Origin of the sequence: Bacillus horti, from assembly GCF_030813115.1 — a bacterium.
Taxonomy (GTDB): Bacteria; Bacillota; Bacilli; order Caldalkalibacillales; family JCM-10596; genus Bacillus_CH; species Bacillus_CH horti.
In genome coordinates this window covers 1-225,523 of record NZ_JAUSTY010000008.1, presented here as the reverse complement: position 1 = coordinate 225,523, position 225,523 = coordinate 1, and the positions used below count along the sequence as shown (strand labels likewise).

At 41.2% G+C, this 225,523-nt stretch carries 184 protein-coding genes and 1 riboswitch; of the genes, 163 read left to right on the top strand and 21 right to left on the bottom strand.

Going from position 1 to position 225,523, the window contains the following annotated elements:
• Positions 1 to 579: 579 nt before the first annotated feature.
• The 16 genes from J2S11_RS11570 (at position 580) to J2S11_RS11495 (ending at position 13,801) form a co-directional block, all read left to right on the top strand.
• Positions 580 to 798, top strand: a complete 219-nt coding sequence (locus J2S11_RS11570; RefSeq protein WP_307394697.1) for an AtpZ/AtpI family protein — start codon at positions 580 to 582, stop codon at positions 796 to 798.
• A gap of 6 nt (positions 799 to 804) precedes the next feature.
• Positions 805 to 1,188 carry an ATP synthase subunit I gene (locus J2S11_RS11565; RefSeq protein WP_307394695.1) on the top strand — a complete coding sequence of 128 codons (384 nt, stop codon included), beginning with the start codon at positions 805 to 807 and terminating at the stop codon, positions 1,186 to 1,188.
• A gap of 23 nt (positions 1,189 to 1,211) precedes the next feature.
• On the top strand, positions 1,212 to 1,958 hold the full coding sequence (gene atpB, locus J2S11_RS11560; RefSeq protein ID WP_307394693.1) for a F0F1 ATP synthase subunit A: 747 nt from the start codon (positions 1,212 to 1,214) through the stop codon (positions 1,956 to 1,958).
• 159 nt (positions 1,959 to 2,117) lie between these two features.
• On the top strand, positions 2,118 to 2,330 hold the full coding sequence (gene atpE, locus J2S11_RS11555; protein ID WP_307394691.1) for a F0F1 ATP synthase subunit C: 213 nt from the start codon (positions 2,118 to 2,120) through the stop codon (positions 2,328 to 2,330).
• 236 nt (positions 2,331 to 2,566) lie between these two features.
• On the top strand, positions 2,567 to 3,031 hold the full coding sequence (atpF, locus tag J2S11_RS11550; RefSeq protein ID WP_307394710.1) for a F0F1 ATP synthase subunit B: 465 nt from the start codon (positions 2,567 to 2,569) through the stop codon (positions 3,029 to 3,031).
• Positions 3,028 to 3,567 (top strand): F0F1 ATP synthase subunit delta, encoded by a 540-nt coding sequence (locus J2S11_RS11545; protein ID WP_307394689.1) that lies wholly within the window; start codon positions 3,028 to 3,030, stop codon positions 3,565 to 3,567. The genes atpF and J2S11_RS11545 overlap by 4 nt, the downstream gene beginning before the upstream one ends.
• A 19-nt stretch (positions 3,568 to 3,586) precedes the next feature.
• Positions 3,587 to 5,095: a F0F1 ATP synthase subunit alpha gene (gene atpA, locus J2S11_RS11540; protein ID WP_307394687.1), complete on the top strand. Its 1,509-nt coding sequence runs from the start codon at positions 3,587 to 3,589 to the stop codon at positions 5,093 to 5,095.
• Between the two features lie 37 nt (positions 5,096 to 5,132).
• Entirely contained in the window at positions 5,133 to 5,993 is an 861-nt protein-coding gene (gene atpG, locus J2S11_RS11535) for an ATP synthase F1 subunit gamma (protein ID WP_307394685.1), read from the top strand.
• Positions 5,994 to 6,103: 110 nt separating this feature from the next.
• Positions 6,104 to 7,495 (top strand): F0F1 ATP synthase subunit beta, encoded by a 1,392-nt coding sequence (gene atpD / locus J2S11_RS11530; RefSeq protein WP_307394683.1) that lies wholly within the window; start codon positions 6,104 to 6,106, stop codon positions 7,493 to 7,495.
• A 32-nt stretch (positions 7,496 to 7,527) separates the two neighbouring features.
• Positions 7,528 to 7,959, top strand: coding sequence for an ATP synthase F1 subunit epsilon (gene atpC / locus J2S11_RS11525; RefSeq protein ID WP_307394681.1), 432 nt, complete (start codon positions 7,528 to 7,530; stop codon positions 7,957 to 7,959).
• A gap of 353 nt (positions 7,960 to 8,312) precedes the next feature.
• A complete protein-coding gene (locus tag J2S11_RS11520; RefSeq protein ID WP_307394680.1) occupies positions 8,313 to 8,825 on the top strand; it encodes a type 1 glutamine amidotransferase domain-containing protein in 513 nt (170 codons plus the stop codon).
• 590 nt (positions 8,826 to 9,415) lie between these two features.
• On the top strand, positions 9,416 to 9,958 hold the full coding sequence (locus J2S11_RS11515; protein ID WP_307394678.1) for a helix-turn-helix domain-containing protein: 543 nt from the start codon (positions 9,416 to 9,418) through the stop codon (positions 9,956 to 9,958).
• A gap of 63 nt (positions 9,959 to 10,021) precedes the next feature.
• Positions 10,022 to 11,128 carry an ABC transporter ATP-binding protein gene (locus J2S11_RS11510; RefSeq protein WP_307394676.1) on the top strand — a complete coding sequence of 369 codons (1,107 nt, stop codon included), beginning with the start codon at positions 10,022 to 10,024 and terminating at the stop codon, positions 11,126 to 11,128.
• On the top strand, positions 11,118 to 11,921 hold the full coding sequence (locus tag J2S11_RS11505; protein WP_307394674.1) for an ABC transporter permease: 804 nt from the start codon (positions 11,118 to 11,120) through the stop codon (positions 11,919 to 11,921). The genes J2S11_RS11510 and J2S11_RS11505 overlap by 11 nt, the downstream gene beginning before the upstream one ends.
• Positions 11,922 to 11,924: 3 nt before the next feature.
• Positions 11,925 to 12,731, top strand: coding sequence for an ABC transporter permease (locus J2S11_RS11500; RefSeq protein ID WP_307394672.1), 807 nt, complete (start codon positions 11,925 to 11,927; stop codon positions 12,729 to 12,731).
• Positions 12,728 to 13,801 (top strand): ABC transporter substrate-binding protein, encoded by a 1,074-nt coding sequence (locus J2S11_RS11495; RefSeq protein ID WP_307394670.1) that lies wholly within the window; start codon positions 12,728 to 12,730, stop codon positions 13,799 to 13,801. The genes J2S11_RS11500 and J2S11_RS11495 overlap by 4 nt, the downstream gene beginning before the upstream one ends.
• Positions 13,802 to 14,374: 573 nt before the next feature.
• Here J2S11_RS11495 and J2S11_RS11490 read toward each other — a convergent pair.
• From J2S11_RS11490 to J2S11_RS11480, 3 genes are all read right to left on the bottom strand, one after another.
• Positions 14,375 to 14,770 carry a RidA family protein gene (locus tag J2S11_RS11490; protein ID WP_307394669.1) on the bottom strand — a complete coding sequence of 132 codons (396 nt, stop codon included), beginning with the start codon at positions 14,768 to 14,770 and terminating at the stop codon, positions 14,375 to 14,377.
• Positions 14,771 to 15,011: 241 nt separating this feature from the next.
• Positions 15,012 to 16,025 (bottom strand): 5-oxoprolinase subunit C family protein, encoded by a 1,014-nt coding sequence (locus J2S11_RS11485; RefSeq protein ID WP_307394667.1) that lies wholly within the window; start codon positions 16,023 to 16,025, stop codon positions 15,012 to 15,014.
• Between the two features lie 25 nt (positions 16,026 to 16,050).
• Positions 16,051 to 16,821 carry a LamB/YcsF family protein gene (locus J2S11_RS11480; RefSeq protein WP_307394665.1) on the bottom strand — a complete coding sequence of 257 codons (771 nt, stop codon included), beginning with the start codon at positions 16,819 to 16,821 and terminating at the stop codon, positions 16,051 to 16,053.
• Positions 16,822 to 17,159: 338 nt separating this feature from the next.
• On the opposite strand from J2S11_RS11480, the gene J2S11_RS11475 reads away from it, so the two are divergent.
• Entirely contained in the window at positions 17,160 to 17,942 is a 783-nt protein-coding gene (locus tag J2S11_RS11475) for an alpha/beta fold hydrolase (protein WP_307394663.1), read from the top strand.
• On the opposite strand, the gene pxpB is transcribed toward J2S11_RS11475, so the two are convergent.
• Positions 17,899 to 18,648 carry a 5-oxoprolinase subunit PxpB gene (gene pxpB, locus J2S11_RS11470; RefSeq protein ID WP_307394661.1) on the bottom strand — a complete coding sequence of 250 codons (750 nt, stop codon included), beginning with the start codon at positions 18,646 to 18,648 and terminating at the stop codon, positions 17,899 to 17,901. The two genes, J2S11_RS11475 and pxpB, sit on opposite strands and share 44 nt — an antisense overlap.
• 178 nt (positions 18,649 to 18,826) lie before the next feature.
• On the opposite strand from pxpB, the gene J2S11_RS11465 reads away from it, so the two are divergent.
• The 15 genes from J2S11_RS11465 to murA all read left to right on the top strand — a co-directional run bounded on the left by J2S11_RS11465 (position 18,827) and on the right by murA (position 33,426).
• Positions 18,827 to 19,282: an AraC family transcriptional regulator gene (locus J2S11_RS11465; RefSeq protein ID WP_307394659.1), complete on the top strand. Its 456-nt coding sequence runs from the start codon at positions 18,827 to 18,829 to the stop codon at positions 19,280 to 19,282.
• 411 nt (positions 19,283 to 19,693) lie between these two features.
• A complete protein-coding gene (locus tag J2S11_RS11460) occupies positions 19,694 to 20,068 on the top strand; it encodes an NADH-quinone oxidoreductase subunit A (protein ID WP_307394657.1) in 375 nt (124 codons plus the stop codon).
• On the top strand, positions 20,059 to 20,577 hold the full coding sequence (locus tag J2S11_RS11455) for a NuoB/complex I 20 kDa subunit family protein (protein ID WP_307394655.1): 519 nt from the start codon (positions 20,059 to 20,061) through the stop codon (positions 20,575 to 20,577). Before J2S11_RS11460 ends, J2S11_RS11455 begins: the two co-directional genes overlap by 10 nt.
• Positions 20,574 to 22,067, top strand: coding sequence for an NADH-quinone oxidoreductase subunit C (locus J2S11_RS11450; RefSeq protein ID WP_307394653.1), 1,494 nt, complete (start codon positions 20,574 to 20,576; stop codon positions 22,065 to 22,067). Before J2S11_RS11455 ends, J2S11_RS11450 begins: the two co-directional genes overlap by 4 nt.
• 6 nt (positions 22,068 to 22,073) lie before the next feature.
• Entirely contained in the window at positions 22,074 to 23,174 is a 1,101-nt protein-coding gene (locus J2S11_RS11445; protein ID WP_307394651.1) for an NADH-quinone oxidoreductase subunit D, read from the top strand.
• Positions 23,174 to 24,196: an NADH-quinone oxidoreductase subunit NuoH gene (gene nuoH / locus J2S11_RS11440; RefSeq protein ID WP_307394708.1), complete on the top strand. Its 1,023-nt coding sequence runs from the start codon at positions 23,174 to 23,176 to the stop codon at positions 24,194 to 24,196. The genes J2S11_RS11445 and nuoH overlap by 1 nt, the downstream gene beginning before the upstream one ends.
• 35 nt (positions 24,197 to 24,231) lie before the next feature.
• Positions 24,232 to 24,651 (top strand): NADH-quinone oxidoreductase subunit NuoI, encoded by a 420-nt coding sequence (gene nuoI, locus J2S11_RS11435; protein ID WP_307394648.1) that lies wholly within the window; start codon positions 24,232 to 24,234, stop codon positions 24,649 to 24,651.
• A complete protein-coding gene (locus tag J2S11_RS11430; RefSeq protein ID WP_307394646.1) occupies positions 24,648 to 25,172 on the top strand; it encodes an NADH-quinone oxidoreductase subunit J in 525 nt (174 codons plus the stop codon). Before nuoI ends, J2S11_RS11430 begins: the two co-directional genes overlap by 4 nt.
• Positions 25,165 to 25,479 carry an NADH-quinone oxidoreductase subunit NuoK gene (gene nuoK, locus J2S11_RS11425; RefSeq protein WP_307394644.1) on the top strand — a complete coding sequence of 105 codons (315 nt, stop codon included), beginning with the start codon at positions 25,165 to 25,167 and terminating at the stop codon, positions 25,477 to 25,479. Before J2S11_RS11430 ends, nuoK begins: the two co-directional genes overlap by 8 nt.
• Before the next feature lie 13 nt (positions 25,480 to 25,492).
• Positions 25,493 to 27,361 (top strand): NADH-quinone oxidoreductase subunit L, encoded by a 1,869-nt coding sequence (gene nuoL, locus J2S11_RS11420; protein WP_307394642.1) that lies wholly within the window; start codon positions 25,493 to 25,495, stop codon positions 27,359 to 27,361.
• Between the two features lies 1 nt (position 27,362).
• Positions 27,363 to 28,868, top strand: a complete 1,506-nt coding sequence (locus J2S11_RS11415; RefSeq protein ID WP_307394640.1) for a complex I subunit 4 family protein — start codon at positions 27,363 to 27,365, stop codon at positions 28,866 to 28,868.
• Positions 28,869 to 28,872: 4 nt separating this feature from the next.
• Complete coding sequence (gene nuoN, locus J2S11_RS11410) at positions 28,873 to 30,399, top strand: NADH-quinone oxidoreductase subunit NuoN (protein WP_307394638.1); 1,527 nt, start codon at positions 28,873 to 28,875, stop codon at positions 30,397 to 30,399.
• Positions 30,400 to 30,775: 376 nt separating this feature from the next.
• Entirely contained in the window at positions 30,776 to 31,021 is a 246-nt protein-coding gene (locus tag J2S11_RS11405; protein WP_307394636.1) for a DUF1146 family protein, read from the top strand.
• Positions 31,022 to 31,203: 182 nt separating this feature from the next.
• Positions 31,204 to 32,028: a YwmB family TATA-box binding protein gene (locus J2S11_RS11400; protein ID WP_307394634.1), complete on the top strand. Its 825-nt coding sequence runs from the start codon at positions 31,204 to 31,206 to the stop codon at positions 32,026 to 32,028.
• 36 nt (positions 32,029 to 32,064) lie between these two features.
• On the top strand, positions 32,065 to 33,426 hold the full coding sequence (gene murA, locus J2S11_RS11395) for a UDP-N-acetylglucosamine 1-carboxyvinyltransferase (protein WP_307394632.1): 1,362 nt from the start codon (positions 32,065 to 32,067) through the stop codon (positions 33,424 to 33,426).
• Positions 33,427 to 33,957: 531 nt separating this feature from the next.
• On the opposite strand, the gene J2S11_RS11390 is transcribed toward murA, so the two are convergent.
• A complete protein-coding gene (locus J2S11_RS11390) occupies positions 33,958 to 34,449 on the bottom strand; it encodes a GNAT family N-acetyltransferase (RefSeq protein WP_307394629.1) in 492 nt (163 codons plus the stop codon).
• A 387-nt stretch (positions 34,450 to 34,836) separates the two neighbouring features.
• On the opposite strand from J2S11_RS11390, the gene spoIID reads away from it, so the two are divergent.
• Positions 34,837 to 35,856 (top strand): stage II sporulation protein D, encoded by a 1,020-nt coding sequence (gene spoIID, locus J2S11_RS11385; RefSeq protein WP_307394627.1) that lies wholly within the window; start codon positions 34,837 to 34,839, stop codon positions 35,854 to 35,856.
• Between the two features lie 114 nt (positions 35,857 to 35,970).
• Here spoIID and J2S11_RS11380 read toward each other — a convergent pair whose 3' ends face one another.
• Complete coding sequence (locus J2S11_RS11380) at positions 35,971 to 36,543, bottom strand: CGNR zinc finger domain-containing protein (protein ID WP_307394625.1); 573 nt, start codon at positions 36,541 to 36,543, stop codon at positions 35,971 to 35,973.
• 205 nt (positions 36,544 to 36,748) lie between these two features.
• Between J2S11_RS11380 and J2S11_RS11375 the strand changes: the two genes are divergently transcribed.
• From J2S11_RS11375 to J2S11_RS11320, 12 genes are all read left to right on the top strand, one after another.
• Positions 36,749 to 37,924, top strand: coding sequence for an epoxide hydrolase family protein (locus tag J2S11_RS11375; RefSeq protein WP_307394623.1), 1,176 nt, complete (start codon positions 36,749 to 36,751; stop codon positions 37,922 to 37,924).
• A 92-nt stretch (positions 37,925 to 38,016) separates the two neighbouring features.
• A complete protein-coding gene (locus J2S11_RS11370; protein WP_307394619.1) occupies positions 38,017 to 38,769 on the top strand; it encodes a M23 family metallopeptidase in 753 nt (250 codons plus the stop codon).
• 917 nt (positions 38,770 to 39,686) lie between these two features.
• Positions 39,687 to 39,977 carry a sporulation transcriptional regulator SpoIIID gene (spoIIID, locus tag J2S11_RS11365; protein ID WP_307394618.1) on the top strand — a complete coding sequence of 97 codons (291 nt, stop codon included), beginning with the start codon at positions 39,687 to 39,689 and terminating at the stop codon, positions 39,975 to 39,977.
• A 185-nt stretch (positions 39,978 to 40,162) separates the two neighbouring features.
• Complete coding sequence (gene mreB / locus J2S11_RS11360) at positions 40,163 to 41,155, top strand: rod shape-determining protein (protein ID WP_307394616.1); 993 nt, start codon at positions 40,163 to 40,165, stop codon at positions 41,153 to 41,155.
• 82 nt (positions 41,156 to 41,237) lie between these two features.
• Positions 41,238 to 42,101: a flagellar hook-basal body protein gene (locus tag J2S11_RS11355; protein ID WP_307394614.1), complete on the top strand. Its 864-nt coding sequence runs from the start codon at positions 41,238 to 41,240 to the stop codon at positions 42,099 to 42,101.
• A 135-nt stretch (positions 42,102 to 42,236) separates the two neighbouring features.
• Positions 42,237 to 43,109 carry a flagellar hook-basal body protein gene (locus tag J2S11_RS11350; RefSeq protein ID WP_307394612.1) on the top strand — a complete coding sequence of 291 codons (873 nt, stop codon included), beginning with the start codon at positions 42,237 to 42,239 and terminating at the stop codon, positions 43,107 to 43,109.
• A 46-nt stretch (positions 43,110 to 43,155) separates the two neighbouring features.
• Positions 43,156 to 43,458, top strand: a complete 303-nt coding sequence (locus J2S11_RS11345) for a DNA-directed RNA polymerase subunit beta (RefSeq protein ID WP_307394610.1) — start codon at positions 43,156 to 43,158, stop codon at positions 43,456 to 43,458.
• A 97-nt stretch (positions 43,459 to 43,555) separates the two neighbouring features.
• On the top strand, positions 43,556 to 44,104 hold the full coding sequence (pgsA, locus tag J2S11_RS11340; protein WP_307394608.1) for a CDP-diacylglycerol--glycerol-3-phosphate 3-phosphatidyltransferase: 549 nt from the start codon (positions 43,556 to 43,558) through the stop codon (positions 44,102 to 44,104).
• Between the two features lie 224 nt (positions 44,105 to 44,328).
• On the top strand, positions 44,329 to 44,760 hold the full coding sequence (gene fabZ / locus J2S11_RS11335) for a 3-hydroxyacyl-ACP dehydratase FabZ (RefSeq protein ID WP_307394607.1): 432 nt from the start codon (positions 44,329 to 44,331) through the stop codon (positions 44,758 to 44,760).
• A 262-nt stretch (positions 44,761 to 45,022) separates the two neighbouring features.
• Complete coding sequence (gene uvsE, locus J2S11_RS11330; RefSeq protein ID WP_307394605.1) at positions 45,023 to 45,988, top strand: UV DNA damage repair endonuclease UvsE; 966 nt, start codon at positions 45,023 to 45,025, stop codon at positions 45,986 to 45,988.
• Positions 45,989 to 46,380: 392 nt separating this feature from the next.
• Positions 46,381 to 51,690, top strand: coding sequence for a S8 family serine peptidase (locus J2S11_RS11325; RefSeq protein WP_307394604.1), 5,310 nt, complete (start codon positions 46,381 to 46,383; stop codon positions 51,688 to 51,690).
• 462 nt (positions 51,691 to 52,152) lie between these two features.
• Positions 52,153 to 53,766, top strand: coding sequence for a gamma-glutamyltransferase family protein (locus tag J2S11_RS11320; RefSeq protein ID WP_307394602.1), 1,614 nt, complete (start codon positions 52,153 to 52,155; stop codon positions 53,764 to 53,766).
• Positions 53,767 to 54,098: 332 nt separating this feature from the next.
• Here the strand turns inward: J2S11_RS11320 and J2S11_RS11315 are convergent, their stop codons facing one another.
• Positions 54,099 to 54,548, bottom strand: a complete 450-nt coding sequence (locus J2S11_RS11315; protein WP_307394600.1) for an Lrp/AsnC family transcriptional regulator — start codon at positions 54,546 to 54,548, stop codon at positions 54,099 to 54,101.
• Between the two features lie 128 nt (positions 54,549 to 54,676).
• On the opposite strand from J2S11_RS11315, the gene J2S11_RS11310 reads away from it, so the two are divergent.
• The 6 genes from J2S11_RS11310 to J2S11_RS11285 all read left to right on the top strand — a co-directional run bounded on the left by J2S11_RS11310 (position 54,677) and on the right by J2S11_RS11285 (position 60,116).
• Positions 54,677 to 55,255: a chromate transporter gene (locus J2S11_RS11310; protein WP_307394599.1), complete on the top strand. Its 579-nt coding sequence runs from the start codon at positions 54,677 to 54,679 to the stop codon at positions 55,253 to 55,255.
• A 115-nt stretch (positions 55,256 to 55,370) separates the two neighbouring features.
• Positions 55,371 to 55,901, top strand: coding sequence for a chromate transporter (locus J2S11_RS11305; RefSeq protein WP_307394706.1), 531 nt, complete (start codon positions 55,371 to 55,373; stop codon positions 55,899 to 55,901).
• 257 nt (positions 55,902 to 56,158) lie between these two features.
• Positions 56,159 to 57,592: an NAD-dependent succinate-semialdehyde dehydrogenase gene (locus J2S11_RS11300; protein WP_307394597.1), complete on the top strand. Its 1,434-nt coding sequence runs from the start codon at positions 56,159 to 56,161 to the stop codon at positions 57,590 to 57,592.
• Positions 57,593 to 57,916: 324 nt separating this feature from the next.
• Entirely contained in the window at positions 57,917 to 59,074 is a 1,158-nt protein-coding gene (locus J2S11_RS11295) for an AimR family lysis-lysogeny pheromone receptor (RefSeq protein ID WP_307394595.1), read from the top strand.
• A 4-nt stretch (positions 59,075 to 59,078) separates the two neighbouring features.
• Positions 59,079 to 59,210 (top strand): hypothetical protein, encoded by a 132-nt coding sequence (locus tag J2S11_RS11290; RefSeq protein ID WP_307394593.1) that lies wholly within the window; start codon positions 59,079 to 59,081, stop codon positions 59,208 to 59,210.
• Positions 59,211 to 59,606: 396 nt separating this feature from the next.
• Positions 59,607 to 60,116: a hypothetical protein gene (locus J2S11_RS11285; protein WP_307394591.1), complete on the top strand. Its 510-nt coding sequence runs from the start codon at positions 59,607 to 59,609 to the stop codon at positions 60,114 to 60,116.
• A 136-nt stretch (positions 60,117 to 60,252) separates the two neighbouring features.
• Here the strand turns inward: J2S11_RS11285 and J2S11_RS11280 are convergent, their stop codons facing one another.
• On the bottom strand, positions 60,253 to 60,912 hold the full coding sequence (locus tag J2S11_RS11280) for a hypothetical protein (protein WP_307394589.1): 660 nt from the start codon (positions 60,910 to 60,912) through the stop codon (positions 60,253 to 60,255).
• A gap of 622 nt (positions 60,913 to 61,534) precedes the next feature.
• Here J2S11_RS11280 and J2S11_RS11275 point away from each other — a divergent pair.
• Positions 61,535 to 62,218 (top strand): transcriptional regulator, encoded by a 684-nt coding sequence (locus J2S11_RS11275; protein WP_307394588.1) that lies wholly within the window; start codon positions 61,535 to 61,537, stop codon positions 62,216 to 62,218.
• A gap of 292 nt (positions 62,219 to 62,510) precedes the next feature.
• Here the strand turns inward: J2S11_RS11275 and J2S11_RS11270 are convergent, their stop codons facing one another.
• On the bottom strand, positions 62,511 to 62,681 hold the full coding sequence (locus J2S11_RS11270; protein WP_307394586.1) for a hypothetical protein: 171 nt from the start codon (positions 62,679 to 62,681) through the stop codon (positions 62,511 to 62,513).
• Between the two features lie 70 nt (positions 62,682 to 62,751).
• On the opposite strand from J2S11_RS11270, the gene aepX reads away from it, so the two are divergent.
• From aepX to J2S11_RS11215, 11 genes are all read left to right on the top strand, one after another.
• Positions 62,752 to 63,651 carry a phosphoenolpyruvate mutase gene (gene aepX, locus J2S11_RS11265; RefSeq protein ID WP_307394585.1) on the top strand — a complete coding sequence of 300 codons (900 nt, stop codon included), beginning with the start codon at positions 62,752 to 62,754 and terminating at the stop codon, positions 63,649 to 63,651.
• Positions 63,648 to 64,784, top strand: a complete 1,137-nt coding sequence (gene aepY / locus J2S11_RS11260) for a phosphonopyruvate decarboxylase (RefSeq protein WP_307394583.1) — start codon at positions 63,648 to 63,650, stop codon at positions 64,782 to 64,784. Before aepX ends, aepY begins: the two co-directional genes overlap by 4 nt.
• Positions 64,785 to 64,989: 205 nt before the next feature.
• Positions 64,990 to 66,120 carry a 2-aminoethylphosphonate aminotransferase gene (locus J2S11_RS11255; RefSeq protein WP_307394581.1) on the top strand — a complete coding sequence of 377 codons (1,131 nt, stop codon included), beginning with the start codon at positions 64,990 to 64,992 and terminating at the stop codon, positions 66,118 to 66,120.
• A complete protein-coding gene (locus tag J2S11_RS11250; RefSeq protein ID WP_307394579.1) occupies positions 66,117 to 66,860 on the top strand; it encodes a YheC/YheD family protein in 744 nt (247 codons plus the stop codon). Before J2S11_RS11255 ends, J2S11_RS11250 begins: the two co-directional genes overlap by 4 nt.
• A gap of 303 nt (positions 66,861 to 67,163) precedes the next feature.
• Entirely contained in the window at positions 67,164 to 70,208 is a 3,045-nt protein-coding gene (locus J2S11_RS11245) for a lamin tail domain-containing protein (RefSeq protein WP_307394578.1), read from the top strand.
• Positions 70,209 to 70,510: 302 nt separating this feature from the next.
• Complete coding sequence (locus tag J2S11_RS11240; RefSeq protein WP_307394577.1) at positions 70,511 to 71,785, top strand: ABC transporter substrate-binding protein; 1,275 nt, start codon at positions 70,511 to 70,513, stop codon at positions 71,783 to 71,785.
• A 263-nt stretch (positions 71,786 to 72,048) separates the two neighbouring features.
• Positions 72,049 to 72,894, top strand: a complete 846-nt coding sequence (locus J2S11_RS11235; protein WP_307394575.1) for a carbohydrate ABC transporter permease — start codon at positions 72,049 to 72,051, stop codon at positions 72,892 to 72,894.
• A gap of 12 nt (positions 72,895 to 72,906) precedes the next feature.
• On the top strand, positions 72,907 to 73,719 hold the full coding sequence (locus J2S11_RS11230) for a carbohydrate ABC transporter permease (RefSeq protein WP_307394574.1): 813 nt from the start codon (positions 72,907 to 72,909) through the stop codon (positions 73,717 to 73,719).
• Between the two features lie 75 nt (positions 73,720 to 73,794).
• Positions 73,795 to 74,556 carry an MBL fold metallo-hydrolase gene (locus J2S11_RS11225; RefSeq protein ID WP_307394571.1) on the top strand — a complete coding sequence of 254 codons (762 nt, stop codon included), beginning with the start codon at positions 73,795 to 73,797 and terminating at the stop codon, positions 74,554 to 74,556.
• A gap of 176 nt (positions 74,557 to 74,732) precedes the next feature.
• The gene (locus J2S11_RS11220) at positions 74,733 to 75,542 is read left to right on the top strand and encodes an HAD-IIA family hydrolase (RefSeq protein WP_307394569.1); all 810 of its coding nucleotides are present in this window, start codon (positions 74,733 to 74,735) and stop codon (positions 75,540 to 75,542) included.
• A gap of 112 nt (positions 75,543 to 75,654) precedes the next feature.
• Positions 75,655 to 76,224 carry a glycerol-3-phosphate responsive antiterminator gene (locus tag J2S11_RS11215; RefSeq protein ID WP_307394567.1) on the top strand — a complete coding sequence of 190 codons (570 nt, stop codon included), beginning with the start codon at positions 75,655 to 75,657 and terminating at the stop codon, positions 76,222 to 76,224.
• A 341-nt stretch (positions 76,225 to 76,565) separates the two neighbouring features.
• On the opposite strand, the gene J2S11_RS11210 is transcribed toward J2S11_RS11215, so the two are convergent.
• Positions 76,566 to 78,290 (bottom strand): plasmid pRiA4b ORF-3 family protein, encoded by a 1,725-nt coding sequence (locus J2S11_RS11210; protein WP_307394565.1) that lies wholly within the window; start codon positions 78,288 to 78,290, stop codon positions 76,566 to 76,568.
• 379 nt (positions 78,291 to 78,669) lie between these two features.
• On the opposite strand from J2S11_RS11210, the gene J2S11_RS11205 reads away from it, so the two are divergent.
• The 8 genes from J2S11_RS11205 to J2S11_RS11170 all read left to right on the top strand — a co-directional run bounded on the left by J2S11_RS11205 (position 78,670) and on the right by J2S11_RS11170 (position 88,985).
• Positions 78,670 to 80,553, top strand: a complete 1,884-nt coding sequence (locus J2S11_RS11205) for a sigma 54-interacting transcriptional regulator (RefSeq protein ID WP_307394564.1) — start codon at positions 78,670 to 78,672, stop codon at positions 80,551 to 80,553.
• 278 nt (positions 80,554 to 80,831) lie between these two features.
• The gene (locus tag J2S11_RS11200) at positions 80,832 to 81,794 is read left to right on the top strand and encodes an enoyl-CoA hydratase/isomerase family protein (protein WP_307394562.1); all 963 of its coding nucleotides are present in this window, start codon (positions 80,832 to 80,834) and stop codon (positions 81,792 to 81,794) included.
• 282 nt (positions 81,795 to 82,076) lie between these two features.
• Complete coding sequence (locus J2S11_RS11195; protein ID WP_307394560.1) at positions 82,077 to 83,432, top strand: TIGR00366 family protein; 1,356 nt, start codon at positions 82,077 to 82,079, stop codon at positions 83,430 to 83,432.
• Between the two features lie 122 nt (positions 83,433 to 83,554).
• Entirely contained in the window at positions 83,555 to 84,952 is a 1,398-nt protein-coding gene (locus tag J2S11_RS11190) for a phenylacetate--CoA ligase family protein (RefSeq protein ID WP_307394558.1), read from the top strand.
• Positions 84,953 to 85,028: 76 nt separating this feature from the next.
• A complete protein-coding gene (locus J2S11_RS11185; protein ID WP_307394557.1) occupies positions 85,029 to 86,069 on the top strand; it encodes a zinc-binding dehydrogenase in 1,041 nt (346 codons plus the stop codon).
• 18 nt (positions 86,070 to 86,087) lie between these two features.
• Positions 86,088 to 86,945: a 3-hydroxyacyl-CoA dehydrogenase gene (locus tag J2S11_RS11180; RefSeq protein ID WP_307394555.1), complete on the top strand. Its 858-nt coding sequence runs from the start codon at positions 86,088 to 86,090 to the stop codon at positions 86,943 to 86,945.
• An 18-nt stretch (positions 86,946 to 86,963) separates the two neighbouring features.
• A complete protein-coding gene (locus J2S11_RS11175) occupies positions 86,964 to 87,764 on the top strand; it encodes an enoyl-CoA hydratase/isomerase family protein (RefSeq protein ID WP_307394554.1) in 801 nt (266 codons plus the stop codon).
• 3 nt (positions 87,765 to 87,767) lie between these two features.
• On the top strand, positions 87,768 to 88,985 hold the full coding sequence (locus J2S11_RS11170; RefSeq protein ID WP_307394552.1) for an acetyl-CoA C-acyltransferase: 1,218 nt from the start codon (positions 87,768 to 87,770) through the stop codon (positions 88,983 to 88,985).
• 262 nt (positions 88,986 to 89,247) lie between these two features.
• On the opposite strand, the gene J2S11_RS11165 is transcribed toward J2S11_RS11170, so the two are convergent.
• Entirely contained in the window at positions 89,248 to 89,643 is a 396-nt protein-coding gene (locus J2S11_RS11165; protein ID WP_307394550.1) for a VOC family protein, read from the bottom strand.
• A 506-nt stretch (positions 89,644 to 90,149) separates the two neighbouring features.
• Between J2S11_RS11165 and J2S11_RS11160 the strand changes: the two genes are divergently transcribed.
• From J2S11_RS11160 to J2S11_RS11065, 20 genes are all read left to right on the top strand, one after another.
• A complete protein-coding gene (locus tag J2S11_RS11160; RefSeq protein WP_307394548.1) occupies positions 90,150 to 91,193 on the top strand; it encodes an LCP family protein in 1,044 nt (347 codons plus the stop codon).
• Between the two features lie 423 nt (positions 91,194 to 91,616).
• On the top strand, positions 91,617 to 92,381 hold the full coding sequence (locus J2S11_RS11155; RefSeq protein ID WP_307394546.1) for a WecB/TagA/CpsF family glycosyltransferase: 765 nt from the start codon (positions 91,617 to 91,619) through the stop codon (positions 92,379 to 92,381).
• A gap of 137 nt (positions 92,382 to 92,518) precedes the next feature.
• On the top strand, positions 92,519 to 93,601 hold the full coding sequence (locus J2S11_RS11150) for a glycosyltransferase family 4 protein (protein ID WP_307394544.1): 1,083 nt from the start codon (positions 92,519 to 92,521) through the stop codon (positions 93,599 to 93,601).
• Positions 93,602 to 93,863: 262 nt separating this feature from the next.
• Positions 93,864 to 94,619, top strand: coding sequence for a YveK family protein (locus tag J2S11_RS11145; RefSeq protein WP_307394542.1), 756 nt, complete (start codon positions 93,864 to 93,866; stop codon positions 94,617 to 94,619).
• On the top strand, positions 94,609 to 95,301 hold the full coding sequence (locus J2S11_RS11140) for a CpsD/CapB family tyrosine-protein kinase (protein ID WP_307394540.1): 693 nt from the start codon (positions 94,609 to 94,611) through the stop codon (positions 95,299 to 95,301). The genes J2S11_RS11145 and J2S11_RS11140 overlap by 11 nt, the downstream gene beginning before the upstream one ends.
• 171 nt (positions 95,302 to 95,472) lie before the next feature.
• The gene (locus J2S11_RS11135; RefSeq protein ID WP_307394538.1) at positions 95,473 to 96,252 is read left to right on the top strand and encodes a tyrosine-protein phosphatase; all 780 of its coding nucleotides are present in this window, start codon (positions 95,473 to 95,475) and stop codon (positions 96,250 to 96,252) included.
• 35 nt (positions 96,253 to 96,287) lie between these two features.
• Positions 96,288 to 98,105 (top strand): polysaccharide biosynthesis protein, encoded by a 1,818-nt coding sequence (locus tag J2S11_RS11130; protein WP_307394536.1) that lies wholly within the window; start codon positions 96,288 to 96,290, stop codon positions 98,103 to 98,105.
• The gene (locus tag J2S11_RS11125; RefSeq protein WP_307394535.1) at positions 98,098 to 99,351 is read left to right on the top strand and encodes an oligosaccharide flippase family protein; all 1,254 of its coding nucleotides are present in this window, start codon (positions 98,098 to 98,100) and stop codon (positions 99,349 to 99,351) included. The genes J2S11_RS11130 and J2S11_RS11125 overlap by 8 nt, the downstream gene beginning before the upstream one ends.
• A 217-nt stretch (positions 99,352 to 99,568) precedes the next feature.
• Positions 99,569 to 100,675, top strand: coding sequence for a glycosyltransferase (locus tag J2S11_RS11120; protein WP_307394533.1), 1,107 nt, complete (start codon positions 99,569 to 99,571; stop codon positions 100,673 to 100,675).
• A gap of 114 nt (positions 100,676 to 100,789) precedes the next feature.
• Positions 100,790 to 102,316: an O-antigen ligase family protein gene (locus J2S11_RS11115; protein WP_307394531.1), complete on the top strand. Its 1,527-nt coding sequence runs from the start codon at positions 100,790 to 100,792 to the stop codon at positions 102,314 to 102,316.
• 21 nt (positions 102,317 to 102,337) lie between these two features.
• The gene (locus J2S11_RS11110; protein ID WP_307394529.1) at positions 102,338 to 103,414 is read left to right on the top strand and encodes a glycosyltransferase family 4 protein; all 1,077 of its coding nucleotides are present in this window, start codon (positions 102,338 to 102,340) and stop codon (positions 103,412 to 103,414) included.
• Positions 103,415 to 103,559: 145 nt separating this feature from the next.
• Positions 103,560 to 104,849, top strand: coding sequence for a glycosyltransferase family 4 protein (locus J2S11_RS11105; RefSeq protein ID WP_307394527.1), 1,290 nt, complete (start codon positions 103,560 to 103,562; stop codon positions 104,847 to 104,849).
• A complete protein-coding gene (locus tag J2S11_RS11100; protein ID WP_307394525.1) occupies positions 104,833 to 105,468 on the top strand; it encodes a sugar transferase in 636 nt (211 codons plus the stop codon). Before J2S11_RS11105 ends, J2S11_RS11100 begins: the two co-directional genes overlap by 17 nt.
• Before the next feature lie 5 nt (positions 105,469 to 105,473).
• The gene (locus J2S11_RS11095) at positions 105,474 to 106,127 is read left to right on the top strand and encodes an acetyltransferase (protein ID WP_307394523.1); all 654 of its coding nucleotides are present in this window, start codon (positions 105,474 to 105,476) and stop codon (positions 106,125 to 106,127) included.
• A gap of 11 nt (positions 106,128 to 106,138) precedes the next feature.
• Positions 106,139 to 107,332 carry a DegT/DnrJ/EryC1/StrS family aminotransferase gene (locus J2S11_RS11090; protein WP_307394521.1) on the top strand — a complete coding sequence of 398 codons (1,194 nt, stop codon included), beginning with the start codon at positions 106,139 to 106,141 and terminating at the stop codon, positions 107,330 to 107,332.
• Positions 107,329 to 108,348, top strand: coding sequence for an NAD-dependent epimerase (locus J2S11_RS11085; RefSeq protein ID WP_307394519.1), 1,020 nt, complete (start codon positions 107,329 to 107,331; stop codon positions 108,346 to 108,348). The genes J2S11_RS11090 and J2S11_RS11085 overlap by 4 nt, the downstream gene beginning before the upstream one ends.
• 14 nt (positions 108,349 to 108,362) lie before the next feature.
• Positions 108,363 to 109,256: a UTP--glucose-1-phosphate uridylyltransferase GalU gene (gene galU, locus J2S11_RS11080; RefSeq protein WP_307394517.1), complete on the top strand. Its 894-nt coding sequence runs from the start codon at positions 108,363 to 108,365 to the stop codon at positions 109,254 to 109,256.
• A gap of 9 nt (positions 109,257 to 109,265) precedes the next feature.
• Positions 109,266 to 110,618 carry a UDP-glucose 6-dehydrogenase TuaD gene (gene tuaD / locus J2S11_RS11075; RefSeq protein WP_307394515.1) on the top strand — a complete coding sequence of 451 codons (1,353 nt, stop codon included), beginning with the start codon at positions 109,266 to 109,268 and terminating at the stop codon, positions 110,616 to 110,618.
• Between the two features lie 395 nt (positions 110,619 to 111,013).
• On the top strand, positions 111,014 to 111,526 hold the full coding sequence (locus tag J2S11_RS11070) for a VanZ family protein (RefSeq protein ID WP_307394704.1): 513 nt from the start codon (positions 111,014 to 111,016) through the stop codon (positions 111,524 to 111,526).
• 288 nt (positions 111,527 to 111,814) lie between these two features.
• Positions 111,815 to 115,642 (top strand): S-layer homology domain-containing protein, encoded by a 3,828-nt coding sequence (locus J2S11_RS11065; RefSeq protein WP_307394513.1) that lies wholly within the window; start codon positions 111,815 to 111,817, stop codon positions 115,640 to 115,642.
• Between the two features lie 97 nt (positions 115,643 to 115,739).
• Here the strand turns inward: J2S11_RS11065 and J2S11_RS11060 are convergent, their stop codons facing one another.
• On the bottom strand, positions 115,740 to 116,378 hold the full coding sequence (locus J2S11_RS11060) for a YigZ family protein (RefSeq protein ID WP_307394511.1): 639 nt from the start codon (positions 116,376 to 116,378) through the stop codon (positions 115,740 to 115,742).
• 694 nt (positions 116,379 to 117,072) lie between these two features.
• On the opposite strand from J2S11_RS11060, the gene J2S11_RS11055 reads away from it, so the two are divergent.
• The 10 genes from J2S11_RS11055 (at position 117,073) to J2S11_RS11010 (ending at position 138,745) form a co-directional block, all read left to right on the top strand.
• The gene (locus tag J2S11_RS11055; RefSeq protein WP_307394510.1) at positions 117,073 to 120,273 is read left to right on the top strand and encodes an S-layer homology domain-containing protein; all 3,201 of its coding nucleotides are present in this window, start codon (positions 117,073 to 117,075) and stop codon (positions 120,271 to 120,273) included.
• A gap of 537 nt (positions 120,274 to 120,810) precedes the next feature.
• A complete protein-coding gene (locus tag J2S11_RS11050) occupies positions 120,811 to 122,790 on the top strand; it encodes an S-layer homology domain-containing protein (protein WP_307394508.1) in 1,980 nt (659 codons plus the stop codon).
• A 273-nt stretch (positions 122,791 to 123,063) separates the two neighbouring features.
• The gene (locus tag J2S11_RS11045; RefSeq protein ID WP_307394506.1) at positions 123,064 to 128,187 is read left to right on the top strand and encodes a S8 family serine peptidase; all 5,124 of its coding nucleotides are present in this window, start codon (positions 123,064 to 123,066) and stop codon (positions 128,185 to 128,187) included.
• 110 nt (positions 128,188 to 128,297) lie between these two features.
• Positions 128,298 to 128,585: a nucleotidyltransferase domain-containing protein gene (locus tag J2S11_RS11040; protein ID WP_307394504.1), complete on the top strand. Its 288-nt coding sequence runs from the start codon at positions 128,298 to 128,300 to the stop codon at positions 128,583 to 128,585.
• Positions 128,578 to 128,973 (top strand): nucleotidyltransferase substrate binding protein, encoded by a 396-nt coding sequence (locus tag J2S11_RS11035; protein ID WP_307394502.1) that lies wholly within the window; start codon positions 128,578 to 128,580, stop codon positions 128,971 to 128,973. The genes J2S11_RS11040 and J2S11_RS11035 overlap by 8 nt, the downstream gene beginning before the upstream one ends.
• A 169-nt stretch (positions 128,974 to 129,142) precedes the next feature.
• The gene (locus J2S11_RS11030; protein ID WP_307394500.1) at positions 129,143 to 130,825 is read left to right on the top strand and encodes a PAS domain-containing sensor histidine kinase; all 1,683 of its coding nucleotides are present in this window, start codon (positions 129,143 to 129,145) and stop codon (positions 130,823 to 130,825) included.
• 436 nt (positions 130,826 to 131,261) lie between these two features.
• The gene (locus tag J2S11_RS11025; protein ID WP_307394499.1) at positions 131,262 to 132,608 is read left to right on the top strand and encodes a polysaccharide deacetylase family protein; all 1,347 of its coding nucleotides are present in this window, start codon (positions 131,262 to 131,264) and stop codon (positions 132,606 to 132,608) included.
• A 1,244-nt stretch (positions 132,609 to 133,852) separates the two neighbouring features.
• Positions 133,853 to 136,705 carry a S8 family serine peptidase gene (locus tag J2S11_RS11020; protein WP_307394497.1) on the top strand — a complete coding sequence of 951 codons (2,853 nt, stop codon included), beginning with the start codon at positions 133,853 to 133,855 and terminating at the stop codon, positions 136,703 to 136,705.
• A 427-nt stretch (positions 136,706 to 137,132) separates the two neighbouring features.
• Positions 137,133 to 137,594, top strand: coding sequence for a hypothetical protein (locus J2S11_RS11015; RefSeq protein WP_307394495.1), 462 nt, complete (start codon positions 137,133 to 137,135; stop codon positions 137,592 to 137,594).
• Positions 137,591 to 138,745 carry an acyltransferase gene (locus J2S11_RS11010; protein ID WP_307394493.1) on the top strand — a complete coding sequence of 385 codons (1,155 nt, stop codon included), beginning with the start codon at positions 137,591 to 137,593 and terminating at the stop codon, positions 138,743 to 138,745. Before J2S11_RS11015 ends, J2S11_RS11010 begins: the two co-directional genes overlap by 4 nt.
• A gap of 42 nt (positions 138,746 to 138,787) precedes the next feature.
• On the opposite strand, the gene J2S11_RS11005 is transcribed toward J2S11_RS11010, so the two are convergent.
• Positions 138,788 to 138,955: an aspartyl-phosphate phosphatase Spo0E family protein gene (locus J2S11_RS11005; RefSeq protein ID WP_307394490.1), complete on the bottom strand. Its 168-nt coding sequence runs from the start codon at positions 138,953 to 138,955 to the stop codon at positions 138,788 to 138,790.
• Between the two features lie 181 nt (positions 138,956 to 139,136).
• Positions 139,137 to 139,380, top strand: a riboswitch (SAM riboswitch).
• A 163-nt stretch (positions 139,381 to 139,543) separates the two neighbouring features.
• Between J2S11_RS11005 and metK the strand changes: the two genes are divergently transcribed.
• The 32 genes from metK to J2S11_RS10845 all read left to right on the top strand — a co-directional run bounded on the left by metK (position 139,544) and on the right by J2S11_RS10845 (position 171,148).
• Positions 139,544 to 140,749: a methionine adenosyltransferase gene (gene metK, locus J2S11_RS11000; protein ID WP_307394489.1), complete on the top strand. Its 1,206-nt coding sequence runs from the start codon at positions 139,544 to 139,546 to the stop codon at positions 140,747 to 140,749.
• Between the two features lie 489 nt (positions 140,750 to 141,238).
• Complete coding sequence (locus tag J2S11_RS10995) at positions 141,239 to 141,799, top strand: hypothetical protein (protein WP_307394487.1); 561 nt, start codon at positions 141,239 to 141,241, stop codon at positions 141,797 to 141,799.
• Positions 141,800 to 141,815: 16 nt separating this feature from the next.
• Positions 141,816 to 142,433, top strand: a complete 618-nt coding sequence (locus J2S11_RS10990; RefSeq protein ID WP_307394485.1) for a sensor histidine kinase — start codon at positions 141,816 to 141,818, stop codon at positions 142,431 to 142,433.
• The gene (locus J2S11_RS10985) at positions 142,393 to 143,109 is read left to right on the top strand and encodes a response regulator (RefSeq protein WP_307394483.1); all 717 of its coding nucleotides are present in this window, start codon (positions 142,393 to 142,395) and stop codon (positions 143,107 to 143,109) included. The genes J2S11_RS10990 and J2S11_RS10985 overlap by 41 nt, the downstream gene beginning before the upstream one ends.
• Before the next feature lie 266 nt (positions 143,110 to 143,375).
• Positions 143,376 to 143,789 (top strand): glycosyltransferase family 2 protein, encoded by a 414-nt coding sequence (locus J2S11_RS10980; RefSeq protein WP_307394482.1) that lies wholly within the window; start codon positions 143,376 to 143,378, stop codon positions 143,787 to 143,789.
• On the top strand, positions 143,768 to 144,205 hold the full coding sequence (locus J2S11_RS10975) for a YaaR family protein (RefSeq protein ID WP_307394481.1): 438 nt from the start codon (positions 143,768 to 143,770) through the stop codon (positions 144,203 to 144,205). The genes J2S11_RS10980 and J2S11_RS10975 overlap by 22 nt, the downstream gene beginning before the upstream one ends.
• 666 nt (positions 144,206 to 144,871) lie before the next feature.
• A complete protein-coding gene (locus J2S11_RS10970) occupies positions 144,872 to 147,187 on the top strand; it encodes a DEAD/DEAH box helicase (protein ID WP_307394479.1) in 2,316 nt (771 codons plus the stop codon).
• A 229-nt stretch (positions 147,188 to 147,416) separates the two neighbouring features.
• On the top strand, positions 147,417 to 148,202 hold the full coding sequence (locus J2S11_RS10965) for a ComF family protein (protein ID WP_307394477.1): 786 nt from the start codon (positions 147,417 to 147,419) through the stop codon (positions 148,200 to 148,202).
• A 44-nt stretch (positions 148,203 to 148,246) separates the two neighbouring features.
• Entirely contained in the window at positions 148,247 to 148,672 is a 426-nt protein-coding gene (locus J2S11_RS10960) for a TIGR03826 family flagellar region protein (RefSeq protein WP_307394475.1), read from the top strand.
• A 120-nt stretch (positions 148,673 to 148,792) separates the two neighbouring features.
• Positions 148,793 to 149,107: a flagellar biosynthesis anti-sigma factor FlgM gene (gene flgM / locus J2S11_RS10955; RefSeq protein WP_307394473.1), complete on the top strand. Its 315-nt coding sequence runs from the start codon at positions 148,793 to 148,795 to the stop codon at positions 149,105 to 149,107.
• 119 nt (positions 149,108 to 149,226) lie between these two features.
• Positions 149,227 to 149,721 (top strand): flagellar protein FlgN, encoded by a 495-nt coding sequence (locus J2S11_RS10950; protein WP_307394471.1) that lies wholly within the window; start codon positions 149,227 to 149,229, stop codon positions 149,719 to 149,721.
• A 67-nt stretch (positions 149,722 to 149,788) separates the two neighbouring features.
• Positions 149,789 to 151,354 carry a flagellar hook-associated protein FlgK gene (gene flgK / locus J2S11_RS10945; protein WP_307394469.1) on the top strand — a complete coding sequence of 522 codons (1,566 nt, stop codon included), beginning with the start codon at positions 149,789 to 149,791 and terminating at the stop codon, positions 151,352 to 151,354.
• 97 nt (positions 151,355 to 151,451) lie between these two features.
• Positions 151,452 to 152,345 carry a flagellar hook-associated protein FlgL gene (gene flgL / locus J2S11_RS10940; RefSeq protein WP_307394466.1) on the top strand — a complete coding sequence of 298 codons (894 nt, stop codon included), beginning with the start codon at positions 151,452 to 151,454 and terminating at the stop codon, positions 152,343 to 152,345.
• A 7-nt stretch (positions 152,346 to 152,352) separates the two neighbouring features.
• The gene (locus tag J2S11_RS10935; protein ID WP_307394464.1) at positions 152,353 to 152,931 is read left to right on the top strand and encodes a DUF6470 family protein; all 579 of its coding nucleotides are present in this window, start codon (positions 152,353 to 152,355) and stop codon (positions 152,929 to 152,931) included.
• Between the two features lie 127 nt (positions 152,932 to 153,058).
• On the top strand, positions 153,059 to 153,523 hold the full coding sequence (gene fliW / locus J2S11_RS10930; RefSeq protein WP_307394463.1) for a flagellar assembly protein FliW: 465 nt from the start codon (positions 153,059 to 153,061) through the stop codon (positions 153,521 to 153,523).
• Complete coding sequence (csrA, locus tag J2S11_RS10925) at positions 153,524 to 153,766, top strand: carbon storage regulator CsrA (RefSeq protein ID WP_307394461.1); 243 nt, start codon at positions 153,524 to 153,526, stop codon at positions 153,764 to 153,766.
• A gap of 135 nt (positions 153,767 to 153,901) precedes the next feature.
• Entirely contained in the window at positions 153,902 to 154,678 is a 777-nt protein-coding gene (locus tag J2S11_RS10920; protein ID WP_307394459.1) for a flagellin N-terminal helical domain-containing protein, read from the top strand.
• Between the two features lie 271 nt (positions 154,679 to 154,949).
• On the top strand, positions 154,950 to 155,732 hold the full coding sequence (locus tag J2S11_RS10915; protein WP_307394457.1) for a flagellin N-terminal helical domain-containing protein: 783 nt from the start codon (positions 154,950 to 154,952) through the stop codon (positions 155,730 to 155,732).
• A 265-nt stretch (positions 155,733 to 155,997) separates the two neighbouring features.
• Positions 155,998 to 156,777 carry a flagellin N-terminal helical domain-containing protein gene (locus tag J2S11_RS10910; RefSeq protein WP_307394455.1) on the top strand — a complete coding sequence of 260 codons (780 nt, stop codon included), beginning with the start codon at positions 155,998 to 156,000 and terminating at the stop codon, positions 156,775 to 156,777.
• 262 nt (positions 156,778 to 157,039) lie between these two features.
• Positions 157,040 to 157,819 carry a flagellin N-terminal helical domain-containing protein gene (locus J2S11_RS10905; protein ID WP_307394453.1) on the top strand — a complete coding sequence of 260 codons (780 nt, stop codon included), beginning with the start codon at positions 157,040 to 157,042 and terminating at the stop codon, positions 157,817 to 157,819.
• 199 nt (positions 157,820 to 158,018) lie between these two features.
• A complete protein-coding gene (locus tag J2S11_RS10900; protein WP_307394452.1) occupies positions 158,019 to 158,360 on the top strand; it encodes a flagellar protein FlaG in 342 nt (113 codons plus the stop codon).
• Positions 158,361 to 158,388: 28 nt separating this feature from the next.
• On the top strand, positions 158,389 to 159,885 hold the full coding sequence (fliD, locus tag J2S11_RS10895) for a flagellar filament capping protein FliD (RefSeq protein ID WP_307394450.1): 1,497 nt from the start codon (positions 158,389 to 158,391) through the stop codon (positions 159,883 to 159,885).
• Complete coding sequence (locus tag J2S11_RS10890) at positions 159,885 to 160,274, top strand: hypothetical protein (protein ID WP_307394448.1); 390 nt, start codon at positions 159,885 to 159,887, stop codon at positions 160,272 to 160,274. Before fliD ends, J2S11_RS10890 begins: the two co-directional genes overlap by 1 nt.
• 23 nt (positions 160,275 to 160,297) lie before the next feature.
• Positions 160,298 to 160,708: a flagellar export chaperone FliS gene (fliS, locus tag J2S11_RS10885; protein ID WP_307394446.1), complete on the top strand. Its 411-nt coding sequence runs from the start codon at positions 160,298 to 160,300 to the stop codon at positions 160,706 to 160,708.
• A 104-nt stretch (positions 160,709 to 160,812) separates the two neighbouring features.
• The gene (fliB, locus tag J2S11_RS10880; RefSeq protein ID WP_307394444.1) at positions 160,813 to 162,057 is read left to right on the top strand and encodes a flagellin lysine-N-methylase; all 1,245 of its coding nucleotides are present in this window, start codon (positions 160,813 to 160,815) and stop codon (positions 162,055 to 162,057) included.
• Between the two features lie 187 nt (positions 162,058 to 162,244).
• The gene (locus J2S11_RS10875; RefSeq protein WP_307394442.1) at positions 162,245 to 163,342 is read left to right on the top strand and encodes a hypothetical protein; all 1,098 of its coding nucleotides are present in this window, start codon (positions 162,245 to 162,247) and stop codon (positions 163,340 to 163,342) included.
• Between the two features lie 486 nt (positions 163,343 to 163,828).
• On the top strand, positions 163,829 to 164,377 hold the full coding sequence (gene hpf / locus J2S11_RS10870) for a ribosome hibernation-promoting factor, HPF/YfiA family (RefSeq protein ID WP_307394441.1): 549 nt from the start codon (positions 163,829 to 163,831) through the stop codon (positions 164,375 to 164,377).
• 195 nt (positions 164,378 to 164,572) lie between these two features.
• Positions 164,573 to 165,229, top strand: coding sequence for an SRPBCC family protein (locus tag J2S11_RS10865; RefSeq protein WP_307394439.1), 657 nt, complete (start codon positions 164,573 to 164,575; stop codon positions 165,227 to 165,229).
• A 2-nt stretch (positions 165,230 to 165,231) separates the two neighbouring features.
• The gene (locus tag J2S11_RS10860; RefSeq protein WP_307394437.1) at positions 165,232 to 165,558 is read left to right on the top strand and encodes an ArsR/SmtB family transcription factor; all 327 of its coding nucleotides are present in this window, start codon (positions 165,232 to 165,234) and stop codon (positions 165,556 to 165,558) included.
• Positions 165,559 to 165,814: 256 nt separating this feature from the next.
• Positions 165,815 to 168,325, top strand: coding sequence for a preprotein translocase subunit SecA (gene secA, locus J2S11_RS10855; protein ID WP_307394434.1), 2,511 nt, complete (start codon positions 165,815 to 165,817; stop codon positions 168,323 to 168,325).
• Positions 168,326 to 168,513: 188 nt separating this feature from the next.
• Positions 168,514 to 169,615, top strand: a protein-coding gene (prfB, locus tag J2S11_RS10850) for a peptide chain release factor 2 (RefSeq protein ID WP_307394432.1) whose coding sequence is annotated in 2 segments (ribosomal slippage) — positions 168,514 to 168,585 and positions 168,587 to 169,615 — 1,101 coding nt in all. Because the reading frame shifts where the segments join, the coding sequence is not laid out codon by codon here.
• A 651-nt stretch (positions 169,616 to 170,266) separates the two neighbouring features.
• Entirely contained in the window at positions 170,267 to 171,148 is an 882-nt protein-coding gene (locus tag J2S11_RS10845; protein WP_307394431.1) for a YitT family protein, read from the top strand.
• 242 nt (positions 171,149 to 171,390) lie between these two features.
• On the opposite strand, the gene J2S11_RS10840 is transcribed toward J2S11_RS10845, so the two are convergent.
• Both J2S11_RS10840 and asnB read right to left on the bottom strand, forming a co-directional pair.
• Positions 171,391 to 171,996, bottom strand: a complete 606-nt coding sequence (locus tag J2S11_RS10840; RefSeq protein ID WP_307394429.1) for a Uma2 family endonuclease — start codon at positions 171,994 to 171,996, stop codon at positions 171,391 to 171,393.
• A gap of 474 nt (positions 171,997 to 172,470) precedes the next feature.
• Positions 172,471 to 174,357, bottom strand: a complete 1,887-nt coding sequence (asnB, locus tag J2S11_RS10835) for an asparagine synthase (glutamine-hydrolyzing) (RefSeq protein ID WP_307394428.1) — start codon at positions 174,355 to 174,357, stop codon at positions 172,471 to 172,473.
• 618 nt (positions 174,358 to 174,975) lie between these two features.
• Between asnB and J2S11_RS10830 the strand changes: the two genes are divergently transcribed.
• Positions 174,976 to 176,166, top strand: coding sequence for an anhydro-N-acetylmuramic acid kinase (locus J2S11_RS10830; RefSeq protein ID WP_307394426.1), 1,191 nt, complete (start codon positions 174,976 to 174,978; stop codon positions 176,164 to 176,166).
• A gap of 129 nt (positions 176,167 to 176,295) precedes the next feature.
• On the top strand, positions 176,296 to 176,529 hold the full coding sequence (locus J2S11_RS10825) for a hypothetical protein (RefSeq protein ID WP_307394425.1): 234 nt from the start codon (positions 176,296 to 176,298) through the stop codon (positions 176,527 to 176,529).
• 384 nt (positions 176,530 to 176,913) lie between these two features.
• On the opposite strand, the gene J2S11_RS10820 is transcribed toward J2S11_RS10825, so the two are convergent.
• Positions 176,914 to 178,104, bottom strand: a complete 1,191-nt coding sequence (locus J2S11_RS10820; RefSeq protein WP_307394423.1) for a YpdA family putative bacillithiol disulfide reductase — start codon at positions 178,102 to 178,104, stop codon at positions 176,914 to 176,916.
• A gap of 263 nt (positions 178,105 to 178,367) precedes the next feature.
• On the opposite strand from J2S11_RS10820, the gene ftsE reads away from it, so the two are divergent.
• From ftsE to J2S11_RS10735, 17 genes are all read left to right on the top strand, one after another.
• Positions 178,368 to 179,054 carry a cell division ATP-binding protein FtsE gene (gene ftsE, locus J2S11_RS10815; protein ID WP_307394421.1) on the top strand — a complete coding sequence of 229 codons (687 nt, stop codon included), beginning with the start codon at positions 178,368 to 178,370 and terminating at the stop codon, positions 179,052 to 179,054.
• Complete coding sequence (gene ftsX, locus J2S11_RS10810) at positions 179,044 to 179,940, top strand: permease-like cell division protein FtsX (RefSeq protein WP_307394419.1); 897 nt, start codon at positions 179,044 to 179,046, stop codon at positions 179,938 to 179,940. Before ftsE ends, ftsX begins: the two co-directional genes overlap by 11 nt.
• 754 nt (positions 179,941 to 180,694) lie before the next feature.
• A complete protein-coding gene (locus J2S11_RS10805) occupies positions 180,695 to 181,900 on the top strand; it encodes a murein hydrolase activator EnvC family protein (protein ID WP_307394703.1) in 1,206 nt (401 codons plus the stop codon).
• Positions 181,901 to 182,114: 214 nt separating this feature from the next.
• On the top strand, positions 182,115 to 183,602 hold the full coding sequence (locus tag J2S11_RS10800; RefSeq protein WP_307394417.1) for a S41 family peptidase: 1,488 nt from the start codon (positions 182,115 to 182,117) through the stop codon (positions 183,600 to 183,602).
• Positions 183,603 to 183,759: 157 nt separating this feature from the next.
• Positions 183,760 to 185,058, top strand: coding sequence for a PDZ domain-containing protein (locus J2S11_RS10795; protein ID WP_307394415.1), 1,299 nt, complete (start codon positions 183,760 to 183,762; stop codon positions 185,056 to 185,058).
• A gap of 128 nt (positions 185,059 to 185,186) precedes the next feature.
• Complete coding sequence (locus J2S11_RS10790) at positions 185,187 to 186,116, top strand: N-acetylglucosamine kinase (RefSeq protein WP_307394413.1); 930 nt, start codon at positions 185,187 to 185,189, stop codon at positions 186,114 to 186,116.
• Positions 186,117 to 186,196: 80 nt separating this feature from the next.
• Positions 186,197 to 187,042 carry a MurR/RpiR family transcriptional regulator gene (locus tag J2S11_RS10785; protein WP_307394412.1) on the top strand — a complete coding sequence of 282 codons (846 nt, stop codon included), beginning with the start codon at positions 186,197 to 186,199 and terminating at the stop codon, positions 187,040 to 187,042.
• Between the two features lie 370 nt (positions 187,043 to 187,412).
• A complete protein-coding gene (gene murQ, locus J2S11_RS10780) occupies positions 187,413 to 188,345 on the top strand; it encodes an N-acetylmuramic acid 6-phosphate etherase (protein WP_307394410.1) in 933 nt (310 codons plus the stop codon).
• Complete coding sequence (locus J2S11_RS10775) at positions 188,342 to 189,388, top strand: serine hydrolase domain-containing protein (protein ID WP_307394409.1); 1,047 nt, start codon at positions 188,342 to 188,344, stop codon at positions 189,386 to 189,388. The genes murQ and J2S11_RS10775 overlap by 4 nt, the downstream gene beginning before the upstream one ends.
• A 293-nt stretch (positions 189,389 to 189,681) precedes the next feature.
• Positions 189,682 to 190,998 (top strand): ABC transporter substrate-binding protein, encoded by a 1,317-nt coding sequence (locus tag J2S11_RS10770; protein ID WP_307394407.1) that lies wholly within the window; start codon positions 189,682 to 189,684, stop codon positions 190,996 to 190,998.
• Between the two features lie 269 nt (positions 190,999 to 191,267).
• A complete protein-coding gene (locus J2S11_RS10765; RefSeq protein ID WP_307394405.1) occupies positions 191,268 to 192,224 on the top strand; it encodes a carbohydrate ABC transporter permease in 957 nt (318 codons plus the stop codon).
• 12 nt (positions 192,225 to 192,236) lie between these two features.
• Positions 192,237 to 193,061, top strand: coding sequence for a carbohydrate ABC transporter permease (locus J2S11_RS10760; RefSeq protein ID WP_307394403.1), 825 nt, complete (start codon positions 192,237 to 192,239; stop codon positions 193,059 to 193,061).
• Entirely contained in the window at positions 193,061 to 193,825 is a 765-nt protein-coding gene (locus J2S11_RS10755) for an HAD family hydrolase (protein ID WP_307394402.1), read from the top strand. The genes J2S11_RS10760 and J2S11_RS10755 overlap by 1 nt, the downstream gene beginning before the upstream one ends.
• 556 nt (positions 193,826 to 194,381) lie before the next feature.
• Complete coding sequence (gene glcD, locus J2S11_RS10750; RefSeq protein ID WP_307394701.1) at positions 194,382 to 195,800, top strand: glycolate oxidase subunit GlcD; 1,419 nt, start codon at positions 194,382 to 194,384, stop codon at positions 195,798 to 195,800.
• On the top strand, positions 195,797 to 197,479 hold the full coding sequence (locus tag J2S11_RS10745) for a (Fe-S)-binding protein (RefSeq protein ID WP_307394400.1): 1,683 nt from the start codon (positions 195,797 to 195,799) through the stop codon (positions 197,477 to 197,479). The genes glcD and J2S11_RS10745 overlap by 4 nt, the downstream gene beginning before the upstream one ends.
• A gap of 283 nt (positions 197,480 to 197,762) precedes the next feature.
• Positions 197,763 to 199,151: an N-acetylglucosamine-6-phosphate deacetylase gene (gene nagA / locus J2S11_RS10740; RefSeq protein ID WP_307394398.1), complete on the top strand. Its 1,389-nt coding sequence runs from the start codon at positions 197,763 to 197,765 to the stop codon at positions 199,149 to 199,151.
• Positions 199,152 to 199,401: 250 nt separating this feature from the next.
• Positions 199,402 to 200,262 (top strand): hypothetical protein, encoded by an 861-nt coding sequence (locus tag J2S11_RS10735; RefSeq protein ID WP_307394397.1) that lies wholly within the window; start codon positions 199,402 to 199,404, stop codon positions 200,260 to 200,262.
• Between the two features lie 103 nt (positions 200,263 to 200,365).
• Here the strand turns inward: J2S11_RS10735 and J2S11_RS10730 are convergent, their stop codons facing one another.
• The 5 genes from J2S11_RS10730 to J2S11_RS10710 form a co-directional block, all read right to left on the bottom strand.
• A complete protein-coding gene (locus tag J2S11_RS10730; RefSeq protein ID WP_307394395.1) occupies positions 200,366 to 201,658 on the bottom strand; it encodes a DUF4179 domain-containing protein in 1,293 nt (430 codons plus the stop codon).
• Positions 201,651 to 202,193: a sigma-70 family RNA polymerase sigma factor gene (locus J2S11_RS10725; RefSeq protein WP_307394393.1), complete on the bottom strand. Its 543-nt coding sequence runs from the start codon at positions 202,191 to 202,193 to the stop codon at positions 201,651 to 201,653. The genes J2S11_RS10730 and J2S11_RS10725 overlap by 8 nt, the downstream gene beginning before the upstream one ends.
• 236 nt (positions 202,194 to 202,429) lie before the next feature.
• Positions 202,430 to 203,881, bottom strand: a complete 1,452-nt coding sequence (locus tag J2S11_RS10720) for an RNA-guided endonuclease InsQ/TnpB family protein (RefSeq protein ID WP_307394391.1) — start codon at positions 203,879 to 203,881, stop codon at positions 202,430 to 202,432.
• Positions 203,882 to 204,166: 285 nt separating this feature from the next.
• On the bottom strand, positions 204,167 to 205,402 hold the full coding sequence (locus J2S11_RS10715; RefSeq protein WP_307394389.1) for an MFS transporter: 1,236 nt from the start codon (positions 205,400 to 205,402) through the stop codon (positions 204,167 to 204,169).
• The gene (locus tag J2S11_RS10710; RefSeq protein ID WP_307394387.1) at positions 205,399 to 206,241 is read right to left on the bottom strand and encodes a glycerophosphodiester phosphodiesterase; all 843 of its coding nucleotides are present in this window, start codon (positions 206,239 to 206,241) and stop codon (positions 205,399 to 205,401) included. Before J2S11_RS10710 ends, J2S11_RS10715 begins: the two co-directional genes overlap by 4 nt.
• 254 nt (positions 206,242 to 206,495) lie before the next feature.
• Here J2S11_RS10710 and J2S11_RS10705 point away from each other — a divergent pair, with 254 nt between their 5' ends.
• The 11 genes from J2S11_RS10705 (at position 206,496) to J2S11_RS10655 (ending at position 225,395) form a co-directional block, all read left to right on the top strand.
• Entirely contained in the window at positions 206,496 to 207,467 is a 972-nt protein-coding gene (locus J2S11_RS10705) for a GNAT family N-acetyltransferase (protein ID WP_307394385.1), read from the top strand.
• A gap of 398 nt (positions 207,468 to 207,865) precedes the next feature.
• Positions 207,866 to 209,017: an exo-beta-N-acetylmuramidase NamZ family protein gene (locus J2S11_RS10700; protein WP_307394384.1), complete on the top strand. Its 1,152-nt coding sequence runs from the start codon at positions 207,866 to 207,868 to the stop codon at positions 209,015 to 209,017.
• A gap of 95 nt (positions 209,018 to 209,112) precedes the next feature.
• Positions 209,113 to 210,771 (top strand): beta-N-acetylhexosaminidase, encoded by a 1,659-nt coding sequence (gene nagZ, locus J2S11_RS10695; RefSeq protein WP_307394383.1) that lies wholly within the window; start codon positions 209,113 to 209,115, stop codon positions 210,769 to 210,771.
• A 526-nt stretch (positions 210,772 to 211,297) separates the two neighbouring features.
• Positions 211,298 to 212,071: a TVP38/TMEM64 family protein gene (locus J2S11_RS10690; protein WP_307394381.1), complete on the top strand. Its 774-nt coding sequence runs from the start codon at positions 211,298 to 211,300 to the stop codon at positions 212,069 to 212,071.
• A 389-nt stretch (positions 212,072 to 212,460) separates the two neighbouring features.
• Positions 212,461 to 214,968, top strand: a complete 2,508-nt coding sequence (locus tag J2S11_RS10685) for an S-layer homology domain-containing protein (RefSeq protein ID WP_307394380.1) — start codon at positions 212,461 to 212,463, stop codon at positions 214,966 to 214,968.
• Positions 214,969 to 215,125: 157 nt separating this feature from the next.
• Complete coding sequence (locus J2S11_RS10680; protein WP_307394378.1) at positions 215,126 to 217,735, top strand: winged helix-turn-helix domain-containing protein; 2,610 nt, start codon at positions 215,126 to 215,128, stop codon at positions 217,733 to 217,735.
• A gap of 80 nt (positions 217,736 to 217,815) precedes the next feature.
• Complete coding sequence (locus tag J2S11_RS10675) at positions 217,816 to 218,580, top strand: DUF817 domain-containing protein (protein ID WP_307394699.1); 765 nt, start codon at positions 217,816 to 217,818, stop codon at positions 218,578 to 218,580.
• Positions 218,581 to 218,664: 84 nt separating this feature from the next.
• Positions 218,665 to 219,579, top strand: coding sequence for a hypothetical protein (locus tag J2S11_RS10670; RefSeq protein WP_307394376.1), 915 nt, complete (start codon positions 218,665 to 218,667; stop codon positions 219,577 to 219,579).
• A 145-nt stretch (positions 219,580 to 219,724) separates the two neighbouring features.
• Positions 219,725 to 221,707 (top strand): excinuclease ABC subunit UvrB, encoded by a 1,983-nt coding sequence (gene uvrB / locus J2S11_RS10665; protein WP_307394375.1) that lies wholly within the window; start codon positions 219,725 to 219,727, stop codon positions 221,705 to 221,707.
• Between the two features lie 74 nt (positions 221,708 to 221,781).
• Positions 221,782 to 224,643, top strand: a complete 2,862-nt coding sequence (gene uvrA / locus J2S11_RS10660; RefSeq protein WP_307394374.1) for an excinuclease ABC subunit UvrA — start codon at positions 221,782 to 221,784, stop codon at positions 224,641 to 224,643.
• Positions 224,640 to 225,395 (top strand): HD domain-containing protein, encoded by a 756-nt coding sequence (locus J2S11_RS10655; RefSeq protein ID WP_307394372.1) that lies wholly within the window; start codon positions 224,640 to 224,642, stop codon positions 225,393 to 225,395. Before uvrA ends, J2S11_RS10655 begins: the two co-directional genes overlap by 4 nt.
• Positions 225,396 to 225,523: the final 128 nt, after the last annotated feature.

Here is a 225,523-nt window from a genome sequence, read left to right as displayed (position 1 = left end):
TATCTTCTCTCTCCGATTGCTAAACAATGGCTGAATCGAATCGACTGGTATGTGATTGAACGTCTTACCCTCTTTTGGAACAAAAAGAAGAATAAGCGAAAGAAACATACTAGGGTTGGGGAAGTCATGAAATTAACAAACGGTAAGCTGAAGAAATTAGCAGTGTAGGAAATCACGCAAGCCAAAGAAAGAAGAACATCGGAAAGCCGTATGAGGGAAAACCTCACGTACGGTTTGATGAGGAGGAGCTGGAATGAGTAAAGGCGACCTCACGGTCGCCAAAGAAAATTTCAGTTCTTTACTCTACTTTTTTCCTTAACATGGTTAATAATTAACAAAATAAAGTGATAATAGTCACAAAATGGTCAAAATCGGAAAATGAGCGAAGCTTCCTTCAACTATGGGCAATTCTTTGTCATCAACTGTTGGAAAATGGCTCAAACTGCGTTGACAAACGTATAGCGCTATTGTACGATATTACAGGTATGTGCTAAATTATTCTGGAAAGTATGAAGATGTTCATTTTATACTGTGAGTTATTTACTAGAAACATAGCCAAATTCTATAGGAGGTCATCTTGTGGCAGCAGGTCCAGATCGTCCGTGGAAAGCCCTTTCACTTGTAACGTTGATTGGTGTGGATATCGCGGTTCTAACCGTCATTGGGTTCTGGTTAGGACGGAGAGTGGATGCATGGTTAGAGACAAGCCCATTGTGGATGATTGTTGGTGTGTTTTTAGGAATGGCTTGTGGGATAATAAGTATCATTCCAGTAGTCAAAAAGTACTTAGGAGACTAAGAGCTAGTGAATCCGATACTACACAAAATTAAACGTATGATGACAATCCTTATTTCCACTTTTATTGCCAGCATTTTGGCATGGTTTTTCTCCTCATTTTCTCCTTTCTTTGCTGGAGTAGCTCTTGGCTTGTGGATGGGTATGATTAGCTCCGTCTATACAGCCTTCAAGGTTTACAAGTTTGGAGAAGCTATTGCCTCAGGGCGTGGTCGGGCAGGCATAGGTACAGGAATAAGAATTGGCTTAGCTCTGTTAGGTGCCTTTATTGCGATTAGATTTCCCGAGTATATTAATGTAATAGGTTATGCCATAGGTTTATTCACGACGCAGGTATTCGTCTTAGGCGATGCTATTATAAATGAATTAAGTGAACAGAAGAAAGGTTCATAATTGGGGAAAGGGGTGAAATTAAATTGGACCATAATCATCCGGTTGTCGAAATATTTAATGGTTCAGGTATCTATCTGAATTTATCCAGTGCCATGATGGTTACGATTACGGCCATTATAGTTTTTGCTATTGCGTATGCCGGTGGACGGAAGGCACAATCCGGAAAGCCATCAGGAATGCAAAATGTCATGGAGTGGATCATTGATTTCGTTCGTGGAATTGTAGCAAATACAATGAGTATGAAGAAAGGAAATCAATTTGTTGCCTTAGCTTTAACCATTATTATGTTTATTTTTGTAGGTAACTTTATAGGAATTCCATTCTCCATAAGCACGGACTCTCCGACATTTGGTTACCACACATTATGGTGGAAATCACCAACCGCTGACGCGCATGTGACGCTCACACTAGCTATTACTATGATAGTATTAACTCACGTTGTGGGGATATCCTCTACAGGCTTTAAGAATTACTTTGCCCACTATTTCAAACCAAACGTGGTACAGTTTCCATTTCACGTAATTGAGGAATTTACTAAAACAATTACGCTTGGTCTTCGTTTATATGGAAACATTTACGCTAAAGAGGTATTGCTAGTCATGCTAACCACTGCAGGTGCAGCAGGTATTGCTAGTGTAGGATTTTATGCCGCAGCAATTCCACTAATGGCATGGCAGGCCTTCGGTATTTTCGTAGGGGGCATACAGGCGTATGTATTTACGATTTTAACCCTGGTTTACATTTCCCAAAAAGTAGAACATGATCACTAGATGATAAAATGTTAAAACATTAATCATCGTTTCCAACACTTTCATGAAGTTATTCATGACCTAATCACAAATTCTTTATCTCAAACATTGGTTTGGGATTTGAATTAATACATTTAATGAATATTATTTTTCTTATAATTTGAAGGGAGGATTTTCTAAATGGGATTATTAGCAGCAGGTATTGCGGCAGGATTAGCGGCAATTGGAGCAGCAATTGGAGTAGGTATGTTAGTAAGTAAAACAGTTGAGTCTATTGCCCGTCAACCAGAAGCAAGAGGGGTATTATCTACGACGATGTTTATTGGTATCGGTCTTACAGAGGCGATTCCAATCATGGCAATCGTTATTGCCTTCATCTTAACTGGTTCTTGATTCTTTAAGGAAACAAAAATTTATGGCGAGGTCCCTTTTGGGGGTCTTCGCCATTCTCTTATGATTAATTCAAGCTCGTGTGTATGATATTCTCCTAGAGAAAGGCTTACCACGTCAGCTTTTTAGTTGCATGGTATTTAGTTTGGAAGAAAGGAGTGAACGGTGTGTTAAAATATATCTCCGCGCCTGAGGGCACAGAGTCAGCAGGATTTTTAGCTAGTGTTGAATGGGGAACGATGCTTTACTCGCTTTTCATTTTCATCCTATTATTTCTACTCCTTCGCAAGTTTGCGTTTGGGCCATTAATGAAAGTGATGGAGGAACGCCAAGAAAAAATCTCTGCCGATATCGCTACAGCTGAAGAGAATCGTCTTGAAGCACAGCGCCTACTATCTGAGCAGGAAGCGGCTTTAGAAGCAGCTCGTGCTGATGCCAAGCAAATCCTAGATAACGCTCGTGCGACTAGTGAGAAGCAGGCTGAGCAAATTATACAAACAGCAAAGCAAGAGATTGAGCAATCCAAGAAGGTCGCTCGTGCTGAAATTGAGCGTGAGAAGGAGCAAGCAGTTGAAGCTCTTCGTGCTCAGGTTGGCTCCCTTTCCGTGATGTTAGCAACGAAGGTTATTGAGAAGGAACTAGATGCTCAACAACAAGAGAAGCTAATTGAAAACTATCTTAAAGAGGTAGGGAATAAACAATGAGCGCCGTAGGTAGACGTTATGCAAAAGCACTGTATGAATTAGCTCGTGACAAGAATCAACTAGACACTATTGAGGAAGAACTACAAAAAATAGAGCAGGTTTTCGCTGAAAACCCACTCTTCTTGAAGTTCCTACATTCTCCTCAAATTGCTAGAGAGACCAAAATCGAGCAGCTGACAACAATTTTTAAGGATCAGATTTCCGCCACGATGCTACAGTTCATCACATTATTGATTGAAAGAAATCGGGAGGATGAAATCGAATCCGTTTTTGAATATTATGTATACTTTGCCAATAGAGAGCGTGGGCTAGCAGATGCCTATGTAACCTCTACCAAACCACTAACAGACGATGAGAAACAAGGCTTAGTGGACCACTTCAGCAAGAAGCTCAACAAAAAAATCCGCATTACAAATCATGTGGATTCATCTATTTTAGGCGGGGTTATTGTGAAGATCGGTGACAGCCTATATGACGGAAGTGTATCAGGAAAGCTTCATCGTTTCAAACGTCGTGTAGTGACGTCAAAAAGTTAGTAGATAGGGGTGAAAACGAATGAGTATCAGACCAGAAGAAATTAGTTCGCTGATTAAAAAGCAAATTGAGCAATTTGAGGCGGATATCGAAGTTGTTGAAGTTGGTACTGTCATCCAAGTCGGGGATGGAATTGCTCGTGTTCACGGCTTAGAGAACGCTATGGCTGGGGAGCTTTTAGAGTTCCACAACGGCGTTATGGGTATGGCACAAAACCTAGAAGAGGACAACGTTGGGGTTGTTATCTTAGGTCCATATACAGAAATTCGTGAAGGAGATCAGGTAAAGCGTACAGGTCGTATTATGGAAGTACCTGTAGGGGAAGCTTTACTAGGACGAGTAGTAAATCCTTTAGGACAGCCACTTGATGGTCGCGGTCCAATTGAGACAACAGCATTCCGTCCAGTAGAGTCTCAGGCTCCTGGTGTTATGGATCGTAAATCTGTACATGAGCCGTTACAAACAGGTATCAAAGCGATTGACGCGATGATTCCGATCGGTCGTGGTCAGCGTGAGTTGATCATTGGAGACCGTCAAACAGGTAAAACAACGGTTGCTTTAGATACAATCATCAACCAAAAAGGTAAGGATGTAATGTGTATCTATGTAGCTATCGGACAAAAGCAATCTACAGTAGCAAACGTAGTAGAAAAGCTTCGTCAGCATGATGCGTTAGAGTACACAATTGTAGTAGCTGCTGGTGCATCTGATCCAGCTCCATTACTATTCCTTGCTCCATACGCAGGATGTGCGATGGGTGAATACTTCATGTATAATGGCAAGCATGCTTTGATCGTTTATGATGATCTATCTAAACAAGCGGCTGCTTACCGTGAGCTTTCCCTACTTTTAAAGCGTCCTCCAGGACGTGAGGCGTATCCAGGGGATGTATTCTATCTACACTCACGTTTATTAGAGCGTGCAGCGAAATTAAGCGATGAAAAGGGTGGCGGTTCATTAACAGCCCTACCATTCATTGAAACACAAGCTGGAGACGTATCCGCCTATATTCCAACAAACGTAATTTCCATCACAGACGGACAAATCTTCCTTGAGGCTGACCTATTCTACTCTGGACAACGTCCTGCCGTTAACGCAGGTATTTCCGTATCTCGTGTAGGGGGATCAGCACAAATTAAAGCGATGCGTAGCGTAGCCGGTACATTGCGTCTAGACTTGGCGTCTTATCGTGAGCTACAAGCGTTCTCTCAGTTCGGCTCTGATTTAGATAAAGCAACAGCTGCAAAATTAAACCGTGGACAAAGAACGGTTGAAATTTTAAAGCAGGATGAAAACAAGCCTCTAGAGGTTGAACATCAGGTTGTGAGTATCTTCTCCGTAACAAAAGGGTTCTTAGATGATATTCCAATTGAAGACGTGCGTCGTTTTGAAGCAGAGCTTCTTACTTTCTTCGATGCGAACAAAAACGATCTTTTAGATCATATTCGTCAAACAAACACACTACCAGACCCTGCTGACCTAGAAGCAGCTATTCTTGAGTTCAAAAAAGGATTTACTCCTTCTGCCTAAAAACGGCTAAGTAGGGTAGAGAAAGGGTGGTGAAAAAGTGGCATTAGGAACAAAAGAGATCAAACGTCGGATTAAGAGTGTTAAGAATACGCGTCAGATCACGAAGGCGATGAAAATGGTTGCCGCCGCAAAGCTGCGTCGTGCTCAGGAAACGGCTGAAAGATCTAGACCGTATTCGGAAAAAATCAAAGAGGTTATCTCTAGTATTGCGGCTGGAACGAAGGACTTTTCACATCCCATGTTAGAGAATAGACCGGTTAAGAAGACGGGTTACCTGGTTATCACGTCAGATCGTGGCTTAGCAGGTGGTTACAACGCTAACATATTGAGATTAGTAGCAAACACTATCAAGCAACGCCATAAATCTGCGGATGAATATATGATCTTTGTTATCGGAAGAAAAGGCAGAGATTATTTCAAAAAGCGTGACTATCCAGTGGTCAAAGAAGTTACAGGCATTTCGGACAGCCCGACTTTGACAGAAATCAAAGACATTTCATCAGCTGCCGTACAATTTTTTGCAGACCAAACATTTGATGAATTGATCTTGTTCTATAACCAATTTGATAGCCCAATTCAGCAAACACCTGTTGAGAAGAAACTGTTACCTTTAGTATCCGAAGAGGTACTCTCTGGTCCAGTAACAACGTATGAGTACGAGCCAAGCAGTGAAGAGGTTTTAGAGGTACTATTGCCTAAGTATGCTGAAACACTGATGTTTAGTGCTTTGTTAGAAGCAAAAGCCAGTGAGTTTGGAGCGAAGATGACAGCTATGGGTAGCGCCACAGATAATGCTACAGATATCATTGATAAGCTAACGCTTGAGATGAACAGAGCTCGTCAAGCTGCGATTACACAGGAGATTGCGGAAATCGTAGCGGGAGCTAACGCATTATAGTAGGCAAACCCCATCGAACAGTGAATGTTATAAAAGCAAGCTATAAACAACGCAGGTACAATAGATTACAAGATAATCATTGTCATTCAGAGTAAGAAGGAGGGAATCACATGAGCAAAGGTCGTGTCTCACAGATCATGGGGCCAGTTGTTGATATCGAATTCGACCGTGGTCACTTACCAGAGATCTATAACGCGATTAAAATCATTCGTGAAGGTCATGAGCCTTTAACGGTTGAAGCAGCTATTCACCTTGGAGACAACATGGTACGTACAGTTGCAATTGCTTCTACTGACGGGTTAGTCCGTGGTGCTGAAGCAGAAGATACAGGGGCTCCAATTTCAGTTCCAGTTGGTAACGTAACACTTGGACGTGTATTTAACGTATTAGGTGAACCAATTGATAACAAAGGTGAAATTAAGGACGCTGAAAAGAACCCTATTCACCGTGAAGCTCCAGCCTTTGAAGAGCTTTCAACGGCGGATGAAATTCTAGAAACAGGAATCAAGGTTATCGATTTACTAGCTCCTTACGCAAAAGGAGGAAAAATCGGACTATTCGGTGGTGCCGGTGTAGGTAAAACCGTATTGATTCAAGAGTTAATTAACAATATCGCTCAAGAGCACGGGGGAATCTCTGTATTCGCTGGTGTAGGTGAGCGTACTCGTGAAGGAAATGACTTATTCCATGAGATGAGTGATTCCGGAGTTATTAAGAAAACAGCGATGGTGTTCGGTCAAATGAACGAGCCACCAGGAGCGCGTCTACGTGTAGCTCTTTCTGGACTAACAATGGCGGAATACTTCCGTGATCGTGAAGGACAGGACGTACTATTGTTTGTTGATAACATTTTCCGCTTTACTCAAGCCGGTTCAGAGGTATCTGCCCTTTTAGGACGTATGCCATCTGCCGTAGGTTATCAGCCAACTCTAGCAACAGAAATGGGTCAGCTACAAGAGCGTATTACATCAACGAAAAAAGGTTCCGTAACATCGATTCAAGCGATTTACGTACCTGCCGATGACTATACAGATCCAGCTCCAGCTACAACGTTTGCTCACTTAGATGCAACAACTAACCTAGAGCGTAAATTAACGGAAATCGGGATTTTCCCTGCCGTTGACCCTCTAGCGTCAAGTTCACGTATTCTATCACCTGCTGTAGTAGGGGAAGAGCATTACAATGTTGCTCGTAGCGTTCAGCAAATTCTTCAGCGTTATAATGAGCTTCAAGATATTATTGCGATCCTAGGTATGGATGAGCTTTCTGATGAGGATAAGCTAACTGTTGCCCGTGCACGTAAGATCCAAAAGTTCCTATCTCAAAACATGCACGTTGCTGAGCAGTTCACAGGCCAAGCTGGGGTTTACGTACCTGTTAAAGATACAGTGCGTAGCTTTAAAGAAATTCTTGAAGGTAAGCATGACGATTTACCAGAGGATGCATTCCATTTAGTTGGTACAATTGAAGAAGCTATTGAAAAAGCGAAGCAATTGCAATAATAGGATGCCCTATCTAAAAGGGAGGAATCCACATGAATACCATACAAGTTGAAGTTGTAACACCGGAGCGTAAAGTGTATACAGGTGACGTTACGATGGTTATTGCTAAAGGGGTCGATGGTGAGCTTGGAGTCCAAGCTGGTCACGTTCCAATTGTTACTCCACTAAAAGTTGGTGTCCTGCGTGTCAAGACTACCAATGGAGAACAGTCTATCGCTGTAAGTGGAGGATTCTTGGAGGTACGTCCTGATAAGGTAACCGTTTTAGCTGAAGCTGCTGAGCTTCCGGAGGATATTGATGTAGCTCGTGCTCAAGCGTCAAAAGAGCTTGCTGAAAAGCTTCTAGCTGCTCTTGAAAGCAGCCGAGAAAGTGATACGGCTAAGGTCAAGGCTGAAATAGAAGTACAAAAGGCAGCTATTAAACGCGCAGAGATGCGACTAACTGTAGCAAAAGGTAAGAAATAAGATAAGCACTTGTTGGATGACTCGAATCATCCAGCAAGTGCTTTTTTCGTGTTGTCTGCTCTCATTTAGATCAATGATAGCGAAAAGTTGTGGCACACTTAATCCCATTTAATGAAGTAGATAATGGTGTGTCCTACTTTTGATTGTCACTGTGGAATTAAAATTAATGAGAAGTAGCTAGCCGTAAAATTTGACTGCTATTAAAATTGGAGAATCACGTTTAATGGGTTAAAAAATCGGCAATAGACAATAGTAACGCATCGCATAAAATGGAGCATAGCATATGCTCCGAACGTGCTACTCAACGCTGGACATTTCCATCGTAATCAAATATGAAGGAGGAAACAGAAACCATGAGTAAAAAAATTGCTGTTCTTGTTACTGATATGTTTGAGGATTCGGAGTATACTGAGCCAGTAAAGGCTTATAAGGAAGCGGGACATGAAGTGGTCAATATAGAAAGCGAAGCTGGTAAAGAAGTGAAGGGGAAAAATGGAGAAACAATTAAGATTGATAAAGCCCTAGATCAAGTAAAGCCAGAAGACTTTGATGCACTTCTTCTACCTGGTGGTTTTTCTCCCGACTTATTAAGAGGTAAGGGTGGCTTTGGAGACTTTGCCAAGCATTTTATAGAAAAGGACAAGCCTGTTTTCGCCATTTGCCACGGACCACAGGTGCTTATTGACACTCATCTGTTGAAAGGTAGAAATATGACTGGCTTTAGGTCCATCAAGAATGATTTGATTAATGCAGGCGCAAACTTTAAAGATGAAGAGGTAGTGGTTTGTCATAACCTAGTGACGAGCCGTACACCAGATGACCTTCCTGCGTTTAACCGTGAATCGCTCAATTTGTTAGCTAAATAAGGTTTTTTCGTGATATATCTAATCTTGCGATAAACTTTCATTTATTAGTGACATATTGTATACTAAAGATAAATATTTTGACTATCTAATGTTGTCAATGCATAAACTAAAAAATCACAGGTGCGCTAACACCTGTGATTTAAGTACAGTAGAGTTCCTCCTCTAAAGGAGATTGGCTCAAGTTTTTGTCTAACAGATAGACCGTGTTCCTCTGTCACAAGGGCGGTCTATTTGTTTTTTTCTGCCAATATCATAACGACCAAAACACTACAAGCAATCATAAGTGTTAAAGCCTCGAATACTGACATAAGCATCACCTCCTTTATCTTCAAATGAAGTCGTAGGAAGGTGAGCTCAACCACCCTTGAGGAGCCTATTCTATTTGTACATTCTTGAGTATACCACAAGATAATAGATTTTTAAGAAAATAAAGTTTATTTTTCCCTATCCAATTAGTCCAACAAAAAACAATTGCAGTTTGTTCAAAATCATGTATAATTATATACGATTTTTACTAAACTAAAAGTTTGTTTAAAGTAAACTTTTAGACTCTAAGTTTACTGTGAGCAAACATAATGTGAGGTCTATCGATGCAAATTGGCAAAAAACTAAAAAATTTGCGTTTGAAAAAGGGGTTAACTCAGGAAGAGCTAGGGGAAAGAACAGATTTAAGTAAGGGATATATTTCGCAGCTAGAAAGAGATTTAGGCTCCCCTTCCATGGACACTTTTTTTTCGATCCTTGAAGTACTTGGCTCTACACCAAAAGAGTTTTTTGATGAGGCTAAGCAGGGTCAGAAGGTTGTCTATACGGAAGAGGATCAAACCTACTATACAGATGAGGAAGCAGGCTATAAAATTCACTGGCTAGTTCCTGAATCAAATGAAAAGGAAATGGAGCCAATTCATCTTACCTTGAAGAAGAAGGGTGAATTTAAGAGCTTTGAGCCTTCTCTATCAGAAACATTTGCATTTGTCCTTCAGGGTAGGATTATTGTTCGACTAGGTAAGCGCACATATGTGGCGGAAAAAGGGCAGTCCATTTATTATCAAGCGTCTGAGGAACACCAGGTTATTAATGATCACGAGGGAAGTTCTGAGCTTATTATGGTAGTTACTGATTCATATTTATAATAAGTTTGTTTCGTAAACGCCATTCATAAACAAGATTTAACAGGATAGAGGGGGAGGACCAGATTGAACAATCAACCAATTATTCGTTTTGAACAGGTAACAAAAAAGTATGATCGTGAAGCTACGGTTTTAGATCAAGTGAGCTTTGAAATTGAAAGAGGGAAGTTTTACACCTTACTAGGTCCTTCTGGCTGTGGGAAAACAACCATCCTTAGATTAATTGCAGGCTTTGTTGAACCGACAGAGGGTAACATTTATTTTAATGATAAGCTTATGAATCATATCCCTGCTAATGAAAGACAGGTGAACACCGTCTTTCAGGATTATGCGTTGTTTCCACATCTGAATGTATTTGAAAATGTAGCGTTTGGGTTGCGTATCAAAAAGCTAAGTAAAGCTGCCATTCGTGAGAAGGTTTTAGAGGCCCTTCGCTTTGTCAATTTAGCTGGATATGAGAACAGAGAGATCAAGGAAATGTCTGGAGGTCAGCGTCAGCGTGTAGCGATTGCCCGGGCAATTGTGAATGAGCCAGAGGTAATTTTACTTGATGAGCCTTTATCAGCTCTTGATTTAAAGCTACGTACAGAAATGCAGTATGAGCTACGTGAGCTGCAGCGTCGTCTAGGGATTACATTTATCTTTGTTACTCATGATCAGGAGGAAGCGTTAGCGATGTCTGATGAGATTTTTGTCCTAGATAACGGGAAGATCCAGCAGAGCGGAACACCTACCGACATTTATGATGAGCCCATTAATCGCTTCGTAGCTGACTTTATTGGTGAATCTAACATTATCAAAGGAACGATGGTTCGGGACTTTGTGGTTCATTTTGCAGATAAAGAATTTGAGTGTGTCGATCAGGGGCTTAACGATAATGAAACGATTGATGTTGTGATTCGTCCAGAGGATTTAGAGATAACTAGTGTTGAAAAAGGAAAGCTACAGGTCCGTGTCGACTCTCAATTGTTTCGTGGAGTGCACTATGAAATCTGCTGCTATGACCAGGAAGGTAATGAGTGGTTAGTCCATTCAACGAAAAAAGCGACAGTGGATAGTGAAATCGGCTTGTATTTCGAACCAGAAGCGATTCATGTTATGCGCTTAGGTGAAACAGAAGAGGAGTTTGATAGACGTCTTGAGGCTTATGATGAGGTTAGCCATGCAGACTAGAACACGTAATCTGTATCTGATCCCTTATGTGTTTTGGATGGCATTGTTTGTCGTGGCTCCTATTCTTTTGGTGGTGTATTACTCCTTTTTTGATATAGAAGGACAATTTACTTTTTCTAACTATGCTAAGTTTTTTACGCCTGTTTATTTACAAATGACACTGAGCTCCTTTTGGTATGCTTTCTTAATTACGGCTTTTTCATTATTAATCGCGTACCCGACTGCGTATTTTCTTACAAAGCTAAAGCATAGGAGACTCTGGCTGCTTCTGATTATTTTACCAAGCTGGATCAACCTGCTTTTAAAGGTTTACGCATTCTTAGGGATTTTTGGATCATACGGCTTAGCCAATAGCTTATTAGAAGTGGTTGGAATCGGAGCACAGCAGATCCTTTTTACAGACTTTAGCTTTGTTTTTGTGGCTGTGTATATTTTTATACCTTTTATGATTCTACCTATCTTTAATGCTATGGAGGAATTGAACAGCTCTCTAATTGATGCAGCAAAGGATTTAGGAGCATCGACGTGGACTACGTTTAAGCGTGTCATTTTTCCATTAACATTAGATGGGGTTAAGGCAGGCTGTCAAATCGTATTTATACCAGCCCTTTCCCTCTTTATGATTACACGCCTGATAGCTGGAAACCGAGTGATCACACTAGGGACAGCCGTTGAGCAACACTTTCTGGTTACACAGGATTGGGGTATGGGAGCGACAATAGCGGTGTTCTTAATTATTGCTATGGCCCTAATTATGGTCCTGACTGGCAAGCGCAAGAAAGGGGCTGTATAGAGAATGAAGAAAAACAACATCTTTCCTAAAATCTATTTGGCTCTTGTATTTGTCATTTTATATATTCCGATTTTTTATCTAATTTTCTATTCCTTTAACAGTGCTGGAACAATGTATGGCTTTGAGGAGTTTACGTTTGAATGGTATGAAGAGGTACTACAGGATACAAGGATTTGGATTATCGTGTTGAATACGTTAATTATTGCTCTTTTGTCTGCTGCGATTTCTACAATTCTTGGAGTCATCGGAGCGTTGGCGATTATGTATGTAAAAAGACGTAGAACACAAAATACCCTACTTTCCCTAAACAATGTGTTGATTGTAAGTCCAGATGTTATTATCGGGGCGTCGTTCCTCATACTTTTTACAATGATTGGGATTCAATTAGGCTTCGTTTCCGTTCTACTGTCACATATTGCTTTTAGCGTTCCGATTGTAGTTCTTCTAGTTCTACCAAAGCTTCAAGAGATGAGCCCTACACTAGTGGATGCAGCTAGAGATTTGGGAGCAAGCTGGTGGCAGGTTCTTTCAAAGGTTATTCTACCTTTTATATCTCCGGGAATATTTGCCGGATTTTTTATGGCTTTAACGTATTCATTAGATGATTTTGCTGTTACCTTTTTCGTTACTGGGAATGGGTTTTCCACGTTATCTGTAGAGATCTATTCCATGGCAAGGAGAGGAATATCTCCAACGATTTCTGCCCTGACGACCATTCTCTTTCTATTTACGATCTTACTTGTGCTAGGCTATTACTTTATTAATCAACGAAATGCTAGCCGAAGCAGTGGAATGGGGGTACGTCGATGAAGCAATTAGTACGCTTACTCATTACGATTTTAATTGTTGTTGGTGCAATGGTTTACGTGAATATTCAGCTTGAGTCCTCTCAGGGCTATCCTGGGGGGGATACGATTACCGTCTTTAACTGGGGAGACTATATTGATGCTGATTTAGTAGCCGAGTTCGAGGAGGAGACAGGGATTCGAGTGGTCTACCAAACGTTTGATTCGAATGAGGCGATGCTAACGAAAATTGAGCAGGGAGGGGCCACGTTCGATATCGCCGTGCCTTCAGAGTATACGATTAGTAAAATGATGGAGGAAGATTTGCTCATACCTTTGGATCACGATCTATTGCCTAATCTAAGTAATATTCAAGAGGAGTTTCTCGATCTTTCCTTTGATCCAGAAAATAAGTATTCCGTCCCTTATTTCTGGGGAACAGTGGGTATTGTATATAATTTAGAGAAGCTAGGAGATCGAGAAATCACGAGCTGGAATGACTTGTGGCATGAGGATTTCCGTAATGAAATTTTACTTGTTGATGGAGCTCGTGAGGTCATGGGAATGGGCTTAAATAGCCTGTATTATTCTCTTAATGAAACGGATGACGCAAGGCTCATTGAAGCGAAGCAGAAGCTGGATGAGCTTACCCCTAATATTCGAGGTATCGTGGGGGATGAAATCAAAATGCTGATTGGGAATGAAGAAGCAGCTATAGGAGTGGTATGGTCTGGAATGGCTGCTGAGTTAATGTGGGATTATGATCACTTTGAGTATGTGGTTCCTGAGGAAGGCTCTAATCTATGGTTCGACAACATGGTCATTCCAACAACGGCTAGGAATGTAGAAGGGGCACACCAATTTATTAACTTCTTCCTTGATCCAGAAATTGCAGCTCGGAATGCAGACTATGTAGGCTACTCGACCCCTAATGAAAAGGCTTTGGACTTTTTGGATGAAGAGGTAGTGAATGATGAGCGTTTTTATCCTGATTTAGAGACAACAATGGGACTTGAGGTCTATGAAAATTTAGGTCGACCTATGCAGGCACGTTACAATGAATTGTTTTTAGAGTTTAAAATGCATAAGAAATAAGCTGTAGTTTATGTATATTTCTCCGGCATATGTAGCCTGAAATCCAATTAGATTAACATAAAAGGCTACACCTATTACCGAAAATAATAGGTGTAGCCTTTTTAGCCTTCTTGATTTAGGCAAATGCTCTCATTTGTCGGATGATAGTAGGGGGATGTCCTAAAAAGTATGATTGGGTGAGACGTCCCAATAAGCTATGGCTTCCTCTAACGGACAAATCTGCATCTTAGCGGCGTTTTTTTGAACGCTATGAATTCTAACGGACAAATTTGCACCTTAGAAGTGAATATCAACCAAAATCAATGGAATATACGTTCTAAGGGGCGATTATGACCATTAGAGATCAAAACGCATAGATTTGTGTCTCTAAGGGAAGAAAATGTCCGTTAGAAATGGTACACAAAGAAATTACGGTACAGCTAAAGTATTTTAAAGCTAAAGCATTTGAAAAAAGTTGTCCTTGTCATTACATGACTTTGGGACATTGATGAAGTGTGTGTTTGAATATCTTAATCAAGTGTGTTGTTATAATAACTTGATCAGGTGTTTTGAAAATCTTAAGTTTAAATAGCCTTACATTTGTGCAGCCCAAATTTCTATTTCGATTTTTATTTCAGGTAACCCTAGCTCAACGATATAGGCAATTGTCATGGCAGGATAAGCGGTATCAAACAACTTATCCCACTCAGCATAAAAAAAGTCCCAATCTATTTTTTCTGTTGACCAGACATTTACTTTTATGATGTCTTTACTCGTTAGCTGCTCGGATTCCAAAACTCGTTTTATATTCGTAAAGGTATGACTCACTTGTTCATTAAAGGTAGAAGGAATTTGTCCATTTAGGTCTGTGCCGATTTGACCTGATGTGACAAATAAGTCAGCACCTTTCGGGATTCTTGTAATATGCGTATAATTTCCAACAGGGGCTGATACCCCCACAGGATTCGTTCTTGTAATTTTATTGTTCATTTTATATTTTACCTCGCCATTTTAGTTTTTCTGCCGTTTTTTCATAGGCTCATTTGGACACACTTCACCAATTTTAATGAATCCTAGAAAAAAACAGCAGTCGAGTACCCATATCCACTTGATAATGAGCCTAGGCTTTTTTTCTTCATGATATGGACACTCCTTCCTCTAAAAATGTCAAAAGTAATTTTAACTAGCGTAGCATAAAAATACTTTTCAAACAACAAGCTATCAGTATAGTTCACCGTGGCATGCTTTTAGCTAAGAACTCGAAGCTAGTAAGCTCCTTTTCCTGTTCCCTGTACAACGCTTGAGCTTCCTCTACAGTAACTTCTTGAAACTGTACCGAGTCCTTCGGTCTTAGCTGCGCTAGCTTAGACCAATCGGCTGAAATGATGGTAGCTATTTTAGGATACCCTCCTGTCGTTTGGCGGTCTGCCAGCATGATAATCGGTTGACCATTTGCTGGGACTTGTATGCCTCCAAAAGGAATGGAATCTGAAAGGATATCTGCACCAAACCTTTCATCATGTTCAATGGCTTGTCCTGATAGCCTGAGCCCCATACGATCCATTTGCGGTGTTACGGTAAAACCTTCATGGAGGAAAGTGTCTCGTCCCTGCTTGGTAAAATGCTGCTCTTGTGGCCCTAAGATCACTCGTAAAACATTGTGCTTAGGATATGAAGGGCGATAGGATGGGGATATGAAACGTTGTCTGCTAGAAGTCTTAGTTTGTTTTTTATCTGTACCATTAGTATTTCTCTCATCTAACCGTAAGCTATAGGGAATCCGATCATCAGTCTGTAAAGGACGTCCCTGCCATCCTCCTAGCTGTCCGGTTACATAGGTAGAAGCACTCCCCATCTTAGGTGAAATCATAAACCCTCCTTGAACAGCTAAGTAAGCACGGCAGCCTGATGTAGCAGAGCCCATTTCCAGCCTGTCTCCTCGGCGGACAGCTAACAAGCTCCAAGGTTGAATGAGGGCACCATTCAGACGAGCGGAAAATGTAGCACCTGTTAAGGCAATGGAGGTGTCCTGAGTAAATGTTAGGGTTGGACCAAACCAGGTTAGTTCTAGGCTAGGTGTATGCCTTGAATTTCCTACAAGGATATTTCCAAGCTGGTAGGCATATTGATCGACTGCTCCAGCCTGTGGCATACCGTACTCCTGAAAACCAATCCTGCCCATATCCTGAATGGTATCAAATAGGCCAGCTTTTTCTACAATGACTTCCCCAACAACTTCCTCCATGATTAGCTCTCTCCTTGATAGTTATTCATGCCTTCCATTTCCCAACTGCCTGTACGGTAATTTCATTCTCTTCTAATATCGTCCTCAATCGTTGGGCAAAAGGCACGGCTGTCGGGTGATCCCCATGAATGCAAATGGTATCTGCTTGGATGGGAATGGATGATCCATTTACTGTAGTTACTCTGCCATCTCGGGTCATCTCTAAGACCTGCCGTACACAATCCGCTTCCTGGTGAAGCAAGGCGTGTTCGGCTGTCCGTGGAGTTAACAACCCGCTATCTTGGTATGTTCGATCAGCAAACACCTCATGAGCTACTTTAAGTCCCACTTGCCCTCCAGCTTTAATCATTTCACTATTGGCAAGACCAAACAGGATAGCTTGGGGAGCAAGAGTATAGACCGCTTCGGCAATCGCTAACGCTGTGTGAAAGTCTCTTGAGGCAGCGTTGTATAAAGCCCCATGAGGTTTAACATGCTGAAGCTCTCCTCCTAACGCTTGGCACATTGATTTTACAGCTCCGACCTGATACAGCACCATATCATAGACTTCTCGCGGAGAGCAGAGCATTTCTCGGCGCCCAAAGCCGACTAGGTCTGGATAGCTCGGATGTGCTCCAAGCTGGACATCATGCTCTAGGGCAAGCTCAATCGTTTTTGCTATAATGCTAGGATCTCCAGCATGGTAGCCACAAGCAATATTGGCAGAGGTAATATACTTCATGACCTCTTCATCCTGTCCGATTGTATACGCTCCGAAGCTTTCTCCTAAATCGCAGTTTAAATCTACTTTTTTCATTCGTTCGATGTACACATCCTTTCCTAGGTGAAGCTACAGCCACAATGATTCCTGTATTTTAAATGTAAGTATGACCTATTATTTTCGCCCCATGTATTCACATTTTTATACTATAAATTATAACATTGATCAATATGTCTAGATCAAGTTCTCTCAAGAACCCCCCGATAAAGGCTTCGAGTTGGAGAAAGCTCCCTTAAACATGCTTGCTTAAAAAGAAGTGGAGTCCTTACGAGAAGCACTCAAGTAGGAAACGTTTGAAGGTGTTGCCTAAGTGGAGTAAGCTAATAGAGAATACTATGAATTAAGGAATGAAAGCAGCAGAAGGAGTGTTAGTTATGCCAGAAGCTAAGGTGAATGGAACGACCATTTATTATGAGTCCGTAGGAAAGGGTACCCCTCTATTTCTCATACCTGGCTTAGGGGGAGTAGCGGGTATGTATAAACCTCAGAAAGAGTTTTTCAAGCTTCTTTACCACGTGATTATCCCTGAATTAAGAGGAAACGGACGTTCCGGAGAATTACAGGGGTCACCCAAGGAAGTGATGGATACGCAATGCCAGGATATAAAGGAACTGATGGATGAGCTAGAAATTGAGGAGGCTATTCTAGTTGGAGTTTCTTATGGCGGTGTATTTTGTCAAAGGTTCGCCACATTATTCCCTCAAAAAGTAAAGGGATTGGTGATTGTTGACAGCTTCTGTGATACAAGAGTAAAAACGATTGGGTTAGCACATCTGGTTGCAGCGTATTTAGCTGTCCCCATGTACTACTTACCTACTGCGTGGTTGGCAAAGATGACAGAGCTTACCTACAAAAAGTGGCCAGTAGCTGCAGAGGAAATGCGAAAAACGATGGAGCACATTCGAAAAAAAGAAGTGGTCAAGCAAAGATTATACATAAATAAGCTAAACTACACGGAATATCTACCGAATGTCCATTGCCCAACTCTATTAATAAGTGGCAAGCAAATGCCCGGTTCATGGATGGAGCAACTAAAAAAGCTCTTGCCTAGAGCAACACTTATCTACCTAGAGGATTCCTTCGATCCTAGTAATTTGTGTCAGCCTGACCTGTTTAATCAGCGTGTATATGATTTTTTGGATAGCTTACCAGGCTAATTTCTTGATTCTTCTTCCAAATTCCTTCTAGCTCCTCATATTTCCCCGCATCAATAGAAACAAATTTAATATAGCTTCCTGCTTGAAGGAGAAAAGGCTGCTCCAATTCTGGTTGATAGAGCCTAACGGGTGTCCGTCCTATGATACGCCATCCACCAGGTGTTTCTAAAGGATATATACCTGTTTGCTCTCCTGCTATTCCTACTGATCCGGCAGCTATTTTCGCCCTAGGATTAGCTAATCGTGGGGCAGCAATTCGCTCTGACATACCACCTAAATAAGGGAAGCCGGGTGTAAATCCAAGCATATAGATAAGATAAGGCTTCTCTGCATGAATGCGGATGACCTCTTCTTCAGATAACTGATTATGAGCGGCTACATCGGCTAAATCTGGCCCGAACTCTGCCCCGTATAAGGTTGGAATATCATAAACATGAGGTGTATGGGCATCTAATACTTCAAGGTCTTTGACTAACTGCTTCATTACCTGAACCATTTCGTTGTACGTGATTTGTAGGGCATCGTAATAAACACTTAATGTTGTATAAGCAGGTACATATTCACGAACTGGAAGAGATTTATGTTTCATTTGCTTAGCCAAAAGAGAAGCAAAAGCCTGAATCTGCATACAGATCTTTTCATCTATTTCTTGTCCAAAAATAATCTGTAGTCCTTGATCCCCTAGTGCCTTGAATTCTAGCTTCATTTCATATGCCACCTCTTCTTTTAAGAATCTATCTCCATTTTAACAAAAATCCCGAAGAAACGAATATGGGGATGAATAATAGAAAAAATTAATTTTTTAAAAAATGTAAGGAAATCAATTTTATACCATGATATCATTCGAATTGTCTTAAATAGATTAAGTAAAGGGGAATGATGACATGGATATTAAACTTGAAACAATGCTCAAGCACCGTCTTGCCTATGTTAGAAAAGTTGGACCTTATGGAACTACCAATTATGAAGCGATGGTACAGCTTAAAAAATGGGCAGAAGAAAGAGGCTTACTTACAGATAGAGCTGTCCTCTATGGAATTCCACAGGATAATCCTGAAATAACACCTCCTAAACAGTGTAGATATGATGCTTGTATTGCCATTGCAGAGGATTATCCACTGGATGAATCCATTTTGGAAAGTGAGCTAGCTGGTGGAAGCTATGCCGTTTGTACGGTTATGCATACTGCGGAAGATATTCAGAGAGCATGGGCTAAGCTTCTACCTACTATTGAAAGACTTGGTTATAAGATTGACAATACTCCTATTATAGAAAGATACACTGGTGAGCTGTTGATCAAGAATTTGTGCGAAATATGTGTTCCAATTAAGCCGATATAGTAGTAAGAAGGGGCAGCCTATCGAAAGATAGCTGCTTGTTCTCTTTCATTAAAATGCTAGACTATCTTTCTTAAAAAGCTAGATCATTTTCTTAGTATAAAAGGAATAAAAGTAACATCTGTCACAGCAAAGTTCGACTTTTTACCCTATGATGAGTTTGTAGGTTTTGTTTCATGCTGAGACAATGGAAGTGAAAGGAACGATAGCTAAAGAGGCCAACAGAATTCTGCGTGAGTGTTCCTAGAAATGTGCAGGGCAAAACTGCTGAAAAATGAAGACGACTGTGTTAGACACCGTTATACCTATTTGATATAATAAATGATGATTTATCGTTGTTAAATAAGCGCCTCTTTAACGAATAAAAAACGTAGAATGAATGAACCTAAAGGACAGGTACGGGAGGAGTAGAATATGGATTGGTTAAACATTTATCACAATAATTATTTAGCCGTTGCTGCTTTTTTAATTATTGGGATCATTCTACCTATCGTAGCGTTGACGTTCGGGCGGCTTTTAAGACCGAACAACCCATTGCCGGAAAAGCAAATTACGTATGAAAGTGGAGTTGATCCATTTGGTACAAGCTGGGTCCGTTATAATGTGCGCTACTATGTTTTTGCCTTGTTATTTCTTATTTTTGATGTAGAAACCGTTTTCTTGTATCCTTGGGCGGTCGCCTATGATCGTTTAGGGTTTTTTGCTTTGATTGAAATGCTTATCTTTGTTGTCCTGCTTATTGTCGGACTAATTTATGCATGGAAAAAGAAGGTGTTAAAATGGAATTAAAGCTTGATAATATTACTCCAGAAGAGCATGAAGAGCTACAACGAACCGTTTTTATGTCAACGATTGACCAAGTCAAGGCTTGGGCTAGAAGTAATTCTCTTTGGCCAATGACGTTTGGTCTTGCTTGCTGTGCCATTGAAATGATGGGTACTGGGGCAGCTCACTATGATTTGGATCGCTATGGTGTTATCTTTCGTGCGTCACCTCGTCATTCTGACGTTATGATTGTGGCAGGTACTGTAACAAAGAAAATGGCGCCATTATTAAGAAGATTGTATGATCAAATGCCAGAGCCAAAGTATGTGATTGCCATGGGAGTTTGTGCTACTGCAGGAGGACCCTATATTAAATCGTATGCCGTTGTAAAAGGTGTCGATCAGATTGTTCCTGTTGATGTATACATTCCAGGCTGCCCGCCTAACCCAGCCGCTTTAATTTACGGCATCAATAAGCTTCAAGAGAAGATCAGATATGAAGCGAAGACTGGAAAGCGGGTGACTAGTCGATGAGTGAGGAAAACAACAAGGATAGAGATCAGTCCTCTGAGGAGCTTTCACCAGAGGAGGCGAAGCGCCGTGCGGTAGAAGAAGCAAAGCGTAAGTTCCAAGAAGCGAAGCAGAAGAAGGACGCTGCTAAGCAAGCGGGTGCTGAGGATCAAGCAAAAGAAGCAGCAGCTGAAGTGACTTCTTCTGAGGAAACACCTGCTGCCGAAAGCGGAGCAGAGAAGCCTGCGGAAGAATCACAAGAAGATGCTGCACCTGCGGCAGAAGCTAAAGAAGAAAGCTTGTCACCAGAAGAGGCGAAGCGTCGTGCCGTAGAGGAAGCGAAGCGCAAGTTCCAAGAGGCGAAGCAGAAGAAGGACGCTGCGGCTGAGGCTGGTGACGGTGCTCAAGCCGAGGGGCCAGCAGCAGAAGCTGATACAGAAAAGCCAGCTGAGAGCTCAGGCTCTGCGAGCGCGGATGAAAAAGCGAAGGCTGCCGCAGCAGCAAAGGCAAAAGCAGCGGCAGCAGCTAAAGCGAAAGCTCGAGCGGCGAAGCAGAAGGCAGAAGCAGAAGGTCAGGGTGCTGGAGCAACCGAAGGTGGAGCGGCTGACGGAGCTGAAGGAGCAAGCGATGATGAGAAGGCGAAGGCTATAGCGAAAGCGAAGGCCGCCGCAGCAGCGAAGGCAAAAGCAGCGGCAGCAGCTAAAGCGAAAGCTCAAGCGGCGAAGCAGAAGGCAGAAGCAGAAGGTCAGGGTGCTGGAGCAACTGACGGTGGAGCGGCTGACGGAGCTGAAGGAGCAAGCGATGATGAGAAGGCGAAGGCTATAGCGAAAGCAAAGGCCGCAGCAGCAGCAAAGGCAAAAGCAGCGGCAGCAGCCAAAGCGAAAGCCGGGGCACAAGGGGAGTCAGCTGAGGGTGATGATGACGCCAAGGCCAAAGCGATTGCAGCAGCAAAGGCGAAAGCCGCCGCAGCCGCCGCAGCGAGAGCCAAAGCAGGCAAAGCTGATGCTCAGGAAGAGGCGAAGCCTAAAGAGCCATCTGTGAACCAGCCGTATCTTGATAAATATGTGAAAGTGATTAAGGAGCATATTGGCGAAGATGTTGTGGAAGAAGCATACATAAATGAGCTGGCAAAGGACGCTCCAACACTGGTTATTAAGAGGGAGCAGTGGCATGAGGTTGCCCAATTCCTAAAGCATAATGAACAGCTCAGCTTTGACTTTTTATCTGATTTACATGGATCAGATTTTGAGACCCATTTAGAGCTGTATGCACACTTCTATTCCTATAAGTTAAAGCAGTCGATTACTATTCGAGTAAAGGTGGAGCGTGAGGAAGCTACGGTTGCTTCTGTGACACCAATTTGGCCTGGGGCTAACTGGCCTGAGCGGGAAATGTATGACTTACTCGGATTCCAGTTTACAGGTCACCCTAATTTGACTCGTATCCTATTAACAGATGATTGGGTAGGCTATCCGCTAAGAAAAGATTACGAACAATTTGATGAGGAGGTGTAGAGGCTTATGATACGTACAGAGGAAATGCTTATCAATGTAGGCCCTCAACACCCTAGTACACACGGGGTATTTCGTGTGGTACTTAAAATTGACGGTGAGATTATAACAGAGGCAACTCCTGTTATCGGATATCTACACCGTGGAACTGAAAAACTAGCTGAGGATTTAAACTATACACAAATCATTCCATATACGGATCGTATGGACTATGTTTCTGCTATGACAGGAAATTATGTTGTTTGTCATGCCGTTGAAACAATGATGAATCTCGAAATTCCAGAGCGTGCGGAATACCTTCGCGTTTTGGCTATGGAATTAGGACGTGTAGCCAGTCACCTGGTCTGGTTCGGGACATATTTGCTAGATTTAGGAGCTATGAGTCCATTCCTATACGCATTTAGAGAAAGAGAAATGGTCATTAACCTGCTCAATGAGCTCTGTGGAGCTAGGCTAACCTTTAACTATATGAGAGTTGGCGGAGTAAAGTGGGACGCGCCTGAAGGATGGGTTCAAAAGGTTAGAGAATTTATTCCATATATGTACGAGCAGCTAGAGGGATATCATCAGCTTGTAAGTGGTAATGAAATTTTCCTAAGTCGTGTAAAAGGCGTAGGTAAATATGATGCGGACACAGCGATAAAATATTCCCTCAGTGGAACAAACCTACGTTGTACAGGTGTGAAGTGGGATTTACGTAAAGATGAGCCCTATAGCATTTACAATCGCTTTGACTTTGATGTACCAACATCAGATCGTGGTGATGCGTATGGACGCTATGTCATCCGAATGGAAGAAATTAAACAAACACTGCGTATCTTAGAGCAGGCTGTTGAGCAATTTCCAGAGGATGGAGAGATCATGGGTAAGGTGCCTAAAATTATTCGTCCACCTGCTGGAGAAACGTACGTGCGTATTGAATCTCCAAGAGGAGAGCTGGGCTGCTACATTCATAGTAAAGGAAAGCCTCAGCCCTACCGCATAAAGTTTAGAAGGCCTTCCTTCTATAATCTACAGATTCTTCCTGAATTGTTGAAGGGGCAAAATGTAGCTAACTTGGTTACGATTTTAGGTGGAACAGATATCATACTTGGGGAGGTGGATGGATGATGATGGAGCAGCTCTTAGCTTCACCGCCATCATGGCTCAACTTTCTATTAATGATTGTCTTTTCTGCTGTTTTGCTTGTAATCGTGCTAGGTTTTGTTACGTATGCCATCCTAGCAGAGCGGAAGGTTATTGGATATATGCAGGGACGTATTGGTCCTAACCGTACTGGAGGAAAACTAGGTCTCTTGCAAACGGCAGCGGACGTGCTAAAGCTATTAATAAAAGAGGATACGATTCCACATAAAGCGGATCGTCCATTATTTATCATAGCACCTGTGATTGCCTTTGTACCTTCATTTCTAATACTAGCAGTTATTCCTTTTACAGATAAGCTTTATTTCTCAGATATCGGTGTAGGCTTGCTTTACTACATCGCCATTTCAGGTCTTTCTACACTCGGTATTATGGCCGGAGCATGGGCGTCAAACAATAAGTATGCGTTGATCGGTGGAATGCGTGCGGTGGCTCAAATGATTTCCTATGAGATTCCGCTCGTTATGTCCGTTATCGGTGTCATTTTAATCAGTGGAAGCTTGAATTTAAATACGATTGTGGAGACGCAAGCGAATCATTTCTGGTTTATTTTACTTCAGCCTATTGCCTTCCTAGTCTTCGTGGTTGCGGCAGTAGCGGAATTAAATCGGACACCGTTTGACTTAGCGGAAGCAGAATCAGAGCTTGTTTCTGGATACCATGTTGAGTATAGTGGGTTTCGTTTTGCCATCTTTATGCTAGCCGAATATGTATATATGTTTGCGATGGCCGCTTTGATCACCGTTTTATTCTTAGGTGGCTGGCATCCGCCATTCCCAGAGCTTTTGCCATTCTTAACGTATATTCCAGGAGCACTATGGTTTGCCCTTAAGTTCTCCTTTATGATCTTTTTCTTTATTTGGTTACGTGCCACATTACCACGTTTGCGTGCGGATCATCTGATGGAAATGGGTTGGAAGGTTCTATTGCCAATTGCGCTATTAAATATATTCGTAACGGCAATTATCAAGGAGCTTTTCTTCAAATAGACAATGAACATTAATTTACTAAAGGAAGTGATCTCATGCTTGGTATAGTGAAGGGTTTAGGTTTTACCCTCAAAAATCTAGCAAAGAAAAAAGTCACTTATTCTTATCCTGATCAGCCGGTAGAAATGCCTGACCGCTTTAGAGGAATTCAGCATTTTTATCCTGAAAAATGTATCGTGTGTAACCAATGTGCGGCCATCTGTCCCACAGATTGTATCCAACTGACAGGTAAACCACATCCGGATCCGAACAACAAAAAGAAAATTATCGATACGTATGACATTAATTTTGAAATCTGTATTCTATGTGACCTATGCACCGAGGTTTGTCCGACAGAAGCGATTGTTATGTCTAACAACTTCGAGCTTTCCTCCTATAGCAGGGATGATCTGTTTAAGGACCTACAGTGGTTGCATGAGAATACGGACAGCACAAGAGAGGTGAATAAGCCGTGAGTGGTGAAATGATCGCCTTCTTAGTGCTTGCTGTGCTTACGTTAGCTGGAGCCATATTGATGATTAATCTAACGAAGGTTGTCCACATGGTCATCGCTCTTGCGCTAACGTTTCTAGGTATCGCCGGGCTATTCATTCTGCTAGAGGCTGAATTTATCGCTTTTGCTCAGGTCTTGATATACGGTGGAGCCGTTGCGATTATTATGCTATTCGGAATCATGCTAACTAAGCATGATGATCAGGATGAAACACGTAGGGTAGGACATAAGATTTTTGCTGGACTCATTGTTGTAGGCTTCTTTTTAATCTCGCTTAAAGCAATCTTTTCGATTAATTGGACGCCTCAAAATCAGAGCTTCGTTGAATCGAATACGGCTGAAATTGGTGTGCAGCTTTTTGCCAAATATGTTATTCCTTTTGAGCTAGTGTCTGTTGTTCTTTTAGTAGCTTTAATCGGAGCTATTATTCTAGCTAAGAAGGATGACCCAGTCGTAACAAAAGAAGGTGAAAAGAGTGACTAGTGTACCTTTAGCAACGTACCTAATCGTAGCTGCGTTCTTGTTTTGTATCGGACTGTATGGAGCGCTGACGAAAAGAAATTCAGTTATGGTTTTAATCTGTATTGAACTTATGCTTAATGCTGTAAATATTAATTTGGTTGCCTTTGCCAAATTAGGGCTACATCCTGATATTACAGGACAGGTCTTCACCATCTTTACTATTTCTGTAGCCGCTGCTGAGGTAGCTGTTGGACTAGCCATTCTAATCGCCTTGTACCGTAACAGAGCTACGGTGAATGTAGATGAGATGGACTTGATGAAGCGATAGGGGGTAGAAACGAATGATTGAATATGCTTGGTTAATACCTCTCCTTCCGCTCTTAGCCTTTATTTTACTTGTGGCTTTTGGTCGCCAGCTAAAGCAAGCCTCCGCATGGGTAGGAATAGCTTTTATGGGAGGATCGTTTGTCATAGCGGTTATGACCTTACTGGAGAGGATAAGAATTGACGAACATATCCCTGTGGTGCTAGAGTGGCTTTCACTAGGGGATAGGGTTATCACCATGGGGTTTGAAGTAACTCCATTAAATGCATTAATGCTAGTCATTGTGACTCTTGTTAGTTTACTAGTACATATTTACTCAAGAGGCTACATGGAGGGAGACGAAAGATATCCAGTCTTCTATTCCTATTTATCCTTATTTACATTTTCAATGCTAGGCTTAGTTTTATCGCCTAACCTACTGCAAGTGTACATCTTTTGGGAGCTTGTAGGGGTTTGTTCCTTTTTGCTTGTTGGTTTTTACTATTTCAAACCAGAGGCAAAGGCAGCAGCGAAAAAAGCGTTTATCGTTACACGTATTGGTGACGTAGGATTATTCATCGGTATTATTCTGATCTTCTGGAACGTAGGAAGCTTTGATTTAAATGTGATCTTCCAGGCTGTTCAGGAAAATCAGCTAGATGGCGGTATCGTTACACTGATTGCTTTACTTATCTTTGTCGGAGCTATTGGAAAATCAGGGCAATTTCCATTGCATACCTGGCTTCCTGATGCGATGGAAGGACCTACCCCTGTCAGTGCTTTAATTCACGCGGCAACGATGGTAGCGGCTGGAGTTTACTTGGTAGCGGCTTTGTTTCCATTATTTGCTGCATCTGAGGTTGCACTTAATGTGGTAGCTTACGTAGGTGCGTTTACGGCTATTTTTGCCGCATCTATTGGTCTTGTTCAGAACGACATTAAAAGAGTACTTGCTTACTCAACGGTCAGTCAGCTTGGATTTATGATGCTTGCTTTAGGAGCGGCAGGGTATGTATCCGGTGTGTTTCATTTAATGACTCACGCATTTTTCAAGGCACTGTTATTCCTTGCAGCAGGAAGTGTCATCCATGCGGTTCATACTCAGGATATTCGTGAAATGGGTGGCTTATATAAGAAACTAAAATGGACGGCACCACTCTTTCTAATTGGATGCTTGGCGATTGCCGGTATTCCTCCGTTTGCTGGGTTCTTCTCGAAGGAAGAAATTCTGCTTAGCGTATGGGCAGACGGACGCTATGGACTGTTTTGGGTAGCTGTTATTGCAGCGTTTTTCACAGCGTTTTATATGTTCAGATTATTCTTCATGGTCTTTACGGGCAAAGCTAGAAGTGAGCATGTTCGAAAAGCACATGAGTCTTCAGGTACGATGATTTTCCCTATGGTTGTACTTGGTGTCCTAGCTATTTTTGCTGGATTTACACATACACACTGGTTCGGTACATTCTTAGGGGATTGGTTAGTGAGTGGTCCAGCTCCAACGTATGGCGCAGAGGCTTATGGTCCTGGATGGATTATGTTTGTAGCGATTGGAGCTTCTGTATTAGGGATTCTGTTAGCTGGAGCGATGTATTGGAAGAATTCCATTCGTCCAGAAGGCTTGGCTAAGGCGGTTCCTGCCTTATACCAAACAGTTTATCGTAAATATTACGTGGATGAAGCGTATCACTTTGTCTTCGTTCGTGGATTAAAAGGACTTGGTTCCCTCCTAGCGCTATTCGACAAGTTCATTATTGGCGGATTAGTTAAGCTTGCTGCTTCTGTGACACAAGGTGTTGGAAGTATCGGGGCTAAGTTTCAGAACGGTCAGGTTCAAACGTACGGGATAGGAATCTTTTTAGGATTTGTTCTATTGCTCGTCGTATTCTTAATCAGGGGGGGCGTGTAGGATGAATCTTATGGATTATCTTTTAACGATATTAGTATTCTCCCCGCTATTAGGTGTTTTGGCTTTGTGCTTTGTCAATAAGCAGAAGGCTGGTGTCATTAAAAGTATTGGAATTATCGCTTCCCTCATTCCGTTGCTATTGTCTTTAGTGCTTTTTGTAGCGTTTGACTTTAATGCGGAAGGGTATCAATTTGAGCACTCCTTTACATGGATTGAGTTTAGTGTTCAATCGGGGACAGAGCAATACCTGCAAATTCCTTATGAGCTTGGAGTGGATGGCTTAGCGGTATCTTTAATATTGCTTACCGCGGTTATCGGTCTGCTTGCAGCTTTAGCCTCTATCTACATTAAAAAGCGCTGGAAGGAATACTTCATCTTATTCTTCCTACTTCAGGTGGGAATGTTCGGTGTGTTCATGTCTATGAACCTATTCCTGTTCTTTATTTTCTTCGAGCTAACGATTATTCCGACGTACTTCTTAATCGGAATATGGGGCTTTTTAAAGAAGGAAAAGGCAGCCAACACCTTCTTAATCTATAACGGAATCGGTTCAGCCATTATGTTAATTGCTTTTGTTGCCTTGTTTATGACGACAGGCACGATGAATATTCAAGCATTAACAATGCTTGTCAATGATATTCCATTACTTTCAGAAGGCTTTAAGCTAGGTGTGTTTGTAGCATTACTTATTGCGTTCGGGATCAAGCTTCCGATTTTCCCACTACACACTTGGATGCTTAAGGTACACGTTCAAGCACCACCAGCTATTGTTATGATTCACTCTGGGGTTCTCTTAAAGCTTGGGGGCTACGGATTAATGCGTATCGGGGTAGGTGTATTTCCTGAGCAGGTAACGGCAGCTGCGTTCTTTTTAGCGATATTAGGCGTCATTAACATCTTGTATGGTGCGGTGCTTGCTTTCGTACAAAAGGATCTTAAAATGGTTCTTGCCTATTCAAGTATTTCACACATGGGAATCGTCCTATTAGGGATTGCTGCCCTCAATTACAGTGGATTACAAGGGGCTGTATTCCAAATGATTTCTCATGGTCTGATTTCTGCCCTGTTGTTCTTTATCATCGGTATCATCTATGAGCGTACAAAAACAACGATGATTCCAGAGCTAGGTGGTCTTGCTAAAAGCATGCCATTCATTTCAGGAATCCTGCTTGCTGCCGCGATGGCTAACCTTGGCTTACCAGGAATGAGTGGATTTGTCAGTGAGTTTTTAGCGTTCTTAGGTCTATTTGAAACGATGCCGATTGTGGCTGCTGTTGGGGTGTTAGGAATTATTTTAACGGCTGTTTACTTACTTCGTGCTGTATTAAACACAACCTTCGGGCCAACGAAGGAAGGACTGGGAGCTTTACCAGATGCGAAGGGCTTTGAAGTCATTCCAATGGTTGTTCTGCTTGGTCTCATTATCTTAATTGGTGTGTACCCAAGCATTTTAAGCGAGACCTTAGATGTTTCCGTACAAACTATATTATCTAGGATAGGAGGGTAACCAAATGGATTTAGAAACGCTTTTAAGTTATCCTTGGAGGATTATGGCTCCTGAATTTACTATCCTAGGCTTAGCTACATTTTTATCCTTACTTGATTTATTCATGAAGGAAAAAGTGAACCGCAAAATCATTGCTTGGATTGGACTTGGCGGTATCCTGCTTGCTATCTTTTTCGTCTTTCAAAACATTGGTCAGCCCGTACAAGAGATTTTGTACGACACGTACCGCTTAGACGGATTTGCTAACGGATTTAAGCTTTTATTCCTTGGTGGTGCTGCATTAGTCTTTATCATGGCTATGGATGATTATAGGAAAAATGAAATTGAGTATCAGGGTGAGTATTATTACCTTATGCTAACAGGTATTCTAGGAGCGATGATGCTAGCGTCCTCGGCCGATATGATTACAATGTTTGTCGGTCTTGAGCTGTTATCCATCTCCTCTTACATTCTCGTGGCAATCAAAAAGAAAAATCTTTTGTCCAATGAATCTGCGTTTAAGTACGTTGTATCAGGTGGGATTGCTACGGCTGTAATGCTATACGGAATGTCCTTCATTTATGGACTAACTGGAACAACAAATTTATTCGAAATCGCAAATGGTTTAAACTTTGCTTTTAACCAAGGCTATGATTTCCTGATTTATTTCGCTACGATCCTAACTTTTGTAGGTCTGGCATTTAAAATCTCAGCTGTTCCTTTCCATATGTGGGCACCGGACGTGTATCAAGGAGCACCAACTCCTATTACAGCATTTTTGTCCGTAGTATCTAAAGCAGCTGGATTTGCGATGATTTTACGCTTTTTCCTAGTTAGCTTTTTACCGATTTATGCGAATACAGGACTTGCCCCTGAGGTAGGAGACTTCTTTATCTATGATGTAGCGTTCTATATTGGGTTAGCGGCAGCTGCTTCCATGATCATCGGGAATACAGTGGCCCTCAAGCAAACGAACATCAAACGCTTATTTGCTTACTCAAGTATTGCTCAAGCGGGGTATATCCTTGTTCCCCTTACGGTCGTGAGCGGTATTCTGCTTGATGTTATGCTTTACTACCTACTAGCGTATTTATTCATGAATCTTGGTGCGTTTGCCATCATTCAAACGATTATACGTAAAACAGGTACAGAGGATATTAAAGGCTTCGCAGGGCTATATCATCGCTCTCCTTTAACGGCCTTAGCTATGACGGTGTTCTTGCTTTCATTAGCGGGACTACCAATCACTGCCGGATTTTTTGGTAAGTATTACATCTTCATGGGATCAATCGTGGCAGGTAACATTTGGCTGCCAGCTGTAATGATTCTGACAAGTGTTATTTCTTACTATTACTACTTTAAAATTATTCGTCAAATGTACATGCGTGCAGGCGAGACAGAAGAGCCATTACGCTTAGCGCCAAGTATAGGTGTTGTGGTTGTGATCTGTTTAGTAGGTACTATCCTGTTAGGAATTATGCCTTCAGGTGCGATCCAATTTATCGATACGAATTTTAATGTGAACGAGATCTTTCAAATCGTAAATCGATAAGGTTGGTTAAGGAAGTGGTCACAAAATAACCACTTTACAATTAAACTGTCCTAAGATAAACTTAATATGCTAAGATGACAAGGATTAAAGTCCTAGCTTTGGAAGATGGAGCTAGGACTTTTATTTAGTCTGCTTATGACGATGTTTTTTGTGTTGCACGAGTACTTACTAAAATGAATTTTAGTGATGAATTTTTATCAAAGTTTTTCTGATGGATTCATGAGGTTTTTATTGCTGTAAGGTTTCGTGTAGTCATTCACATTGTAATGATTACCTATAAGGTATATTTAAAGTCATTTGAAGGAATTTAAAGGAACTTGGATGAAAATTGTCGAAATAAAATAAATGAATATGTGAAATAAAGAGAGGTGCTCGTATGTGGGATGCTGCTGGAAATGCACTAGCTAGTGCGGCCATGTTTAATATGGTTGTTTCGCTTGTGTTTATCGCCATTAGCTGGTGGGCGTTGCAGGTGTTTAAGTTTGACTTATTTATCCGCAATGTGAACAGCGTACAAGCCAAGCTTTTACAGCTTTTACTCTCCGTTTTTATCGGACATGGTGTAGCTAGCTTTTTTATAGAATATTTGAACTGGACCACTATGCTAAGATACATATTCTGATGTCGTGTAAGCTGATAATGAAAAAATTGGACAACTTTATTTACCTAAACTCATCGTGGATTTCCCCTCCATTAACAAGGATTTTTCGACAAGATGTCGAGAAAAGACAGATTTTTTCAAGTATGTCTGTTTGTAAGATGGAGAAAATGGGAATAAGAAAGTGACGATGAGGAGAGAGAAAAATGACGTTGTCAGGAAAACGTTTGAAGGCAAGCTGGGTGAAACGTGGTTTAAGTGGGTTGTGTTTGATTTTTTTGGCGCACACTGGGTTACAGGTGCATAGTATGACAATAGATCAAGCTTTTCCGTCTATAGGAGAAATAACTCAGGAGCTTTACAGCGTTGCTGAACAAGAAGGGCTAGAGCAGCTCAAGTGGTCGGTCGTTTGGAGAGGACAGATCCCTTATGAGCAGCAGGAGAACGCTTTGGCTTGGATAAACTCATCGCCTCGCCCATTTGGTGAGAAAGATACTTCTGAAGCTGATTTGATGAAGAATAATTTTGCTTCAGATCATCCGATTCTTCAAGAGTCCTGGACAAAAGAGGAGCAGGATACTGTTCTACAACTCCAGCTCTACTCATACCCCCACAAAGGACACAGTATCACGAATTTTATCTTGGTCTGGTCAGGGGATAAATCCATCAATATGTGGGATACATACGTGCCTCACATAGAAGAATTAGAAGAACGGATTAGTGAACAATTTACGCCTGAATATGAAGTATTTACAACGATAGAAGGAGTAGCAGATCCAATGCTCTTACATTTGGATCAAGCACAGGATACCTTCACAAATTGGATTATGGATGCCTATAATGGAAACCTTTCACATGTTGTTTCAGATACGAATTTTCTAAGTGTAACAGGATATATACCGGCTTGGGGAAATCAGATCCTTTCTGTAGGGCAAGATATCACGAACGTACAATTATCTGCACGTTACAATGCTATCGCTGAACAAACCCGAGTAACCCTAGGTTATCCGCTAATCTTAACAGAGCATTAACAGGTTCAACAAGTCTTATACGCGGAGGGGAATGAATTGGATAAAATTATTGTCCATGGTGGGAAGCGATTGTCAGGAAGAATAAAAGTGAGCGGAGCAAAAAACGCTGTTTTACCTGTCATTGCCGCATCGATTCTAGGAGCCAAAGGAAATAGCATGATTGATGAAGTTCCAGCACTAGATGATGTATTCACCATTATACAAGTACTAAAGGAATTAAATGTAGAAGCAAGCTTCCAGCAGGGACGCATAACGATAAATGCAACGCATGAGCTACAAACCGAAGCGTCATATGAATTTGTTCGTAAAATGAGAGCATCCGTTTTAGTCATGGGGCCATTATTAGCTCGCTTTGGCAAAGCTAAAGTTGCTTTACCAGGGGGCTGTGCGATTGGTTCTAGACCTATTGACCAGCACCTTAAAGGCTTTGAGGCATTAGGAGCTACAGTGACCCTAGGTAACGGCTTTATTGAAGCTAAGGTGGATGGAAGGCTACAAGGGGCTAAGATTTATTTGGATATCCCAAGTGTTGGTGCTACGGAAAACATTATCATGGCTGCCGCCTTGGCCGAAGGAACAACGGTCATCGAAAACGTTGCGGAGGAGCCTGAAATTGTTGATCTTGCCAACTATTTGAATGCTATGGGAGCAAAGATTCGGGGAGCAGGAACAGGGACCATTCGAATTGAAGGTGTTGAAGAGCTCGTTGGAGTTCAACACACAGTCATTCCAGATCGAATTGAAGCTGGAACCTATATGATCGCTGCTGCGTTAACCAGAAGTAATTTATTTATTGAAGGGGCAATTGGCCATCATTTATATCCTTTAATTGCGAAGTTAACAGAAATGGGTGTCGAGGTTCAGGAGCAGGAAGACGGCATTCAGGTCAATGCAGAAGGCAAAAAGCTAAAGGCTGTGGACGTCAAGACCTTACCACACCCTGGATTCCCAACGGATCTTCAAGCTCAGATGCTTGCTTTACTTTGTACAGTTGAAGGCTCTAGTGTCATCACAGAAACGGTGTTTGAGAACCGCTTTATGCACGTGGAAGAGTTCAAGCGTATGAACGCAGATATAAAAATTGAAGGACGCTCAGCCTTTATTAAAGGAGTTACACCATTTAAAGGTACAAAGGTGACAGCGACAGATTTACGTGCTGGAGCGGCTCTGATATTAGCTGGTCTTGTAGCTGAAGGCTTTACCGAGGTTAGTGGGCTACAGCATATTGATCGAGGCTATGAGGACATCGTACAGAAGCTTATGGGAATTGGCGCTCAGCTAGAGCGTGTGGATGCTGAAGGTCGTACTAAGCATTTCACAGTAACAGAAGCAGAAGTAGAAAAAGAAATTGCACCAGCCTTAACGGCTGCGGTGAAGCCTTCCGCTTCGTTTGCTTAATTAATATTTCTTTATAGGTATAGCGAGTTTTTAATAAATTCTTTCCAACCATGTGTTAATGCAAAGTTAAAAAAACTGTGTATAAGAAAAACTTTTTATCAATTTAAATTTGTGAAAGATAAGCACTTAGGGATTGAGAAACCTCTAAGTGCTTTTTGTTGCATTCGGTTGGTGGAATGATATCTTTCTTTATCAGAGGCAAACATGGATGCTTAAAAAAATAAACCAACAAAACCAGCTAAATTTAAGAAATTAAATGCAAAAATACACTTAACACCACAACATTTTTCATGAAAAATATATTAACTGCAAAAGTGCAATTAATTTGTATAAATATCACTTTTTTTATTGATTTTTAAAAAATAAGTGCATTTTCGCATTTAGAATCCAATTATAGTAAAGAAAATATAAAATTAAGTGTATTATTGCATTTGACATATAAGTGGACAAACCTATTTGACACTTTGTACCTAGAAAAATAGGGATACATTCAAATCATATACTTATCAAAGCAAGAAGCCGGAGAGATTGTCAGAGCTTAGCAATAGCCATCGCCTTCCTAAGCTCAATCTCATCTCTAATAGGTATTCCGTCATTTCCGACCATAGGAATTTCAGGCTTAATTTCTCTAGCCTTTTCTACCGCATTCAAATGCAATTTTGATAACATATATCCACGTTTTTGGTAAAACTTTAAGGCGTGCAAATTATCATTGGTTGTAATCAAGGTAATCACCTTCCGTTTATGCTGAAGAGCAGCTTCCTCCACTTTTTGTACCAATAAAGTCCCGATCCCTTTTCCTTCTTCTAAGCTGTCTAAAGAAATGATTTCACATTCTGCTTCCTTCAAGATATAAGTAACGAGTCCAACAATCTGCTTTTCTTGATTTAAAGCAGCGAATCCGTCTAACGTACTGCAGTCGTATGTACCGCTCGATATGACCATTTCGGGGCTACCCCAATGCTCAGTGAAAAAGTCGATAAGGCTATCCTGCGACAGCTCCTTTGTTGATAAAATATTCATTATTGTCGTGGTCCTCCTTTGTGGCTTTACGGTTATTAAGTGTAGATGATATGCTCTGTATTGTACAGTTTAACCTAGAAGGAGTGATTTGTGATGGGATTCGGATGGGTTATTATAATTGCTATCGTTTTCTCCCCTATGTTTTATGCTATAAATAGACGTCTAAGTAATATGGAGTCTAGGCTTGTGGAAGTAGAGGCCGAGCTCAAGAAACTAAAAAACTAGTCTGGATATAATGTTCCTGCTGTGGAGGCACTAGCTTTCTGATTAAAAAAATAATAGATTCAAAGATTCAATCATCATATTTCATTCATTCCTTTCATATCATGTTTTGAGGTAGATGTTGTTGTCCATCTTCGAAAAAACAGATATAGGAGTGAATCAGAAATGGTAAAGTCAGTAGTCGTATTTACATCCATTATACTTGTATGTATTCTTGTCATTCCAGCGATCGTTGTCCAATTTATACCACAGGGCGTTGGACAAGTTCAAGAGGTGCCTACCGTACAGCAGGTAGAACAGACCCAAGCAACAAAAGGCCCCATCATAACAGTTGCCGTCTATCGAGAAGCCAAAGGAATCATTGAACAGGTTAACCTAGAGGAGTATATTCAAGGCGTGGTTGCCGCAGAGATGCCCACTGATTTTGAGCTGGAAGCACTAAAGGCTCAGGCGCTAGCTGCAAGGACGTATATTGTCCGCCGCCTAGTAGAAAAGGATTTTTCAGATGTACCTGAGGGAGCCTTGGTGACGGATACGATTCAGCATCAGGTCTACTTAAATGAAGAAGAGCTCCAAGAGCGTTGGGGATTTAATTATGAAAGAAATAGAAATAAGATTCAGCAGGCTGTTATGGAAACGGTAGGACAGGTTCTAACGTATGAGGGTAAGCCTATCACAGCAACTTTTTTTTCTACATCTAACGGGTACACCGAAAACTCTGAGGATTATTGGAATGCAGAGCTACCTTATCTGCGGAGTGTTGAAAGCCCGTGGGATGAGGAATCGCCTAGGTTTGAAGAGGTTATACGAATGGGGATACAGGAATTTCAGCAAAAGCTTGGTGTAACACTCACTCAAACGACTAGCACGAATCAGGATCAGCCTGTTGCTGCCATATTATCTCGTACGGCTGGAAACCGAGTGAAGGAAGTGAAGGTCGGTGATCAGACGTTTAGTGGAAAGGATCTGCGAGAAAAATTAGAGATATCTTCCTCTCATTTTGATATTAACCTTGATGGACAAGAATTGGTGATTCGTACAAAAGGCTGGGGTCATGGTGTAGGCATGAGCCAGTGGGGAGCAAACGGCATGGCTAAAGAAGGCTACGGTGCTGAAGAAATAGTAAAATATTATTACCAAGGGATAGACGTGCAGGATTATCGGGACTGGATCGTGCAAAAATAGGAGAGCATCTTTTCGTCTAAGCGATTAAACAAAATTTTATAGGTAAAAAATAATCAAAATTATATAGTGAACACCCTCGCGTAAACGATGAACGTGAGGGTGTTTTTGGTACATTTAGGAGTTAGATTCAAGGGGTTTATGTTTTTGTCTAAAAGTCTTGTTTTTGGCCCTATTACCACAAGCCTTCATGGAGCACCATTTCCCTGTCCCAGGTCTTGAACGATCTACAAAAACCCACTGACAGTCCTCTGCTGAACAAACCCTTAGACGGGACCATAGCCCGTTCCTCTTTATTTCAAATATGACAGCAAGTAAGCTGGCTACCCCTTTTTTTCCACCTGTTTCCGTAGACTTATGAAAGGCGTACCCTTTTTCGAAAACTAGGTAGAAGTGAAAGGATTGAGCCAGTTCATTTAGCAATGCCTCTTTACATACCTCAATGTCATTACAAGAGTCATGATTCATAATGGCTTCTCTTGCTCCGACTCGAAGCTTTAAAGCTAATTCGAGATCTTCTTCAGAGATCATGTCTTGTTTAGAAATAAGCTGTTGCCCCACCAGCCAGCTGTAAAGCTGATCAGGCTTTTGGAGATGATCTATTCCCGTGTCTCCTTCGAAACGCCTACGTTTGTCATATGTGTTTATAAAATCGGCTATCAATTCAAGCTCGCTGTACTCATTTTTCATAACAATGCTCCTACACTTAATTGACTTCCAATGACTTAACCATTAAAATATTTTTAGTGGTTATTAACCATTTATTTTTTTTTAATAGGTTAGTTATTGTTATTAGCTAATCATTCAGCCCTACTCTCTAATCATCTATCGTTATTAGTTTAGCAAAAAATCCAGCTATATGACATCTTACTATACAAAGGAGAGAATATACGATATGAATATCCGCCCTTACACTGTTCGTGTTGATAAGACAGAAATAGAAGAGTTAAAAAAGAGGCTACAGAATACAAGATGGCCCGATGAAATAGAAGAGGCGCAATGGGAGTACGGTATCCCCTTGGCATTTATGAAGGATATGCTCCATTATTGGAAGACAGAATTTAACTGGAAGAACGTTGAAGATCGAATCAATTCCTATGCCAATTATCAAGCAGATATTGATGGGATAGCGCTTCATTTTATTTATGAGCGTGGAAGCGGACCAAATCCAACTCCCCTTATCATTCCCCATGGATGGCCAAGTACTTTTTATGAAATGCTTAATCTTATTCCATATCTGACGCATCCTGAGAGGTTTGGAGGTGATCCAGAGGACTCATTTGATGTCATTATCCCATCCTTACCTGGACATGGATTTTCATCCTCCCCTAGGCAAGCAGGCTTCGAGGATCGACAAGCAGCCTACTTACTAGTGAAGCTAATGGAAGGGTTAGGCTATAACCAGTTTGCTGCGCACGGATATGATCTTGGAGCTAGTGTTTTAGGCTTGCTGTGCTTGGATTACCCACAACAGGTCATAGGCTATCATACAACATCGCCTGGAAATCCTAGCCCATATATCTCAGCAGACGAAAAGCTTTCTCAAGAGGAGCGGAATTTTCTCTCCTACACTAAGAAGTGGTACAACGAAGAAGGTGGCTACGCTCATCTTCTCGGTACTAAGCCCCAAACGCTAGCGTATGCACTAAATGATTCACCAGCAGGATTGGCCGCATTTATTCTAGAGAAATGGTACCTCTGGACAAGCCCGCCAAGCGGAGAGCTGTTAGAGCATTTCAACAAAGAAGACCTACTAGCTAATGTGTCAATCTATTGGTTTACTCAAACTATAAACGCAGCGAATCGTTACTATTTTGAAGGTCAGCATACAAAGTGGCCAGGGCCAACTGATCGCTCTCCCGTCCCTATAGGTGTTTCCTTAACAGCTACTCAGCCACATGAACGCCCGCCAAGAGAGTATGTTGAACGACTTTTTCCTACTATTCTAAGCTGGGAAGAACTGCATACAGGTGGGCACTTTGTGGCACAAGAGCAGCCAAGGCTAGTGGCTGAAAGAATCAGGTCTTTTTTTCGAGGAATTAAAGATTCTGGCAATAGGGAAGAGGGATAAGATCTTCGTTCAAGGGTACACTAAAAATTTTCACACACAGCATGTATAAACACTAGTATTCTGGCAAGAATGATTGCTGAGGTGATGAAAAAATGAAAGAAGATCAAAATCAAAACAACCCTGCAGAAGAGCAGAAAGAAGAGCAATACCCAAATCCAAGCTCGACTGGTTCTTCTGGATGGAAAAAAATGATCAAAAAGAAATGGTTCTTCCCAGCCATCTATCTAGTAGCTGCAGCTCTTATACTTGCCCTCATTACGTGGTATCAGAACCCTAACGATTTTGCCATTGATTCCAATGAGCTAGGGTTTGATACAGAAGATGACGTAAATGTAGGAGAACGTGATGATGATACAGCATTGGACGATGAATCCATGCCTGTAAACACCCAGCAGGAGGATATGATCCGGCCTGTAGCCGATAACGTTAACGTGCAAGTGGTGTTAAGCTACTTCGAGGATGTCAGCTCAGCGGAGGATAACCTGCAGGCTATGGTTGAATACGATAATACGTTTTATCCTAGTCGTGGAGTGAGCTTTGCTATGGAAGACCAGGTGGAAAGCTTTGATGTTCATGCGGCCCTTTCAGGGACGGTTATTCTAGCAGATAAAAGTCCACTGGTTGGGAATTACGTAGAAATTGAACATGAGGATGGGCTAGTGACCGTTTATCAAAGTCTAGAGCACGTACAAGTAAGTGAAGGTGATCGAGTACAGCAAGGTGATGTGATTGGTCAGGCTGGACGCAATGAACTGCACAAGGAGTTAGGTGTCCATGTTCACTTTGAAGTACATGAGAATGGAGAACCGGTTAATCCAAATAAATATTTGCGTGCAGCAGAATAAGTACTTTGTAATTTGAAAAAGGTTAACTCAAAAAGCGCCTTTTCCACCATAGAAAATTGCATCTCCAATTGTTGGTTGTGTCTTACAATCGGGGTGCAGTTCTTGGTGGGGACAGGTGCCTTTTTATGCAATTTTGTAGTTTGAGAAGGGGCTTGATTCAAGCTCTTTTTCTAACGGACAAAATGGCATCTTAGCCATGCTTTTTTGAGGGCTGTTAATTCTAACGGACAAAGTTGCACCTTAGAAGGTTCATCGGATAAAAATCAGAATAATTTGCTCTCTAACGGTCTAAAATGTCCGTTAGAAATCAAAAGAAGTAAAAAACCAGTCTAAGGGTCTGAAATGACCGTTAGAAGTCAATTTGATAATTTGTCATAGCTCACTAATTCATCTGAACGGATTTTATCAGGCTTAAGTACATTACACTAATTCATCTGAATGGATCTAATAAGGCATAACTAAATGGCACTAATCCTTCTATGCGAACCTAGTTATGCCATAAACCACAAGCTAATCTTGCTAGAAATATGTATATCGTCAGCCTTAGAAGCTTCTCTTATCAGCCGCCCAGTCATCACACCAAAAGCTGTAAGTCTGGTCTTACCAGTTGCCTGCTCATCACATCAAAAATTGTATGTCTTGTCCGATAGTCGGTTGCTATTCACCCACAGTTTGTATGTCTTGTCCGACAGCCACTTACTCTCCACCCACAGCTTGTAAGCCTTGTCTACTAAAGCTTGCTAACCTTGTCTACTGCAATGGACGAGTCTAACAACATGTCAGGCACCGTAAGGAAAGGACAGCATTTTATAAAAAAAAATAATTCTTTTAGCTTGTCAGGCTTGGATTTATAGAATATATGCCCTCCTTGACCAATATAATGTATCAGACTAAATTGAACTCAGGAGGCGAGGGGAGTGCACGATTACATCAAAGAGCGGACCCTAAAGATCGCTCTGTACATTGTTGAAACGCGTAATACGGTTCGCACGATCGCAAAAGAATTTGGTGTGTCAAAAAGCACAGTGCACAAGGATCTAACTGAACGACTACCCGATATAAATCCAGAACTAGCAAATGAAGTCCGAAAGATCTTGGAATATCATAAATCTGTGCGTCATTTAAGGGGGGGAGAGGCGACTAAAATTAAATATAAACACACAGGCAAGCCGAAGCTGGCGGAGTCATTTATTGAAATAAAATCTTAATGACAGTTTCTGAGGACAAAGGATTCAATTTTTACACAAAATATCACAAAAAATAAATGTTTTTCTTTGTAGAAAAAAGGAGAATTCCCTAGTCGTAGCGAATAAATACTATAGAAAATAATCGAATTATACGAGTCTCTTAAGGATGATGAACGTATCGTTGAATGACACAGGGAGGATAAAGGATGTTTAGTAGGGATATTGGGATTGATTTGGGCACAGCAAACGTGCTCATCCATGTAAAAGGCAAAGGAATCGTCTTGAATGAACCAAGCGTTGTAGCGATAGATCAGAAGTCTGGAAAAGTGTTAGAGGTTGGCCATGAGGCACATCGTATGGTTGGGCGAACACCAGGAAATATTGTAGCCGTCAGACCGCTAAGGGACGGTGTGATTGCAGATTTTGAAATTACAGAAGCGATGTTAAAGCACTTTATTCATAAAATAGGAGTAAAAAGCTTCTTTAGAGCACCTAGAATTCTCATTTGCTGCCCAGCCAATATTACTTCAGTAGAGCAGAAAGCGATCAGAGAAGCAGCAGAAAAAAGTGGCGGTAAGCCGGTATACTTAGCAGAAGAACCAAAGGTCGCAGCGATTGGAGCCGGAATGGATATTTCTCAGCCAAGCGGTAACATGGTTGTTGACATCGGCGGTGGGACGACGGATATAGCTGTACTATCCATGAGCGATATCGTCACCGCCTCTTCTATTAAAGTGGCTGGAGACCGTTTTGATTACGCAATTCAAAGCTACATAAAATCTAAATATAAGCTCCTTATCGGAGATCGGACGTCAGAGGATGTAAAGGTAAACATTGCTACTGTGTATCCAAATGGTCGTCAGGAGGAAATGGACATACGTGGAAGAGATATGGTAAGTGGTCTTCCTCTTACCATTACTATAAAATCATCTGAGATCTACGAAGCGCTTGAGGAGCAAGTAGCCAGTATCGTAGTAGCCTCCAAAAGCGTCCTGGAAAAAACGCCACCTGAGCTATCAGCTGACATTATTGATCGGGGCATTATTTTAACGGGTGGAGGAGCCCTGCTTCATGGATTGGACAGGCTCTTAGCAGATGAATTAAAGGTTCCTGTGCTTGTCGCTGAAGACCCTATGACTTGTGTGGCAAGGGGTACAGGTATGATGCTAGAGAATTTAGATCAATTTGTGAAAGCCTAGGAATAGGATTAAAGTTTTTCTTTGTATTGGACGATAATAGTAGTAATAGACCAGTTTAGGGAAAACAAATTGAGGTGAACAGATGTTTAGAGGAATTTATACCGCTACCTCTGGAATGGTGGCAAGTGGACGGAAGCAGGAGCAGCTGAATCACAATCTTTCCAATGTAGATACGCCGGGCTACAAACAGGATAATACTGTCCTTCGTGCGTTTCCAGATATCTTGATGCACCGCGTTCGGGATGAACAAGGGTTTAATGTGGACGGTACAGGGGTTCCAACCACGCAAGGTATGACACCGCTTGGAGTTTTACACACGGGAGTCTATGCTCAAGAGGGAATCCCGCTTTTTAGACTTGGTGACCTTCGTGAGACAGGACGTCCTTTGGATATTGCTTTAGTAGATCCTAATATTCTGAATCCAGAAACAGGACAGCAAGGGCATGTATTTTTTTCAGTTCAGACTGGTGCGGAAGAGACACGCTATACAAGAAACGGACAGTTTTCTCTTGATGAGCAAGGGTATCTAACAACGAGTGAAGGCTACTATGTGCTTAACAACGCTCAGCAGCCCATTCAGATCTTAAGTGGAGAGTTCCGCGTTTCAGCGGCAGGTGACATTTACCAGATCACGCCTTTAGGAGAAAATCTTGTTGCAAGGCTTGCATTAGCCTATACAGAGGAGCCTGAACAGCTTGTAAAAGAAGGGAACAGCCTATATCGTTTTGAAGGTGAAGGGGCTCTACAGGATCTTGCAGCTGTTGGGTTTGTGAACGGAAATAATTTTCAGGTTAGACAAGGATTTATTGAAGGATCAAACGTAGATCTGACAACGACAATGACTGAAATGATGAGCACGTATAGATTATATGAAGCAAACCAACGTGTTTTACAGGCGTATGATCGGAGCCTAGAGAAAACCGTTACTGAAATTGGCCGAGTGTAAAGTAAGGTAGCTTAGTCAACAGAGGTAAATCTATACATGTGGTCAACCGCCGCCACATCAAATGAAACACAGTAAGCAGTGCAATCAAATAAAACAACAATAAGTAATAAGTAAAAACCGAAGCAGGTGAAAAAAATGAATTTTTCCATGGTTACAGCAGCGAATTCCTTAAATCAGGTGCAGAAAAAAATCGACACGATCTCTCATAATATTGCCAATGTAGGGACAGCAGGCTACAAAAGAAGAAACGCTACCTTCCAAGAGCTTCTTGTTCAAGAGGTAACGAACCAGCCTCATCCACAAAAAGAAATGGGACGTATTACTCCGGATGGCATCCGCTTGGGTTCAGGAGTGGGAATTGGGCAAACGACCGTATTTTTAGGTCAGGGAGCTATTCAAGAGACAGGACGTCATTTTGATTTTCTGATTCAAGGAGAAAGAGGATGGTTTCCTATTCAACGTACTACGACGGACGAAAATGGAGACGCTGTTACGGAAACTTTATATACACGGAGCGGTTCCTTCCAAGTGGTGAGGAATCCTGGCTTCGATCCTGAAACAGATACGGACGATGTGATGCTTGTGACGTCTCAGGGGGATGTGGTTCTGGGAAGTGATGGTCCAATTACATTTAGCTCGGAATATAAGAGCTTTAATGTTTCTCCAGCAGGAGAAATCCATATTGAGCTAGCAGACGGTACAACTGTACCAGCTACGTCCAACCTACAAATCATGGAAATAGCAAGACCTGACTTGTTAGTTGGAGTGGGAGAAAGCTTATTCCGTCTTGAGAATACACAAGGATTGAATGCCGATGTTATTTCCCCTATTGATTTAACAGCCAGAGAAGGATATGCTATACAACAGGGGGCATTAGAAATGTCTAATGTCGATCTTACTCAGGAGCTAACGGAGTTACTCGCTGCGCAAAGGTTACTTCAGTTTCAAACTAGAGCGATCTCCTTAGCGGATGATATGATGGGGCTAGCTAACACAATACGTTCTTAACCTACAACTAGAGTAGCTAGTGTCCAATAATAAAGGAGTTTAGAAGATGACAACTCAAGAATCTGAACATAAGCAGGACCAAGCAACCTTAACGGATCCAAAAGCTACTCCTTCGAAAAACGGAGCTTCTTCAAAGCAGAAGCCCAAGAAAAAGAGGAAGAAAAAGAGAAGCTTAGGTCAGCGGGCGCTAGGTTCAGTGGCGAAATGGTTTTTTATCATTTTCTGCTTCGTGTTCTCCGTTATTTTTGGTCTTGTAGTTGGATATAGTATCATAGGTGAAGGCAGTGTCGGTGATGTTTTTAACATTGGCACATGGAAGCATCTTTATGATCTAATTTTTACAAGATAAGCGGCTACGTTAAAATCAGTCACATATAATGGGTCATCTAAAAGCTTCGGTCACGACCGAAGCTTTTGCCACGCATAAGGAAAGGGGCTAGAACCAAGTGAATATTCCTAACCTCATCACAATAGCTAGGTTCTTTTTTATTCCTCTTTATTTTGTTTTGTTTTTTTCCGATTTAGCGTTAGCTAATTTGTATGCCTTTTTAATCATTATCCTTGCAGGGTTAAGTGATATATTAGATGGCTATCTGGCTAGAAAAAATAATCAAATAACCGATTTAGGGCAGCTATTAGACCCATTAGCTGATAAACTTATGATGCTTGCGGTCATCCTGTCTTTTGTTATCGATAACAGAATTTCATGGCTAGCGGCAGGGGTGTTTTTCTTCCGAGATATAGCGATGATTGTCGCCTCGGTCTTTTTCCACCTAAAAAAGTACAAGATTCTAGCAGCAAACGTACTAGGCAAAGCCACAACGGTGTTCTTCTATTTTGCTTTTGTTCTACTTATGTTCCAGCTCCCATATGGTCAAGAAGTCCTGTGGGCGGCTATTCTATTCTCATTCGTGTCTAGCATCGTGTATACAAAAAACTTCATGAAAGCCAAAAAAGAGTTTGAGGCTGATAAGAAGTCTGAAGAAGCGGTTTAACTTTAAAATTCTATGTAACAAGCAATTCGTTAACATGAAGAGGCTATATAAGATGAGCTTAACAAGTAAAAATAAAGTCAAAGAGTAAAAGAGCTCCCCTAATGGGAAAGCTCCTTTATATAAACCCCACATTCCTAGGAAAATGAGGGTTGTATCTATTTTGTCATGCCTGAGCCTGGATTATGCTAAGGAATAATTGTAAATAAAAATAAGGAGAGGATACTATGTTAACAACGGAGCAAATTAAGGAAATCATTCCACATCGCTATCCCTTTTTACTTGTCGATCGAATTATAGAGCTAGAGAACGGAAAGCGTGCTGTGGGAATTAAGAATGTTACTGCCAATGAGGAGTTTTTTACGGGGCACTTTCCTGAATACCCTGTCATGCCTGGAGTGCTTATTGTTGAAGCCTTAGCGCAAGTAGGTGCAGTTGCTGTACTTAATATGGAGGAGAATAAGGGGCGTATTGGCTTTCTAGCGGGTATAGATAATTTTCGCTTTAAGGGTCAGGTTACACCAGGAGATCAGCTTATCCTAGAGGTAGAAATGACACGTTTAAGAGGATCAATCGGAAAAGGACATGCTGTAGCAAAAGTGGATGATCAGATTGTTGCTGAAGGAGACTTAATGTTTGCTTTAGGAGACAAACAGTAAACGTTGAAATATAAGAAACATGTCTGCTTTTAAAAAAGCAAATAACAACGAGTAACGTGTAATGCCACATATAAAGTACGAGAACAAAAAACACATCGGAAAGAACGATGTGTTTTTTGTTCTTTATCATAACATTATCTTGTTACTTTGTCATTCATTAGGGCATAGTACCTAATGTGGAAAAACTACGCTCCTTTCTTAGTTGGTGCTAAAGTATGAACCAGAGAATCGAGGATAGAGAACGAGTGTGGAGGTAAAAGACATGACAACTGTTCGTCTTGGCTATGTAGCGATGAGCGTAAATCTGCAAAACAGTTCCCCTTCTCAAACGATGACTTTTAAGCAATTTTCACAGTTAGAGGATCGTGAGGCAGCTGTACGTAAGCTGGAAAGAATTGCTCAATCTAATGTAAAGAACTGCTTACGTTTGCTAAGACATAACGTAGCTCATGATATTCTTTTTTTTCGCTTAAGTTCAAGATTGGTGCCATTAGCTACGCATCAAGAGTTAGATGGCTGGGATTATATGAAAAGCTTGACGAAAGAGCTTAACGAGCTAGGAGAGTTTATAAATAAGCATCAGCTCAGAGTGGATTTTCATCCCGACCACTTCGTTCTGCTCAATTCACCTAGGCCTGAGGTCTTCAAAGACTCTTTAGTGAACTTAAGAATGCACTTTGCTTTATTAAAAGGAATGAAGCAAAACACTGTCCATCGTTGTGTCATGCATGTTGGTGGGAATTACAAGAATACCGACGAAGCCTTAGAACGATTTGTGTCGAATTGGGCTAATGTGCCTAAAGCGATACAGCAGATGATTATGCTTGAAAACGATGATAAATCCTTTGATCTCATCCATACCTTATATCTTTGTGAAAAGCTAGGTATTCCTCTCGTATTTGACTATCATCATCATTTAGCCCACAACCAAGATACGCATTGGGAAAATGAATGGGGGAGAGTCCTAAAAACCTGGGAGCATTCCCCACTACCAGTGAAAATGCATATCTCCAGTCCGAGAAATGAAAAGCAATTCAGAGCGCATGCTGACTTTGTAGATGGACGTATGTTTATGGACTTTTTGCGGAAGGTGAAAGGGAGTGTTCCGCACATTGATTGCATGATAGAGGCCAAGCAGAAGGATAGTGCTTTGTTTCGGCTGATGGAGGATTTGAAGGAGCATGAGGACATTGAAATCATAGATGGGGCAAGCTTTAAGCTAAAGTAATTTCAAGGACAGCAATGTATCAAACAAAATATCAAACAAAGTATCAAACAAAGTATTAAATAGTCAGACAGTATTAAACAGTCAAACAGTATGAAACAAAGTATCAAACAAAGATAAAACAGTATCAACAATGTTTTAACACTGCATAACCAGATTGTATAAAACACGCTGGGCCCAGGAAGTAGGGACACGACAGCGTGTTTTTTTATATTGTCTGTTCTTTATTCTAAATTTTATAAAGTTTAAAACACAATATAACTAGTCTGAATATTCTTAATAGGTAGATAGTAGGAGGGAGCTGAATAAAAAATGCATCAAAAGTTGGAAAGACAACTTTCGCAAAATGCTGAATAATATTAATTGCAACATAAAATGAATTAGGAGGAGATGGAATGAACGTTAGGGCGAGAAAAAAGTCGCAACTTGCACTTTGCTTAATTTTCATCATGATCTTCACCTCATTCTCTAGCTTCGCAACAGCAACAGGACAAGCAGGTGTGGTGGATGTTTCTCTTAAGGAAACGACACAGCTAACTGCTCAGGAGAAAATCAGCACAGAGGTTCAGCAAGCGCTAGAGCATGATCAATATGTGGAAGTACTTATTAAGCTCACAGAGCAAGTGGACAGTACTCAGGTTGCAGAAGATGCACAGCAGAGTCTCTCTGCTAATGCAACAGATTTTCAAAAGAAAATGCAGGCTAGGTATGCCGTTGTTGATGCTTTAAGCACGACAGCTAAACAGAGCCAGCAGGATCTATTAAAGTTTTTAGAGCAGGAGGAGGCTAAAGGGACGGTAAGAGATATTCAAAGCTTTTACATTGTAAATATAATCTCAGCTACCGTGTCTGAGCGTGTGATTGAGGAGCTATCCTATCGTACAGATGTGCAAAAAATCCTGTTTAACGAAACTATTCAGCTGGAGCTTCCGGAAAGAACGGTAAGCTTACAGGAAGAAATGAAGACACAGAACGACAATGTTGAGTGGAATATTGATCGTGTCGAAGCACCTGCTGTATGGGATACGTATGGTGTAGACGGATCAGGAATTGTAGTAGGGATGATCGATTCTGGAGCTCATTGGCAGCATGAAGCGCTGAAGGAAAAATGGCGCGGCTATGACCCTGCTAATCCAGATCAGCCGAATCCTACAGGAAACTGGTTTGATGCAGTGAGCGGTCAGCCGCTACCTTATGATCTTGCTCTTCAACCTCATGGAACTCATGTTATGGGGACGATATTAGGTCAGGATCCAGCTGGGCAAAATAAAATTGGTGTGGCACCTGGAGCCAAATGGATTGCAGCTAGAGCCTTTACCGAGTTCGGAGGAAGCTCTGCTCATATCTTAGCTTCAGCAGAATTTATGCTTGCTCCAACAAATGAGAATGGACAAGCTGATCCAAGCTTAGCTCCGGACATTGTTAACAATTCATGGGGTGGCGGATCTGGACTTAATGAGTGGTTCCGTCCAATGGTTGAAGCTTGGAGAGCTGCAGGTATTCTCCCTGTCTTCGCAGCTGGAAACACGACTGGAGGGTCAGTCCCTGGTTCAGTAAGTGTACCTTCAAACTATCCGGAGAGCTTTGCAGTTGGAGCGACGGATATCAATAACCTTAGAGGAAATTTCTCCAATCAAGGTCCAGGGCCGTATGAAGGGGATGTTAAGCCTGATATAGCAGCTCCGGGAGTTAATATTCGTTCTGCTGTTCCAGGAGGGTATGAGGCTGGATGGAACGGAACTTCAATGGCTGCGCCACACGTAGCAGGAGCAGCAGCATTGTTGTTATCCTTAGATTCTAGCTTGACTGTCGATGACTTAGAAGAGATTCTGATAGACTCAGCGATACCAACAACAGATAATCAGTATCCAGAAGCACCTAACTACGGATATGGTCATGGGTTGTTGAATGTCTTTGATGCTGTATCATCAATCGCATCAGGAAGAGGAGTCATTACGGGCTCAGTCTTGATTGAAGGAAGTGACCATAACCCAGCTGTTATTGATCATAATCCTATTGATGATGCGTTTGCAGGACTAGATGTACCTATTTCTGCAACGATAACAGACGATGTAGCTGTTTCAAGAGCGGAGCTCTGGGTGAAACAGTCAGCGTCTCCATATTGGATTGTCATTCCAATGAGTCGCACATCAGGAGACCACCAGGGTGGGGTTTATGAAGGAACCATCCCTTGGATGTTTGTCGATGAACCAGGCTTTACCTATCAAATTAAAGCAGTAGATTACGGACGAAATCTTTCTGAAACAGAAGAATATTCTGTGGATGTTATCTTTGGTGTCGTCCCTGATGCATACAGCCAGGATTTCTCTGAATATCCGATTGGCTGGGTGCTTGATGGGGATTGGGATTGGGGTGTACCTACGGTAGGTCCTGAGCCATTAACTGGTGATAAACTAGTGGCAACCAACCTCAGCGGCAACTATTCAGCCAATTCAGATAGTCAATTACTTTTACCTCCATTAGATCTTCGTAACACAGAGGAAGCCTCGTTACGATTAGATCATTGGTATGATATCGAATTAAACTTCGATGAAGGAGTTATTGCCATATCTGATGACTTTGGAGAGACTTGGGAGATTGTCGAGTCCTTTACCGGTAGAGATCAGCAATGGCGTTCTCTAGTGGTTGACCTGAATGCATATGCAGGATCAGAGTCCCCAGTATTTGCCGTATTTGCTTTCTTCTCCGATAATTCTGTGCATTATCCAGGCTGGTATATCGATCAGCTTCAGCTAGTAGGAGTAGATGAAGAAGCCCCAGATGCTCCGACTAACTTAGAAGCAAACGTTGGTAGTGCAGGTGTCCATTTATCCTGGACAGCTTCGACAGCCAATGATATTCATGGATATAACATTTATCGTTCAGAGAACGGTGGGGAGTTAGAGCAACTCGCTCAAACGTCTGGAACCTCCTACAGTGATGCAGCTCTGGAAGGTGGTACAGAGTATACGTACGTGGTGACAGCTTATGATTACTCAGATAATGAAAGTGAGTATTCAAATGAGGTAACCGTTGTAGCTCCGTACATTACCCTTGTGTATAGTACTGATTTTGAAGAAAATGATGGTGGTTTCACTACTGGTGGAACAAATAACTCATGGGCGTGGGGTGTTCCTACATCAGGTCCAAATGAAGCTGCTTCAGGTGAAAGGCTCTGGGCTACGAACTTAAGTGGTAACTATCCTAATTCATCAAACAGCTACATTGAGTCACCGACTATTGATTTAAGTGGGCTTGAATCGGCAGAATTAACCTTTGCTCACTGGTTTAGCATTGAAAATAACTATGACTTTGCCTATGTTAGAGTGAGTGCAGACGGTGGTGAAACATGGGATACCCTAGCTACGTACACAAATCGCGTTGCGTTATGGGATACTCCTACACTATCACTAGAAGAGTATGTAGGTGAAGAAATCTTAATTCGTTTTGTCTTTACATCTGACAACATCGTAGCTTACCCAGGTTGGTATGTCGATGATGTAACTGTGGTAGGAACGACAGGGGATACGGAAGAAGAACAAGAGGATCAGCGTATCGAACTACAGCCAATTGATAGGCCTTCGATAGGCAATAGTAGTGCTAACCAATCCTTAGGTGCCGTCAACAGGCTAACTCCTACAATCAATAAGGAGCTTGTTGATAAAGGTACTAAAGCACCTGAAAAAGAACTTCTTCCTGAAGAAAATGAAAAGAAAGCTAATGACTCAACTCAATTAAAAGTTGAGGAAAGATTACGCGCCATTGAGCTACAGCAAGATGAATCAGGATATGTGTATACGATGAGCACGGATAAGGAAGAGCTTGAAATGCAGCTATTACGTGCAGGTGGTCTTCCGGTTGATGCTTATGTTACTGTCCTTGAAACAGGAAGAACGGTACGAACAAATCCAGCAGATGGAACGTATCGTATCCTACACCCATCAGGCTCTTGGACATTGCAGGTAGAATCCTACGGATACTATACGCAAACTGATACAGTTGAGCTTGGTGAAGATGAAACGGTCGTTAAGAACTTCCTTCTTGATCCAGTTCCTAGAGGGGACGTTCAAGGACAAGTGATTAATGAACGTAATGGAGAACCTATAGAAGGGGCAAGTGTTCGTGTTGTTGAGGACGCCCGTATTCCAACTGTAGAAACAGAGGAAGATGGATCCTTTACAATCTCTAATGTGATTGAAGGAAGCTACACACTTGATGTTCGTGCAGCTGATTATATCAGTGATACGAAGGAAATTGTAGTGGTAGGTGGAGAAACGACTGAGGTGCTTGTGCAGCTCAAGCCGTTTATAGGCTACGATGATGAAATCGCCTATGATGATGGCACAGCCGAGAATGCGCGTGCCTTCTATGATGCCGGAAACGGTTGGGCCGTACGAATGACTCCGGATGGAACAGCACAAGTGAGAGGTGCTTCTGTCTATCTATGGGGGGCTGACTGGCCGATTCCTGGTGCAGACACCTTCTCAGTAGCCGTATATGATAGCCAGCCTGATGGTTCTCCAGGAGAAATGGTGATTGCACCAGTTGTTGTAGAGGGAGAACGTGGTGGCTGGAACTATGTAGATCTATCTGAGCATGGCTTCACAACGGATCAGGACTTCTATGTTGTTGCTGTCCAAGTTGGAGCTAATCCGAATACTCCTGGAGTGGGTATGGATGAGAACGGACCGTTTTCGCAACGCTCCTACATGGTAGTAAATGGCGCTTTCCAACCGTTTGATGCTTCCTACGGGAACGCAATGGTTCGAGCAAGCGTGGGCTACTCACTAGATTCACCAGTAATTCTGAGTCCAGCAGAGGATACGTATACGAATGAAAGTTCCATTTTAGTAGAAGGGACTGTAACGATTGACAGTCTTGTTACTCTATACCGTAATGGAGAAGTAGCCACAACTGTTCAAAGTGAAGACGGGGCATTTAGCTCGGAGCTTGACCTAGTTGAAGGAGAAAACGTGATTACCGCAACAGCTACAATTGATGCGGGTGAAACAGATCCTTCAGCTCCAGTAACGGTTGTGAAAGACACGTATGCTCCACAAATCACTATCCTTTCACCAGCAGATGGAACGGTTACGAACAGGGAAGTCATTAATGTTCACGGAGTAGCGTTAGACGACAACCTGGACACTGTAACTGTTAATGGACAAGCTGTGAATGTGAGTGAAGTTGGAGAATTCTCTCAACGTGTCATTCTTGATCCAGGTGAAAATGTCATTTCCGTAGTGGCAACTGACCTAGCAGGGAATGAGACAACTAAACAAGTTACGGTACACGTTAGCCTTGATGCTCCAGATATCAGTGATATCCAGCCAGCAGAGGATCAATATCTTGCACCAAACGAAACATTAGAGGTATCCTTCCATAGCTCTGCACATGGTGGGTCAGCTAGCTTCTACCTAACGATTCCACTTACTGGAGATGAAAATGTTGAGAATGAGCTAGCTGCTAATCGCATTCAAATGACTGAGGTTGAACCAGGCTACTACGTTGGAACATGGAACGTTACGCCAGGTATCGTCTTAAATGGTGCGGTCATTGAAATTGAGCTTGTCGATGCGGCCGGCAATCGTGCTACCGCTGTAGCCAACGGTAAAGTCTTTGTAAATAGCTTCAATAAAGTTATTGATCTTCCAGATTCAAGTGATGATCTATTAGATGACGGGGAAGAAGCTACTTTAGACTAAAGGCTAAAAAGTAGTTGAAGGGTACACCTCAGCTGAGAGCCGAGGAAAAACCTCCATGGAATAAAAATTAAAACTAAATAGCAAGAAGATTAACAGGCTGGAATAGATGTCTAATGTGGTGTATTCCTCCATTAGGTAAATCTAGAGCTAGGCTGTCCTGAAGCAACCTTTTGATGCTTAATCAAGGCTGTTCCAAGAAAATCTTGGAACAGCCTTTTTATCTTGGAGAAAAATCTAGTGATTTTGGTGGAAAGTTGTATAGCATTAATCTATGACGCTATAGGGAGTTTTGTAGACTTTCAAAAAAACATCATTTATAATAAAAAACAAACAATTTGTTATCATTTTTTATAGATTCCTTACATCATTATATTTTTTTCTCATACATTTTTAAAAAATGTAGAATTGTTCGTTTGTCTTGTCTAAGATCAAGACTATTTTAATGCTAGGGGGAACATGTCAATGCCTCATTATGATTCTCTGTACTATCCGTATGCTTCTCAGCGTACAACTGTATTCGCGAACAAAGGGATGGTTGCTACATCACAGCCTTTAGCCGCTCAGGCCGGACTGGATATCATCAAAAAGGGTGGGAATGCCATCGATGCTGCTATTGCAACGGCAGCCTGCTTAACCGTCCTTGAGCCTACCTCAAATGGCATAGGGGGAGACGCCTTTGCTTTAGTTTGGACAAAAGGAAAGCTTCACGGCTTAAACGCTAGTGGACCGGCCCCTCAAAGCCTTTCTATTGATGCTCTTAAGGCACAAGGTCACACGGAAATGCCTAAGTTTGGCTTAACTCCAGTTACCGTTCCTGGTGCCCCCTCTGCTTGGGTTGCCCTATCTGAACGTTTCGGGAAGCTTCCTTTAGAGGAAGTCCTTCAGCCAGCGATTCAGTATGCCGAAGAGGGTTATCCTTTAACGCCGATTCTAGGGAAGTATTGGTTGTCAGCCTATAAAAACTACTCAGCAAACTTAAAGGGAGACGAGTTTAAAGCTTGGTTTGAGACGTTTGCTCCTAAGGGGCGTGCTCCTCAAATTGGAGAGGTATGGAGCTCTGAAGGCCATGCCAAAACGTTGAGATCCATAGCTGAAACTAAGGGTGAGTCATTTTACCGTGGAGAAATTGCTCAGCAAATTGATACATTTTCCAAACAGTACGGTGGATATATTCGCTATGAGGATCTAGCGCAATATCAGCCTGAATGGGTTGATCCCATTAAAGTTCATTACAAAGGCTATGATGTGTGGGAGATTCCACCAAACGGGCAAGGGTTGATTGCCTTATTAGCTTTGAATGTACTGAAAGGCTATACGTTTACGGAGAAGGAAAGTACAGAAACGTACCATAAACAAATCGAAGCGATGAAGCTAGCGTTCAGTGATGGCTTAGCGTATATCACTGATTCAAAGCATATGAAGGTGAAGGTAGAGGATTTACTTTCTGACAAATACGCTGAGCAACGTCGTGCCTTAATTGGAGAGGAAGCTCTAACTCCAGAAGCAGGGCAGCCACCAAGGGGTGGTACGGTGTATCTGGCTACGGCAGATGGGGAAGGGAATATGGTGTCCTTTATCCAAAGTAACTATATGGGCTTTGGTTCAGGTATCGTGATTCCTGGAACAGGTATTGCGCTACAGAACCGTGGACATAATTTTTCGCTGGATCCAGCTCATGATAACGCCCTTGCACCAGGTAAAAGAACACTCCATACGATTATCCCGGGCTTTTTAACCAAGGGAGATCATGCCGTCGGGCCATTTGGCGTGATGGGTGGTTTTATGCAGCCACAGGGTCATGCTCAGGTGGTGATGAATACGATTGATTTCGCTTTGAATCCACAAGCGGCATTAGATGCACCGAGATGGCAGTGGATGAAGGATAAGGTTGTACATGTTGAACCTCATTTCCCAGATCATATTGCTCAAGCGTTAGTGCGTAAGGGACATCAGATTCATAAGACGATCGATACAGGAAGCTTTGGAAGAGGACAAATCATTTGGAGAGATCCTGAAACAGGTGTGCTTAACGGGGGGACGGAGTCGCGTACAGATGGAGCGATTGCCGCTTGGTAGAAAATTGAGTAGAATGATCATTTGACAAGTTATATGGCAGGATAAAAGAGGTTGTTCTGTTTAAAAATATAGAAAAAGAAAAGGGGCTAGCTCAGAATGTGACTTGAAACCTGGTTACTAGATAGCATATCTAATGAACCATGGGTATCATCACGAACTGAGTCAGCCCTTAGCCTTTTTCTTTTGTTCAACTTTTGGAACAGCATATAGCTAGATGCCGCTAGATAAATAGTTACTTCTATCAACAGGAATCTAGACTGGAATTCCTATCGGATAGGAGCTCTTTAATAGCGTCCTACAGCAATAGAGCCATTTTATTCTCAAAAAAATTCTTAGAGCTTTAAACCGTTACGACTCTTAAAACGGCGTAATAGAATATGACTTTCTACTCGGTTGATTCCTTTTAGGGCGTAAAGCTCTTCATTAATAAAATGCTCTAGCTCAACAAAGTCCTGAACTAAAACGTGCATATGCAGCGTACTAGGTCCTGTCATCTGGTAGCAGCTTGCTACCCGAGGATTTTCAGCCAGTTCTTCAGCTACAGAAACAAGGGCTGTTGGCTCACAATCCACTTCAAAGAAGGCGGATACCGTTTTGCCCACTTTTTCGGAATTGATGACGACGCTGAATTTTTCAATGACACCTTCATCCTTTAACTGATTCACACGCTCCCTAACGGAAACATGAGAAAGACCTAGCTCTTTGGCTAAATCAACATATGACATGCGTCCATTGTCGGTAAGGAGCTTGATAAGCTTTAAATCAATGTCATCTAATTTCATTTTATCACCTTATTATTTGTTCATATCTCTCATTCAGAGATACGTTGACTAGCATTCATTATATACAAAGATAGATGTACTGTCATCCAAGATTAGATCAATATTAACTGAGGAGGTACACTGTACCGATGGATTTTAAGCTACAAAGAGATATTTTTATCGCTTTTTTCCGCTCCTCTATGCTGGGCTATGGAGGGGGACCCTCAACAATCCCTTTGGTCCATAAAGAGGTTGTCGAGCAATATAAATGGATGGACGACAATGAGTTCAGCGATGTCTTAGCATTAGGCAATACGCTACCGGGTCCTATTAATACGAAGATGTCTGGCTATATCGGCTATCGTGTAGGAGGCATCGTTGGGCTACTTAACGCTACGATTGCAACCGTACTACCTACTGTCATTTTAATGATTGTTCTTATAGGGTTTCTAGCTTCGCTAAGGGATTCTCCTATCGTTCAGGGCATGACGCAAGCGATTGGACCTGTGGTAGGAGTGATGCTTCTAACACTAGCGTATTCTTTTTTCAAGCAATCACAAAAAGGTCTAGGCTGGACCGCAACTATATTGTTAGGGGTTATTAGTTTAGTGTCTTATCAATTTCTACACTTACACCCTGCCATTCTGATTGGTGTGTTACTTATCTATGGATTGCTAAGTGGGGCGAAAAAACCTGAACAAGCTAAAGTGGAGCAGAAAAAGGAGTAAATTTTAAGTGGGTAAACTTTTATGGAAATCAATTATGACTTACGGGGGTTACAAGCCTGTAAACCTATAAATGGGAGAAAATAAATTTAACGAGAAGTAACGGAGGAAGCTTATGCTGTTGTACTGGCACATCTTTTTAGCTTTTTTTATACCGGGGATTGTTGGTTATGGTGGAGGTCCTTCATCTATTCCCCTCATTCAAATTGAGGTGGTTAATCGTTATGGTTGGCTGACGAATGATCAATTTGGTGAGCTTCTGGCTCTGGGAAATGCATTGCCTGGTCCTATCGCAACGAAAATGGCGGGTTATATCGGCTATGAGGTAGGAGGCTGGTTTGGCTCCTTCATGGCTTTATTTGCTACAGTTGCACCAACCTTATTGGCTATGATTTTATTATTAGGACTTTTATATAAGTTTAAGGATTCACCAAAGGTCAAAAAAATGACGGGACTGATTCGTCCTACGATTGCTGTTTTATTAGGCGTTTTAGCGTATGAGTTCTTTTTTAGCTCTTGGGAGGATTCAGGGACTCTTCAAACGATTTTTATCGGGGGAGCTAGCTTGCTGCTGATGGAACAATGGAAGGTACACCCTGCGTTTGTGATTCTAGGTGCTCTGGTTTACGGAGCAATCTTTCTGAGCTAAGGCTTTACGGTTTTAAAAGGTGTAGATACAAAAAACACAAAGAGGTTACTTCTTTAAGGAAGAGCCTCTTTTTTAAATGTTCTCCTAAAGAGATATACTAATTTAATGTATTATTCTAGTTTTTAATCTCTGTAAAAGTGGGAAAGTATACGATAAGTGTTAGTTATAAAAGTTGTTACAAATGAAAGGTGAGCCATCCAACGTATACAAGGTCTTAATTCGTGTCCTGAGCTAAAAAACAGAAGGAGGAAGCTAAGATGAAGAAAGCAAAGCTATTTATTAATGGAGATTGGTGTGATCCTGTATCGTCCGATGAGGTTTTAACGATTCGTAATCCTGCCACTGGGGAGACAGTGGGAGAAGTAGCCTCGGCAGGTAAAGAGGATGTACAAAAAGCGATAGATGGAGCAAGTGAAGCGCTAGAGGGCTGGGCAAGACTAACGGCCAAGAAGCGTTCTGAACTTTTATATAAATGGTATCAACTCATTCTGGATCACCAAGAGGAGCTAGCCCATTGCATTACTAAGGAGATGGGTAAGCCCTACAAGGAAGCACAGGGTGAGGTTGTGTATGCGGCTGGGTTTGTCGAATGGTATGCGGAGGAAGGAAAGCGGGTATACGGTGAAACGATACCTGCTGGAGACCAAGACAAGCGTATCCTAGTTCTAAAGCAGCCTGTAGGTGTAGTGGCAGCCATTACACCATGGAATTTCCCGGCAGCAATGATCACACGGAAAATAGCACCAGCCTTAGCGGCAGGCTGTACGGTGGTAATTAAGCCTTCTAGTGATACTCCTTTGACGGCAGTAAGGTTAATGGAGCTAGCCCAGGAGGCAGGCTTCCCAAGGGGAGTGATACAGCTGACACCGGGCTCTGCCTCTGCGTTTTCAGAGACCTGTATGAAGGATGAAAGGGTTCGAAAGGTCACGTTTACCGGATCAACAGAGGTTGGTAAAATCCTGATGGAGCAAGGCTCTGAGCAGCTAAAGAAACTTTCCCTAGAGCTGGGAGGTCACGCTCCATTAATCGTTTTCGATGATGCGGATCTAGACAAGGCTGTGGCAGGAGTGGTTGGCTCCAAGTTCCGTAACGCTGGCCAGACCTGTGTGTGTGCGAATCGGGTCTACGTTCAAGAAGGGATTTATGAGCCATTTATTGAACGGTTTGCTCAGGAGGTACAGAAGCTTAAGGTTGGGAATGGAGAGGAAGAAGGAGTCGATATTGGTCCCCTCATTAATGAAGATGCCTATGAAAAAGTCGATCAGCACGTTCAGGATGCTGTAAAGCATGGAGCAACTGTGGTTTGCGGAGGTTCAGGGTCAACCTCCTCGGGAACGTACTTTTATGAGCCTACCATCCTTAAAAACGTGTCTCAGTCTATGATTATTATGAATGAGGAAACCTTTGGTCCTGTTGCGCCGATCCAATCCTTTAAGACTCAAGAGGAAGCCGTAGAACTGGCTAATCATTCTCCTTACGGCTTGGCTGCCTACTTTTTCACGGAAAATCTAGCTCGTGGAATGCGAGTAGCTGAAGGGCTGGAATATGGAATAGTGGGCTGGAACGATGGCTTACCCGCCGCTGCACAGGCTCCATTCGGAGGCTGGAAGGAAAGTGGTATAGGAAGAGAAGGTGGACGTCAAGGGATCGAAGCCTTTTTAGAAACGAAGTATGTCTCTATTCATTTGTAATTCATTGTAAGTAAGTTTTCTCAGGGTGTCCCGTTTTTATGGATCATAAGCCAAGCCTTATTTGGTTTCTATGATCTGTAGAAACGGGACTTTTTCTTTGTCATTTTGTCGAGTATGGTAAAATTAATGAAGATAAAATACGCAAATTTTAAATTTTAACTTGACCAAAGTTGAATGGTGTTATAAATTGTAATTACACCTATTATCAGAATATTCCTTGAATAATTTTAGCAAAAATTGAAAATTGACCTACAGGATTTGGCGAGATTCAGCAGAATTTAATGATTATTGTTTTATTTTATTTGGATTAGTAGGGGGAAGAAGATGTTAAAGGTACATATTCTTAACCATTTAGACAACAAACAAATGGGGCAAAAGAAGCTAGCTCAGATTGTTGGGGTTAGTGAATCAACAATATCGAGGTTCCTTAACGATCGTGATGAATTGAAATTTGAGACCGTTTTAAAGCTAATTAAGGAGCTGTTTCCAGATAAAGAAAAAGAGTATATGGCTGAGTATGCTCCAACTCAAAAAAGCATGAACGCTAGGTTTTGTATGGAATACTGTATGATTTATCGACTATGGGATATTACCGAAGGACTTGTGCAAAATCTATATGACTCCTCTAATCCTACAGATAGAGAATGGGCCAAAATTTATGATTTAGAGCTCATGCGTGTTAAGGGTGAGCTAAATAAGGATGAGCTCCTGCATGCGTTGAAAAAGTACTTTCCAAATACGGTAGAAGTACAGATCCTTCATACGTTTATTACGGCGTACATCTATTATGAAATGAACAAGCAAAACCTAACCTTTGAATTACTAGATGGGTTAGAACAACAAATCAATAGCATTAAAAGCTTGTTCATGAGAGACTGCTTAAACATTAGGCTGGGCATGCTGATGAACGTTGTCTATCTTTATCAAAACGAGGTAGATAAGGCTAGAGAGTATAGTATGAAGGTGATTGAGCAGGATGTGATTCCCCATGTTAAAGCGATAGCCTATGATAATCTGGGACAATCCTACCTTTTTGAAGACTATGAGAAAGCCAAGGAACATCTTGATCGGGCTAAGCTCATGTATTTGCAAACGGGGAAAGAGGAATACGCTAGAACGAGTGAACGGACATTATCCTTTATTGAATCCTATTGGAGAATTGATCGGGAGTTTACCTTAGAATTATCGGAGGACCCTATAACTCAAGCGAACTATGCTTACTATTTACTGCAACGCGGAGACTTAGATGGGGCAAAAAAGCTGTTAAATGAATTAAAGGAGGACATTTTTTCAGAATGGGACAAGCCCTTTTATTATTACTATAAAGGGTTAGTAGAGCAGGACAAGCTATTTTTCTATCATTCTGTGAAAGGATTTAAATCTGTTGAAAATGCATTTCATTTACAATTACCCCTTCAAGAGCTTGAGAAGCTAGGCGAGGAAAAGGTTTTACTAGAGATATTTTCATATAAAGGAGGATGAGCTTATGAAAAAAGTAAAAGTAGCCCTACTCACAGCCCTACTCATTGTTCTTGTACAGTCACTCAGTATGCCTTTAGCCAGTGCAAATCCGCATAAAGGTTATACAATTTACTGTACCAATGATTTTTCACAGTAATGATTATCCACAGTAATGAATTTCACATGGAATGATTGTGAGAAGCATGAATAAGAAGTATTTATAAATTTTTCAGCATTTCTTTCACGAAAGTTTGTGACAGAAGTGCTTTTTTTTGAGCAGATATTGAATCATGATCTCATTCGTTTCGAAGAATACCAGTCTATTTCTCAAAAATACAGTTACTTATAAACTTTAATTTGAATGGAGATCAGTCGATATAAAAATAGAGAAGAAAAATAAATTGAGAAGCAATCCTTCTAATAGATGTAAGCAGAGTACCCTAAGTGTATAAGCACCTAAGAGAGGTTCGAAGATAGATAAAGAAATGCGTAAGCTATTATATTTGTCACTAACGTAGGCATATCTATTACACTTATAGAAAGGAAGATTAGTATGAGAATCTCTGGAGCACCTTCTACCCCTATGTCGCTGCAAGCAACAGGGAAACTAAAAGGATACGGTTTACAAGGTTTAAGTCAAAATAAATTTCTAGAAAAGGCAATTCAAATTGCGTTCAGCGATGCTTCAGCTGAAGAGAAAAAGCTGATGTTCCAAAACCTAAAGGAGGAGATGGATTCTGAAGGTACAAAAGCTCAATTAGAAGAGCTTGAGAAGCTCCAGGAACGGATTAATGAGAAAGCTAGAGAAGCGGTAGCTAGCACCCCAGAATTAGTAACTGAGAGAGTAGCAGAGTCAGGCGCTGAATATGTAGGAGAGAATGAACAAGGCGATGTGGCTGTTATTTCTAAGCAGGCTGTTAAACAATATAAAACATCTTCCTCCAGTTCTAGCTCTAGTGCTTCTTCCGATTCAAACGCTTCCTCAAGCTCAAGCTCCAGTATTTCCTCCAACCAGAGCTCCTCTTCATCAGAGTCAGCATCGGCATCTGAAGCGTCCATGTAATGAAGGATGACATACTGCAAAATCCTTATCCTTCTCTTAGATACTTTAGTAGCTTAAGAGAATGGGATAAGGATTTTTTTGTGATTTATCAACCTTTTAGCTTACTCATGCTATTAGGCTGACGGTATTTAGATGATTATACTGACTCTTCCTTCTTCTTTTTCTCGGGAAAGATCGTATAAGACCAAGACCAGATGGTATCTATGATAAAGATGATCATCCATATACGACTGACTTGCATAATTGTCTCATGCTGAAAAGGTGCATGGCTAAGCTCCTCTTCACCAAACCAGGACCAATCTGTAACATAGTCAAGAGGAGACGCGCCATCTGTCCCGTAGAGAATCCAAAAAATAGCGTGGGCAACGAAAAAAACAAGAGCGTGTAGATACCAGCTAAATCTATATTTTTTAGCAATCACTCCAGGATCCTTTTCAGCTTTAATGATCGACATGTCTTTTTCAGTGAGTAAGTTCTTTCCTTTCCACTTTCCAACCTTCTTCTTTATGTACCGATCTAGCTTTTTAAAATCCCCAATTCCAAACGTACAGGCATATAGGATAAAGATAAAAACAATAATCTGAAAGGATTCAATCACTCCAGTTTGTTGATAAACAAACCAAGCCAAAGCTGCTTCTCCTAAGGTAATGGCAAAAAAGAGGAGTAGAAAGATAGAGCCCAACTTTTGACGTTCTAACGCATAGCGAAATAGCAGAAAGGTGGCAAGGCATAAAAAAGATAACACCTCAGCCCCTATAAATAACTCCCATTGGTATTGGATCAAAAAGTCTTGCATATTGTTCCTCCTTTTAGTGTGTCTTATAGTGTGGTATATTGTGTGTCTACAGAGAGTCATATGGAAACCGTAAGTTAAATGGATAAAATCAATTAACCCCCTTGTTCAACCGACTTATGTATACCGACTTGTACAGGGTGATTTTTTCATAACGAATAGAAATAAATTAATCCTAAAAAAATCAGCTTGTTTTATAAGAGCGTAAGAACTAATACGAAAAATTTTTAATGGAGTTTCCGTTATAAACAGTGTGGTATTTCTAAAGCTCTGTTTTAATGTTTTTGTGATATAATCTTATTACCTAAACTACCTACAACCACCTAAAAATTTCTTAAATCAGAGTATCCCCCAGTACTCTACCTTTCTTCTTTACAGAGTATATCTTTCCCCTGTTTAGTATAATAGTTTCTCTTTTTCTTCATAGATTTCCCCTTTCTTTTTATTAGTAAAAAGCGTCTTATCTATCTACATAGCAGAGAGTAACCTTCATTTTTTACCAAGCAAAGCATCTTGTCTTTCCTGAGAGTCCCCTTCTTTTTACCAAGCAAAGCAAAATCATGAGATAGTATCCTTTACCTAAAGTAAGTTTACCTTAATTATTTCTTAGAAAGTGGGTGTAATAGTGATTATTAACGATTCTAATCTTGAAGCATGGCTTGAAAAACATATCGCTGTTGAAACAAATCCGAGGAGACGGGAGCTTCTCAAAAAGGGCTTGGGACACGCAACTAAGGATTTCCTGAGAACCATTTGGCTGCCTACCGTTGGAAACTTGGACCATTTATATCCTGAGTGGGAGATGCGAGACCTTAACAGTCGCTATCGATATATTGATCTTGCCTATATGCCAAATGGGGCGAAAGGTTGCATAGAAATTCATGGCTACCGTTCACATGCAAGAGATATAGAAGCATGGCGATTTAAAGATTTATGTATGAAACAGGCTTTGCTAAGTCTTGATGATTGGTTGTTTCTCCCCATAGCTTATTTGTCAATTAAGGAAGAACCTGAGTTGTGTAGGCAACTGGTACTTTCTTTCATCGGCAAATTTGTTTCAATGTCCGTTACAGCTAATATTGGCTGGGCAGAGGCAGAGTCAATTAGATATGCCCGCAGATTATTAAGACCTTTTACTGCGGAGGAGCTTGCTGAACATTTGCAGCGATCCGTTAGACAGGCTAGACGTACATTGAAACAGCTTGTTGTCATGGAGGTATTTGTAGTCGTAGATCATAAACAAAGGTACCGCTCATATCAGCTTGCTGATCGTACAGCTCGCGCTCTAACGGACAAAAATGACTCTTAGAGCAGGAAAAGTGCCAGTTCTCTCTTCTAACGGTCAAAATTGCACCTTAGGCTACAAATTGTTGTGTTTATCTCTGAATTTTCCTTCTAAGGGTCTCATATGTCCATTAGAAAATACAGGTGACCTATTTTACTCTGTAAGGTGCAAAAATGTCCGTTAGATACCCCTTTGCGCATTCGCCAGTAAATCGCTTCTCTCCCTGCGCTTCCAGCATCTCATCGACTCAATCGATCCAAACCCTACAGTTCCCGCTCCTCAGTTCCCGAGTCTAAGCCTCCACTTGCCCCATGCCTCACGCGCATCCGCCCACGATTCCTGCTACCCTGTGTCTCATCTGCCGTACATCCAGCTGCCCCGTCTCACCATGCCTCAATGCGCTACCGTGCCTCACTCGCGCCTTACCCCATATTTCGCCACACCTCCATGTGCCCATACGACCTAACCAGATAACATTTTCAACCACTTTGCCCACTCTCTTCTCATTCCACTTGCATAAATTGGCTATAAAGCTTTATGTGGGAAGGGGTTTTTTCGTGAAAAAAACGTCAAAGCTTAAACAGCTTTTTCAAACAAAAAATCTAGAGTTTTTAATGGAAGCACACAATGGATTATCAGCCAAGATAGTGGAAGAGACAGGATTTAAAGGCATTTGGGCTAGTGGGTTAGCTATATCTGCCGCAATGGGTGTACGAGACAATAACGAAGCTTCCTGGACACAGGTGCTGGATGTGTTGGAATTTATGAGCGACGTAACGTCCATTCCTATTTTACTAGATGGGGATACGGGCTACGGTAATTTCAATAACGCTAGGCGGCTTGTAAGGAAGCTAGAGCAACGTCAGATAGCAGGAGTGTGTATCGAGGATAAGCAGTTTCCCAAAACAAACTCTTTTATAAATGGGCATACGCAGCCCCTTGCTGATATAGAGGAGTTTTGTGGCAAGATCAAAGCGATGAAGGACACTCAAAACGATGAAGACTTTATGGTTGTAGCCAGAGTGGAGGCGTTCATTACAGGATGGGGGCTAGAAGAAGCTTTGCGAAGAGCTGAAGCATACGGACAATCGGGTGCTGACGCCGTTCTCATACACAGTAAAAGAGCGGATCTTGAGGAGATAGAAGCCTTTATGAAAGGGTGGAATAGTGCGGTTCCAGTAGTGATTGTACCAACAAAATATTACTCCGTACCCACCAAACGAATTAAGGACCTGGGGGTCAGTGTTGCCATTTGGGCGAATCACAATGTAAGAGCGTCCCTTAATGCGATGCAAAGCATTTCAAAGCAAATTTTCGATGCCCAAAATCTCCTTGAGGCCGAGGGCAAGGTAGCGAGTGTAGATGAGATATTTAGACTGCAAGGGGCTGAAGAGCTCCAAACTGCTGAGCAGAAGTATCTTCCTTCAGGACAGGTCAAACGAGCTGGGGAATCATGATCTCAACGGAATTGTTTGGCGAACAATTAAAAAGCCTAGGATATCAATTTTTTACTGGGGTTCCTTGCTCTAGCTTAAAATATCTCATTAACTATGCGATTAACGATTGTGAATATATAGCAGCAGCTAATGAAGGTGATGCGGTGGCTATTGCAGCAGGAGCATACACGGGAGGACAGAAATCGGTCGTTTTAATGCAGAATTCAGGATTAGCGAATGCCATCTCACCATTAGTATCTCTTAATCATCCCTTTCGGATACCGGTGCTTGGCTTTGTCAGCTTACGTGGTGAACCTGGTGTACCAGACGAACCTCAGCATGAGCTCATGGGGGAAATCACAACGACACAGCTAGAGCTGATGCAAATCAAGTGGCAGTATTTGTCCAAGGATTTGAACAGAGCATTGCAGCAATTGAAGGAGGCCAATAGTTGGATTGAAAAAAACGAGTCTTTCTTCTTTGTCGTCAAAAAGGGGACGTTTGATCAAGTGATTTTGAAAAAACAGGAGATCGATATAAGCCTGAATCAGGTCAGAGCCCTGAAGCAGCAAGAGGATCAACGGCCTTCTAGGCATGAAGCCCTTACAGTCATTAATTCCTTAAAAGACAAAGATACTATCCAACTAGCTACAACAGGAATGACAGGCCGTGAGCTGTACGAAATTGAGGACAGTCCTAGCAATTTGTACATGGTTGGTTCTATGGGATGTGTCAGTTCGTTTGGACTTGGAGTATCTCTTGCGCAACGTAGCACGAATCGGAATGTCGTCGTCATTGACGGAGATGGTTCCTTAATCATGCGTATGGGAAGTCTAGCGACCAATGGGACATATCATCCTCCAAATATGCTGCATGTTTTACTTGATAATAACGCTCATGACTCAACAGGAGGGCAAAGCACCGTTTCACATAATGTTCAATTTGTAGAGGCAGCTGCTTCCTGTGGATATGCAAAGTCCTTCTACGTTCACAATTTGACGGAGCTAAAAAACAGAATAGAAGAATGGAGACAATCGAAAGGACTAACATTTCTCCATTTAAAGACGGCGAAAGGTCATAAGGAAAAATTAGGTCGTCCAAAAATTAAGCCTTATGAAGTCAGACAGAGATTACAGTTGTATCTTAAAGAATGAATCAGTTCAATGCTTCGTCTTAGAATTGAAAATAAAATGTGAAAATATTAATAATAGGGAATTTCTTATCTAGTAAATGATCCATTGTAAATGATCCACTATAAATGATGCATTATAAAATGATTCATTATAATAGATGAGCTATAAGAAGCTCTGCTATAACAAAATTACTGGTAGAGCAACGTACAGGGAAGGTGGTGTTGACATGAAAAGCATAACGAGAAATATCTTACTTAACCCTGGTCCTGCTACAACAACGGACAGTGTAAAGCTGGCACAGGTTGTTCCAGACATTTGTCCCCGTGAAGCACCATTTGGTCACTTGATGAAGTCTGTTTCTATAGAATTGACCAATCTAGTAAGTGACCCCGAACATTACACCACAGTGCTGTTCGGTGGTTCCGGGACGGCGGCAGTGGAGGCGATCCTTAGCTCGGTTGTTGGTCAGGACACTGTGCTTATTGTTCAAAACGGAGCGTATGGGAAGCGAATGTGTGAAATCGCTCAAGTGTATGATCTAGATGTAGAGGAGTTTAAAAGCCCTTGTGACGCTCCCATCGACCTACATGCCTTGGAAACATTGATTCAGCTCTCCCCTCGGAAAATTTCACACCTGGCCATTGTCCATCATGAGACGACGGTGGGTCTTTTAAACGATATACAATCGATTGGAGATATGTGCAAGTCATACAACATCGATTTAATTGTGGATGCGATGAGCTCGTATGGGGCCGTACCGATTGATATGGAAAAGATGAATATTAGCTACTTAGCTGCAAGCTCCAATAAGAACCTGCAAGGAATGGCGGGAATATCCTTTGTGATCGCGGATCAAAGCAAGCTAGACAGTCTGAAGAATAACCAACCTAGGAATTATTACTTAAACCTATATGCTCAACATGACTATTTTTCTAAAACACAGCAAATGCGTTTCACTCCTCCCGTACAAACGTTTTACGCGCTCAAGCGAGCGATAGAAGAGTTAAGGGAAGAAGGACTAGAAGCAAGGTACGCAAGGTATGCGAAATCATGGGAGACATTAATCCAGGGTATTTCTAGACTTGGGCTCAAGCATCTTGTTGAAGCAGAACACCATTCTAAGCTGGTGACAGCCATTCTTGAGCCTGATTGTGCAGCATACAGCTTTAAGGAGATGCATGATTATTTTTATAGTAAGGGATTTACGATTTACCCCGGTAAATGGGAACAATTAAATACGTTTCGAATCGCGAATATCGGAGACATAACATATAGAGATATCGAGGAATTTTTACGGTGGATGGAGCGTTATTTACAGCACATCAATTATATTCATCGAGAGGAGAATAGCTCATGAAACGAGGCGCTGATAAATGGGGAAAATATAAGTTTATGAAGGCTTCAGCCAATCTAGAGCTCCATCTACCCCCAACACTAAGATTGACTGAAGATACCTTCAGAAGCTTTATGAACACATATAGTGAGGTCATCGTGAAACCAGAATCAGGGGGAGGGGGAGCTGGTGTATACAGAGTAAGGGCACTGGCGGATGAGAGGTATGAAATTCACAAGGAAAGGAACAGAACAACCGTACAAGATTTGCAAAGTGCATATACTCATCTAAGTCGGAAAATAGGCTCAAGGAAATATATTATTCAACGTCGCATTAACCTAGCTACCGTAGACAATCGTCCATTTGATATCAGGGTCATTGTGCAACGCCAACGAAAATCCTCCAACTGGACGGTGACGGGAGAGATAGCCAAGGTGGCTGGTAAAGGATTCATCGTCACCAATATTTCTAGAAGCAAAGGGAGGCTGTTGTCTCTTCGAAGTGGGATCCGTAGGTCCTCCATTAGAAGCCTTCCTGTTCATTCTATTATTTCGGAAATCCATAGGGTAGCTTTACTGGCAGCTAGAAGATTGCAACTCTATTACCCGAGACAAAGGATTTTTGGAATGGATATAGGACTGGATCAACAAGGTCATGTATGGATCATTGAAGCAAATAGGGCACCATCAATGTCTCATTTTATTAAATCTGGTAACCGTACAATGTACAGGCGCATTATAAGGTTTAAGCGAGGGGTAAGCTGAGGAAATTCTATAGATGAACAAAGTGCACCGTGAACGGCTCCCAGCGCACAGTGTTGCACTGCATAATGGCGGTCGGCTGAGCACAAGCCTATGATGTATTCCAAAAGCTATACAATAAATTAACAATATTAACATTGAGAAGTGTATGTATTCTGTATATAATGAAAATGATAAATGAATCATTCGATGCGACGGGAAGAGATACGGAGTAACCCGAGCTTAGCACAGGATTGTGCAGAGCTTTTGGGTTGCTCCTTTTTTTATCCTCAAGTGCATCAGAAATCAGAAATGGAGGTTGAAAGGATGATTAGATCGAACAGGTCAGTAGCTTTATTGTTAACACTCTTATTAGTACTTCAAGCATTTTTTTCGTTTAGTGTAGGGACCGCAACGACGCTACATGCGGGACAAGAGTTGTATTCAATTAGGGAGCAGGTACCACCTGAACAAACCGCAATCCAGACGCCTGCTTTACTTATTACAGAAGTTGTTCCCCAGTCTTCTGGAGTGGGACAGCCCTATGAGTATGTAGAGATATTTAATAATACTTCCGAAGACATTGATCTTACTAACTATCAACTCCAATACTTTACCAGTAATATGAATAGTCCAGCTAATCGATGGACGATTACAGATAAGACCATTAAAGCTAAAAGCGCTCTCGTACTTTGGCTCAAAAAGTTTGATTACCCGCATGTGCCTTTGTGGGATTTTAACTCGAACTATGGAGTCTACTTGATACCGGAGCAAGTTTTTGAGGTTGAACTGACCACTTCAGCACAAGGCTTGCATGACTCCGCCTTACGCAAGGTCGGTATTGCAGGGCCAGACGGCGTACCGATTAGTACAGCTCTTATTAATGAAGGGACAAGAGATGGAATTGAAAATCGTAGTGTGCTTTATCAAGCAAACGGATCTGAAGTAAACATGACAAAGATAAGCAACAACGTTATCCCAACGCCAGGTACCTTAGCTCATGCTCAAGTACCCGGACCGAAAATGCCAGTACAATTAGTAGCAACACCTGGTAATCAGTTTGTTGACTTATCCTGGGACTCAGAGGATTCCGAGGCTGTCGCCTTTAACGTCTACTATAAGGGAGCTGGAGCAACGGGGTCCATTACTGTTACTGAACAAACCTATGCAACTGTTGATAGCCTCACTAATCATCAAGAATATCATTTTCGCGTCACGTCTCTTGATGCTGAGGGAAATGAGTCACCAGCTACCGCAGAGGTTATAGCCTTTCCCCAAGAGAACGTTGATGTGCATGCACCTGCTGTACCTACTGGACTAACAGCTCATCCGGGTAATGGGCATGTGACCTTAGAGTGGACCTCAAATAGTGAGCCTGATTTGGAGGGCTATCGGATTTTTATTAATGGCACATTATTCACTACTGTTTCAGCGGATGTTCAACGGTGGACTGTAGCCCCACTAGAAAATGGCAGGGAGTACACCTTTACTATCACAGCGTACGATCATGTAGGCAATGAATCTAGCAAATCAGAACCGATTACCGCTGAACCTCTGCAAGAGAGTGTGTCAATCCCTAGGCTTTTGATTACGGAAGCTGTGCCAGACACTCATAATTTTGCTGGCTATGATGCTTTTGAATATTTAGAGCTGTATAACAATAGTGCCGAATTCATAGATTTACAAGGCTATCGTATTCGATCTGGTAGCTGGGATGTCGAGATTACTGATTCCTTCAAGATAGCTCCCTGGGATACGGTTCTCTTTTGGACACGGAGAGCAGAAATTGAGCCTTTAACCCTAGAGGCGTTTAATAGCTACTATTTTTCTTCGTATTTTAGTAAATATCTCCCTGATGAACGTTTGAAAATTTTAGGGGGAATAGGTGGTTTAGTTAATAGTAATAATCAAACGATAACAGTCATTGATCCGAATGGGTTAGAAGTGGTTAAAGCCCACTATTCAGGTGATGATGTATCCGAATTAAGAGCTATTACGTTTGGTTATCCGCAGGATGGTAGTATTGTCATGGAAACGTTAGCCGGGCATCAGCCAGTTACACCAGGCTGGGTTGTAGCAGGTCAGGTTCCTTCACGTCCGCAGCAGCATACAGAAGCTCCACAAGCCCCCGCACATGTACAAGCTGTAGCGAGTGCAGGGCAAGCAGAAATAACCTGGGCAGCGAACTCTGAAGAAGACCTTTATCGTTATCATATTTATAAAAATGGTCAGCTAGAATTTTCAGTATCTGCAGCTGAACAGCAGTTTACAGTCTATTCTCTGTTAGGAAATCAGGAGACTACTTTTGAATTGACAGCGGAGGACATGTCTGGAAACGTATCAGAAAAATCAACTGCCGTTACAGTGACACCAAGTCATCAGCTGATCACTCAAGAAGAAAGAGTGATCCATTCTAAAGATCCGAAGTACAGTATGCTTTGGGAAATCAGTAAAGATGGACCTGTTATCCCTGGTCTGGCTCAGGATCTAGTCCCGCAAGGCCTAGGCTATGATGCAGAAAATGATTGGCTTTTAGCGATTTACTATTTAGATGATAAACGTCCAAGTACGATAGCTGTTATTGATGCCACAACGGAAGAACTCGTTAAAGCGGTTGTACTATATAACGAGGATGGTACCCCATATACAGGACATGCTGGTGGGATTACTGTGAGCCGTGAGCATGTGTGGGTCGCTTCAGAAACCTTTCTCTATCAAATGAAGCTAAGTGATTTGGTAGAAGCGGAGGATAATGAAGAGGTACGTTTTATAGAGCACATTCCTGTTCCAGTGAATGCTGCTTACAATGTTTATGCTGATGGAGTGCTGTGGGTTGGAGAGTTCTACGAAGCTAGAAGCTATCCGACAGATAGTAGCCATCATTTGGTTAACCGTGACGGTGACCTGTATTATGCTTGGATGGCTGGATACGTTTTAGATGAGCAAACAGATTCGCTCACTCCTGAGCAATGGTCGGAAAATAGTGGAGTATCAGCAACTCCTGATATGATCTTTTCGACTACAGAGAAGGTGCAAGGGGCAGTTATTTTAGAGGATCAAATTATTCTTAGTACCTCTTATGGCCGCGGGAACGATAGTACATTATTTAGGTACAATAATCCGTTGAGTGAAACACAGCATACGTCTGTTACGGTGAATGGCAAGGAGGTTCCTTTGTGGTTCCTAGACCGCCAGGCTAAGCCTGAGCAGCATAGTAGACTTGTGTTTGTCCCTATGTCAGAAGGGATCACGACCATTGGCAATCAATTGTATGTTATGACAGAGGCCGGAGCTACTAAATACCGATATACAACAACGTATCCTCTCGATCGCTTACTCATTGTAGACCTTGAGCAATGGCATAATTACTGAACAAAGCTTAACAATGCCTTAAATGATTCTTTACAAGAGATTAACACAAAGACTATTGAATTCTAAGAGAAACTTACTTATAATCAAAAGCAAGAAGATTAAGCCAATTATATAATGAGGATGATTAAAAGCATCTGGGTAGAGATGAGGAGAAAGCCCTGAGTGCGAAATGGATGTGTTTGTTGTGCAGCCATTTTGCAATCGGGGCTTTATGTGGTTTTGAAAGGGGGCATGTGATTCGGTTTTATAGAGACAACCAGGAATGGAAACGCTTACATGAGCAACTTTTTAAGGAGGAATGAATGATGAAAAAAGCAATCATTGTCTTAGTACTATTTACATTAGCTTTAGCTGGCTGCAGTACAGGGTCGAGTAGTCAATCGGGGCAAGTTGAGCTTGAATTTTACTTTCCAGTAGCGGTGGGTGGACCGATTACAAAAATCGTAGATGATATGGTCGCCGAGTTTCACGAGCAGCATGAGGACATTAAGGTCACCCCTATTTTTGCCGGAAGCTATGCTGAAACGATGACAAAGGTTTTGACGGCTGTACAAGGGAATAACTCTCCTGACTTAGGAGTTCTATTTTCTATAGATTTGCACACTTTGCTTTCATTAGATGCTATTGAAAAATTAAATCCACACTTCGAGCAAAGCTATTTAAATGATTTCTTTCCAGGGTTTATGTCTAACTCTCAAATTGGAGAAGATGTTTGGAGTATTCCTTTCCAAAGAAGTACGATTGTTCTTTATTACAACAAGGATGCCTTTAGAGAAGCAGGTCTTGATCCAGAGCAGCCTCCTACAAACTGGGACGAGCTCTTAGCCTACAGTGAGCAGCTGACTGAGAACGGTCGCTGGGGACTTGAGATTCCAAGTACAGGCTATCAGTATTGGATGTTCCAAGCTTTAGCCCTTCAAGCAAGCGGAGGACAGAACATTATGTCTGCTGATGGAACGGAGGTTTATTTTGACACACCAGAGAATCTAGAGGCGTTGGAGTTTTATGTTGATTTAGGAAGTAAACATAACGTTATGCCACAAGGAATTATTGAGTGGGCTACTGTGCCATCTGATTTTATTAGCGGAAATACAGCAATGATGTTTCACACAACAGGAAACCTGACCAGAGTGAAGGAAGAGGCGGATTTTGAATTTGGTGTAGCGTACCTACCAGCTAAAAAGGATCATGGTACACCTACGGGTGGAGGAAATATCTATATGTTTAAAGATATTCCTGATGAAAATAAAGAAGCAGCTGTTAAATTTATTGAGTTTTTAACGGAGCCAGCAAGAGTAGCTCAATGGTCAATGGATACAGGCTATGTGGCGACTAGACAATCAGCGTATGATACCGATGAGCTGCAAAGTTATGTAGATGAATTCCCAGAAGCTAAAGTGGCTTTAGATCAGCTTGAGTATGCGGATAGTGAGCTTTCTACCTTTGAAAACGGGCGTGTACAAAAAATCTTAAATGACGCCCTTCAAGCAGCTTTAACAGGAAGCATTTCACCTGAGGAAGCATTGAAGCGAGCTCAAAATGAAGCGGATGAGGTGCTCAAAAGCTATCAGGATTAGAAACGTAAATAAGAAGCTAAAAGTTAGATTTAGAAGCTAAAGGTTAGAAGCTAAAGGTTTGAATCTAGAAGTTAAAAGTTAAAAGTTAGAAGCTAAGATGCAGAAGAAGTGGAGAAATACGAGAATTGAAAGCGAAAGCTTAGTGCTGAATACGGTAAAAGGTGGTGTTAAGGCTGGAAGTTAAAACAAAAAATTCAGTGAAGCAGAATGCACGACAAAATATAGCATTCACCAGTCGCTTGAAGCGTAGGATCAAGGAAAACATGTTTGGTTATATGCTACTGTTACCGTCTTTAATTTTTCTAGGATTGTTTACGTTTTATCCTGCAATCAAGTCGATGTACTTAAGCCTTTTTGAGACAAGTATAGTGCAATCTAATTTTGTCGGTCTGGCTCAATATAAAGCGGTGTTTGGAGATCATGTTTTTCGTAAGGTTATGTGGAACAATGCGATTTTTGCTATCGGGACTGTGCCGACAAGTATCTTTTTAGCGATGTACTTAGCGATTTGGGTTAATGGAAAGCTTAGGGTGAACAGCCTATTACGTACTTCCTTTTTCTACCCAACGATTATTCCTATGATTGCTATTGCTAACATCTGGTTGTTTATTTACACACCTCAATATGGGCTGTTGGATAAATTCCTGCAGCTAGCAAACGTCTCGGGTGTGAATTGGTTAGGCGACCCTGCATGGGTCATGTTTTCTATGATTGTGATGATGGTTTGGAAGGAGGCTGGCTTCTTTATGATTTTTTACCTTGCCGGGCTGCAAAACCTCCCTTCGGATGTGTATGAAGCAGCGAAGCTTGAAGGAGCCAAGCCCTTTCAGATTTTCAGACATATCACCTTTCCGTTATTGATGCCGACCACTTTGTTTGTATTGATCATCGCTTTTACCAATTCCTTTAAGATGGTGGATCATTTATACATCATGACTAAGGGTGGACCAGATAATGCTAGTAATCTATTACTCTATTATATCTATGAAACAGCGTTCAGCTTTTGGGATATGGGGAAAGCGGCTGCATTAACCGTTATTTTACTCGTTATTCTATTAGTTGTAGCGATTGTGAATTACGTGTTTATAGATAAACGAATCCATTATTAGGAGGGAAAGCTGATGAATAAATGGATAAATAGAATGGTTGTTGTTCTGCTTGCCGTTGTGTTTGCTGTCCCTCTAATATGGACAATTGTTACTTCATTAACCCCATCTAGGGAGATTACCCAGAGGGTTAACCCTTTTTGGACGGCAAATCCTACCTTTGAAAACTATATTAATGCTTGGAACTCGGCTCCATTCTTAACTTACTATTACAATACGCTTGTGATCGTGCTTGGGATTTTACTTGTGCAGCTTTTTACCATTACACTTGCGTCCTATGCGTTTGCTCGTGTGAACTTTTGGGGTAAAAATGTGATCTTTATTATCTTTCTCACTCAGCTAATGATTCCACCGGATATTCTTATTTTCCCTAACTATACGATCATGCAGCAGCTAGGCTTGGTCGATACGAAGCTAGCTGTTATGCTTCCGTACTGGGCTTCTGCTTTTGGTGTCTTTCTTTTACGTCAAACATTTAAGCAGGTCCCTTATGATTTGGAGGAGGCAGCTCGAATCGACGGCTGTCGCTGGTGGCAGACGCTGTGGCATGTGTATATCCCGGCCGCAAAGCCAACGTATATTGCCTTTGCTTTAGTATCAATCAGTACACATTGGAGCAATTTTATGTGGCCATTAATTGTTACAGATACAGTGAATAGTCGTCCGTTAACGGTAGGGATGGCATTGTTCGCTCAATCCTATGAAACGGGTGCCCAATGGGGGACGGTAACAGCGGCCACCATTATGGTTATTTTTCCGGTGCTACTAGCCTTCCTTATTTTTCAACGTCAGTTTGTGACTAGCTTTATGCACTCGGGGATAAAGTAGAGAATAGACCAAGATGTCGAAGCTTGCTAATTGAAAATTACGCATGAAAGTCAGAAAGGGAATGGAGGTGATCGTATGGATATTACATTGCTAGGAACAGGTAACGCTGTGGCAGGAAAGGATCGGGAAAATACGTATCTACTAGTTGAGCATGAGGAGCATGCTATGATGATAGATGTGGGCGGTAATCCCTTGAGGCGTTTAAAGCAGTTTGATGTTCCTCAAGCGAAAATAGACGCTGTCTTCTTCACTCATTTTCATATTGATCATATCTTTGGACTACCTTCTTTGCTATGGGGAATGTGGCTAGAGGGTAGAAGGAAAAAATTGACCATTTATTGCTCTAAGACTGATCAAAAGCGTTTGGAGCAGTATCTTGACGTTATGCAGGTTAAAGAATGGCCCATACAATTTGAAATTGATATTCAGACCTATGATGCTGGACAAAGGGAACATATTTCTTGGAGCGCTTCTACTGGCTTAGAGGTAAAAACAATCCCAGCTATACATTCCGCACCAACAGCAGGATTGGAGTTCCGTTTGGATGGACACGTAACGGTTTACTCTGCTGACACGATGATTAACGAGCAGATTAAGCAGTATGAATGGATAGATCTCCTGATTCATGAAGCAACGTCAGCCGATGAGCACTTGGATAACCACTCTAGCTTAACTGAGGTTGTAGAGGCTTATAATGTAAAGGAAAAGGTGGGTCAATTAGTTCTGGTTCATCTAGATGACGAACAGCCATATGAAAAGACGGTAGAGGCAATGCCTGCTATGATTCAGCAAAAATGCACGATAGGCTATGATGGTTTACAGCTTCGTTTACGCTAACCATTAGGCACACATGATTTGAGTTATGTATCGGGAAGAGAAATGGAGATCCCTACTCATGAACCTCAAGCTTATTTGAGGTGAGGGTAGGGATCTTTTACATGTAAAGAGAGACTAGGCAATCTCTTTGATAGAAGCTTTACTTATTTTGAAAAGAACAGGGGGATGAGGGATCATTGCTACAAAAGTATAAAGCCTATATTTTTGATTTAGATGGCACGATTTATTTAGGGGAAACGGTGATTGCAGGAGCCTTAGAGGTGGTTCAAGCCCTACAAAAGCAGGGCAAGAAGATTCTTTTTTTAACGAATAAAACGATTGAGTCACGCCAGAAGTATGTAGAAAAACTAAATCACTTTGGGATGAACATTACTGAGGAGCAGGTGCTCAGTCCTACATACACCACGATGCAGTATTTACGTGAGAAGAAGCTAGATCAGCTTCCCTTATATATCATTGGAGAGGATCTCATTAAAGAAGAGTTTAGGCAAAGCGGGTTCCATTTAGCTCAAACTCCGCAAGAGACCAAAGTGGTCATTGTTTCATGGGACAGAAGCTTTCGATACGAGCATATCGATTTTGCTTATCAGGCCGTTAGGCACGGGGCTTTGACCATTGCGACGAACCCAGATCGAACCTGCCCCATACCTGGTGGAGAAATTCCGGATTGTGGCAGTATGATTGGGGCTCTTGAAGGGGCAACTGGGAAAGGTATCGACTTCATTATTGGAAAGCCTTCTGTATATACCTTACAGGTCGCTACACAGGTTCTTGGTGTGGAGGAAACAGCCTGTTTGATGATAGGAGATCGCCTTGAAACAGATATCTTAATGGGGGCACACTCTGGTATGGATACAGCTCTTGTGCTTACGGGGGTGACAAAGCAGGAGGACATCCTGAGATCCGGTATTCAGCCGACGTATGTATTTACCTCCATTTCCGACCTATTACAACCTATCAGAAAAATTAATAAACCATCTGTGTGAAAGTGAGCTATACTTTAAGAGAGAAAAAGAAATGTATGGGTACAAGGAAAAAGGATAAAGTACAGGGTTGTATGTGAAAAGTGTTGGAATAAACAAATAGGAGTGGTACCGGATGAAGCTTCCATTAGTAGATATGGTCCAATCACAAGTCATTGCCTCAATTAAAGACCCCAAGCTAATTGATGAGGCTGTCCAAAGCGAACCAAACATTGCCTTTTTATTAACTGGGGATCTGATGACCACGAAAACAAATATACAAAAGCTAAAGCAGGCAGGGATGCATGTTTTTCTTCATTTAGATTTTATCCATGGAATCTCTAATGATAAGAGTGCGATTAGCTTTATCGCTAGGGAATGGAAGCCTGACGGAATTATCACCACCAAAAACCATCTCATTAAAGTAGCGAAGGAAGAAGGACTACTCACTATCCAACGGATCTTTCTTATAGATCAGAGTGCCTTAGAAAAAGGGCTAGAAATGGTCAACTCCTGCAGGCCAGATGCTGTAGAGGTTTTACCGGGAATTCTGCCAAAAATCATTTATGAAATGACAGAGAAAACGGATATTCCGCTTATTGCAGGGGGGCTTATCCGTGAAAAGGAAGAGGTTCTCGACGCTTTAAAGGCAGGGGCTTTAGCCGCTTCAGGAGGTAGCCCCGCGCTGTGGAATTTGGGAATTTAATTTGGGAATTAAGGAGAAGAAGAAGTAATTAATTTGAAATAGAGTAATTTGAAATAGAGATTTAAAAAAACCACCAGTAGCATGAATGATACCCCAACTGTAGCTATGTATAACAATTTGGAGTCGCTTCATAACTTGCTCACTGGTGGTTAGTCTTAAGCTCTGTTTGCCATTTTCTCAACTTGCTTGAGCCATGCTTTTCTCGGTAGCCTCGTCAGATGTAGGTACAGAAACAACACCGCGTGCAGGGTTTCGCACCGTATGCAGCTCCCAGCACACGGTGTTGCACTGCATGATGGCGGTCGGTTGCACACGGTGCAAATTTTTATATAAAAAGCCCGTTAAAATGAATGAAAATACTCTTCAAGTATGGCGTCTTGGGCATCTTCTAGTGCAGGTAGTTCATGAAGTTGATCTAAGTAAATGCCTAGTGTTTTTGTTAGAGGGAGCAGTAGGCTATACACGGCTTGATCACTCACCTGGATGCGATGTGGCTTCCAGCCCAGATTTTGAAGCAATTCTACAAAAGAGTTGTAAAACAACTGATTTAATGACTTACGTGTTAGTACATCCATATGAATGATTGTTCCGGTTTGTTTATCTACCCATAGACTAATCAAAGGATAATAGGGACGTTGCTGTGGACTCTCTTGTATAGGGGTCGGAGCATCAAAAAGATTGAACTCCAAGACCGTTTTTGTTTTATCAAGCTCATTTTTTAATCTCTGTAAAAGGAGCTCGTCCATTTCAGCCTGTTCATTCACATCAAACATTGGTGTAGGGTTCACTTGTGCAAGTGGAATATTAAAGGGTATTAGGCTGTTCGTCCACTGTACATTGTTTATTCCAGCTTCCGCTTCACTATTTATGGTATCTTTGCCCCCTCCATGACCTTTCAAAACACGGGCAAAGAAGTGATTTGTCGGGATACCCATGAGGAGCTGAGGTCTATCATAAATCTCTTGACAGGTTCTCATAATTTCAGGGAGTAGTCTAATGAGAAGACGTACCTCCTCCTGATCTATGGTCCAAGGATAATAGCCAGGAGCAAAGCTTCGGAACATGGGCCACTGCTTTTTACCACGGTAACTAAATCCTGCTTCTTTGATCAGATCATAATCCTCTTTCTCTATTTCATCGCGATCGCTAAATGAAACAAGCAGGCTTCTCTGGATTTGAATCATTCGCTGAAATGAATCTAACTGACCAGAAGGGTCAGGGAACAAGGTCGAGGCTAAGGCACTTAGTCCAGCATCACCTATATACATAGCTAAGCCAAACTCTTCCCCTCCGCAACCCAATACGGAGCAGTACATGTAATCGTTTGTGACAGGATCCTGTATGACAATAATATGAGAATCCTCAAGCCATTCCCAAGGCTTTGCCTTTTTGTACGTATTGACGAGCTCAAATAGTTTTTTCCATTCCTCGGTAGTAGCTTGGGAGACAAAATCACCTTGGGAGTTATTCTTCCAGATCTCCCATTCCTCCTCAAACACTTTACCTAGTTTATCATTGATCTCTTTGACAGCCTTCTTTTCATCGGTAATCCACTCTGGCTCAATATCCTGACCACGAGAATCTTCAGCAATAAAGGCGCCTTTAGCATTCAAACAATAAGGATAAACTTGTCCTTGAACAGGCCCTAGAATTTTTTCTAGCACAATGTGGTGCTGCCAGTCGTCTCCAAAGTCATACGTGTAGAGGCAGCTGTTACCTTTCTCAAAAAACCAATCGCTTAGGAATTCATCATGTTCATTTAAATCTTCATTTAATTCATCGAATCCGTCATTTGCCTCTGGGTCACCAATAAATTCATAGGGTTTGAGGGAACTCATCAACAGTTGTTTATTAGCATCGTCTAATCCTCTTACTGCATTTAATTCCTTAAGCACCTCCTCATGATCTAGTGCAAATCTAAAAACATGCAAATGCGTATCCGTCCACCCCATAGCTACTTGAATGAGGAGATGAAGATCATAGAAGGTTGAACCAGCATCAATGAGAACCCTTCTCCAAACAGGGGGTGATTGGTCTTCTAAAGTAATTTTAAACTGATAAATCATATAAAAACCTCCTTTCAGTGCAGTCGGTCTAAATGTTCCGTTGAAACGTACAGGAAGTGGTACATATTTGGTTACATGTTTAGTGTAACAGATTACTAAGACTTGACTCTATACTAAATAAAATGACTTATCCTTCAACTAGGCTAGCATCAACAAGAATATGAGTAGGATGTAAGTCCCCGTGATTTAGTACCAAATGGGGGTATTTCTTGCTTTCTGAGAACAATAGGGGCTAAAGGAATCAAGTGGCACATTTTTAATTATACAAAAACGACAAAGTTCGACATTGCTTGCAAGGATCATTGTACAATGACGATAGATGGAGCCAATCTAAGCTCATCTATATCTCTACCAAATTAGCAAGAAAGGGGATACTGTTATGTACAAAATCGGTGTAATCTCACCCTATCCGCATTTTACCGAATCCATTAAGAAGATCGCTTCTCAGATCAAAATGCCTGTAACGGTAAGGGAAGGGGCTCTGCAGAGAGGACTGTACTACGCTAACAAATTAATTAAAGAAGACCACGTTAACATTATTGTAGCGAGGGGTCCGACAGCGGATTTAATTGAGAAAAAAGTAAGCGTTCCCGTCATTAAGATCAATGTGACCAACTTTGATATTCTAAAGGCATGTCAACTGGCGAAGCATTATTCCGATCAAATTGTCTTTATTGACCATTTGGAAAATGAAAGAAAATACGACCTATCCTTCATCAGTGAGACACAGGAACTTAGCATTGCTCTTAAGCAGTATGAAAATGAAAAAGGGATCAACAGACACATTGAACAGATTGCCTTGACCAGTGACTCTAAGCCAGTGATTGTGGGAACAGCAGAATGCCTAGCACGGAATGCGCTGAGCCAGGGCGTTCAATCCTTTGTCATTCATTCCTCGTACGAGGTCATTAGCGAAGCCCTACACAGAGCGATGGAGACCGTTGTTTTATATGAAAAGGAGAAACTGAGACAGAAGCATTTAGAAACGATTATTTCCTACGCCTTTGATGGCGTTATTGCTACGGATAGAGAAGGGAAAGTTAGTGTCTTTAATGAGGTGGCCAGTAGCATCTCGAGCATTAAAAGCAAGGACGTGATTGGCAAGGAGCTATCTAAGTTCAACTACCCGTTTCTTAAAAAAATGCTCGGAGACGGTAAAGCATCGACCAAAAAAGTAATTACGTACGGCAAAAACAAGTATATGGTGAACCGCATTCCCATAAAAAACAGTCCACAAAGCCTAGTCATAACGTTTCAGGAAACAACCAAGGTCCTGCAAATTGACTCTCAGCTTAGAAGTGAGCTGCACACTCGTCGCTTTTATGCCAAATACACGTTTGAAGATATCGTTTACGAAAGTGAACAGATGAAGGATACGATTGAGCTAGCGCAAAAATACAGCCGGGCGGATAGTACTATTTTAATTCATGGTGAGAGTGGAACAGGTAAAGAGCTACTGGCTCAGAGCATCCACAATGCGAGCAGTAGGAAGAACGGCCCATTTATCGCTATTAACTGTGCTGCCCTACCGGAGAACCTATTGGAAAGCGAGCTGTTTGGCTATGAGGAGGGAGCGTTTACTGGAGCTAAAAAAGGTGGAAAGCCAGGCTTATTCGAAATGGCTCATGAAGGCACTCTGTTTTTAGATGAGATTGGTGATTTGCCTCTTAGCTTGCAGGCCAGACTTTTACGTGTGCTTCAGGAACAGGAGGTGATGAGAATTGGTGGGGAGAAAATTATCCCTGTCAATGTGCGTATTGTTTCTGCTACGAATAAGAATTTGCGAGAAGGTGCGGAAAAAAATAGTTTTCGTCAGGACCTGTATTACAGACTAAATATCCTCCAGATTAAAACCCCGCCGCTACGAGATAGAAAAGAGGACATCGTCCCACTGGTTCAGGAGATGCTATCCAAGCGTAACATTGATTTTATTCAAATTGATCAGCAGCTGGCTTACATTCTAGAAACCCATGATTGGCCAGGTAACGTTCGTGAACTAGAGAACGTCGTAGAAAGAATGGTCGCCTATGGAGAGACGATCCCCCATGATAAATTTAAACAAATCATCTTTCAGGATCAAAGGATGAACGTAACGGGCAACAATCTTAGTGTTGAACTTGGGAGCCTAAAGGACATTGAGAATCAGGTGATCCTGCAGCTATATGAGCAGTGCAACGGAAACAAACAGCTCCTTTCTGAACGGCTGGGCATAAGCCGAACCACATTATGGAAAAAACTAAAGGAATTAGACATCATGGTTTGATGTAGATCAAAAAGGTACGATTCAACACGTGTTTCCCTAGCTTGTGTTCAATATGTGAACAGGCTGTGTTTAAAAAGTAATCATATGCCACTAATCAAGTTGGAGCTGGAACAAAATAGGGTTAGTATGGACTGCTGTTAAATGAGATACGAGAATTAGCGAGATAACAAGCACGAAGACGCTTCAAAAAGGATGGAAAACAAACAATTTATGAAATTGGCATAATACTTGCATTAATAAAAATGTAAGCGCTTAAAAAATATCTAGGAGGAGATATCATGGATCATTTTCTACACCCACAGCAACCGGAGGACGTGCCATTTGAGCTGGTCAAATACGAGAAAAAGAACATGGTGGCTACAGTCACCATCAATCGTCCGAAGGTGCATAACTGCTTAAATTTCCAAACGCTAAGAGAAATGACTAGAGCGTTTGAATTAGCTTCCTGGGATGATGAGGTCGGGGTGGTTGTTCTAACTGGAGCTGGAGACAAGGCATTCTGTACAGGTGCAGATATGAAGGAACAAAATGAAGTGATTATGGACAGACCCAGAAACTATTGGAAGTGGATGGGAGCTTTTATTGAAGCACATGAAAAGCTGAAAAATATCGGTAAGCCAACAATTGCTAGATTAAATGGGATCACAGTTGGGGGAGGAAACGAGTTTAACATCAACTGTGATCTAGCGATCATGGCGGACCATGGCTATATCAGACAGGTTGGGAACTCCCACGGTAGCGTTGCGGCTGGTGGAGCTACTCAGTGGCTACCCCTTATCGTAGGAGATCGCAGAGCTCGTGAAATCCTGTGGTTGAACGAAGAGATTAGCCCAGACAAGGCGTTGGAGTGGGGCTTGGTGAACGAGGTTGTCCCTTTGAGCCAGTTGGATGATGCAGTGGATAATATGGCCCAGAAACTGTTGAATAAGCTTCCAGAGTGTGTTCGTTACACGAAGGAGCAAACGAATTTCTGGCGCAACATTTCCTTTAATCTGACCGTTGGACATGCTCGTGATTGGCTAACTGTGCACACAGGAGCGTTTGAAACTTATGAGGGCATGAGAGCATTCAGCGAAAAAAGGAAGCCTGATTATGCAATGCTTCGTGAGCGTGCAGCAAGCGGTGGCTCCTCCGAGCATTTATGGGGTGCTCCGATGCTCGACTGTGAAGCTTGTGGAACAAAGGACATTCCAGAGTATTTTAATCATTGTGGAGTCTGTGGGGCGCCGTTGAAAAAATAAGCTGGCTTCTCAACAGGACTTAACATTTGAATGCTGTAATCAGTGATGTGACTAGAGTGATTTATTAAAAAAATTTAATAGAGAGGTCTAATAAAGAAACAAGAGCAACTTCCAGCTGCATCCAAGTTAACCATTACGGTAGCTGCTCAATGTATACAAGCGCTTTATTATACTATCTGAAACTATAAGTTTATTAGTAGATAGTATGAGAAAAACTAAGGCTTTCGTCATGAGATTTGGCGATAAGCCAAGGTTTTTCTAATGAGTATACGAGGAGGATAAATGATGAAACTATCTCGTTCTGAGGCAGTCGCCAACTGGTATAGTAGGTATTTTCCGGATGCTTATATCCTAGCGTTAATCTTAACTATTTTAGCGATGGTCATGGCTATGGCCTTCACCCCAACCACTCCAATTGAGGTACTAGGGCATTGGTTTGAGGGCATTCCATCTCTTTTCACTTTTGCGTTCCAGCTGATGTTTACGTATGCTGCAGCTCTGGTTATCGTGGACACGCCTGTCGTGCAAAGGTTTATAAGAGCCGTGTCAAGAATCGTCAAAACACCGATGTCAGCGTATATGTGGACCGGTATCCTCGGGGCAGTGACCTCTTTCATTGGATGGTACTTCGGACCGATTGTGACAGCGATTTTTGCTCGCTCAGTGGCCAAGCAGATTCAAGGGATCGATTATCGTTTGATTTCAGCGATAGCGTATTCCTCCTTTACTATTTCTTTAACAGGAATTTCAGGAACGATTCCGCTGACTGTGGCGACAGAAGGTAACATAACAGAGATTCTTGGGGGAGTGATTGGGCTAGAGCAAACTACTTTTTCCACTTTAAATCTAGTATCAGTAGCTGCCATAGTGATTACAACAACGCTCATTTACTATTTTATTGCAAAAAACAAAAAAGAAATCGTTACATTTCAGGATTTAGCTATTGAAGGCTATCAGGAAACAGCAGTGACAGCAGCCGTTGAAGAAAAGCCAAAGACGTTTGCAGAGAAGGTTAATTCCTTCAGGCCCTTATTGTGGCTGATTGGGGCTGCAGGTCTAATCTACCTAGTGTATCTATTCATTAATCAAGGCTTAAATGCTCTAAATCTAAACACAGTAGCGATTATTGCGTTAGTTGGAGGAATGCTGCTACAGAAGGATGCGATGACGTATGCGAAATCCTTTGCCAGTAATTTAGTAGGAACGGCTTCGATTGGAATGCAGTTTCCGCTATATGGAGGGATTGCTGGTATATTAGTAGGCTCAGGTGTAGCCGCGACATTTACGGAATATATGGTTAGCTTTGCTACAGCGGCAACATACCCTATTATTACCTTTCTTTTTACGGGAATTTTGAACCTGTTTATTCCATCTGCTGGAGCACAATTTCAAGCGACAGCTATTTTCTTAATTCCTGCTGCGGAAACGTTAGGCGTAGAGATTCCCAGGGCAGTCATGGCGATTACGTACGGAGATTTGTGGACGAATATGATCCAGCCATTCTGGGCTTTATTATATTTCCCAATCTTAGCCCAGGGCACTAGGTTAACTGTACGAGACTTTTTAGGATATTGTCTCCCTATTCTTGTGGCCATCGGGATCATCTGGATACTTGGGTTGCTGTTCTTGCCGCTATAGCCTACTTTTACAGTATTAAAGTGTTGAAAAATGGTTGGAGCAAAGGGTTTAGACAACGATCATAAGAGGGATCGTGTTTATCCCACCTATGATAGAAAGGCAAAGAAAGGAGGGTAACAAGTATGACCATACCCTATTACTATAATTCTATTGATTTCGAAAAGCTCGTCAGGGAGTATGAGCCCCCTTTGGAATTTATAGAAGGAACGTGGAAATGGGAGCGAGATAAGATTGCTAGAGTCCAGCTACACAGACTCAAAGAAACCTTAGCTAGGGGAGCACAGATACCTTTTTTCCAAAAGCTGTGGCAGAAGCATGATTTTCACCCTGATGACGTAAAGAGTCTAGACGATATGAATAAAATTCCAATGTACACGATTGACGATATTAGGGAGAGCATTGATAGAAAACCTCCGTTTGGAGACTATCAATCGTACCATTTTGAAGACGGGAAGCATACGCCTCTACGTTTTTACACGAGCGGTGGAACAACGGGAGCGCCACGCCCAACGATTTACTCCCAATGGGACCGGGAGGTAGGAGCTATTTTAAGTGCCCGGACATTTTATTTGCATGGTATTAGACCTGGAGATGTGGTGATGAATTCATGGGCTTACTCTACTCATAACGCCGCGTGGATCATGGATCATGGCCTTTGGCATTGGTTAGGCTGCACAGCGGTGACAACAGGCACAGGGAATGTAACTCCTACGGAAAAGCAAATTGAGTTTCTTAAAACGTTCGGCGTAACGTCCATTTTAGCTACCTCAGACTATTTGTTGCATATTGCCGACACAGCACAGAAAATGGGCTATGACATCAAGCATGACTTCAACATCAACACACTGTCCGCTTTTGGTAATACGGCTCCAGTGAAAGAGGCCTATGGTTGTCCTGTCTATGACTCCTACGCTTTTCATGAGGTTCAGTATGTGGCGGCTGAGTGTTCGGCAGGTCAAGGGCTGCATATTTTTGAAGACGCTTTCATCGTGGAGATTGTCGATTTTGAAACGGGCCAGCCTGTTCCGCCAGGTCATCGCGGAAACCTGGTAATCACCGCTTTATATAAGACGGGGACACAGCAAATCAGGTATAACATTCAGGATATTTCAGCGATGTACGACTACGAGCAATGCTCCTGTGGGAGCTGGCACCGCCGCATTCACTATTTCCAAGGGCGTAGTGACACGATGGTGAAGCTAAGGGGCATTAATGTGTGGCCTGAAGCATGTGGAAAGATCATTCTAGAGGAGCCTAGAGTGAATGGAGAATACTTTTGTTACGTGGAAAGTGTGAAGCCGGAGAATAAGCCAGAGAGGGATGAAATGACGATTATGGTGGAGAGCAAATCGGAAAGCTCGGATTTCTACCAGCTTCAGCAGGATGTAGCGAAGCTCCTTAAAGCGAGAGTAGGCGTGCAAATCAATGTGGAGATTTACTCCCCCGGCTCCTTGCGCGAATTAACAGGTCATGGAGTAAGAGCGAAGCTAAAGCGCTTTGAGGATAGGAGAGAATTGTAGGTAACAAAAAGGTTAGCGCAGGCCACAAAAAAAGAGCGTAGATATGAATTCGCAAGAAGGAGGAGGTCCTGAAAAAATGAAAGCCATTGTTGTAGAGCATCATGGCTCTATAGAAGAGCTGCGGTTCCGAGAGCATACACCGCTACCAGAGCTAGCCCCCCATCAGATTCGAGTACAAACAGCGTATTGTGGGCTAAACCATTTGGACATTTGGCTCAGAAAAGGCGGGACTGGGGATAAGCTGACACTGCCCCGAATCCCAGGGAGTGACGTGGTGGGGATCGTACAAGAGGTAGGGCAAGGTGTTCGTAAAATCCAAGTAGGTGAAGCGGTCCTGCTTTATCCTGGGCAGGGCTGTGGACTTTGCCCTGCGTGTATTGCAGGCAGGGAGACGATGTGCCCAGAGTTTCAAATAAGAGGCTATCATCTGGATGGTGGATATGCCGAGTATGTAACGGTAGAGGAGCAGTGTGCGCTGCCCATACCTGCTGATCAGCTGAAGCTGTGGGCTGGTGTTCCTGTCTCTTATGTAACAGCGTGGAATGCTCTGGTAACTAAAGGACAACTGAAGCCTATCGATGCGGTTGTTATCTGGGGAGCTAGTGGAGGATTAGGGTACGCGGCGTTGTCGATTGCTCAGGCGTTCGGAGCGAAAGTGATTGGTATTGTGGGTTCTAAGAATAAAGCGACCTTTTTACAGGAGCAGGGGTTCACAGGTGACATCATCATCCGTTCGGAAGATCTGTTAGAAGAAATCAAGCAGCTTACACATAAAAGAGGGGTAGACCTAGTCCTTGATCATGTAGGAAAGCAGACGTGGAACATTAGTCTGAAAATGCTGACCAAAGGAGGCAGGCTAGCTTTCTGTGGCATTACCTCAGGTCCAAAAGTAGAAACTGACCTGCGGTATATTTTTGGAAAGCAGCTGAGCATTTTTGGGTCTTGGATGGGGGATCATCAGGATTTTATGGAGGTTGTTCAGTTTTTGAAGCAGCATCCACAGGCGCTTCCTTACATTTATAAAGAGTTCCCGTTACATGATGCTCAGGAAGCACAGGCTACGTTGGAGCAAGGAGACCATGTTGGAAAAGTCGTATTGAATGTTTCAGCATCTTAGGAGAGGGAGTGGAGGAATATGAGGATAGAGAAAATACTGGTAGTAGGCTCAGGAATTATGGGCAGAGGAATTGCGTATGCTGCGGCTGTAGGAGGCTTTCAGGTCTATGTTCAAGATGTCTCCGAGGAGGCGTTAAATACCGCAGCTCAGCATATACAGAAAGATCTAGCTACAGGGGTAGTGAGAGGAAAGTTGTCTCAAGGGGAAGCAGATGCAGCACAACATAGCATTTCGTATATGACGGATCTTGCTGTAGCGGCCAAAGATGTCAATTTGGTGATCGAAGCGGTCCCTGAGGATATAGGTATTAAAAAATCGGTGTTTGAAAGGCTGGATCAACTTACTTCCCCCAAAACCATACTGGCTACAAACACATCAACAATGAGCCCAACGGAGATAGGCTCATATACGGCACGACCAAATCAGGTCATAGCCATGCACTTTTTTAATCCTGTTCCGAAGATGAAGTTGGTTGAAATCATTAGGGGCTTAGAAACTTCCGATGAGACAACAGAACAAGTTAAGGAAGTCGTCAAGAGGATGAACAAGGAAGCCGTATTAATCAATGAATTTCCGGGCTTTGTGACCAGCCGCATAAGCAGTTTGGTGGGGAATGAGGCATTTCATATGTTAATGGAGGGGGTCGGTACACCGGAGGAAATCGACAAGGCGATTGAGCTTGGCTTGAATTATCCTATGGGGCCGTTTAAATTGGGAGATATGGTGGGCTTAGACACAAGGCTAAAAAACCTGCAATACCTCCATCAAACCCTTGGTGAACGCTTCAGACCCTCTCCCTTATTAGTGAAGTATGTGAAGGCGGGCAGGCTGGGTAAAAAGACAGGGAAAGGCGTCTATGACTACACATCGGAATAGAAAAGGGGTGGAGATATGATGGCCAAGGGAGAATATCAGAAGGACTTTACACATTTGTTTATTGAGATCGAGCAGCATATTGCCTTGATTACGATCAATCGTCCCGAGGTGCGCAACGCTATGAACCCTGAAAGCTGGGCGGAGCTTGGGGCAGCAGTGAAAAGGCTGAATCAGCTGCCGGAAGTCCGGGTGATTATGATAACCGGGGCGGGTGATGAGGCGTTTGTAGCTGGGGCAGATATTGCTTGGATACGTGATCGAAAGCCTTTGGATATTTACGGGGATGTGGCTGTTCAAGATGTCCTCCTGGATTTGTATCGTTCAAGTAAGCCTGTCATCGCTATCGTCAACGGCTTTGCGCTGGGTGGCGGCTGTGAGCTGATGCTGGCTTGTGATCTGCGAATCGCTAGCGATCGAGCTAAAATGGGGCAGCCTGAGGTCAATCTAGGTATTTTACCAGCAGGGGGAGGAACCCAGCAATTACCAAAGCTAGTCGGCTTACCGAAAGCAAAGGAACTCATCCTTACAGGGGAGATCATTCATGCACAGGAGGCTCACCGGATCGGTCTTGTCAATCATGTTGTGCCTCATGAGGAGCTTAAGGAAAGGGCCTATGAGCTTGCTCGAAAAATTGCCAGTAAGCCTCCAATCACCATTCAAATGGCTAAAATCGCCTTGAATGAAAGCGTAACGACTGACCTGCCTGCAGGGCTGGCCTTAGAAAAATCGTTACAGGCCATTTTGTTTGGGACCAAGGACAAGCAGGAAGGGACACGGGCTTTCTTTGAAAAGAGAAAACCGGGCTTTATAGGTGAATAATAGATGAAGAAGATGAGTAAAAAAAGAGACGTTGTGATTGTAGATGCGGTCAGAACACCGATTGGTCGCTATAAGGGTGCGCTTAAAGGTGTTAGACCAGATGATTTGGGAGCCCTAGTGCTTAAAGCGTTGATGAATCGAAATCCAGATGTACCTGTGTCAGACATTGAGGATGTTATTTTGGGCTGTGCCAATCAAGCAGGGGAGGATAATCGAAACGTCGCCAGAATGTCCCTTCTTCTAGCTGGACTTCCACAGGAGATTGGAGGAACAACGGTAAACAGGCTGTGTGGTTCTGGTCTCGATGCGATTAGCTTTGCTGCTCGTGGAATTGCTGTCGGGGAAGGAGATATTTACATCGCAGGGGGAACGGAAAGCATGACAAGGGCACCGTATGTGATGGGCAAGGCGGAAACAGATTTCCCCCGCGGTAATTTGGAAATGTTCGATACCACCATCGGCTGGCGCTTTATCAATAAGCAGCTGGGCAAAGAATACGGAACCCTTTCAATGCCTGAAACGGCAGAGGAGGTAGCTAGACGCTTTAGCATTACGCGTGAGGAGCAGGATGCCTTCGCTTACGAAAGCCAGCAACGCTATAGTAAAGCTGTGGCGGCAGATGCCTTTAAAGAGGAGATCGTACCTGTAACGATAACGGATCGTAAAGGTAACGTAATTGTCGTGGACCAGGATGAGCATCCACGACCAGACACATCTTTAGATAAGCTAGCGAGTCTTAAACCTCTATTTGGAGGAGGGACGATTACAGCAGGAAATGCGTCTGGTGTAAATGATGGAGCTAGCGCCGTTCTTCTTATGAGTGAGGAGAAAGCAAGGGAGCTAGGTGTACAGCCTATGGCTAAAGTTCTCGGTACGGCGGTTGCTGGAGTAGAACCAGATATAATGGGTATAGGTCCAGTGACCGCTACCAACAAGCTTTTGAAGCGCACAGGATTAACCGTTGCAGATATTGATCTTACAGAGCTTAATGAAGCGTTTGCCTCCCAGTCTTTGGCGTGTATACGTCAACTGGGACTGCGTCCAGAAACGGTAAATGTGAATGGTGGTGCGATTGCTTTGGGACATCCACTTGGTGCTAGTGGAGCACGTATTCTAACGACACTACTATACGAAATGAACAGAAAAAAGGTCAATATCGGTCTAGCCGCTATGTGTATAGGGGTGGGGCAAGGTATTGCCACCCTTGTGCAGAGAATGTAGACCCATCTCGAAAGGAGATGGGTCCTAGCCCTCTTCATAGAATTTTCTTCCTGCTCCTTCTATTTTATGAGGCGAAGACAGGATATATATATAGAAAGAAACGTACTGCATAAATCATCGGTTTTATTCATCGGTTTTATGAACTCAGTCAATGAACTCAACTAAAGATGATGTTCTCTTAAATGAATAGCCTGTTGACTGCTCAACAGGCTAAAGAGTATGATTAAGCTTCTGCACCTTATGTTACTTTTCTTATGTTGCATTACCTCTCCACCAGCTCTAAAATCTCTCCATCGGGACCACTAAAAAAGGCAATCTTAACGTTTCCTAAGACTCGAATAGGTTCTTCTTCATCAAAGACTATACCAAGCTCCCTTAATTGCCCCATGGTCTCAGAGATGTCCTCCACCCGAAAGGCCAAATGGTTCACTAGCCCTTCACCTAATTGATGAACATCCACACCTTTTTCATATACAAGCTCAATCTCCGCCTCGGAAAGACTAGATTGCTGCTTAGGATAGTATAGAAAAGCAAGCTCTACATCCTCATTGAGCCACTCCCTGTGACGCAATGTCATTCCCAGTACCTGTTCATAAAATTCAAGTGAACGATCCATATCCGACACCATAATGGCTGTGTGTTCAATTCCTTTAATCATGTTGGATCTCCTTTTATAAATAAATTGATTCTAATTGTCCTAAGATTCATACCTAAATTCATATCAAGTACATAACAATTTTATCACTAACATTGAACATAAGAGGAATGAAAAATCGGATTTTCACCAAAAACGACAAAACTCAAACATTTTTTCAGTCAGATTGCAATTAACACCTACAAATTGTATAGTGTATAGGAAACATTTTTTTGTGCACGTGATATGCCTACATTTTTTTCGACAAAACTCAATATATTTTTATTTAAAGGCCAAAAGCTTAAAGCCTTGTGTAGAAAGAAATGTAGAACAGCTTAGAATTGAATGGTAAAATTTTACTGAAACCAATTACAGGGGAATACCGTCATTAATAGCAAGGCCCGTTAGAATAAGTTTTACGTGCCTAGTTTAGAAAACGCATGATCTAGGTATAAATACCTTACAATAAGTAGAAGGCTATTAAGTAGAACGCTAATAAAAAAGGATAATGAATTGAAGGAGAAACAAGAATGAAAAAGAAAATCATACTTTGGGGGACGTTGGCTCTTGCCCTGCTTTTGGCAGTCGGAGTATTTTCAGTCTATCAAGGATATAAAAACACATTAGATAACATGCATGTGGGTGAAGACGAAGAGGATGATAGACCTAAAGAAACAGAAAAGGAACTAGAGGAGAAATTTAAAGATCCTTTTGCTGTGTTACTTTATGGGATTGACCAGCGTGAGGATTCTAGTGATGGGGGACGTCCTGACACATTAATGCTAGCATTAATTGACTCTAACGATAAAAAGGTAAACCTTGTATCAATTCCAAGAGATAGCCTAGTGGATATTCCTGGAAGGTCGCAAAATAAGATTAACCATTCCTTCTCCTACGGTGGCGTACAGTTAACGATGCAAACGATTGAAGAGTGGTTAAATATTCCTCTCTATGGGTATGTAGCGATTGATTTTAAAGGCTTTGAAGAGCTTGTGGATATTGTAGGTGGAGTAGATGTATACGTGGATCGCACCATACAATATGATGACCCGATGGATGGCACGCATATCCGCTTAGAAGAAGGTCAACAGGTTCTAGATGGGAAAAATGCATTAGACTTCGTACGTGCGCGTTTGGATAATCGTGGTTCTCGTTACTATACAAGTGATTACCAACGTATGGAGAGACAGCAGCTGGTGCTTAAAGAGCTAGGTAGAGAAATTGTTTCTTTGAGTAGTCTTCCAAGAGTCTTTTCCATGATGAACGCTGTGGGGGACAACGTTTCTACATCTCTAACTCCTGATGAGCTAGACTTTCTGGTACGCAGTTTCTACAATTTCAATATGAGCAACCTAGAAACAACTTCAATTGAAGGAGAAGGCCGCACAATCAATGGAGTGTCATTTGAGGTCGTTCCTCAGGAAGAAGTAGATCGGATCAATGAGCATGCGACTAACTTTATTAATCGCATTCCAACTCCTATTAAGACGGAGAATGACGCTACTGACACAGAAGATCCTACGGGTGAAGCTTCTGAGGATGGCAATGTTGCGGCTGATGGTAACCGTGGATAACTAATCCACAAGCGCCATAAGGGATTTGAATTACATGAACCAGCCTACTTTTGAAAAAGGTAGGTTGGTTTTATTATTTTTGCGTATCCATTTGTCTATCTATTTTTGTCACACAACAAAATTCATGATATAGTTAATCATGGAAAAAAAGAAGGAAATCCGTCAAATTTCGTTCTGGACATTGAAACCTTGTCGGATAAATCTCGTCTATAAAGTAGACTGTTAGATAGCTCCTTTTGTTAGTTCTATCATTCATTTATGTATTTAATAGAGTATTTTAGTAGATAATAGATGTAATTATGAGATTTGATGGGTTGATATAGAATTTAAAAGTATTGTCGTATTGTCAATCAGTGACCGTAAAAAAGTCATTCTGTCATACGAAAGCTTCAACAACGAGATCCATTGTAAGGAGAGTAAGCTGTGGTTAAAGCGAAAGTGCAGACAAATATTTTAGGTTTTTCTTTCTCCAAATGGGGTATGAAAGATACAGTGGATTATGTCGTATCGTATTTGCACAAGGATCGTGCGGAATTTCCCCATACGGTACATATTGTGACAGCCAATCCAGAGATTGTGATGACTGGACTTGAGAACCAGGAGCTAGCTCAGGCGATGCATACAGCTGATCTAATTACTCCTGACGGTACAGGGATCGTTTGGGCCGCCGAGCATCTTGGAGATCCGATGCCGGAGCGAGTGGCAGGCTATGATATGCTACATGAAATAGCTAAGACCTCTAACGAAAGACCCTTCTCCGTGTTTCTATTAGGGGCAAATGAAGAGGTCAATAGTAAAGCGGCAAACCAACTAGCCAAGCAATATCCACATGTAACGGTGGTTGGTCGAAGAAATGGGTATTTTGACGACTCACAGGAGCCGGAGATTTTTGACGAAATTAATGCTCTGAAGCCTGACCTGCTACTAGTAGCACTTGGTTTCCCCAAGCAAGAACTGTGGATTCAAAGATATAAGCAGCAGCTACAAGCGAAGGTAGCGATTGGCGTAGGAGGATCCTTTGATGTTTTAGCAGGAGTGGTTAAGCGTGCGCCAATGATGTGGCAGAAGCTTAGATTAGAATGGCTACACCGTTTATTATCTCAGCCAAGTCGTCTGCCAAGACAGCTTGCTATTCCGAAATTCGTCCTAAGGATTAAAAAAGAGAAGAAAAAACAGTTGTCAAAATAACGCTCAGCATATATAGTTAATCATTGGGAATTAAAAAGAGAAGCTGAAAGAAAAGTTACCTGCTAACTTTTAATAGTTTGATAACATTTGTATGATAATCTGTATTATATCTTATAGAAAAAAGAGGTGTTTCCTCTATGGAGTTTTTATATAGTTATTCCTTTTCACCATTGTTCTATATAGGAGCGTTTGCTCTTGCGTTTATCGTCACTCTGCTGATCACGCCTTGGGTGAAGAAGCTTGCTTTTAAAATTGGAGCTGTAGATAAACCGAACGCTCGTAAGGTTCACCAAAAAATTATGCCTCGTTTAGGGGGCTTAGCCATATTTGTTGGTTATGTAGTGGGATATATTGCGTTTATTCCTAAGAATTCTTTAAGTCTAGGCTTATTTTTAGGAAGCTTAGTGATTATCTTAGTTGGTGTATTGGATGATCGTTTTGAGCTATCGGCTAAAGTGAAGCTGTTAGGTCAGATAGCAGCTGCCATTATCGTAGTATCATTCGGATTCCGAATGGAGCTTTTGAACCTTCCGTTTGAGGATACTCCTTGGATTTTAGGCTGGCTGGCGATTCCACTTACGATCTTTTGGATCGTTGGCGTAACAAATGCGGTTAACCTAATTGACGGATTGGACGGTCTTTCTGCCGGGGTTTCTGGTATTGCAACAGCTGTTATTTTCATCATGTCCCTGATCATGGGGAATGCATTCGTTGCTTTATATTCACTAGTGATTCTAGGTGGTATTATTGCCTTCCTATTCTTTAACTTTCACCCAGCGAAAATATTCATGGGAGATACCGGGGCTTTATTCTTAGGCTTTAATTTAGCAGCCCTATCTTTATTAGGATTTAAATATGTAACATTTGCATCCTTCGTTATTCCTATTCTTGTGCTAGGAGTACCGTTATCTGATACATTTTTTGCTATCGTTCGTCGAATCGTCAATCGAAAGCCTATATCCGCAGCCGATAAAAATCATCTCCACCATCGTTTAATGGAGATGGGACTTGGTCACCGAGGAACAGTGTTAACGATTTACGGAATCAGTATTGTTTTTGGAGCTTGTGCAATTCTGCTTTCACAGGCAACCATGTGGGTATCCTTCGGTGTGATTGTCCTAGGTATTTTGGCTCTACAAATCGGGGCTGAGGCCATTGGCTTAGTCAGTAGTAAGGAAAGACCAGTGCTTAATTTCTTGAAAAAAGTATTTGCTCGCTAAAATACAGGTAAAGTATACGATACCTGTTTAAATATAGTATGGATAAAAAACCACGTTCTATGTAAATTTAATGTTAAACCACATTTTTTTCAAAAAGAAAAATGTGGCTTTTTTTGTTGTCTGACAACGGATGATGGCGTTGCGCAATTTATTAAATTGCAAAAAGTAACATTTATTTTCGGTTTGACGGTATAGAAAACGGGTAGTTGTACGAATAGTTGAATAAATCAAATACAGGTAACTATATGGTTGGAGGAAAGAGATGGGACAAACAGATAATCAAGAAGTTGGTCTAAGAGAACTTGTCGGAATTCTATGGAAACGTAAAGGGTTGATTGTACTCGTAGTGCTATTAGCTGTCATAGCAAGTGCTCTGCTCAGCTATTTTGTCCTTACCCCCCAGTATGAAGCTTCGACAGAAATCTTAGTAAATCAAGCACCAACAGAAGGTCAAGTGAATCAGGGGGATATTCGAACGAATATCGATCTTATTAATACGTACAGCGTTATTATCAAAAGTCCCCGTATTCTGGATATCGTTCTAGCTGAAAATCAGTTTAATCTTTCCTATAGGCAGCTTCATGACCGTATTGAAGTAAACTCTGTGCAAAATTCACAGGTTATGTCTGTTGCGGTTACAGATACGGATTATACGCGAGCCGCTTCACTTGTGAACGCAATAGCAAGTACGTTTCAGCGAGAGGTTGTTAGCCTGATGAATATAGATAACGTACATATTATGGCGGAAGCGAAAGCAGACATGAACCCTGCTCCAGTGAGGCCAAGTCCAGTACTGAATATAGCGATTGCCTTTGTGATTGGCACCATGCTGGCGATCGGTTTGGCATTTCTTCTAGACTACCTGGATAATTCCATTAAAACGGAGCAGGACGTAGAGAAGTATTTAGATTTGCCGGTAATTGGCACCATTGCTGTCATTGAGGAAATGGAACAGGGACAAGCCAAGAAAAAGCCGAGCAAGCAAGCCCAGTTAGGAGGAGAGCAGCTTGAAGCATAAAACAAAGCACGAGCAGCGCTATATCATTACGCAGGAGGAGCCCAAATCACCAATTTCCGAAGCGTTTCGTACCCTGCGTACGAACATTCAATTCTCTAGCTTAAAGCAGCAAGAGATACGCTCGATGATGGTGACCAGCTCAGGTCCTAATGAAGGGAAATCAACAGTCTCTGCGAATCTAGCGGTGGTGTTCGCTCAATCGGGTAAGAAAACCTTGTTTATTGATGCAGACTTACGTAAACCAACTGTCCACCACACCTTCCGACTTAACAATAGGGAGGGCCTCACGAATATTCTAACAGGACAACGGGAACTGGAGCAGGTGTGTAAAGAAACGTCGATCAAGCATTTAAATGTTCTTACTGCAGGACCTATCCCTCCTAACCCCGCAGAATTAATTAGTTCTAAAGCCATGGACATGTTTATTAATGAGGCCTGCGAAAGCTATGACATGATATTATTCGACACACCACCATTAATCGCTGTCACAGACGCTCAAATTTTGTCGAGTAAGCTGGATGGAGTTGTCCTTGTGCTCAACTCAGGGAAAACGAACCGAGACATGGGCTTAAAGGCGAAAGGGCTACTAGAAAAAGTGGATGCTAGAATTCTTGGATGTGTCTTAAATAATAGAAAGCTAGAAAAGAACCATGATTATTATTACTACTACGGAAAAGCATAACTTTGTCAAAAGTTAAACAGAACACAAATACGTTTGGTGGATGGAAAGTGTGTTAGGTCAAAGGATTCATCACACTTAGGGACTTTTATATCTTTAAAATTCCACTTTTTTAACATTTTAAAATTAAGAAATATATGGGATTTTGAGTTTTAGTACTTCGGAGGGAGCCAGATGATAGATATACATTCACACATCTTATATGGAGTAGATGATGGCCCAAGGACATTAGGTGAAAGCTTAGAGCTGGCTGCTGAGGCTACGGCTAATGGTATTCGGCAGATTATAGCTACCCCCCATCATAAAAACGGGGTCTATGATAATCCAAAACAAAGCGTATTGGAGCTTGTGGAGGAGTTTCAAAGAGAGTTAGATCGACAGCAGATTCCTCTGACTGTCTATCCTGGCCAAGAGGTTCATGTGTACGACAGCATCCTAGAAGATATACACAACCATGAGCTACTAACGTTGGACAAGCATCATAAGTATCTTCTGCTAGAATTGCCTAATGATAGTGTTCCGCCGTTTATGGAGGAACTGCTTTATGACATCCAGCTCTTGGGCGTAACACCAATCATTCCACACCCTGAGAGAAACGTGGCTATACGCAAAAGACCTTCTATGCTGTATCAAATGATCAGGAAGGGAGCTTTGGCTCAAATTACTGCAGCTAGTGTTGTTGGAAAATTCGGAAAAGGCATACAGAAATTTTCCTTCCAGTGTATTGAGCATAATCTTTGTCACATGATCGCTTCCGACGCTCATAAGGCAGGAAAACGAGGCTTCCACCTACAGGATGCTTATAAGGTTATTCGTAAAAAGTTTGGCATCGACGTAGAGCACCAGCTCCTGCGTAATACAGAATGGATGATGAATGGAGTAGATATGTACGTCAATCCCCCGCAAAAAATAGAGCGGAAAAGCACATTAGCCACTCTATTAAAGCGGAAATAATAAAACAATATATAGGAGGAAAGGAAGGAGCTAGAATGTCATACCGTAAACGTATTATCTATTTGTTTTTGCTAGACTCACTGATTGTCTTGACGTCCATCTACTTCAGCTATTATCTCTTACTTCCAAGCGGACGTGTCATTACCTATCCCTTAATTCTCAGCTCCATCACCCTGCTTGTAGGACATCATTTGTTTGCGTACATCTATAAACTATACAAGCGGGCGTGGGAATACGCCAGTGTAGGAGAGCTACTAGCCATTTTCAAGGCGATCTCCTTTTCCATCATTCTAGCCGCCTTTGTTCAACAGGCCGCCTTGGGTGAGATGTACACAAGAACACTGGTGATTACCTGGATGATGCACATCCTGTTAATCGGGGGCTCCAGATTTTCCTGGAGAATCGTTCGTGACCAGTACCTCAAGCGTTCCATGAAAAAGAAAAAACGCACCCTGATTATCGGAGCTGGAGCGGCAGGAACGATGGTAGCCCGCCAGCTGCAGCAAAATCAGGAGGTTGAGCTTGTTCCAGTGGGCTTTATTGATGATGATCCAGCGAAGCAGAATCTTGAAATTCTAGGTCTACCTGTACTTGGAGGGGTTAAATCAATCAAAAGCATTGCTCTTGAGCAGAACATTTCAAACATTGTCATCGCCATTCCATCCCTAGATCGACAAGGGATTAATCGTATTTTTTCACAATGTACTAGGACAAAAGCAAAGACCAAAATTCTCCCGCTGATTGAGGATCTTATGCTTGGTAAAGTGGCTGTAAATGAGATTCGTGATGTTCAGGTGGAGGACTTACTGGGCAGGGAGCCGGTTGAGCTGGATATTCACAACATCAAGAGCTATACGATGGATCAGACGGTTCTGGTCACCGGGGCTGGCGGATCAATTGGCTCTGAAATCTGCCGTCAAGTGTCTGGTTTCGCACCGAGTAAGCTTGTTCTCCTTGGGCATGGTGAGAACAGTATTTATTCCATCGAGATGGAGCTAAGACGTACTTACCCAGATCTAAGTATTGAGACAGAAATAGCAGATATTCAGGATCGAACGAAAATGTTCAGCATCATGAAAAAACATAAGCCCTATGTGGTTTTCCATGCTGCCGCACACAAGCATGTACCCCTCATGGAACGTAACCCAGAGGAAGCAGTGAAGAACAACATTTTAGGGACGAGAAATGTTGCTGAGGCGGCTAGCATCTCAAGAGTAAATACGTTTGTGATGATTTCTACAGATAAGGCGGTTAATCCAACAAGCGTGATGGGATCGACAAAGCGCATGGCTGAAATGATTGTGCAGTACATGAACACCATTAGTCGGACACGCTTTGTAGCCGTACGTTTTGGCAACGTGTTAGGAAGTAGAGGAAGCGTCATTCCGCTATTTAAACAGCAGATCCAAAACGGAGGACCAGTTACAGTTACTCACCCGGATATGATTCGGTATTTTATGACGATTCCGGAGGCTTCGCGTTTGGTGCTACAAGCGGGGGCGCTAGCAGAAGGTGGAGAAGTATTTGTCCTGGATATGGGTGAGCCTGTCAGAATTTTAGATTTAGCGCGTAATCTAGTGAAGCTGTCTGGCTATACGGAGGAGGAAATTCCAATCGTCTTCTCAGGGATGAGACCAGGTGAAAAGATGTTCGAGGAATTGTTAGGGCAGGATGAGGTGCATGAGGAGCAGGTGTTTGAAAAAATCTATCGGGGTAAAACACCACCAGTTGACGTGAGTTGTGTGTTTAAGCTTCTACAGGTATACGGCGAGCTAGAGAAAGAGGAGCTTCGTAGAACGCTATTAGATATTGCAAACTTTAGACAGGAAGCGCAGGATCGCATGCTTGTTTAAGAAAAACAAAGTGCTTCGTCATATTAGCGTACTCCTTTCGGGGTCAGTGATTGCACAATTACTCACCTTCCTCATGGCCCCGATATTAAGTCGCTTATTTGCACCAGAAGCATTTGGAATATTTGCTTTATATACGTCCCTGACAACGATTCTATCTGTGATTGTAACGTGGAAATATGAGCTAGCTATTGTGTTGCCTAAGTCAGAGCGGCAAGCGGCAAACCTGTACAGTCTATCTGTCTTCATTACAGTAATGATGAGTGTTGGAACTTTGGTTGTTCTTTTCCTTTTTGGAGAGACGTTAGCTTCTATCTTCCGTGCTCCAGAGCTTAAGCAGCTAATATATCTATTGCCAATAAGCCTGCTAGCCCTTGGGGTTTACCAGAGCAGTAATTTCTGGAGTACAAGAAAAAAAGCGTACAACAGAATCTCAATATCTCAGATCATCCGCTCGGGTGGGGTTAACGCGACACAGGTCGGTTCGGGTTTGATTCAGCCCGGGGCGTATGGGCTGATTGGAGGACAGATCGTTGGTCAAATGCTAGCTGCTGTGGTGTTAAGCTATCAAGTGCTGAGAGAGGATTGGGCTAAGCTTAAAAGCCAGGTTACAAAAAAGGAGATGCTAGAGGGATTACGGGAATATAAAGACTTTCCGTTATATAGCTCGAGTCAAGCGTTTGTGAATGCTATTTCGCAAAATATGATGCCCTTTCTGCTTACTTATTTTTTTCAGGCAACCATTGTAGGGTACTACGCCCTGGCTCTTCGGCTTATTCAAATGCCCTTAGATTTACTAGGTAATGCGGTGAAGCAGGTTTTTTATCAGCGAGCCTCTGAAATGCTGAATCAGTCGCTCAGCATAAGCCGCTTTTATCTGAGATCAACAGCAGCGTTAGCAGGCATAGCGTTTCTTCCTGCTCTTGTTTTGATTCTCTACGCTCCTGAGCTGTTCAAATGGATACTCGGCACAGAGTGGACAGAAGCAGGTATTTACGCAAGCTGGATGATTGTAGGGTTATTCTTTTGGTTTGTGGCTCGGCCGGCGGTTAGCCTTTTTCAGATTTTACGACTACAAGGATTTTTCTTTGTTTTTGAAGCTACTTCATTAGTGATTAAACTTGGTGGGCTGCTTTATATAGCTTTTCAGGGTAGCGCCTTATATACCGTAATCGGATTTAGTATTCTGCATTTTATTCACTATACGCTTATTATCTTTATTGGATTTAGAATCCTAAGGCATCGTTAGTAGTGAATGAGATTTGGAGAATAACAAACAGAGACATCTTATATAGATTATAGGGCTGAATTTCATAGATGTGTTTAAAGAATAAAAGCAAAATAAAGAGATTATATAGAAGAGACTATATTGAAAAAACTAATAGAAGAATTAATAGAAGAAATTAATAGAAGAGATCAAAGGAAGAGAGATTAAGTAGAAAACAAAGAGATGGAGATGGGGAGACATGGAGAAAGAGAACTGGCGCAAAAAAATCGTTCTTCTTGTCCCAAACCTAGGCGGGGGTGGGGCGGAGAAAGTCATGCTTACTCTGCTGAAAACCATAAAAAAAGAGACAGCAGACGTAACATTGCTTATGGTTCACAAATCAGGAGAGCTAGTTCATCAAATACCAGCGGAAGCGAACACCGTTGATTTAGGAATTAAGAAATTAAGGCATGCTCCGCGCAAGCTGATTCAAGAGCTTAATCGGATAAGACCGGATGTGATTTTATCCACGCTAACGGCTATGAATTTTGTTCTATTGGTAATCAAACCGTTTTTAGCGGGAAAACCCAAAATTGTGGTGCGTGAAACAAATCCACCGTCTCCTAAATACAAGGATAATTTGAAGATGAAGCTGCTTTATCAACTGCTTTATAGGCGCTCAGACCAAATTATTGCTATTTCAGAAGGAGTTGCAGAGGACTTAATTCAGTATGCTAGATTGGCGAATCACAAGGAGAAGATATCTGTGATCTACAATCCCATTCATCTGAGCTTTATTCAACAGAGCATGGATCAGCCAATCATGCACAGCTGGTTAAACCAGAAACACACACCTGTCCTACTAGCCATCGGTCGATTGGTAGAGCAGAAGGACTTTCATACATTGCTACGCGCTTTTCATCAGGTTCGACAGCAGCTCGATAGTAAGCTGATTATTTTAGGAGAAGGCGAGCAGAAGGAGCAGCTTCAAGCATTAACAAAGGAGCTGGGTCTAACAGAGTACGTATTATTTGATGGCTTTGTGGACAATCCCTACCCTTACTTAAAAAGAGCAGATCTTTTTGTACTATCCTCAAAATGGGAGGGCTTCGGCTTGGTGCTAGCAGAGGCATTAGCTACAAATACACCTATTGTCTCCACCAAGTGTAGGGGAGCGCCAGCGGAAATATTAGAGGAGGGACGCTATGGGCGATTAGTTGAGCCAGGTGATGATCAGGCAATGGCTGAAGCCATTTTGGATCAGCTACAAGAACCACTTCAGGAGAACTTAGAGGGAAGAGCTAGGCAGTTTGATGTTGGTGCTATCACTGAGAAGTATGTGCATACGCTCGTTCAAGAAATTTAGGTGCTTGAAGCAAGCAGAAGAAGCTTATGTAGGATGAACAAGTGCAAGGAAGCTGAACATGCTTAAGTAATGGATTGGATGATGAGTGATTGAAGGGAAAGGTGCGAACGATGTATGAAAGCTGATCGACTTATAGGACAGCGACATCCGTATAGTGAAGGAGCTAGGTTATCTAGGGTTCAAGTGGCAGAAAAGGCATCTGGAACACAACTAGCAGACAAGCCATCAGGGACACTAGTAGATAAGGTGTCCAGAAAACCAGTAGGAGCTACGTCAAGCTTACGTAACTGGGGAATTAAAGGGAACAGACATAGTCTAGGAATCTGTGCCATTCTTTTTCTCTCGCTCCTGCTAAGTATTAACCTAGAGCCAGGGACAGAGGTTTTACCTTATGTGGTCACACTTGCGCTACAGCTAGGGGTTTGTGTCATCGTGCTCTCAGTAGCGAAGATTCCTACTTTGTCTCAAACGAAGATCATTAGCATGCTTATCCTTTTTAGTGTCATGCTTTGGTTTTCTACCACCGCTCTTTTTTCAGACTATACGCTGTTATCGTTTAGCCGTTTTCTTTTAGCGTTTATCCCTGGCTTCGGCTTATATCTTCTAACGCTATTAGATCGAAAGCCTATCCAAACTTTTACCCGTGTTCTCAAGGGACTGCTGTGGTTTGGGGTTGGATTCGCTTTAATCGGAATTCTTATTTCCCTACTCGGTACGGAAAACACAACAGAAGAGGGCTTTGTTCAGCAGGTTTCTCTAGGGGGATTAACCATCTCACAGCTCACCATTCCAGCGAACGGCTATGACCGAATATCTTCGTTGCTAGGGAACCCAAACAATTTGGGCTTCATGGTGTTTTTATCCTTAATGGCAACCTTTACGCTACGTGCTTTAGGAAAGCTTCACGGAGCTTGGCTCATCCCGCTTACATTGATACAGCTAACGGCTCTATTTATGACTTTTTCCCGAGCGAATATGCTGACCTTTATCGTAGCCAGCTTTCTTCTATTTTTACTGTTTTCTAAGAATACGGTTCATTTGCTTAAACGCATGTACGTAGCCCTGATGATCCTTATTCTTATGGGAATAGCCGTGCTACAGTTCTTCCCTTTCGAGATGCTGGACGCTTTTAATCGTTCATCTGGTCTAGCTGGGAGAGAGGATTCATGGGCGGTAGCCTTGGATCAGGTACAGCATCATGCTGTATCGGGAATAGGGTTTGCTGTTGCCGAGCAGGAGCTACTTCGAGCAGGCTTAGATATTTCGACTCACAATAGTCACTTAAGTGTAATGCTAGAGACGGGTCTCTTAGGATACACCTTATTTTTCGCTTTTTGGTGCTTCGGGTTATGGAGCGTTGGAAGACATTTGCTTGCTACTAAGTTAAAGAAGGAGAACACACTGATCGAGCAGGATCACTTGAACAGACAGAACCAACAGACTAAACAGCACGAACAGACTAAAAAGCACCAACAGAAACCACAGCAAAGAGAAACAATCATTGTGTATTCGACCGTATTGACGCTCCTGTTAGCGATGTTTTTCCACCAGCTGTTTGAGACCAAAATCCCTTACGCTGGTGTTCCTACTCTGATGTGGTTTTACTTTTTGGGGTTAGCTACAAAAAGACTAGATAGATAAGCCGTAATAGAGGTGATAGAAGTGGAGAGAAAAAGATACTTAGCCATAGGGCCTCTGCCCCCGCCTATTGGAGGAGATACCGTTTCCTTTTCGAGGCTATTGCAAAGCCAGCTACTTAATGAACAGGTTGAGCTAGACGTACTAGATACGTCGCGGAAGGATCGGGAAAGTCAGATTGGGAGAAGGCTACAGCTCAAGGATTTGATGAATGGATTTCGTTTTTTTAAGCAGGCCTTTTCTTATCGGAAAAAGGTGGACGGGGTACTGATCTGGTCCAATAGCCGTTTTTCCTACACCATAGGTCTCATCCTAATTGCTTTATTTAAGCTTTACCGCAAAAAAGTCATTCTTAAGCTATTCGGAACTTCCCTTCCAGCGTTATTTAAACGGTTGCCGTATATCTACCAACGCTTTGCCGCTATTTTCTTTAAAAAGGTGGATTATGTGCTTCCGCAAACAACGTCTGTGGTGAATTTTTTTAAGGAAGAGGTGGGCTTACGGGCGGAGCAGGTGGTGCCCTTTCCTAACTTTTTAGTTCAGGAGCCTATGGAGCTTAAGCCTCTGTCTGTTGAACGGATGAAGAAGCTCAAAGCAATTTTTGTCGGACAGGTGAAGGAACCAAAAGGAGTTTTTGATATATTAGCAGCCCTTGAAGGAAATGAGCAGCTAAGCTGTGATTTTTACGGCACAATTTTTGAAAAGGACCGTGCAGCGTTCATGGAGCAGGTGGAAAAGCTAGAGAACGCTACATACAAGGGAGAAATAAGCAGTGAACAGGTTGTTCAGACCATTAGAGAATACGACATTCTGCTACTGCCCTCCTTTTATCCAGGAGAAGGCTATCCCGGCGTAGTCATTGAAGCGTTTTTTGCGGGGGTTCCCGTGCTGGCTACCTATTGGAATGACTTAAGTGATATAGTTATCAACCATTATAACGGAGTGCTCGTTCCTATTCAGTCGCCTGAGAAAATAAGGAGCAAGCTAGCGAAGTTCGTGGAGCAACCAACTCGATTAAGGCTACTAGAAGAAGGGGCTACAGAAGCAGCACACAAATATACGGAGAAAGAGATTCTGGGAAAGCTTCTAGCATTGTTGTAGTCTAGGCCATTTGAGACAGCTAAAGCAGCGCTATTAAACCTAAAGCTAGCTCTACTAAATCTAAAGATAGTTCTATTAAAGCAAAGCAACCTCTATTATATAGAAGCTTTTCGACAAAAATACGAGACAGAAAGGATAGGAGATCGTGAGAATTCTGTACATTCATCAGTATTTTACAACACGCGGTGGAGCCAGTGGAACGCGCTCCTATGAATTTGCTAAGTATTTGGTGCAGCAGGGTCATCAGGTCACTGTCATAACAGGGGACGCCATGCTAGAATCAGAAACTCCTATTGAAAAAGGTCACCAAGTAGATAAGTACAAGCTAGATGGCATTGATATTCTAGCGATCCGTAATCACTATTCGAACTATATGGGCTTTTATCAAAGAGTACTATCCTTCTTAAAATTTATGCTTGGTGCGACTATGCTAGGAATCACACGCAAGAATTTTGATATCGTCTTTGCTACATCAACTCCTTTAACAGTTGCGGTTCCTGCGCTGTTGATCAAGACCATCAAGCGCTGGCCCTTTGTATTTGAGGTACGTGATCTATGGCCGGAGGCGCCTATTCAGATGGGGATGCTACGCTCTCGTTTTCTGCAAAAGGGCTTAAAGCTACTAGAACGCTTCACCTATCGTCAAGCTAAACACATCGTTGCCCTATCTCCAGGGATGGTAGAGGGCATACTGAACGAAAAAATAGAAGAAGAGAAGGTTTCCATGATTCCCAACTGCTCCGACTTAGAGTTATTTGCTCCAGCGTTTCTTTCTAATCCGGCTTATGTAGAACAAAGAGAAGAAGTACGGGCGAGATACAGGATTAAGGAGCATCAGCTCGTCCTTACACACGGTGGTTCGATGGGTGTGGCAAATGGACTTGAATATGTAATAGGGGCAGCGATTTACTTGAAGCAAATGGAGGAGCAAAATGTGGTCTTTATGCTGACGGGGGATGGAAAGACGAAGCCTCAGCTAGAAGCGTTGTGTGAAGAGTTTGAGCTAGATAACGTTATTTTTACAGGCTCGATTCCAAGGAAAGATATGCCCAAGATTTTAGGAGCAACAGACATTACGATTACATCCTTCAAGGATCTTCCTATCCTAGCTACGAATTCACCAAATAAGTTCTTTGACTCCTTAGCGGCAGGACGAGCCGTTATTGTCAATTCAAATGGCTGGACAAAGGATATTGTGGAGCAGCATAGCATCGGCTACTACGTGAATCCTAAGTCACCTGAAGAGCTAGGTAAGCTTTTGCTTGAGCTAAAGGATCAGAAGGAGCAGCTAAGGATCATGGGACGCAACGCTAGAACATTAGCAGAGAGGAAATATGATCGATTAAAGCTTGCGGAACAGATAGAAAGTATTCTTGCCGACCACAGTAAGCTGAGTAAGCAAGCAAGGGGGAGCTATTATGAAGCGAGCCGTTGATTTGGTTTTTGGTAGCGTAGCCCTTCTGCTTAGCTTTCCCGTTATGGTCGTTACAGCCATAGTGTTACGTAAGAGCGTTGGTTCTCCCGTTATTTTCACTCAGCAAAGACCGGGGCTGAATGGCAGGCCGTTTCACATCTATAAGTTCAGAACAATGACTGATGAGCGAGATGAGCATCAACAATTACTACCAGATAATGAGCGGTTAACGAGAGCAGGGAGGGTGGTCAGAAAGCTCAGTCTAGATGAGCTCCCGCAGCTCTTTAACGTAGTCAAAGGAGAGCTTAGCTTTGTCGGTCCAAGACCACTATTGATGGAGTATCTTCCATTATATACGTCTGAACAGGCTCGGCGACATGAAGTAAAGCCAGGTATCACTGGGTGGGCTCAGGTAAACGGGCGAAATGCCATTTCATGGGAGCAGAAATTCAAGCTAGACGTGTGGTATGTAGAGCATCACTCATTTTGGCTAGATATCAAGATTTTATTTCTAACGGTATTAAAAGTACTGAAGGTGGACGGGATTAATCAGCAGGGGCAGGCAACTATAGAGAAGTTTAAAGGATCATCAGCTTCTGAGCTACAGGCTTGTACGTCACAACCTACAAAGGAGAGTTAGTGATCATGAGTGAACAACCCCAACAGATTATTCTATTAGGTGATGGTGGTCATAGTCGAGTCATTCAAGATATTATCGCGTTGCGCAGGGATGAATACGAGCTGGTAGGGATCTTAGATGATAAGTATACAGAAACCTCTCAAGAGGAGGATTTGATTCGTGGTCCAATTCGATACGCCACGGAGCTTGCTGAGATTCTCCCTCATGTGAAGTTTGTCGTAGGCATCGGCAACAATCATGTACGTAAGCTGCTGACCATTCAGCTAGATTTACCCTTGGAGCGTTACGTCTCACTGCTGCACCCTAGTGCGATGCTTAGCTCTAGTGTCACGCTAGGAAGAGGTACAGTGGTGATGGCCAATGCCGTTCTTAACGCAAACGCCTCCGTAGGTCAGCATGCGATTATTAATAGCTCGACCGTTGTGGAGCATGATTGTGTGGTCGAGGATTTTGTTCATCTTTCTCCTAAAGTAGCGTTAGCAGGAGGGGTGAAGGTGGAGGAAGGCTCTCATCTAGGTATCGGCTGTGTAGCGATTCCCGGTCAGCAGATTGGCAAATGGTCTACCGTCGGAGCTGGAGCGTCAGTTACGAGCCATATCCCCTCCTTTTGCACAGCGATAGGCATACCAGCAAAACCGATAAAAACCCATCAATTGTAAGGGAGGATACTATGAAGCAGGCAGTGAAGGAACGAATTTATCTCTCATCTCCTCATCTAGGAGAGGAGGAACAGCTATTTGTACAAGCAGCGTTCACCTCCAATTGGATAGCTCCTCTTGGTCCAAATGTGGATGCTTTCGAGGAAGAGCTTGCGGCTTACGTGGGGAGTGGTCATGCGGCAGCAGTTAGTTCAGGAACGGCTGCGATTCACTTGGCTTTAGAGCTATTAGGTGTCACAAAAGGTGACGTAGTCTTCTGTTCCTCATTAACCTTTGTAGCTAGTGCAAACCCGATTCTATATCAAGGGGCTGAACCTGTCTTTATTGATTCCGAGCCAGACTCATGGAACATGTCACCAGTGGCGCTAGAGGAGGCACTCATAGAAGCGAAGCGAGAGAACAAGCTTCCTAAAGCGCTAGTCGTAGTCAATCTCTATGGTCAAAGCGCAGATTACAGTCGTATTCGTCCCTTATGTCAGCAGTATGGTATCCCTATAGTAGAGGATGCCGCAGAATCACTAGGTTCTACGTATCAGGGAAATCAAACGGGAACCTTTGGTCAATTTGGTGTATTCTCCTTTAATGGAAATAAAATCATTACCACGTCAGGTGGGGGGATGCTCGTTTCGGACAATAAAGAAGCGATTCAGCGAGCTAAGTTCTTGGCTACACAGGCGAGGGAACCGGAAATCTATTATCAGCATCAGACGCTTGGCTATAACTATCGATTGAGTAATATCCTAGCTGGAATTGGTCGAGGTCAGTTAAGAGTGTTAGATGACCGTGTCCAAGCTAGAAGGAACGTATTTCAACGCTATGAAGAGGAATTAAGATCGTGGGCGGGCATTGTATTTATGCCTGAGCTACAGGAGAGCTATTCTAATCGTTGGCTAACGGCCTTAACGCTAGATAAAGCTGAACTGGGTGTCACAAGGTTAGATCTCATTCATGCCCTAGGGCTAGAGAATATTGAAGCTCGTCCTGTGTGGAAGCCGCTCCATCTTCAGCCACTGTTTACAGGCTGCCGCTACTATCGGCATGAAGGGCGAAGCGTATCAGAGGAGCTGTTTAGAGATGGGCTATGCTTACCTTCAGGCTCAAATCTAACTTCCGAGCAGCAAGAGCGAGTGCTAGAGGTATTCAAAGAAACGGTATCTAATGCGCCAAGTGCTAAAGGAATCGCTCAGGAGAGGGTTAGCTTATGAAAATACTAGTGACAGGAGTAGCAGGATTTATCGGGATGCACTTAACGAAGCGATTGTTGCTTAACGGGTATCAGGTGGTCGGGATCGACAACTTGAACGACTACTATGATCCGCTACTGAAGGAAAAACGTCTAAATCAGTTGTTAGACTATGCTAACTTTACATTCATGAAAGCTGATTTAGCGGATGATGCCCGCATGAACATGCTGTTTGACGCTCATTCCTTCACTCATGTGATCAATCTTGCGGCACAGGCAGGAGTACGATACAGCTTGAAGAACCCCAAAGCGTATATTGATGCAAATTTAGTAGGCTTCTCCAATTTACTAGAGGGCTGTCGCCAGCAGAACGTTGAGCATCTGATCTATGCCTCATCTAGCTCTGTTTATGGGGCAAATACGAAGATGCCTTTTTCCGTACAAGATCCGGTCAATCATCCTGTTAGTCTTTATGCGGCAACGAAAAAGTCGAATGAGCTTCTGGCTCATTCCTATAGCCACCTCTACCAAATCCCAACGACTGGACTTCGCTTCTTCACGGTCTATGGGCCATGGGGCAGGCCGGATATGGCGTATTACCTTTTTACAAAAAGCATCGTCTCTGGAGACCCAATTAAAGTATTTAATCATGGAAAAATGCGCCGCGATTTTACGTATATTGATGACATTGTGGAGGGAATCGTACGTTTGATCGGCAAGCCCCCTCAAGCGAATAAGGAGTGGGACAGAGAGCATCCAGATCCAAGCTCAAGCTATGCTCCGTATAAGCTGTACAACATAGGAAACAATCAGCCAGTAGAATTACTTAGCTTTATTCAAACATTAGAGGAATTAATCGGCAAGAAGGCGAATATGGAATTACTACCGATTCAGCCTGGTGACGTGGAGGCGACCTACGCCGATATTTCAGAGCTGGAGGAAGCGGTCGAGTTCAGGCCGTCTACATCTATAGCACAAGGCTTGGCTACATTTGTTGAGTGGTTTAAGGAATATCATCATCAACCAACTAGAATCTAAGGAGGCTTATACCCATGCATGTGAAAAAAGCGATTATACCAGCAGCTGGATTAGGAACTCGTTTTTTACCTGTGACAAAGGCTCAGCCAAAGGAAATGCTCCCTATCGTAGACAAACCTACTATTCAATATATTATTGAGGAAGCGGTGGAGTCAGGCATTGAGGATATTATCATCGTCAGTGGTCGGAATAAGCGCTCCATTGAGGATCATTTCGATAAATCCTTTGAGCTAGAGGAAACATTAGAGGCCAAAAAGAAATTCGGTCAGTTAGAGGAAATTCGTAAAATTTCAGAGCTAGCCAACATTCATTACATCCGTCAAAAGGAGCCAAACGGATTAGGTCATGCGATCTGGTGTGCGCGTAAGTTCATCGGTCAGGAATCCTTTGCTGTGTTATTAGGGGATGATATCGTTCAATCGGAAAATAAGCCTTGCTTGAAGCAATTAATAGATATTCATAATCGATATAACTGCTCCGTCGTAGGGGTGCAGGAGGTGCCAGACGCTGATGTCTCTAAATACGGGATCGTCAGTCCGATGGGCAATCAGATCGAGGAGAACGTAATTCATGTAAACTCCTTAGTGGAGAAGCCTGCTTTAGAGGAAGCTCCTTCAAACTTTGCTATTATGGGTCGATACGTTCTGCGTCCAGAGATCTTTGATATCCTAGAAAATCAAGAGCCGGGCGCCGGTGGAGAAATTCAACTGACAGATGCGATCAAACGACTCAATGAAGCCCAAGCGGTTCTAGCGTATAACTTCGAAGGAATTCGCTATGATGTTGGAGATAAATTCGGCTTTATCAAGGCCACGATCGACTTCGCCTTGCAGAGAGCTGATTTAAAAAATGATGTTCTGGATTACTTAAAGGAAGTCTATGAAAGCCAGCTTGTAATGAAAGGATAGGATCACATCATGAAAAAAATAGCTGTACTCGGAACAGGTTATGTGGGCTTAGTGTCAGGTACATGTTTTGCCGAGATTGGCAATCAGGTAATTTGCTGTGATATTGATGAAGGAAAAATCCTGCGTTTACAGCAAGGAGAAATCCCTATTTATGAGCCAGGACTGGAGGATATGGTTAAGAAAAACCAGCAAGAGAAGCGGCTTTCGTTCACGTCAGATATCCCTAAAGCGATCCAAGAGTCTGAAATTATCTACTTGGCCGTAGGGACTCCGATGTCTGAGTCTGGCGAAGCGGATCTATCCTATGTCAAAGCAGCAGCCAAGACGATTGGACAGCAGCTGAACAGCTATAAAATCATCGTCAACAAAAGCACCGTTCCTGTAGGCACTGGCAAATTGGTCAAGAGCATAATTAAGGAGCATGTGCAGGACAGTTGTGTAGATTTTGACGTTGTTTCTAATCCTGAGTTCTTAAGAGAGGGCTCTGCTCTAGAGGACTGCATGAACATGGAAAGAGCGGTAATAGGAGCAGATAACGACCAAGCGGGTCAAATCATTGCTGATTTACACGAGCCTTTTCACACAACGATCTTTCGTACAGATATAGAGAGTGCTGAGATGATTAAATACGCCGCAAACGCCTTTTTAGCCACAAAAATTTCCTTCATTAATGATATTGCAAACATTTGCGAGCGAGTTGGAGCAGATGTGACTCATGTGGCAGAAGGAATGGGCATGGATAGTCGTATTGGGTCTAAGTTTCTACAGGCAGGTATTGGGTATGGAGGCTCTTGCTTCCCTAAGGATACGCAGGCCTTGGTGCATATCGCTCAAGAGGTAGGCTATGACCTTAAGCTTGTTCAATCGGTGATTCAAACGAATGAGCAACAGAAATATGCTGTCGTTCATAAGGCTAAGGAAATCATGGGAGACGTGAATGGAAAAACAATAGCTGTTCTAGGCCTAGCCTTCAAACCGAACACAGACGATATCCGTTACGCACCATCGTTAACTGTAATTCCTGAGTTAATCAAAGCAGGGGCAAACGTTAAAGCCTTCGATCCAATAGCCATTCCAGCAACTCAGCAGGAGTTCAGCATGAAGCTGAGTCAGGAGCAACAGCAAAACATAGCTTACTCTACCGATTTGTATGGAGTCTTAGAGGGTAGTGACGCGTGCTTGATCCTAACAGAGTGGCAGGAGGTTCTACAGCTAGATTTAGAGCAGGCAAAATCAAAGCTCAAAGTACCACTAATTATAGATGGACGGAATTGCTTTAGCCTAGAGATGATGCTAGAAAAAGGCTTTACGTATCATTCCATTGGTCGCCCTGCTGTAGATCGTTTGAGAATTCCTGTATAAGTTTTGTTGAATGGCCATGAAGCTTATAAGTAACTTTCTATTATATATAGCTTACTAGAGCATGGCCTTATTAAACCAGACTAGATCAGATAATTAATTAATTTGGGCTATTATAAAAGTAGACCTTCCCGATGACTTTAGGCTTGAGGCAGTTTCAAATAGTTAGACTTACTCTAGCTATCTGGATGTGCAGCTTAGCTCATGGGTAGGTCTCTTTATTTTATGTAAATTGACCATCGTTCCAAGCAAGGATATGATGGGAAGATGAACATTAGTAACTATGACCAAAACTATGACCATAACCTCACTCTCAATAGGTAGAGTTCCAATTATATAGATAGCTCATGACAATCATATAGAGAAGCAATAGATTTACATTTAAGGAGTGAACCACCATTACTGTATTAAAACGCATCCTATTTATCCTACCCTTTATCCTATGGATAGCCGTTATTATGACTGTATCCAATCAATCGTTTGAGCAGCAAAGCATACAGCCTAGGCTCATGGACTACATTACCGAAGATAAGCTTAGAGAAACCTTACCTGACGTAAGTGTGTCCTACGGAGTGGTTAAAATAGAATCCAAAGAAGACCCGTTCCGCTTCGTCGAATTCATATTTCGTAAATCAGCCCATCTCTTTGCGTACGGGTTATTAGCTACATTTGCCTGTGTTGCTTTTATTCCCTACCCGAATAAACCGAGGTTTAGATGGATCGCTTTGATCAGTCTTTTATCCGTTATAATTGTAGCTTCGATAGATGAGTTGAATCAGGCTCAGATGGATTCCCGTACAGGTGCTTTCCAAGATGTTGTTTTAGATTTTGTTGGTGGGTGCTTAGCTTTAACGATTATTGGACTTATAATATGGAAGAAACGGAGTAAGGCGAAAAGAAAAGAGAGATAGTTGGATTTTCATATTAAGGCTTTTACTTGTACATTTTTTAATGATAATTAACACAAAGATGTAGCTTTATGATAAAAGGGGACTGTGCTATTTTTTACTTGTATTGTAGCAGGGTCTTTTTTTCGTGTGGAGCAATTATATGAATTTTATCAAAAAAAATGGAAGAATTTAAGATTTAGTCTTTAAGTGGCTCGCCGATTTGTCGATATATAGAGTAGAAGACTGTCGTTGGGATAATGGATAGGTTTCATAAGGTCTAACGAACACAACTACAAAGGGGAGATTATGGTGAGGCACTTTAAGAAACTCATTTCTGGTTTGCTTGCTGTCATAATGCTTATAACACTGATTCCTCCGTATGAGGCAGAAGCAAATGCAGCATTTATGAAGGTTACGAATTTTAATACAGCACCTAGTACGGTTACAAATGGGGTTGAGCGACCAAATTGGAGTCATGCATCTGCTTCAGGAAACGCACCAACTAATGTTACATCAAGACTGGTTAGCGTAGAGGTAGAATACAATAGTATCTCAAGTGATAACATTTCTAATATGTATTATGAAGTGAAGAACATGGATACAGGGACAGTTAGGGAATTTACAAACAATCCCCCACAGGTGCTTTCAAATCAACGTGTTCGATTTGAAAATGTTGAGTTAACAGAGGGACTTAACAGAATTACTGTTGTTCTAAATACACCAAGTAGACCTAGAAGTGTACCGGCATGGGTTAACTTTACGGATGTTACTTCAATCCAAGAATTGAGAATAAATGATCAGTTGTTTTCTAATGGAATATTTGTACCTGAAACGAATCAAGGCGGACAAAACTCCGTTTGGATAAGTGGTACGGCTCCCAACTCTACAGAGGTTAGAGCATATACAACTGGAAATAGTGAAGGGTTTAGATCTAGTTTGTTTAACCCAACAACTGGCGAGTTTTTCTTTTCGGCAGGTGATCGCAATACGAATCTTATCTTAAGACCAGGGGATAACTCTGTTGAAATAGTTGCAAGAAATAACGCAAGAACGTACCGTACAGAAAGAGAGTTTGTTTATAATAATGGACGTGCCTTCTTATTTAATACAAGAGCTACTGGAGGGCCAAATATTACAACAGGTGAAGTTATGCTTTATACCCAGCCTAACTTTACAGGTGGAGCAGCAGCACCGTATAACCTCAATATAACTACTGATATAAAAGTAAATAAAACGGGAAGCGCACTTGCTCATAATCAAATCCGATTTGTTTTAAATGGTCAAGAGCTTCAAGATTTCTATATTGAACTCAACAACTTGGCAGCAGGGACTGTTGATGTATCAGTAGGTGGAGGAACTGCTGTACCTAGGACAGTAGTAGAAAGAAACGATCATTATATCATTCGTAACGTGGCACTTAACGGCTTTCCTATTGACGAGGGACAATCTAGGCAGGTTCTAGATGTTCAATTCTTAATTAATGGGAATGCAGGAACAGATGCTCACACACAAAATTTTGTCTATCATTATGTTAACAACAATTATCCATACATTGAAAGTGTTGAATTAGCAGAAAGTGGAACTCCATTATTTGATGGTACGGAAATTAACCTAACAAACGAAGAAATAGAGTTTACTGTAAACACTAGGCAGAATGCTACAGGTGTACGTGTTTATACAAATCATCAAGCTGGTCATGTGGCTGAAGTTATGGGAACAGGTACACTTACTGTTAGTCTGGGTCGAGATAGTTTACCCGAAGGTAGAAGTACATTGCGTTTCGTACCTTTGGGAGCAGGGGGAGCAGGAACCACGGAGTATAATGTAGGCTCTAAAAGTTATTTAATTAACTTTAACCCTACCCCTTACGTTTATGCGCAAAATGTATTTAATGGGCAGGTATTTAGCCGTTTAGCGGATCTACCCGCTAACTTTGAGCTTGTTCCAGTAAATATTCCACAAAACGCATGGTCAAATATTAGAGTTAAGTTTAATGATAGTGAGCTAACGAAAAACATAGGTACAGGTATGATTACAACACCAGTAAGTGCAAGCAGCTTTATTGGTGGGGTAAATGTATTGGAAATTGAGTTCTTTAATACGGGATCAGCAGTTCCTGTAGCAACGTTTAGATATGAGCTGCTTTATTTTGAAGATAACGTACCCAATGTAGCTCGATTAAATATTCACCCTGATCTTATAGAGGATGGCAAATTTATTCGTGCTGATGGACAAGACTCTAGATATCACACGAATCAGAAAGAATTTCACTTTGAAACAAGCTTTGCCAACGCTGAAGAAGTTAGAGTAGTTGTTAATGATCCCCATGAAGATAATGAGTTCTTTGAGGTTTATCGTTGGGAAGGAAATGCTTTCAATAGAGTAGACGATCAGTCAAACCGAGCTATCCTAGATAATGCGACAAGAAACTTTACTCAAACTGGAGATTACTTAAGTGGTAGTATCTCCTCTCTTCCAATTCAAATGGAGGGAAGCGGAACGTATATTGTTGAGATAACAGTAACAAATCGATCTGGTTTGTTCAGTACGAGAATGTTAGAGGTTGTTCGTGAGCCATTATCTTATCAGGTTCACTATCCACTCATTAACCCTACTACGAATAGAGGTACTGTTAATGGGAACTACAGTAGATTTTATGTAGAGGCTGAAGGAGCAGATAAAATCATTTACGGTAGAAACCTAGAGGTTACAGAAACACAAACCATAAGGCTACAAGATGGGGAGCGCGAAGTATTTGTTTTTGAAGCTACAGGCTTGAGAAGAGGAAATAATACCATCTCCTTCACTGTTGTACGAGGATCTAGAGAAGATACAGCTAACATTACTCTAGTGAATGCTGATACAGCTGTAATTGGTGCTGAATTTAAGGAGAATATCTCAAACGGAAGAATTAGAGCATTTGACAGAGGCTTTGATTTAAGGTTTCCAAGAGGAACCATTCTCCATAAAAAAGATACGAGAGAGCCTGATCAATCTCTTTCTCCTAATCACAATATCTTAGTGGGAATCGCTGATCCATTCGATGGCAGGGTAAATAAATATTTACATCCTCTAGCCGGTGAGCGCTCTGAATTCCTAACGGAGAGTGGATGGGATGTAGCTTATAATAGATTGAGAGAGCCTACAGATAAGTTCAGACCAGTTAGCCCAATGTATTGGATAGATGCTGGAATTGCGAATAGAAACCAGCCATTCCAAGGTGGACTTGATCCTTATGAAAGAGGGCATGAGTTCTTTAACCGTCATGATAACGAAGCAAGTGATCTCTATGTACCGTCTCAGCCAGGTCAACTGACGCTAACCTACAATCCAAACATTGTTCAATCTGCTTGGAGATATGTCACTGTGTATCATTATGGGTTTAACGAGGATCACAGAGGAGACACACGATTTGAATGGAACAATATTGGTGGAGTTGTTAATCAAAGAAACAATACAATAACCGTGCCGGTTCATGAGTTTGGTTATTATGTAGTCATGTATATGGATCGTTCCTACGATGATATTATTGGACATCCTTGGGCTAGAGATTTCTTAGATACACTGTTCTCAAAAGGAATTATGAAACCAAAGGAAAGCACGAGATTTGTGACCAATGAATCCATTTCCAGAGGTGAGTTTGCTTCATTGCTTGTTAAAGCATTCGAAATACCTTTAGATTATGAAGGTACAGGTACATTTGTGGATGTAATTAGAAGTAACCCTTCTAATAATGATGGACTATATGCTTATAAATACATCGAGACAGCGGCAAGGGTAGGTATCGTTCGTGGAAACCTGCAAGGCTTCTTCCAGCCTAATAGTAATATTACAAGGGAAGATGCTGCTGTTATGATTGCGAGAGCGGCCAACTTGAAGCTAGAAACAAATGTAGATCGTGCTAGACAAAATCTTGAAAAAACATTTACTGACACTCATAACTTTGGGGATTACACAATTCCAGCAGTACTAGCTGTAAATAGAGCAGGTTATATTGAAGGTAAGCCTAATATGATGCAACCTGATCAAAGAAGAGCGACCTATTACTTTGATCCAAAAATGAACCTGACTCGTGCTGAAGCAGCTGCTATAATGATGAGGGTCATGCACAAAGCTAGAAAGATACCTAGTCTGTAAGAAAAGTAAGAGAACGTAAAATACGGGTCAGCCTTGAGAATATTTATTCTTAAGGCTGACCCGTAGATTTTTATATAAATATTTATTTGTTGTAATCTCATTCAACAATACGATCGACATAATCCTCACCTGTAAATGCCAGTTCACATTGGTCACTTGTTAAATCAACCATTCTCTCTTTAAACGATTCTACAAGATCATCAGGAACGAGAATCTGTAGAGTAACCTTATCTAAGTAATCAATATGTTTAATAATCCACTGGTCAATTCCGCGCACTTCATTCTCTATTCTTCCTAGAAGAGTATAATCAATTGTAACATGAATTAAATGATGCAAAGAGCGTTCAATAATCTGAGCAGCCTTTAACCCCTGTACAGTGGACTGTGTATAAGCTCGTACAAGCCCGCCTGCGCCAAGTTTAATTCCTCCGAAGTATCTAGTAACAACGACAACAACATCCTTTAATCCTTGCTTCTTTAGCACCTCTAACATCGGCTTCCCTGCCGTTCCACTCGGTTCACCATCATCATTGGCTTTCTGAAACTGATCCTGCTCCCCTATTAAGTATGCTGAGCAATTATGAGTGGCATCCCAATGCTTCTTCTTAATTTGTTCAATAAAGGCTAGAGCGTCCTCCTCATTCTCTGCGGGTTGAACATAACCAATGAATCTTGATTTATCTATAACTATTTCTTTTTCTCCGTATCCTTTAACTGTCACATAATTTTTAAGCATGACCTGCTCTCCTTTTGCATACCTATAGTCTGATGGGTGATAACCCTATGTTTTTCATTGCCTATATTGTACAGGTTTGTTTATAAAATGAACAATTATTTATCTCGTATAGTGAGTTATTTGGAGCAATTATGGGTATCTAAAGTTTGGAGCTACATTATTTAAGAAAGAGTTTAAATGATCTGGTAAAATCTATAGGATGACACAGCAACTGTAAGGTCGTATACTAATATTCGTGATAAAGAAGTTGTATACCGCTTACATAATGACAGTGAACATAAACTAAAGATGTTGAAGTTCGACAATAATTTTAGAAAAAAAGCTAAAGCGTAACGCAACTTTTTGATCCGATGAACGTTTAATTCTACGTGAGAGTATTTATCTCAACAAACAAAGCTAATTCACAAAAATGCTTTAACAATTCTATGGGAATATGATAGAATTTATGTTAGACTATGAATTGGCATATTTACCCTTTACGATTTGCTAGAGAGGTTGTATACTTATTTAGTACAATATTTCTGCGAGGGTAATGAAATGTTGACAAGTTTCTACAAACGAAAGTTGTTTGTAGACACATTTAATAAAATATTATAGCTCAACTCAGGAGAAGGGGTGCGTACATATGAGAGAATAGAGCTCAAGTAATATTTCAAACACACACAAAGTTTTTCGAGGAGGAGAAACAAAGGTTATGAAGAAAAGTTTAGTATCTTTACTTATTTTCGCCTTAGTTTTCACGATGGTTGCTCCTGCATTCGCAGCAGTTAACGATATCGAGAATTCACACGCTAAGGAAGAGATTGAAGCATTAATCGAGGCAGGAATCATCAATGGTTACACTGATGGTACTTTCAAGCCAAGAAATGAAATTACTCGTGCAGAAGTTGCAAAAATTCTTGCTTTAGTATTAGAGCTTGAAGAAGATGCAGAAGCTGCTAGCGTATTTACAGACGTTCCTGCTTGGGCAGCGCCTTATGTTGGAGCTCTAGTAAACGCTGAAATTACTCAAGGTCAAAGCGAAACAAGATTCGGTTCTAACGTGAACGTTTCTCGTCAAGAGTTAGCTGTATTCTTTGCTCGCGCTATGGAATTATATGAAGAAGCACAAGAGTCTGATTTAGAAGTTTCATTCAGTGATGCTAGCAGTGTTGCTGCATGGGCTAGAGGAGCTGTTGCACTAGCTGCTGAAATCGAGCTAGTTAATGGTTTCCCTAACGGTACTTTCGGTCCAACTCAAGGAGCTCTTCGTCAAGATGTAGCTGCTTTATCTCACAGATTCTGGGTAGGTTCTGAAGAGTATATTGAAAGAGCTCGTGAAGTTCTTCAAGCTGCTCAACCAACTTTAGAAGTTACTGGTGTAACTGCTACTAACTTAAAAGAAGCAGTTGTTACTTTCAACCAAGATTTACATGAAGGTAGCATTGCTGATGCTAACTTTACAGTTAAAAATGAAGCTGGTGAAACTACAGAAACAACTGCTACGCTTAGCGAAGAAGGAAACGTAGTTGTTTTAACTGTTAAAGAGCAAGATGGACATTTTGATAACCAAGAAACTTATACTCTTACAGTTGAAAGAGTACAATCTGCTTCTAATGTTGCTATTGAAACAACTGAAGTAGAATTCACAGCTTTTGACCGTGAACTACCAGAAGTTGAAGAAGTAGTAGTAACTGGTCCTAGAAGCTTTGACATCATTTTCAGTGAGCCAATCAAAGGAAATGAAGAAGCTCAAAATTCAGCTGTTGAAGTTAGAAGTGAAAACTCAACTATTGGTGCTAGCCAAGGATTTGAAGGGTTTGGTACTCGTACGATTTCTGTTGAGCTATTCTCTGATATGGTTGACGGTAGAACTTATGATGTAACAATCAGAAACTTCGTTGACTATGCTGATTATAGAAACGTTGTAACAACGTATGAACTTCTTTATGAAAAAGACGAAACTGCTCCAGTTGCTACAGTAACTAAAGCTGAGCAAGAGTATGTTATCGTTAAGTTTAACAAACCAGTAAGTGGTTTAACTGCTAACCACTTCTATCATTCTTTCTCTACTTGGAGAGCTGTTGGTATCTATAAAGATGCTAAGTTCGAGCAAGCAATCTTACCAACTGATAAAGTAAGCACAGTATATGTTACTTTCTACGAGTCTGATGAAGATGGAGAAGAAGTAGCAGGAAGCAGACCTTTACCAGAAGGAAATGTAACTTTCGTTGCTGCTGCAAAGCACGATTCTAACGAAGTTAAAGATAACTGGGGTAATAATTTTGAAGAAACAGTATTTGAATTAACAATTGCTGCTGACAGAGTAACTCCAGAAGTAACTGATATTACAGTTCGTTCTGAAAGAGTATTACGTGTAGCATTTAATAAGCCAGTTCATTTCAACGCTTCTAACATTGAAGTATTGAACACAGATGGTTCAAGAATTAGTGGTGTTAACGAAGTAGTTACTGCTGTATCTAACACTAACTCATTTGATGTTAACCTTGGAACTGATCTACCTGGTAGAACTGTTCTAGTTAGAATTACTGATGTTGAAGATCGTACATTAGCAGGTAACAAACTTGCTACTTACACTGAGACTTTAACAATTGGTGATAAGCAAGCTCCTGAAGTAGTAGATGTTCTTTGGGAAACAACTACTGATAGTAGTGGAACTCCTATTGTTAATGAAACTGCACGTACAATCTTTGTTGTTTACAATGAGTCTGTAAACTCTACTGCTACTGCTAGAGCTAACTACAAACTTGTTGATGGAAATAACTTAGTTACATTTAATGGAACAGCTTCTTTCTACAATGATAATAGAATTGTAAGATTGGTATTCACTGAATCTCAATGGAACGATCTTAGAGGTACAAGATTCTCTGGATTACAAGTAACTAATGTTGAAGACACTGCAGGTAATAATCTAGTAGGTCAAACATATAGTAAATCTAGATTCATCCTAAAAAATCAATATGTTCCAGCTGTTGATTCTGTAGAAGCAATTGCTACAGATAAATTACAAGTTACTTTTGAACAGTTCTTACCAGTTGTAGAAAGAGGAGCATTTACAATTAACGGTCAACCGGCTGCTGCTCTTACCTTATCTACAAATTCTGATGGTCAAACAGTAGCTACATTAACAACTGCTTCAAATGCACGTTTCGAAGCAGATATTACTGGTGCAAATTATACAATTGCTTCTGGTGGAAATGGGTCAAGAGTTCAGAATATCTTTAATGTTGCTCTACCTACTACAAATGAAGGCAATGAGCCAGTGGTAGATAAAATTGCTCCTACAGTTGTAGATAGACAAGTCTATGTAGATGCGTCTGCAGGTATTATTGAAATCCAATTCACAGAAGCATTAGAATCAGAAACATTTGCTGATTCTGGAAGAAATGGATTCTCAGTATCTGGTGGATCACTAACTTCTGCAAGTTTAAAAGATGGTGATAACAGTGTAGTAGTACTAAGAGGTAGCAACTTCACAACTAACACTCGTATCTCTTATAACGGCACAAACATTACTGATACTGCTAATCCTGGAAACAGATTAGCAAGCTTTAACTACACTAGAGCTTTAGTGGCAGATGATCTTGGAGCTCCTGCTCCAGGTCCAACTCCTGAAGAAGAAGCTAGAGAAGCTTTAGAGGATCTTATTGCAGATAACTCTACTTTAAAAGCTAGTGCAGAATTACTTTTACCTGCTGACGAAAATGATTATGTAGCTGAGCATACAGCTTTGGTTAGTGCTATTGAAGCTTACGATACTGCTCTTGCTGCTGCAGAAGATACTTTAGATATCGCTGAAGCAACAGAAGGTCAGCTAGAAACTGCTGCAAATAATCTTCAATCTGCTATTAATGCTTTAGAAGCTGCTATTACAGCAGTTGAAGGGCTAGAATAGTAATAGATCTTCTATTATTATTTTGAAAGATCCGTAGGTATATACCTACGGATCTTTTTTTGGTTTTGCGTGGATAGCAAGCCGTTAATTGCTAATCGGTGAAAGTCCTATCTCAGTAAGAAGCAAGTCTCAGTAGCTGACAGGCAGCTAGTGGAGAAAACCTAAGATTGAAGCTCTGTGACACAGTAATCCCGTAAGAAATGCGAGAAGCCTAGCAGATTGTAACCATGAAGTGTTGAATGTTAAATCCTTCTAAGAAGCCATTTAAAAATCGTAGACGCTATTCAGGATATGGGTATGCCAGTTTTGAAAAATACTAATGAACAGTATCTGTGTGGAAGATATACCTCATTTGTTAAGAAAACGCTCAAGCACCAATCGAGTTTGGGCAATACGGTCAAACGAACGAACGACCGTTGTGGATGATGTCCATAAATGTCTGCTGTTTTTTAAACAGTGTCTAAAAATCTCTATATGTCCCTACATACCAAAATATGCTATAGTTAAGGGATAGAAAAGCATGAAAAGGGGATGAATATGCGCCAAAAGTTTATCGTTACCACATTACTATGTACATTACTACTATCACTAATCTTTCCAAGCGTATTATCAGCTAACACATTGCAAAACTTTGATGATGTACCTACAGCACATTGGGCAGAAAAGTTTATTAAAAAGATGGATATTCGAAATGTAGTTGAAGGATATGAGAATAACACATTCCGTCCTAATCAAGGAATTAGACAGCAGGAAGCTGTAGCAATGATCGTGAGGTTCTTAGGCTATCAAGATGAAGCAGAAGCTGCAAAGAGCTTAGAAGTGCGTGAAGATCATGAGCTTTATCCATACATACAAGGTGTACCTGAATGGTCAAAAGGAAATATACTTGTGGGAGCTCAATTAGGTCTAATTAGTCTGGCATCTGATGCTGGATTTAACCCAACAGAAGAAGCTTCTAGAGCTTGGATGACTAAGCTATTGATTACTTCTATTCAGAAGCATGGAAGTGTTCCGGCAACAACAAGTAACCTTCAGTTTACAGATAGTGATTCTATACCACCTTGGGTACGTTCAGAAGTTAATCTCGCTACTGGGGCGGAGATTGTCACTGGCTATCCAGATGGAACATTTAAACCAGAAAGAACGGTTACTAGAGCTGAAATGACGGCATTACTTGCTAAGGCAGAGGAGTTTGTTAGTTCGGACTACTTAAAAGATATTGTTCGAGGTAAGATAGAAGTTAAACAAGAAGATGGGGCAATTGTTAATACAGATAGCGGTCTAGAAAAAATCTTTATTCAAGATGATGCTTTACTTTTCCAAGAGAATAATAGGATATCTTTCGCTCAATTAAAATCAAGTGATGAAATATCTGCTATTATTGACTCAAACGATCAGGTACTATTCCTAGATCTCTTAAATGCTAGTGAGAGAAAGGTAAATGAAATAGAAGGTACTGTTTATGTCTATGATGCTAGTAAGGAATTATTAACAATCCAAGATCAGACGCAAAACTTAACTAGTTTCAAAGTAGCCTCAACAGTCACGGTAAATAAAGACAATAAAGCTATAAGAATTAGTGAACTTAATACCTTTGATAAAGTAAGAATTACTTTAGAAGAAGGGGAATTAAAACATATAGAAGTTACTGAGTCATATGAACATCAAAAAGAAGCTGAGATTATTAGTATTAATACAACTGAACGAGTAGTTACTGTTAAGCATGCGGACCACTCTTATGAAGTTATATCAATTAATAATAGAGTTAAGCTTTTAGATCAACAGGGTGCTCATATATCCTTTGATCAATTAAAAATGAATGAGAAGGTTAAGATCAATTATCATGAGGATCAAGTGGACTCCATTCAAATACCTGTTAGTCACATGAGTGACTATGTCATTACGCAGGTTAATACACGAAGAGCCATTGTGACTAAAGATGGAGTAAATGAAGAATATAATTTCGACTCTTCGTTAAAAGTGTTAATTAAAGGGTACATTGAACCTAGCAGTACAGATTTACTGGTAGGTGATAGAGTAAAGCTTAAACTAAGTGATGGAAAGATTGTAGAAATAGAAGTTTTAAATAGAGAAAGAAAAGCATTCAATTTTGATTTCAGTGATTCAAGTGCTAATGCGATACGTGTTAAAGATTTAAAAACAAATCAGCTTTCATATATAACGTATGATAGTGATGTTAAGCTTTATCAAAATAATTCTGCGTTAAGATCTCTTACCAGCTTTAATCAAGGTGATCGTGTTTTAATTAACATTCGAGATGGTGTTGCTTTAAGAATAGATAAAGCAATTTTTAATAATTTTGATATTACTGCTAGAGATGACGCAAACAAAACTATCACGGCCAGAAACAGACAGTATAGTAATCAGACATTTAGATTTGCTGATCACACTGTTGTAATTGTAAACAATACAACAAGCCATATAACTAATATTCTAGTCGGTGACGGTGTGAATATTTATAGTGTTGGTAATGAGATTGTGGAGATTAGAAAGTAGATTTTAGCAGTATTGAATCAACTACTAAACAAAGTTATTCATTGCAAAACATAATAGTTTGGATATGAGCTAATAAACCCAAAACATTGGGAATTAGCTCTTTTTTTATCTGAATTGCTAAATCTACTAGTTCCTTTGTCACACAATCAGCTAGGGCTAAAGAATCGATTCGACAAATCCGAGCAAAAAGTAAGGATTTACGGCAGGTTTTTCATTAAACTTATAGAATCTTAATCTATCAGTTTTTATGAAAATCCAAGGAGGAGAGCAAGCTTGAAAAAGAGATTGACGTCAGCATTACTGAGTATACTACTTATCTTTTCACTGTTGCTTCCAACTGTTGGAGCAACCGACTCGACTACACTGACTGAGAGTAGTCATTCACTAATCCCAAAGTTTGAGAACACATCCATAGATTTAGATCAGATAGGTCTAAATCCAACTAAAACGCTTATTCAAGATAGGAACAATAAAGCAATTGAAGGTGATCAAAAGGTAAATAAAGAGCTTGATGGGGCTGATGATTTATCTCAGTCAGATGAGACAAACTATTCATCTGTGCAGTCTGCAAAGAATTTTGTACCTGAATCAAGTAGCAAGGAACGTATATCTGTTATCGTTGAGCTAGAAGAAACCCCAACAGAGGTCTTCGAAGTTCAGATGAAGGGACAGATGCAGTCTTTTAATACGGGCAGGATTCCAATTCAATCTCAGCACCAGAAAATAGAGCTTCAACAAAGAAGCTTTAAATCACAAGCACAATCACAGCTTAATGTTGAGATAGGAAGGGAATTTTCAACGATTTTTAACGGGATGTCTTTAACTATAGCAGCTGATCAAGTAGAGGAATTATTACATATTCCAGGAGTTAAGGCTGTTTACCCGAACAGTACTGTTTATTCTACAGAAGTTATAACTAGCTCTGAAACAATCATTCCTTTTATGTCGGGAAGTACTCCTTTTATAGGGAGTGATCAGTTTTGGGATCTACCAGAAGGAATAACAGGAGAAGGTCTTAAAGTTGGTATCATAGACACGGGAGTAGATAGAAATCATCCTGATCTAGTTGGTGCTATACCTGAAGATGGCTATTGGGGTTATGACTTTGTAAACAATGATGAAGAACCTTATGAAACAACAAAGGACGATTTTTTAAATGATCCGAATAATCCACCAGAAGTTAATGAGAATGGACGTACCTATTATACGTCACATGGAACTCATGTAGCGGGGACCGTTGCAGGACGTGGAGTAGGAAGAGGTAATCAAGATGATGACGATGAAGAAGATGACGATGAAAATGTAGTGATAAATGAAGTTGCCTCCACAGGAATTAGAGGAGTTGCACCGGGAAGCACCATATATGCTTATAAGGTATTAGGTCCATACGGTAGTGGTTCAACAGATAATGTAATTGCAGCCATTGAAAGAGCAGTCGAAGATGGCATGGATATCATCAACCTCTCATTAGGTGCAGATTCAAATAACCAATATTCAGCTGATGCTATAGCAGCCAATAATGCTGCTTATGCTGGTGTTATTACAGTTATATCTAACGGAAATTCAGGGGACGGAGCAGGTACGGTAACAACTCCTGCTACAGCAGAGCTTGCTATATCTGTAGGAGCGTCTAAGCCTCCATTACAAACACCGTTTGTAGAGATAGTAGGAAATAATACAGCCTATTACTTAGATCCATTTACAGGTACACCTCCTTTAGATGATCTAACTGAAGAATATGAAGTTATATATGCAGGTTTAGGAAAAGCAGAGGATTTTGAGGATATAGACCAAGACTTTGAAGGGCGTATTGCTCTAATAAAACGCGGGGAGATATCCTTTACAGAAAAAGTACAACATGCCATGGGTGCTGGAGCGGCTGGAGTGCTCATTTATAATAACTTACCTGGAGCGTTAGAAAGCGGTACAATTGTTGATCCAGCAAATCCTCTAGAGGACCCTATTCCTACATATGGTCTTTCAGGTCTTGATGGTGATCAATTAGCTGAGCGGTTAGAATCCTCAGGAGGATTAGAAATTAGCTTTGGCTCTCGTGAAGAGGAAGATATTATCGCTTCATTTAGTTCAAGAGGACCAGCTAGACCCCTTCAATCTATTAAACCAGACTTATCAGCACCAGGGGTAGGGATCGTATCCTCTGTACCAGACTATGAGGGATGGTACAAGCCAAGTAATGGAACAAGTATGGCTGCTCCTCATGTAGCAGGTGCAGCAGCTCTTATCATGCAAAAGTACCCTAGTCTTGATCACTTTGAGATTAAAGCACTGTTAATGAACAACACAGTTTCTCTAAATGATCGTCAAGGTCAGCGGTATAATCATATGACTCAGGGAACAGGACGCATAGCTCTTGACCGGGTTCTAGATGCAAAAGTAGTAGCTAGTGTAGCTGAAACATCAGAAGCAGTCGAACAAGGGAATGTTGTTACACATCACACGGGTAGCATGTCCTTTGGCTACGTTGGTCAAGGTGAAACGGTAAGTAGAACGGTAACACTTAAGGATATCGTTGGGGAAAATAGCTCATATGCAACAGAGGTAGTATGGCATAGTACTCCAGCTGGACATATTAGTTTTCCTAGCCAGGTAGGTGTTTCGTCCGACAGTAGTGAGCAATATACTTTTGAACTAACAATAGATAATGAAGTAGCTTCAAACCGGCGTTATGAAGGAGAGCTTTTCTTAAGAGAATCTGGCGGATCGCATGTGATTAGAATCCCTTTTTCTATGTTTGTTGGAGTGGACAATGTCGTTAGTAATCTATCGATTAGTCCAAGCATTTTTTCACCAGAAGGTTCTGAAGAGGGGTTAGGAAGAGGAGATAAGACAAATATATCCTATCTTTTAAGCTCTGCTATTTCATCTTTTTCACTAGATGTTTACTCTGTCGAAATAATTGAAGAAGAAGAAAATGGTGAAACTGAAATATATGAAAGCTTAACATGGCTCGGCACAGCATATCAGGCTTTGGACGGTAAAGAAGCAGGAATAGATAATCTAGAGTGGGATGGAAAATACGTCAGAGCGGGTACAGAATTAACGCTTGATGATGGCTATTACAAAATGGTGCCATGGGTAAGGACTGAAGATATCGATAAGGAAGTGCCAGAAACACAATCTGCTGTTTCGTTTATTGTAGATAGGGAAGCACCTGAGTATACAATGGATTCTAATATAGAGATAGACTATGATGATCAAACAGCAACACTTAGAGGACAAATTGATTACGATTTACTTGTCGAAGAATTAGTAAAAGTTGAAAACACTCCATTTACGTATAATGATGTTATTTTCATAGCTGTCATGTATGATCATGGATCTGGTTTAAACCAGGTAAATGGCTGGATAGATGATCAGGGACTCTTTGAAGTTGAAGTTCCATTAGTAAGTGGGACAAATACGCTTGAACTCTATGTCTATGATCTAGTAGATAATGGGAAGGATGTTCCAAGTGAAGTCCTTGAGGTTGAGTTTGATGTAGTAGAGGAAGATCAAGTGAGCATACAGGCCACTCCTAGCCAAATACAAGAGAATGATAGCTTTGAGCTTGACGTTAGGTTTGGAGTGTCAAGAGAAGTATATGCAGCTAGCTTTGATCTAATCTATGACTCGAGCTTAGCTAACGTAGCTGTATCTCCTAGCCCTCAATTCGAGCAGCATCAACAGGCACATAATCCAGATGCACAGCTTGAAATCAATGATGAAATTATTCATGATGAAGGACTAACAAGACGAAGCTATAGTATTGCACTTAATGAGGTAGATACAGGATTTGAAGGATCTGGTTCATTAGCTACCTTCCAATTCGACAATGTGCCTGGTGGGCAGTATGAGCTCACTCTTGAGAATGTAGAATTAATAGGCGTTGAGGGAGTACCTATTCACCCTACTGTAAGAAATGGAACTGCTAACGTATCCGTAGAAACAGAAACTGTTGAATTTACTGGAATAAGTGTAGAACCAAGTCAGCTTTCATTGGAAGTTGGAGAGACTCGGGACATCACCGTATTAGCGAATTATTCAAATGATACTTCAAGAAACATTACATCTGACGTGCAATTTGAAGTTCTTAGTGAAGATATAGTGGTGATTGAGGAAGGAAGTGTAACAGCTTTAGCTGAAGGAGAAGCTGAGATTATCATTTCCTATCAGAATGAGGTAGAAAGTATACATGATTCACTCTCCTACTTTGTTACAGTAAGAGAGGAGGGTTCTGAGGAGCCTGAAGTTCCTGAAGAACCGGAAACACCAGAGGAACCTGAAGAGCCAGAAGTTCCTGAGGAACCAGAAACACCAGAATGGCCCGAAGAGGAAGATTATTTTGAGCCGGAGTACATTACTCCACAGCCTCAATTACCACAAGGAGTAGCGGATCAAGTTAGAACAGAGATCAAGGCAAATGAAGAAACGGTCATTGAGCTTGAGAGTGGTCTAACGCTAACAATTCCAGCTGGAGCCATAGGCTTAGAAAATGCATCCATACGTGTCAGGGAAGCAACAGAGGAAGCGACAGCTGAATTACTAGAGCGCCTACGTCTAAATGAATCCTTGCAGCCGTTTGGAGTCTACTATGATTTCGATATCTTAGATGAGAATGGTCTCAGAGTACAAATCGATAGATTCCAAGAGCCTTTGATCATTACGATACCAGTAGAAGATATTGACACGGGTGAGCTTAGCAAAGAAAAACTAAGCCTCCATAAGATTATTAATAATCGTTCCGCGCAATTCCGTGGTGGAAGATTAGTAGATGATCAGATTGTAACGGAGCTGCATAGCTTTAGTAGATATATGCTTATGGGGAATGACACATCCTATAGCGATGTAACAGCAGGGAGCTTCCCTTGGGCGATACATGAGATTGAAGTGCTAGGCTCGAAGAATATCATCTTCGGGAAAACAGATCTACTCTTTGATCCTAACGCTCCGATCACACGTGCAGAATTTACAGCACTCCTAGTTAGGACATTGGGTATAGATTTGGGTCAGGAAGAGAGAAGCAGAGCTTTCTTCTCAGATGTCGAATCCACAGAGTGGCATTATGATGTGATTCAAACGGCTGTAGCTAAACAATGGGTTACAGGCTATACAGAGTCACAATTTGCACCTGCACAGCCCATTACACGAGGTGAGATGGCTACGATCCTAGCTAGAGCGTTACAAGAGCTTGGCGTTCAGCAAGGTGGAACGGTAGCTTTACAAAGCTTTAATGATCGTGCTAGCTTTAAGGATTGGGCTGAAGCTGGAATAAGTACGGTTGTGGAAGCTGGTGTGATGCAAGGACGATCAGGAAACCGTTTTGAGGCGGATGAGCTATCTACACGAGCTGAGGCCGCTGTGGTGATGTATCGGATTTTTAACGAGTTGTATAGATAACTAAATTAGCCTGCACCTATCTAGGTGTGGGCTTTTTTTAACTTGTTCAAAGCAACGTAGGAGGAAGTGTAAGCTAAGGGTAGAATAATTAAAGAAAGGAGCGAGTTACTATGGAAGATACCGTATTAAAGGAAATCTGTGCTGTAGCCCGAAGATATGGCATAAAGGAGGATATAGTCTTATTCGGTTCTCGTGCTAGAGGCGATCATTCTGCTGTAAGTGATTATGATATTGCCGTTTTTCAAAATACACTAAATGCCAAGGAAAAAGCTTTATTTTATATGGACTTGGAAGATATAGAGACGTTGAAGAAAATAGATGTCGTATTTATTAATGAGCAAACAGATAAAGAATTGCTTAAAAGTATAGAGAAGGAGGGTGTGTCATTACATGAGTAAATTTGAAGTCAAGCTAACAAATTTTTATAAGGCTCTTCAAAGGCTCAGAGAAGCGGTCAAGGAGTTTCAACAAGCTGGAGCCACCGATGTTGTCCGTGACGGATTAATTCAGAGATTTGAATTTACCTATGAGCTTTCATGGAAGACAACAAAAGAGTATTTAGAATCTATTGGATTGGTAGATAGAAACTCTCCTAAGGCGGTTATTAAGGAAGCCTATGCTCAAAAGTTGATAGAGGATGAAGATCAATGGATTCTAATGCTCCATGATCGTAATATGACTTCTCATGTGTATAATGAGGAGCTAGCAGAGGAGATAGCCAGTCGAATTGCAAACATCTATGTAAATGAATTTCAACAGCTTTTAGATAAGATAAGTAAGTTATAGTGTAATCTTCTATATATAGGTGCTCCACCTTTGAAAAGCTTCCGTAAAACCCTTCTTTGTATAGGTCGAAAGAACCAAATTTTATCTTTTTTATTACATACTTCTCCAACGCAAGACAATTATGTTAGTATCTTTACATGACATATCTTTTTACAGGGGGAGTAGGAAGATGGGAAATTCGTTCCGAAGTCGGCGGATCTTATCCTTAAAAATTATTTTTTGGTATATTGTGATTGGCTTCATCTGGTTAATTGCAACGGACAGTATGATTTCCAGTCTTCCACTGAAGGATTATGTCCGCAATCTTATCGAATTATTCTTTAATTTCCTTTTTGTGCTGGCAACGGCTCTTCTTTTTTTATACTTTTTAAATCGATATTTACATAATCTATACTTATCTCAAAGGGCTTTACGCAAAAGTGAAAAAAGACTCCGCATCCTCATCAATACGATTCCTGACTTTGTTATTCTTAAGGAGACAGGGGGAGGAGTGCTAGAGGCGAATCAGGCCGCCCATGATTTTTTTGAAATGAATGGTAGGAATATGATTGGCAAGGATGTCGCTGAGCTAGAGGAAATGAGTGAGCTACATAATCGGCAATACTGGAGTTTTTTAAAAAACTCTGATCAAGAGACCCTACATTCTAAGAGCATCCATCGTTTAGAAGAGGTTATTACTAGAGGGGCAGAAGCCAAAACGATCGAAATTACCAAGGTTCCTATCTACCACGCCCCGGATCAGCATGAGAATATTCTGGTGATCGGTAAGGATATTACGGAGAGGAAACGAGTAGAGGATGAGCTCAGGATGATTAAGGATCAGCTTGAAAATTTCATCAGTACCAGCGCCGATGCGATCCTTTTCTATGATATTGATGGAACGATTAGACGGGTTAATAACGCCTTTGAGCAAATGTATGGCTGGACGGCGGACGAGATTGTAGGCATGCGCACGAGGGTTACCGTTCCCTTAGAATGTCGCAAAGAATCCAGAGATCTCTATTTTAAGCTGAAAAATGGGGAGCAGATCATCGGTCATGAGACGGTACGCCAGAGGAAGGATGGTACTAGGTTTCATGTCAGTGTGACTTTTTCACCCATTAAGAATCGTAAGGGAGAGGTTGTTTCTGTATCTGGGATTATCCGGGACATTACCGAAAGGAAAAAGTCAGAGGAGCTTCTGCGTAAGTCGGACATGCTCTCAGTGATTGGACAAATGGCTGCGGGTGTAGCTCATGAGATACGTAACCCGCTAACGTCCCTAAAAGGCTTTGTGCAGCTGATTCAGCTAGAGCAGAGCTATAATCCTAAATATATCAATATTATTTTATCTGAGCTTGATCGGATTAATACAATTGTGAATGAGTTTATGGTGCTTGCTAAGCCTCAGGTCGTTAGCTTTGAACAGCGTAACTTAAATAAGCTTGTCCTTGATGTTGTGACTATATTAGAAACACAAGCGATTTTACATAACTGTGAGATTATTACGAAGTTTTCTAAGCAGGACGCTCTCCTGATGTGTGAAGAGAATCAGCTGAAGCAGGTTTTTATCAATGTGATTAAAAACTCAATCGAAGCGATGCCCAAAGGTGGAAAGATTACCATTACGATTGATCAGCCCGATGAGCAGAATATCTCTGTCGAGGTAACGGATGAAGGAAACGGGATTCCGGCTGAACGGATTAAGCGGTTAGGCGAGCCTTTTTATACCACAAAGGAAAAGGGAACGGGCTTAGGCTTGATGGTCAGCTACAAGATCATTCGTGCTCACCAGGGGCATATGGATATTAAGAGTGTAATAAGTAGGGGGACGACCGTTTTGATTACTCTACCAATTAATCATAGTGAATAAAGCCTTGCACTAGATCACTTTATCGCTCTACAAATGAATCATAGTGAATGAAGGAAGGCTTATGTAGATCACTCTACTACTCTACGAATGATTTATAGTGATTAGGATTGTAGTAGATCACTCTACGAATCAATCATAGTGAATGAAGGATTTAGTAGATCACTTTATCGCTCTACGAATAATCATAGTGAATGAAGGATTTAGTAGATTTTCTTTTATCCGATTGGTTAAAATCTATGTTCCCATGGCTTTAGCTAAAGTATAATGAAGGATATAAATACAGCGAGAATAGAAGGGCCCTACACATAAATAGAAATGTACACATAAATAGAAACGTTTACAGAATACATACGTATTACTATTCATAGCAAATAGATACGCACTGTACATATGGGTATGTGGTACAACTCAGTAGGGCATGTGGGGAGAAACACAAATGGCTGCAGAAAAAGAAAAACGACAAGATCGCATTCATCCTTTAAAATGGGCGTTAATGGTTTCATTAATCGTATTCATTTTGTCTTCCTCCTATTTTCTTTATTATGAGCTGGAACAGGAAAGAGCGCGAGCGCAGGGCATAACGACGGAAGAGCAGCTTCTTGCGTCTGCTCAAACCATAGATGAGAACACTTTAGATCAGGAGCTAGAGCAAGGTGCGGAGGAGAGCAATTCAGAGGCTTTGCTTACTGATGGAGCAGAGTCAACTGATGCTGTAGAAGGAATAGTTAATACAGATCATCATCCAGAACAGCAGCAGGAAGTGCTTGTTGTTCAGCATGAGGAATACATAGAAGATACAAACGTGCAGGAACCTAGTGGAACAGTAGAGCGTCCAAATGATTCTCGAAGAAACCAAAATGGTGGACAAAATCTAGATCAAAATAGTAATCAAAATCGTGAACAAAATGGATATGGGGGCAACCAATCTCCTGCTAATCAATCTGGAGAGCAGCACTCAAATGAGGATCAGAATCTGAATGGAGAGCAACAAGGGAGTTCGGAGAGTTCGAATCTAAAGGAGTCCTTTCAGGGATATGTTCCTATCCTGATGTACCATTCTTTTAAACCAGGTGGATCTACTAGTGTAGAGGTTGATCCTGAGGATTTTCGCGAACAGCTTACCTATTTAAAAAATCAAGGCTATGAAACGATTACAGAATATGATCTTGTGGAAGCGATTCATGGAACAAAGGAGCTTCCCGCCAAACCTCTTCTAATAACCATTGATGACGGGTATTTAAATAACTATACGTATGCGTACCCTATCCTTAGGGAGTTAGGGATGAAAGCTAGCATTTACGTTGTCACCAAACACAGGGGAGAACAGCCAGGGCGTTACGAGCATTTCACTTGGGAGCAGGCCAAGGAAATGGTAGATTCGGGTGTGATCACGATTCAGAGCCATACACATAACCTGCACAGCAAAAAAGCTGGCCAAAATGGGCTGGAAAAAGCATTGGTTCAGCGAATGCTGTTAGAGAATGGTTCGCTTGAATCAGAGGGAGAGCATCGCCAGCGAATAAAAGAGGACTTTCAGCAGTCTAAGCAGCTTATTGAGCAGCATGTTGGAAAGCAAGCTGTGGCTTTAGCGTTCCCGTTTGGTACATCAAATGCAGAGGCTGTTGCTGTGGCAAGAGAGCTAGGCTATTTGCTTCTTTTTAGCATTGATCGTGGTGTGTTCTATTTAGATGGATCGACACATCGTATTCCTCGATTTAACGTTCCTGGGGGGACAACGGGCCAAGAAATTGAGGCTATGCTGCTACAATATGCTGATCGCTAAAATCTGATAGATTTATAAATTAAATCTATCAGTTGAATTTATCAGTTAAATTTAATGATAAAGTCTAATAGAGCCAGCCGTGATGAACTCAATAATCATTACTCTCTATTTTTCGTTAATAATGGTAATTTATATCTGTTTATGCAACAATTAATAATAAAAAAAGTGAAACTAACGCATGCTTTTATCCGTATTAATTAAGAGAGAAAAATTAAATAGGCATAGAAAATGAAAATTGAAAGATGAAGAAGTAAAGTATAGATAAGACGTTATTTTGGGAGAATAGATAGCAAGATTAAGGTAGAAAGCAAAGTAGACGATAAAGTAAATAGAGAATTAGATTGATAAGTAGATAAAGAAAGCAGATAAAGAATTAGATAGAGAATTTGGATAGAGAATTAGATTGATAAAGTAGATAAAGAATTAGACTGAGAAAATAGATAGAAAAAGTAGATAGAGAAAGTAGAAAAAATATAACTCAACTTCCGCAGGCTGAAATTAGCAAATAAGGCTTTATATGATGAAAATTGGCCAGCTATTCAGTAGAGTAATTAACTTACAATTCATTTTCAGCTTTGGCCTTTTGCATGGGACGAACTCAAACTCAAACTCAAACATCATAAAGTGACTTTAGTGAAGCTTTTCTGGTTTTCGATGCGGTCCATGATTTATAACTTGCTCTAACGGACAAAATTGCATCTTAGCGAGGTATTTTTAAACTTTGTAAATTCTAATGGACAAAATTGCATCTTAGCGGTGTAAATCGAATCAAAATCAATGAATTTTCATTCTAAAGGTCGAAAATGTCCGTTAGAGATCAAATCAGGTAAAAATGGAGCTCTAAGGGTCAAAAATGTCCGTTACAGGTGAGAGACAGTAAAATAAAACAAAGGCAGCGTGGAAAGCCGACAAAGTTGGGGGAATTTAGCCCAATTGCAAGACTATCCTGTCAACAAATACTTCAGATTAGTCCTAGATCCTTAAGGTCCTATAGATTATTTATAATTTGTCTCTGCAAAAGTTGAGGATTTAAGATAAAGAGTAAGATAGTGAAATAGGATAGAGAGTAGGATAGTTAAATAAGATAAAGAAATTAAGATAAGAAATTAAGATAAGAAATTAAGATAGAGAAATTAAGATAAAGAAATTAAGATAGAGAAATAATAGAACAGATAAATAGAGAGATAGAGAAAAAGAGAGATAGAGAAAAAGAGCATAGACAAACCAAGGGGGGAGAGGAAAAAATGAAGAGCAAGCTTTTTTTTATTTTGCGTTCCCTTCTTTTGCTTCTCCTGATCATGGTGGTGTTAGTAACCTTCTTAACTATCTTCTCCAAGCCTGACGTTCCTGTCTCTGAGGCTCCTTTGCTAGAAGTGCCTACAGAGTTTGAAGAGCATTCACATTGGATTGTGAAGTGGCTTGAGGACTTTGAGCAGCCTTCCATGGATCAGATGGAGATCCTCCATATTGATCATGAGCGGAGGCTAGCTCTAATTCGGCTGTATGAGGATGTAGACGTATTAGCTTGGTATATGGAATGGGTACATATGGAAGAAATAGAATATCTAGAGCCTGATTATACGATGACTATCGATTCGGTGAGCTTATCTAATGATCCCCATAGGTCTTTACAAACGTACTTAGCGCAAATTGAAGCTTATGCTGGATGGGAGCTAGTGCGAGCAAACCGAGACATTACCATCGCTATTTTAGATACAGGAGTGGACACCTCCCACCCTGATTTAAAAGAAAACCTAGTACCGGGCATAAATCTAGTCGATCCTTTATTGCCTCCTGAAGATGATCATGGACACGGCACTCAGCTGGCTGGAGTTATTGGAGCTGTAGGTAATAATGAGGAAGGGGTCGCTGGGCTGTTATGGTCTACGAATATTATGCCTATAAAAGTCCTACCCGCTGAAGGAGAGGGCTCCCCGTTTCTTGTGAGCCAAGGGATTTATCAAGCGGTAGATCGTGGAGCATCCGTTGTGCTTATGTCCTTAGGAAGCCCTGTTTATAGTAAGACGTTGGAGGACGCTGTGCTATATGCTGAAGAAAATGGCGTACTTCTTGTGGCCGCTACGGGCAATGAGGGGGGACGAGTGAATTATCCTGCTGCTTTTCCGACCGTTTTAGCCGTTGGAGCCGTGAACGCAGCGGATGCACCAGCTCCTTATTCTAACTCAGGTCCTGAAATTCACATCGTCGCTCCCGGAACCGTGTATACCACCGGATTAGCTGGAGAGTATCGTTTGGCTACAGGTACGTCCCTATCCGCCGCTCAAGTGGCTGGTTTAGCTGGATTGGTCCTGAAAAGACATCCTGAATTTACCCCTGCCCAATTACGTAACCACTTGTTGTATACGTCTGAGGATGTCCATGAGCCAGGCTGGGATGTACAAACAGGTCATGGACGTATCAATGTCTGGAAGGCACTGACTACACCCCCAGCAACAGATATCTACGAGCCGAATAATAGTATGGTACAGGCCGCTCCGTTTCCTATAGAATCAATGATTTCCGCTCAGCTAGCCGATGAGGAGGATATCGATTGGTTTAAAATTGACTCTCCTTATCAAGGGGTGTTGACCCTATCTGTGGAACTGTCTGAGCCACGTGAAGAAGGGCTTGAGCTGATCTACTTTAGTAATAGAGAACAGGATCAAACGTTCCGTTATCATGTTAATCATTCAAGAGAAATTCGGTTAATGGTTGATTCAGGAGTTTCACATATTAAGCTAAGATTTCATGAAGATGAGCCGCATACGAGACCTATATCGTATTCAATGACAAGCTCATTCACCATTTATGCTGATCAACAAGAGCCTAATAATACGAAGGAACAAGCCTTCCCATTAGAGGGGAACGGAGAAGTATTAACGGGGACGTTCCATAGAGATAATATGCGAGACTGGTACTATATTGATGTACCGCAAAAAGGAGAGCTAGATATCCATGTATCGGTCGATACGCTTCGTCTAGATCCTGTCCTCTATTTAGAGCGACCGGATGGGACATCGGTCAGGGTTGATGAAGGCAACGTTAGTAACGGTCAGGAGGAGAGGCTTGTTACGGACGTAGAAAGAGGGAGATATTATCTTCGCCTGCATCATTATTATGATAATAAGGTGAACGGAGAATACTATCTACGAACCACATATCGTCCTTATTTTGAAGATGAGAATGAGCCGAATAATAGCCCGGTACAAGCTACTAGACTTCTTCTATCACAAATCATAGAGGCTACAATTCATACGAGGACAGATGAGGATTGGTATAGAGTAAGGGTTAGAGATCAAAATCAATACGTGACGATCCGGGCCTACGGTATACCTTCCTTTGTTAGCTTAAGTATAAGGCTTTATGATGAAAATGAAGAGCTGATCACTGTTAAAACACAACACGGAAATGAAAAAGAAATTCATATTGGCCGAAGGCTTCAGCCTGGAATCTATTATATTCAAGTTAATGCTAGACAAGCATTTCCTTTTGAATCCTATCGCTTGCAAGCCAGTCAGAGTACGATCATAGGTGGCTATCGAGATATTCGCAGGTTTTGGGCTCAGGATTCTATTGTGCTTGTGTCCCAGCAAGGCTATTTTGAAGGAGTGGGAGATTACCTCTTCCATCCTGCGGACCCAGTGACTAGAGCAGCGGTGGCTCAGGTCCTTCAGCGTATGTACAGCTTTGACGCTAATGCAGAAGCTGAGGGAGACGCGTTTGAAGACGTTGGACAGGAGCATTGGGCCAGTGAAGCTATTGCTCAAATGAGTGAATCTAACGTGATGGACGGCTATTCTGATGGAACTTTTGCCCCGTCTAGGAGTATAACTAGGGCAGAGGTAGTTACTATTTTTGAGCAGCTTATTCTGCGGCAAATGAACGTTGAGCCGACTACACAAAGAACGATTACGTATAGAGATTTGTCTTCAAATCATTTTGCCTACGGCTCAATTATGCGCTTATCTCGATTGGGCGTCATTACGGGATATGCCGACTACACCTTTAAGCCAAATCAAGTGATGACTAGAGCTGAGTTTGCTAGATTTGTGGAAAAGGTAGTGGAGCTCCAGGAGGAAAATCATTCTGCACTCTAAAAAGACTGATCCATGAAGCGTTACTTTTTTAAAGCAGATATACTTTTAAAAATGGATATTCTTTTATAAAGCAGTTCGTAGAAAGAATCTTTCCTAAGCAGTAACTGCAGAGGTTTGCTTCCAAGCGTAGTTCTTGGATAGGTTCGTTTCAAAACAGTACGTGTTGAGGTTTGTTTCCAGCGGTGTTCGTGCATGGGATCGTTTCAAAGCCGTAGGCGTAGAGGTTTGTTTCCAGCGGGGTGTTCGTGCATGGGATCGTTTCAAAGCCGTACGCGTAGAGGTGTGTTTCCAAGCGTAGTTCGTGTATAGGTTCACTTCCGACCAGATTGTTGAGACTGGATATGCTCACTGGCGCAAGTTGCAAAACAATGGTACATTTAAGAGAATACTAGATTTGTTTTAATGTTTAAATGGGGAGGATAACAGAATGAAAAGATGGCAAAAAACAGCGGCTTTATCTACCGTTTTAGGAGCTATGCTGCTCGGAACGACAGCAGGAGCGAATACAAATGGACTTGGCTCCGTGAACGATCCGCTCGTGACTAAATCATACGTTGATCAGCAAATTGCTAAGGTTTCTGGAGGATCCACAGGCGGTGGTGGAGGCGTTGAGGTTGAATCTACTCTTAAGGTTGTTCAGCTTCAAACAGGTCAGCAACTAATCGGACAAGCAGGTACTGAAATTATTGTCAGAACAGGACAGGTTAAGGGCTTAGTTAGTCCTGGTGGAGATGGCTTGTCTGATGTAACAGAAGGGGTAGATATCCGTGGTACAAGAGTACCAGCGAATCACCTTATTCTTATCCCACGTACAGACGGTAGAGGAATTGAAGTCACCAAAGGTCCAAGCAGCATACTGGTACGAGGAAGCTACGAGATTAAGAAATGAGCTTGAAGCGCAAGTATATTGAAGAGATTGATCTGGTTCGTGGCTTAGCGATATTAGGTGTTCTTTTCGTTCATGCAACGTCCTTTCCGATGGTAGAATTGGCGGAGCATTCTAGAGCGTACCCCCTCTACCTCATCCTAAATAAGTTTGGGAAGCTGGGAACGCCTACGTTTATTTTTCTAAGCAGCCTTGTTCTCTTTTATACGTATTATCATCGGACGCTCAACAGAGAGCGCCTGCAGCATTTCTATTCACAGCGGCTGAGCTTTATTATTGTCCCTTATTTGCTGTGGTCGGTTGCGTTTTACATGCTTCGTTTAACAGGTGGTTTTGAAAACATGGACGGGGTGCAGAACTTCGATTGGTCTCGCTTTTTGGGGCATGATCTATTATGGGGGAAAGCACACGCTCATTTGTACTTTGTTATTATTAGCATTCAATTTTATATTATATTCCCATTACTATTACTGCTGCTACAAAAGCAAAAAGGCTTGGTTAAGTGGATTTTCTTAATCGGCTTTTTAGGGCAATGGGGCTTCTTCTTCTATAACAACCTAGCTGAGGTTAAAGTGACATACAAAGGCAGTATAGCGTTATCCTATCTGAGTTATTATACGCTCGGTGCTTTTGTTGGGGTTTACTATGAATCGGTGACAGCGTGGTTAAAGAAGAAGGCTAAGCTAATGGTTCCTATTGTGACCCTTGCTTGGCTAGCTAGCGGAGCGTTTCATGCTTATATCCACTATCCGGCGTATAAGTACGGAGATTGGTTTAATTCACGATGGTATGAGTTTGGCTGGAATATGTACACACTGATTTCGGTCCTGATGCTCTATTACGTCGCTTTGTGGTTTATTCATAAAGCTCCAAGACTATGGAGAAGTGTATTGGCTAAGCTAGGCCTAGTTTCCTTTGGAATCTATCTGATCCATCCGATGGTCTTATACTTCTGGAGAAAATATGTAGAAGCGTCTGAAATACCGATTGTGTTTCATCTACAAATCTTGGGTGCCTGGTCGGCTGCATTATTTGTTTCCTGGCTCATCGTCTATCTCGTTCAACTGACTCCTCTTTCTTGGATTATCTTTGGACAGGCGAAGGGTAAAAAGAAGACGGTAGCGAACCAGACCCCGGAGGCTCCAAAAAATTAATAGACAAAAAGCGTTCCTAACGATTAAGTAGTTAGGAACGCTTTATTTTTGACGTTCAAGTTCATTGATTTCATTTAACAAAATATCAAGCTCTTGGCTAATTTCTACGATATCTGGATGAGAAAAGTCCTGATAGACCTTCACCTTCTCATGGAGGACATATCTCTTAATCTCAACTTCTGCATACAAGCTGTCTAGTTTATGAACCAAAAGTATCCCCCCATTCAGTCGTACCGTTATTGTACTATACTTTTCATCAGGTTCAAACCAAATTGGCTAAACATTTTAGAAAAAATATCCTCTTTACCTAAAATTCCTCTGTTGTCAGTCCTCAAGAATAATACGTTGACAGCTAACCTAAAATAAGATAGGATATGTCGTGACACGGATACTCTTATCCTGAGTTAGTGTGAGGGACAGGCCCAATGACACTCGGCAACCTTCTCTACCAGTATACGTTAAAAAAGCGAATTTCATGCTTTTAGAGGCAAAGCAAATTTTTAAGGCGAATCAGTATCACTTAGCTGCCAGATGAAATCTAATTTGCTTTCCAAACAACGATACGAAAGAAGAAAGGTGCTAACCTGCAGGAATGCACATTTTTGAAGCAACGTGCATTTTCTGAAAGATAAGAGGTAAAAGGACGTTTGTAACCACACAGGCTACGCCTTTTCCTCAAGGAAAGGTGTTTTTTCATTTCCTTGAAAAAGCTGCAGTCTTTACAGATGAGAAATGAGTATCGGTTAAGCTTAGCTTCAGATAAATACAACTGGTTAGTGAAAGGGAGGAATGCAAGAAATGACCTTAAAGAAAGGCCATCGTTTATTTACTTCAGAATCTGTAACAGAGGGACATCCAGATAAAATGTGTGATCAGATCTCGGATGTGATTTTAGACGCTATTCTTGAAAAAGATCCAAACGCTCGTGTAGCGTGTGAGGTCTCTGTGAGTACAGGATTGGTTCTAGTTGCAGGTGAGATTACAACAGAATGTTATGTAGATATTCCAAAGCTGGTTCGTCAAACGATTAAAGAAATTGGATATACAAGAGCGAAGTATGGCTTTGATGCTGAAACCTGCTCTGTACTTACTGCGATCAATGAGCAGTCTCCAGATATTGCTCAAGGGGTGAATCAAGCTCTTGAAGCACGTGAAGGTAGTATGACAGATAAAGAAATCGAAGCTATCGGTGCTGGAGATCAGGGACTTATGTTTGGCTTTGCTTGTAAAGAAACACCTGAGCTTATGCCATTACCTATTTCTCTTTCTCATAAGCTAGCTCGCCGTCTTAGTGAAGTGAGAAAGGATGAAACGATTGATTATCTTCGTCCAGATGCAAAAACTCAAGTAACGGTTGAATATGATGATCAAAATCAGCCTGTACGTATAGATACGATCGTTATTTCTACACAGCATCATCCAGAGGCTAGCCAAGAGCAAATCAAAAAGGACTTAATGGAAAAAGTAATCATTCCTACCGTTCCAGCAGAGTGGTTGGACGGGAATACGAAATATTTTATTAACCCTACTGGCCGCTTTGTTATTGGTGGACCTCAAGGAGATGCAGGTCTAACTGGCCGTAAAATTATTGTAGACACGTACGGTGGATATGCTCGTCATGGAGGCGGAGCATTTTCCGGTAAGGATCCAACGAAAGTGGACCGCTCTGCCGCTTATGCTGCTCGTTACGTAGCGAAAAACATCGTAGCTGCTGATTTAGCCGATAAGGTTGAAGTACAGGTGGCGTATGCGATTGGAGTGGCACAGCCTGTTTCTATCGCTGTCGATACGTTTGGTACAGGGAAGCTCTCCGATGATGAGCTTGCTGAGATCGTGCGTAAGACATTCGACCTACGCCCTGCAGGTATTATTAAGGAGCTAGATTTGCGTCGTCCAATCTATCGCCAAACGGCTGCTTACGGACACTTTGGCCGTACAGACTTAAATGTCCCTTGGGAAAATACAGATAAAGTGCAAGCACTTCAAGCATTAGCTCAAAAATAACAAAAATTGCAGAACATAGGAGGTGTAATGTTCAGTATTGAAGACATGCACCTTCTCATTTAATATCTATCTAGTTCTCCTATCTCAAAAGATGGGAAAAACTAGATAGATTTTTTTATAAATCATCCTTTATTTCTAATTTGAATTGAAATGAATTGTAAAAAAATATGACGAATTTCGACAAAAATTCCTTACAATTTTAAAAAAGTACGCTATAATTAGTCTAAAACTATATAATATTCAAAAAATATTTTCGTAATTTAACGATTTTTACCTTGCGCAACGTATGGGTTATTAGGTATAGTAAAAATGTCACGATAAATCAAAAATATCATTTATGCAGGTAATTTTATGAAGTATACTGTAAGAGAGTAATGGATGGATTCACACCATAGTCCCGCTGCTAGAAAAACACAGCATGTTATAGGCATAAAGTCACTGAATGAAGATGGGGGCTCTCATCGGATGAAAGCGAAGGGAGGTAAACGTATGTCTACCAACGTTTCAATAATTGATGGTGTGATTGAAAAAACACTGGACTCTATGGAACAGTGTAAAAATCAAATCTTTGAAATCGCTGAGCAGTCAAGGCGCGAAATGCAGGATCTGCTTTATGAAATTGAAACGATCAAGCGTGATGTCCTGCAGGTTATCAAAACCAGTGACAGGCTTGATAAACAGATGCGTATTGCTCGACTTAAGCTTTCAGAGGTCAGTAAAAACTTTCGAATCTACAAAGAAGAAGACATTCGCAAGGCGTATGAAAACGCAAGTAACATTCAGCTTGAGCGTTCCATTCTGCAGGAAAAGGAAAACCAGCTACGTGAAAAAAGAGATGAGCTTCAATTTCGTTTGAGAAGTGTACAAGATACCGTTCAGCGAGCAGAAAGTATTCTCACTCAGATCAGCGTGGTGATTAACTACTTCTCCTATGATATTAAGCAGATGGCCGATCTGCTAGAGGATGCCCAGCAGCATCAGCAAATGGGCTTACAAATCATACAAGCTCAGGAGGAGGAGCGCAAGCGCTTGGCTCGTGAGCTTGTATGATTTGTAAGCCCAATCGATGGCTCATATCGTTTTGCGTATGGAATTAGTAGAGCGAGTCCTGCATCAAGAAGGAATGGATCAGGCGATTGCTGAATTAAAGAAAGTGAAGGAAAGTACAAGAGAGGGTTTAGCGGACGTAAGGCGAATTATTTTTGATCTACGACCGATGGCTTTGGATGATTTAGGACTCATACCCACCTTGAACAAATACATAGAGAAGTTGATGAGCAATCATCCTATTCTTATCGAATTGAAGATGTTTGGAAAGGAAATACGTCCCACACCAGCTATGGAGGTTGCCGTTTTCAGGCTCGTCCAAGAAGCACTTAACAACATCATAAAGCATGCACAGACACGTGAAGCTCATATTAAACTAGAATTTCAAGCAGAGCGTATCTATGTCATTGTCAAAGACAATGGGATCGGTTTTGATCCGGACAAGGAGCTCAAAAGTGGCTTCGGTCTAATCGGCATGCAGGAACGTGTCAAACTACTTAATGGGCATATGGTTGTTCAATCTTCACCAGGAAACGGAACAAAACTATTAATTGTCCTACCTATTCAAAAAGATCAACTGGAGGAGGGAATAAATCATGAATCAAACGGACGAAGTGAATATTCTACTCGTAGATGACCACAAAATTTTTCGTGAAGGTGTAAAGAGGATACTAGAGATGGAGGCTTGCTTTAACATCGTGGGAGAAGGATCAGATGGATTTGAGGCTCTTTCTCTTGTTGAAGCCCTAAGACCCGACATTCTGTTACTAGATATCAATATGCCTAATATGAATGGGGTTGAAGCGATGGAACAGATCGTTTCTTCATCTCCAGAAACAAAGGTTATTATCTTATCTATTCATGATGAAGAAGCCTACGTGTATAAAACCCTACAATCTGGAGCAAACGGCTATCTTCTAAAGGAAATGGATATTGATTCCCTGATTGAAGCTGTGAAGGTTGTTTCCTCAGGTGGTGCGTATATCCATCCTAAGGTTACGGGTAAGCTCATTGATGAGTTTCGTAGAATTAAAGTGGAGCAAGAGGTCGAGGCGGAGCGCTACTCCGAGCAAGGTTCTGGTGCTATGCTACTCGATGAGTATACGATTCCCTATCACCTATTAACAAAGCGTGAGTGTGAGGTCCTACAGCTGATGGCTGAAGGAAAAAGCAATAGACGTATCGGAGACATTTTATATATCAGCGAAAAAACGGTCAAAAACCACGTCAGCAACATCCTACAAAAAATGAAGGTCCATGACCGGACCCAAGCGGTTGTTGAAGCGATCAAAAATCATTGGGTGAAGCTGTAGCTGAAGTTGTAACTGATGCTGTGCCAAACTGAGATTAACTTATAGTTAACTGAAGCTGTGCCTAACTGAGATTAACATAAAGTTAACCGATGCTGTGACTCTAACTGAAATTAACCTATAGTAACTGATGCTGTGCAACAACCTTGACAGCAACAGTGACTACAATGATGACTCCCTTCAGGCTGTTCTGCTGGTATCAAACAGCCCACAAAGACCCGCACTCTTTAGGTTTGGTTCGCATACTCTGTAAGAAAGGGGGTATGGGAATGCAAACCTTATTGCTTTGGGGGCTCGCTGTTTATGGACTAACTGTGCTATGGACTCATATGCGCATCCTTTTTTATAGAAAAAAGGAGAACACGACCACACAGCATTACGTGCTGTATACGCATAACTCGCAAGCAAAAATCGAAGGTACTCTACGCTCTTTAACTCAGCTTGCTCAGCTTGAGGGACATAATATTTATTTTTATTTAATTGACTGTGGGTCAAATGATGATACACTAAAGATAATAGACAGGCTTGAAAAAAGTGGGCTACCGATCTCAAGGCTTAGTAGTTTTCCAGCAGAGCTCCCTCTTGAGCATTCTGCTAGAGATGAGCTTTTTACTAGAGATCAGTCCCTGCACGTAGTGGATTTAAGGGAGGGATACGACCGTTGCGTATTGAGAACCACGTAAATACCCGAATCGAACCAATGAAAAAAGAAAACCTTGGGGCTCAGCCTAAGGCAAACTTCGCGCAGCTTGTCGCCCAATCTAGCTTAAGAATGCAAGAGGGTGCCTTACAGCAGCTTGTTAATCGCATTCACGATAGTGGAGAGCGATTAGGGAAGCACATGACGATGGAGAACCTTAGAGAATATAAGAAGCTAGTGAAGCAATTTCTGAACGAAGCAGTAGAGTACGGTATCGAGCTTCAAGAGAGACAGGGCTTTAACTCTAGAGGTAGACCACGTAGCTACAAGATTGTGGAAGAGGTTGATAAGAAGCTTATTGATCTGACTAATCAAATTTTAGATGATGAGAAAAACCAGCTTGAAATACTTTCCCTTGTGGGAGATATTAAAGGGCTACTGATTAATTTATATTCTTAACAAGCATCCGTTACTTGCAGCATGAGAGTAAGGGGTGCTTTTTTGTACGATCAGATTGTATAACTCAACTTTCTCAGGGAAAGTGGCAAATAAGGCTTTAGTCGGGTGAAATTGGTACATAAGACTTTAGCAAGGTGTTAATCGTACATAAGGCTTTCTAAAATGATATTGATACATAAGGCTTTCCAAAATGATACTGGTACATAAGGCTTTATATGATGAAGATTGGCCAAGCTATTCATTACAGTGAGTGACCTGCTATTCATTTTCTGCTGCGGCCTTTTGCATTACGGACTTAAAACATCATAAAGTGACTTCAGTTGTTAGCTTCTTTTGTTTTCGATGCGGTTCATGATGTATGGCTTGCTCTAACGGACAAAATCGCATCTTAGAGAGGTTTTTTTGAACGATATAAATTCTAACGGACAAAATTGCACCTTAGCGCTGTAAATCGAATTAAATCAATAGATTTTTCATTCTAAGGGTCGAAAATGACTGTTAAAAATCTAATCAGGCAAAAAAAGACCTCTAACGGTCGCATATGACCGTTACAAGTGAACTACGAAAGTTGAGTAAGCTTAAAGGTATATAGTATAAGAAAAACTAAGGCTTGCGCTAGGACTTGGCGATAAGCCAAGTCTTTCTAATGTTAAAGAGGAGGTTAGGATGGAAACAGAATTTATAATCTATCAAATATGTACCGCTGAACAGGCACATCACACCCCACCGCATGCACTGCCAGAGTCTCAAGGGACTGACAATCAATACTCTTTACACCAAATAGCTGTCAACCAATCAAATTTAGAACTACCACAATGGTATATCACTCCCCATGTTGCGTACGAATTTGTTGATATTCCATTTTGGAAGAGGATGGAGCAAAGCTTGGGACTATCCATACAAGTAGAAGTACAATATACGCTCAAACATATTGCTGAGCTTGAGAAGCGGGAAGTTCAAAACCTTTTCAGGCATTCCCAGAGTCAGGATGCTACCCAAGATCAAGGTGAGTATTTAGACGCTCAGCTCCTAGGTCAATCTCCTGTCTACCTTCTGAAACAGCTTTGTAGTCACACACCCTCCCAAGGATCATCTTCAAAATCACCCGTTCATTCACACTTACTTACCCATAATCAGGTTCCAATTTCATCCGTTCATTCACACTCACTTACCCATAACCAGGTTCCAATTTCAACTGTTCATGCGGACTCATCTACACATTACCAACGTGTTCCAGCTTTAGCGATTCATCTAACTCCTATAGAGCAACAACTTGCTCAAGCGTTAGCTGGTAGAAGATTAGTCCTTAGTGAAATAGAATCAGCTTGCACAGCACATAATATTCCACTTGATCAACAGCCTACCAAGAAAACTCAGCTTCTTTTCCTTCTACAACGCCTGTATCTATCTGGTTATATTGAATGGATGTCACCGATCGCTTATCAGCACAACGCTTATGGATTGCTAGAGCATGCCTTCTGCCGTAGATGTGGACATTTAGAGCCACAAGATGTAGCTCAATCCTCCTTTTTAAAAGGATGGTTCCATCAGTTGAAAGTAATCAAAAATAAATATATACAAACAAAGCTTACCCTTATCCCCCTCCGAACGTGTCTTTCCTGTCACAGTGATCTCTGCCTATATTGTCCGACCTGTTTGCAGCTAGGAATTTCGAAGTCATGTGAGCCGTACGTTCTGTTCAAGACTCCTCCAGCAGTATTGCAGCTAAATCATAAGACAAAAAAAGAAGCCAAAGTAGCTCAAGAAGCCAAAGGAGCCAAAGTAGCTCAAGAAGCCAAAGTAGCCTTTGAATGGAAGGAATCCTTAAGTCCAGCCCAACAAAAAGCCTCCGATCAGTTAGTTGCTTTCGCTGCTAAAAAGGATAAATGTTCCATACAGGAACATCATTCCAAACCTTGCTCTGAGAGTGCAAACAAGGATTTAAGTATGAATAAACAGACTATAAATGAAAAATGTTCAAACGAGGAACATGAGTATCTAGTTTGGGCCGTTTGTGGTGCTGGAAAAACGGAGATCATTTTTGCCGCTTTGTATGAGGCTCTATGTCAGAGCCAGAAATTAATGATTACATCTCCCCGTAAGGACGTTATCTTAGAGCTTGCTCCGCGTCTTAAATCAGCCTTTCCATCCACAAAAATCGTTGTGCTTCATGGAGATAGTACGGAGAAATATGACCAAGGTGAGCTTTTTCTAGCCACAACTCATCAGTGTCTCAGGTTTTATCAAGCGTTTGATCTAGTCATAGTTGATGAAGTAGACGCTTTTCCCTACAGCTTTGATAAAATGCTTCAATTTGCTGTGCGCCGAGCGAAAAAGGAGCAAGGAAAGCTTATCTACCTTAGTGCTACTCCGTCTAAAAAGCTCCAGGATCGAGCAGAAAAAGGAACACTACCCTACTCTTTAATTGCCAAGCGGTATCATGGTCATCCTTTAGCCGTTCCTACCATTCAAGCGGTGGGAAAGTGGAGAAAATGGATTCTCTCAAGCACCGTCTCTACTGAACTAAGTGAATTTATAGGAGGGATGATCCAGCAAAAACGCTATGGCTACCTATTTGTTCCACATGTAAAAGATCTGCCTCACGTCTCTTCCTATATAGAAAAGGTTCTCTTACCCTACTTATCTAGCAAAGGAATTAATCCAGAGGACAGCTTTAAAATGGACAGTGTCTACGCCGAGCATCCAGATCGAGCAGACATTGTTCAGCGTTTTCGCCGTCACGATATTCATCTCCTATTGACCACTACCATTTTAGAACGAGGTGTAACGATACCCTTTTGTGATGTAGGGGTGTTAGGAGCGGATGACCCTGTTTTCCACACTGCAGCTCTTATTCAAATGGCTGGACGAGCAGGAAGGAAGATTCAAGATCCAGTAGGGAGTGTGTCCTTTTTTCCTGAAAGTATAACGGATTCTCAGGCGGAGTGTGTAAAGCAAATTAAGAGGTGGAACGCTGAGTAGATCAGTGAATTCAGTGAATGGAATATCCAATATTCCAATTAAAATATGAAAACATTAATCTGAGTCAATAACACATTTGAATCAATAACGCCACTTTTGCTCATAACTTTCCCTGTATCTGATTCATTAAAGTTAACACCTTAATCATTATAAAATGAAAGATTAATAGAAAAGGTATGCAAGATTTATAGAGCATGAACCTAGGACACGAAGGAGGAAACGTATAGGAATGAACTGCCTACATTGTCAAAGTCGTATGAGCACACCTTTTCGTTGGACGGATCTTTTCACTTTTTCTATTTTTCGAGCAAATCCCCTCCTACCTGTTGCAGAATGGCTTTGTTTCAATTGCCAAAATCAGATAAAATGGTTAGAGAAGGAGCTTTGTCCCATTTGCTCCCGTCAGCTGGACTCTTTAGACAGCACATTTATCCGAAAGCATAAGGAGCAGACGATTTGCTATGACTGCTATCGCTGGAAGCTGTGGGAGGAGCAAATGGGGATGGGGATGATCTTAGAGAAGAACGTGAGCGCGGTATCCTACACTCCCATTGTTCAGGAATGGATGGAGCAGTTTAAGTATAGAAAGGACACTAGACTAGCTTACTTCTTAGCTTCACTCATTGTTAATAAAGCTCTTCCTAGGCTTGATCGAGAGGAAATGGATATGATCCTACCCATTCCTCTATCTGCGATGCGGGCTAGAGAAAGAGGATTTAACCAAGCAGAAAGACTGGCTGATTGCCTTGCCTCGGCGTTACAACTGGAGGTTACAAGTGACATTTTAACGATGAAGGATGACCTTTTTAAGCAAAGTAAAAAGAGCCGGGACGAAAGATTAGCAGAAATGTTGAAAAAGTTCCTTAAAAATCAGCAGAGTCAGGTCGATATATATAAAAAGAGAGTTTTATTACTAGATGATGTATATACCACTGGTGCGACCCTGTACGCTGCTGCATTTATACTAAGACAAGAAGGAGCGGCTACCGTCACTAGCCTAACCTTAGCGAGATAATCATACTGTGCCTATCTCAATACGTATAAAAGGAGAGCATAAATATGGGTTTCAATCAATTGGATAACTGTCCGAAATGTGGCACATTATTTGTAAAAGGTGTACGGGATGTGTGTAATTCCTGCTTTGAAGAAGAGGAAAAGGCGTATAACGCCGTAGCGAATTATCTGCGTAAGTCAGAAAATAAGAAAGCTAACATTAATCAGGTTAGTGAGGATACAGAGGTTAGCATTAAGCTGATCACTAAATTCATCAAACAGAAGAGAATCTCCCTCATAGGCTTGCCTAATATGGGCTACCCTTGTGAATCATGCGGTGTGATGACAAGAGAAGGTCAGCTTTGCTCCTCCTGCCGTGACAAGTTCACTAAAGGAGCGGAAAAGCAAAATAGGCAGCTTAGGCAGGAAATTGAAGAGAATCAATATAAGGTCAAGGATACAGGATACATGCATCATAAGGATAAAATATAGAGAATGATTACAAGGGTCAGTTAGAGGCTGTAAGTTGTAAAAGGATAAAATATAGACATGTATCAATCGGATAACCTAAGTACTTTAGAATTTCACCAGGATAATATGTAGGAGTTTTATATGGATGCAATGAAAGGTAGACAAAGGGAAGTGATTATGATGAAGATTAACAAACCATCAAACTCGGGCTTTATTAACCCGTATCAAAAAACACAGAATAAAACACAGGTATCTAAAGCAGCTCAAGCTAAGAGAAAGGATCAGGTGCAAATTTCTGATCAGGCTAAGGCCATGCTTGGAAACAAGGTCAACACTGATCCGGTTCATCAGCAGAAGGTTAAGGAGCTTAAGCAGCAGGTACAGAACGGTGAGTATCAGGTGGACAGTCGCAAAGTAGCGGAGAAAATGTATCAATTTTGGTTTGGTGAGGATTGATCGGTTTTATTGGGTTATCGGTTAGATGAATTGAGAGACTCGGAAGTCTAATAGGTTACGTCAATAAGGATAAAGCCATATGAGCTTCCACTTTAAACTACTTAGTAAGGAGGAGCATTATGCTTCAGCCTATTATCGCAAGCTTAGACAGCTTACACGCTACTCATGAAGAACTGCTTGCTTTATCAACAAAGAAAAGAGAGGCTTTAATCCAAAGTGATCTCGAGCAAATTGTGAGTATAAATAAGGAAGAATCGAAGCTGCTCAAACAGGTCGGTCAGCAGGAGAAAGAACGTTTAGAGCTTGTTGCTGCTTTTCTGCAGGCGAGTGGCAAGGGAGATCTTGAAGGGACCTTGAGTGACATTATTGAGGTCATCTCCGATTTGGAGCAGAAGCGAGTTGTGGAGGAGAAGGCTTATAATCTACAAGTTACACTATTAGAGCTACAAGAAGTAAATATAACGAATGCTAATCTCCTTACTGACTCCATGCATTTTGTTCAGTATTCATTAGATCTTTTTACAGATTCATCGGATCAGCATAATTATCAAAAGAACGCTTCACAGTCAAAGGGCGAAGGAGTTAGAAGAAGTATTTTTGATACCAGAGCCTAATTTGCTCATAAATAGAAGGAATACACATAAGGACAGAAAGAATTCATTTTTATAAGGATGTGGAACTATGATCTCGAGCTTTCATGGATTGGAATTAGCTAAACGCGGTTTGTTTGCTCAACAGACGTCATTAACGACAACGGGACATAATATTGCAAACGCGAATACACCAGGATATTCTAGGCAACGCGTTAATTTGGTCGCTTCCAATGCCTTTCATTCCCCTAGTATGAATAGAGTCCAAATCCCAGGGCAATTAGGGACAGGAGTAACGTTTGATTCTATTACACGAATTAGAGAATCTTTTTTAGATGATCAATTTCGTACTCAGGCCCAAGCGTTCGGAAATTGGAAGATTAGAGCGGATTCTTTAAGTAAGATTGAGGACATTTTTAATGAGCCAAGTGATGTGGGCTTTCAATCTGTTATTGAAGAGTTTTGGGACGCTTGGCAGGATCTAAGTGTATCGCCTGATATAGCTGGAGCTGTTTTAAAGGAGCGAGCTTTAGCGTTAATAGATACATTTAAACATGTAGACACAAAGCTAGCAGAGCTAAGTCAGGATTTAACTACAAGCATTAATCTAAAAGCAAGTGAAGCTAACACCTTCATTACCCAAATAGCCTCTTTAAATCAGGAAATTCGTAGGATTGAGGGTATCGGTAATAATGCGAATGATTTAAGAGACCAAAGAGATTTAATCGTTGACAAATTATCTCAGATTGCTGATATAAACGTGACTGAGGATGCTAACGGCATGTACAACGTTGCTTTAACGAACGGAGCTGTTTTGGTTCAAGGTAATGCTCCTACACTATTTGGGGATGGCGTCGCTGTAGAGCAAGTTAGTGGTGGAGAAATTGCCGGAATGATTGCTTCACGTGATCAAATTGTCAATGAATATCAGGCACAGCTAGATGCTATGTTTAAAGGCTTAATATACGGGGAGGTAAGTGTCAGAATTCCCGAAGGAAGTGTGCTCCCTTTAGATGTTGAGTATGGCCCTGCTGATAATCGTCAAACCTTAACGGCTGGAGAACCTGTTCCTGCAGGTGGAATTGACGTTACAGTCAATGGAATTAACGGATTACACCAATTAGGTTGGACATTTGACGAAGATGAGAATGGTAACGCCATTCCTGGTGGTCCATTTTTTATTCCGGCTGATGAAGAGAATTTCTCAATTCAAAATGTACAATTAAATCCAGATATCATGAACAACCTAGACCGTATTGCAGTTTCTTGGCGAGCGGAACAAGTTGATGGAGTGACAAAGGTAATCAAAGGAAACAATCACTTAGCCTTAGCCATGGCTCAGCTACGTGATTCACAATTTTCCTTTACTCCTACTGTTGGTCCAGCACAAACCGCGACGTTTGATCAGTACTTTAGATCCATTATGGGAGCATTAGGTGTTCAAGCTCAAGAGGCTGAGAGACAGATGTCTAATCATCTTCTTATCATGGACAAAGTAGAAAACAATCGCCAGTCGATTAGTGGTGTTTCTATAGATGAAGAAATGGCGAATATGATTAAGTTTCAGCATGCCTATAATGCTTCAGCACGGATGATGACAACTATTGATCAGTCCCTAGATACGATTATTAATCGTATGGGCTTAGTTGGCCGTTAATAATTACCAAGTCACGTTCAATTGTTGGCTCATCTTCATTGAGAATAAGAATATTAATTTTAGATTGAAGTCATAAATTTAGAGAGTAGGTGAAGGAATGAGAGTTACACAGTCGATGCTTAACAATAATATGCAATCCAACTTGAGAAACAATCTATCTCGATTAGAAAAGGTACAGAACCACCTTGCAACTGGGAAATTAATTAATAAGCCTTCAGATAATCCGATTGGAATAAGCTATTCTATGCGATATCGTAGTGAGCTTGCTGCTACTGAGCAATATCAGAGCAATCTTAACATAGGACTCTCATGGCTAGAACAGACAGACACCATGCTTAACCAAGCTACTAACATTGTCCATAGAGCTAAGGACTTAGCACTTAGTGGAGCGTCAAGTGAAAAAAATCAGCCAGCAAGAGATGCTATTGCTGCTGAAATCGACGAATTGTTTCAACAATTGAAGGATATTGCCAACAGTCAATTAAACGGAAGATATATTTTTAATGGTCAGAAAACGGATCAGGCCCCGTACCCTAATGATGATTCCTATCAAAATGCTTCTTTTGATAAAGGAGATATTTCATTTGAATTATCAAGAGGAATAGTCATTCAAGTTAATGTGGATGCAGGAAGCATTTTTGGCGAGGTCAATGATGCTGATAACATTTTTGCAACGTTAGCAAATATTAGTGAAGCTTTAAAATCAGGGGAGACAGAGACTGTTAGGCAGCTTAGTGGAAACTTAGATAGTCGGTTGGAGACTATGCTAAATTCATGGTCAGAGGTTGGGGCTAAGACGAATCGTGTGGAGTTAATTGATGAGCGTTTAAAAGATAGTAACTTGAATCTACAAGATCTAATTTCTAAAACGGAAGATGCAGACCTTGCTGAAGTGATTATGCGTTTAAAAATAGAGGAAAGCGTGTATCAGGCCAGTTTAGCCTCTGGAGCAAGAATTATTATGCCAAGTCTTATCGATTTTCTAAGATAAAGGGCTGATGATGAATATTCCTCAAATTAGGATATCGCAGACATTTGCCCAACTGTCTATTCAGCAGGAGCAAGGCACACTTGAACTTGAGCAGCCACATGCAGATGTTCAAATTAAAAACACATTACCTGTCATGGAAATGAGTAGAGAAAATGGGCAACTCCATATTGATCAGTCTGAAGCATGGGCTGCCTATGGATCAGAGAATCCCATAGATTGGACAAAACGGTTGACCAATCATATTAAAAACGTGGTAGTTCCCCAAGCGATTGCTAGGATAGCGCAGGATGGTGATTCTTTAGGAGATATTGCTCGTTCCAGAACTAGTATTGCGGATATTGCTAGACAAAACAGTATGATGACAAGAGAATTAAGTGCTGTCGGGGAAGGCTCGTCTTTAAATATTTCAATGGAGTATATTCCAGACAACCTTAATTTATCTTTACGCGAAGGATTAGCTGATATTCAAGTCACTCCACAAAAACCGTCTATCCAGCATAAAAAGGGTCATTTTATGATTTCACAGGCTCAATATCCTTCAATTTCTATTGATTGGGTTGGTCAGAGTGTTGACAGAGCATTGTAAATCATAGTGTACTATTTTAATATAATGAGAGTTAGTGCGTGCTGCATTAACTCTCATTTTCAGATAAGGAACGTATTTAAAACTAGTCCGTTGGCGAACTAGTTATCAAAAGATTGAGGTGATCGTCTTGGTAATACAAACAAGCAGATTCGGTGACATTGAATATTCTGAAGAGCAGATCATTCATTTTACAAAGGGTGTATTAGGATTTGAGCAAAATAAACAATATCTATTACTCCCAATAGATGAAAAAGATACATTTTACTTTCTCCAGTCTGTTGAAGATGCTCAGCTAGGTTTTTTTGTAGTGAACCCATTTCTATTCTATGCTGATTATGATTTTGAGCTTCCTATAGCAGCAGTAGAGGAACTTAACGTATCTTCTCCAAATGATGTTCAAATCGTATGTATTTTATCTAGCACAAACTCTTTAAAGGAGTCAACGATGAATCTCAAGGCTCCAATCGTATTGAATATAGCTAACAAAAAAGCTATGCAGGTTGTACTCGAAAATGTGGGGTATCTCATAAAGCACCCTTTGTTTCCAGATCAAGATGAAACAGAAAATCTTAAAACAAAGGCTGTGAAATAGATGCTAGTTCTCACGAGGAGAAAAGGAGAGTCTATCGTTGTTGATGATTGCATTGAAATTGCAGTTATTTCTGTTGAAGGAGATACAATCAAGCTTGGTATAGAAGCACCTAAGAGCATCTCAATATATAGGAAAGAAATTTACCTACAGATTCAGAAGGAAAATGAACAAGCGGCTAAAGTAGATATTGATTTGAATGATATGAAAAATCAAAGCTGGATAAATAAAGGTAAACAAATTTAGCTAATCTTATTAAACAACGAGTTTTTTTAGCCGATAAATATAATAGAGGTGCTCATTTGTATGACTGGCCAGCCATATGGACACTTTTTTCCTACAAGGATGTAGGATACCAACTTTCAAGGAGGAACTTGAATCATGAGAATTAATACGAACGTAATTGCTTTAAACTCTCATCGTAATCTATCGATGAACACGTTTAACACAAGTAAGAACACAGAAAGACTATCTTCTGGATTGAGAATCAACCGTGCGGCAGATGACGCTGCAGGTCTATCCATCTCAGAAGTAATGAGAGGTCAGATTCGTGGTCTTTCACAAGCTCAACGTAACGTACAAGATGGTATTTCATTTGTACAAACAGCAGAGGGTGCGTTAAATGAAGTAAGTGCCATGCTAACACGTATGAAAGAATTAAATGTACAAAAAGCTAATGGTACCTACTCTCCTGATGATCTTAAAAACATTAACTCAGAATTAGATGAGCTAGGTGCACAAATTGATGAAATTATGACCAAGACCACGTTTAACGGAATTAACATTAGTGGTGCTGGTGGTGCTATTTCAATCGTTACTGACGATGGTGGTTCAAAAATTGATATAGATAGAATTGTTACAACTGGTTTTGCTGGTCTAGATAATGAAGATGACTTGGATGCTATTGAAACGGCAATAACAAATGTAGCTTCACAAAGGGGTACACTAGGTGCGAAGCAAAACCGTCTAGAGTATACGTCTAACAACCTAGGGACTACAATTGAAAACCTTCAAGCGTCTGAGTCACGTATTCGTGATACAGATATGGCGTTAGAGATGATGGGCTTCACTAAAAACAACATTTTAACTCAAGCTGCCACAGCGATGCTCGCGCAGGCTAATCAGCTACCGCAGGGAGTTCTACAGTTAATTAGATAATTATAAGCATTAAGTATTTAAAACTTTTAAAGAGATCCTAGGAAGTGCCCAGGGGTCTCTTTTTCATGGGATGAAGTTGTTAAAAAACTTATGTAATGGACAAATCTTTGGCCTAACTTTAAAACATAAGAAAAAAACAAAGGAAAAATGATAAACAATTAGGGGAGCCATTCCGATATACATAGTAAGGTGTCCTGCTAATGGCTGGCCAGTTGTGTGGACACTTCCCCACATGGACGTGGGGTATTAAAATTCAAGGAGGAACAAGAAAATGAGAATTAATACAAACGTAATTGCCTTAAACTCTCATCGTAACCTATCGATGAACACATTTAACACAAGTAAGAACACAGAAAGACTATCTTCTGGATTGAGAATCAACCGTGCGGCAGATGATGCTGCAGGTCTATCCATCTCAGAAGTGATGAGAGGCCAAATTCGCGGTTTGTCACAAGCTCAACGTAACGTACAAGATGGTATTTCCTTTGTACAAACAGCAGAGGGTGCTTTGAATGAAGTAAGCGCTATGCTAACACGTATGAAAGAGTTAAATGTACAGAAAGAAAATGGTACTTACTCTGATGAAGATATTAAAAATATCAATGCGGAGTTAGATGAGCTTGGCCTACAAATTGATGCCATTATAGAAAATACTACCTTTAATGGAATTCATATTGGTGGAGACGATGCTGCAGATGTAAAAATTGTTGTTGATGATATTGGAACTGAAATTGTAATTGAGAGCTTCGCAAACGAAGCTGCTTTTACAGACTTAGACAGTACTAATACTCGTGAAAATATTGAAGCTGCTATCAAACAAGTTGCTGCAGAAAGAGGTACACTAGGTGCGAAGCAGAACCGTCTAGAGTATACATCAAACAACCTAGGAACTACGGTCGAAAATCTTCAAGCCTCTGAATCCCGTATCCGTGATACAGATATGGCGTTAGAGATGATGGGCTTCACGAAAAACAACATCTTAACTCAGGCTGCCACAGCGATGCTGGCGCAGGCTAATCAATTACCACAAGGTGTTCTACAGTTAATTAGATAATTTGAGCATTTTAATGCTTTTAAAGAGATTCTAGGATATTGTTCTAGGGTCTCTTTTTTACTTTAATCATATTTTTTTAATCAAAACTAAGTAAAAAGACATGATTTTTGTAAATACATGCAAAAAAGTTACAATAACAGTAAACATTTTGAATAAATAATCCGATATATATGGTAAAGGTGTCCAATTGTATAGCTGGCCAGCAATATGACTACCTTTCCCACAAGGAAGTGGAGAAAATAACCCTCAAGGAGGAACTTGAATCATGAGAATTAATACGAATGTCATTGCTTTAAACTCTCACCGTAATCTATCAATGAACACATTTAACACAAGTAAGAACACAGAAAGACTATCTTCTGGATTAAGAATTAACCGTGCAGCAGATGATGCTGCGGGTCTATCCATCTCAGAAGTAATGAGAGGACAAATTCGTGGTCTTCAACAAGCTCAACGTAACGTACAAGATGGTATTTCCTTTGTACAAACAGCAGAGGGTGCTTTGAATGAAGTAAGTGCCATGCTAACACGTATGAAAGAATTAAATGTACAAAAGGAAAATGGTACTTACTCTGATGAGGACAAAAAGAACATTGACTCAGAATTAGATGAGTTAGGTACACAGATTAAAGAAATCATGGAGAATACTACATTTAACGGTATTAAAATCAGTGGTGCTGCAGGCACTAAAGTCGAAATTGTTACAGATGACGGTGGATCAAAGATTGAAATAAATGTAATTAACGCAGCTGCGTTTAATAACTTAACTAAAGCAAGTGGTCGAGCACTTGTTGAAACGGCAATAAAGAGTGTAGCTTCTGAAAGAGGTACACTAGGTGCGAAGCAAAACCGTTTAGAGTATACTTCAAATAACCTAGGAACTACAATTGAAAACCTTCAAGCCTCTGAATCCCGTATCCGTGATACAGATATGGCGTTAGAGATGATGGGCTTCACGAAAAACAACATTTTAACTCAAGCTGCTACAGCGATGCTAGCGCAGGCGAATCAGCTACCACAAGGTGTGCTACAGTTAATTAGATAATTCTAAGCATAAGCATTTAATACTTTTAAAGAGATTCTAGGAAGTGCCCTAGGGTCTCTTTTTCATGGGATGAAGTAAAAACTTATGTAATGGACAAATCTTTGGTCTGTCTATAAAATATAAAAAAATAAAGGAAAAATGATAAACAATTGGAGAAGACATTCCGATATACATAGTAAGGTGTTCTGCTAATGGTTGGCCAGTTGTGTGGACACTTCCCCACATGGACGTGGGGTATTAAAATTCAAGGAGGAACAAGAAAATGAGAATTAATACAAACGTAATTGCTTTAAACTCTCACCGTAACCTATCAATGAACACGTTTAACACAAGTAAGAACACAGAAAGACTATCTTCTGGATTAAGAATTAACCGTGCAGCAGATGACGCTGCGGGTCTATCCATCTCAGAAGTAATGAGAGGTCAAATTCGTGGTCTTTCACAAGCTCAACGTAACGTACAAGACGGTATTTCATTTGTACAAACAGCAGAGGGTGCTTTGAATGAAGTAAGTGCTATGCTAACGCGTATGAAAGAGTTAAATGTACAGAAAGATAATGGTACTTACTCTGATGAAGACAAAAAGAACATCGACTCAGAATTAGATGAGTTAGGTGCACAAATTAAAGAAATCATGGAAAAAACAACATTTAACGGAATTAATATCAGTCCTGCTGCGGCTGCTAAAATTAATATTGTTACAGACGATACTGGCTCAACTATTGAAATAGATACAATTAATGCAGCTGATTTCAATAACTTATCTAAAGCAAATGGTAGAGCGGATATTGAGACGGCAATCAAGAGTGTAGCTTCTGAAAGAGGTACGCTTGGTGCGAAGCAGAATCGTCTAGAGTATACTTCAAATAACTTAGGGACTACGATTGAAAACCTACAAGCCTCTGAATCCCGTATCCGCGATACAGATATGGCGTTAGAGATGATGGGCTTCACGAAAAACAACATTTTAACTCAGGCTGCCACAGCGATGCTGGCGCAGGCTAATCAGTTACCACAAGGTGTTCTACAGTTAATTAGATAATGTATGAATGGTAGAACTTTAAAAGAGACTCTGGGTATATCCTTAGAGTCTCTTTTTTATTATGGTTTTCTATATTATATGAATCACCGTGCAAAAATAGAGGAAATAGTGAGGGAAATCATACATAATTATTAAAAATCGTTGAGGATTTGCCGATATATAATATAAGAAGTTAAAGCTACTGATCGGGGGAAATAGAATGGATTCTATTCGAATTTCTGGTGAAGCTAGTTCACCACGAGTTCCTTTAAACAAGACAGCTCAATCTCAAATAAGAGGAGATAAGTCTATACAACAAGATCAGTCACAGGCTCAGTTACCTCAAAATATCGGAGAAATGATTAAAGGAGCTAATCATTTTTTTAAGTCAACTAATACACATGTTCAGTTTCATCTTCATGAGGGATTAAATACGTATTACGTAGAAATTAGAAATTCAGAAACAAACGAAGTCATTAAGGAAGTACCACCTAAGAAATTTTTAGACATAGTGGAAAAGCTTCAAGAGTTAGCAGGTATATTAATTGATGAAAGAATCTAAAAGATAACTTTTTGTAAAGGAGAGCGTCATGAGAATAGGTGGAATGTTTTCTGGGATGGATACAGATACAATGGTTAAGCAGATCATGCAGGCTGAAAGAGCTCCGCTTGATCGCTTATTTCAAAAAAAACAATGGACAGAATGGCAGCAAGATGCTTATCGTGGAATAAATCTTTCATTAGCAACGTTTAATAGTGCACATTCTTCTTTAAGGCTTGGATCTTCTTTTTCTGCATTTAAAGCAACTTCCTCAAATAGTAGTGTTGTTACTGCTACAGCTCAGGGAAATGCTACACCAGGATCGTATACAATATCTAATGTTCAATTAGCTAGAAGTGCAGCTCTGAATTCTGAAAATGCATTATCTAATCTAGAGGGCTCCCGTGCAAAGGGAACGGACACTGTTCTAGAATCTGGTACACAAACATTTACGATAACGAACCAAGCTGGTTTAACAGCAGAAATTACAGTGGACGAGAATGATACCTTTCAATCACTCGCTCAGAAGATAAACAGTGCGAAGGATGCTGAAGGTAACTCATTAGGTTTACGTGCTTCATTTGATAACACAACTTCACGATTTTATATATCAACAAGAGAAATGGGAGAGGGGCAAGGATTCTCATTTGAAGATACGGCCTTCGTCAGAGACATGATATTTGGTGGAAGCTCAACTCTTTCTGCACAGGGATCAGACGCATCCTTTACTTACAATGGTGTTGAAGTTACAGGCCAAACTTCTAATACGGTAAGAGTAAACGGAGTTGATTTTAATCTTTTACAGGCGTCTGGTGCAGAACCAATCACGATAAATGTTCAGGGTGATCCTGATAAGCTTGTTGATCAAATTAAGTCTTTTGTAGAAGCGTACAATGAACTTATTGGTAACCTAGAAAGTCTTTTAATCGAACCCAAATATAGAGATTTTGCACCACTAACGGATGAGCAACGAAGAGAACTTTCGGAACGGGAAGCGGAGCTTTGGGACGAGAAGGCAATGAGTGGTTTGCTAAGAAGTGACTCAATATTACGGAAGGTAGCGGACAATCTTAGAAGTGCCTTTACATCTCCAGTAGAGGGAATTCCGAGTGGGGAGTTTTCTATGCTCTCACAAATTGGGATTACGACTGGAAGTTATGAGTTTGGTGGGAAATTGTTTATTGATGAAGATAAATTGAGATCTGCCATATCTGAAAGACCTGATGAAGTAACGAGACTTTTCACCCAAACCTCTGAGGATAGGAACATTGCAGAAATGGGTATTGGCCAGAGAGTTTATAGTCAGGTAAATAGTGCAATAAACGAACTAAGGGAAAGGGCAGGTACACCTGGCTCACCAAATATCGACTCTAGTAATATCGGTGAAAGATACAAAAATATGAATGATCAAATCAATAGATGGCAAGACCGTCTTGCTCTCATTGAAAATAGATACTGGAGACAATTCACAGCCATGGAAAGAGCGTTAGCTCAGATGGAATCTCAAAACACATGGATGATGCAAAATATGTTTGGTGGTATGTAATGAGTGCATCCTCAAATTATTTAAAACAGCTTCATTCACAGACAGTTGAATTGTCAGCAGGAGTTGATCGACTGTTAGAAACCATAAGTACTGAGAAAGACAATGAACATGAAATGAACTTCATTCTAGAGATTATGGACAAGAGAGAGTCCATAATCTCCATGTTTGATGAAGAATTCAAAAAAAATGATCCTGTTTGGTCTGAGGAGGAACAAGCGCTTTTGGTCGAGCTTAAGTCTCTACAGGGAGCTATTTCACCTAAACTAAATAGGATTTTCAGCTCTTATCAAGTGCAGCTACAACGATTTCAACAAGGGAAAAAGGTTGCAAAAGGCTACTATAATCAAAGCGTATATGCAGACGGAACGTTTATAGACAAAAAGAAGTAAAGCCATCTTAAGGAGGACTAAGCTTGACTTTCTCAAATCCTTATCAAACATATCAACAAAGTTCAATTAATACGGCTTCTCCAGGTGAATTAACTTTAATGCTGTATAACGGCTGTCTAAAATTTTTAAAGGCAACAAGGCAGGCCATTCAAGATAATAATATTGAGGTTAAGAATACAAATATTATTAAAGCTCAGAACATAATTAGAGAATTAATGCTAACATTAGATATGGATTATGAAGTATCTCATAGTATGTATCAATTATATGATTATATGGTTAATCAACTTATACAAGCTAATATAAAAAACGATTTAAAAATTTTAGAAGAAGTTGAAAACCTAGTGGTTGAATTCAGGGATACCTGGAAGCAAGTTATTCAAATAAATAGAGTACAGACTCACGGAACAAACGTAAATCAACCAAATAATTAACAAATCATCACCATTAGACTATTTAGTTCTTAAAGATGCTTTGGTATGGTTAGAAGAATAAATAATCATTCACAGTTTGAATGCTACAGGAAGGAATATCATATATGGCGAAAAACTTATCACAGGTTAAAACACTTGTTCCTGAATATCTTGAGGAATTTAGATGTATAGGTTCAGACTGTGAAGATACATGTTGTATAGGTTGGTCCGTTGGGATTGATGATAAAACGTATAAGAAATACAAAAAATCGAGGGATCCCGAGTTAAAGGAGCTATTTAAAGAAAATTTATCTCGAAACCGCTCTAATCAGTCTCAACAGGCATATGCTACTATTAAAATGGATGAAACGGGAGCCTGTCCTTTTTTAAATGAGGAGAAGCTGTGTAGGGTACAATTGAAGTTAGGAGAGAGCTTTCTTTCTAACACCTGTAATACCTTCCCTAGGATTTCAAATCAGGTTAATTCGATGTATGAGAGATCAGCAACCTTATCTTGTCCTGAAGCTGCTAGATTAGCGCTTCTTAATCCTCAGGGGATATCTTTTAAGGAGATAAAAGAGAATAATCCTGGAAATGTTATGGTAAGTAAGAAGTTGAATGAGAACTTTCTTCTAGCTAACAATAAACTTGAGAAGTATTTTTCAGAGATTAGAATCTTTACCATTCAAGTTATGAAAAGTAGGGATTATGAGATTTGGGAGCGCTTGTTAATTATTGGGCTATTCTTAAATGAAATACAAGATCAAAAAGATAAAGATATTGATGTACACAAAATCATTGATAACTATACAGATATGGTCCAAAAAGGGATATTTAAAAATGTGTTAGACGAATTTACGGCTGATGAATCTATTCAACTAGAGATGCTTGCAAGAATTACAGATTTAAGAGCTTCTATTGGTATAAAGAGTAAGAGATATGCAGAGTGTGTGGAGGAAGCGTTAAAAGGTATAGATTTTAAGGAGAATGTTGATAGAAAAGAGCTGACACAGACATATAAGAGAGTTTATCAAGAGTTTTATACTCCATTTATGAAAGACAAGGAGTTTATCTTAGAAAACTATTTAGTTAACTATATGTTCAAGCAACTATTTCCTTTTGATGGAAGAGATATTTTTGAAAATTATGTAGTACTAATAATTCACTATACATTAATCAAGTTTAACCTGGTGGGGATGACTGGATATTATAAGGATCAGATGGAAGAGGATCATGTAATCAAATTAATCCAATCATTCGCTAAAGTAATTGAGCATAATAGGACATTCGTAGCAACAGTATTTGAAGCACTAAAGAAAGCTGGGTTCAACTCCTTGCCTCATATGGCTATTTTAATCAGGAACGAATAAGCAACCCTATTAAAAATGATGTAAATTCCCAAAAAAATAATGGAATTTATATCATTTTTTCTTATTTTAAGTTTTATATTGACTAAATGTAAAATATTATCTAGTATTAACAATATAATGAAATGTGTTATTTTCATTATTATATTTCTCTCAAACGAAAACTAAATACGAAAAGGAGATGTTGTGTGTGCTTAAGGTTCAATCAAGGCTATTGAAATTGGTTCTAGCAGTTACACTCGTTTTAAGTAGTTTTAGTATTTCTGTTACAGCAGCAGAGGAGCAAGAGTTACCTACAATTGAGGAGTTTGAACAAAGAGTCTTTAAGAATTTTATTCCTGAAGCTTCAACAAGTGTAGACGAACAAATTATTACCTTTGATGTCATCGAGAAAAATACATACGAATCTATCACATTGGAACAGGGAGCTACGATAGCCTCAGACTTTTTAGTAGAAGGGGGACATTTAGATTATATAAATGCCCTTACGGCAACGAATCCAGATGATTTTTACTTCTTTTCAACTACTGATGATAAAAGTATGCGGAAGCGACTAATATCTAATAATGAAGAGTATGTTGCACAGCTTTACGTTGTAGATTGGTCAGTAGGACAAGCTTATCCAACTAATGTTATAGTACCAGCAGGATATACCTTTGGACTTCAAGAGCTACCAGAAGGAGATTATGCTATAAGGATACAATCATTAGGTGGATTAGGAGACTATTATCGAATCTCTATGAATGCTATGAATCCACCTAATTATACAAGCATTCTCTCTTCATCTGCTAGCCTACGTGATATTGTTGCCCAATATGCAAATGGTGATATATATTCCAGTGGTATTTTCGTCGCTACTATAGGAGGAACAAATGAGCATCTAAATTGGGAGAGGGAAGACTACTTTTCATGGGGAAGTGGTTACACAAGAAGGAGCCATGTTATCTCTTCTGTAAAGTTTAGTTCTGTTTTAGGACCGGTGACTTACTCCTCCAATTATGCAAATTCGGATAACGCCATGATTTTCTTCTTAGACACACAAACGTTATTCACTTATTTTAATTCCTACTATCAATCAGGACCTGATCATATTTATGAGAGCACATTTTACGATACAATAGGGAAAAGAACACCTAGAAGGTTAGACCAAGAAGATATCGATTTTGTTGGTCCTCACTTGCTTGTTTACGATTTAGATACGAATCAAGCTATTGATTTTGTTAGCTATCTAAATTATTTCTATGCTACTGGAGTGGAACCAGACCCGATAACAGGTGAAAGGCCATAGACAAAAATAAAAGTTAACATAAAGATACTCATGAATGGCTTTAGTAGATTCATGGGTATCTATTTTTTGAATACAGTTTTATATAAGCAATTACTTTAAAATTACTCCGAAGTTGAAAAAGTTTGATGGATGACGAAGACCATCTCAAAGAGGTAATAGAAGGATTTGATTAGTCTTAAAATTAATGAAAATGTGAAAAAACATTACCCCCAAACCAATCCCCAAACCCTGTGGACAACTATGGGCTGTGAACAAAAAACTGTGGATAATGTGGATAATTTTGTGCATAACCACAAAAATCAACGTTAAACGGCTCTTTCTGGACATATGTTCTGTGGAGAAACCATTACATTCTACAAGTTTCATTTACAAATGTGACAAGATCACAACAAACTCTTAATCTTTTAAAAAAAAATAGATTTTAAAGGAGGTATTTTGAGCGGAATAGGGAAATAAATATATATACACTGAAAGGAGGAATTAAGCATGAACTTTAACGTAAGAGGAGACAACATTGAAGTTACTCCAGCCTTAAAGGATTATGTTGAAAAGAAAATAGGGAGATTAGATCGTTATTTTTCGACAGAATTCACCTCCGATATTAATGTAACACTAAAGGTTATCAAGGACCTTCATAAGGTAGAGGTAACCATTCCAATGCCAAAGCTTTTACTTCGCGCAGAGGAAAGCAACACAGATATGTATGCAGCCATCGATGTGGTTGTGGAGAAGCTAGAGAGACAAATTAGAAAGCATAAAACAAAAGTAAATCGAAAATTACGTAATGACGATAGCGTGAAATATATGTTTGCTGACACGGTCCAGAATGGAGAGGCCGTTGAAGAAGAGGATGAGATCGAAATTGTGCGTACGAAACGCTTTGATCTTAAGCCGATGAACGCCGAAGAGGCTGTTCTCCAAATGGATTTACTAGGTCATAACTTCTTCGTCTTTAATGACGCTGAGGGTGACATTGTAAGTGTCGTGTATAAGCGTAAGGATGGACGCTACGGGTTAATTCAGCCTGAAGCTTAAGTACAAGTTACGATGATAAGCAGAAACCTCAATCTTAAATGATTGGGGTTTTTTCTGTTTGACATGATTAATGTATGCATATAAATTATTATCTATATAAGTCATAACTTATATAATCTTAACGTTATATAATAGAGATTTAAGATCTAAATATAAGATAAAGGTTATATGAGCTAAATGAAGGGAGCGATAAATTTGTCCACAAACAGGTATGGGTTAGATTTGGAGAAGTGTCTTGGAGCTGTTACTCGGACGGTGACAGATATAGTGAAGGAGGGTGTCCAATCTCGCAATGTGCAGCTGGAGCGTTCCTATGACACAAGTGCCAACGATCTTTGGGATGCTGTAACAAATCAAGAGCGATTGAAGCGGTGGTTTATGCCGGTAAGTGGTGAGTTAAAGCTTGGTGGGCAGTACCAGCTGGAAGGAAATGCGCACGGTACGATTACTAAGTGCAAACCCCAACAGTTTTTTGCTGCGACCTGGGAGTTTGGCGGTGAAGTGAGCTGGATCGAGGTGCGTGTCACACCATTGGAAGATGAAAAAGCAAGGCTGACACTTTCACATATTTGTCCCCTAAACGATCACTGGGAGCAATATGGACCTGCAGCGGCAGGTATTGGTTGGGACTTAGCCTTCATTGGACTAGAGGTTCACCTTTCCGATGTCTTTTCTGACTCCTTTAATGAAGAAGCCTTTGCAACCTCTGCTGAGGGAAATACGTATATCGTTAATGTGAGTGTGGATTGGGGGCGAGCAGCAATTAAGGCTGGTGAGGAGCCAGAGCAAGCAACAGCTGCCGCTCAACGCACGGCTGCATTCTTCACGGGCGAAGAGTCTCAGGAGGGCTGAATATGCAGGCATTCGATGTACTTGGTGATCCGGTGCGCCGTCGCATCCTAGAGCTGCTCGCCGAAGAAGAGCAACGCTCCGGTGATATCGTGGACGTCATTCAGAATGAGTTTCGTATCACTCAAGCTGCCGTTTCGCAGCACCTTCGAGTACTGCGAGAAAGTCGCTTTGCTCATGTCCGCATCGACGGTTCTCGTCGCATTTATTCAGTTGCTGCTAAGCCACTACAGGAGGTAGATGCTTGGTTGGGTCGCTTCCGTGTCTTCTGGGAACCTAAGCTTGATGCGCTTGAAACGGAAATTGCCAGAGGGAAAAAAGAAAGACTTTAATTTACAACACTTTCTCAAAAAAGCTGAGCAGAGTAACCCAAATTTTAACTGGTTTTTTTTGGATAAAGGATTCTTGTGTCTTGCCCTAGAAACTGATAAAATGAGTAATGACTATCTAAAATAGTCAACTCAAAGATAACATTTAATTAGTCAACGTGACTGATACACTTTACAAAGTCAAACGATAGAATATACTTAATCACACGAACAGTAGTTCATCCAATACTAGGTACACAATGAAGGAGAGGGTACCCCCATGTTTGGTTTATTAAAAAAGCTAGTCGGAGATCCTAGCGAACGAGATCTAAAGAAATATCAAAAAATTGTTGACCATATTAATTCCTTAGAAAGTGGTTTGAGTGCGTTAAGCGATACACAGCTCCAGGCGAAAACACCTGAATTCAAACAGCGTTTGGAAAAAGGTGAGACCCTTGACGATTTGCTTCCTGAAGCGTTTGCGGTGTGTCGTGAGGCGTCAAAGCGTGTGCTGAAAAAAAGGCATTACGACGTACAGCTTCTTGGTGGTATTGTGCTGCACAAAGGGCAAATAGCAGAGATGAAAACAGGGGAAGGGAAAACACTTGTAGCTACACTCCCTGTATATTTGAATGCATTGACAGGCAAAGGCGTTCACGTCATTACCGTCAACCAATACCTATCCGAACGTGACTGTGAAACGATGGGAGAGCTATATCGTTTTCTAGGGCTTACAGTGGGCCAAAACGCTCACGGCTTAAGCTCAGATGCCAAGCGTGAGGCGTATGCCGCAGACGTGACACACGGAACGAACAATGAGTTCGGCTTTGACTACCTGCGAGATAATATGGTCATCTACAAAGAGCAAATGGTTCAACGACCTTTGAACTTCTGTATTGTGGATGAGGTGGACAGTATCTTAATTGATGAAGCAAGAACCCCTCTTATTATTTCTGGGCAGGGACAGAAGTCTACACAGCTTTACCAGCCTGCAGCAAGATTTGCTAGTCAGTTACGAGAAGAGACGGACTATACGATAGATGTGAAAGCAAGGAACGTTATGCTTACAGAAGAGGGTGTAGCTAAGGCAGAGCGCTTCTTTAATATCGAAAATATATATGATCATGCGCACGTTACACTGAACCATCATGTTACTCAGGCACTCAAAGCGAAGGTCATCATGAAACGTGATGTGGATTATGTAGTGGATAACGGCGAGGTTGTTATCGTTGATGAATTCACAGGACGCTTAATGCAAGGGAGACGCTACAGTGATGGACTTCACCAAGCGATTGAAGCGAAGGAAGGCTTGGTCGTGCAGCGTGAAAGCATGACCCTTGCGACGATTACCTTTCAGAACTACTTCCGTATGTATGACAAACTGGCTGGTATGACAGGTACAGCGAAAACAGAGGAAGAAGAGTTCCGTAAAATCTACGGTCTAGACGTCTACGCTATCCCAACGAATATGCAAATGATCCGTAATGATATGCCAGACGTGGTCTACAAAACGGAGAGAGCGAAGTTCAATGCCGTTGTCACCGAAATCGTGGAGCGTCATAAAAAAGGACAGCCCGTTCTAGTGGGTACTGTATCCATTGAGAACTCTGAGCTACTCGCAGCAGAAATGAAGAAGCGTGGCATTAAGCATGAAGTGTTGAACGCGAAGCACCATGAGCGCGAAGCGGAGATTATTTCTCAGGCTGGTCAAAAGGACGGAGTGACCATTGCGACGAACATGGCCGGTCGTGGTACAGATATTGAGCTCGGTGCAAGCGTTAAGGAGCTTGGTGGACTGCATATTATTGGTACGGAAAGGCATGAGTCTCGTCGTATTGATAATCAGCTGAGAGGACGTTCTGGGCGTCAGGGGGACCCTGGTTCCAGTCAATTCTACTTGTCTCTAGAGGATGAGCTGATGCGTCGTTTTGGAGCGGAGAACATCATGGGCATGATGGATCGCTTAGGCATGGAAGAGGATCAGCCGATCGAAAGTAAAATGATTACTCGTGCCGTTGAGCAAGCACAGAAGCGAGTAGAGGGTCAAAACTTCGACGCTCGTCGTTGGGTCTTGCAGTATGATGATGTGATGAATCAGCAGCGTGAGATTATTTACAAGCAGCGTCGTGAGGTGCTTGAAAGAGAAAATCTCCGTGAAGTGATAGAAAATATGGTTAAAAGTGTAGCAGAACGCATCGTAACTCTGCATACACCGGAAAGCGAAGTGCAAGAGGATTGGGATCTACAAGCGATTGTGGATTATGCCAACGGAACGTTTTTCCATGAGGGCACCATTTCCGAGAAGGATCTTAAAGGTAAGGAACAGGAAGAAATCCTTGAGATGTTCCATGATAAGCTGAAAGCACTTTATGATGAGCGTGAGCAAGAAGTAGGTTCAGAGATCATGCGTGAGTTTGAAAAAGTGGTTCTCCTTCGCGCTGTAGACTCTAAGTGGATGGATCATATTGATTCCATGGATCAGCTACGCCAAGGGATTCACCTACGTGCCTATAGCCAAACGAATCCTGTGCAGGCCTACCAATTCGAAGGCTTTGAGATGTTCCAGCAAATGATTGAGTCGATTGAAGAGGAAGTCTCTACGTACATCATGAAGGCTCAGATTAACCAGAACGTTGAGCGTCAAAAGGTAGCCGAGGGTGAAGCGGTTCAATCCGAAAAGGATAATGTGAAAAAGAAACCTGTTGTGCGCAAGGAAGAGAAGGTTGGTAGAAATGACCCTTGCCCATGCGGAAGCGGGAAGAAATATAAGCAGTGTCATGGTCTAAATTAAGTAAGCTGCTAAGACGAATGCTTAAGTGGAATAAATAAAAGAGAATTAAATAAAGCAAGCCATTAAACAAATCATTAAACATGAATATATGGTCAGAATGGATAGACAGTAAAGACAAAGTGAATAGGCAAATAGATACGAAAACGATTAAATAGTATTTGGGCAAAATTAAGACGAGGTGAATGAGGATGTTACTTCCCGATGTAAAACAGGATTTACAGATGATTGAGCAGCGATTAAATGAATTTAGGGGGTCTCTTTGACTTAGAAAATAAGGAGAGACGTATTGCTGAGCTGGAGGAAGTGATGGCTCAGCCTGAATTCTGGAATGATCAAGAAGCAGCTCAAAAGACCATTAATGAATCTAACGCACTGAAAGCGAGTGTTGACCGCTATAATAAAATGGCTGGAGAATATGAAGATGTTCTTGTCATGCTTGAGCTAGCGAAGGAAGAAGGAGATGAAAGTCTCTTAGAAGAGGCGGCTCAGGCGGTCAAGTCAATTAAAAATGACATTCAAGAATTTGAGCTACAACTATTGCTAAGTGAACCACATGATAAAAACAGTGCCATTCTTGAGCTGCATCCGGGAGCAGGAGGGACAGAATCTCAGGATTGGGCAGAAATGCTCCTGAGAATGTACACACGCTGGTCTGAGGATAAAGGGTTTAAGGTTGAAACCCTCGACTATCTTCCAGGAGACGAGGCAGGGGTAAAAAGTGTTACCCTGCTCATTAAAGGTCATAACGCCTATGGCTATCTAAAAGCGGAAAAAGGAGTCCATCGTCTGGTGAGGATATCACCGTTTGATTCCTCAGGTCGTAGACACACATCTTTCGTTTCCTGTAGTGTAGTGCCAGAGCTAGATGATGATATTGATATTGACATTCGTCCTGATGATTTAAAGATTGATACGTACCGCTCTAGCGGGGCAGGTGGACAGCACGTTAATACGACTGACTCTGCTGTACGGATTACTCACATTCCTACAGGTGTGGTAGTAACCTGTCAATCAGAGCGTTCTCAAATCAAGAACCGTGAGAAAGCCATGAAAATCCTTATGGGAAGGCTGTATGAAAAGCAGGTAGAAGAACAGCAGAAGCAGCTGAACGAAATCAAAGGGGATCAGAAGGATATCGCTTGGGGGAGCCAAATTCGCTCCTACGTATTCCATCCGTATAGTATGGTCAAGGACCATCGTACAAACAAGGAAGTAGGAAACGTGAACGCTGTCATGGACGGAGAACTCGATCCGTTTATTGACGCGTATCTACGCATTCAGCTGCAATAATAGTAAATGCAGGATAATAGTAAGTGCTGGGATGCTCCCCACCATATCAGTTCAACAAACTACCTCTAACGGACATTTTTGACCGTTAGAGGTCTTTTTTTATCTGAGTTGATCTCTAACGGATATTTTCGACTCTTAGAATGGGAAATCTCATGATTTAGTTCGGAATTCACTTTTAAGCTGCAAATATGACCGTTAGAGGTTTAGAGATCCAAAAAACTCCTCTAAGTAGCAGATATGACCGTTAGAGATTCGAGGAGATGCATAAAGCTCTTCTAAGGTGCAAATATTGTCCTAGAGGTTCTATAAGATGTAAAAAACCTTTTAAGATGAATTGACCGTAGATGGGATCCAAAAAATGCTTCGATAGTGAAATTCTTAGTTAGAGGAAGAGAGAAACTAGGCTCCTACGCGCCTCAATAAATTTCTGTTGTTTGCTACGACATTGGCTCCCCGTAGTGTGCAAAATGATATTGATTTTAAAGGTCGGAATTGATTATACTAGAAAGGTTGAATTGAATGACTATCATCTATGGATTGCCTATGTAAATTGATTTAGGTGATTATTGAAATAGAAGAAGGGTTATGTAAATGAAAGAATCATGTAGATGATCCAAAATAGGGTTTGATATACATGAAGAAGGAGACAACATGGTTAACAATAAGCATAGACAACGAAATGCTGCTCCAAGAAGTAAAGCGGTGCAGCTCACGATCGATTATTCTTATATTATTTTAGGCTCTATTATTGTAGGACTAGCTTTCCGTTTGTTTCTATTCCCAAATGAAATTGCTTCAGGTGGGGTAAGCGGAATTAGTACGATTACAGGTCATCTCTTCGGTATTGAGCCAGCGATTACTCAATGGGTATTAAATATACCGTTGTTTATTGCGGGTGTTATTTTCCTGGGGAAACAGTTTGGTGTTAAGACACTCGTAGGTACCATTTTATTACCTTTTGTCGTTTATCTAAGTAGAAATATGGAGCCCATTACAACTGAGCCTTTATTAGCTGCCTTATTTGGAGGAATCGGAATCGGCTTAGGGTTAGGGCTTGTCTTTAGAGGTAAAGCGTCCACAGGGGGGACGGATTTAGCCGCACAGATTATCCACAAGTATACGGGGCTTTCCTTAGGTGTGGCTGTCTTAATTTTGGATGGACTGGTTGTTACAGCTTCGGCATTTGCTTTCAATATTGAATTTGCTCTTTATGCCTTAATTAGCTTGTATGTGACGAGCAAAACGATTGATTTAGTTCAGGTTGGATTAGGCTATGCCAAGGTGGCCTATATCATTTCCAATGAAGCAGAAAAAATCAGCCAAGCCCTACTAAATGACCTAGACCGTGGAATGACAAAGCTTAAGGCTACAGGTGGTTATACGGAGGACGAGCGTCCTGTGTTAATGTGTGTCGTTCATCAGATGGAGATTTCTAAACTGAAGCATCTAGTAAAACTTCACGACCCCAACGCGTTTGTAATTGTGCATAACGCAAACGAGGTATTAGGAGAAGGCTTTAAAAAAGAAGCTTAGGTTGTAAAAAGTAAGAAGTATAAAGAAGAATAAAAATTAAGAACTAAAAAGTAAGTAGTATAAAAAGTAAGTAGTAAAAAGTAAGTAGTATAAAAAGTTGAGTAATTTTACATCTACCTTTGTTAAAAAACCTGTTATTAAACATTACTTTTAGGCATTGCATGATTATAATGTAGTGCTTTTTATTTTGTCAAAAAAGATCTTTGACTCTAAGTGTAGAAGTAAGTCCAAACCTTTATTCATTAAGGCAATTCAGAAGCTGGTTCAACAATTTGGGCAACGGTAAAGGAAACACATGATAAGCGTTCTGACTGAACAGTTTCTGTTCTATCGTAAACATTTATGAGCTCGTAATGTCTTTCTGCCTTGCTTTTCTCGTTATTAGTCAACATATATTGCTCTAAAGCCTCGTTTGCTGGATCGACAATCCAATACTCAGGGATTTGATGCTTGGCGTATGATTTTAGCTTACTTTGCTTGTCTCTTTTGACAGAGTGCGGAGAAAGAATTTCCACCACTAAATCCGGGACTCCCTCAATTCCCCTCTTTGATATCATGCTGATTCTATCGCGGTGTACCATGACAAGATCAGGCTGTCTTACTTCGGTGTCTGATAAAATAAGATCAACTGGTGAAGAAAGGACAATGTAGTAGGATAAACAGCTATCTGTTAAGACCTTTTGCATGTAAAAGCTTACTAGCTGATGTTTTGGTGTAGGAGAAGGTGTCATTAATTCAAGGGCTCCATCAACCAATTCATAATTATTTCCGTCATTGGATAAGTTAGCATAATCATGATAAGTTAAAGAATTTTCTTTAACCTTTGTTTTACGCTTTGTTGGTTTCATCTTGTTACCTCCCTTGTGAGAAAGCTTCTATATATTATAGCAAATATTAAGTCTTATTGCGGTTGTGTCATCAAAGCAGTTTGCAATGAGATCTAATAGGCTGAAAACGTTGTTTCGTGTAAGTTATCCATCTACCATCCTAGAGACATTGGCTAAGTTAGTATACAATATGACATGATCTACTTGCTCTTAGTAGATTGTGCTGAAAAAAATGATTGGGTGTAACATTTCCGTGGAAATATTGATAACCTGATACTCTGTGTAAAAAATCGTAAAAAAAGATCTATCCAACCACAAAAAAGATCTGTCCAACTGCTAAGCTGGAACAGATCTTGTCATTTCATGAGCGTCATGTGACGTGTTTCAATTTAATATATGAAATGTGTTTCGGTTAATTATATGTTGTGCTTCTTTTGATTTTATTCTATTACTGCCTAATTACTCAAACAGCTGAACAGCTGATATCATAATACGTTATCCTACTGAGACCAAAAGCTGATCATTCTGCTTAACATAAGTTTGGTACCATTGAGCAAATATATAGATGGTCCAAATTTTACGAGCAAAGTTTCCTTCTCCTCGTCTGTGCTTGTCCATGAGAGATTCTACAAACGGAATATTAATGTAGGCATCTATTCCGCTAGACTTAATCACGGCTAAACACTCGTCTCCACGCTTACCCTTTAGCCACTCTGCAATGGGAATAGGAAATCCTAGCTTAGCACGGTTAATGATATGCTGTGGGACAAGATCACTAAGCGCTTCGCGTAAAATAGCTTTTGTTGTCTGGCGATTCACCTTATATTCTGTCGGGATTGACTGGGCGACAGCAAACATTTCTCGATCTAAGAAAGGAACCCTTAGCTCAAGAGAATGGGCCATGGACATCTTATCTCCCTTAGCTAAAATATTTCCTGGAAGCCATAGATTCATATCTACCGTTTGCATTTTAGTTACATCATCTCCGTGTGCTGCCTCCTGATAATATTGCTGACTCCATTCAAAGGCGTCCTGTAAGAAGCGCAAATCGGCAAGAAGCTGTGGACCAAGCACATTCTGAATATCGTCCGTGAAGATCTTGGCATTTCCTATAAAGCGTTGCTCCAAAGGTGTTGTCGCTCGCATAAGATAATTCTTTCCATAGAAGGAACGACTATTTCCTAATAGGCTTTGCATACCCTGCTTCAGCTTATCTGGCATCCAGCTCAGGTATCTCAGAGCGTCCGGCTCTTGATAAATCCGATAGCCACCGAATAGTTCATCTGCTCCTTCACCGGAGAGTACAACTGTTACGTACTCTGAAGCCATTTTTGAAACTAGGTTTAAGGCAACAGCAGACGGGTCAGCCACAGGGTCATCCTGATAATGAATACAGGAAGGCAGGGCATCAAAATAATCTTGTTCTGTAATTAGCCACTCATGATGCTCCGTTTTAAGAATTTGAGCTGTTTCTCTTGAGAACGGTAGCTCGTTGTTATTTCCTTCGAATCCAACAGAAAACGAGTGAGTTTTCTTTAACTGTGAAACTTTGGCTGTAATAGCTGTTGAATCTACGCCACTAGATAAAAAGCATCCGACTGGCACATCACTTTGCAGGTGAAGCTCAACAGATTCGTCGAATGTAGCTCGAATTTTTTTCGCCAGCGCTTGCTTATCCTGTTGAACAGACTGGAACTGTGGCTTCCAATAGCGCTCTACGTGAACATCCTGACCTCTAGCGATAAGGCGGTGACCAGGTGGGAGCTTTTTCACACCATCTATCATCGTTCTTGGCTCAGGAACATATTGAAAGCTCAAGTAGTGATATAATCCTTGAACATCAATATCCCATTTACCCGGCTTAGTACTGATAATACTCTTAAGCTCTGAGGAACAAACAAGCCTCTCGTGATCGTACGTATAGTAAAATGGCTTAATACCAAAGTGATCCCTAGCTCCAAATAAAGTTTGTGTACGAGTGTCCCAAATGATAAAGGCAAACATGCCCCGCAGATGGTTAACACAATCAAAGCCGTATTCCTCATATAGATGCAGAACTGTCTCAGCATCCCCTTGTGTAGAGAGCTGGTGTCCTTTCTGCTCTAGTTCTTTTCTCAAAGCTAAATAATTATAGATCTCCCCATTACAAACAAGAAAGATCGTGCCGTCCTCATTTTTTAAAGGCTGGTGAGCACCTTCGGTATCAATAATCGATAGTCTTCTGAATCCAAGGCCGCCTCTAGCATCAACATGAATACCGTCGTCATCAGGACCTCTATGTATCATTTGGTTACACATTCCCTGTAAAAGGCGTTCCATGTCCATTGACGATGAATCTGAGCTGTTTGCGTTTAAATGAAGTATACCGTTAATGCCACACATGATTTCACTGCTCCTAACTCTCTCTCTAATTTTGTTAATCTTAATATGTTTACTTAAATTTAAGGATATCTATCCCTAAGTAACTTATATCCGTTATATATCTTATCTACCCTGATTAGCTCAAAAAAGTTGACTCAGAACAAAAATTTCACACAATACTTGCATCATTAATTAAAACGTTAAATCCCATCAAAATGTTTCTAAATAGAATAAGGATACATTCTTTCTAATACATTTAGCTTTAGCAATATATAGAAAATTATTCCAAATCATGAGATTGTCGAAATGTTGTAGTGGAATGTAATGGATTGTTAGGTGGAATTTGTTGAATTGACTCTAAATTAAGGGATGATAAAAAGCGTATATACTCTAAAATTATAGCTTTATCTTCTAGAGGGGACAAGCTTTAATTTGAGTGGATAGAGGGGTATTCAAAATTCATGTCAGGGATTGTTGATATAAGAACAAAAAAAGCTTTTAAAATATTTTTTAAATATTTATATAATTAAGATAAATAAAATAACATTATGAAGAAGGGAAGATCTTTCTTTATTCTCGTACCTTATGGGTATTTTTAATTAGAAGACTGTAGTTCTAGCTAAAAAAGAGGTGTCTTATATGTTACAAACAATTAATCAAATCCTTTCAAAAGAAAAAAAGCTAGCCATAGGGCTAATGTCAGGAACATCACTAGACGGAATTGATGTTGCAGTATTAGAAATCTCTCATTCTAATTCAGAGATGGATATACAGTTAATAGCCTTTGAAACGATCCCTTACACTCAGCAAGAAAAACAAGATATTTTACAGCTTTGTCAGCCTAGTACATCAACGGTAGATAAGATATGTGCATGGAATGTAAAGCTTGGTCATAAGTTTGCCAAAGCAGCCACTAAGGTTGTAACAAACGCAGGTATGGACATAAGCCAAATTGATTTTGTTGGCTCACACGGTCAAACAATCTATCATAGTCCTGATGAGCAAGCCACTCTTCAAATTGGTGAGCTAGCTGTGATTGCAGAGGAAACGGGTGTGCTTACCGTTGGAGACTTTCGTCCAAGTGATATGGCGGTAGGGGGACAGGGTGCCCCCTTGGTTCCCTTCGTCGACTATCTGCTATTTGCATCTGAAGAGAAAAATCGAGTGCTACTGAATATTGGGGGTATCAGTAACATCAGCGTTCTTCCTAAAAAGGCACAGCCTGACGAGATTATTGCCTTTGATACTGGACCAGGGAACGTACTGCTGGATGCCATTGTACGAATCGTGACAGAAGGGGAAAAAAGGTACGATGAAGGAGGGAGCCTTGCTAGTGGAGGAAGAGTTTCGCAGGATTGGTTGACTAAAATGATGCGGGAGGATTCATATTTAGATCAAGATATACCGAAATCTACAGGTCGAGAATATTACACTACACAGAAGGCACAAAGCTTATATGAAGAGGGAAGAACGCAGGGGCTCTCTGATCCTGATATTATAGCTACAATCTCCGCCTACACCGCCCACTCTATTGCTGATCAGCTTTATAGATTTGTAGAGCCAGTATGCCAAATCGATGAGATCATCGTTAGCGGAGGCGGAGCGCATAATGGATTTATATTACGAGAGTTGGAGAAAACAACGAAGATACAGGTTCAGATAATGGAAGATCTCGGTTTTTCTAGTGATGCTAAGGAAGCTGTGGCATTTGCTGTTCTAGGTTATCAATTTCTTCACGGACTACCAAACACTTTACCATCAGCTACAGGAGCACGTAGACAAGTGTCCATGGGTAAGCTAGCGTTTCCTTTGAAAAAATCATCTTTCTAAAATAATCAAAGGATGGCTTGAAAAAATTTAATAAAAACTAATTCATCTATTTTAACCATTTTTCCTCCAACTCCTGGTATAATAACCCTAGATTTGGCCTAATGATAATGAAAGGGAGAGGGGAAGAAGATGAGTGAAGAGACCAAAATGATCATGCAGGCGATTACGGAATTACAGCAAGGAATGATTACGATGGGTCAGGAACTACGCCAAGAGTTTCGTCAAGAAATTGCTGAGCTACGGCAAGAAATGAATGAAAGATTTGATCACGTAGATCGAAGACTGGATTATCAAGTTGCGAAGCTAAGTAAGCTTGAAGAAGAGCAGCATGTACTTAAAGAGATTGCAACAAGTAGTGCATAAAAAGCATAATTTGCATACAATTAATTGCTACAATGAATAATGCTTTTACTTTGTAATGAGAGCATCTCGTTCAATCAATACCAAGCTTTTAAGCTTCGTTTTTAAATTACCTCATATAACAATCTCCTTCTAGAGAAATGTATAACTTAATAGAATACACCAACTGATTAAAAAAAGGGACAGCATTAACATGAGTGTGCCTCCTGATTCGATTGCCGGCTTAATGTCAAATCAGCCTGCTTCAAGAAGTACATGATTCATGCAAGGAATGTCCCTTTAATTGTGTAAATAGCTAGGAGAATAATTAATGGTTGATCATGCCCTGGCTTGTTTTTTTCGGTTGGTTGGCTTAACGAACTCACTATTGAAAAGCTACTTAACCCTTCACATACCCTCTCTGTTAGCAATTTCCTTAGCAATTAGCTCTCCATGAAAGCGTCCATTTTCAATAAAAATTTCATTCGCATTGTTTCCAGCTGCAATCACGCCAGCAATAAACACATTAGGTACATTCGTTTCCATCGTTTCTTCCGCAAAATGAGGACGACCTGTTTCGCTATCGGTGCCAACACCAAGCTTATGAAGGAACGCGTGATCAGGATGATATCCGGTCATAGCGAAAACAAAATCGTTGGCAATGGTTTTTACTTCTCCATTTATCTTATAGCTCAGTTCCTTTTCTTTGATCTCTATAACTTCTGCGCCGAACTCCATAGCTACTTTTCCATGACGCACAAGAGCATCAAATTCAGGTAATATCCATGGCTTCACACTTGATGAATATGTTTCACCGCGATACAGCACAGTTACGTGTGCTCCAACCTTCTCTAGCTCTAAAGCGGCATCTACGGCCGAATTTTTCCCACCAATCACAGTGACATGCTGATCATAAAACGGATGGGCTTCATGAAAGTAATGGAACACCTTATTTAATTCCTCACCTGGGATACACATCAGGTTTGGATTGTCATAGTAGCCCGTCGCTAAAATAACATAGTTAGCGGTATAATACACGTCCTGCTTATCCTGCGAATGTCCGTGTACCTGGAAAAGAGGTTTGGCAGAAGACGATGTAGCTATCTGTTGTCCTATCTTTTCTTTCTCTCCCATTTTTCCCTGCTCTATTTTCTGTTCTTCAGATTCCTTAGATGTTCCCAAATCTGTCACATCGTTAATTTTTGGCATAGAACCACTCTCTGTAGTAGCTGTAGGAACAATAGAAAGCACCTCTACATAGGGCTGAATTCTAATTTTTTTACGCTTAGCCACCTCTCTATAATACGCCAGAGCTTGGCTTCGGTTTGGCTTACGCTGTTCAATGGTAAAAGGGAGCCCCCCTATTTCGAGTTTTTCTGCCGAACTAAAGAATGTTTGGTGAGTAGGATAGCGACTTAATGTGTGTACCACATTCCCTTTATCAATCACTAACGGCTCAAAGCCCTGTTCTTGTAAAGCGATGGCTGCCGCTAAACCACATGGCCCAGCTCCAATAATAAGAATATTTTCATGTATGACAGTATGGTTTGAATTAACACTTGGCGCATCATTTTCTCTTTTTTGATGCTTCTCAGTCATGATTTCTTCCTCCTATCAACATCATTCGGTCATTAGAAAATTACAGGAATGTAATAATTGTCAAACTTTCAGCGCATTTTTTCAAGTATAATAGACTTTGTCGATAAAAAACCGCTTTATTTGAAGCAAAATGTGTCAAATAAAAAAGGGTTTCTTGTCTTAGGTGTCGAAGTGTTGTAGGAATTCCTATTGTGCATTTCGACATGAAGTGCTTAGGGTGCTAAGCACACCTCAACTTTAGATAAAATTGGAAGTGATTAATAATGATAGAAATGCAGGATGTTTGGAAGACCTATCCAAACGGTGTGAATGCCTTAACGGGAATAGATATCCAAATCTCCAAAGGCGAGTTTGTTTATGTAGTAGGTCCTAGTGGTGCTGGAAAATCTACTTTTATTAAGCTTATGTACCGTGAAGAGAAGCCGACCAAAGGAACGATATTTGTAAACGGGACAAACGTAAGTGAATTAAAAAATAGATACACACCCAAGCTCAGACGCTCGTTGGGAGTTGTTTTCCAAGACTTTAAGCTGCTGCCACGTCTTACGGTTTATGAAAATGTAGCCTTTGCCATGGAAGTCATTGAGAAATCCAAACGCGAAATTAAAAAGCGTGTTATGGAAGTTCTTGATTTAGTTAAATTAAAACACAAAGCAAGATTCTTTCCAAATGAATTATCTGGTGGGGAGCAGCAGCGAGTAGCAATTGCTCGGGCATTAGTCAACAGCCCTGGTATTCTCATTGCTGATGAGCCAACAGGAAACCTGGATCCAGAAACATCTTGGGAGATTATGAAGCTGTTCGATGATATTAATTATTCTGGTACAACAATTGTAATGGCGACCCATAATAGAGAAATTGTGAACACAATGAGAAAGCGCGTCATAGCTGTGGAAAATGGCAAAATTGCACGTGATCAGCACAGAGGAGAGTACGGCTATGAAGATTAGAACGTTAGGGAGGCATGTCCGCGAGGGTGTCAAAAACCTCGGACGAAACGGTTGGATGACCGTAGCCTCAGCTTTGTCCGTGACGATAACATTGCTTATTCTTGGAATTTTCCTGTTGCTCGCGATGAATGTGAATTCCTTCGCTCAGGAAATTGAGGATCAGGTGGAAATTAGGGTCTTTTTAGACCTAGAATCTGGTGAAGAAGAAATAGCAGCCGTGGAGCAAGGGCTTGAAGCACTGTCAGGTGTCCGAGCGATAACCTACGTTCCGAAGGATGAAGGAATAGAGAATTTTATAAGTAGTATGGGTGAACAGGGTCAGCATTTTGAAGAGTTTAAGGATGATAATAATCCGTTACCTGACGTATTTGTTGTACAAGCTATTGATCCACATGGAACAGAGCAGCTAGCTCAGCAAATTGAACAATTTGACCACGTGTATCGAGTGAATTATGGGGCGGGGACAGTAGAAAGGCTGTTTGCTGTCACTAATACAGTCAGAAACATAGGTCTAATTTTTATCATAGGTTTGGCGTTTACCGCAATGCTTCTAATTGCCAACACGATAAAAATTACGATCGTAGCTCGAAGTCGTGAGATTGAAATTATGAAGCTAGTGGGTGCCACAAATATGTTCATACGCTGGCCATTCTTTATCGAGGGTCTCCTCCTAGGGATAATGGGTTCAATCATTCCAATAGCCATCCTGCTGGTCGGCTATCAACAACTTCTAGAAGCTGTTGGACAGACACTTGAAATCCACTTTTTCGCTCTGTTACCGATCTATCCTCTAGCCTATCAGATATCTGGTCTGCTATTAGGAATAGGGGCTTTTATCGGTATATGGGGAAGCATCACATCGGTACGCCGTTTCCTTAGAATCTAGTGCTATTGTGAGACTTTTTTAGCTTCAAGAGAAAGCAGTTTGAAGTCGATAGAGTAAAGCAGTAACGAATGGAGATGTCCAGATGCCAAATTATTCAGAAGCTTTATCGATTTTAAACTTGTATCAATTTAAGGAACGAGATTTGGATTGATTTAAGGAAAGAGTTAAGTGCTTTTCAAAATTAACAAGCTTAGATATAGGGGCTGTCCTAAAAGACTTAAATGCCTAATTTAACAGAGGTGCGTTCTAACAAACATTTATGCACGGGCACAATGGGTTTTGTGAATTCTAACGGTCATATTTGCACCTTAGCTGTGCTTTTCGTACCTCTGAAAATTCTAACGGACAAAATTGCACCTTAGAAGGGTGATTTGAAGAAAAATCCCCAGATATTCATTCTAAGAGTCAAAAATGTCCGTTAGAAATAGAATTAGCTAAAAGTCATTCTCTAAGAGTCTCGTATGTCCGTTAGAGATTCGGCAGACAAGAAAGCTGTTTACCTAAGAAGAAAAACTACCTGAGGGCTTGGGTGAGCCGGCTTGGGACAGCCCCATACATACATAATCATTTGGCAAAAGATTCAGATCGTTCATTACGTTCATTGATTTCTTCGTACACTCTCGTACACTGCATTTTGGGAGGTGTGGAGAAGAGGTGAACTACAAGCTTGATATCGGTCAAGCTCGTAAAAGTAAAAATAAACACATTGAAAATGTCGTATATAACGTTTGGCGAGGAGGAACTTCGATTGACTGTGTGGGGAAAAAAGAACTGGATAAAGGTTTCTTTAAGTATGGTGGTTACGGTCAGCCTCATTTCGGGTAGTCTTTTTATAGGGAATCCATTAGAGGGACAAGCTAACAGTAACGACGAGAGAATTAGGCAGAAGGAAGCGGAGATTGCTGAGCTTGAGAGGCAGCACGCTCAAACTCGGGCAGAGATTAATGAAATAAGAAACAAGGTTAATGAGCTTATAGCTGAGGAAAGAACACTGAATGATGATATTGTTAAGCTAGACTTAGAGATTGCCACAACAAAGTCCAATATTGAATTGCAGGAGACTGAAATTGCAATCACTGAAGTTAAAGCTTATGAGGCTGCCTTAGAGCTACAGGCTGCTGAAGAACAAGTAGCCAAGAGAGAAGATCTTCTCAAGACAAGAGTTAGGGCTATGTATGAGTCTGGTGGAACAGTGGATTATCTAGAGGTACTAATGGGCTCATCTAATTTTGGTGAATTTCTTGAGCGTTTGGACTTTCTTTCCTTGCTCGTTCAGCAGGATCAAAAAATCGTTGAGGATTTTATCCATGCGAAAGAACTAGTGGAAGAAAAAAAGGAAGAAATTGAGCAGTATCTAGTTTTATTAGAAGAACAGCTTAACTCACTCAACGCATTAAAAGCTGACTTTGAAAAACAACAGAAGGACAAGCAGGTTGCCATTGCTGCGATTCAGGTCACTCAAGAAGAATTAGCACGGGAGGAAGCAGAAGCCTTTGCTGCGGCTACCGCCTTGGCTAACCAAAAAGCAGTTGCTCAGAAGGAGTTAGAGGACTTGCGATGGGACGGTATATTCGCATGGCCGGTTCCTAATAGTAAACGAATAACGTCACACTTTGGTCTACGTAAGGATCCGTTTACTGGCCAAACTAGAGGACATAACGGAATGGATATCGGTGCGCCACAAGGAACAACAATTGTAGCAGCGGCTAGTGGCGTAGTGTTAGTGGCAGAATATCTAAATGGCTATGGAAACACAGTTATTGTTGAGCACGGGGATGGAATTAGAACATTATATGGTCATATTCGCAACGGAGGAATTGTGGTTAGTGTTGGTGACAGGGTAGATAGGGAACAGAAGATTGCTGAGGTTGGATCAACTGGTCGCTCTACTGGACCACACCTTCATTTCGAAGTGCATAAGAATGGTGTACAAACAGACCCTGTTGATTATCTGAAATAATGGACTTTTAGCTATCCTTTACAGCACTTTTGTCTCTTGGTCACATAACCTTTACTAAGATAGTTATAAAAAGTAGAAGTTCACAACGAAATTTGATAAAATAGTCATAATTAGTACATGCTACACATAAACTAAATGGAGGCTTCTCACAAGTTTTTTTTAGCTTGTGGTAAGCCTCCTTCATGCAATAAAGTGAAAAAGGTGGTGGAGACAGATGTTAGTTAAAGGCAGAACAGTACTACTACTCGTTGCCCTAGCCATTGTAGGCAGTAGTTTAGCGACCATGCTTTTTGCCAGTTCAGCAGACGGAGGAATGTCACTTCCAGCTCTAGATCAAGTTGCCGATCGTCAAGGGGCAGGGCAGCCACAGCATTCATCCGTTACACCAGATGTGGAAGAGCAATTTAATAAGATCATAGAAGCCTATGAGATTATTCGGGGTAACTATGTGCTTGAGGTGGATGAGACCAAACTTCTTGAAGGCGCGATAGAGGGCATGCTTAATACATTGGATGACCCTTATTCAGTATATATGGACCCTGAGACAGCAGAACAGTTCAAGAGCTCCCTACAATCCTCATTTGAGGGTATTGGGGCTGAAGTGATGATGCAGAATGGGAAAGTAACTATTGTTGCTCCAATTCGAGGAGCACCTGCTGAGAAGGCAGGGCTTCGTCCTAATGACCAAATACTTAGTGTTAATGGTGAAAGCTTAGACGGCATTGATCTGCAACGTGCTGTTTTGAAAATTAAAGGTCCAAAAGGGACAGAAGCGGTACTAGAGGTTGAAAGACCAGGGGTAGCCGAACCTATTACGATTACAGTCATCAGAGATGAAATTCCATTACACACCGTATATTCGGAAACGATTCAAGCAGAGGGGAAAACATTAGGCTTAATTGAGTTGACCTCCTTTGCTCAAAAGACAGCGGAGGATTTTAAAACAGCATTAACTGAATTAGAAGGTCAAAACATGGATGGTTTGATTATAGATGTGCGTGGAAATCCAGGTGGATATTTAGATGCAGTAAGGGAAATCGGTAAGCTGATTGTACCTAATGAAGCAGTCATCACTAAGATACAGAATCGAGATGGTGATAAGCTAGGGGTTTATCGTTCCACATTGAAGGATCCGAAGCCATACCCAATTACAATATTAGTTGATGAGGGAAGTGCTAGTGCTTCTGAGATTCTAGCTGCTGCTCTGCAGGAGGCTGGACACTATAAAGTGGTAGGAACGAAATCCTTCGGTAAAGGAACCGTGCAAAGCTCTGTTGAGCTGAAGGATAGCAGTGAAATTAAAATCACGATTGCTAAATGGTTAACTCCAGACGAAAATTGGGTTCATGGTGAAGGGGTGCAGCCGGACATTGTTGTAGAGCGTCCAGAATACTTCTCAGCTACTCCAATTCAAACGGAGGAAGAACTAACACTTAATATGAACGACAACAATGTGAAAAGCTTACAGATCATGCTCAAAGGACTTGGCTATGATCCGGGACGTACAGACGGCTACTTTGATGAACAAACTCAGCAAGCTGTCCAGCAATACCAAACGGCTAATCAACTTACTTCTACAGGAAGTGTTAATGAAGAAACGGCTCAGCTTATTCAGGAGCAACTGATTGAACAGATGAGAGATCCGCAGCATGATGTTCAGCTGAAAAAAGCAGTCGAAACTTTATTAGAAGAAATGAACTAACACGTAAAATAAACTGAATGATAAACAGCCTATAAAAGGGCTGAATGCTAAATCAAACAAAGAACAATGAGAAACTATAAGAATGATAAAACGGACTAAGCCTTTAAAAGTATCATAAATAGAGCTACAAATGGGAGCTTGGAGGGTGGAACGATAGATGGATGTGTGGACAGAATGGCTATTCACTTTACTTAAGGGGATTCCTTCCCTGTTTACTACTCCGTTTACGTACCTCCTCCTTTTTCTTATTGCTTTGCAGTGGAGAAGGCAGATTGACATGGAGCGTAAGCTATTCAGCGCTAAGCTTCATACAGTAGCAGAAGGTGTACTTCAATCCGTATTTTTTGGTTTACTGGGTGGATTAGTGGCTTCCCTTTTTATCGTTGGTTTCGGGGTTGTGCTTTCTGCTCAAGTATTTTTATTCCTGTGGTTAGTGGCTATTCTACTAGCCCTTTTCCATGTTAGGTATCTTTGCTTTGCTTACGCTGGTGCAATTTTAGCTCTCCTTGTTGCATTAGTCGACCTATTTCCCCAGCTACAAACCATTCCGGTTCTTGCTACCTTAGGGGAAACAGTGGGACTGGCTGAACTGCCCTCTATTTTTGTCCTTGTGGCTTTCCTTCATCTTGTGGAAGCGTTGTTGGTTTATTTATCTGGAGCAAAAAAAGCTACACCTATATTCATACATAGTAAAAGAGGACGTTTGGTGGGTGCGTTCCATATTCAGCACTTTTGGTTTGTGCCTCTATTCTTACTGATTCCTAGTGAACAGAACGTGGTGCAGGGTTTGTTTCAAGGCTGGCCCATTTTTTCAGGGGAGCTTCTTCTTCCCCTTTCGCTTATGCTTGTACCGGCTGTGTTAGGTTATTCAGAGCAGACGATTAGTGCTACTCCACAGCAGAAAGCAAGGTCTTCGGCTATTTGGCTGGTTATCTATAGTGTGGTTCTTATCGGTTTTAGTGCTCTTACTGCCTTTATCAGTGCTTGGTTTATATGGCCTACCATTCTTTTTAGTTTTCTGGGACATGATGCCATGATATGGGCGAGCCGTATGAAGGAAGCTAAAGCGATACCAATCTATGTACACCCGAATGAAGGGTTGAAAATATTAGCGATCATCCCTGGTTCACCTGCTGCAAAAATGGGCTTACAGGCTGGAGAGGTGATTCTTAAAGCAAATGGACAAGCCCTAAAACGACGTAAGGACTTGTATGCTGCTATGCAAAACAATTTAGCCTTTTGCAAGCTAGACGTTCTTGATCTTCAAGGTGAGATTAAATTTCCTAAATCGTCTGTTTATCAGGAGGACCATCATCAGCTTGGAATCATTCTTTGTCCAGATGAGGACGTACCTTATTACCTTGAAGGTACCTCTAATTCTCTCCTCCAGCTTCTTTTACAGCGTTTGAATCGGAAATCTACGAAACAAAACGAGGAAATAAAGGTGAAAAACTAGGATTTGTAGAATTATTCTACAGATCCTTTTTTTGTTCTGAAAAAAAATTTCATTTCATGTATAATACATATAAAATATTTATTCGAATTTCTTTTGAGGGAGCTAGAACATCAGGAAGGGGAATCCTCATGTATATTATCGGTATAGATGGAGGCGGGACAAAAACAACAGGGGCTGTAGCTAATATAGAAGGCTCGATACTCGCTTCAGTTACCGTTGGACCAACAAATCCGAATAGTATGGAGCAGAGCTATATCAAAGCTCAGTTTGAAAAGCTGTTTGTCCATCTCGCAGATCAAATTCCTAATCTGTTTCAGCATACGCTCGCCTGCTTTGCGGGAGTAGCTGGGGCAGACCGCCCGAGTAATAAGCAGCTGCTTACAGAAACGTTGACAGAGCTATTACCCTCGCAAACGAAAATAGGGATAGATAATGATGCGGTAAATGCTTTATTTTCTGGATCACTTGGGGAGCCAGGAGTCGTGAATATTGCAGGGACTGGTTCTATATGCTTTGGAATAAACGATGAAGGAAAGAGACAGAGAGTTGGGGGATGGGGCTATCTTCTGGGTGACCCTGGAAGTGGCTATGCGATTGGTAGAGCAGCATGTATTGCTTTCTATCATGCGGTTGACGGACGAGGAAAAGAAACTCTTCTCTCACAGCTTATTCTAGAGCATTTTGAGGTGAGTAGTCCTTATGAGCTTCTAGAGCATATTTATGATATGGAGCGTTCAAGAACGGTGATATCCTCTGTAACGAAATTGGTTTTCTTAGCGGCAGACCAAGGGGATAAGATAGCGATTCAAATCCTTAAGCAGGCGGCTGTAGATATGGCTGAGCAAATGGATAGCTTAGTGAGCCAGCTTTACGCACACAAAGCGTCTACGGATTTTACTGTGCCAGTTGTTTTAGCTGGAGGGATTTATCAGCGCTCTGACTGGTTTTTGCCAATTATTCAAGAGCAATTTAGAGACCACTCCATTCAGACACAATTCATTATTCCAGATCAACCTCCTGTGTATGGAGCTATAGTAGCAGCAAAAAAGCTAATTTAGCATGGTACTCCTGTAAGGGAGATCCAAGGAATTGTAGAAGAGGCATGAAAAAATAAGGAACGGGCTAGGTGATGTTTATGATGTCTGGTGGAATTACAATTATAAAAGAGATGCTACATATTCTACGGCCTTCAGAAAGGAAAGTGGCAGAATACATTTTAGAAGAGCCTGGTAAAGCAATAAAGCTAACGATTGCTGATTTAGCAAAAGCTAGTCAGTCTAGCGAGGCAGCAATTATTAGATTGTGTAAAAGGCTAGATTTCAAAAGCTTCTCTGAATTAAAAATTAGAGTGGCTGGAGACCTTCAGAAGCCTGTAGCAGAAAAATACTACGACATCCTACCTAATGAACAGATGAAGGATGTTGTTGCCAAGGTATCGACTAACAATATTCAAGCGATCCGTGAAACGATGGACTTAATCAATCAAGATGAAGTAGAAAAAGCAGTAACAGCAATTATGAACTGTAAGCAGCTGCTCATTTATGGAGTAGGTGCTTCCTCTATCATCGCTCAAGATGCACATCAAAAGTTTATGAGGATTAACATTCAGTGTAACACGTACACAGATTTCCACATTGCTGCTGTAGCAGCGGCGAACGCAGGACCTGAGGATGTTGTCATAGGCGTTTCTCACTCAGGTAGCACAAAGGAAGTTGTTGAGGTATTTGAATTGGCCTCACAATCCACACGCATCAGTATTACAAAGTATGGTCAAACACCATTAGCTGGTTTAGCTAATATACGCCTTTATACGTCACCTACTAAAGAAAGTAGCTTCAGGAGTGCTGCAACGGCATCAAGAATGGCTCAATTAAACATTATTGATATTCTGTTTGTTGCTTTAGCAAGCATGAGATATGAGGAGACGATTAAGCACTTAGACAAAACGAGAGAAGCTATACAATCCCATAAGGTTTATGAATAACTGACCTATTTTAAGAGAATCACGTTTTCTCCTGATAGAATATATTGAGAACGTTGTAAATGCAGTGATAATACTCTCAAACTACCTCTTTGTTCCAAAGAACAAAGGGGATTTTTTTGGATCGAGACCTCAGGGGGAAAAAGGAATAGAAAAGTCACTCAAATCATAATAGTAATAAATATGTTGAAATATAATTTCATTTAAATTATAATTACTTTAAAATATTATTTTATAAATGATTTAGTAATTATGATTTATTATGAAACACAGTAATAAACAACAACAGGTAAAGTCACAAGATTTTGTATATGGATCATAGCATTTAAAAATGTAGGTAACATCACAGAATAATTTAGGGTAGGAGCTGTTCATGTTGAAGGAAGATCTAATTTCGTTGACCACGGAGCAGATTAATGAACAATCAAGGAATATCGACAAGCAGTCAACCTATGATATCCTCAAGATTATGAATAATGAGGATCATAAGGTGGCCCAAGCGGTCCAAAACTGCCTTCAACCGATATCAGAGGCTGTAGATCAAATCCACCATTCTATTCGACATGGAGGAAGATTGATTTATGTAGGGGCAGGAACTAGTGGAAGATTGGGAATACTAGATGCAGCTGAATGTCCTCCAACCTTTGGTACTCCACATGAAATGGTTCAAGCTATTATGGCAGGTGGATCAAAGGCCATCCTCCAGGCGGTTGAGGGTGCGGAGGACAGTAGTGAGCATGGTAGGCTAGACCTAATCGAGAAAGAGCTTCAAGCAGGTGATACGGTAGTTGGGATTACGGCAAGTGGCCGAACACCTTACGTGGTTGGCGCTCTACAGTATGCTAAGGAAGTAGGGGCAGCTACAGTAGGAATTGCCTGTAACTCAAATTCTAGAGTTGGGCAAGTAGCGGATATTGCCATCGAAGTTGAAGTAGGTCCAGAAGTGATCATGGGGTCAACTAGACTAAAGGCAGCTACGGCTCAAAAAATGGTTTTAAACATGCTTTCTACCGCAACCATGGTAAAGCTAGGAAAAGTCTATCAAAACTTGATGATTGATTTAGCTCCAACAAATGTAAAGCTAATAGATCGGGCAAGAAGAATCGTGGCAAACGTGACAAATAGCTCATATGAAAAAGCGCAGCAGGTGCTTGATCTTGCCGATCAAGAAGTGAAGACCGCCATTGTGATGATTGAAGGAGATGCGACAGCTAATGAAGCGAGAAGGTCTATTGAAGAAGCTGGCGGTATGGTTCGAGCTGCGATAGGTCATGTGCTGAAAGTGAAGGAGGGAGATGCAGGATGAAGCTCTCACTAGTGCTTACATTTCTAGAGAATGAGATTAAGAAAAACCGCCTACCAGGTGCTGTTTTACACGTCTCACATCGTGGACAGCTTGTCTGTCAGGAAGCACTAGGCTACAAGACAGTATTTCCTACTCCGACAGAAATGAAACTAGATACTGTTTTTGATCTTGCGTCTTTAACAAAGGTCATAGCTACACTTCCCGCTACATTGAAGCTATTAGAGGAAGGGAAGCTAGGATTGTATGATTCTGTTTCTAAGCACATTCCTGAATTTGACTCCCATGATAAGGACAAAATAAGAATTTTCCATCTCCTTACTCACTCTTCAGGACTTGTAGCGGATCGCCCGTATCATAAACAGCAGTTAGCTAAAAAAGAAATTTTAGAAGCTATTTGTGCAGAACAATTGATTTATGAACCTGGACAAAAAGTCATTTACAGTGATCTAGGCATGATTCTCCTATCCTTTTTAATTGAGAGAGTGACTGGAGAAGCGTTTGATCAATACTGTGCGAAAGTCATCTTTGATCCACTAGATATGAAGGATACAGGCTTTAACCCGAGCTTCCCCATAGAGCGTTATGCAGCTACAGAGCTCTGCCCAATAAGGCAAGAGTATAAATGTGGCATTGTCCATGACGAAAAAGCAGAGACAATGGGGGGCGTAAGTGGTCATGCAGGCTTGTTTTCTACCGTCCAGGATCTAGCTAAATTTGCAAGAATGATTGAGCTAAATGGCAGGGATAAACCTATACTCTCTGAGGCAAGTATTAGACTAAGCAAAAAAAACTTTACACCTGCACTGGATGAAGGCAGAGGATTGGGCTGGATGATGAAGTCCCCTATCTCCTACTCAGCCTGTGGAGAGCTATTCTCAGATTTATCCTATGGTCATACAGGGTTCACTGGAACAAGTCTCTGGTTTGATCCTGAAGAGGAGCTTCATGTTATTCTTTTAACCAATCGTGTCCATTACGGGAGAGAACCACACATTCTAGATATTAGACCAAAGGTCCATAATATGATAAGAGCTATGTTTTAGATCGAATTTTAATGAGATATACAATTTTCTAAGTTAAACCCTATGTTCAAGCATGTTCAGTGACGACTTTTCGACAAATTTAGCATATTTCTGATTTATAAAATTTTATTTCATGATATAATGGGTTTGTTTAGAAATTAAATTTCATCATTTTGAGTGGTAGGTGTCTGCTACACGTTCAAAAGAATGAGATTTATGGAGGGGGATGCTTGAAAATCAGAGTAGACGGTTAGACCAGCATCTAGATTTACACAAAGCATGAAAATGACATCTATATGAGAGGGGCAACAATTATGTTGAACAAAAAGAATTTTGTCGTTCTAGCTATGTTTCTTGTATTATGTTTAGTTGCTTTTGGTTGTAGTTCCAATTCTGAAGAAAATCCTGATACAAGCACAGATACTGAAGAGCCGGGTACAAATGGGGGAACTGAAGTAGGGAGTGGACAAGCGATACAATTGACCATGTATAGCTGGAGACCAGAGGATAGACCAGCTTATGAAAAGTTAATTGCTGCATTCCAAGACGAAAATCCTAATATTACGATTAAGTTTGAACCGTTTCAGTCTACAGAGTACAACACAATCTTAACGAACTCCTTAGTAGCTGGTTCTGGACCTGATATTATTCAGCTTCGTCCTTACTCTGGAGCAAAAACGATTGCTGATAATGATTATCTTGTTTCCTTAGATGATCTTGCAGGACTAGAGAACATTCCAGAAGCATATTTGGATGCAGCTAGAGGGAATGATGGAAGCGTTTACGGAATTCCGTTATCGATTAACTCTGGAGTTATCTTTTATAATAAAGCTATCTTTGATGAATATGGAATAGAAGTTCCTGAAACCTATGATGAATTAGTTCAAGTGAGTCAGCAATTAAAGGATAATGGAGTGATTCCGATCGCTCAGGGTGGACGAGCTGCTTACCTTCTTTCTATGACTCATGGTGTAGTTGGACCAGCGATCTACGGAGGCAATGATTTTGTAGATAAGCTTACCTCTGGATCAACAGATTTAAAAGACGCAGCTTTCGCTGACTCTGTTGTTAAGATGCAAGAATTAGAAGAGTTTTTCCCGCAGCATTTTATGGGATTAGATGATAACGATGCTCAATCTCTAATTTATACAGAGCAAGCGGCTATGTACATCAATGGAGACTATCGTTTAGCTACTTTTGAAAACAATGCACCAGACATTGAGTTTGGCGTTATTCCAGGATTAGCTACTTCCAAAGGTGAAGATGCTCATGTAACACAATGGGTAGATGGATCCTATGGAGTAGTGAAAAACTCCAGAAACCAAGAAGCTGCTCTTAAATTCATGGAGTTTATGACATCAGTAGATTTTGGTCAGATGTTCAGTGATGAACTAAACCGTGTAAGCCCTGTGTCAGGCGTGCAGCCTAGCCATCCAATCGTGAATCAAATTTCTGAAGCAAGTGCGAAGAACTCTACACCATATTTAATGCTAGTTCATTATGGTGAAGGTTCACCTACAGGGAAAACAACATTTGAAGACGCCCTGCAGGGATTATATCTAGGTGAAATTGACCTTGATAAGGTGCTAGATGATACTCAGGTTGCGGCAGAAAGAGCTAAGCAAGAGTAAAAAATCGGCCAATTGTACTAAGCTCAATATGCGATGACAAATGACTAAAACAATATACAGTCACTCATTGCTGGCTGTATGTTGTTTAACAAAAACGAGTAACTGCGTTTATCAGATGACAAACAAATCACTTTGCGTTTCTCATCTGATAAACGAATATTTTAAGTAGCTAGTTTGTTACAAGCTACTGTCTAGCCTTTCGACATTTTGAAATGAAATGGCTAGAGAGAGACCAAGTTTTTCTAATAAAAGAGGAGGAATAGAACGAGATGCCTTCTTTACAGGAAGATCAACCACAAGAAGTTAGAACAATCAAAAAAAAGAAAAACATGAAAAAGCATTTGGTTCACTTATTTTTATTGCCTGCTCTTCTTTTTTACATCGTCTTTCAAATTTATCCGATTTTCACAGCTTTTCTGAACAGCTTCTATTCGTTTAATGGCTTTACACGTGACGCTTTTATTGGGATTCAGAATTTCGTGACACTATTGACCCAATCTCCGTATAAAGAAACGTTTACGAATGCATTAAATCACAACTGGATAGTTTTCGTTGTCAGCTTCTTTTCCAAGCTAGTTGTGGCTTTTATATTAGCGTTGTTACTTCATAGTAAGATCAAAGGGAGAGAGTTTTTCAAATCCGTCTTTTTTATACCTAAGCTACTTTCCGTTATTGTTATTGGATTCTTATTCAGCTTGATTCTAAATCCAACTAACGGGGCTTTGAACTCCTTTCTTAGAATGATAGGCTTAGATAATCTAGCTATGCCTTGGCTGGGAAGCACAGATACAGCTTTGTATACAATCATCCTAGTCAACAGCTGGTCAAGTATTGGTTTTGCCATGCTTATTTTCCTAGCGGGATTACAGGCTATTGATGATGAAATTTTTGAGGCGGCAAGAATTGATGGAGCTCGGGGGCTGACCATGATTTTTAAAATCACAGTTCCAATGGTTCTTCCAGCACTTATGATTATGACTATTCTTACGTTTATTAGTTCCTTTGAAATCTTTGAGCTTATCTTTGCCATGCAGGGATCATCAGGTGGACCTTATTATTCCACTGACGTTTTAGCGACTTATTTCTACCGCTTAGCGTTTGGTTCTGTTGAGGGCGGACAGGCCATTGGTTTAGGCTCGGCGCTTGCAGTGATCTTGTTCTTCATTATTGCATCCGTTACGGCCATCAGTCTTTTCTTCTTCCAACGTAAGAATTTTGAAAGATAGGGGTGAAGCACAATGAAAACATCACGCTGGGGTCAAGGAGCTAAATACGCGGTTCTTATCTTCTTTGCTATCTTATTTCTCTATCCCATCCTGTTAATGATTTTTAACTCCTTTAAATCCAATATTGAGATATTTAGATCTCCTTTAGGGCTTCCTTCTGCTTTGGATTTTCAGAACTATATTGATGTGTGGGAGAAGGTTAATTTCTCTGGATACGTCTGGAATAGTATTTATGTAAGCGCAGCGTCTGTATTCGTCATTTTATTTGTTTCATCACTGGCTGCGTACTATCTAGCTCGATATTCATTTAAATGGAACACCTATATTTTGTTCTTTTTTATGCTAGGTTTGATGCTGCCAATGAAGCTCGCGATCATTCCTTTGTATCTTATTTTCATGAATCTAGGATTGTTGGATACACTTACGTCACTTGTTATTGTTTACGTAGCTGGTAATATTCCTTTTGCCGTATTTGTTTTCTATGGATTCTTTAAGACCTTACCGAAGGATTTGGAGCAATCAGCACGCTTAGATGGGTGTAATGAATTTCAGGTTTATTATAAAATTGTCTTACCACTCATGAAGCCTGCCGTAGCAACGGTTGGGATTGTGAATTTGATCGGTGTATGGAATGATTTCTTCTACCCATTAATTTTCATCCGCAGTGATGAGCTAAGGACAATTCCTTTAGGAATGCTAACATTGTTTGGTGAATATGATACACAATGGAATCTCCTTTTTGCCGGATTAACAATTTCCTCTTTACCGATGATTATCGCTTTCTTGTTTGCTTCGAAGCAATTTATTGAAGGCTTAACGTCAGGAGCTCTGAAATAATGGATAAAAAATGGATTACCTTTGACTTAGATGGAACATTGATGCAGAACCCTTTTGGAGCGTATATTTTTCCTGAATTACAGGAAATCATAGGCTCAAAGGTAGAGCGTGACTGGAATGTAGTAGAGGCGTTGGTGAAAGAGCATGAACAACGCCTTAAAGCTGGCAGGTACGTGGCTGCGTATGATTGGGATGAAATTGTTCAAACGGTTTTAGGACATGAAGGGTTAAAAATGGATATCGATGTGGAGCAGATGGTGCTGAAGCATTCTGTTCTCCCAAAGGTATACATGCTGGAGGAGTCAATTCCTCAGGTTCTACAGGAGTTAAAAAATAGAGGGTACAGCCTTGCTGTAGCGACGAATGGCTTTATGAAGTATCAAGCGCCTGTTCTACAAGCGATTGGCATCTTGGAGTATTTCGATAAAGTGATTACCCCAGAGATAGCTGGAGCAGGGAAACCCGATGTCGCGATGCTAAAGGAGCTGGATGACGAAACAATTGCCGCTCATGTTGGTGATCGAATTGATCATGATATAACGCTGGCAAACGCTATGAACGTTCACTCCATTCTGATCGCTACAGCCTTACCCGTTGAACTTGAGCAACTTACTCCTCAGGAGCGTGCCCAGCATGAGCTAAGCTTGGGGCTATGTAAAAAGAAGCTAGAGAAGGAGACGGGAGTAGTCCTTGAAGAGCTCGATCATTCTCAGCGACCACAGACGATTATTAAGTCTATAGAGGAATTGCTCCTTATTTTATAGAATTGCTTACTAATTGTATGTGGAGAATAATAATAGTGCTAGATTGATCTCTGCAGGTGGAGAATAACTAATGCTAGATTGATGCTATACAGGGAATGTATGATGAACACTAAGGAATCAAGAGATATATAGAATTAAGAAAGCATGATGAACACGAAGGAATCAAGATATATAGAATTATAAAAGCATGATGAACACAAAAGAATGAAGACATATAGAATTATAGAAGCATGAAGAACAATGAAGATTATGAAGAACAATGAAGAGCTGTCCCAAAAGTAGATTTTTCTATGCTGGTGCAGCTTCTTTTATCATTATAAACTTTTAACGGACATATTTGACTCTTAAACAGCCTTTTTCGCCTGATTCGCTCTCTAACGGACATTTTTAACTCTTAGAATGAATATCCAGAGATTTTTCCTCAAAACACTCTTCTAAGGTGCAATTTTGTCCGTTAGAATTGATGGGGTTGAAAAAAACACATCTAAGGTGCAGTTATGTCCGTTAGAAACCACAGGAGTAACTTATTAGCAGATGGGGGAGTACGATGAAAAATATGACAAAGCTGGACACACAAATTCTTGAAAAAATTTACGCCATTGTAGGTCATGCCTATGTAGAAGATGATCCCGTATCTCTACTTTCTTATTCCTATGACGCTACCCCTGGCTATCAGTCCATGCCCCAGGCTGTCGTTCGACCAAAAAGTACGGAGGAAATCGCTCAGCTGTTGAAGCTCTGTTATGAGTATGAGATCCCTATTGTTCCAAGAGGATCGGGCACTAATTTATGTGCAGGAACCGTTCCAACAGAGGGCGGGATTGTCATCCTATTTACACGTATGAATCAAATTTTAGAGATTGATGAGCAAAATTTAACGATTACTGTACAGCCTGGAGTGATTACACAGCAATTAATTGAACAAGTGGAGTCCCTTGGTTTATTTTATCCCCCCGATCCTAGCAGCATGAAAATCTCCACGATTGGAGGGAATATTAACGAATGCTCAGGTGGGTTACGTGGGCTAAAATACGGTGTAACCAAGGACTATGTGTTAGGGTTAGAGGTTGTTCTTCCACAGGGAGAGATTGTGCGGACTGGAGGAAAGCTGGCCAAGGATGTAGCCGGCTATGACTTAACGAAGCTTCTGGTAGGATCAGAAGGTACTCTTGGGATCATCACAGAGGCTACCTTAAAACTAATTCCTAAACCCGCCTCGAAAAAAACGATGCTAGCGCTTTATCCAAACATTGAGCATGCGGCTCAAACCGTTTCCGAGATTATTTCAGCAAAAATTATTCCAGCCACGTTGGAATTTATGGATCAACTTACATTAAAGACGGTTGAGGACTTTGCTCAAATTGGATTACCAACGGATATTGAAGCTGTGCTGCTTATTGAGCAGGACGGACATCCAGACGTTGTAGAACAGGATATTCAACAGATTGCCAAGCTATGTGAGCAATACGGAGCTTCCTCCATTCAAATTGCCAGGACTGTGGCAGAGAGTGAACAGCTTACGACGGCTAGACGCTCAGCCTTAACAGCACTGTCAAGGCTCAGACCAACAACGATCCTTGAGGATGCCACTGTTCCACGCTCCAAAATAGCTGAAATGGTGCGTTCTATTCACCGTATCGCCGAAAAATATGAGGTGCAGATCTGTACGTTTGGTCATGCAGGGGATGGAAATCTACATCCGACCTGTGTTACGGATTATAGGGATGAAGAGGAGATGCATCGGGTAGAGGAAGCGTTTGCTGAAATTTTTGAGGTGGCTATTCAATTAGGTGGAACCATTACAGGTGAGCATGGTGTCGGCATTGTAAAAGCTCCTTATCTATCCTGGAAGCTTGGCGACACGGGAGTTGCTGCTATGAAAGCGATTAAACAAGCGTTTGATCCTAAAAATCTAATGAACCCGGGCAAGATTTTTGCTAAGGCAGAGAGAAAAAGGATCGTGATCAAAGGATGAACACACAGCTACAGAAACCAGTGAAACAGGATAAAGCGGACCACTTACAAGAATCAATCAAACAGCATAAAGCGATGTCCCAACAGGTAGTTAGACATGATAAACCGTTACCACAACAGGGTGTAAAACAGTATAAGACATTACCTGAGGCTGAAAAAATACAAAGAGACTTTCAGCAAAAGATGGATATAGAGGAGCTGATGAACTGTACACGCTGTGGCTTTTGTCAGCCTTCCTGTCCTACTTTTGTTCAGACTGAAGGAAAGGAAGCTGCATCACCTAGGGGGAGGATTGCCCTAATGAAGGGTGTTGTAGACGGTGTGATTGAGCCAGATGAGCATTTTGAGCGAGAGCTTAGCTTATGCTTAGGCTGTCGGGCGTGTGAAACGGCCTGCCCATCAGGAGTAAACTATGGTCAGCTTTTAGAGCAAGCAAGAGCCATTCTTCATGAGCATAAGACTTACTCATGGCCAATACGTCTATTTCGTTCCATTTTCTTTAAAAAAGTTCTACCTTCTGCACCAGTGCTTAAAACGATCGGCTCATTACTTTGGGTCTATCAGCGTTCAGGGTTACAGTGGCTAGTACGTAAAACGAAGCTATTACACATCCTCTTACCAAAAAGTATGGTCAGTATGGAGCGCATTGTACCTGATATCTCCTCACCAAAAGAGCTGTGGAAAAAAGAAATGAATAGCGTGCTTTCTGACGCTTCTGATCAAACTTCCGCCTCCTCACGGGTTCAGTTTTTTAAAGGGTGTATCATGGATATGATGTTTCACCAAACGAATCAGCGTACAGTGAAGCTGGCTCAGCGTGCAGGATTTAATGTTCATGTTCCACAGGCACAAACATGCTGCGGAGCTTTACATGCTCATGCAGGGGATATTCAAACGTCTAAGGAGCTAGCTAAAAGGAACATTGAAGTGTTCGAGCAGGGTGAGCAACTGAATGATCCTGTGGCTTCAACTACCTTACAAATCCTAACGAATGCTGGAGGCTGTGGGGCGTTTCTGATGGAATATCCACACCTTTTGAAGGATGAGCCTGAGTGGAAGAGCAGAGCGGAGCGATTCGCTTCTCGAATCGTAGATATTTCTGAATGGTTAATTGAAAATGCGGATGAGTATGAGGAACCAGTAAAAACACCAACACCAACACCAACAGCATCACCAACAGCATCACCAACATTAACATCAACGGTGCCACAAACACCTTCCTCATCACAAAGAGCAGTCTTATCGTCAGAATCATTCAATAGCAAAAACTTGCCAGCATCATTTAATAGCCAAAGCTCTATTTCCGAAGAAGTGATTACTTATCAGGACTCTTGTCATTTGCGTCACGGTATGAAAGTGAATCACGCCCCTAGGCAGCTATTGCACCAAACGGAAGGTACACAATTTGTAGAGTTGAAAAATGCAAATATGTGTTGTGGATCTGCAGGAATATATAATATTATGGAGCAAGAAATGTCTATGAAGGTACTTGATCATAAAATGCAAGATGTGAAGAAAACTCAAGCAAAAACAATCATTACCTCTAATCCAGGCTGCTTACTCCAAATGCAGCTAGGAATAGAACGAGAAGGTCTTGGAAATCAGATGAAAGCCGTACACTTAGTGGACTTTCTATACGAGCAAGAAGAAATAAAGAGAAGGCATGGCGAGAAGGCATGACCAGCTTTAATAAGCAAAATGTAATATTAATCACTTATCAGAATAATGAATAAGTGCGAAATAAGTGCAAAAATGCAACTAAATTAAGGCTCAATTTAGAGTAAATAGTGGATAAGTGCAGAAATACAATTATTGACCAACTTTTCGTTTGAAATGAGCCATTTCTAATTAAATAACTGTACTTTTGCAGTTAGTAAGTTAAAAGTTGATCATTTTTATCAGTTTAAGTGTACTTTTGCATCTATTTCTCCAAATTGAGTGCTTGGATGGAATGAGGTAGGACATGAACATGAAAAGCGGGCATGTATTAACAAATGGCTACTTTGTGATCGGTGATCAATTGCAATACGGAGAGCTATATGTCACAGAGGGCAAAATTGAAGGCTTTCGTCCATTACCTGATCAGAAAGAGAAAAGCGAAGACGTTACAGGTGGAAATCATGAAAATAATGTTCAAATCTTTGACTGTCAAGGAGCTGTTGTTGGTCCAGGTTTTATTGATGTGCATGTCCATGGTGGTGGTGGAGCAGATGTGATGGATAATACGTTGGAGGCCTTTGAAACAATGGCCCAAGCTCATGTGAAGCATGGGACAACCCGCTTCCTCCTAACAACAGTCACTGCATCTCACGACAGTTTACTAAAGGTCTGCACTTTAGCAGCAAAGTACATTTCACAAAAAGAAAAGGAAGCTCAGCAGGGAACTCAAGGGGAGGAAGATGGTACTAAAAATCTACAAGAAGCATCTTTAGAAGGAGATACTTTTCAAGTATCTCATCAACAAGAAGCAGTACAAGAATCCCATCAACAAGAAGCAGTACAAGAATCAGCACCTAAACAAGACGACGTGGAAGAGGTTCGTTTACAAGTGTCCCGTTTACAAGGTGCCATGCCCATAGGCCTGCATATTGAAGGTCCATACATTGCGCCAAGTAAAAAAGGGGCACAAAATGCAGAGCATATTCGTTCCTTCTCCTTAGAAGAGGTTGAGGAGCTGCAACGGGCTGCACAGGGGAATATTAAGCTGATAACATTAGCACCTGAACGACTACAGCAGCAAAGTGACCTACAGAAGCTTGTTGAGCTAGGGATTGTACCTAGCATCGGGCATACAGAGGCTACTTATGAGGAGTGTCAGCGGGCGTTTGAGCATGGTGCTACACATATGACTCATCTATGTAATGCCATGCCTGGTCTTCATCATCGCTCACCAGGTCCCATAGCTTTTGCTCTAAATCAGGACGGTTGTACTGTTGAGTTTATAGCGGATGGCATTCACGTTCACCCATCTATGATTCAGCTGGCTTTAAAAGCTAAAAAACAGGATGAGGTCATCGTCGTGACCGATGCGATGAGTGCAATGGGACAGGAAGACGGAAACTACTCCCTGGGCAATCTAGCGGTAACGGTTAAGGATGGCATAGCCACACTAGCTGATGGAACCCTTGCAGGAAGCACGCTTAATATGGAAAGGGCTTATCAACTGTTACTAGACCAATGTCAGATAGATCCTGTTCAACTTTTTAGAATGATGAGTACCACTCCTGCTAGAATACTAGGATTGGAGCAACAATTCGGAAGTATAGAGCAGGGGAAAGCGGCCGATCTTGTTGTCATGAAGGATCATATGATAGATAAGGTGATGGTTGCTGGTCAGTGGATAGTCTGCTAATCAACCGACCGCCAGCCTGCAGTGCTACACCTTGCGCTGGGAGCTGCGCAGAGGTAAAGTTTATTGAGCAGAATCGAATGTGCATGTGCATGTGTATTTATATCGAAAGTCATTTTCCACGATAAGCAGAGTACCTGCCTAACCGAAAAAATAGGGCTCTCTGTCATCTATTAAAATAGAAGTAGGAGAACCTTTTTTAATAGAGGAGTAGTAAAAAAAGATCAACGAAGTAAAGGAGGCTCAAAAGCTTTTGAACGAGGAATTAAAAAAAATATTTGAAGATGACCAGCATGACCTCCGTACATTGCCTCCTGACAGAATTGAACGTGACAGAGAGCGGAGAAAAAGGGTTAAGGAGATCCTAGAAAATGGTGGGGCAGAAGAAGGAATTGATTACATACACGCCGCCATTGTTTTTCAGCATGGAGAAGCTTTAGAGGACTGGTGGCAAGCCTATCTGCTAAGTGTAAAAGCTGTGCAGTTAGGCTTCAAGCCGAAGTGGTTAGCTGCTGTTGCCTTAGATAGATGGTTAATCCGCCAAGGTAAGCTTTTGAAATACGGCAATCAAGTCATTCCCTTTGGAAAGGTTTATCGGATTCCTAAAATAGATCCAAAGACAACAGATGCTGAAAGAGAAGATTGGGATATTCCTACATTAGCAGAGTTACTATCGTTTACAAACCTCCGGGGGTTTATGAAATATGACGTCGTAAGTACCTTAGCAATAGATAATCTACGGATAAAAGTTATTAAGCTAGAAAGGCATCCCGTGCATCATCCTCTCCCTACAGGAAGACCTTGTGGGAAAACAGAAGATATGCATATCATCTATGAAAATACCTATGGCTGGCAATGGATAGAGGACGAGTCAGGCTCATTTTTACTAGGCTGGCTTCTCATACCTGATGTACCCGAGATAGCTCATGCCATTGCTGATGAAGGCGTAATATCAATTGAAAAAGTAATTATGAATAACCAATCCTGTATCCAAGTGAATGAAACGGAGCACACAACAATCTATTTTAAGGCTAGTAATGGAATATGGGCTGTAACAGGGGTAGACGATAACGCAATATTTGAAAAAGTTATGTGGATAAGCTCTTCATCATAGTAAGGTAAGACAAGAAATAATTGTTCTAGACTTGTAAAACCGACTACCGTGTATGGTAGCCGGTTAAGCAATGAATAATCTCATTAATGTTCTCATGCCAACATTACCTAGTAACTGGAATATGAATCACTCGATTATAAGATTTCATATAATGCATGCCTTCTATAAAAAGATAGCTTGGCTCATCCGTTGTTTCAAATACTAAGGTGCGTTCCTTCAACTCTCGCCCATTTCCATCCTCCATGTAGACTTGATTTACTGTTGTTTGAATAGGTACTAATCCATCTTTTGTTTCAATAGCAACACCATCAAGTAGCACATCTTCATCTGTAGCAATCGTTATTTCTACTCCTTGTGAGGTTGTTGATACTTGTTTTACCCATAGCTCTTTTCCAGCAATCTCAATCGACTGCTCACCTAGGGAAGTAAGTGGAATTTTTTCTTCTAGTGGCTGATATCCAGCAAATTCCTTCAGAACCAACTCAAGTGAATCAAGCTGTTTCGGTAACGTATCAAAGCGAATATCAATCTTAAATCCTCCTAGTGGTCTGGATTGACTGCCACTCCCAATCGATTCTATAGGTACTCCATTCGCTCTTAGCTCAACTCCACCTAATGCGTAGGGAACCCGATTAAAGTTATCCACACTTAATGTACCGTTAACCACCGTTACTGTAGGTGTAGCTATAATGGATTTGAAGGTAATAGAGCCTTTGTCAACGTTTAGCTTCTTGTTTATGGACTGCTTCAGCTGAGTTTGCAAGGCCTTGTTGGGTGCGTAAGGAAAAGAAATCTCACCGGCATCCATCTGCTCATTTTGCCAAAAGTGCAACGTTAAGGTTTTGGCGAAAGGGTTAACAGGCTCAAAAAACATCGTCCCGATGAGCTCTGTTTGCTCCTCGTTCATTAAGGAAGTACCGCTTTCTATCTGTGAATTAGTTAGGAAACCAGTGATTCTAGACGGCCTAAAATGATTCTCGGCAAATTCATCTATCCCGTTAGGATTAGCTAATGTGTAGTATAAAATTAATTGATTAGCGTCTGTCATCACGCGGTTTATCGTCAGAACCGTATCGTCCTCGAGTAACATTTGCTTCTCTATAGGTTGTCCCATGCCTTCCTCATTTAACTGCTTAAGAGTACTTGTTAGGAGCTCATCAAAACCTAATAATTGCTTGCCATAAAAGGCGAAAGCGTTGTAGTGATAGCTTACAGTGACGATGATGAAAAGCAAGGCAACGACCGCTAGCTTTTGAACAAGCCCAAATCGATTTCTTTTCTTTGCAGGGGCTTGGTTTAACAACGCATTTCTTAATCTTCCTTCCAATTCTTCGGGTGCTTTAATAGAATCCCTACGCTTTTTTTCCTCAGCCAAATGTTGTTCCAGTTTATTCATCTACATCACCTCCAGAGTGCTTTCTAAGCTTTTTCAAGCCTTGAAAAATCCTTGATTTCACTGTGCCCACCGAAACGTTTGTTATGTCAGCTATCGTCTGGGTATCGAGATCGTGGAAATATTTTAGTTGGATGGCCTCTTTTTGATGCTCATTTACATGTTCTAATAGCTCATTTATATCGATCTGCTGTTCACGATTAGGATAAGGGTCACTAGTCAAAGCATGAACGGGCTTTTTTACCATAGCTTCATTCCAATCATCTATAAGAACCAGCTTCTTTCGCTTGCGAAGCAGTGCTTTACAGCTATTCACTAAGATGGTTTTACTCCAGCTATAAAAAGCTTCTTCCTTCTTTAGCTGATCAATCTTTTCATATAGCTTTACAATCATATCCTCCATGGCATCCATTGCATCATGTGGATTCTCCATATAGGTCAAACCCAGTCTATAATACGTATCCTTTTCAGCCATTACTAATTGCAGTAACGCTTCTTTATCTCCCTTTTTCGCTTTTTTCACCAATCGAACATTCATGCTTTCACCTCGCTCCCTTATAAGAGTCCCGACTATATCAAAAAGTTCATTTACATTAAAAAATTTTTTAGCTAAAAAAAGAATGCCCTTTGATAACAACAAAAATACTACAACCAAAGCCGGAACTCTTAGTCTCTATTACGATCCCCATTTTATCAAAGTTATGAATACTCCCACCACTTACCTCGCTGACGCTTCAGTTGAAGTGGGGGTTTCTGAAGTATCATCCCTACTACTTACAGGATGCTTAACATCAGTGGAGTTGACACATTGACGGACTGGTTACCGCCCAACCCCGCTATCCCATTGGCGGATGCGTCTGGGAATACTTTGCGCATAATATTTGCTGCCGCATTTACATCGGCATGGATCAGGCCCCATCGGCTTCGATACAAGCCACGATAAATTCGACTGCCTGAGAACCTTCTATCGTTGCCTTCTTCAACCCTGGGCAATGGGTCGCGATCCAGAAAACTGGCTTTGGAGGTGTAAGCTTCTTCGGTAAGGATCACTTCGATGCCGACTGCCTCCGCTTTGTAGCGGATCATCGAAACGAGCATCTGATGCGGAATGTGGCAGAACGACTGATTGTTTTGCCGTCCCATGCCGGATGCAGTCTTCCATCCCTTGTTGTATCCGATGACGATGGTCGCAACCTTCTGCTCGGCAGCAAACTCGACAATCCGGCGGCTCGTCTTGTGAAACACATCCTTGATCCTTCGGTGACGCTTTAGATGCAGTTGCACTAATCGCCTGGACGTATGCGCTCCTTCGTTTGGCTGCTTGCCTTGACGCAGAATCCTGGTATAATGCGTCTTCAGCTTGTTGTAGTACTGGTTGATGGCTTTGACCCTCCTGCCCTTCACGCATACAGGTCGATGACCTGTATTGGTGACCATAGTTGCAAGCTGATCAATGCCCAGATCCACAGCCAGTACATTCTCTTTCACAACATCCCTCGCTTCCGAAGGGCAAGCGAAGACCAGTTCCACAACGTATTGCCCGTATTTCGGAACGATGCGCACCTGTTTCAAATCTCCATCTGCGTATCCAAGCTTGCCGATGTTGAGCCGCTGTTTCGTCTTTGGCAGCTTAAGAAATTTGCGGTCCTTGATCTCGCAATCCTGATTGGTGAGAATGACTTCTCTTGCGTCAGCTCTCATATAACCGGGAATGCGAGGCCTTCCGGTGTATTTCTCAGGATTCGCCCGGTAATTCTTGATACTGGCAAAGAATGACTGCCAGCTGGCAAAAACCCGCTTCATCACCCATTGACTGCACTGCGCAGGGAGCGCCCGGTAATCGGCTTGTTCCATCACCTTGAACAAGCAATCCAGAAAAGGATAACTCAGAAAAGGCGACGTCTTCGATGGCAGCGTAAACAAGTGACATTGTGATTCCTTGCGCTGAGAATGGGGTTTGACAAGCTGCTTCTGAATCCTAGATTGATAAGCTTCCAATTGACGTTCATTCATACGGGTAATGTTTGACATAAGCAGGTCCATGACTTCCTGCTGCAGCGGTTGAAGAGGCTTGTTCTGCTGAAGCGCCGTATACACTTGGCGAATGATAAAGTTGGTCGCATTGTACAAATTCTTGGCGTCCTGACTCATCTGCCTCGCATACGCATACAGACGATGACCCGGTTTGATCCAAACCTGGTATGTTCGGTAATTTGGTTCAGGCATTGTCTTCACCCCCTCAATAAAACAAACATATGTTCTAAAATCATTGTAGCATATGTAATGGTAAGATGGAATCATCTGGAGAAAAGTTCGATGACGCCGCCGATTCACCCCTCTTAGTTCCTGCAGAACTTGAAGAAAGGGTGTCCTCTCGGCGATTTTGATAGAAAAATAAACCCCACCGTTAATAGGTTAGACACCTACGGTGGGTTCATCAAGATAACGTTTTAATGAACTTAACTTTATGTACTTACAAAGTACATTTTTAATTTAATCAATCTAGTCCTTTTATTCTTGGCTTTGTAATCGACGCTGTCCCTCCCGTAAAAAGAAGTAAGCAATAACAAAAGTAATAGCAGCTGCGATAAATAAGGACGGATAGCCTAGTACATCCATAAACAGACCGAGTAGCGCTGGAGCCACGATAGCGGAGGCCATAGAAAATAAATAATAGAGTCCTGTAAATAATCCGATTTTCGTTAATCCCCCCAAGTCAGCTACAAGAGGATACGCTTGAACGTTGACCAATGCCCAAGCAAGCCCAACGATGAATAACAGAATTTTAATAACTAGTAACGATTCGAAAAAAGGAATCAGCAGAAACAGAACAGGAGCAGTCAGCAAGCCGATCATCATCGTTCCTGTTTTTCCTAGCTTGTTTCCAATCAGTCCAGCAGGTAAGGCAAACAGCACGAATGCTAAGCTGAAAAATCCTAACGTTAAACCAGCCTCGCTGCCTGACGCTCCTAAATGCTCTGTAGCATAAATACTAAATTGTGCTTCCACTCCCGTGTACCCAATAAAATAAATAAAGATAGCAATAAGAATGAGGAGCTTTCCTCGGTGCTCCGGTTGTAGAATTTGCTTGAAGCCCTCTCTAGCTGATTGCACAGCCATCACTTCATCGTTATCCTTAGCCGTTTGAGCAGCATAAGGGGGATTGCGGTCGACGGTGAAGAAAAGCAGGATAAAAGCTAATAGCATAAGGCCACCAGCAATGATAAAGGGCAAGCTTTGGTTCACATCAAAAAGCTGGGCTAATCCAAATAGAGCAATGATCGCTCCAATTCCCCCCATAAGATTGATGACACCGTTGGCACTTGAACGCTTTTCTGGTGGTGTGTGATCAGGCATTAAAGCAATGACAGGCGCACGATATAAGGTCATCGCTAAAAGAAACACCACATCAAGGGCTAAAAGAATCCACAGAGCCGCTGTGCCAAAAGGAAGGAGAATAAAAAACAAAGCAGCTAAGGGCATCCCCACAATAATGAAAGGGAGGCGCTGACCGAGGCGAGTCTGCACACGGTCAGACCAAGCCCCAATCACAGGAATAAGTAAAATAGCTAATAAATTGTCTAAGCCCATAATGGCTCCACGGATTGCACTACTTGAAATAAACTCACCAAGGATAAGGGGCATGTACGTGTTGTACACGGTCCAGACAAGCATTAAAGCAAAGAACCCACTACCAATAACTAAAATCTTGCCATAAGAAAATCGACTAGCTCCTTCTCCGGTCACGCTAAACTCCTCCTAATTTGAAGTGCTTTTTCTGGAAAATCAGTAATAATGGCAGAGCTACCTCCCTGAATCAGGGCACGGATATGTGCTTCCTCATTAACGGTAAATGGACGTACTGGTGTCCCTTCTTCTCTAGCCCGTTGCAATAGGAGAGGCTGAGCGACAGGTAAGTAGCAGTGCAAGCCTTTTGCCCCAATTGATTTTGCATAATTCCAGGGCTCATAAAGACCTTCCATAAATAAAATAGCTGTTTCGATTTCTGGCTGTAGCTGATGAAGCTTCACAAGGCTATAATGGTTAAAAGAAGAGAAGATGATACGCTCCTCTAAGCTATATTTATTCACAAGCTCTACTATTTTTTCCTCCATTGTTGGATAAGGAAGCAGCCCATTTTTTAATTCAATATTCAGTAAAAGCTGTGTGGAAGCCAACCATTCTAATGTTTCTTCTAATGTGGGGATTGTAGCCTCTTTGTGCTCTGCTCCAAATTCAGCACTAGCCTCAAAGCATTTGAGCTCCTCCACCGTGTAATCCTTCACCCACCCCTTACCGTTTGTCGTTCGTTCTAGGGTTTCGTCATGAATGACCACAGGAATCCCGTCTTTTGATAAATGCACATCAAGCTCAATACCTTCTGCTCCAACTTCTAGTGCTTCAAGAAACGCCACCATCGTATTTTCAGGATGTGTTCCCTTAGAGCCGCGATGGGCAATAATCAGGGTTTGCTGCTCCCCTTCACCGAATTGCCTGTTCATTTGCTCATTCGTTTTGTTACTCGATTGCTCATTTGTTTGCTCGCTTACTTGGTTGTTTTTTTGCTCATGAAAAGGTTGTGTCATCTGTAGCACCTCAAGTCCTATAGTTAGTATGTAAGGGTATAGCCCTTTTTCAAATCATAATGTTTTTTCCTTCATAAAAGCTCCTTCTATTTAATCAAAATGGCTTCTTCTCCAATACTATTCAACAATCGAAACGTCTACCCTTCATTTAAGAGTAAATTTTATCAAAAATTAATAAATGGTGAGGAGATTAGAGGGAGGAATTATCGGGAAGAAACAGAAGAACTAATACAATCGCATGGAGGTGATAGGGAATGACATTTTTACCTTTAACGTATAAATATCTGGATCAAATATTAGACCTGTGGAATCGGGAGCTTGGGAAGGATTTTCCCTTATCAAAAGCATTATTGGAGCAGAATAGCTTTTTAGATCAGAATGTCTTCAACTCAGGATCATGGGTGTGCCTAGAAGAACATACGAATACGGTGAAAGGGTTTATTGTATCAAAGCTTTGGCAAGAGAAGGTTAACGGTGTGAATTTAGGTGAGCACGTGGGCTGGATTCAGATGCTTTTGGTAGACAGTAGCTTTAGAAATCAGGGGATCGGAACTAGCTTGTTAGAAAAAGCAGAAAATGCGTTTAAGGCTTATGAGAAACAAATTAAACAGGTATTCATCGGCCGAGATCCTTGGCATTACTTTCCCGGAATCCCTAAGCAATTAGGTGATGCTACTAGTTGGTTTGAGCAAAGAGGTTATTCGTCTAAGAATCAAGTGCATGATCTATATAGAAATATGGATCAGACGGATCAGGGACTTATTCCTCTACCTCAAATAGAAAAGGTGAAGCTACGATTACTTCAGAGATCAGAGAAGGAGGAGCTACTCGCCTTCTTTAAGCGCTGCTTTCCTGGTAGATGGGAATATGAGGCTCATAAATATTTTGACCATGGTGGTACGGGTAGGGAGTTTGTGATTATGGAAGAAGAGGATCAAATCGTTGGCTTCTGTCGTATTAATGACGCTAAATCACCTATTATCGCCCAAAACGTTTACTGGTCTGAAAGATATAAGGGCGAACAGGGAGGAATCGGACCATTAGGAATTGATAAAGCTTATAGGAAAAAAGGCTACGGTCTAGCTATCGTGCAAGCGGGCATTCATTTCTTACAGTCCAGAGGAGCTCAGCATATGGTGATTGATTGGACAGAGCTTGTCTCTTTCTATGAAAAATGGCAGTTTGGAGTTTGCGATACGTTTTATCAATACGAGAAGTCACTGTAGAGGTACGGCTCCGTCCAGTCCAGTGTTTCTAAGGACAAAATTGCATCTTAGAAGTGTATGATTGGACTTTATTATTCTAACGGACAAAATTGCACCTTAGAAGGGGATTTCGAAGAAAAATCCCTGGATAACCGTTCTAGGAGCTTTCCCCTTGCTAAAGTAAAAGTAAGTTTTAAAAAAAAGAATAAAACATTGAAATAAAATTTCTAAAAGTTTATAATATTATAAAAACAACAAAAAATGGTGTAAATGGGCAAATGAGAGTAGTCAAAAATGGTCCATGATGACTGTCATGCATGGAGGCACTGCGTGACGGCTTCTGCAAAGAATACGAAGCTGTGGTCGATCGTCACATGGGGCCAAGGGCTTTTAGCTATTAAAAGTCAGGGGGAATGAAAATGAAGCTTGGTGTGGATCACTTTTTTGAACAAGGGATAAAGACTTACTATGGAAAAAGGGCAGGACTTGTTACAAATATGACGGGAGTTAATCGAGAGCTAGTCCCTACGATTGATCTTTTTCATCAGCATAATCATATTCAGCTTAAAGCTTTGTATGGACCTGAGCATGGTATAAGAGGTGACGTAAAAGAGGGGGAGCAGATTGAATCAAGTGTTGATGTACAGACAGGAATTCCAGTGTATAGTCTATACGGTGAAACGAAAAAGCCCTCTAAAAAAATGCTTGCCGAAATAGATGTACTATTCTTTGATTTACAGGACATCGGTTCAAGATATTATACATACATATATACGATGGCTTATGTGATGGAGGCTTGCGCAGAACAGGGTATTCCTTTTGTTGTGTTTGATCGCCCGAACCCTATAGGAGGAGAAGCTGTAGAAGGTAATTTACTTAAAAAGGAATGCTCTTCGTTTGTAGGACTATATCCTTTACCTAATCGACATGGTCTAACAATTGGGGAGCTGGCTTTAATCTTTAAGCATGAGTATGGTATAGCGTGTGACCTTACTGTAGTTCCAATGGTGGGCTGGAGGAGAGAGATGTATTTTGATCAAACGGGGTTATGCTGGGTTCCTCCATCACCCAATTCGACAGGGATAGATATGAGTATTTTGTATGCTGGAACATGCTTAGTAGAGGGAACGAATCTTTCTGAGGGAAGAGGAACAACACGTCCTTTTGAATATATTGGTGCCCCGTTTATAGATGGACATAAGCTGGCAAAAGTCGTGAATAAGAAGCAGATACCTGGACTTATTGCTCGTCCTATATCTTTTGTGCCCACTTATCAAAAGCATGTTGATCAGCATTGCGAAGGAGTACAGCTTCATATTACCGATCGAAAAAACCTCCACTCCTTACGTGCAGGCCTTACATTGCTTGAAGTCATAGCTGAGATCTACCCGAAGGAATTTGAATTTAACTCTCCTGTTCAGGGTGACAATTCCTTCATTGACCTTCTAGCAGGAGATCGGAGGGTGAAGGAGTTTATTCTTAATCAATCAACAGAGGTCTTCCTTGAAGCTTGCGAGCAAGAACTCGAGGGGTTTAAAGCCCAAATGAAGCCCTACCTTCTTTATAGCTAATTGTCTTGTAGATAATGATTGTTAGGTAGCTTTCACTATTAGGTATCTTTTTGTAAATAAAGTCGGATTATTATAGTGAAAAAGGAGAAATGTCTATGAGTGCTAACGTAACGCTAAGACAGAAAATTGGTCAGTTAATGGTGTTCGGATTTGCAGGTACTGCTCCTTCAAAAGAAATTTTGAGTCTCATTCGAGAGCAGCATGTAGGCGGAATTATTCTGTTTGGACGCAATGTGGGAACTCCAGAGGAAGTCCTTTCATTGACGACGGCTTTGCAGAAGGAGGCTAAGGAATCAAATCACAAGCTCCCTTTGCTCATTTGTACAGATCAGGAAAATGGTGTAGTAAGGCGAATGGGGGAAGGAACCACTGTTTTTCCAGGGGCTATGCTGCTAGGAGCAACTCAGAAAACGGAGAACGCATTCGCTGTAGGGCAAGCAACAGGAAAAGAGCTGAAAGCAGTAGGCATTAATTGGAATCTTGCTCCCACGGTAGACGTGAATAACAACGCAGAAAACCCTGTAATTGGTGTGCGATCATTTGGAGAGGATGCGCAGCAGGTAGCAGAGTTTAGTCAGGCTTGGCTGCAAGGCTTGCAACAGGCAGGGGTAATGAGCACGCTAAAGCATTTTCCAGGGCATGGAGATACATCTGTTGATTCGCATTTAGACCTCCCTGTCATTGAGCATGATATGACAAGACTTCGTCAGATAGAGCTACTCCCCTTCCAAAAAGGAATTGAGGCTGGAGCTGATGTGGTGATGTCCTCCCATATTTATTTTCCAGCACTTGAAAAAAGAAAAGGGGTACCAGCAACTCTTTCAAGAAGTGTAATGACCGGTCTGCTAAGGGAAGAATTGCAATTTAACGGTGTAGTTACCACAGATTGCTTAGAGATGAATGCTATCGCTCACACAATTGGTACAGCTCAGGGAGCCGTTGAAGCCTTAAAAGCTGGGGTAGATTTAATCATGATTTCCCATACGCATTCCCTGCAGCAGGATGCTCTTCAAGCTATATTAGCTGCTGTAGAGCAAGGAGAGCTAGAGGAAGCTAGAATTCATGAAGCGTATGATAGAGTTCAACGGTTAAAAGGTAAGTACCTATCCTGGACAGAGCTGGACGTGGGTAACGTTACTCAGCATGTTCCTGCTGTTGTTGGCTGTGAAGAGCATCTTCAGCTTGCTAAGGATATCTATCGGCAGGGGATTACTATTATAGATACAAAATCGAATAGAGAAATAGGATCGCTCGATAACAATCAACCTATTCTTCCGTTGTCTATGGATAAGGAGCACCGAGTGCTCGTTCTGTATCCTCAAAATTCCTATCTTATGCAGGTGGAGGATAAGCGATATTCCAGCTATGCATTAGGGCAAGTTGTACAAGAGATTTTGCCATCAGCTATGGTGAATGAGTTTATAAATCCTCCAGATCAAGGAGAGATAAGTAGGGTCCTAGAAATGGTACAGCAACTGCATAAGAATAAGGAGCTTGATACGATCATCATTGGGAGTTTGTCAGCAGCGCAAAGTAAAGAGCAGCAGGAACTGATCAATAAATTAGCAGAAACAGAGTTACCTGTTGTGGTCATAGCTATGAGAAGTCCCTATGACCTAGCTTACCTCTCTAGTATTTCAACCTATGTAGCAACGTATGAATTTTCAACTCCAGCCTTACAAATGGCTGTACGTGCTCTATTTGGCTTGGAACAGGTTAGCGGTATTTTACCTGTTACTCTTCCACAAGCATAGCTTTTTGGCCGTACTTGTGGCGTTGCTGGACGTACTCCGGTGGTTAGCAGCCGTACTAAGCCTTGTGCTTGGGTTTCGGAAGCTTTTTCGTTGGTTGAAGCGTAAGTTTCGTAGAAAAAAGCAAAAACCCACCTCCTAGGGTTGCACGCCTAAACGGTGGGTTTTTGCATTGAAGATTAATTAGTGCACGCCGTGGTGTTCCACAGCCTTTGTGTCCTAGAGTCTTTGCTGTTACAGCAGCAGAGGCTCTTTTTTAGTATATGGTCAAACGTTATGTCTTAATACAGTTTACTTCTAAATAAGATTCATACTCTCTATAGTCATTATAATACTTTAATTGCTGAAATATCAAAAAGGTTGAAAGAGCATGAAGTGGGGGGAATTCGCACTGTAATGTTATTCTGCCGTGAACAATATCGATTCTTCATATATAATGGAAGTGCATAATAACTTTAATCATTCAAATTTGAGAATCTAAAGTTTAAGAATTAGATTGAGAACGAACTAGGATAGGTGGCAGATAATCGTGTCCAAGGATAAAAAACAGATAGAAACGGATAAAGAATTTTTTGAAACAGATAATAAAGATTTAGGAATTGCTGATAAAAAAGAGCTAGAATCAAAAGAAACCGTAGTAGAGCTAGCTACACCTTCAAAGCTCGTCTTTTGGAAACGGCTCATTTCTATTATTATTACTGGCGCGGTGGCTGCGAGCATCGTGCTTTTTCGTGATGAAATTTTACTCTGGCTCGACCAGGCCAAGGATGTACATGCCTTATGGATTATGGGGGCTGCTACAATTCTAGCATTGTTTCCTGTGATTCCTTACCCTATTATTGGAGGAGCATTAGGTTTAACGTTTGGTCCAGAGCTTGGAGCTGTTTATACATGGGTTGGCTCAGCCGCAGCGTCTATTATTATGTTTTTACTGCTCAGATGGTTATTCTTCGATTGGGGTCAGCGTATTTTAAAGAAGGTCAAGGTTATTGATCGAATGACAGCTTTATTTGAGCGGAACGCCTTTTTGTTTATTTTAGCTACACGTATGATTCCTTTTATTCCTTCTATTGTGGTGAATGCGTATTGTGCGGCAAGCAAGGTTGGATTCTGGCCGTATGCTTTGGCTTCCTCCCTAGGAAAGGTCCCTGCTATGTTTCTATTTGCTGTTTTAGGCGACCAGCTATTAACAGAACCTAGGAATATGCTTATCTCTGTTTCCGTCTATGCTTTGTTTATTCTTGTGATATACATAAGCTATTTCAAAATTTACCTGCGTTTTTCATCCGCAAATAAAAGATAAGATGAATAGGGATGGATGGTATACAGCCCTAGCTTTATGACGTAAAGGCTCTCTCTAGGAAGAGGGCTCTTTTTATACTAATTAGAAGCTAAAAGCTTAAAGGTCAATAGGATTTGGAAGGCTAAGGCTTTACTAAGACTTAGCCATATAACAAATTCTACCAATAACTAAAGTTATATCTCTAGTTACTATTTTTAAGCGGATGTACTCTCTATAATAGATAGAGGTTATTTTTGTAAGGAAGAATGAGTATTCAATTAAGGGGTTGGAAAACGTTGAGAGAGAACAAGGTGATACAGTCATCACATGAGGAAATAAGAAGTAAGAGTCATCGGAGAAAGCGGCACAAACATCTGTGGATAAGAATCAGGAAGAGCATGCACATACTTTTGAAGATAAGTGTATGTTTTCTATTACTTTTTACTAGTCTTTTATCCTTCCAGCCTAATATGGTCTTTGCTGAAGTGGTACTCGATCAAGGGCAAACTGATGGAGGGACCAATGCTCCATTCATCCTTGGATTAGAAAATCCAGCCTACCAAACGTTTCGAGCAGGATATACGGGGGAGTTGGACAGAGTCGAAATAATGATTCGAAACAATTCTCTCGCGGATTGGGCTGAGGAGGGCTTGGCTCGTATCCTCTCTCATCCTGATGGAGAAGAAATTGGAAGGCAGGTTTTCCCCATACCTAGATTACAGGACTTTTACAGCAATTACCCAGATATTTATTTTACGGAGAGGCCTCAGCTGATTGAGGGGAACGTGTATCGAATTGAATTAAGTCCATTAACAGGTAGGTTTTCATGGGTCTATCACCAGTTTAATAGCTACGCAGACGGAGAAAGCTCCATTCATGCAGGATACGATTTTCTATTTAAGACATATATGCTTTTAGATACAGAGCCACCAGTCATTGCACTCAATCCCCAGTCAGCGCAACCAACTGCAGGGGATGTGGAAATCAATGTGGCTGTTACGGATAGGAGTAGGATAGAAAGTGTAAAGTGGGCTGAGGGGCAGCTAGAGATCGGTGACTTTCAGAGCATAGGCACTGATATTACGTTTGGGCGTAGCTTCACTGTTGAAGAGAATGGCTGGTATACGGTGTATGCAAAGGATGCTGGTCACTATGGAAACGAAGCAGTAGAGACGATTCAGATTACCAATATTTATAAACAGACTCCTCAAAAACCATTAGTGACTACAGGTCCTCAAATTGTCAACACGAATAGTATGGTGGTTTCAGGAACAGCGGAAGCTAGAACGGAGGTAAGGATTACTGGAGGTCTTACTAGCAGTCAGGAGCAAGTGAGTGCAACCGGAGAGTTTAGTATCGAGGTGCCCTTACTGCAAAACTCATTAAACTCCTTACAGATCGTTTCTCGAAACCCTGCCGGTCTTGAAAGTGAGGCAGAGACACTTACTATTATCCATAGTAATCAAAAGCCTATCATTCAATTACAGGGTGAGACCCACGTTCCGCACATTCAAGGAGCAGAGTATGTTGATGCAGGAGCCATAGTAGAAAGCTCTGTGTATGGGGAGACGGGAGAGCCAACTGTTAACAATCTAGTCGAGACTACAATACCGGGAGTATATCCCGTTCATTACACGTATACAAACGGAGCTGGATATGAAGCTGATTCGGTGACGCGTTGGGTTACAGTAGAGCCAGCTGTAACGATCTCGTTACAGGGGGAAAGTGAGATAACAATTTCTCAAAATGAGGAATATGCTGAGCCTGGTTATACGGCTGAAAGCTATTATGATGGTGATCTTACCGCTCTGGTCAATGTGACCGGGAAAGTAGATACAACAACAGTAGGAACCTATGAATTAGTCTACAAGGCTTCCGATTCGAGAGGCTTTGATGCCGAAGAGCAGAAGCGTTTAGTCCACGTCGTGGAGGTCAAAAAACCTAATTTGCCTCCAAGTGGCCCAGAAGCTCCTATTAACGGGGATACCGTTACACCTAATACACCAAAGCCCGCACCAAACTCAGCGAATACTATGCTGAAGGAGCTGCGACTAGTTGCAGGTACTCAGAAGCTTGCTCTTAGCCCAAGATTTGACCCTAATACGTTTCATTACACGGCCTATACCTCAGCAGCGACATTAACCCTACAGCTTGAGACTGAAAATCAGAAGGCGAGGATAAAAATAGGAGACGAGTTTCTTGATTTCCCTCAGACCCTTCCTATAGAGGTAGGCAAAAATGAATGGGAAATTACAATACAAGCAGAGCAAGGCACAGCAAAGACGTATCATCTTGTTGTGTTTAGAGATACAGGAGATACGGCTTCGTCCAAATGGATGGATATCCGGGGACATTGGGGTGAGTCAGCTATTCTAGAAGCGAATGCTCAAGGGTGGTTATCTGGGTATCCAGACGGTATATTCCAGCCGAATGATTCTGTAAGTAGAGCTGAGTTTGTTCGAATATTAGTTCAGGCATTAAAGCTAGATATGGGTGAACATTTCGCAGCTAACGCGGATACTAAATTAGACGGTTTAAGTGCAGAGGACAGGAAGGCCAGTAGCCAAGAAGATTTAGAGGCTCTAAGCGCAGCGGTCAATCATGGATTAATTCAAGGAGATCGTGAAGGTCGTCTTCATCCACGAGGGAATCTTACAAGAGCAGAGATGACTATGATTTTATACCGATTGTACAGAGAAAAAGAGCAACCCGTTAGGGCTGTACAGTATGGCGATGCTCGATCTATTCCAGAGTGGGCTAAGGAAAGTGTAAGAACAATATCGGCTCTTGGAATCGTTCAAGGCCGTTCTAACGGTCACTTTTCTCCCTATGACCTGACCACAAAAGCAGAAGCTGTCACCGTTATTCACCGTTTGCTGAAGGCAGGACAAGAGCCTATAAACGAACAAATTAAATAAAAGCTGTTCTGTTAAGACCCCAGTCATAGAGCTGGGGTTTTCTGTATGAAGATAAGAGTGCTAAGTAAGGTAAGTTTTAGTATAATAAGTCTATATAAATACGTCTCCCTTTGGTCTAGAGATAAGGACTAGCAAGGGCAGTAAAAAGGTGAAGTGAATGGAAAAGAAGGATCTATTTTCCTCTCGTATATTAAAGACGAAACTCCACATACCTGGATCACGTTCAAAAATGATACCTAGGCCTTTTTTGTATGAGAAGCTACAGGCGGCTGCAAAAGAAAAGCTAACGGTCGTTTTAGCTCCAGCTGGCTTTGGGAAGTCTACCCTGCTTAGCCAATGGATTAGAGAGTCGAACACGCCCTCGGGTTGGGTTTCATTAGATAAAAACGATAACGATCCCGTACGGTTCTGGGAATATTTTATTTCGGCGCTTAACGTCTATCAAGCAGGCTTCGGACAAAACACACTGCTTGTTCTACGATCAGCAGGCCATAGTGATCCAGAATTATATATGTACACCCTGTTAGAAGAATTGGAACAAATCAAAGAGCCGATGGTTATCGTGTTGGATGATTTTCACGAGATTACGTCATCTGCTGTCCATCAAGGGATGTCTATTTTACTTCAACACCTCCCACAGCAGCTTCATATTATGCTCTCAACTCGTCAGGAGCCTATTTTTCCTCGGCATAAGCTGCGAGTTAGAAATGAGCTAACGGAAATAGGAATGACAGATCTAAGATTTACAGCAAAAGAATTGCAGCATTTCTTTAATGATGTTCTAGAGTTTAACCTTTCTCTGGAAAACGTGCTGCTTCTGCAGAAATCTACAGAAGGCTGGGCGGCAGGAGCTCAATTAGCCGCTTTGTCAATGAACGGAGATTACCAACCGGCAAATTCTCTTATTTCTACTTTAAGCGGGAATATGGGGTATATCAGTGAATACTTAGAAGCAGAGGTTCTAGAGCAGCACCCTCATGAGGTACAGTTATTTTTAGTCAAAACGTCTTTGCTTAAACGAATGAATGGTTTCTTATGTGATGCACTCACAGGACAGGGAAATGGACATGTGATGCTCCAGCATCTAGAAAAGAACAATGCATTTATTATCCCTCTTGATCATGAGCAGACCTGGTATCGTTACCATCATCTCTTTGCTGATTTGCTTCAATCAAAGCTATATAAAATTTTTCCAAAAGAGGTTCAAGAACTGCACCGACAAGCTAGCCAATGGTACGCTCAGAACGGATTTTCTATTGAAGCCATAGAGCATGCTTTTGAAGCACAGGATTATGAGCTAGCCGCTACATTCATAGATCAAGAAGCTCCTTATTTGCTAAAAAAGGCGGAAATGGACACCCTTCTACGTTGGCTAGAGCGTTTTCCTCCTGGATGGGTGAATCAAAGATCAATGCTGTCCCTAATTAAAGCTTGTTGTTTAGCTGTATCAGGTCAGTTAGATAAAGCTGGAGCGCTTTTACAGCTCCAACAAGAAAAGATTAGTAGTGAAGCCTCCCTATCTATACAATCTAAAAATGAGCTTTTAGCTGAGGTTGATGCTATCAGTGGCTATATAAGTCTTGTCAAAGGTGAACATCAGACTGTTATAGAATTATTTTCCTCTTCAGGACAAAAGCAGGATAAGGTGAGCCGTTTTTTTGAGGTAGGACTTGAATTAAATACATATGAAGCCACACCCATAAGAGGAGTGTTAGGCTTTAAAGGTGCTCTAACAAAAGTAAAAGAGGTCTACCCTGAACTAAGGAAGCTATTTTGGAACAGAGGCTTAGCTATTACGGGATATGGATCTGTGATTATGAGCGAGCTGCTGTATGAGTTCAATGATATGGAGCAAACAGAATATTTCGTCCTACGAGGTATAGAGCTAGGGAAGAAGTATCAAAACATAGGCATTCTAGTCCCTACGTATATTACTTACGTTAGGTATCAGATAGCTCAAGGTCATATAAATAAAGCGTTTAAAATAGTAGGAGAGCTTGAACATCACATTACGAGTGAGTTTACGGAATCTTCCCATTTATCTCATTGGATAACTGTATTGAAGGCGTTACAAGCTCTCATCTGGATCAGAGAAGGAAACCGCAAGGAAGTTTATAGATGGTTGAAAAAATCTCCGATGTCTATTCATGATGTTCATACTTCACATAAAGAATTTGAGCAATTTATTAGAGTTCGAGCTTATCTAAGAGTGGGAGAAACAAAGGAAGCTTTTAAGTTGCTAGAACGCCTAAAAGAAATGACGGAAAGCGAAGAGCGCCTTGGTAGCCAGATAGAGACTTTTTTACTCTTAGGGATAGGTTATCATTTGGAAATGGATGAGATACAAGCTCAGTATCATATAGAGCAGGCATTAAGGTTAGCCGAGCCAGAGGGATATGTACGGCTTTTTTTAGATGAAGAAAAAGAATTGGCACCCTTATTAACCAAAGTTGTCCGAAAAAAAGAGAAGGACGTATCGCCAGAGGAAAACAAGTCCTTGAATTACGCTAGATTCCTTTTGGAGCATATGATGGTGGAGACGGATAGCCGCATCTCTAATAAGCTAAATGTTATAGAGCCACTGACAGCAAGAGAGGAGGAAGTGTTGTCACTTATTGATAAAGGCTTTACAAATAAAGAAATTGCTTATTCCTTGGATCTTAGTGAAGGAACCGTTAAGGGCTATTGTCACAAAATTTTTGCCAAGCTTCAGGTCACGAATCGAACGCAGGCTATGGCTAAATTAAGAGAAATGAGAGCTCCATAACAATGAAGCCAATGAATGAAATAAAACAAACAAAGCAAACAAAGCCTCAAAAAAAGCAAATAAAACAAAAGCTATACAGAATGATCGCTGATATCTATCATTTTGGAGTACAGCAAGCTCTTGCTTGTATTTTTCCTGTGTTTATTTTTGGGATGCTAGGTCTTTCTAAGGTTATAGATATTCCCTTTCTACATCGCTATGACTTCTTGCTCTTAAGCTGCTTACTTATGCAGATTGTCATGGTAAGGGCACGTTTAGAGACTAGAGATGAACTGAAGGTGATTACAGTCTTTCATCTAATTGGTCTTACTTTAGAAATCTATAAGGTGCAAATGGGGTCTTGGAGCTATCCAGAAGAGGGATGGAGCAAAGTATTTGGAGTCCCTCTATATAGTGGCTTTATGTACGCTAGTGTGGCTAGTTACATGTGTCAGGCATGGAGAAGATTAAGGTTAAATATTGTAAAATGGCCTCCTTCCTACTTTACCGTTCCACTAGGAGCAGCTATTTATCTTAATTTTTTCACTCACCATTTTATAGTTGATATCCGTTGGTATCTCACGGCTGCTATATTCATTGTATTTTTCAGAACAATGGTTCACTTTGAAGTAAATGGTCATCGTTATCGTATGCCTCTTGCCGCTTCCTTCGTCCTTATTGGGTTCTTCATTTGGCTTGCTGAGAATATAGCTACTTTTTTAGGGGCGTGGACATACCCGAATCAGCAGAATGGCTGGAGTCTAGTTCATCTCGGTAAATTTAGCTCTTGGTTTTTACTTGTCATCGTTAGCTTTATCATTGTGGCTCAGTTAAAGCATATAAAAGGGAAAGGAACTATGGTCTAAAACAATGTAAGCAAATGTAGGAATTATAAGGAAAGATTAATCAATTTATAAAAAACTAGCATGAAAAAAGGGGAGAGTGAATGCTTGGAGCTTATTGGAACACCAATTATATTATCTGCAGTTATTGGGGGAAGCATTGCTGTAGTTACTTTGTTGACTAATTTATACCTGTCATTGTCGAAGCATAAATATCATGAGATTACGAGTTATCAAAATTTAGTCATTGATAAACTTGAAAAAATCTATTCTCCTCTATTAAATAAAATTAAAATCAACATTAAAAAACAAGTTCTCATTGATGATAGCATCCAAATTTTAGTAGAGAAGTATGGTTATCTCTTATCTGATGAACTATTTGAGGATATTTCGTCACTTCGGAGAATAGAAGACTTGGATAAATTACAAAAGCCATTTAACACTTCAAAAATAGAGAGGGATAACCTAAGAAGAAAAATATACGATTCACTAAAAAGAGAATTTAAGGAATTAAAAGGCTACCATGAAAAGAGTTTTAATAGGTATACTAAAAAACTAAACAAAACTTTACTGGTAAGTACTCTAGATAAAATAGTATTAATTTGTTATTTAATAACTATAAGTTTCTATCTGTTCCTCATAGCCCGGTTAATAATAGCTGATATTACACCTGAGCTAGTTTTTTTTGAAAATTCTATTATCAACACGTTTTTTGTAATTTTTATGATTATCATTATAATTACTACATTATCAGGAATTGGAGCTATAATCGGCAACTTAGTTGATTTTATAACAAAAATTCGTGGAAAAAAGAAAAAAATGTTTACAGTGTATGATTATGTTCCGGAATCAGGAGAATATATCTGTAGGATCTGTGGTAGTACACAAATGAAGTATCAATATTCAAGGTTTGATAATTGTGAAAAACACTCTTTTACAAAGAATTTAAAAATCCTATATTTGTATTTCAATTGGAAGAAAAAAAGCATTCAATTTTATAATGAGTTAGATCAGGAAGCTTAAGCTAAATCAGTCAAAAAGAACATATATTCGATTTCTGTTGTCTATTTCACAGACTTTTGTGCTATAATCATTATTATGGGAGCAAAAGTTCGCTATCCACTTTTTTAAATGAGGTGGAGGCTTAAAAATGAGGTGAATAGATCGTATGCTAGATCGTAAATTTGAGCTTGTTTCACCCTATGAACCACAGGGGGATCAGCCATCTGCTATAGCCAAGCTTGTCCAAGGCTTGGAAGAGGGAAAGAAGCATCAAACATTACTTGGAGCAACAGGGACAGGGAAAACGTTTACGATTGCTCAAACGATAGCTAAAGTCAATCGTCCAACGTTGGTGATTGCTCACAATAAAACACTGGCTGCACAGCTGTATAGTGAGTTTAAAGAGCTGTTTCCGAATAACTCGGTCGAATATTTTGTTAGTTATTATGATTACTATCAGCCAGAAGCGTACATCCCTCACTCCGATACGTATATTGAAAAGGATTCAAGTATTAATGATGAAATAGATAAGCTACGTCACTCGGCGACGAGTGCTTTGTTTGAACGCAATGATGTGATCATTGTGGCTTCGGTTTCCTGTATTTATGGGTTAGGTTCTCCAGAGGAGTATAGTGAATTGGTTCTTTCCATCAGACAGGGAATGGAGCGCAGTCGTGATGATGTCCTGCGTAAATTAGTTGATATTCAATATGAACGCAATGATATCAACTTTCACCGTGGAACGTTCAGGGTTCGAGGTGATGTGCTAGAGATCTTTCCTGCTTCACGAGATGAGCAGGCTATTCGTGTTGAGTTTTTTGGTGATGAAATTGATCGGATTACGGAGATCCAGGTCGTTACGGGAGAGATTCTTGGTGAACGCAATCATGTGATGATTTACCCAGCCTCCCACTTCGTGACACGGGAAGAAAAGATGAAGAAGGCGATGGTGAACATCGAGGCTGAATTGGAAGAACGTCTTGCTGAATTCCATGAACAAGGTAAGCTACTAGAGGCCCAGCGCTTAGAGCAACGGACGCGCTACGATTTAGAAATGATGCAGGAGATGGGTTTTTGTTCGGGGATTGAAAATTATTCTAGACATTTGACTCTTCGTGAAGCTGGAGCTTCACCGTATACACTGATGGATTTCTTCCCGGATGACATGCTGATTGTGATTGATGAGTCCCACGTATCTGTTCCGCAGATTAGGGCGATGTATAATGGAGACCAGGCTAGGAAGCAGGTTTTGGTTGACCACGGCTTCCGTTTACCATCCGCTAAGGATAATCGCCCTCTTCGTTTTGAAGAGTTTGAGCAGCATATTAAAAATGTGTTATACGTCTCAGCTACTCCAGGTCCTTACGAGCTTGAGCATGCCCCAGAGGTTATTGAACAAATTATCAGACCAACGGGACTGCTAGATCCAACAATTGACGTGCGTCCGATACAGGGACAGATTGATGACTTGTTGGGTGAGATTCAAGATCGGATAGCGAAAAAGGAACGTGTATTGGTAACAACATTGACGAAAAAGATGTCAGAGGACTTAACGGATTACTTAAAGGAAATAGGTATTAAGGTACGCTATTTACATTCAGAAATTAAAACTCTGGAGCGGTTGCATATTATCCGCGAATTACGACTTGGTGTTTTTGATGTGTTAATTGGAATTAACCTGCTAAGAGAAGGTCTTGATATTCCTGAGGTGTCCTTAGTGGCTATTCTAGATGCAGATAAAGAAGGATTTCTACGGTCTGAGCGTTCCTTGATTCAAACAATCGGAAGGGCAGCGCGTAATTCGAATGGTCATGTGATTATGTATGGTGATAGGATTACAAACTCTATGCAGATTGCTTTAGATGAAACGGCAAGAAGAAGAGAGAAGCAAATGGCCCATAATGAGCAGCACGGAATTACTCCTAAGACGATTGTTAAAGCTGTCTTTGATGTTATTGAAGCGACTAAGGTAGCGGAGGATACAGCGGGATACGATGCTGCTGCACCGTTAACGAAGATGTCGAAGAAGGACAAGCAAGCGATGATAGCGCGGATGGAGAAAGAAATGAAGGAAGCGGCAAGACAGCTTCAATTTGAAAGAGCTGCTGAGCTAAGGGATTTGGTGCTTGAGCTGAAGGCTGAGGATTAGACTGAACAATTCTTAATAGGGAATATGATGTAGCATAGGATTAGCGATAGAATGATAACGAGAAGGTGAAGGATATGAGTAGAGAGAACATCGTCATAAAAGGGGCTAGAGCTCATAATTTAAAGAACATTGACGTAACCATTCCGAGAGATAAGTTTGTCGTTTTAACTGGACTATCTGGATCAGGGAAATCCTCCCTAGCGTTTGATACGATTTATGCGGAGGGACAACGAAGGTATGTGGAGTCTTTATCAGCGTATGCAAGACAGTTTCTAGGGCAGATGGATAAACCTGATGTAGATTCTATTGAGGGTCTTTCACCAGCGATTTCTATTGATCAAAAAACAACAAGTAGAAATCCACGTTCAACCGTTGGAACAGTGACCGAAATCTACGATTATCTACGTCTCTTATTTGCTAGAATCGGCCGTCCGCACTGTCCAGAGCATGGCATTGAAATTACCTCTCAAACGGTTGAGCAAATGGTGGATCGAATTGTTGAGTATCCAGAGCGTACGAAGATGCAAATTCTTGCTCCAGTGATTCAAGGGCGTAAGGGTGAGCATGTTAAGCTTCTAGAGGATATCCAAAAACAAGGCTTTGTTCGTGTACGTGTTGATGGGGAAGTACGAGATTTATCTGAGGAAATTAAACTAGAGAAAAATAAAAAGCATACGATTGAGGTTGTCGTAGACCGAATTGTGGTTAAGGAAGGCATTCAGTCGCGCTTAGCTGACTCGATTGAAACAGCTTTGAAGATTTCAGACGGAAAAGTGATTGTGGATTTAATGGGAGACGGAGAGCTGCTATTTAGCTCAAATTTAGCTTGTCCAGAATGTGGCTTCAGCATCGATGAGCTAGCTCCTAGAATGTTCTCCTTTAACAGTCCTTTTGGGGCTTGTCCATCCTGTGATGGATTAGGAAATAAGCTTGAGGTGGATCCTGAATTAGTCATTCCTGATCAAAAGAAATCTCTTAACGAAGGAGCTATTGCTCCTTGGGATAGTAGTACATCAAACTATTACAAACAGCTTGTAAATGCGGTATGTCAGCATTTTAGCATTGATCAGGATACGCCTGTCGGAAAACTAAGTAAGGAGCAGGTTGATGTTATCCTTTATGGCAGTAAGGGTGAAAAGCTGTATTTTAAATATACGAATGAGTTTAATCAAATTAGAGAGGGACAAGTTGTATTTGAAGGCGTAGTTCATCATGTAGAAAGACGCTATAAGGAAACGTCCTCCGACTTTATTCGTGAGCAGCTTGAAGCGTATATGAGTCAGAAGCCTTGTCCGACCTGTAAGGGTGCAAGATTGAAGAAGGAGATTCTAGCCGTTACAATCAATGAGAAGAATGTAGACTTCGTGACGCGTCTATCCATTGGTGAAGCGAAGAACTTCTTTGCCGATATCAGCCTAACGGAGAAGGAAAAGAAAATTGCCCAATTAATTCTGCGTGAAATTGAAGAGCGATTAGGCTTTTTGAATAACGTAGGGTTAGATTATCTTACCCTCAATCGGGCAGCCGGTACACTCAGCGGTGGAGAAGCACAGCGTATCCGTTTGGCTACGCAAATAGGGTCAAAGCTGATGGGTGTTCTATATATCCTGGACGAACCATCCATTGGCTTACATCAGAGAGATAATACCAGACTTATTCAGACCCTAGAGCATATGCGGAATTTAGGTAACACGCTAATAGTGGTTGAGCATGATGAGGATACGATGCTAGCTGCTGATTATATTATTGATATTGGACCCGGAGCTGGAGTGCACGGGGGTAATATTATTGCTGAAGGCACACCAAAGGAGTTAATGCAGCAAGAATCCTCTTTAACAGGTCAATATCTTAGTGGTAAGAAATATATCCCACTCCCTGCTGAACGCCGTAAGACGAATGGAAAATGGGTTGAGGTCAAGGGAGCCAAGGAGAATAATCTGAAGAACGTAAGTGTAAAGCTTCCTTTAGGTGTGTTCTCATGTGTGACAGGTGTATCAGGCTCAGGAAAAAGTACATTAATTAATGAGATCTTACTCAAATCTCTCATGAAGGAATTGTATAAATCCAAGGCCAAGCCTGGTCAGCACAAACAGATTATAGGGATGGAGCAATTAGACAAGGTTGTAAATATAGATCAATCACCAATAGGTAGGACGCCACGCTCCAATCCAGCTACGTACACAGGTGTTTTTGACGACATCCGCGACGTATTTGCTTCAACGAATGAGGCGAAGGTCAGAGGGTATAAGAAGGGGCGCTTTAGCTTTAATGTAAAAGGTGGACGCTGTGAGGCATGTAGTGGAGATGGGATTATTAAGATTGAGATGCACTTCCTGCCTGATGTTTATGTCCCTTGTGAAATATGTAAGGGGAAAAGGTATAACCGAGAAACTCTTGAAGTGAAATATAAAGGAAAGACGATTTCCGATATTCTAAATCTGACGGTAGAGGATGCGGCGGAATTTTTCCGTAACCTGCCGAAGATCAAACGTAAAATGGATACGTTAGTCGATGTAGGACTAGGCTATATACGCTTAGGACAACCTGCTACTACTCTTTCAGGTGGAGAAGCACAGAGAGTCAAGCTTGCTTCAGAGCTACATAGACGTAGCACTGGACGCACGATGTATATTTTAGACGAGCCTACAACTGGATTACACATTGCTGATATAGAAAAGCTATTAGTTGTCCTGCAGCGTTTGGTAGACAACGGTGATTCTGTTTTAGTTATTGAGCATAATTTAGATGTGATTAAGACAGCAGACTACATTATTGATCTCGGTCCTGAAGGTGGAGATAAGGGTGGGAAGATTGTAGCGTCTGGGACACCTGAAGCTGTTAGTGAGGTGAAGGGGTCTTATACGGGTGAATATCTCAAGCCGATCATTGAAAGAGACCGTAAGAGGATGGAGGAAAGGAGAGCCGTTAAATCATGAGTCAGGACATAAGCAATAATGAAGCCTTGAGTGTGAAGGAAGACCAGACTATTGACGGTTTGGATAAGGATAGTTCATTTGCCCATGCTAAAGGAGTATCTGGTCTTGAGGAACTGCTTGCCTATTTCTCTCCAGCCTTAGTCGCTAGAACAAAGCAAAGCTTTGCAGGGCAGGATCCCGCTCATGACTGGGCGCATAATGTAAGAGTTATGCTTGTAGCTGAACGGATTGGGCAGGAGGAGCAAGCAGATATGAAAATTCTGCGTTATGCCGCCTTACTCCACGATATTGGACGAGCTGAGGAGCGTCGGACAGGTGAATGTCACGCTGAAATTAGTGCTCGGTGGGCAGCTGAGTGGCTTGAGTCAGAGCCAGCCTTTACCCAGCTAGATGCTAAGGAGGAAGCTGAGCAGATTAAAGCGATTCAACAAGCTATTTTGACTCACCGCTTCCGCAAAAATAATCCTCCAACAACGCTGGAGGAGCGCATTTTATTTGATAGTGATAAGCTAGATTCAATTGGTGCGATTGGTATAGGCCGAGCCTTCGCATACTCTGGGCTCATTAAGCAGTCGATTCAGCTTTTACCAGGTGAGGAAGGACATACGCCAACGGGAGAATTTCAAGTAAAGCTAGTTAAGCTTAAGGATCGGCTGTATACACACACAGCGAAAAGGCTAGCCGAGGAGCGCCATCAATTTATGGTAGACTTCTATAAGCGCTTTGAATTAGAAATACTAGGTTTGGTTTAAATAAGAGATTAGTAAAAGTCGTATTAGCCCAATTTAAAATGTACCCTATAGAGTAGACACATAAAAAAGTCTACCTGTAGGGTGCTTTTTTGTATAATTAAAACATACAGACAAATATAGCTTGAGAC

Coding starts and splice junctions, on each gene's coding strand:
- atpE (WP_307394691.1), top strand. CDS start 2,118: ATGGGATTATTAGCAGCAGGTATTGCGGCAGGATTAGCGGCAATTGGA.
- atpF (WP_307394710.1), top strand. CDS start 2,567: ATGCTTTACTCGCTTTTCATTTTCATCCTATTATTTCTACTCCTTCGC.
- J2S11_RS11545 (WP_307394689.1), top strand. CDS start 3,028: ATGAGCGCCGTAGGTAGACGTTATGCAAAAGCACTGTATGAATTAGCT.
- atpA (WP_307394687.1), top strand. CDS start 3,587: ATGAGTATCAGACCAGAAGAAATTAGTTCGCTGATTAAAAAGCAAATT.
- atpD (WP_307394683.1), top strand. CDS start 6,104: ATGAGCAAAGGTCGTGTCTCACAGATCATGGGGCCAGTTGTTGATATC.
- atpC (WP_307394681.1), top strand. CDS start 7,528: ATGAATACCATACAAGTTGAAGTTGTAACACCGGAGCGTAAAGTGTAT.
- J2S11_RS11520 (WP_307394680.1), top strand. CDS start 8,313: ATGAGTAAAAAAATTGCTGTTCTTGTTACTGATATGTTTGAGGATTCG.
- J2S11_RS11515 (WP_307394678.1), top strand. CDS start 9,416: ATGCAAATTGGCAAAAAACTAAAAAATTTGCGTTTGAAAAAGGGGTTA.
- J2S11_RS11505 (WP_307394674.1), top strand. CDS start 11,118: ATGCAGACTAGAACACGTAATCTGTATCTGATCCCTTATGTGTTTTGG.
- J2S11_RS11500 (WP_307394672.1), top strand. CDS start 11,925: ATGAAGAAAAACAACATCTTTCCTAAAATCTATTTGGCTCTTGTATTT.
- J2S11_RS11495 (WP_307394670.1), top strand. CDS start 12,728: ATGAAGCAATTAGTACGCTTACTCATTACGATTTTAATTGTTGTTGGT.
- J2S11_RS11490 (WP_307394669.1), bottom strand. CDS start 14,770: ATGAACAATAAAATTACAAGAACGAATCCTGTGGGGGTATCAGCCCCT.
- J2S11_RS11485 (WP_307394667.1), bottom strand. CDS start 16,025: ATGGAGGAAGTTGTTGGGGAAGTCATTGTAGAAAAAGCTGGCCTATTT.
- J2S11_RS11480 (WP_307394665.1), bottom strand. CDS start 16,821: ATGAAAAAAGTAGATTTAAACTGCGATTTAGGAGAAAGCTTCGGAGCG.
- J2S11_RS11475 (WP_307394663.1), top strand. CDS start 17,160: ATGCCAGAAGCTAAGGTGAATGGAACGACCATTTATTATGAGTCCGTA.
- pxpB (WP_307394661.1), bottom strand. CDS start 18,648: ATGAAGCTAGAATTCAAGGCACTAGGGGATCAAGGACTACAGATTATT.
- J2S11_RS11465 (WP_307394659.1), top strand. CDS start 18,827: ATGGATATTAAACTTGAAACAATGCTCAAGCACCGTCTTGCCTATGTT.
- J2S11_RS11460 (WP_307394657.1), top strand. CDS start 19,694: ATGGATTGGTTAAACATTTATCACAATAATTATTTAGCCGTTGCTGCT.
- J2S11_RS11455 (WP_307394655.1), top strand. CDS start 20,059: ATGGAATTAAAGCTTGATAATATTACTCCAGAAGAGCATGAAGAGCTA.
- J2S11_RS11450 (WP_307394653.1), top strand. CDS start 20,574: ATGAGTGAGGAAAACAACAAGGATAGAGATCAGTCCTCTGAGGAGCTT.
- J2S11_RS11445 (WP_307394651.1), top strand. CDS start 22,074: ATGATACGTACAGAGGAAATGCTTATCAATGTAGGCCCTCAACACCCT.
- nuoH (WP_307394708.1), top strand. CDS start 23,174: ATGATGGAGCAGCTCTTAGCTTCACCGCCATCATGGCTCAACTTTCTA.
- nuoI (WP_307394648.1), top strand. CDS start 24,232: ATGCTTGGTATAGTGAAGGGTTTAGGTTTTACCCTCAAAAATCTAGCA.
- nuoL (WP_307394642.1), top strand. CDS start 25,493: ATGATTGAATATGCTTGGTTAATACCTCTCCTTCCGCTCTTAGCCTTT.
- J2S11_RS11415 (WP_307394640.1), top strand. CDS start 27,363: ATGAATCTTATGGATTATCTTTTAACGATATTAGTATTCTCCCCGCTA.
- nuoN (WP_307394638.1), top strand. CDS start 28,873: ATGGATTTAGAAACGCTTTTAAGTTATCCTTGGAGGATTATGGCTCCT.
- J2S11_RS11405 (WP_307394636.1), top strand. CDS start 30,776: ATGTGGGATGCTGCTGGAAATGCACTAGCTAGTGCGGCCATGTTTAAT.
- J2S11_RS11400 (WP_307394634.1), top strand. CDS start 31,204: ATGACGTTGTCAGGAAAACGTTTGAAGGCAAGCTGGGTGAAACGTGGT.
- J2S11_RS11390 (WP_307394629.1), bottom strand. CDS start 34,449: ATGAATATTTTATCAACAAAGGAGCTGTCGCAGGATAGCCTTATCGAC.
- spoIID (WP_307394627.1), top strand. CDS start 34,837: ATGGTAAAGTCAGTAGTCGTATTTACATCCATTATACTTGTATGTATT.
- J2S11_RS11380 (WP_307394625.1), bottom strand. CDS start 36,543: ATGAAAAATGAGTACAGCGAGCTTGAATTGATAGCCGATTTTATAAAC.
- J2S11_RS11375 (WP_307394623.1), top strand. CDS start 36,749: ATGAATATCCGCCCTTACACTGTTCGTGTTGATAAGACAGAAATAGAA.
- J2S11_RS11370 (WP_307394619.1), top strand. CDS start 38,017: ATGAAAGAAGATCAAAATCAAAACAACCCTGCAGAAGAGCAGAAAGAA.
- mreB (WP_307394616.1), top strand. CDS start 40,163: ATGTTTAGTAGGGATATTGGGATTGATTTGGGCACAGCAAACGTGCTC.
- J2S11_RS11355 (WP_307394614.1), top strand. CDS start 41,238: ATGTTTAGAGGAATTTATACCGCTACCTCTGGAATGGTGGCAAGTGGA.
- J2S11_RS11350 (WP_307394612.1), top strand. CDS start 42,237: ATGAATTTTTCCATGGTTACAGCAGCGAATTCCTTAAATCAGGTGCAG.
- J2S11_RS11345 (WP_307394610.1), top strand. CDS start 43,156: ATGACAACTCAAGAATCTGAACATAAGCAGGACCAAGCAACCTTAACG.
- fabZ (WP_307394607.1), top strand. CDS start 44,329: ATGTTAACAACGGAGCAAATTAAGGAAATCATTCCACATCGCTATCCC.
- uvsE (WP_307394605.1), top strand. CDS start 45,023: ATGACAACTGTTCGTCTTGGCTATGTAGCGATGAGCGTAAATCTGCAA.
- J2S11_RS11325 (WP_307394604.1), top strand. CDS start 46,381: ATGAACGTTAGGGCGAGAAAAAAGTCGCAACTTGCACTTTGCTTAATT.
- J2S11_RS11320 (WP_307394602.1), top strand. CDS start 52,153: ATGCCTCATTATGATTCTCTGTACTATCCGTATGCTTCTCAGCGTACA.
- J2S11_RS11315 (WP_307394600.1), bottom strand. CDS start 54,548: ATGAAATTAGATGACATTGATTTAAAGCTTATCAAGCTCCTTACCGAC.
- J2S11_RS11310 (WP_307394599.1), top strand. CDS start 54,677: ATGGATTTTAAGCTACAAAGAGATATTTTTATCGCTTTTTTCCGCTCC.
- J2S11_RS11300 (WP_307394597.1), top strand. CDS start 56,159: ATGAAGAAAGCAAAGCTATTTATTAATGGAGATTGGTGTGATCCTGTA.
- J2S11_RS11295 (WP_307394595.1), top strand. CDS start 57,917: ATGTTAAAGGTACATATTCTTAACCATTTAGACAACAAACAAATGGGG.
- J2S11_RS11290 (WP_307394593.1), top strand. CDS start 59,079: ATGAAAAAAGTAAAAGTAGCCCTACTCACAGCCCTACTCATTGTTCTT.
- J2S11_RS11285 (WP_307394591.1), top strand. CDS start 59,607: ATGAGAATCTCTGGAGCACCTTCTACCCCTATGTCGCTGCAAGCAACA.
- J2S11_RS11280 (WP_307394589.1), bottom strand. CDS start 60,912: ATGCAAGACTTTTTGATCCAATACCAATGGGAGTTATTTATAGGGGCT.
- aepY (WP_307394583.1), top strand. CDS start 63,648: ATGATCTCAACGGAATTGTTTGGCGAACAATTAAAAAGCCTAGGATAT.
- J2S11_RS11255 (WP_307394581.1), top strand. CDS start 64,990: ATGAAAAGCATAACGAGAAATATCTTACTTAACCCTGGTCCTGCTACA.
- J2S11_RS11250 (WP_307394579.1), top strand. CDS start 66,117: ATGAAACGAGGCGCTGATAAATGGGGAAAATATAAGTTTATGAAGGCT.
- J2S11_RS11245 (WP_307394578.1), top strand. CDS start 67,164: ATGATTAGATCGAACAGGTCAGTAGCTTTATTGTTAACACTCTTATTA.
- J2S11_RS11240 (WP_307394577.1), top strand. CDS start 70,511: ATGATGAAAAAAGCAATCATTGTCTTAGTACTATTTACATTAGCTTTA.
- J2S11_RS11235 (WP_307394575.1), top strand. CDS start 72,049: ATGTTTGGTTATATGCTACTGTTACCGTCTTTAATTTTTCTAGGATTG.
- J2S11_RS11230 (WP_307394574.1), top strand. CDS start 72,907: ATGAATAAATGGATAAATAGAATGGTTGTTGTTCTGCTTGCCGTTGTG.
- J2S11_RS11225 (WP_307394571.1), top strand. CDS start 73,795: ATGGATATTACATTGCTAGGAACAGGTAACGCTGTGGCAGGAAAGGAT.
- J2S11_RS11215 (WP_307394567.1), top strand. CDS start 75,655: ATGAAGCTTCCATTAGTAGATATGGTCCAATCACAAGTCATTGCCTCA.
- J2S11_RS11210 (WP_307394565.1), bottom strand. CDS start 78,290: ATGATTTATCAGTTTAAAATTACTTTAGAAGACCAATCACCCCCTGTT.
- J2S11_RS11205 (WP_307394564.1), top strand. CDS start 78,670: ATGTACAAAATCGGTGTAATCTCACCCTATCCGCATTTTACCGAATCC.
- J2S11_RS11200 (WP_307394562.1), top strand. CDS start 80,832: ATGGATCATTTTCTACACCCACAGCAACCGGAGGACGTGCCATTTGAG.
- J2S11_RS11195 (WP_307394560.1), top strand. CDS start 82,077: ATGATGAAACTATCTCGTTCTGAGGCAGTCGCCAACTGGTATAGTAGG.
- J2S11_RS11190 (WP_307394558.1), top strand. CDS start 83,555: ATGACCATACCCTATTACTATAATTCTATTGATTTCGAAAAGCTCGTC.
- J2S11_RS11185 (WP_307394557.1), top strand. CDS start 85,029: ATGAAAGCCATTGTTGTAGAGCATCATGGCTCTATAGAAGAGCTGCGG.
- J2S11_RS11180 (WP_307394555.1), top strand. CDS start 86,088: ATGAGGATAGAGAAAATACTGGTAGTAGGCTCAGGAATTATGGGCAGA.
- J2S11_RS11175 (WP_307394554.1), top strand. CDS start 86,964: ATGGCCAAGGGAGAATATCAGAAGGACTTTACACATTTGTTTATTGAG.
- J2S11_RS11170 (WP_307394552.1), top strand. CDS start 87,768: ATGAAGAAGATGAGTAAAAAAAGAGACGTTGTGATTGTAGATGCGGTC.
- J2S11_RS11165 (WP_307394550.1), bottom strand. CDS start 89,643: ATGATTAAAGGAATTGAACACACAGCCATTATGGTGTCGGATATGGAT.
- J2S11_RS11160 (WP_307394548.1), top strand. CDS start 90,150: ATGAAAAAGAAAATCATACTTTGGGGGACGTTGGCTCTTGCCCTGCTT.
- J2S11_RS11150 (WP_307394544.1), top strand. CDS start 92,519: ATGGAGTTTTTATATAGTTATTCCTTTTCACCATTGTTCTATATAGGA.
- J2S11_RS11145 (WP_307394542.1), top strand. CDS start 93,864: ATGGGACAAACAGATAATCAAGAAGTTGGTCTAAGAGAACTTGTCGGA.
- J2S11_RS11135 (WP_307394538.1), top strand. CDS start 95,473: ATGATAGATATACATTCACACATCTTATATGGAGTAGATGATGGCCCA.
- J2S11_RS11130 (WP_307394536.1), top strand. CDS start 96,288: ATGTCATACCGTAAACGTATTATCTATTTGTTTTTGCTAGACTCACTG.
- J2S11_RS11120 (WP_307394533.1), top strand. CDS start 99,569: ATGGAGAAAGAGAACTGGCGCAAAAAAATCGTTCTTCTTGTCCCAAAC.
- J2S11_RS11115 (WP_307394531.1), top strand. CDS start 100,790: ATGAAAGCTGATCGACTTATAGGACAGCGACATCCGTATAGTGAAGGA.
- J2S11_RS11100 (WP_307394525.1), top strand. CDS start 104,833: ATGAAGCGAGCCGTTGATTTGGTTTTTGGTAGCGTAGCCCTTCTGCTT.
- J2S11_RS11095 (WP_307394523.1), top strand. CDS start 105,474: ATGAGTGAACAACCCCAACAGATTATTCTATTAGGTGATGGTGGTCAT.
- J2S11_RS11090 (WP_307394521.1), top strand. CDS start 106,139: ATGAAGCAGGCAGTGAAGGAACGAATTTATCTCTCATCTCCTCATCTA.
- J2S11_RS11085 (WP_307394519.1), top strand. CDS start 107,329: ATGAAAATACTAGTGACAGGAGTAGCAGGATTTATCGGGATGCACTTA.
- galU (WP_307394517.1), top strand. CDS start 108,363: ATGCATGTGAAAAAAGCGATTATACCAGCAGCTGGATTAGGAACTCGT.
- tuaD (WP_307394515.1), top strand. CDS start 109,266: ATGAAAAAAATAGCTGTACTCGGAACAGGTTATGTGGGCTTAGTGTCA.
- J2S11_RS11060 (WP_307394511.1), bottom strand. CDS start 116,378: ATGCTTAAAAATTATGTGACAGTTAAAGGATACGGAGAAAAAGAAATA.
- J2S11_RS11055 (WP_307394510.1), top strand. CDS start 117,073: ATGAAGAAAAGTTTAGTATCTTTACTTATTTTCGCCTTAGTTTTCACG.
- J2S11_RS11050 (WP_307394508.1), top strand. CDS start 120,811: ATGCGCCAAAAGTTTATCGTTACCACATTACTATGTACATTACTACTA.
- J2S11_RS11040 (WP_307394504.1), top strand. CDS start 128,298: ATGGAAGATACCGTATTAAAGGAAATCTGTGCTGTAGCCCGAAGATAT.
- J2S11_RS11035 (WP_307394502.1), top strand. CDS start 128,578: ATGAGTAAATTTGAAGTCAAGCTAACAAATTTTTATAAGGCTCTTCAA.
- J2S11_RS11030 (WP_307394500.1), top strand. CDS start 129,143: ATGGGAAATTCGTTCCGAAGTCGGCGGATCTTATCCTTAAAAATTATT.
- J2S11_RS11025 (WP_307394499.1), top strand. CDS start 131,262: ATGGCTGCAGAAAAAGAAAAACGACAAGATCGCATTCATCCTTTAAAA.
- J2S11_RS11020 (WP_307394497.1), top strand. CDS start 133,853: ATGAAGAGCAAGCTTTTTTTTATTTTGCGTTCCCTTCTTTTGCTTCTC.
- J2S11_RS11015 (WP_307394495.1), top strand. CDS start 137,133: ATGAAAAGATGGCAAAAAACAGCGGCTTTATCTACCGTTTTAGGAGCT.
- J2S11_RS11010 (WP_307394493.1), top strand. CDS start 137,591: ATGAGCTTGAAGCGCAAGTATATTGAAGAGATTGATCTGGTTCGTGGC.
- metK (WP_307394489.1), top strand. CDS start 139,544: ATGACCTTAAAGAAAGGCCATCGTTTATTTACTTCAGAATCTGTAACA.
- J2S11_RS10995 (WP_307394487.1), top strand. CDS start 141,239: ATGTCTACCAACGTTTCAATAATTGATGGTGTGATTGAAAAAACACTG.
- J2S11_RS10990 (WP_307394485.1), top strand. CDS start 141,816: ATGGCTCATATCGTTTTGCGTATGGAATTAGTAGAGCGAGTCCTGCAT.
- J2S11_RS10985 (WP_307394483.1), top strand. CDS start 142,393: ATGAATCAAACGGACGAAGTGAATATTCTACTCGTAGATGACCACAAA.
- J2S11_RS10980 (WP_307394482.1), top strand. CDS start 143,376: ATGCAAACCTTATTGCTTTGGGGGCTCGCTGTTTATGGACTAACTGTG.
- J2S11_RS10970 (WP_307394479.1), top strand. CDS start 144,872: ATGGAAACAGAATTTATAATCTATCAAATATGTACCGCTGAACAGGCA.
- J2S11_RS10965 (WP_307394477.1), top strand. CDS start 147,417: ATGAACTGCCTACATTGTCAAAGTCGTATGAGCACACCTTTTCGTTGG.
- J2S11_RS10960 (WP_307394475.1), top strand. CDS start 148,247: ATGGGTTTCAATCAATTGGATAACTGTCCGAAATGTGGCACATTATTT.
- flgM (WP_307394473.1), top strand. CDS start 148,793: ATGGATGCAATGAAAGGTAGACAAAGGGAAGTGATTATGATGAAGATT.
- J2S11_RS10950 (WP_307394471.1), top strand. CDS start 149,227: ATGCTTCAGCCTATTATCGCAAGCTTAGACAGCTTACACGCTACTCAT.
- flgK (WP_307394469.1), top strand. CDS start 149,789: ATGATCTCGAGCTTTCATGGATTGGAATTAGCTAAACGCGGTTTGTTT.
- flgL (WP_307394466.1), top strand. CDS start 151,452: ATGAGAGTTACACAGTCGATGCTTAACAATAATATGCAATCCAACTTG.
- J2S11_RS10935 (WP_307394464.1), top strand. CDS start 152,353: ATGATGAATATTCCTCAAATTAGGATATCGCAGACATTTGCCCAACTG.
- csrA (WP_307394461.1), top strand. CDS start 153,524: ATGCTAGTTCTCACGAGGAGAAAAGGAGAGTCTATCGTTGTTGATGAT.
- J2S11_RS10920 (WP_307394459.1), top strand. CDS start 153,902: ATGAGAATTAATACGAACGTAATTGCTTTAAACTCTCATCGTAATCTA.
- J2S11_RS10915 (WP_307394457.1), top strand. CDS start 154,950: ATGAGAATTAATACAAACGTAATTGCCTTAAACTCTCATCGTAACCTA.
- J2S11_RS10910 (WP_307394455.1), top strand. CDS start 155,998: ATGAGAATTAATACGAATGTCATTGCTTTAAACTCTCACCGTAATCTA.
- J2S11_RS10905 (WP_307394453.1), top strand. CDS start 157,040: ATGAGAATTAATACAAACGTAATTGCTTTAAACTCTCACCGTAACCTA.
- J2S11_RS10900 (WP_307394452.1), top strand. CDS start 158,019: ATGGATTCTATTCGAATTTCTGGTGAAGCTAGTTCACCACGAGTTCCT.
- fliD (WP_307394450.1), top strand. CDS start 158,389: ATGAGAATAGGTGGAATGTTTTCTGGGATGGATACAGATACAATGGTT.
- J2S11_RS10890 (WP_307394448.1), top strand. CDS start 159,885: ATGAGTGCATCCTCAAATTATTTAAAACAGCTTCATTCACAGACAGTT.
- fliB (WP_307394444.1), top strand. CDS start 160,813: ATGGCGAAAAACTTATCACAGGTTAAAACACTTGTTCCTGAATATCTT.
- hpf (WP_307394441.1), top strand. CDS start 163,829: ATGAACTTTAACGTAAGAGGAGACAACATTGAAGTTACTCCAGCCTTA.
- J2S11_RS10860 (WP_307394437.1), top strand. CDS start 165,232: ATGCAGGCATTCGATGTACTTGGTGATCCGGTGCGCCGTCGCATCCTA.
- secA (WP_307394434.1), top strand. CDS start 165,815: ATGTTTGGTTTATTAAAAAAGCTAGTCGGAGATCCTAGCGAACGAGAT.
- J2S11_RS10845 (WP_307394431.1), top strand. CDS start 170,267: ATGGTTAACAATAAGCATAGACAACGAAATGCTGCTCCAAGAAGTAAA.
- J2S11_RS10840 (WP_307394429.1), bottom strand. CDS start 171,996: ATGAAACCAACAAAGCGTAAAACAAAGGTTAAAGAAAATTCTTTAACT.
- asnB (WP_307394428.1), bottom strand. CDS start 174,357: ATGTGTGGCATTAACGGTATACTTCATTTAAACGCAAACAGCTCAGAT.
- J2S11_RS10830 (WP_307394426.1), top strand. CDS start 174,976: ATGTTACAAACAATTAATCAAATCCTTTCAAAAGAAAAAAAGCTAGCC.
- J2S11_RS10825 (WP_307394425.1), top strand. CDS start 176,296: ATGAGTGAAGAGACCAAAATGATCATGCAGGCGATTACGGAATTACAG.
- J2S11_RS10820 (WP_307394423.1), bottom strand. CDS start 178,104: ATGACTGAGAAGCATCAAAAAAGAGAAAATGATGCGCCAAGTGTTAAT.
- ftsE (WP_307394421.1), top strand. CDS start 178,368: ATGATAGAAATGCAGGATGTTTGGAAGACCTATCCAAACGGTGTGAAT.
- ftsX (WP_307394419.1), top strand. CDS start 179,044: ATGAAGATTAGAACGTTAGGGAGGCATGTCCGCGAGGGTGTCAAAAAC.
- J2S11_RS10800 (WP_307394417.1), top strand. CDS start 182,115: ATGTTAGTTAAAGGCAGAACAGTACTACTACTCGTTGCCCTAGCCATT.
- J2S11_RS10795 (WP_307394415.1), top strand. CDS start 183,760: ATGGATGTGTGGACAGAATGGCTATTCACTTTACTTAAGGGGATTCCT.
- J2S11_RS10790 (WP_307394413.1), top strand. CDS start 185,187: ATGTATATTATCGGTATAGATGGAGGCGGGACAAAAACAACAGGGGCT.
- J2S11_RS10785 (WP_307394412.1), top strand. CDS start 186,197: ATGTCTGGTGGAATTACAATTATAAAAGAGATGCTACATATTCTACGG.
- murQ (WP_307394410.1), top strand. CDS start 187,413: ATGTTGAAGGAAGATCTAATTTCGTTGACCACGGAGCAGATTAATGAA.
- J2S11_RS10775 (WP_307394409.1), top strand. CDS start 188,342: ATGAAGCTCTCACTAGTGCTTACATTTCTAGAGAATGAGATTAAGAAA.
- J2S11_RS10770 (WP_307394407.1), top strand. CDS start 189,682: ATGTTGAACAAAAAGAATTTTGTCGTTCTAGCTATGTTTCTTGTATTA.
- J2S11_RS10765 (WP_307394405.1), top strand. CDS start 191,268: ATGCCTTCTTTACAGGAAGATCAACCACAAGAAGTTAGAACAATCAAA.
- J2S11_RS10760 (WP_307394403.1), top strand. CDS start 192,237: ATGAAAACATCACGCTGGGGTCAAGGAGCTAAATACGCGGTTCTTATC.
- J2S11_RS10755 (WP_307394402.1), top strand. CDS start 193,061: ATGGATAAAAAATGGATTACCTTTGACTTAGATGGAACATTGATGCAG.
- glcD (WP_307394701.1), top strand. CDS start 194,382: ATGACAAAGCTGGACACACAAATTCTTGAAAAAATTTACGCCATTGTA.
- J2S11_RS10745 (WP_307394400.1), top strand. CDS start 195,797: ATGAACACACAGCTACAGAAACCAGTGAAACAGGATAAAGCGGACCAC.
- nagA (WP_307394398.1), top strand. CDS start 197,763: ATGAACATGAAAAGCGGGCATGTATTAACAAATGGCTACTTTGTGATC.
- J2S11_RS10730 (WP_307394395.1), bottom strand. CDS start 201,658: ATGAATAAACTGGAACAACATTTGGCTGAGGAAAAAAAGCGTAGGGAT.
- J2S11_RS10725 (WP_307394393.1), bottom strand. CDS start 202,193: ATGAATGTTCGATTGGTGAAAAAAGCGAAAAAGGGAGATAAAGAAGCG.
- J2S11_RS10720 (WP_307394391.1), bottom strand. CDS start 203,881: ATGCCTGAACCAAATTACCGAACATACCAGGTTTGGATCAAACCGGGT.
- J2S11_RS10710 (WP_307394387.1), bottom strand. CDS start 206,241: ATGACACAACCTTTTCATGAGCAAAAAAACAACCAAGTAAGCGAGCAA.
- J2S11_RS10705 (WP_307394385.1), top strand. CDS start 206,496: ATGACATTTTTACCTTTAACGTATAAATATCTGGATCAAATATTAGAC.
- J2S11_RS10700 (WP_307394384.1), top strand. CDS start 207,866: ATGAAGCTTGGTGTGGATCACTTTTTTGAACAAGGGATAAAGACTTAC.
- nagZ (WP_307394383.1), top strand. CDS start 209,113: ATGAGTGCTAACGTAACGCTAAGACAGAAAATTGGTCAGTTAATGGTG.
- J2S11_RS10680 (WP_307394378.1), top strand. CDS start 215,126: ATGGAAAAGAAGGATCTATTTTCCTCTCGTATATTAAAGACGAAACTC.
- J2S11_RS10675 (WP_307394699.1), top strand. CDS start 217,816: ATGATCGCTGATATCTATCATTTTGGAGTACAGCAAGCTCTTGCTTGT.
- uvrB (WP_307394375.1), top strand. CDS start 219,725: ATGCTAGATCGTAAATTTGAGCTTGTTTCACCCTATGAACCACAGGGG.
- uvrA (WP_307394374.1), top strand. CDS start 221,782: ATGAGTAGAGAGAACATCGTCATAAAAGGGGCTAGAGCTCATAATTTA.
- J2S11_RS10655 (WP_307394372.1), top strand. CDS start 224,640: ATGAGTCAGGACATAAGCAATAATGAAGCCTTGAGTGTGAAGGAAGAC.